Raw genomic sequence first — 227,823 nt, 5'->3', positions numbered from 1 at the left:
ACGGATAGACCGACTTGTCGTCCGCCACGCCGGTGCCGATGGCATTCGCCAGCACTACATTGCCGCAGCGATAGGACGACAGCAGGCCAGGCACGCCGAGCATCGAGTCAGGATTGAACGCCAGCGGGTCGAGGAAGGCGTCATCGAGACGACGGTAGATCACATCAACCGCCTTCGGCCCGTCGGTGGTGCGCATGAACACCCGATCATCGCGCACAAAAAGATCGGCCCCCTCGACCAATTCAACGCCCATTTCCCGAGCCAGAAACGCGTGTTCGAAGAACGCACTGTTGAAGCGCCCGGGCGTCAGTACCACGACACTGGGGTTATCCAGCGGGCTGGAGCTTTTCAGGGTGTCGAGCAACAGGTTGGGGTAATGATCAATCGGTGCGATGCGCTGCGCCGCGAACAATTCCGGGAATAGCCGCATCATCATCTTGCGGTCTTCGAGCATGTAGCTGACGCCGCTGGGCGTGCGCAGATTGTCTTCGAGCACGTAATAGGTGCCGTCGCCATCACGCACCAGATCGACGCCGGAAATATGCGAGTAGATATCGCGGTGCAGATCCAGCCCTTGCATGGCCAACTGGTACTGCTCGTTGGCCAGCACTTGTTCGGCCGGAATGATGCCGGCCTTGATGATGCGCTGCTCGTGATAGAGGTCGGCGAGGAACATGTTCAACGCCTTGACCCGCTGGATGCAGCCACGTTCGACAATCCGCCATTCACTGGCGGGAATACTGCGGGGAATGGTGTCGAAGGGAATCAGACGCTCTGTCCCTTGCTCATCACCATAGAGCGTGAAAGTAATACCGGCGCGATGAAATAGCAGATCGGCCTCGCGTCGCCGTTGTGCCAAAAGCTCGTCAGGCGTTTCGGCCAGCCAACGGGCGAACTCCCGATAATGCGGGCGGACCTGGCCACCGGCATCGTACATTTCATCAAAATAGGTGCGGATCATGCCGTACTCCTTGTCACCCGGACACCTAGGCTTCGCAAGGCCCGTGCCAGCGGCATAAATGCTTTAATATCAATCGGTTGGATAATCGCCTGAGAAAGACCGCACCATTGCCGTGCAGTAAACGCCCCAACTTGATCGCCCCCGCGTCATTGCGAAGCAATGCAATGGCTATCAACAGCATAGCCAGAGTTGATTCCACTGCTACGGGTGAACCTCTGGAAATCGTAGGAGCACGGCTTGCCGGCGATGGCGCCCTTGAGATCGCCATCGTCGGAACGCCGCCCGGACCAAGCTCAGCTCCTACAATAGATCGGCGTACACCCGACCAACCAAACAGGCCGGCCGGTAGGCCGCCGTGCTTTTGATTTGCCCGCCCCTTCGGCAGGCCGAGTGGAGGTGTTCATCAGGGGACTGGCGCGTAGCGCCCCTCGGCGAAGCCGAGGACTGTGTACATCTGCAAGAGACAGGTCGGCTGTCAGGCCGCCTTCGCAGGCAAGCCAGCTCCCACATTTAATCTGTGTACATCTGCAAGAGACAGGCCGGCTGTCAGGCCGCCTATATCGCGACCAAGCTCGCCTCCTACATCCAACAGCCACAAACGAAATCGGCCGACCCTGAGGTCAGCCGATGCTGAGTGTTGATGCTGTTCATAGCTGTTATGCGAGTAACCCTCGTACCTCCTGTTTGACGCCCCACCCTTCGATAATCCCGCCCAGAGGCTCGACCACCGCCTCGAAGTCCTGCTCGAAGTCACCGATGCCACCGTAAGTGGCGTACATCACCTTGCTCAACTCCAGGTGCCAGGCGCCGTCATCACGCACGCTGACCTGGGCATTCAATGACTCACCGCGAAAATGCCCTGCTGCCCTGCGGGCCCGCTCCTCGTCCGGGAAAATGGCGTAGAACTCGATGGGATGGAACCGGGAAAAGTCAAAACCGCCTTCTTTCATGCGGCGCAGCACGCTGCTGCTGATGTCTTCTTGATAGGCTGTGCTCATGAAACGTCCTCCTCAAACTGATGGATAGACTTTCCGTACTCCCCTGCGCTCGCAACCGAATGGTGAAAGCGATACGGCAATAAGATTGCCGCCGGGAAACAAGCATGTAGCTGACAAGACCAGACCTTAGCGATTCATTCGCTGATCTCGATTGCAGAGTAGCGTGAAGCCAGCGCCTGTGCCAGAGGGTCTGGATAAGGAAAGTGCGAGACTCAAGAAGCCGGGGCGATGGTGAGGATTTGAATGCTGCACTGATCTTTCAGACTTTTCACCGTAGGGTCGTCAGTGCGGCCTTCCAGATCATTGAGATCCAGCTCAGCCGGGACGGGCAACAACTTTGAACGAATCAAGTGCGCCGCCTGCTCCATGGTGGGTTCTTGCTCGCAGTCAAATTGCTCCACGGCTTGAACACCATGATCATCAACGAAGGTGACGTCCCACTTTTTCATCAGTGCCTCCCGATAAAGCCCATGGGTGGGCTTACAACATCTCGACCTTGAGCACCGAACATCGTTCCCGGTAGACCTCGCATAAAAAAGGCGCCCGCAGGCGAGCTTCTTTCAACAAACAACCGATTCAAACCATCAGGGTTTTTCAGCGCGCTCTTTCAATGCTTTCAAGGTGTTGAACGGGGCATCGACGACAAACTTGTTGGCCAGCCACGACGGCACGCTGCCACCCGGGTCGGTGTGAACCTGGTAGGTCACTTCGATCTGATCCGCACCTTTGGGAACGAGCTTCCAGAAGCCTTCGAGTTGAGCGACCCGCACGAAACCCTTTTCTTCAGGAAGGTAGGTCGGCGCGCCTTCCAGTTTGCGGGTCAGGCTGCCATCGGCGCCTTCGACGGTGGTGACGTGCAACACCGAATCGCGGGCAGTCACAGGCCAAGGCGTATTGAACTGGGTGTAGGTCCAGACCTGATTGCCTTCGTGTTTGAGCAGCTTCTGCGACTTGCACTCATGGATCCAGACACAGGCGCCCACCACGTCTTCCTGCAGGCTGCGCAACTTGGCCATGGAGGTTTTCATGACTGTCACGCCGCGGTAGGCCTTGTATTCGGAGCCGGCGACTTCGCTCAAGGAAATCTTGATCCCATCCGCGTCCTTGGCGGTTTTCCATTCCTCGGCCTGGGCCGTTGCAGCCAGCAAAACAGTCAAACCACCGAGCACAGCCATTCGATGCAGCGAACCCATGTCTTATTCCTTATTGTTGAAGTTCCGTTGAAAACTCATTAAGCCGCGGTCATTTGCTCCCACCATCCGAGTAATTTGATGGCTTCTTCACGGCTGCTGCCGCACACCTCGACATCCGCCTGAAAAGCCCCACAGACCGCCGGTCGTTCGGACATTCCGAAGATGGCGCACAGGTGTTCGGCGGAAAGATGCAGGCAACGTTCCCCCGCGGCTTTGCCATTGGGCATACCGGGAATCGGCGTACTGATGGAAGGGGCAATGCAACAGGCGCCACAGCCTTCACGGCATTTCATGACGACAAACTCCTCGCGACGGGCAAAGTGTTCAATGACGCGGGATAGAGTACCCGCTAAAACATTCGTTTGAAATTGGCCAGACAGGGGTTTTCTCGCTCAAACAGCCGTGACTGACCAGTCTGCGACAAAGCGTCAAGGTCGGGGGTCACAGTCGGTGTTGGTATTTACTGCTTGAATTCGAACTCAAGCGCCGCACCCTCGACATCCCGGCGCGGTTCATTACTCAGCGGCAACCCCAGTTCATTGCTGAGCAAGCGGCCGTTAAGCTGGAACGGGCTGCTTGCCTTGGGTTTCTCGCCAAACAGCGGCGGCAGTAAAGGCACACTGTTGGCCGGCACAAGCGTACCTGGCGGCTGCAGCTGGCTGACCATTTCCGGCGGCAGGCTCAGGTCCAGCCTGACCGTGGGCAATGGGGTCTTTACCACTTCACTGGCCGACTTTGACTTGGACGCGATGGGCGCGCGCTTTTTCGCAGGCTTGGGCTGTTTCGCCGTAACCGCCTTTTTGACGGGCGTGGCTTTTTTTACCGCCGCAGGCTTCTGCGGTTTCTCCGTGGAGGCAGTCGCAGCCGGTTTATCCGGGCTGGAAGCCGCCATCACTGCCCCGCCATTGAAGCCCAACAGGCAGATCAATAACCAGCCAACAGCAAAAGTCGCTTTCATAGACACCACTAACGGCAGGGGGCCGTATGCTCGCTTGTTGGACGGTTCATGACAAGTGCGCCGACTAGCCAACCATCCGGTGGGGCTTGCGCCCCGGTCAAAAACCGCCCGCCGCCTCCTGACAAAGCTGACTTGCCAGCATGCCCAAGGTCATCAGCGTACGCTCGGCCTCGCGGTTCCACGGGATGCCGCAGTTCAATCGAATACAGTGATTGAACTGCTCGGTGTTACTGAAAATCAACCCCGGCGCAATACTGATGCCCTGCTGCAAGGCACGCACATGCAACTCCTGGGTGTTGACCCGTCCCGGCAGGCTGACCCAAAGTATGAAGCCGCCCGTGGGTCGGGTCATCTGCGTGCCTTCCGGGAAGTACTGCTGCACCGCCAGTTGAAAAGCACTGAGGTTCTTGCGGTACTCCTGACGGATATAGCGCAGGTGGCGATCATAACCGCCGTTTTCCAGATAAGCCGCGATCCCCATCTGCGTGACGCTGCACGCGGAATGAGTGCTGAAGGTTTGCAAACGCTGGATTTCCTGCTGGTACTTGCCGGCGATCATCCAGCCGATCCGCACACCGGGTGACAAGGTCTTGGAAAAACTCGAGCAGTAGATCACCCGATCCAGCCGGTCGTAGGCCTTCAATGCCTTGGTACGGCCCTGCTCGAACATCAGTTCGCCGTAAATATCATCCTCGACGATCTGGATATCGAAATCCGAAGCCAGACGCAGCAACTGCTTCTGCCGCTCTTCAGGCATGGTGCCGCCCAACGGATTGCTCAGGCGCGTGGTCAGAACCAGCGCCTTGATCGACCACTGGTTGGCCGCCAATTGCAGGGCTTCGAGGCTCATGCCGGTGGCCGGGTCGCTAGGGATCTCGATGACTTTCAGGCCCAGCAGATCGGCCAGTTGCAACAGACCGTAATAGGTCGGCGACTCAGCGGCGATCAGGTCGCCTGGCCGGGTCAGCACCCGCAACGACATCTGCAAGGCGTCGACACAACCGTGGGTGATCACCACCTCGGACGGATCGACCACCACACCGGCATCACGCATGCGGATCGCCACTTGGCGGCGCAACGGCTCGAAACCGGGGCTGAACATATAACTGAAAGCCCGCGGACTATGAAAGCGCGTGACCTTGGCCAATTGCTGATGCAGAGCGCGCACCGGCAGATAATCGACACTCGGGACTGCGGCTCCCAGCGGAAACACGCCTTCACGCCGCGACTCGACCAATACCTGTTGAATGATGCTGCTGCGAGTGACCAGACCTGGCCGCTCGACCCGGGCGATATCCGGGGTTGGCGCTGTCAGGGCCGGCGTCTGGTGCACGTAATAGCCCGACTGCGGCCGGGCACGAATCAGCCCTTGGTCTTCGAGATTGGCATACGCCTGAAGCACCGTCGCATGGCTGACATTGAGCTGCGAACTCATCTTGCGCACCGAGGGCACGCGTTCTCCCGGTTGATAGACACCACGACGGATATCCTCAGCCAATTGCTGAGCGATACGTTGATAGAGCAAGAGATTGGTCATGGCGCAGCACTCGATTTCACGGGTATTTTATTCTTGTGTGAAACAATACCGGAACAGTTTAGAAGTGTACGGGGACAGTTGCCACAATAGTCGACAGTACAGTGCAGTGTCAGCAACATCTGTACTGCTTTACGAGCCGTTCGGCAGGCAGGTTTTTCACCCTGATGCAGCTGCCAGGCACAAGTCCTGTGGCGAGGGAGCTTGCTCCCGCCGACCGGTCCGCGCTCGGGCGCAGCAGTCGTAAAACCGGCTGATGCGTTCGATCTGAAAAATTGCGATGGCTGGTTTTGGGGCCGCTGCGCGCCCCAGCGGGAGCAAGCTCCCTCGCCACCAGGCATAAAAAAGCCCGGCACCTACAGGAGGGCCGGGCTTTCCAGTAACGCTGCCCTTAGCGGGCGGCGCCGAGCTGGCCTTTTTCGTCGGAGAACACAATTTCCACCCGGCGGTTCTGCGCGCGTCCGCGTTCGGACGCGTTGACCTCGACCGGATATTCATCGCCGTAGCCTTCGACCTGGATACGCTTGTCCTCGATACCCAGGTCCATCAGCACATTGGCAACCGCTTGAGCCCGATCGCGAGACAATTTGAGATTGTCCTGCTTGCCGCCGGTGCTGTCGGTGTAGCCTTCAATCCGCACCACACGCTTGGGATTCAACTGAAGGAACTGGACGATTTTCAGCACGGTGCGATTGGCCGAGCTTTTCAAGTCCGCTTCACCGGTATCGAACAACACATCCCCCAAGGTCATGACCAGACCGCGATCGGTCTGGGTCGTCGCCAGGCTGATGATCTGCTCTTCCAGCCATTTGCCCTGCTGCTGCACGCTGAGCAACTTGGCCTCACGCAAGGCCAATTGCAGCCGCTGACGCTCCAGCTCAAGCTTGGCCGCGCGCTCCTGATTCAGTACCAGTTCGCTGCGTTCGCGGGCGATTTCACTGTAGCGCTGGCTCAGGTAGGCGTAATGCTTTACATCCGAGCCGCTACCCCAGTAACTGGTCAGACGATCGGCACGGGCCAGGGACTCACCTGCACGGATCACGTCCTTGGGTGCTATACGCAGCACGTTGGAGTCTTCCTTGACCTTCTGGAAGTCGGCGCTGGCTTGTGCCAGAGCGGCCTCGCTTTGCTGACCGGCGCAACCGTACAGGCTCACGCAACCGGCCACCAGCAATCCACCGAGTACTCGAGTCTTCAGGCTCATTGGGCATCCCCCAGTTGCTTGCGTAGACGGGTGATGCGGGTATTGAGCATGTTCAGTTGCTCCTGGCTTTTCAGGGTCAGGACCCGTGCCTCGGCCAGACGGGCGTCCAGCTCGGCCTGTTCAGCCCGCATGCGTGCATGCTTGAACGACTGGTCAGCCATGTCACCCTGAGCCCGGGTGTATTTAGCTTCTGCGAGCTTCAGCTCCGGCACGTCTTCAGCCGTTGCACCCACGGCCCTGGCTTGCTCCAGGGCTTGTTCGGTCAAACGCATTTGTTCATTCGGCGCCGGATCGGCTGCACAACCCACCAGAGCCAGAACGGCCAGGGCAGCGAAAAGAGGTCGAATAGTCACTAAAAATCCCTACTGTTTTGGGGTGCTGACGGGTTGCTGTAACTGTGCCTTCCAACGCTCGAGATTGCGTTGCAGCACGGCTTCCGTCAGACCGGACGCGGGCAATTCTGTCATCTTTTTGGCCAACTGTCCGCGTAACCATGGGTCGTTGCAGGTGGAGTTATGGGAAATCGCGACGAACAAGCCAGGTTTATCGATCGGTTGCGGAAGAGCCACCAGGTCATTGGCCATGCCCAGCGTCTGGGCCATGGCCATCCCCGCGTAGCGCCCGGCCAGTACATATTCCACTTCGCCCAAGAGCAATTTCTGAAAGGCCTGGGTCAGGTTTGGCTGACGTACAAGGCTCAATTGCTTCTCGGCGAACGCTTCGAACGGTTGGGTCAAACGGGCCTTTTGCGACACGGCACCGGAGTGACCATGCAGATCCTTCGCCTCGTTGTAGACCAGTACCGAATCCTTGCGAGTCCAGACCAGGTAGTCGTTTTCCACCAGTGGAGGATGAATGTAGTCCAGCGATTCCAGCTCACTCACCATCAAGGGGGCATCGGCGAGGATATCCATGCGCCCGCTACGCACTTCATCCAGGGCTTGCGAGCGCTTGCCCGCATACAGCAACTCGACCTTGATCCCCAGTTCACCGGCGATCTGTTGCAACAGATCGGCATTGGCGCCGATCAAGTGTTTGGGGTCTTGCGGGTCGCGCCACAGATACGGCGGTGCATCCGGACTACCGGTCACCACAAGGCGCTCGCACTTGCCCGCGGCCATCGACAGCATCGGCAACAGCGATAATCCCAGCAGCCACCTACTGCTCAAACGACGCAAATCCATGTCGAATCTCTCCCAGCCAAATCGAAACATCGAATAGGAGGCGGAATTTAATGCACTCCACCCTCTTACACCACTGCACATTCGTTTAACCCTTCGTTTCAGACCGACAACCCTCCTGGATAATGATGCCGATGGAGCTGGCGAGAGCAGGTCATCGCTGGGTCAATAGCTGGCGATGATGAGGTTCCTCTACTAGGATTTCCGCCGTATGGAACCGTGCAGTTTTATCAACCGCCACCTGGTCAGGGAGAGCTCAATGACCCCGATTCGTATTGCCGAGCGGATCTATCGCACTTGGTCCAGCCCAATCCTGCTTGAGCTCAAAGAGCGAGCGGATCAGCTAGACCCTACATCCCGCCAGGCACTTGAAAATGTATTGATAGAGAGAAGGCTTCTAGACACCGGCAACCCTTCTGGCAAAGACCGACGTAAATCCGGACCGGCTGATAACGACAGACCTTGATGTCACCCATTTCCGTTCATTCCCGATCCGCTGCTGACACTCTGCCGGCAGCGCCCCTCGCCTGCTCATTATTCAACCCTGCATGCTCCCAGTGCTGCGCAACGGCGCAACGGTCGGCGTTAACCTTGGCAAGAACTCATTCGGCGATATCGTCGACGGCGATCTCTACGCAATCAACCACAATGGCCAACTGCGCGTGAAGCAGGTGTACCGCCTGCCAACCGGCATCCGGCTTCGTAGCTTCAACCGTGACGAGCACCCGGACGAGGACTATAGTTTCCAGCAGATCCAGGAGCAGCAGATTGCCATCCTTGGGCATGTGTTCTGGTGGGGAATGTTCGCGCGCTGAGTCAGCTGGCGTGGCGGCCTCTTTGTATCCAGTCGCAGACAGGACGAAGCCTGATCGTTACGCGCTTATCGCTGACCACCCCCGCCTTGACCGCCACCCCAACCAGGTCCTCCTGGCACTCATCAGCACCTGACTGCACCCTTTTTCAGGCGACAGAAACCACGAAGCCCCTGACTTTCTCCAGGCAAGTCAGGGGCTTCGTGGTTTCTAATATGGCGGTGAAGGAAGGATTCGAATGCACCCGCCCCCTCGTTCTCCCAGCGTTTTCCCCTATGCCCAACGGCAGTCGTACCACTACTCACTCTTCCATCCTGTAGCTATGGCCCATGTGTCTTGCCGCTCATCAGCCGACCAAGGCAAGCATAAAATACAGCTTGCGTACGGCTTTTTGCCGTACAATACTATCTCTCATTGGGCTAAAGAGGACCTCTTACCCGATGCAGAAAATTGAAATCAATCATCAAAAAGCCGCAAAAAGGAGAACTGAAACGCAGCAAGCAAAACCAAAGAAATTTCAAAAACTTAAATCAAACATAAGGTAAAAGCGATTAAAGCTTCAGAAAGCTTAAATAATTTGCTAATTGAAAAGCACACTACCCAAATTGGAAACACCGGAGTTCACATGACTTCTAAAACAAAGTTAACAGTCCAGCTTCCCGAGGAGGCAATAAATCAAATCAATGCGCTAGCGAAAAGATTAGGTATCTCTAAAACAGACGCTATTAGGAGAGCACTTAAAACAGAATTATTTTTCGTTACCGAAATGGATAACGGAAAAAAAATACTTCTTAGAGATGAGAAGTCCAACCAGACCCAAGAAGTGGTCATTTTATGAGAAAACGGTATGCTGACACCTAATAATGATGCACAAACAACCCCAACTTCTCAGCCTGAGGAGTTGGATCTCTCAAACTAAGTCGAGACCGGCGTAGCGATTGAAGCGCCATCTCTTGCACCCTATGACCCGCGCCCAAAGGAAGATGGTGCAAGACGCTGGATTGCGTTTAGCCTGATCGGTCTCTTGGCTGTGGTAATTATTGGGGCGATGATCATTTTTACTATTCCCTGGACTGACAGAACGGAGCTGAAGGATCTTTTGAATTTGATCCTTTCACCTCTTTTTGCTCTGGTCTCGGCTGCAACTGGTTTTTATTACGCTACAAAGAAATAGCATCTCGCCCTCGCAATAAAAAATCCCGTGTAACGTCATACCAGACGCCGCACGGGCTTTCTCCGCCTCCCACAAGAGAGGGGGATAAGTGCGCTTTCAGTATGTTTTTTTCCAAGAGATTTTCATCGCATAAGTTGTCAGCACGGATACGTACGCTCTGGAGGCCCCCATGGCCACCACAAAAAAACTCGACAAGCCGCGCAAAAAGGTCGTTAAGGAAGGTCTGAAGTACCCAGCGATTTTTGATGCCCTCTCTGCTTGAGGTTCAAAAAACGCTTATTCGGTCGAAAACCAGACCTTTCCTGTCTTTAATTCATGTTTTTTCCTCTAATCGCGCTGTTTCAGGGCGATTAGCCCGCATTACAGACGCACCTCTCCTGCATTCAACAATCGTTTTCGCACCATCCACAGGTTCGACAAGGCGAACAACGTCGTCTGTTGAGCGATGTTTTTCGTCAGACCACGAAAGCGCACTTTCGTATAGCCAAACTGGCGCTTGATCACTCGAAACGGATGCTCAACCTTGGCTCTGACTTGCGCTTTCGCATACTCAATCCCGCGTAGCACACTACCGATCACCGTGTCTTTGCCATGCTCTTTGTACGAACTGGGCCGCGCAGAAATCGACCAGATCATCTTGCGATCCTGATGTTCTGGGCGCTTCTGCACGCCGGTGTAACCAGCATCGCCACAGACGTGAACTTCTTCCCCGTGAAGCAGTTGATCCACTTGCGTCACGTCCGCCACGTTGGCAGGCGTACCGACAACGCTATGAACCAACCCCGAATCAGCGTCCACGCCAATGTGAGACTTCATTCCAAAAAAGTACTGATTTCCTTTCTTGGTCTGATGCATCTCGGGGTCACGTTTTTTGTCTTTGTTCTTGGTTGAACTGGGCGCATGAATGATCGTCGCATCCACAATCGTTCCGTGGCGCAACATCAATCCACGGTCGCCCAGATAACCGTTGATAACCTGCAAAATCCCACCCGCCAGCTCATGTTTTTCCAGCAAGCGGCGGAAGTTGAGGATCGTGGTTTCGTCAGGAATTCGATCCAGATGCAGCCCCGCGAACTGGCGCAGGATCGTCGTTTCATACAGCGATTCTTCCATCGCCGGGTCGCTGTAGCCGAACCAGTTTTGCATCAGATGAACCCGTAACATCGCCAGCAACGGATACGCCGGACGACCGCCTTCACCCTTCGGATAATACGGCTCGATCAAGGCAATCAAACCCTTCCAGGGCACGACCTGATCCATCTCGATCAGGAAGCGCTCACGTCGGGTTTGCTTACGTTTGCCGGCGTATTCGGCATCGGCGAAGGACATCTGTTTCATCGGGGCTCAACCGTTCTGTTCGTGTGAGGTGCGTATTTCACCAAATCTGGAAGTCTTTTTCAGAGGGCGGCCGCAAAAACTGAGTGCAACACCTGACCTTTCCGGTACGGTGTTGCCCCTATGTCCTATAACGAACTCAGCGTCGAAGAACGCGTCACCATCCAGCTCGGCCAAGCCCAAGGCTTTAGTCAGCGAAGGATCGCCCGTTTGATCAACCGAGCGCCCTCGACGGTAAGCCGGGAGCTGCGCCGCAACCGAGAAGCCTGTGGCCGCTATTCGGTACGTGCTGCCCAGCACTACATGCAGGTTCGCCGCCGCAGCTGTCGACCCAAACGTAAGCTGCTGCCGGGCAGCGAACGTTTCGAGTTAGTGACTCATATGCTGCGTGAGCGTTTGTCTCCCGAGCAAATTGCCGGCAAGCTACGCAGCATGAACATACCCAGCCTCAAAGAAGCCTACGTCTGCCGCGAGACGATCTACACCGCGATCTACGCCCTGCCGGTCGGTGAGCTTCGCAAGGAGCTGATCATCTGCCTGCGCCAAGGCAAAACGGCCCGTAGGCCTCGCTCTGGTGGAGTGGATCGGCGAGGCCAGATCCCCGAAATGGTCAGCATTCACGTGCGCCCACCCGAGATTGAAGACCGGTTGATGCCGGGACATTGGGAAGGCGATCTGATCAAGGGCAAAGCCAACGCCTCGTCTGTAGGCACCCTGGTGGAACGTACCAGTGGTTACTTGATGCTGGTGAAAATGAATGATGCGACGGCGACCTCTGCGATGGAGGGCTTCAGTGCGGCGCTCAATCGCATGCCGCTGGCGATGCGTAAAAGCATGACCTACGACCAGGGCCGGGAGATGGCGCGGCACGTCGAAATTACCCAGAAGACCGGTGTGGCCATCTATTTCTGTGACCCGCACAGCCCTTGGCAGCGCGGCAGCAACGAAAATATCAACGGGCTGATCCGCCAGTACTTGCCCAAGGGGACTGACTTGTCAGTCCACAGCCAGGAAGAGCTCGATGCCATAGCGCTGCAACTGAACATGCGCCCACGTAAGCGTTTCGATTTCAAATGTCCAATCGAAGTGATGGGCCAAGTGATGCAAGAGGCCATGGCTATGCGGCATGATGCCCCGGCTTCAATTCAATAACCGTGTTGCACTCAGCTCCTGCATCCGCCGAGTTTCCTTAAAGCGAACGGGGCTGCGGACTTGGCCATGCACACTACCGCTCAGCGAGGTCGAAGTCTGATCAGTATATCGACATGTTTTTAGGCAAACAAATTACACGCTCAGGACACTAGGTCCAGGGCAGTAAAAACATCTAACGTCCGGTATCCGGCGGATCGCAATACAACTCCGCTTAAGTAAACAGCATTGTGCTATTAAGCTGACTTTGAGAAAACTCAGAAGAACATATCTGTTTGCTCATGCTTCAATGAAGCAATTTTTTTACGAAGACCTATCTTGGCATCAGTCTTTTCAAGAACGTGCGGGGACATATAGGCCAGCAATTCCTCAAGTTGACCCACATCTCCAACGACTTGAAAAGCTTTGACCTTATTAACAAAAACTACTGACTTTTTTTTATGCTGTAACAACTCAATGACATTGCTTAATGTACCTGAGCTTTTCGCATCCCAGATCATCAAACCGAAATCAGCATCTTTGGCCATTTCGATATCTTTAGCTGTGAAAAAAGCCCTGGAGCCAGGTTTAAACTGGCGAACTTGCACGGAATGGACAGGCCAGTTACCCAGATTGTTCCGTGGGCTGTCGCCACTGCAATACACCACTGCATGGCTCGCATTTTTTTGGTGAAGGTAAGATTGAATGGAGCTGTCTGCACCATCGGCATCTCCGACCACCACGGAATGATCAGCTCCGACAATATTATCGATGCGCTCTTTCACCATAGGATCAAGGTTTTTGATACTGATGGAGCCCGCAATAAAAATCGTACTCATTTATTGATACCTACCATGTAGCAGTGGCCACATAAATTTTCCCTATCTTACCGTAGGTCTGAAGTACTGCGCATGCAGCCTCGACGGACGCGCCAGTCTCATATCGATCATCGACGAGCAACACGTTCCATTTGCCCTCACCATCGATCTCATCATGAAGCTTGATTTTACCCGCCAGTGCCTTAGACCTCTCATCCTTTGAACCAAGATCCTTAAGCGATTGCCCTGTCGGCTCTTTAGTGAGGAGATTATGAAAAACGTGCAGCCCCACCAGCTTTCCGATTTCATCCGCTACTTCAACCACTGGCTGCCATTCACGATTTTTTGAAGCTGGCATGGGTACAATCAGACCTACATCTTGAAATCTGGGGTAGATGCTTTTAACGATTTCAGCAGCCAGAAGCCCTGCCTGTGCACGCTGAAATTTGTACTTTAGCTGATACAGCGCCTCCCCGGGCTCAGATCGAGTGTTATCGAACATGGGCCGGCCCTGTTCATTTTCACCTGTGCAAACGCTGTGAAGCACATGTTTGTCTAGCGCAAACCCTGACGTCCAATTTCCGTGTATTGCTTTAACCTGCACCTTCATGGCCCTGCTCCAACCGCCGGACATGAGCGATCATCGCTCATCATTCCTTGGCAGAAAATGAGCATAGCAACGAGCCATGAGCAGGCAGCAAACCTAAAGTCGTACATTTTGTGTGCAACTCGGAGAACGAAAGGACGCAGTTTTGCCCTAAACAAAACTCCAGAAACGCAAAACCCCCGACTTCCGCGAGGAAAATCAGGGGTTTGGCTTGTAGCGAATATGGCGGTGAAGGAGAGATTCGAACTCTCGATACAGTTTCCTGTATACACACTTTCCAGGCGTGCTCCTTAAGCCACTCGGACACTTCACCGTATCTCGTCAAACGCATTCAGTCTGTCGAGGCGCGCTAATGTAGTCGAAAGCTTTTCCGATGGCAAAGGTTTTTTTCAGAATTTTCATGCGGTTAAGGCATTTATGTCGGTTGGTGCGGTTGGGTGCTGTGTCAGGCCATGGCAAACCGGCCAATCTCTGGTCTTGCCTTCACCTCTCTATATAGAGAGCAATACGCTACCGGCATGGTCGATTGCGCTTTCCGGGCGAGCAAAGGCTGACTCACCAGTCAGTCATGGCGCTTTACCTGACCTACGACGGTGGGTAACGTCTGCCCCACTTTATTAGAAGGAATAGCGTCATGAGTGAGTTGATTTCCTACCACCTCGAAGACGGTATCGCGACCCTGACGTTGAGCAATGGCAAGGTCAATGCCATTTCGCCGGACGTGATTGCTGCTTTCAATGCTGCGCTGGATCAGGCCGTGAAGGATCGCGCCGTGGTGATCATCACCGGTCAGCCGGGGATTCTGTCGGGCGGTTATGATTTGAAGGTGATGACAGCCGGCCCTACGGAAGCGATCAGCCTGGTGACCTCGGGGTCGACCCTGGCTCGTCGCCTGCTGTCTCACCCCTTCCCGGTCGTTGTCGCGTGCCCTGGACATGCGGTGGCCAAAGGTGCGTTTCTGCTGTTGTCGGCGGATTACCGGATCGGCGTCGAGGGTCCGTTCAGCATTGGCCTGAACGAAGTTCAGATCGGCATGACCATGCACCATGCCGGTATCGAGCTGGCCCGTGATCGTCTGCGCAAGTCGGCGTTCCATCGCTCGGTGATCAATGCCGAGATGTTTGACCCGCAAAGCGCGGTGGATGCCGGTTTCCTCGACAAGGTAGTGGCGCCGGAAGAGTTGCAGGGCGCTGCACTGGCTGCGGCACGCCAGTTGAAGAAGATCAACATGACCGCCCACAAGAACACCAAGTTAAAAGTACGTAAGGCACTGCTGGAGACGCTGGACAACGCGATCATCCTGGACCAGGAGAGCCTGGGTTAAAAGCCGGAAGCCACATAGAGACAAGCCCGACCCTCGAGTCGGGCTTTTTCTTGGTTTTTCGTTGAAAAAACCTACAGCCGCTCTAAACCGCATCTGGCGCCACAAGTCAGAAACATGCACTTAAACATCGCCCATCTCCCCCCTCTATACAGCCAATTGCCGAAAACAGTGCACGTCCGTACACTGCGCCACCTTTTATTCCGGCGGGCCTGTTGATGCTGTATCTGTTTCGTATGTTGTTGATGAGCCTGAATTTTGTCGCCGCAGGTGTGCTCGGGGTGGTGCTTGGGCTATGCCGGCCGTTCAATCCGGATAACAGTCGTTTGTGCGCGCGCTTCTACGCCTGGCCGGCCATGTGTATTTTGCGTCTGCGGGTGAAGACCGAGGTCGGGCCGTTGCTGGACAAGCCCCACAGCTGCGTGATCATCGCCAATCACCAGTCCAACTATGATTTGTTCGTGTTCGGCAATGTAGTGCCGCGGCGCACGGTATGCATCGGCAAGAAGAGCCTGAAGTGGGTGCCGCTGTTCGGGCAGTTGTTCTGGCTCGCCGGCAATGTATTGATTGACCGTGGCAATGCGCACAAGGCCCGCCAGTCGATGCTGACCACCACACACACCTTGCGACACAAGGACACGTCGATCTGGGTATTTCCGGAAGGCACGCGCAATCTCGGCGAAGAGTTGTTGCCCTTCAAGAAAGGCGCGTTTCAAATGGCCATTGCCGCAGGGGTACCGATCGTACCGGTGTGCGTCAGCAGCTATATCAAGCATATGCGTCTGAACCGCTGGCGCAGCGGCAACATCCTGATCCGCTCGCTGCCGGCGATCCCTACCGCCGGGTTGAGCCTGGACGATATGCCGAGGCTGATGGCTCAGTGCCGTGAGCAGATGCGTGAGTGCATCGAGTCGATGGATCGACAGTTGCAATCGGCCTGAAAGACTGGCTGACACGGCGGGAGGCAGATCCTGCCTCCCCCGATCTCATGATTCAGCTCAAGGCGCGCGGTGCCCTGACTAAACGCAACGCCGCAAACACTACCGCAAACACCGCAAGACTGACGTTATACAACGCCAATGCCGGAAAGCCGAACAACAGTGCCAGTACCGCCAGACGCCATCCGGCCCGTCCCGGCACCAGGAACGCGACGATCGCCGCCGCCAGCGCTGCCCAGCCCATGAGCTTGAAGTGAATCATCAGTCCCAGAGTCGAACGCGCCTGGCATTCCCAACGGCTCGCCTCATCGACACAGGCGCCAACCCACTGGGCATCCTCCATAAACCCGTAGCGCAAGCCATAACTGGCGGCCAGCCACAATGGCAGAACAATGAGCAGCAGAATCACGGGCAGACGGCGGGACATGAAGCACTCCGATAAACGAAAACGGCGCCCAGCTTAATCGCCCGACGCGGGTATGCAAGCTGTTACACAGATAACTGTCCACGAATTAGCCGCAAAGTGTATCGTCCAGTTGCTATTACCCCTGCTCATGCTGGCCGAACCCGACTATTTATGCCGTTGAATGGCACTTTGATGCCTGCGTGGTGGTCATAGCCTGCGAACCTTACTCGGCACCTTTCCTCCAAGGGATTTAGTCATGCTCCGATCCTTGCGCTTCGCTGCCTTGTTGGGTGGCCTTATCTCGAGTGCGTCCGCACTGGCGGTCGATGTCGACGCCGTCAGTTATGGCTACCCGCTGACCAATCCGTTCGAGGCGACGATTGCCACCACACCACCGGATCTGCGCCCAGAACTGCCGGCCGATGAAGATATCGATCAGGCTGATTACAGCCTGAGGTTGCGCCCGGAGCGCGAGTTCACCCTGCCGGACAATTTCTGGGCAGTGAAACAGCTCACCTACCGCATGGCCAAACAGGATCATGCCGCACCGCTGATTTTCCTGATCTCCGGTACTGGCGCGCCCTACAACAGCAGCATCAACGAATACCTGAAAAAGCTCTACTACAAAACCGGCTATCACGTGGTGCAACTGTCGTCGCCGACCAGTTTCGACTTCATGAGCGCCGCTTCGCGCTTTGCCACGCCGGGCATAACCAAGGAAGACGCCGAGGACCTGTACCGCGTCATGCAGGCCGTGCGCGCGCAACACCCTGACCTGCCGATCAGCGAGTTCTACCTCACCGGCTACAGCCTGGGCGCTCTGGAGGCAGCGTTTGTCAGCAAACTGGATGAAACCCGGCGCAGCTTCAACTTCAAGAAAGTCTTGCTGCTCAACCCACCGGTCAACCTTTACACCTCGATCACCAACCTGGACAAGCTTGTACAAACAGAGGTCAAGGGCATCAACAACACCACCACGTTTTATGAGCTGGTGTTGAACAAATTGACCCGCTACTTCCAGCAGAAAGGCTATATCGATCTCAACGACGCGCTGGTCTACGACTTTCAACAGTCCAAACACCATCTGAGCAATGAACAGATGGCCATGCTGATCGGCACCTCGTTCCGCTTTTCGGCGGCCGATATTGCCTTCACCTCGGACCTGATCAACCGTCGTGGCCTGATTACCCCGCCCAAGTACCCGATCACGGAAGGCACCAGTCTTACACCATTCCTCAAGCGCGCTCTGCAATGCGACTTCGATTGTTACCTCACCGAGCAGGTGATTCCGATGTGGCGTGCCCGCACCGACGGCGGCAGCGTGCTGCAACTGATCGACCAGGTCAGTCTGTACGCGCTCAAGGACTATCTGCACGACAGCCCGAAGATCGCCGTGATGCACAACGCTGACGATGTGATTCTCGGCCCGGGCGACCTCGGTTTTCTGCGTAAAACCTTTGGCGACCGTCTGACCGTCTACCCTCATGGCGGCCATTGCGGCAACCTCAACTACCGCGTCAACAGCGACGCCATGCTGGAGTTCTTCCGTGGGTAAACATCTCCTGCTGATCGCTGCGTTGCTCTGCGCAGGCTATGTCAATGCCGACAACAGCAAGGCCAACACCACCACCGTGGTCGATCAGGACGGCTTCACCGAGCCGATGACCAAACTCAAGTTCAACCCCGGGCTGGACCAGCGCGAATTCGAACGCTCGACCTTGAACGCGCTGAATGTCTATGACCCGCTGGAGTCGTGGAACCGCCGGGTCTATCACTTCAACTATCGCTTCGATGAGTGGGTGTTCCTGCCGGTGGTCGATGGCTATCGCTACATCACCCCAGGCTTTCTGCGCGCTGGCGTCAGCAACTTCTTCAACAACCTGGGCGATGTGCCCAACCTGCTGAACAGCCTGCTGCAGTTCAAGGGGCAGCGCTCCATGGAGACCACGGGGCGACTGTTGCTCAACACCACCATTGGCATCGCCGGCTTGTGGGACCCGGCAACGATGATGGGTTTGCCGCGTCAGAGCGAAGACTTCGGCCAGACCCTGGGCTTCTATGGCCTGCCGGGCGGTCCCTACATCGTCCTGCCGATTCTTGGCCCGTCGAACCTGCGTGATACCGGCGGTCTGGTGTTCGACTTCGCAGCCGAATCGCAGATCAACTTCCTCAACGTCTCGCAGGTCAGCGGGAACCATCCGCAAATCCTGATCCTGCGCGGCATCGACAAGCGCTACCAGAACGGCTTTCGTTATGGGCAGCTGAATTCGCCGTTCGAATACGACAAAGTGCGTTACGTCTACACCGAGGCGCGCAAGTTGCAGATTGCCGAGTAACGCGATCCGCGGGTAGAAAAAGGCCATTCGATTCGATCGAATGGCCTTTTTATTTGAACGATCAGTTAACGCCGTTTCAGGCCCTCGCCATCCGCCAGACTTTACTGGCCGCCATCACTCCCACCAAGACCACCGCCCCGGCGATAATCCCGGCCACGGCATTCAGCAGGGTCGGCACGATCAGTGAAAAACCGCCCGTGCTCTGGCTCACGCTTTCGATCCAGTGATGAGCCGCCGGCACACCATGGGTAAGAATCCCGCCGCCGACCATGAACATCGCCGCAGTGCCGATCACCGAGAGGCTTTTCATCATGTACGGCGCGGCACTCAGGAGGGCGCCGCCAATGCGTTTCGCCATCTGCCCCGGCTTCTGGGTCAGCCATAACCCTAGGTCGTCGAGTTTGACGATGCCGGCTACCAGGCCATAGACGCCGACGGTCATGACGATGGCGATGCCCGACAGCACGATGACTTGCTGCATCAGCGGCGCGTCGGCCACAGTGCCCAGGGTGATGGCGATGATTTCTGCCGAGAGAATGAAGTCCGTGCGCACCGCGCCTTTGATCTTGTCCTTCTCGAAGGCCACCAGATCGACCGCAGGATCGGCCACCGCTTCAATCAGCTGCGCGTGTTCGGCCTGATCTTCGGCTTTGCTGTGAAGGAATTTGTGCGCGAGTTTTTCAAACCCCTCGAAGCACAGATAAGCCCCGCCGATCATCAACAGCGGAGTCACCAGCCATGGCGCGAAGGCGCTGATGGCCAATGCGGCAGGAACGAGGATCAACTTGTTGAGAAACGAGCCCCTGGCAACCGCCCAGACCACCGGTATCTCGCGTTCGGCACGTACGCCCGAGACCTGCTGGGCATTGAGCGCCAGATCGTCGCCGAGCACCCCGGCGGTCTTCTTTGCGGCCATCTTGGTCATCAAGGAGACGTCGTCGAGCACCGTGGCAATATCATCGATCAACAGCAGCAAACTGCTTCCGGCCATGGATCAGGCTTCCTTTGCTAATAAATTTTGCCGAGCATAGCGCGACACTAGGCACCGTGGGGCATTCTTGAGCCCCGCGCAAAGCCGGTGCTACCATGCGCAACCGCCAGAACAGGCAAGGAATCACCTGGTTTATGAGCACCATCCGCGAGCGCAACAAAGAACTGATCCTGCGCGCAGCCAGCGAAGAGTTTGCCGACAAGGGCTTCGCTGCGACCAAAACCAGCGACATCGCGGCCAAGGCGGGGTTGCCCAAGCCCAACGTCTACTACTACTTCAAGTCCAAGGAAAACCTCTACCGCGAGGTGCTCGAAAGCATCATCGAGCCGATTCTGCAGGCCTCGACACCCTTCAATGCCGACGGCGTGCCCAGCGAAGTGCTGAGCGGCTATATCCGCTCGAAAATCCGCATCTCCCGCGATCTGCCGTTCGCTTCCAAGGTGTTCGCCAGTGAGATCATGCATGGCGCACCGCACTTGAGCCCCGATCAGGTCGAGCAGCTCAATGCCCAGGCCAAACACAACATCGACTGCATTCAGACCTGGATCGACCGCGGCCAGATCGCCCCGCTCGACCCCCATCACCTGATGTTCAGCATCTGGGCCGCGACCCAGACCTACGCCGACTTCGACTGGCAGATCTCCGCCGTCACCGGCAAAGCCAAACTGGATGAAGCCGATTATGAAGCGGCGGCACAGACGATTATCCGGTTGGTGCTCAAGGGGTGTGAGCCGGATCGGTAGGCCGGGTCGCCCTAATCGCGAGCAAGCGAACGTCGCCCGGCCCTTCCCACAGGCAACTCGATCACCACCCTCAACCCGCCCAGCTCACGACCCTGCAACTGCATCCCCCCGCCCCACACCTCAACGATTGCAGTGGTCTAATTTCCCCAGACACCCCGATAGGTGGAAAATACATCTATCGAGGAGTTTTTCATGACCGACAAACGCAGAGTTTTTGACGAGAGCTTCAAGCTACAAGTCGTTAGGATGATCAAGGACCAAGGCCTGACCGTTCCACAGGTCTGCCTGGATTTGAATCTAGGTGAGACGGCTGTTCGACGTTGGGTGCGTCAGTACGATGCTGAGCTACTGGGAGAGACCGGTATCGGCAAACCACTGACGACTGAGCAACAACGTATCCGGCAATTGGAGCAGGAAAACCGCCAGCTTAAGATGGACAATGACATCTTAAAAAAGGCTACCGCCTTCTTTGCCCGCGAACTGAAATGACCTATCGGCTGGTCAGGCAGTTGCAACAGAAGGCTTACTCGGTTGCGCATGTCTGTCGGTTACTCAACGTCAGTCGATCCGGTTTCTATGAGGCCAACAAACGCGCTGCTGAGCCGGCATCTGTGTGCCCGATCACGGTTCAGCTCAAAGCCTCGTTTGTCGAAAGTGGTGGTTGCTACGGCAGCCGCCCGTTGCGGGATGCTTTGCGTGGCAAGGGCATGGTGGTCGGCCTTTATAAAATCCGCCGTTTGATGAGTGCCAACGGTCTGCGTTCGGCCTGGAAGCGCAAGTTCGTCCATACGACTGACAGCAATCATGACCTGCCCATTGCCGAAAATGTGTTGAATCGTCAGTTTGACCCCGCTGCGCCGAACAAGGCTTGGGTGGCTGACATTACCTACATCCGGACCCGCAGCGGCTGGTTATACCTGGCGGTGGTGCTGGACTTGTACTCCCGTAAAATTGTCGGCTGGTCCATGGCCCCGAACATGCCGGCGGAGCTGGTGTGTAGCGCGATGCAGTTGGCCATTGCTCAGCGTCAACCACCACCGGGACTGATCGCTCACTCAGACCGTGGCAGCCAATACGCCAGCGCGAGCTACAGAGCGCTGCTGGCGCGAAATGACATGCAGCAAAGCATGAGCCGTAAAGGTAACTGTTGGGATAACTCGGTGATGGAGCGCTTCTTCCTGAGCTTGAAAATGGAGCGGGTCTGGCGACGTGATTACGCCAACCATGGCGAAGCGATCCGCGACATCACGGAGTACATCGTTGGGTTTTACAACAACAAACGGCTGCACTCGAAACTGGGATATCTACCACCGACCGTTTACGAACGGACAATGGCGTCGAAACCACCTATCGAGGTGTCTGGAATTAGTTGACCACCGCAGATATCGCGCACGATGCCCAGCCCCAGGCCATGGCCGTCGGTCTGTTCATCCAGCCGCGCGCCGCGGCTGAAGACCTGATCGCGTTGCTCCTCGGGAATCCCGGGGCCGTCATCCTCCACCACCAGGCGAAAGCCCTCGGCCGTCTCGGCGATGCTCAACTTCACCTCGGCGTCCGCCCATTTGCAGGCGTTGTCCAGCAGGTTGCCAAGCAGTTCAAGCAAGTCTTCCCGATCCCATGGCAAGTGCAGGCCGGGACGCACAACATGGCTGAGCTCAAGGTGTTCGCCGTGGATCATGTTCAAGGTGGCGAGCAAACCAGGCAGCTCTGCATCGCAATCGAACTGCGCGCCGGGCAAGGCATCCCCGGCCAGACGGGCACGATTGAGTTCACGACTGAGACGTTGCTGCACCTGTTCGAGTTGCGTCTGCAAAATCTTGCGCAACTGCGGGTGAGCCTCCAGTTTCTCGCTCGACGCCAGGCTCATCAGCACCGCCAACGGGGTTTTCAGGGCATGTCCCAAATTGCCCAAGGCGTAGCGCGAACGTTTGAGGCTGTCTTCGGTATGCGCCAGCAAATGGTTGATCTGCGCCACCAGCGGTTCCAGTTCGACCGGCACCCGGGCGTCCAGTTGTGAGCGCTGGCCCTGCTGGAGCTGAGCAATCTGTTCCCGAGCCGTTTCCAATGGCCGCAACGCTCGGCGCACGGTGATACGCTGCAAAATCAGAATCAGCAACAAACCCGCCAGTCCGAGGCCGACGCCAATCTGCTGCACGCGCCGAAAACTTTCCCGTACCGGCGTGTAATCCTGCGCCACGCTGATGGAAACCGATTGCCCCAGCCGTCGGTAGTCGGATCGCAAAACCAGCAACTGCTGCCCTTCCGGTCCCAGTTGCAGATTGCTGTGCAGACCGGCCTGTTCCAGCTTGGGCAGTTCCTGATCCCATAAGGAGCGCGAACGCCAGTGGGTGTCGGCAAAATCGATATGAAAATAATGCCCGGAAAACGGCCGCTGGTAGGCCGGTGACAAACGTCGTTCATCCAGTTGCAAGCCTTGCGGCCCTCGCACCAACGCCACCAGCAAGCTTTCGCTGTCGTTGCGCAATCCGGCTTCCAGATAACGCTGCAAACCCATTTCGAACAACCAGAGACTGGTCTGGGTCAGTACCAGCCCGACAATCACCATCACACTGATCAGACCGAGGCTCAAACGGCGCTGAATCGACCTCACTGAGCAGTCCCGCCAAACCTGTAGCCTTGGCCACGACGGGTTTCGATCACGCTGCGGCCGAGCTTGCGCCGCAGATGATTGACGTGGACTTCCAGCACATTGGAGTCGCGCTCGGTTTCACCGTCGTAGAGATGTTCAGCGAGATGGCTTTTGGAAAGGATCTGCTCGGGGTGCAGCATGAAATAACGCAACAACCGAAACTCAGCCGCCGTCAGCTGGATATCGGCGCCGTCGCGGGTGACGCACTGGCGGCCTTCATCAAGGTGCCAACCTGCGGCCTTGAGCGTCGGCTGATTGGCCTGGCCGTGGGAACGCCGCAACAGCGCCTGAACCCGCAAGTGCAGTTCCTCAGGGTGGAACGGCTTGGTCAGGTAGTCGTCGGCACCCGCCTTGAGCCCTTCGATGCGCTCGGCCCAGGAACCACGGGCTGTCAGGATCAACACTGGCGTGGCCAGACCTGCTGCGCGCCACCGGGTCAACACCTCAAGCCCCGGCAACCCCGGTAGACCGAGGTCAAGAATGATCAAATCATAGGGTTCGCTGCTGCCCTGATACACCGCATCGTGGCCATCGGCCAGCCAATCGACGGCGTAACCCTGGCGATTGAGCCCGGCCATCAACTCGTCGGCCAGCGGGACATGGTCTTCCACCAGAAGCAGGCGCATCAGTCGTCTTCCTTGTCTTTGAGCAGCTCACCGGTGTTGGCGTCGAGCTCTATTTCACGCACCACACCCTCGACGGTCAACAGTTCTATTTCATAGATATAGCGCACCGGTTGGTCCTCGTGCTCCTCGAGTTCGGCCTCCAGTAACTTGCCTTCCGGGTAGCGTTGCATGACCGCCCCCAGCAGCTGCTCGAGCGGCGCGATCACCCCTTGCTGGCGCAGGTGCAGGGCTTCGTCCTGATTCAGGTCACGAGCCACGACCACCGGGCAAAATGCCAGAAGCGCCAGAGCTGTCCGGCTGCAGGCGCGCAGATTTACCTTCATTACGTATCCTGATGATCCTTGAGAACCTGCCCGCTGACAGCGTCCAGACTTGAGTATGTAAATCTACAGGCCCCACCATAACCACACCAACTTAACTGAAACTGAATTGCCATCATCACCGTCCCGAACTTTTTTACTGACCCTTTAGTCAGTGTTTTCCCGCAACCACAAACCCAAGCTGTTAAACTCGCTATCTGCCTTCATCGCCGCTGGCGATAGCCACCTGACAGAGCTCAAACCACTGTGGAAATCTTCAAAGAATTTACCTTCGAGTCCGCCCACCGCCTGCCCCACGTTCCAGAAGGCCACAAGTGCGGACGCCTGCACGGCCACTCGTTCAAGGTGGCGATTCATCTGAGCGGCGACCTCGATCCGCACACCGGCTGGATTCGCGACTTCTCGGAAATCAAGGCGATCTTCAAGCCGCTCTACGAGCGCCTCGATCATAATTATTTGAACGACATCCCTGGTCTGGAAAATCCGACCAGCGAAGTCCTCGCCAAATGGATCTGGAACGAGTTGAAGCCCCTGCTGCCGGAGCTCAGTGCGATCCGCATCCACGAAACCTGCACCAGCGGCTGCATCTATCACGGCGAATAAGCCGGCGATTGAAAAAAACCACCGAAGCCGGTGGTTTTTTTATGCCTGTTCCTTCGGCTTTTTGACCGTTACAGTCCAGCTAGCGCACGTCTCCAGTCTGACGCGTAATTGTGGCGAGGGGGCTTGCCCCGCAGGGCCGCGCAGCGGTCCTCAGTTCGGCCCGGTTGGCGGTGCTGGCCAGCCTGATCGGCTTTTTCAACCTATATTGTGCTGACAAGCCTGCTTGGCGCCCGCGAGCCGATGGCCGCCGACGCCCAAACACAAGATTGAATAGAAAGGATGGTCCCGATGCATATCATCAACGCCCGCCTGCGCAACCATGAAGGTCTGCATGAGCTGCACCTGGAAAACGGCTTGATCTCAAGTATTGCCCGGCAAACCGAAGCACCGACACTTGGCCCTGACGACCTGGATGCCGGCGGCAATCTGGTGGTGCCGCCCTTTGTCGAACCGCACATTCACCTCGACGCCACCCTCACTGCTGGCGAACCGCGCTGGAACATGAGCGGTACCCTGTTCGAAGGCATCGAATGCTGGGGCGAACGCAAGGCCACCATTACCCAGGAAGACACCAAGGCCCGCGCCAAAAAAACCATCCGCACCCTCGCCGCCCATGGCATCCAGCATGTGCGGACCCATGTCGACGTCACCGATCCCACGCTGACCGCGCTCAAAGCGATGCTCGAAGTGCGCGAGGAAAGTCGCCATCTGATCGACCTGCAAATCGTCGCGTTCCCGCAAGAAGGCATCGAGTCTTACCGCAACGGCAGGGACCTGATGGAGGAAGCCATTCTGCTGGGCGCCGATGTGGTTGGCGGCATTCCGCATTTTGAATACACCCGCGATCAAGGGGTGAGTTCGATCAAATTCCTGATGGACCTGGCCGAACGCACCGGCTGCCTGGTGGACGTGCATTGCGACGAAACCGACGACCCGCATTCGCGCTTCCTCGAAGTGCTCGCCGAAGAAGCCCGCAGCCGCGACATGGGCGCCCGGGTCACGGCCAGCCACACCACCGCCATGGGCTCCTACGACAATGCCTACTGCGCCAAACTGTTTCGTCTGCTCGGGCATTCGGGGATCAGCTTCGTCTCCTGCCCGACCGAAAGCATTCACCTGCAAGGGCGTTTCGACAACTTCCCGAAACGCCGCGGCGTAACGCGGGTCAACGAGTTGCTCGAAGCCGGAATGAATGTCTGTTTTGGTCAGGACTCCATCGTCGATCCCTGGTATCCGCTGGGTAATGGCAACATCCTGCGAGTGCTCGAAGCCGGTCTGCACATCTGCCACATGCTCGGCTATCGCAACCTGCAAAGCGCGCTGGACCTGGTCACCGACAACAGCGCCAAGGCCATGGCCCTGGGCGATCGCTATGGACTGGAACCGGGTCGCCCGGCCAACCTGCTGATTCTGTCGGCCGACAGCGACTACGAAATGATCCGCAGCCAGGGGCTGGCGTTGTATTCGATTCGCGGTGGCGAAGTGTTGATGAAGCGGCAGATGCCGCAGGTGGAATGGGTTGGGGATTCGGGCGACAGCTGATTGCCTTTAGAGACTCGCTGGCCGGACTGGCCTCTTCGCGGGCAAGCCCGCTCCCACAGGAGATACGCGATCAACTGTGGGAACGGGCTTGCCCGCGAAAGCATTCTGACAATCACCGCAAATCTAAGGGATCAACCGCGCCGTCCCGAACAACCTGACGCTACTCAACTCACCATCCTGTTCTTCCAGAAAAATCGGCGCCGTCCCCCCGGGCATGACAACTTCCACCCTACCCGCCACAACCCAACCAACACTCCAGGCCGCACAGGCCACCGCACTGGCACTGGTACCGGAAGACGCAGTCGGACCTTCACCGCGTTCGAACACCCGGGCGACTATCCGCCCCTCAGACTCCAGCATCGCCCATTGCAGATTGACCCCGGCCGGGCAAGGCTCGCCCGCGCCGGCCGGCATGGCGAACGCAATCCGGGTCAGACCTGAAGACAATTCGCGCTCGCGCATCTGCTCATTGCCCGGCAGCGCATCCACTCGCGCCACCAGCGTCACGCAATGGGGATTGCCAATGCGCACGAACCGACTGTGAGCCCACGCCGGGTTCAGCCTGGAAAGCTGCGGCACCTCATTCAGGCTGTGACCGTTCAACTCGGCGACCTCAACACCCAACGCACCCACGGCCTGTGGCCCAAATGCAGGTTTTCCCAAGTCCAGCCAAAACCCGTGGACACCTCCCACCTCGGCCGGCTCTACCGAGGTTTGCACCGGCGATACCGCATCGCGCTTATCGTGATGAACCTTGAGCACACAAGGCCCCTGCCCCGGCATCAAACCCTGATCAGTCAACGCCTGAGCAAAGATGCTCAAACCGTTGCCACTGCGTTCGGCCAGCGTACCGTCCGTGTTGACGATCAGCAGGTCATAAGGCGGCGCTGACTGAAACGGGCCGATGAGCAACCCATCCGAACGATGGGCCTTGGCACCTGACGGTCGGTCTTGCGGTGCCCAGCCGCAAAAGGCTGCCACCGCCTGCAGCGCCCAGGTATCGCGGGTTTGAGCGGCCCGACTGGCCTGCGCAGGCAACTCGATTGCGCTTTGTCGCAGCGCATCGGGTGAGACAACGGCGTAGATATTGCCGCGGGCATCGTAGAATTGCGTCATACCGTGACAGCCGCCAATTGATGAGTGAACGGGGTTGCAACTTTCCACTTATTCAGTCGGCAAATCCACTGTCCGGGTTCCCAGCGCGACACGTCAGTGAAGCACCGCATTGCCTCAGAAAGGAAACCCTGGCCTCGCCCGATGCGGGCTGATGTGCAAGGATGTTGCGCTGCACATTGTTATCGACCGCATTACCAAGGATTTTTCATGACCTCCATCAGTACCCCAGCGCCCGTGGTCCCCGGGCACCTGGAGCAAATGTCCACGCGCATCGGCTTCTTCATCGCCGGTTTCGGCATCGCCGCCTGGGCGCCGCTGGTGCCTTATGCCAAGGCTCGGGCCGGACTCGATGAAGGCACACTCGGTTTATTGCTGCTGTGTCTGGGGGTTGGTTCGATCATTGCCATGCCGCTGGCCGGGATCCTGGCCTCGCGCTTCGGTTGCCGTCGGGTGATGGCCGGCGGGACGCTGCTGATCTGCCTGGCGCTGCCGCTGCTGGCAACGGTGTCCTCGACGCCGTTGTTGGTCGCGGCGTTGTTCATGTTCGGCGCCGGGCTCGGCGGTGTGGACTCCACGGTGAACCTGCAAGCAGTGATCGTCGAGCGAGCCAGTGGCAAGACCATGATGTCGGGCTTTCACGGCTTGTTCAGCCTCGGCGGGATCGTCGGCGCGGCCGGGGTCAGCGCGCTGCTGGGTCTGGGAATGTCACCGTTGGGCGCGATGCTGGTGGTGGTCGTGTTTCTGCTGCTCGCGTTGCTCAAGGCCGCGCCGCATATGTTGCCCTATGGCAGCGAAAGCGCAGGCCCGGCCTTCGCCGTGCCCCATGGCGTGGTGCTGTTTATCGGCAGCCTGTGTTTTATTGTGTTTCTTGCAGAAGGCGCGGTGCTCGACTGGAGCGCGGTGTTCCTGACGTCCGAGCGCAGTCTCGATGCCGCCTACGCGGGTTTGGGTTACGCCGCGTTCGCCCTGACCATGACCGCCGGCCGCCTGACCGGCGACGCCATCGTGCACCGGCTCGGTGCCAAACGGGTGATCGTTGTCGGCGGGCTCACCGCAGCTGCCGGCCTGCTGCTCGCGACCCTGGCTCCAGCCTGGGAAGCGGCGTTGGTGGGTTATGCGTTGGTGGGCGCGGGCTGTTCGAACATCGTGCCGGTGCTGTACACCGCCGTCGGCAAACAGAAAGTCATGCCCGAAAGCATCGCCGTGCCGGCCATTACCACCCTGGGCTATGCCGGCATCCTCGCCGGGCCTGCATTGATCGGTTTTATTGCCCATGGCAGCAGTTTGAGCATTGCCTTTGGCTTGATTGCGCTGCTGTTGCTGGCCGTTGCAGCCAGTGGGAAGGTGTTGAAGGTTTAAAAGCTTCGCGGGCAAGCCCGCTCCCACAGGATATGCGTGGACCTTGTGGGAGCGGGCTTGCCCGCGAATGGGGCGACTCGGTCTATCAGAACCCCACGCTGGCCTGCACAAAGAACGTACGCGGTGCGCCGACGTAGATCCCCGAGTTGTTGTCGCTCGAGCGGGTGAAGTACTGGCGATCGAAGAGGTTCTTCACCCCCGCGCCGACTTTCAGGTTCGATAGCTGCGAGCCGAAGTCATAGCCGCCGCGAACATTCCAGGTCACGTAACCCGGCATGTCACCGAACTGACCATCAGCGGTGCCCTCAGTGATGTAGTTGCCGCTGAAGCTGCCATCGACATTGATGCCGGTACCCGGTGCATGCTGTCTGGATTGGGCGAACGCATCGAGGTTGTAAGTCCAGCGGTTGATGTCGTAACGCAGCCCCAGTGTCGCGACTTGCCGGGAATAGAACGGCAGATCACGGCCCTTGAAGCCGGGAATGTCACCTTCGTTGGTGGCGCGGGTGTAGGTGAAACCGGCGTTGGCGGTCAAGCCGTCGAGCCGTGGGTCGAGGGCCGCCAGGTCATAGTGCACCGACGCCTCAAGGCCCTGGTGTTTGGTGGCGCCCAGGTTGGTCCAGCCAACATCGTTGCTGACGTATTGCAACTCTTCATCGAAGTCGATGTAGAACAAAGTCACTTCACCGCCCCACACGTCATCGTTGTAGCGCGTACCGATCTCGTAGGTCTTGGCTTTTTCCGGGTTAAGGCCGTTGGCGGTCTGATTCCCCACGCCGCCCTGACCGAGCTGGAAGTACTGCAGACTGCCGAACGAGGTCTCGTAGTTGGCGAACAGCTTCCAGGCATCGGACAGGTGATACATCACGCTCAGGGCCGGCAGCGGCTCGTTGCTTTCGATGTCGCGGCGCTTTTCCTGGACCGGTTTGCCATTGAGGCCCACCACCGGCCGATCATGCCATTGGGTCTTGATGCTTTCGAAACGGATGCCCGGGGTGATGGTCCATTTACCGATATCGATCTTGTCGTCGATGTAGAACGCATTGGCCTCAGTGCTACCGGTACGGTCCTGATAGACATGCCCGTCCGAAGCCGGTGTGACCACTGGCTGATTGTTCACCAGTGCCAGGCGGCTGGCTTCTTCGTGCATGCCTTCTTTCAAGTAGCGATAACCGACGCTGGCTTCCTGAGTCGTTGACCCCAGATCGAACACATGGGACACCCGCGGCTCGATGCCATAGGTGTAATAGGTGCGCGGATAGGCACTGATGGTCTTCTGGTCGCGGGCTGCAATGTTGCTGCCACGGAAGCTGTCGGAGTAATAGGTCAGCACTTCGACCTGAGTACGGTCGTCGACCTGGCGCAGGTACTTGAAGGACACGTCCTTGCGCCGGCCGCTGAAGTTGTCCCAGTCGCGGTCAGACTGAAACGGGTCGGCATCGTACTGCTTCTGGGTCAGGCCGCCGGGCATCTCGGCACTGGCGTCGTAGTAGTGGAAGTTCAGCGAAAAATCGTCCTGATCGGTCGGCGCCCAATGGGTCTTGAGGATCACGTCGTCGATGTCGTTGTCGTTATTGCTTTTGCGATAGCCGTCGCCATTGACGCCCGAATACAGCAAGGCGACGCCCATGCCGTTGTCCGCGGTGCCGCCGAGGAAGGCCGTGTCGATGTGCTTCCAGCCACCGCGCTGAGAGGTTTCCAGAGTGCTGCCGACTTCACCGGAGAACTTCTCGGGGATCGCCCGGGTCACGAAATTGATCACCCCACCGACGTTCTGCGGCCCGTAACGCACGGAACCGGCGCCGCGCACCACGTCGATGCTGTCGAGGTTGCCGGAAGAAATCGGTGCCATGGACAGCTGCGGTTGACCGTAAGGGGCAACCGCAGCCGGCACACCGTCGATCAGCACCGTGGAGCGTGGTGACAGGCGTGAAGTCAGGCCGCGCACACCGACGTTCAGCGAAATATCACTGCCGCCGGTGCCGTTGGCTTCCTGTACTTGCACACCGGGTACCCGACGCAGCACATCGCCGACGTTCATTGCACCCTGCTCGACCATCGCCTCACGACGAATCACCGTCCGCGCGCCGGGGTGGTTTTGCACCACGGCTTGATCGGCGTCTGCGAGCCAGTCACCGACCACCTTGATATCGGTCACACCCAATTCGAGCGGGCCGTTTGGCGCTGTGGAAGCGTCGGATGGCGCCGGGCTCAAGGTCACCGAACCGGCATCGATCCGATAGTCCAGGCCACTGCCCTGAAGCAATTGGCGCAGCGCCTGTTCCGGTGACAGGTTGCCGTCCACCGCTGGCGCCTGCTTGCCGGCCACCAGTTGCGGGTTGAAGAACACTTGCAGCGACGTTTGCTGAGCCAACTGGCTCAAGGCTTCGCCCAACGGCTGGGCCTGGATGTGAATGCTGGCGGGCGCCTGCTCGGCATACGCCAGTGGCATGGCGGCGTTGACTGCCAAGGCGAGCGCCAAGGGCAGCCAGCGAGAAGAGGGATTGTTGTTTTTAACGTCGAGGTTCTTCACGTCGAGCTTTGTCCTGTTAAAGATGTGTGCGTCTGTTAATGCAAACCAGTTGCAGTTGGACAAGAAGACGAAGAACTCGAAAAAAACCTGAATCTATCGCGCAATTATTTCCTGACTGCCGTCGTCCAGGGTCCGCAAAGCTACCGGCAGGATGCTCGGCAAGGCCTTGAGCAGCGCCTCGGTGTCGGTGGATTTGAACACGCTGCTCAGGCGCAAATTACCCACTGCGGGATTCGCCACACGCAGGGGTTTGTCCCGGTAGCGCGACACTTCGTGGGCCACTTCAGCCAGGCTGGCGTTGTTGAACACCAGCTTGCCGCTGCGCCAGGCCATGAGTTCCTGAGGATTGACCGCGTAAGCCGCGGCCACTTTGCCTTGAGCATCGATACGCGTGCCCAGGCCGGCGGTCAGACTGACGAACTCGCCGTCAGCCGCCTCACGGCCCTGCACCTTGACCGCTCCCGCCTCCACCACCACCCGCGTTTCGGCTTCATCGCGACGCACGTCGAAGCGGGTTCCGGTTACCGTGACCTTGCCGGCCCCGGCGGCGACGACGAACGGCCGACTGCTGTCGTGCTCGACGCTGAACATCGCCTCGCCCTGCTTGAGTTCGATGCCACGCCGGTCCTTTTCATAATGCACTTCAACCCGGCTGCGGCTGTTCAGGTCGATCCGCGAACCGTCGGGCAACGCCACCTGGCGGCGCTCGCCGGGGGCCGTGGAGAACTCGGCGGTGTAGGCCGCAGGGTGCAAACCGCTGAACAAGCCCAGACCAAGGGACACCGCGAGCACACTCGCCGCCACCGCATAGCCCATGAACGGCCGGCGTCTGGAGCGCTCCCAGGTCTTTTCGCCAACAGGCGTTTCACACAGCGCTTGTAGACGCGCCCTGGGCACCAGATCAGCGGCTGTCCAGAGACCTTGCAGCAGTTGAAATTCATCCCGATGCAGGCTGTGCTCCTCCAGCCAGGCCTCGAAACGCCGCTGATCTTCGGCACTGACGGCCTGGTCCTGGAGGCGCACGAACCACAGCGCAGCCTCATCGCGAACCGTCGCCTGCCCGCACGCGCAATCACGAGTATCCATCATGGAATGTCCTGTCCTGGCGGTGGGAGAAAAGTCACGGCAGATCATTGGTTCAGCCCGTCCAGGCGGTCGCGTAGATGCCGCAGGGTGCGGATCATATACTTTTCCACCATGTTTTTAGACAGCCCCAGGCGTTCGGCGATTTCCGCCTGGGTCAGGCCTTCGATCTTCTGCCAGACAAACACCTTGCGGCAGTTGACGGGCAATTCGCCAAGCGCCTGCTCGATGGAGTCAGCAAGCTGGATCGCCTGCATGAAATGCTCGGGGTCGCCGGTGGCTGGCAAGCCGTGATGAACTGCTTCCTGCTCCATGGCTGCGCGGCGATCTTCGCGCCGATAGGCGTCCACCGCGATATTGCGCGCAGTCTGATGCAAATATGCCCGCGGCTGCTCGACCGCCGCCGAATCGGATTCGAGCACCCGCACGAAGGTGTCGTGGGCCAGATCCTCGGCCTGCTGCCGATTTTTCAGCCGACGCGTCCAGGTGCCGATCAACTCTTCGTAGTGCTCGAAAAAGCCTGGTCTGCGGGGCAGCTTGGGGGTCATTGCGGTGCGCTATGGAGGCGGGGCGCGAATAGTAATGCTTCCTATTAAGCCCGGCAATTGATTCCAGTCACGGAAGATCTTCCATACGCTGAAAAACTGTAGGAGCGCGACTTGTGTGGGAGCCGGGCTCGCCCGCGAAGAACGATGACGCGTAATGCCTGAAAAACCGCGGTGTTCGCTTCGCGGGCAAGCCCGCTCCCACACAAGCCCCCTCCCACATCACATCAGATGACCACAATTAGCGGGTCAACAGCACTTGGGACCAGACTTGCTACCGTAACGCGCCTCCTGGCGTTCCCGAAAGAACGCCTCGTAGGCCATCACCGGCTTGTCCGGGTGTTTGCTTTGCATATGCTCGACGTAGTTGTCGTAGTCGGGCATGCCGACCATCAGGCGGGCGGCCTGACCGAGGTATTTACCGAGGCGACTGAGGTCATTGAACATGTCGGCAATCCTCGATTACGCGTCCGGCAGCGCCTGGAAGGGCGCTTCTTTATCCGTGCGCTCTTTGCTGCCCCAGGCGGCAATACCGACCTTGAGTGCAAAGAACAGGATGCTGAATACCACCAGCAGGAACAGCACGGTCAGCGTCGCGTTGGTGTAGGCGTTGTAGATCACGTGCTGCATCTGCTCGATGCTCTTGGCCGGCGCCAGGACCTGACCGTTGGCCAATGCATCACCGTACTTTTTGGCCAGCGCCAGGAAACCGATCGCCGGGTTGGCGTCGAACAGCTTGATGAAGCCGGCGGTGGTGGTGCAGATCAGCAACCAGACGGCGGGCAGCATGGTGACCCAGACGTAGCGCTGACGCTTCATTTTGATCAGCACGACGGTCGCCAGCATCAGCGCGATGCCAGCCAGCATCTGGTTGGAGATACCGAACAGCGGCCACAAGGTGTTGATGCCACCCAGCGGGTCGATCACGCCTTGATACAGCAGGTAACCCCACATTGCCACGCAACCTGCCGTCGCGATCAGGTTGGCGGTCCAGGATTCGGTACGTTTCAGTGCCGGAACGAAGGAACCGAGCAAGTCCTGCAGCATGAAACGTCCGGCACGGGTACCGGCGTCGACAGCGGTCAGGATGAACAGCGCCTCGAACAGAATCGCGAAGTGGTACCAGAACGCCATGGTGTTTTCACCCGGCAGCAGCGTGTGCAGGATCTGCGCGATCCCCACCGCCAGGGTCGGCGCACCGCCGGCACGGGCCAGGATGGTAGTTTCACCGATGTCCTTGGCCACCGCTTGCAGGGCCTCCGGGGTAATGGCGAAACCCCAGCTGCTGACCGTCTGCGCAACCGACACAACATCGCCGCCGACAAGGGCCGCCGGGCTGTTCATCGCAAAGTAGACACCCGGCTCGATCACCGAAGCAGCGACCATGGCCATGATGGCCACGAAGGATTCCATCAGCATGCCGCCGTAACCGATGTAACGGGCATGGCCTTCGTTGGCCAGCAACTTCGGCGTGGTGCCGGAAGCGATCAGCGCGTGGAAACCGGACACCGCACCACAGGCGATGGTGATGAACAGGAACGGGAACAAACCGCCCTTCCATACCGGACCGGTACCGTCGGTGAACTGGGTCAGCGCCGGCATTTTCAGCTCGGGCATGGTGATCAGGATGCCGATCGCCAGGGCGAGGATGGTGCCGATTTTGAGGAAGGTCGACAGGTAGTCGCGCGGCGCCAGAATCAGCCAGACTGGCAACACTGCGGCAACGAAGCCGTAGCCGATCAGCATCCAGGTAATCTGGATGCCGGTGAAGGTAAAGGCTTTGGCCCAAACCGGGTCAGCGGCAATCTGCCCGCCCAGCCAGATCGAACCCAGCAGCAACGCCACGCCGATCACCGAGATTTCACCGATGCGACCCGGGCGGATGTAGCGCATGTAAATGCCCATGAACATCGCGATCGGGATGGTCGCCATCACCGTGAAAATGCCCCATGGGCTCTCGGCCAGGGCCTTGACTACGATCAGCGCCAGCACCGCGAGGATGATGATCATGATCAGGAAGCAGCCAAACAACGCGATGGTGCCGGGGATACGGCCCATTTCTTCACGGACCATATCGCCCAGCGAACGGCCGTTGCGGCGGGTCGACAGGAACAGGACCATGAAGTCCTGCACGGCACCGGCCAGCACCACACCGGCAATCAGCCAGAGCGTGCCGGGCAGGTAGCCCATCTGCGCTGCCAGCACCGGACCGACCAACGGCCCCGCGCCAGCGATGGCCGCGAAGTGGTGACCGAAAAGCACATGTTTGTTGGTCGGCACATAGTCCAGACCATCGTTGTTGAGCACTGCGGGAGTAGCCCGAAGTGGATCGATCTGCATCACATGTTTAGCGATAAACAGGCTGTAGTAGCGGTATGCAACGAGGTAGATAGCGACTGCGGCGACTACGATCCAAAGGGCGTTGATGGCTTCGCCGCGGCGCAAGGCCACGACACTCAGCGCGACCGCACCAATGACAGCCACGACAAACCAGGCGAGGTGTTTAACCAGACGGGTCATTGCGTGTCTCCTGCCGACAGCCGATGGACTGCGGCGGTAATTATTATAATGGCGCCCCGTTATGCGGAGCTCGCCTAATATCCGCGCATGTCGCCATTGGCGAAATCCGCAGTACTACGTAAGCCCCTTCTACGTAGTACTACTGAGACCCCGCCATACTGCGGTTCTTCCCGTTAGTCCGACCGCTCTCTGCGCTTGTAAGGTTGAAGTCTTTTTGGCATATCATGCCCACTCCACGACACCCGCCAACAGCCCTGCTGCACCGCCGCCCGGTCTGGACAGGAGTAGAGATGCAGCTCAAACACAAGATTGTTGCCCTAGGCGTTTTACCGCTGATCCTGGCGGTTGCGGTCATCTGTGCGCTGGTGATTTTCCAGAATCGGCAATTAGGTGAGCAGCAGGCGCAGTTGATCGAAGACAGCATTCTGGCGAGCAAACGCGCGGAACTGAAAAACTATGTAGCAATGGCTAAAAGCTTGATCGAGCCCCTGTATGCCGATGGCCAGAACGACCAACAGGCGCAACAGCGAGTACTCGAAGAGTTGAGGAAACTCAGCTTTGGTATCGATGGCTACTTCTTCGTTTACGATCGTCAGGGCCGTAACCTGATGCATGCCCGACAATCCGAGCTGGTTGGAAAATACCTCTGGGAGATGACCGACCCCCACGGTTTGCCAGTCATTCAGGCGTTACTCAAAAGCGCGGAATCCGGAGCAGGTTTCCAGCGTTATGCCTGGAAAAAACCCTCGACCGCAGAGGTCACGGATAAACTGGCTTATGTCGTGATGCTTGACCATTGGGGCTGGATGCTCGGTACCGGCATCTACCTCGAAGACGTCGAACAGGCCACTGCGCAAGCCCGCGATGAAGTCGCGCAAGGCATCCGTGCCACCATGTTGGCGATCGCAGTAGTAGCGCTGGTCGCCGTACTGCTGGTCTTCGCCAGCGGCATGACCTTGAACGTCAGTGAGCACCGTTTGGCCGACAAAAAACTTCAGCGACTCAATCAGCGAATCGTCAGCTTGCAGGAAGAAGAACGGTCGCGCGTATCCCGCGAACTGCATGACGGTATAAGTCAGTTGCTGGTGTCGATAAAGTTTCAGTTCGAACTGGCCACCCATATGCTCGAAACGGGTCGGGACAATGCCTTGAGTATTTTACGAGAAGCTACGGAGCGTTTGGGCGGAGCTATCGGAGAAGTCCGCAGCATTTCCCACGACCTGCGTTCATCGTTGCTCGACACTTTGGGCCTGCCCGCGGCCATCGGACAGTTAGCAGCTGAATTTGAAAAACGCAGCGGCTTGCCGGTGCACTATGAAAGCAACCTGTTCGACTTTCCGCTGATCGACGGTGCGGCAGTTGCCTTGTTCCGTATAGCTCAAGAAGGGCTGACCAACATTGAGCGGCATGCTCAGGCCCACAACGTATCGATCACCCTGCAAGGTTCTGCCGAGGCCTTGCGCCTGATCGTCGTCGATGACGGCATCGGCTTTAACGTCACTCGAATCGAGCGCCTGCACAGCGGTATAGGATTGCGCAACATCCGTGAAAGAGTCGAGCATTTTGGCGGCCGACTCGATCTCCACTCAGTGCCTGGCAGGAGCGAACTGAACGTGCTCCTACCCATGAGCGTAACCGACAACTGATGCGGATCATTGTCAGAAAACAATAAGAGAAATGCCCTGATGAGCCTGTCTTCCCCGATACGTATTGCCTTGGTCGACGACCATTCACTTGTTCGCGAAGGTATCCGGGCTTTACTGGCGGTGATGGCGCCTTTGGAAGTCGTGGGTGAGGCCGAAAGTGGCGCCGATGCGATCGACATGGTCAGTCGGACGAAACCCGATTTGCTGCTGGTCGACATCAGCCTTAAAGACATGAACGGCCTTGAATTGACCCGCGCACTGCGGCGCGAATACCCGTCGATCAAAATCCTGATACTCAGTATGTACGACAACTACGAGTACGTGAGTGAGTCGGTACGCTCAGGTGCCAGCGGCTACGTGCTGAAGAATGCCCCTTCGCGTGAAATCATCGCGGCTATCGAAGCGATTGCCAGCGGCGGAACCTTCTACAGCGCGGAAATCGCTTCGATACTGGCCGCAGACAGGCACACCGATAGCGAACTGACCCCACGTGAAAGCCAGGTGCTTTGCAAGATGGTCCAGGGACTGAACAACAAGGAAATGGCCCGCGAACTCGACATCAGCGTGCGCACCGTAGAAACCCACCGTCTGAGCATCCGCCGCAAATTGAACATCGACAAGCCCGCCGCCCTGCTCAACTACGCGATTGAGCACGGGTTGATTTCCCGCTGATTCGAGCCAGCCATCCCCTATTCCGCTGGTCGACGCGCCGCTGATCCAGGCCAAATAGGGTCTATTCTTATTAGGCAGACATCGAGTTCACGGACGCTGCAAAACGCCTGTGACTCCCTGATAGATCCACCTCGAGGTGACAGACCACACGAATATAGGCAGCCACCTCGAATCCAGAGGAGGAAATGACATGTCTAGCGTAAAAAAAATGCCGGTCAGCACGGAACAGAAGCCCCGTCAGACCGCAGTGAGTACTGGCCTCTTGCGCCCCTTTGAATCGTTGCGCCAACAGATCGACCGTCTGTTCGAAGACTTTGGTCGAGGGTCGGCACTTTCGCCATTCAGCCGCAGCCTCTTCGATGTCGAGCCACTGAGCCGTAACCTCTTCGATGTCGAACCACTCTGGGGTCGGGAGCTGAGCGGTCGCGGCATGCCCGCCGTGGATATTTCCGAACAGGCTAGAAGCTACGAAATCACCGCCGAACTTCCCGGTATGGATGACAAAGACATTGAGATCAAACTGTCCAACGACAGCCTGATCATCCGAGGGGAAAAGAAATCAGACAGAGAAGAACAGAGAAAGGGCTACCACCTCACTGAACGCAGCTACGGCTCATTCGAGCGGGTCTTCAACCTGCCCAAAGAGGTCGATGCCGACAAGATCGACGCGCATTTCAGTAAAGGTGTGCTGACGGTCTCTCTGCCGAAAAAAGCCGAGGCCATAAAACCGGAAAAGGTCGTGAAAATCAAAGCCGACTAGACCCTGTGCCTATTGGCCCCTTGCCGGGAAAACCTGGCAAGGGGCTTTTTGTGGATCCCCTTTGTTCCATATCCCTCCGTGTCAGGCTACCTGTCGCCCTTGTTGATTGACTCATTCATTCAAGGGGGCGAAGGTGCATAGCAATGTCTAAACGTTACACCGACGACTTCAAAGACTGGGCCGTACAGCAAATGATGCCGCCCCTCAATCGTTCAGTGGCGGACCTCGCTGTTGCACTCAATGTCACGCCACAGGCACTGCGTAATTGGAGGCAAATGGCTAGAGATAACGGTTTGATCGTGCCCGGAAACGGGAAGACCAGTGATCAATGGTCCAGCGCCGATAAATTCAATGCCGTCATGGAAACCGCACCGCTGAGCGAGGTGGAGATTTCTCAATATTGCCGAATCAAGGGCATTTATCCTGAGCAAATCCAGCAGTGGCGCGAGGCCTGCCAAAACGCCAATACCCTCGCTGATCTGAAGCCCAGCGCAGAGAAAACTGCCGAGCAGCGACGGATCAAAGAGCTGGAGCGTCAGTTGATCCAATCCGATGCTGGACGTGCCGAAGCGGAGGCTTTGCTGGAACTCAGAAAAAAAGCCAATGCGATTTGGGGCAAGGACAAGGAAGATTGATCAGCGCCCCCGATCGTATGCAAGCCATGAAGTTGATTGCTGAAGCGGTGCTGAGTGGGGCTCGTCGATATCGGGCGTGCAATGAACTGGGGCTGAGCCTGCGCACGGTTCAACGTTGGCAACACACCGACTGCGACAGGCGTCTGCTGGCTCAGCGGGCAGCTCCGTCGAACAAGCTCAGTGAGGCGGAGCGCCAGGCGGTGCTCGATGCCGCCAATCAGGCTGGCTATGCCAGCCTCACGCCACACCAAATTGTTCCCAAGCTGGCAGATGAGGGCATCTATCTGGCGTCGGAGTCGACGTTCTATCGCGTGTTAAAAGCTGCGAATCAAAACGTTCGCCGTGGTAGGGCCAAAGCGCCCAAACGCAGGGTACTGACGACACATCGTGCTGACGGTCCCAATCAGGTGTGGTGCTGGGATATCACCTGGTTGCCTAGCACCGTCAAAGGCCGTTTTTTCTACTGGTACATGGTCAAGGACATCTACAGCCGCAAGCTAGTAGCCAATGAAGTGCATGAGGTGGAGTGCGCTGAGCATGCGTGCGAACTACTCGAAAAGGGATGTTTGCGCGAACACACGGCCGGTCGTCCATTGGTGCTGCACTCGGACAATGGCCACGTCATGAGAGGCTCTCTTCTGCGTGAAAGCATGGTTTCGCTAGGCGTAGAGCCGTCATTTAGCCGACCGCGCGTGAGCAATGACAATGCGTACGCCGAAGCACTTTTTCGTACCGCAAAGTACTGCCCACTCTGGCCGGACCAGCCGTTTGATACGGTCACGCAAGCAAGGCTTTGGGTGCAAAAATTTATCGAGTGGTACAACGAAGATCATCGTCATAGTGCCTTGAAATACGTGACGCCGAACGAGCGCCACGAAGGCAAAGCAACAGCTCTATTACAGGCCAGAGCAGCGCTTTATGAAGATGCCAGGGAGGTCAATCCGAGCCGCTGGAGTACCAGGACACGCAACTGGAAATTGGCAGATGCGGTGTATTTGAACCCCGAACGCCCTGAAGTTAAGGGCGCAATGGGTTAGCCGCAGCAGTACCAAGGCGACAGGTACCTTGACACGTACCGATATATATAAAACTGATCGACTGACAGCAGGTCTAAAATTTTAACCAATACTCAGGTATAGGGCGCAGAACGACACTGCGTAGTACTGCGACGGGGCGTTGTTCAGATTCATCGTTCACTCGTGAGCCCAGACCATGAAGAAGACCGATCAGTGGAACACTTCATACTTTCTCGCCGCCTTCGTCGCGTTGACACTGGCGCAGTTCTTCTTTGTCGAACGCGGCACCGTCGAGTCGATCCCTTACAGTCAGTTCCTGCAGTTGTTGAACGAGCAAAAAGTCAGCGACTTGAGCGTCACCAAAGACCAGATCAAGGGCAAACTGCAAGAGCCGATCAACGGTCATACCCTGTTCACCACGGTGCGGGTCGACCCCACCCTGGCGACAGAACTGGCTCAATCAGAGGTCAGCTTTTCCGGAGTCAACGAAAACACCTTTCTGGGCAATCTGCTCGGTTGGTTCCTGCCCTTTGTCATAATCATGGCGGTCTGGATGTTTGTGTTCCGCGGCCTTGCCGAGAAACAGGGCATTGGCGGCCTGATGAATGTCGGCAAATCACGGGCCAAAGTATTCGTCGAGCGCGATACGGGGGTGACCTTCGCCGATGTAGCCGGCATTGACGAAGCCAAGGCCGAACTGGTGGAAATCGTCTCGTTTCTGAAAGACAAGGCCAGGTACACCCGCCTGGGTGCCCATATTCCCAAGGGGACTTTGCTGGTGGGCCCTCCCGGAACCGGTAAAACCCTGGTCGCCAAGGCCATCGCCGGTGAAGCCGGGGTGCCGTTTTTCTCCATTTCCGGTTCCGAGTTCGTCGAAATGTTCGTCGGCGTCGGTGCCGCCAGGGTTCGCGACCTGTTCTTGCAGGCTCGCCAGGCGTCACCCTGCATCATTTTCATTGACGAACTGGATGCCCTGGGAAAGATGCGCGGTATCGGTGGGCTCGGTGGCAACGACGAAAAAGAACAGACACTCAACCAACTGCTGGCGGAGCTGGACGGCTTCGACCCTCGCGAAGGCGTGGTGCTGCTGGCCTCCACCAATCGCCCGGAAGTCCTCGACCCGGCGCTGCTGCGGGCCGGCCGTTTCGATCGTCAGATCGTCATCGATCGCCCGGACCGCAAGGGTCGATGGGAGATTCTCAAGGTGCATATCAAGCACATCGCCGCTGAGCCCAGCATCGACTGCGAGCGTATTGCCCAGATCACCACCGGCTTCACTGGCGCGGACCTGGCGAATCTGGTCAACGAAGCCGCGATCGTCGCGACCCGTCGCGGTGCCCCGGCGGTCAGCCTCGACGACTTCACGGCGGCGGTAGAGCGCATCATCGCCGGCGTTGAACGCAAGAGCAGCCTGCTGCAGCCCGAAGAACGCCTGGTGGTCGCCTATCACGAAATGGGCCATGCCCTGGCGGCCGGCACCTTGCCGGGAATGGACCCGGTGCACAAGGTCTCGATCATTCCCCGTTCCATCGGGTCGCTGGGCTATACGCTGCAACGCCCGACCGAGGATCACTTTCTGATCAGTTACCAGACGCTCAAGGATCGGATCGTGGTGTTGATGGCCGGGCGGGCCGCCGAGCACATCGTCTATGGCCAGATTTCCACGGGAGCAGCGGACGACTTGGTCCGGGCCACCGATATCGCCCGGCAACTGATTACCCGCTTCGGCATGAGCACAGAGCTCGGACAGTCGGTACTGGAGCGCCAGACCCCCACATACCTGGGCGACCAGATGTTGAACCGGGGGGAGAAGGATTACTCGGAACAAACCGCACGAGAAATCGACCTCGGCATCAGAGACCTGCTCGATGAAGCCTACAGTCGCGCCAAGGCATTGCTTGCCAGCCGCCGGGCCGACCTGGATGCCGGCGCCAGACTGCTGCTGGAAAAGGAAACCCTGACGCCTGAGGAGTTCCCCGCGTTAATGCCCCTCACGCCAGAGCACTCGACGTCAGGCAATCCACCCTCACCGGAATGACGCTCATGAACTTCTTGAAGAAACTTTCCGGGTCCAATGTCAACGGTGCAGCGGCCTCTATTGTGCCGTTGTTACGCCAATACGCTGAGCCACTGCCGGAATTGAACTCAGAGGCCTTTGGCGAAATGTTCGACCGTTACGCCGATGCTCGCGTGGTGATGATCGGTGAGGCCAGCCATGGCACCAGCGACTTCTACCGAGCCCGGGCGGCCATCACCCAACGGCTGATCGAGCAGCATGGATTCACTGTCGTTGCCGTCGAAGCGGACTGGCCGGATGCGGGCCACGTTGACCGTTATGTCCGCGGGCTGGCGCCTTCGGCCTGGAAACGGCACATCTTCAGCCGATTCCCGACCTGGATGTGGCGCAATACCGATGTGAGAGCTTTCGCCCACTGGCTTCATCACTATAACCAGCAGAAAGCGCCCGAACTGCGTGTCGAGTTTCGCGGTCTGGACGTTTACAGTTTGCGTAATTCCATTCACGAGGTCTTGAACTACCTCGACCAGATCGACCCTCGGCTTGCGCACGAAGCACGGCAGCGTTATGGCTGTCTGACACCCTGGCAGGATGATCCTGCGTTATACGGCCACTTTGTCGAACGCGGTGGCGTGATGCCATGTGAGCAGGCAGTGGTCGACCAGCTCAATGCCATACTGGCCGAACAACTGGCCGGGCTTGCCCAGGACGAAGAAGCGTTCTTCAACGCCACGCAAAACGCCCAGGTCGTTCGGGCCGCCGAGCAATACTACCGAGCCATTTATCAAGGCTCGACCACCTCCTGGAACCTGCGTGACCAGCATATGTTCGACACCTTGCGGGCGCTGCTCGAGCATCGAGGCCCTCAAGCCAGGGCGGTGGTGTGGGCGCACAACTCCCATATCGGCAATGCCGACGCCACGGAAATGGGCTGGAAGGGCCAGTTCAATATCGGCCAGCTGTGCCGTAGCGCCTACGGGCGCGACGTCGTGCTGATCGGCATGAGCACCGACCGCGGCCAGGTGGCGGCGGCCGATGACTGGGATGGCGACATGCACATCAAGGACATCCGGCCATCTCGGGCGGACAGTTGGGAGCATCAGTTCCTTGAGGCGGGTATCGCCGCGTCCTTGACCGACTGGCGCGATCCGGAGCGAGAAACCTTGCGCCGGGCCCTGTCAGAGACGCTGCTGGAGCGGGCCATCGGGGTGATCTATCGACCTGAAAGCGAGCTGCGCAGCCACTATTTCCAGGCGGTGCTGGCCGACCAATTCGACGCCTTGGTGTGGATAGAACAGACGCAACCGGTGACGGCACTGCACCTGCCGAAAAGCCAGGAACTGGAACCGGAAGACGAAACCTTTCCGTTTGGTGTGTGATGTCCAACATCGCAGAGCACCAAAAAGATTGGTGGCCCGAACCTGCGGCAGCTCCGCCAACCCTGCGCACCCGCAAATTATCAGGTGTACCCAATCCCCGTAGGAGCACGGCTTGCCGGCGATGGCGGCCTTGAGATCGCCATCGCGAGCAGGCTCGCTTCCACATTAGATCGGCGTACACCCGACCAACCAAACAGGCCGGCCGGTAGGCCGCCTCGCTTTGGCTTTTGATCTGGCTTTTGATCTACCCGCCCCTTCGGCAGGCCGAACGGAGGTGTTCATCAGGGGACTGGCGCGCAGCGCCCCTCGGCGAAGCCGAGGACATCGCATGGAGGTCGTCGCGAAGCAGACCGGAGGGCGATGCCCCCTGATGAATGCCGGAGCGAGGGAACACCGAGCCTTAGCGAGGTGCCGGACGCTCGGGGCGAAGACCTTTGCTTCCTTTGGGGCGTTTGCCAAAGGGAGGCGCCGTAAGGGCGAAACCCTAAGTGGCCGTTACCGCAGGAATGGATATGTACACCATCAAGAGCCAGGCCGGCCGGAAGGCCGCCTTCGCAGGCAAGCCAGCTCCCACATTGGATCGGTGTACATCCGCAAGAGCCAGGCCGGCTGTCAGGCCGCCTTCGCGAGCAAGCTCGGCTCCCACATTGGATCGGTGTACATCCGCAAGAGCCAGGCCGGCTGTCAGGCCGCCATCGCGAGCAAGCTCGGCTCCTACGGGTTCGGGTCGCGTTCGGACGATCTTTTGTGCAGATGCACCGCAAACCAGTCGCCAGCCAGTCTGGCGACTTCCTCCAGGGTTCCAGGCTCTTCGAAAAGATGGGTGGCACCGGCTATGACCTCCAGCCGTTGTTCACACTGCAGGGCCTGGGCGCTTTGGCGGTTCAGGTTGAGCACCGTCGGGTCCTGACCTCCGACGATTTGCAAGGTTGGAGCCTTCACCAGCGCCAGCGCTGACCCGGCCAGGTCGGTCCGCCCTCCTCGGCTGACCACGGCGTGCACCACCTCCGGGCGCAGCGCCGCTGCCAACAACGCCGCGGCGGCCCCGGTGCTCGCGCCGAACAGTCCGATGCGCAACGATTGCAACTGCGCACTGCGCCCTATCCAGTCGATCACCCCCACCAGCCGTCTGGAGAGCAGCGCGATATCAAAGCGCAACTCCCCGGTCAGGTTGTCCACGCGTTGTTCCGGTTCGGTGAGCAGATCGAACAGCAGCGTGCCCAGCCCTCGCTCGGCCAGAGACTGTGCAACCTGCAGGTTACGCGGGCTCGAACGAGTGCTGCCGCTGCCATGGACGAATACCACCACGCCGTCTGCGAGTGCGGGCAAACGCAAATCAGCGGCTAACTCGACGTCCGCCAGATCCAGCTTTCGATGTTCTAGTTTCAGCATTGGAATTACCTTAGGACGCGCCCCGTCCCGGCTCCGATTCGCGTTGCCAGGCGCGTTGCAACAGATCAATGACCTCTTCGTCCGAGGTCTGGGAAAAGTTCATGTACCAATTGCCAATCGACATCATCCATTCGAGGGTGAGCGGGCAAACCAGCTCATCCACTTCGCTGCGCAGCGCCTCTGCGGTCTCGACCGGCGCCACCGGTACGGCGACGACGATGCGTGCCGGTTTTTGCAGGCGCACGGCGTGAACCGCCGCCATCATCGAAGCCCCTGTGGCCAGCCCGTCATCGACCAGAATCACCACCTGGTCTTGCAACTTGATGGGCGCACGCGTGGCCCGATAGGCGCGCTCGCGACGCTGCAACTCCTGGCCTTCTCGTGCGACCACGGCCTCAAGCGTCTGTTGATCAATGTAGTTAGCCCGTAATGCATCCTCATTGACTATTTGTATGCCGCCGCTGGCAATGGCACCCATGGCGAACTCCTGGTGGGACGGAACGCCGAGCTTGCGGACCAGCATCAGGTCCAGGCGCACCTCCAGGGCCGTGGCGACTTCATAGGCGACCGGAACGCCGCCCCGAGGCAAGGCAAGGACAATCACATCGGCTTTTCCAGCGTATTTGAGCAGCGGCTCCACCAGACTTTTGCCGGCGGCAGTCCTGTCACGCAAGACAGTTTGCTGAGAGGGATAATGATTCATTTAACAACCTCCTCCAGATGGTAAGCCCCGCCGACTCGTACCGACCCTAGACCGCAAGAATGCTGCAGGGCACCTGATACAGGATATGTTCAGTCGTGCTACCGATCAGCCTTCCCACGCCGCGGCGGTGCACTCTGCCCATCACAATGACATCCACCTGATGCTCGCTGACGAATTCGGCCAGTACCGAGACCGGTTGGCCCAGAATGAAATGCCGGCGCTCGGACGGCACGCCATAGTGTTCGGCCAGCGTGAGAAAGGATTTTTCCAGCGAGTGGCGCAGCTCCCGGGTCAGGTCCGACAGCACCAGGCCGCCGCCTCCCGCATCGCCCAGGTAAACCGATGACACGTCATAAGCGTGCACCAGATGTAGCTCGGCATCACATTGCAGCGCCAGGCTGGTCGCTTGCTCGATGATCCGGTCATTGAGCTCGCTGTTTTGCGACGACGGCCGCGAAGGATCAACTGCCGCAACGACCTTGTGCGGTAGCGTATGGCCGCTCGCACCGACCAGGTAAACCGGAACCGGACACTCTCGCAGCAGGTGCCAGTCCATCGGCGTGATGAAGGCACGTTTGATCACCGGCTCATGCTGCACTTCCTTGATCAACACGTCAGGCTGCATTTCCATGACGTGCTGGAGGATTTCCTGCTGCAGGTCGTCGGCCCAGGTCACCTCGAAGGTGACGTCGATGTCCCTGCTGCGCATTCTTGCCACTTCACCCTTGAGCCAGACGCTATGGTCCTGCAGGTAAGTCTCGCGGGTTTTGTTCTGAATGCTTTTTTCGAGCAGTGAAAGGATATCCATAGGTCTTATCAACGCCGCGATATGCAAACTTGCCCCGCTGGCTTTGGCCAGGGCAGCAGCACGGTGTATCGCCGGGGAGCGGCGCAACGCCGGGTTGATAATCAGTAACAGCCGTTGATACTGGCTCATGGTCTGCCTCCAGGATCGAGTTGTTCGTCGTATCCATGGCGTCGGCTTCATACATACCTACATAACATTTGACTGACGCATCGAAGCCTATGTTCCCCGGCTGCGCGAGCATTCGCCCATCAATAAAGCCGCTACGAACTACAGTATTAATACTATGGGTGATTGGGGGGTCACTTTCTCTGGAGGATGGTCATGCGCGCCATGGTCTTGCATTCCCCTGGCCAGCCTTTGCAGCTGGAAGAGCGTCCGGTCCCGACACCCGATGCCCATCAATTGCTGATCAAGGTGCTGGCTTGCGGTGTCTGCCGTACCGATCTGCACCTGTTCGACGGCGAGCTCGCGCAAGCCGTGTTGCCCAGGGTGCCCGGCCATGAAATTGTCGGCCGGGTCGTGGCCGTCGGCTCGCAAGTGGCACCTTACTGGATAGGCCGACGGGTGGGCGTTCCCTGGCTGGGTTGGGCGTGCGGAACCTGCGCTTTCTGCCTGTCAGGACGGGAGAACCTGTGTAACCAGGCACTGTTCACTGGATGTCAGCTCGATGGAGGTTATGCCGACTACGCCTGCGCCGATGCGCGCTTTTGCCTGACCATTCCAGCCGTACTATCGCCTGTCGAGGCCGCGCCGTTGCTGTGTGCCGGGCTGATTGGTTTTCGAGCCTTGCGCCTGGCGGGAACAGCGCGGCGCCTGGGTCTCTATGGTTTTGGCGCTGCCGCCCATCTGGTCATCCAGATCGCGCTGGGGCGTGGCCAGCAGGTCTATGCGTTCACTCGCCCTGGCGACACCCAAGGCCAGGATTACGCCAGAGAACTGGGCGCCGTCTGGGCCGGGTCGTCAGAAGAGTCGCCGCCGCAGCTCCTGGACGCCGCGCTGATCTTCGCCCCCGTCGGAGCCTTGATACCTCTGGCCCTTGCGGCAACGATCAAGGGTGGCTGTGTGATTTGCGCCGGCATCCATATGAGCGATATTCCGGGCTTTCCCTATCAACTGTTATGGGGTGAACGAATGCTGCGATCGGTGGCCAATCTGACCCGTGAGGACGGCAAGGCGTTCTTCGCCGAAATTCGTCACACCCCCGTTCGTTCCCAGGTCACCCGCTTTGCTCTGGAAGACGCCAATGCCGCACTCGCCTGCCTGCGACAAGGACAGGTCAAGGGGGCGATCGTACTGATGCCCTGAACGCCTGGGCATTTGATCGACCACGAATGAGGGAAAACCGGTGGCCCTGGATGCGCAAGGTCAAAACCACCGGTGGCGCCGTCTGCCGATGCTCATTGAGGCCAAGTGACGGATCCGGTTTATTCCTGCGGGAACTTGCGAAAGCCTACCGCCAAACGGTTCCAGCTATTGATAGTGGAAATCGCCATGGTCAGGTCGACCATTTCGCTGGCACTGAATTCGGCGCTCAGCAGTGCGTAGTCCTCATCCGGGGCGTGGGTTTCGCTCAGACGGGTCAAGGCCTCGGTCCAGGCCAGTGCCGCACGTTCGCGCGGAGTGAAGAAGGGAGTTTCACGCCAGACCGAAACGGCATAGAGACGACGTTCGGTTTCACCCTGCTTGCGGGCATCAGCGGTGTGCATGTCGACGCAGAATGCGCAGCCGTTGATCTGCGAAGCGCGCAGCTTGACCAGTTCAATCAGCTTGTTTTCCAGCGGCAGTTTCGATACCGCATTTTCCAGCGCCAGCATGGCTTTGAAGGCGTCCGGCGAAGCCGTGTAGAAATCGATACGAGGTTGCATGGTGTGCTCCATAACAAGTGGGGTGCGGTTACGTTAGCTCCGTCTGTGGTCTGCACAAATAGCCAATTGTTGGGAAGTTGAGGATGCCAATCGGGTTGGAGCCTGGATTTTCGGTGGCTGTTTGGACGCCATCGCGAGCAGGCTCGCTCCCACAGGGTTATGTGCTGACTTATGGACCTGTACAAATCCAATGTGGGAGCGAGCCTGCTCGCGATGGACTCAAGGGCGACGCGTTTACTCAGAAACACGCGTTATCGTTAACGTCCATCGCGAGCAATCGAGCGTCGACCGGCTGCTCCTACAACGAGGTTTATTTGCCGTTAGAGAGGCTGTTGTAGCTGGTCATCAGGTTGCGGTAGTCGGGGATGTGGTTGGAGAACAAGGTGGCCAACCCTTCCACATCGTTGCGCCAGTCGCGGTGCAACTCGCACGCCAGGCCGAACCAGGTCATCAGTTGCGCACCGGATGCCGACATACGATCCCAGGCCGATTGTCGGGTCAGCTCGTTGAAGGTGCCGGAAGCATCGGTCACCACGAACACGTCGAAACCTTCAGCCAGGGCCGAGAGCGCCGGAAATGCCACGCAAACCTCGGTCACCACACCGGCGATGATCAGTTGCTTCTTGCCGGTGGCCTTGATCGCCTTGACGAAGTCTTCGTTGTCCCAGGCATTGATCTGCCCCGGACGAGCAATGTACGGCGCGTCCGGGAACAGCGCTTTCAACTCAGGCACCAGCGGTCCGTTGGGGCCGCTTTCGAAACTGGTGGTGAGAATCGTCGGCAGCTTGAAGTACTTGGCCAGGTCGGCCAGTGCCAGCACATTGTTCTTGAACCGGTCCGGTTCGATATCGCGAACCAGCGACAGCAGGCCAGCCTGATGATCGACCAACAGAACGGCGGCATTATCCTTGTCCAGACGCTTATAAGAGGTAGTCATTGGGTTATTCCTCGCTTTTTATCGATGCCGAACAGGCCGGCGTAGGTGAAACCGGAGTTCGTGCCACAGCTGCGGCACTGGGATTTCGTTAAATCGCGGCCAAGCAAGCGTAGTCACATCCGCTCGACACGCCACAGCGAAACAGCAATCTGCTCAGCCATTCATCTGGCCGAACTGTCCGGACTGGAAGTCGGCAAACGCCTGATGGATTTCCTGCTCGGTGTTCATCACGAACGGGCCGTGGCCGACGATGGGTTCGTCGATCGGTTCGCCGCTGAGCAGCAGCACTACGGCATCGTTATTGGCTTGGAGCATCAACTGATCACCGTTGCGTTCGAACAAGGCCAGCTGCCCTTCCCGAACCAGCTCCTGAGCGTTGACCTGAACCGTGCCGCGCAACACCACCAATGCCGTGTTGCGGCCTTCGTGCAGGTCCAGCGTCAGCGCCTTGCCGGCGTTCAAGCGAATGTCCCAGACATCGATCGGGGTGAAGGTCCGCGCCGGTCCTTTGTGACCGTCGAATTCACCGGCGATCAGTCTCAGGTTGCCGGCCTCGTCCCTGAGCGGCAGGTTCGGAATATCGCCATCGAGGATGGTCTGGTAGCCGGCGTCAGCCATTTTGTCTTTGGCCGGCAGGTTGACCCACAACTGGACCATTTCCAGGGTGCCGCCGCTGCGGGCGAAATCCTCGGAGTGGAATTCCTCGTGCAGGATCCCTGAAGCGGCGGTCATCCATTGCACGTCACCCGGGCCGATCTTGCCGCCGCTGCCGGTAGAGTCGCGGTGTTCCAGTTCGCCCTTGTAGACGATGGTCACAGTTTCAAAACCGCGATGAGGATGCTGCCCCACGCCACGTCGTTGCGTGGTCGGGGTGAATTCGGCAGGGCCGGCGTGATCGAGCAGCAGGAACGGGCTGATGTGTTTGCCCAGATTGTCGTAGGAAAACAGCGTGCGAACCGGGAAACCGTCGCCCACCCAATGCGCTCTTGGGCTGGTGTAGATACCGATGATGTTTTTCATGGTGTGCCTCCAAAAGTGGCTGAGTGAAACCATGGACACACCTTAAATCCGACACCTTTGCTGCGCTAGACTGCAAAAATCACCCATAGCGTTCTATTTGGAGAACGATAGTGGAAGACCTGAACACCCTTTACTACTTCACTCAGGTGGTGGAGCACCGTGGTTTCGCCGCTGCCGGGCGTGCCCTGGACATGCCCAAGTCGAAACTCAGCCGACGTATTTCGCAGCTGGAAGAACGCCTCGGCGTACGGCTGATTCACCGCACCAGTCGGCATTGTTCGCTGACCGAGATCGGCCAGGCGTATTACCAGCGTTGTCTGGCCATGCGGGTGGAAGCGGAAAGCGCGGCAGAAGTCATCGAGCGCAACCGTTCCGAGCCTCAAGGACTGGTGCGTATCAGTTGCCCGACGGCACTGCTCAATTCATGGGTCGGGCCAATGCTGACCCGCTACATGCTCAAATACCCGCTGGTGGAACTGTTTATCGAAAGCACCAACCGCCGGGTCGACCTGATCCACGAAGGATTCGATATCGCCCTGCGGGTGCGATTTCCGCCGCTGGGAAGCAGCGATATGGTGATGAAAGTGCTGGGTAACAGCACCCAATGCCTGGTGGGCAGTCCGGACTTTCTGCCGCGTCTGTCGTCACCGGCCACGCCCGCTGATCTCAGCGGCCTGCCGAGCCTGCACTGGGGCGCGGCGCAGCGTGAATATCACTGGGAACTGTTCGGCCCGAATGCCGCCAGCGCGGTGATCCGCCATCATCCGCGGATGGTCACTGACGATCTGATCGCCCTGCGCCATGCGGTGCTGGCCGGAATCGGCATCGCCCACCTGCCCAGCGTGGTGGTGCGCGAGGATCTGGCCGCCGGTCGACTGGTTCAACTGGTACCGGGATGGGCGCCAAAATCCGGCATTGTTCACGCGATCTTCCCGTCCCGTCGCGGGCTGTTGCCGTCGGTGCGAACCTTGATCGATTTCCTGGGTGAAGAGTTCAGCCAGAGCGATATGTCCTGAGTCCTGAGGCTTGCCCGCGAAATCGGTGAATCGCTCACTCAGTGCTGACCCAGATACCGGGTCAGGCGCTCCATGGCCTGTTGTAGGGCCGCGACCGCGTGCGTCAGTGCGGCGGCATCGCTCGCACCAAGGGCCGCCTCCAGACGTTCGCAACACAGGATCAAGCGGTGCGCCTTGACGATCCGGGCGCCGCCCTTGATCCGGTGCGCCAGTTCCATGAGGCCATCATGGTCGCGGTCAATGTCAAAATCCTGCAACCGGGCCAGGTCTTTTTCATTGCTGGAGGCCAGTTCACGCAACAAATCGTTGATCAGCGTCCGGTCTGCGCCGACCCATTGCTCCAGACCGCTCAGGTCAATCTCAGCGCAGGTTGGCTCCGTGTTCTCTTCAAGCACTATCGACGTCGCGCCTGGAGTCCTGGATGCCAGTCGGGCGCTCAGGTCACGCAGACTGATAGGTTTGAACAGACAGTCATCCATCCCCGCCGCCCTGCAACGAACCTGCTCCTCGCGCTGGGCATTAGCGGTAAAACCGAGGATCAAGCAGGCCTCAAGGCCCTTGGCCTGCTCTTCATCGCGAATGGCGCCGGCCAATTCGTAACCGTTCATGATCGGCATATTGCAATCGGTGATGACCACGTCGAACGGACGATTGCGCCACAACTCAAGGCCCTGTTCACCGTCCTTGGCCTCCAGTGTGCAGTGGCCCAAATAGCTCAATTGCCGGGACAGCAACAGACGATTGGCCGGGTAGTCGTCAACCACCAAAATATTCAGCGATTCAGTGGGCAACTGCTCGGCGGTGGCAGCTGGTGTCGGTTCAGCCACCGCCTGCAAAACCAGCACCTGCAACGTGACCTCGATCTGCGTCCCCTGGCCCGGAACACTGCTCAGCCGCAATTGGCCACCCATCATTTCACACAGCGAACGGCTGATGACCAACCCCAGACCCGATCCGCTATGCGCTGACTGAGCGCAGTTACCCGCCTGAGTGAACGGGCTGAACAAGCGCTGCTGATCCTGGACGCTGATACCGATGCCGGTGTCCTCGACCCGCAGGCGAATAGCCAAATGCCCTTGGTGAGTGCCAGGTTCGGCCTGCATCGTCAAGCGCACTTCACCTTCGCGGGTGAACTTGATGGCATTGCTCAGCAGGTTGGAAATGATCTGCTTGAAGCGCAGCGGATCGATCAGTACCTCAGGGTCACTCTTGAGGTCCAGATCCAGCACCAATCGCAAGTGCTTGTCTCGCGCCAGGCCTTCGAAGACCCTCGCGACAGACTCAACCAGCGCTCGTATAGGGGTCCGCTCGGGGGTCAAGGAAAGATGCCCCGACTCAATCCGGGCGATGTCCAGAATGTCGCCGATCAAGCCCAGCAAATCACCCGCCGCGGTAGACGCGACCTCAATCGCAAAACGGTCGGCGACACCCTGCTCGGCTTTTTTCATCGCCAGTTCGAGCATGCCGATCAGCGCGCTCATCGGCGTACGGATTTCATGGCTCATGGTCGCCAGAAAGGTGGTCTTGGCCCGATTGGCGTCGTCAGCGGCATCCTTGGCTTGCTGCAGTTGCAGTAGCAGTTGCTGACGCTTGCGGATCAGACTTCGCTGATAAGCGATCCAGCCCAACGCCAGCAATAGCAATCCCGCAGCGGACGCAAAACCCTTGATGATCACTGCACGATAGCGTAGCCAGTAGCTGTCCTCCACCGCCGGCTCATTGCGCCAGCGGTTGGTCAACTCATCCAGTTCTTCCGGCGGGATGCTCAACAAGGCTTTGTTCAAAATCGAATACAACTCGAGGGAACCGCGGTTGGTGGCGAAGGTAATACGCGCCGGTTCCGGGCCCACGGTACTGGTGATATGTAAACGGTCGCGGTATCGCCGGGAAATCATGTAACGCGCACTGATCAATGAGACCAGTGCAGCATCGGCCTGTCCATCGGCGAGCATTTCCATCGCCTGAGCCTGGTTATCCACATCAATGAAGCGGATGTCGGGAGCCGCTGCAAAAACAAATTCACGCAAGCCTTTGCCGCGAACAAGCGCCAGGCGCTTGCCAGCCATATCATCCAGTGTATTGGGACTTGCGGCGCGCGTGCTCGTGACCAACACAAACGGGCTAAGCAGATAGGGACGAGTGAAACGCAACTCGGCCTCGCGCTCGGTGCTAGGCGTAATAACCGCCAGCAGGTCAGCCGTGCCGTCTTTCACTTTCTCGATTTGCCGGTTCAACGAGCTGCCTCGCAGCACGTCGAACTTCAACCCGGTACGCAGGCTGATCCGGGCCAGAACTTGCGCGCTGAGCCCGCGAAACTCACCCTTTTCATCGAAAAATGAAAGCGGTACAAAGTCATCGATCATCGCTACTTTCAGCCGCGGATTTTGCTCCAGCCAGCGTTGTTCGCTGACGCTGAAGTGCAACCCTTGCTGACTGGCGAAGCTCGCGCTACCGGAGCTCCAGCGACGCAGGATGGTCATGCGTTCGCCGACCGGGATCGCCTCCAGGGCCGCGTCGACAACCCGCCGCAAGCGCAGGTTGTCGCGATCCATGGCGAAGGCAAACGGGTTCATCTCCATTCGGGAGAAGTCCGCCAGCTGGACATTGTTCAGGTAGTTGTTGTTGATCAGATAATTGGCGCTGATGGAGTCACCGAGGTACACATCCGCCTGACCAAACGCCACCGCACCGATGGCGCTCAATGTCGACGGATAAAGTTGCAGACTCGCGTGAGGATAGAAGTCGCGAACCGCCTGAGGCGGTAGGTAGTGATTGAGCATGGCCACGCGCTTGTCTGCAAGGTCGGTCGGCAAGTCGCTGCTGGCGCCAGTACGGGTGACCAGGGTCGGCAAGTCGTCGGCGTAAGCCCCGGACATGGCTAACTCAGGGTCGGCGGCTTCAAAACCGTTGGCCGTACCTAACAGATCCAGCTCCCCGCGTTTCAGTGCGCCAATCACCGCCTCACGAGACTCATAGCGCCGCACCTCGATCCTGATGTTCAGCAACTGAGCGAGCAAATCCGCGTAGTCCGCGGTAATCCCTTCGAAATCGTGGTCATTGAGGGTCAGATCGAACGGCGCATAGTCCGGCGCCGAGGTGCCCAGCCGTAAAGTGCCCCTCTCCCGCAGCCAGCGCCAGTGCGCCTCATCCAGCTTGACGCGATAATCCTGAACCGTAGAGCGGCCCAGCAGATGCAAGGCTTGTGGCTCGGCGCCAGCACCCGTCGAAAGAAACAGCGAGCCGAAAAGCATCAAGGCTGTCAGGCCTTTGCGCAGCGATGTGTTCATTCAGATCACACGATTACGAATGGCCAAATCCCTCAAATGGACCGCCGACGTCACCTTGAGCTTTTCGATCAAGCGGGTTTTATAGGTGCTGACGGTTTTGTGGCTCAAGATCATCGATTTGGCAATTTCCTTGTTAGTCCAACCTTGGGCGAGTGCTTGAAAAATCGTCAGTTCCCGGTCGGACAATTTCTCGATCAGCTGCATTTCCGTGTACTGGAGATGGTCCGGATTCACCGAACTGGAAGGCAAACGGGGGAAATAGGTATAACCGGACCTCAGCGCACTGATCGCTTTGCTCAACTCCTCCAGATCATTGGCTTTTGAAACGTAACCCGAGGCGCCGCTTCTCATGCAACGGGTGCAATAGAAAACCGCTTCGTACGACGTGTACACCAGTATCCGGCATGGCGACTCCAGGTCCTTGAGCCGGTTCAAGACTTCCAGTCCATCCAGTCCGGGCATGTCGATATCCAGCACGATGAGCTCGGGTTGATGTGCGCGGGCCATCTGCACAGCCTCAACGCCATTGCAGGCCTCCAGAATCGTGTGGAATTTTTCCTTCTGCAGCACCATCCTGACCGCGGCTCGAATGACCGGATGATCATCCACAACCAGAACTCTATTCATGAGAATTCCTACAAAAACAGCCCACCGCCCGGTATCTGCGGCGCAACTGCGAGGGAGCGCATCGCCGCTGCGCTTGCGCGAATACTCTCGCACGCTAACGCGGGCTCAGCTACCTGTCAGAAATGACAGTTCAGACGAACGGTAACCTTGAAACCTGCAAATCCAGGTGCGGGGGAACTACTCGAGGTCGACTCCGACAGTCAGTGACGTACTGATCATCACCAGATCGAACGGCTCGCTGTCGTACTCCACCAGGGTTAAAAGCTCTTCAATGGAATGCACCGGGGCGATGCGGAAATACCCCAACTGATTCAACATCCGCTCGATTTTCATTCGATGGAAATGCTGCTCGTCGGCAATCAAAATGCGTAACGCTTTATTCGACATCTTTGGCAACCCTGACAATGACGTTCCAACAGGCTTGCGCCTGCCGGCTTTCGTAAGGGCAGCAGGCTATGCGAGACACCGCCGTTTTCATGTAGGACTTTTCTGTAAAAAACCCACCATTTCCTTACACTCGACCAGAGAGTCCGGATCATCAGGCGCACCTTTTTTATTGCCAGCCAAAACCACGAACCCGCCGGACTGGAACAAGGTTTGATGATCCGGCGTAGTTGCATCGAAGACGTACCACATCAAGGCGAAGGTCAGGATGTCGAAGATCGAGCTGATCGATCCGAAGAACAGCATGAAGCGCCCGACATCACCCGGCTGCCAGCGTTGTGGTTTTTTCAGCATGTCCTCATCGACGTTATCGAACGGGATGGCGCGCAACAGAAACACCGCGCCCTTGGCCAGGGGTACAAGTGTCAATAGTCAATCCAGGCGTTGAAAGCTCTGTATTGCCGCCCCCAACACCACGACACCCGCCGCCAGCGCAACCCAGAACCCGCTGCGGGCGTCGAAGGCATCCACCAGCCAGCCCGAACTGGCCGCGCCGATCGCCACGCCGATGCTCAACCCGGTGACCAGCCAGGTCAGGCCTTCGGTGAGCCTGGCCGGCGGCACAAGGTTCTCTACCAACGCCATGGCCACGATCAAGGTCGGGGAAAAGAACAATCCCGCCACAAACACCGCCATCGACAGGCCGAAGATGTCACCGGCCAGCAGCAGCGGCAGCGTGGTCACCGCTGTCGCCACCCCGCCATACAGAAACAGTCGCGGCAGCGGGATATCCAGTTTCAACGCACCAAAGGCCAGCCCCGCCAGACACGAACCGATGGCATACATCGACAGCACAATGCTCGCCGCCGCGGGGTGACCCTCTTGCTGAGCAAAGGCCACGCTGACCACATCGACCACACCGACAATCGTGCCCAGGGCAACCATCAGCACCATCAGCAGACGAATCGCCCCCGAGCGAATGATCGAGCCACGCTCATGATGCTCATGGGGATGCACCGGCGGCTCGGTCCCACGCTGCAAGACAAACGCCGTCACGCCGACCGCCAGCATCAGCAACGCCGCCAGCGGGCCGGCCTCGGGAAACGCGACGACGCACAAGCCCACCGACAACGGCGGGCCAATGATGAAACACACTTCATCGAGCACCGACTCCAGCGCATACGCCGTTTGCAGCTGCGGCTCGCCGCGATACAACTCGGTCCAGCGTGCCCGGGTCATCGCCGACATGCTCGGCATGCAACCGGCCAGCGCGGCGAATACAAACAACGTCCAATGCGGCGCTTGCAGCCGAGTGCAGAGCAACACCATCAACAACGCCCCGCCACCAATCAACGCAGAAATCGGCAGCACCCGCCCCTGGCCATAGCGATCGACCATCCGCGAAACCTGCGGCGCGCAGATTGCCGTGGCCAAGGCAAACGTCGCCGCCACCGCACCCGCCAGGCTGTAGCCGCCTTGCAACTGCGCGAGCATGGTGATCAGGCCGATACCGGTCATCGAGATCGGCATCCGCGCAATCATCCCCGCCAGCACAAAGGCTCTGGCGCCGGGGGCGTTGAATAATTCGCGATAGGGGTTTGCCATCGGGTTCCAGCCTCATCAGGGCCTGCAACTTGCCACAAAGCCGGGTTGAGGTGAAAGCATTGATCAGGTGTCCCGAGCAACCCTTGTAGGAGCGGGCTTGCCCGCGAAGACGTCTGCATGAACAACCCGAAATCCTGATCGAGGCATCGACGCTTGCTTTACTTTCGACACGAAAAAGCCCGGCACTGAGCCGGGCTTTTTCACGCCAACCGATAAAAAATCAGTCGTGTTTGTATTTGTTCTTGTGCTTGTGCCCGTGCCGCTTGCCACCTGAATGACTATCGCGGCCATCGTTGGCCAGGTTGCTACCCACGGCACCACCCGCTGCGCCGCCAAGACCGGCGCCGATGGTAGAACCGGTCGAACCACCCAGTTTGTTACCCACGACCGAACCTGCCGCCGAGCCGATACCACCACCAATGGCAGCTTCAGTCCTGCTGCCCTTGCGAGCTCCGACAGCACTGCCCGCAGCACCACCAACACCCGCGCCAACTGCCGCACCGGTGCTGCCGCCCATTTGTCCGCCGATCACATTCCCTAGCGCACCACCAAGACCGCCACCCACCGCAGCGGTGCCATCACCGGCGGCCATCGCGCCTTGTGCGACCAAAAGCCCAACAAACAAAGCGGGCAATGTTAAACGCATGATGTAGTCCTCAAAATGCTGAATATCGGGAGGTAACGTATTTGGATGAGAGCACGTCAAGCCTTGGGATCTGCTAAGCCTGCTGGCTGTAAGGGTTGGACATCCATTAACGAAAGAGTTTCACCCAGGATCGAGAGAAGACGAGATTTATATCCCGCCCAATTCCCGGTACTTGGTGAGTTCCCATAAAAAAGCCCCCCGTCAGGGAGGCTCGATATCGGACTACCCGACTTACATGTTTGGATAGGTCGGACCGCCAGCGCCTTCCGGCGCAACCCAGGTGATGTTCTGCGCAGGGTCCTTGATGTCACAGGTCTTGCAGTGCACGCAGTTCTGGGCGTTGATCTGGAAGCGCTTCTCGCCGTCTTCCTTGGTGATCACTTCATACACGCCAGCCGGGCAGTAGCGCTGAGCAGGCTCATCGTACAGCGGCAGGTTTTTGCCGATCGGGATGCCCGCGTCGGTCAGCTTCAGGTGGCACGGCTGTTCTTCTTCATGGTTGGTACCCGAGATGAACACCGAGCTGAGTTTGTCGAAGCTGATTTTGCCGTCGGGTTTCGGGTAGTCGATCTTCTTGCAGTCGGCCGCCAGCTTCAGGCAGGCGTAATCCGGCTTGGTGTCGTGCAGGGTAAACGGCAGCTTGCCGCCGAAGATATTCTGATCGAGCCAGTTGAAACCGCCGCCAACGATAGCGCCGAACTTGTGGATCGCCGGGCCGAAGTTACGGCTGGCGAACAGTTCTTCGTAGAGCCAGCTGGCTTTGAACGAATCAACATAGGTGTTCAGTTCATCAGCGCCTTCGGAGCCGGCGAACAGCGCGTCAGCCACGGCATCGGCGGCGAGCATGCCGGACTTCATGGCGGTGTGGCTGCCTTTGATCTTGGCGAAGTTCAGGGTGCCGAGATCGCAACCGATCAGCGCGCCGCCCTTGAAGACCATTTTCGGCAGTGAGTTCAAACCGCCTTTGCTGATGGCGCGGGCGCCGTAGCTGATGCGCTTGCCGCCTTCCAGGTATTGCTTGAGCACCGGGTGGTGCTTGAGGCGCTGGAATTCGTCGAACGGCGACAGGTAAGTGTTGCTGTAGGACAGGTCGACGATCAAACCGACGACCACCTGGTTGTTTTCCAGGTGATAGAGGAAAGAACCACCGGTGTTCTCGGTACCCATGATATCCAGCGGCCAGCCGGCGGTGTGGACCACCAGACCTGGTTGATGTTTGGCCGGGTCGATTTCCCAGATTTCTTTCAGGCCGATGCCGTAGTGCTGAGCGTCGGCGTCGCTGTCGAGGTTGAAGCGCTTGATCAGTTGCTTGCCGATGTGGCCACGGCAACCTTCGGCGAACAACGTGTATTTGCCACGCAGTTCCATGCCGGGGGTGTACAGGCCTTCTTTCGGTTTGCCTTCGCGGTCGACGCCCAGATCACCGGTGATGATCCCGCGGACCACGCCGTTCTCGTCGAACAGCGCCTCTTGAGCCGCGAAGCCCGGGTAGATTTCCACGCCCAGGTTCTCGGCCTGCTGGGCCAGCCAGCGGCACAGGTTGCCCAGGGAGATGATGTAGTTGCCTTCGTTGTGCATGGTCTTGGGCACAAAGAGGTCAGGAATCTTCTGCGCGCTGTCGGCGTTCTTGAGAACGAAAATGTCATCGCGAGTGACCGGCGTGTTCAGCGGCGCGCCGAGTTCTTTCCAGTCCGGGAACAATTCGTTCAGGGCGCGTGGTTCGAACACGGCACCGGAGAGGATGTGAGCACCGACTTCGGAGCCTTTTTCGACCACGCAGACGCTGATTTCCTTACCGGCTTCGGCGGCCTTTTGCTTCAGTCGGCAGGCGGCAGACAGGCCAGCGGGGCCGGCACCGACGATGACCACGTCGAATTCCATGTATTCGCGTTCCACAGGCTATCTCCTACTCAGGGCTCAACAGTTTTTTCTAATTGGAGGTTTTATGTCGCATCCGTTATTTCCTTCGCGCATGCGCGGAGGAGACAATGGGTGATCCACCTTTCTCTCTAGGCGGCGCATTATATCTACACCACTCTCAGCGTCCAATACAAACGTTTGTTTGAATTTGCTGGAAGCCAGATAAATCAAAGCAGCGCGGCTTATAACTGACCATTTTGCCGTATTGACCGGAATAGGCGTTCCGGTCAATATACGGGCGGTTTTGCGCTCGCCGTAGGCTGACTGTTGGTTTCAAGAGCACCTCTAAAGACAGGGCGAAGGCAGTACAAGGTGACGCGTTGCGCAGGTTTGGCGCAAAGTTTACACGCCGCGATAAAGAATGACTTGTCGGTCATCACTGACGAACGGTCATCTGTTATTCCTTTGTAGTAAGCGCCGGCGTTTTTAGAGGTGCCCTTGCGCCCATGAGCATCAATCGCCAGGTTCGCCTGGGCGACTTTCTTTTCACCGGAGAGTAACGAGGAATCCATGAAGGTTCTTGTAGCTGTCAAACGAGTGGTCGACTATAACGTCAAGGTTCGCGTCAAAGCGGACAACTCCGGCGTCGACCTCGCTAACGTCAAGATGTCGATGAACCCTTTCTGCGAAATCGCAGTGGAAGAAGCCGTACGCCTGAAAGAGAAAGGTGTTGCGACTGAAATCGTCGTCGTCTCCATCGGTCCGACCACTGCTCAAGAGCAGCTGCGTACCGCCCTGGCGCTGGGTGCCGATCGGGCCATCCTCGTCGAATCTGCTGATGAATTGAACTCCCTGGCCGTGGCCAAGCTGCTCAAGGCGGTGGTCGACAAGGAACAGCCACAGCTGGTGATCCTTGGCAAACAGGCCATCGACAGCGACAACAACCAGACTGGCCAGATGCTGGCTGCACTGACCGGCTACGGTCAGGGCACCTTCGCTTCGAAAGTCGAAGTCAGTGGCGACAAGGTTGCCGTGACCCGCGAAATCGACGGCGGCGCGCAGACTGTTTCCCTGAAACTGCCGGCCATCGTCACCACCGACCTGCGTTTGAACGAGCCGCGTTATGCGTCCCTGCCAAACATCATGAAAGCCAAGAAGAAGCCTCTCGAAGTGCTGACTCCGGACGCTTTGGGCGTTTCCACCGCCTCCACCACCAAGACCCTGAAAGTCGAAGCGCCGGCTGCACGCAGCGCGGGTATCAAGGTCAAGTCGGTGGCTGAACTGGTCGAGAAACTGAAAAACGAAGCGAAGGTAATCTAATCATGACTATCTTGGTAATCGCTGAACACGACAACAAAGTGCTGGCCCCGGCCACGCTGAACACTGTGGCTGCTGCCGCCAAAATCGGTGGTGACATCCACGTTCTGGTTGCCGGTCAAGGCGTTGGCGCTGTGGCTGAAGCCGCTGCGAAAATCGCTGGCGTGAGTAAAGTACTGTCTGCTGACAATGCTGCTTACGCGCATCAACTGCCGGAAAACGTTGCTCCTCTGGTTGCCGAGTTGGGTAAGGGCTACAGCCACATCCTGGCTGCCGCGACCTCCAACGGCAAAAACATCCTGCCGCGCGTTGCTGCTGCGCTGGACGTTGACCAGATCTCCGAGATCATCTCGGTTCAAAGCGCTGACACCTTCAAGCGTCCGATCTATGCCGGTAACGCTATCGCTACCGTGCAATCTTCGGCGGCCGTGAAAGTGATCACCGTGCGTGCTACCGGTTTCGACCCGGTTGCAGCTGTTGGCGGTTCGGCGGCTGTTGAAGCCGTCGCTGCTGCTCACGACGCGGGCACTTCCAGCTTCGTCGGCGAAGAACTGGCCAAGTCCGATCGTCCGGAACTGACCGCTGCCAAGATCGTCATTTCCGGCGGCCGTGGCATGCAGAACGGCGACAACTTCAAACACCTGTACGCCCTGGCCGACAAGCTGGGCGCTGCTGTCGGCGCTTCCCGCGCCGCGGTCGACGCAGGCTTCGTACCGAACGACATGCAGGTCGGTCAGACCGGCAAGATCGTCGCGCCACAGCTGTACATCGCCGTCGGTATCTCCGGCGCGATCCAGCATCTGGCCGGTATGAAAGACTCCAAGGTGATCGTTGCGATCAACAAGGACGAAGAAGCGCCGATCTTCCAGGTGGCTGATTACGGCCTGGTGGCGGACTTGTTCGAAGCTATCCCCGAGTTTGAAAAGCTGGTCTGACTCGGCTGCGGGTCGCGTAAAGAGGCCAGCTTCCTGGCCTCAATACCTCGCTGCTCAGGAAGCTGAAAAATCCGGAATCCGCTAAGGACTCCGGATTTTTTTTGCCCGTCACTCGCATAAAAAATGCCCATATCTTGCGATATGGGCATTTTTTTAACCGCCCGGCAATCTGCCGTGGTCGGTTTACACACGCAGTTTAAGCCTGGCTTAAACCTTTGCGCGGCCCTTGTAGGAGCCACCTTCACGGGTGTCGATCTCGATCCAGTCGCCGATTTCAACGAAATCTGCAACGCTCAGCTCGGTACCGTTTTTCAGTTTGGCAGGCTTCATCACCTTGCCCGAAGTGTCGCCGCGAGCGGAACCTTCGGTGTAGTCGACCTGACGCACGATAGTGGTCGGCAGTTCAACGGAAACCAGACGCTCTTCGAAGAAGATCGCTTCGCAAACATCGGTCATGCCTTCTTCGACGAATGGCAGAACAGCTTCGATGTCTTCGGCGTTCAGCTCGTACATGGTGTAGTCAGTGGTGTCCATGAACGTGTAGGTGTCGCCGCTGATGAAGGACAGGGTCGCTTCTTTGCGGTCGAGGATTACGTCGTCCAGTTTGTCATCGGCGCTGTAAACGATTTCGGTCTTGTAACCGGTCAGCAGGTTTTTCAGCTTGGTCTTCATGATTGCGCTGTTACGACCGGACTTGGTGAATTCAGCTTTCTGAACCAACCAAGGGTCGTTTTCGAGCTTGATGACAGTACCGGGTTTCAGCTCTTTACCAGTTTTCATTACGAATATCCGAATTTGGATGGGATTTACAAAAATCTAGGCCGCGTATCATATCCAATTTAGGTAAAACTGCACCAGCGTCACAGCAAGATCCGGCTGCAAGGCTTGTTCCAGACACCACGCCTCGGCGTGTTCGGTGAGTTCAGGCCAGTGTTTCTGTACCGCGAGCCAATGATCGGGCATTTTATCCCCGGCATTCCAGGCCTGCCACAGACCGTTGACCGCCTCTTTGGCAGGCGGTGACAAGCCCTCGGTGTACAGCGCCAGAAACGCGTCGAGCTTGTCCAGGTGAATATCTTCTTCCTGCTGATAAATATGCCAAAGCAGTGGCCGCCCCGCCCATTGCGCGCGTACGAAAGAGTCTTCGCCACGGACCGCATTGAAATCGCAGCACCACAGCAGACGATCGTAATCGTCCTGTCGGACGAACGGCAGCACCTGCACCGTCAAGGCATCGCGTACCTGAACCGCACCCGCCGACAATCCCTCGACACCCAGCCAGCGCCCCACGTCGCCGAGGATCCGCCCCTCGGGCACCAGTAAATGGCTGGGTGTCGAGTCAGCGGCCATGACATCGAGCCAACTGGCCAGCCCCGCATTTTCATAGGCGAACAACGAAATCAACCGCGCACCCGTTGCCGGAGCGACGCCGAGGTTCTGCAAGAAGTCCCGCCGGGCCTGCGGGTCTTGCTGAAACCGGCGGCGCCGTTCCAGCAACCCGGCCTCACGCAGCAAGCCGCCCGTACCAGGCCGAAACCCCGGAAAGAAGAAGTACTTCTGCACATGCTTGTACTTCACCGACGGCAGGCCATGACAACCGATAATCCAGTCCTCGGCGCTCAAGTAGTCGAGGTTGATCCACAACGGGGTTTGCTCGCGCGCAACCATTGCGTCCATGTAGGCGGTCGGTAACTGGCAGGCAAACGCTGCGATCACTACATCGGCGGCGGCCGTCGCTGGCCATTGCGCGGACCAGTGGCACACCTCGACCCCCTGCTGCCACTGCTGAGCGGCATTGACGTCGATTTCCGGACACAGGCGTTCAAAGGCCCGCAGGTCATCGACCCATAACCGCACCACGCACTGATGCTCGGCCACCAATTGCCGGGCCAGGCGCCACGTCACGCCGATGTCGCCGTAGTTATCGACGACCGTGCAAAAAATATCCCAGCTGACTTTCATTCCGGGCTCCGTTTGGCAAAAGCGCCGATTGTCCGCATAAATGCTCCCGCACAGAAGAGGGCGAAGCCGATTAATCTGTATGCGACAATCGCCTCCTGCCCGATCGACACCGCCTGCCAGGAAGCCGCCATGCCCTATCGTCCACGCCCGCGCCGTTCAATGCTCATCAGTATTAATCCGTTGCAGCTGACTGGCAGTATCGCTCTGGGTCTGTGGCTGGGCTTCATGGCGATCGCATTGACCTGGTGGCTGGCTTCACGCTTTCTGTTGGGCCCGCAGCTGCCGGTGACCGAGGCGGTTCAGTACCTCGCGAAACCACACGCTGCCGAACCGGGCGCACCCAACCGTATGTTCGAGCAATACCAGGAAAACCTGCGCAAGAATGAGCAGCAGCAAAGCCTGGACAATGCCCGCAGCAATCTGCGTAATCAGTCCAACCCCAAATGCCAGTTCTGGCTGCAACAAGACCAGACAGCCCCCAGTGACAAGAGCCGGGCCAATGTCCTGCAATTTTGCGATTGACCATGAATAAACACGCCGTCCACCAGCTGATCCTCGAAAAGCTCAAGGTCGATCTCGATATCGCCCAACGTGCCGCGCAAACCGCCTACGAAACCGCGACCCACGAAGAAAACATCGCCGAGAACAAATACGACACCCTGGGCCTTGAGGCCTCCTATCTGGCGGCTGGACAGGCCAGGCGCGTGGAAGAAATCCGCCAGGCACTGGTACTTTGCCAAAACCTGATTCTGCGCCCATATGACGAGCAGCAAGGCATCCAGATCGGCACGCTGCTGGGTCTTGAAGACGACAACGGCCATCAGCAATGGCTGTTTTTGGGGCCGGATGCGGCCGGACTGAAGGTTTATCTGGTGGGACAACTGATCACCGTCATCACCCCTCGCTCACCGCTGGGCAAAAGCCTGTTGGGCAAGTTCGAGGGTGATGAGGTCGAAATCAATGTGGCGGGAACCCGGCAACAGTTTGCTGTCACCGAGGTGAAGTGAGTCGGTTCGGGTCTTAGTGAACCGGTAACTCGACGCCGTCGAACAGCTCTTCCAGTTCCTGCTTGTTGTGGCACTGGATGGCTTTGGCCATGATTTCGCGGGTCAGATGCGGGGCGAACTTTTCGATGAAGTCGCACATGAAACCACGCAGGAACGTGCCACGGCGGAAACCGATCTTGGTCACGCTGGACTCGAACAGTTCGCTGGCATCGAGCACCACCAGGTCGCTGTCGAGCTTGGTGTCGACTGCCATTTTGGCGACGATGCCCACGCCCAGACCGAGACGTACATAGGTCTTGATCACGTCGGCGTCGGCGGCGGTAAACACCACTTTCGGGGTCAGGCCGCGATGGCTGAAGGCTTCGTCGAGCTTCGAGCGACCGGTGAAACCGAACACGTAGGTGACGATCGGGTACTCAGCCAGAGCTTCCAGGGTCAGCCTCGGCAGCTTGGTCAGCGGGTGCCCCTGAGGAACGACCACGCAACGGTTCCAGCGATAGCACGGCATCATCACCAGGTCACCGAACAGCTCCAGCGCTTCGGTGGCGATGGCAAAATCCACGGTGCCGTCGGCGGCCATTTCGGCGATCTGCATCGGCGAGCCCTGATGCATGTGCAAGGCGACGTCCGGGTATTGCTTGATGAAGCTGCTGATGACCGGCGGCAACGCATAACGTGCCTGGGTGTGCGTGGTGGCAATCGACAGTGTGCCTTTTTTCTCGTTGGAGAATTCCTGGGCGATCTGCTTGATGCTCTCGACCTTGCGCAGGATCTCGCCAGCCGTGGTGATGATGCGCTCACCGGCCGGAGTGACTCGCGTCAGGTGCTTGCCGCTGCGCGCGAAAACCTCGACACCCAACTCGTCCTCGAGCAGGCGGATCTGTTTACTGATACCCGGTTGCGAGGTGTAAAGGCTTTGAGCCGTAGCGGAAACGTTGAGGTCGTGGTGCGCCACTTCCCAGATGTAGCGCAATTGTTGAAGCTTCATATGTATCCCTCAAAGCAGATAGACGCCACGGGCATCAGCGACGGTATATAACTATATTAATGGTTTGAAGAATAAATCTAGAACTTTTTATAAAAACTGCGATCCCAGCCTCAAACGTCCCCACGCCGCCGACGCTGCAACAAGGGCACCATATACACCGGTACCTGAGACAGCTGCAGAACCCGTGCCGCAGTCCTGCCCAAAGGCGTTTCCGCACCAGCGCCATGGCTGTGACTACCTACGATCAACAGATCCACCGAGAGTTTCGAAGCCTGGTCGAGAATGACCTGTGACGGATCGCCCTGGAACACTCTGACCGACTGAATCAGCGCCAGGTCTTGCTGCCCCTCCCCCAACTCTTCTCGAAAGCTGTCGAGCACGCGTTGCTCGATGTTAGCCATCACCGTGTTCAAGCCCTGGCTGTGCCACTCGCTCAGGGCTTGCTCATCGAGATAACTCTGTAGCACCGATTCGGCGAACAGCCCCATGGGTTCAACCGCGTGAACGACATACAGGTCGGCATTGAAGGTTCTAGCCAGTGCCAGAGCATGTTGCATCACATAGGGGGCGTACACACCGAGGTCAGTGGCATACAGCATCGAATGGATCATATGACCTCCTCGAATGCCAAATATGGCGCAGATTGATTCAGCTTAGCAGTGCCTTGGCGAGTACGACATTCTGGGCAAAGCCCTGTTAAACCTTCTGCTCATTGCTGATGCCGTGAGGAACGTGACCGGTGGCGACAACCTCCCGGGCCAACTCGCAATGACCGGCCTGATCGTCGAAAAACACATCGGCGGCGAAGGCCTCGAGAAACGCGGATTTCGCCAGCCCGCCGAGAAACAGCGATTCATCCAGGCGGATGTCCCACTCGCGCAACGTGCGGATCACTCGCTCATGGGCCGGTGCCGATCGCGCCGTCACCAACGCCGTGCGAATCGGGCAGGCGTCGTCGGAAAACTCTCGCTGTAACAGATTGAGAGCGGCCAGGAAGCCTTTGAAGGGACCGCCCCGCAATGGCTCACGGGCCGACTCGCGCTCGCTGGCCTGAAACGCTTCCAGGCCGCCAGACTGATACACGCGTTCGGACTCGTCGGAGAACAGCACCGCGTCGCCATCGAACGCAATACGCAATTCGGCACTGGCCGCTCGCCGGGCACCACCGGAGAGAATGGTCGCCGCGGCGAAACCGGCGTCCAGTGCACTGCGGACATCCTCGGCATGGGTCGACAGAAACAGATCACAGCCGAACGCTGCCAGATAGGGATACGGACTACGCCCACCGACAAAGGCCGCGCGGGAAATATCCAGGCCGTAATGCTGAATCGAGTTGAACACCCGTAAACCGGTGTCTGCGCTGTTGCGCGAAACCAGCACCACCTCGACCCGGGCCCGACCGAGGCTGGCATTGAGGCTCAGGAGTTTTTTAACCAGTGGAAACGCATCGCCGGGCTCGAGGAACTCTTCCTCGTGCTCGATCTGATACTGCCGATAGGCTTCGACGCCATGCGCCAGGTAGACCTTGTGGCTCTCACTTAAATCGAACAGCGCCCGTGAGGAAATTGCCACCACCAGTTTGTCGCTCATTCCCTTCACCATAGTGCTTCCCCTGACTCAGCCATTACGCCGATCGACAAAACTCAATGCCTGGTACATGGCCTCGATTTTCGGCAGTTCACAACCCGCGGCTCTGGCAGCGGCCAACGGTCTGGCATAGATCGCCGCCAATTCCAGCGGGCGTTTATGCAGATAGTCGTGGTACATGCTCGGCCAGTAATCCGGCATTTTTTCGGTCATTTTGAACAGTTGTTCGGCATAACCGGGTGGCATGTCATGACCGCAAGCCAGAGCGCCCTGCACCACTTCAGCCATCAGCGCCTGAATCAATTCGCGACTGCTGGCATCGGCCATCAGCGGCGTTGTGCTTGCGCCCAGCAGCACCGACAAACCGTTGTACGGTATATTCCAGACCAGTTTTTGCCAGCGCGCCTGTTGCAGATTGGCCATGGCCTGAGAGTCGATGCCGGCCTTGCGGAACAGCCCGGCGCCCTCCTCGACGATCGCCTGGCGCGCCTGTTCGTCAGTCTGCTCTTCCGTCAGTGCAGGCCCGCTGTGATAACCGATGTTCACCCTGCCCAGAGCCTGATGCTCGATCACCCCCGGGGCTGTGCGATGAACGCAGATAAAGCACAGGCCGCCCAGCAGGTGCAGCGAATCAGGCAGCAGTTCGCGCAAGCTGTCTTCGACGTCCAGACCGTTCTGCAGCAACAGGACTTTGGCGCCAGCGGCCGCAGACTTGATGATCGCCGGCGCGAGTTCGGCGTTGCTGGTGGTCTTTGCGCCCACCAGCAACCAGTCGCAGGGCGGCATGTCGGCTGCCGAGGAATAGCCCTGGACCGGATTCAACGTCAGCGCACCCTGCTCGGCGCTGTTGAGTTGCAGACCACGCTCGACGACTGCAGTGAATTCGCTGCGCAACAGAAAATGCACATCAAACCCGGCGCGCGCCAGCATCACCCCGTAAAAACCGCCGATCGCCCCGGTACCGATAATGCCGATTCGCGGCGTCTGGACAACTGCCCCCATCATGGCAACTCCTCTGGCATTCGACTCAGCGCCTGACGCAAACCGGCATTGAGCTCATTGCGCGTCAACCGCGACTGTAAGGCCCCATGGAATTCACCGTCGCGCACCACGAACAGCGCCGGCAAATGAAAAACCTGATATCGCTCGACCACCCCGCCATTGTTTCCTGCATCGATCCAGCACAGCCGATCAACCGCCAGATCCAAACCAGGCAATTGCTGGCGAGCCCAGCGGCAACTGGCGCAGCCAACACTGGTGAACACCACCAGCGACACACCGCTCATCGCCAACAATCGCTGATCGGCGTCGAAATCGGTCAGCTCCGATTGGACCACTATACTGGTTGAAACAATGTCAAATAACCGAGACTCGGAGTCCGCGTTCATGAGACGTTTTTTACCTCATCCTGATGATGTTCCGGTCGAGTTAACCTTGCGCAAGCACGAATGTATTTCTTGCCAACGGCTGCACACTATCAGCCTCGGCGGCGTGGCTTGCAATTACCACCGCGCCTGGCGCCGCGGAACGGAGCTGGAAATACGCATGCCCACCCTTGGCGAAAATGCCCGCTATCTTGGCTATGTCGCCTGGTGCCTGAGACGCAAGCACGGGTATTTGGTCGGGATTGCGTTTGTCGACGAACAAACGTTGTTCTGCGCGCGTATGGGCGAGCAGGTCTGCCAGATGGAGCGTTACTGCCGCTTGCACGAACCACAGCCTGAGCAGCAGAGCATTGAAGTGCTGGCCCTTGAATGGGTCGAGCAGCATGCCGACGAATTCTCCCATGACACCGTTCGTCAGGCATTTATACAGCAGACACTGGATTAAACCCGCGTCTGCCCATTGTCGAGCAACCGCCTAACGCGCTAAGGTTCGGCTCCCCGACGCGCTAAAATCTGCTGTGCTCCGCCGCGCGGGGATCGCTGGCGGCCGGCACCCGTGACCTGACGAGTAACACGATGGCTGATTTACCGATCAATGACCTTAACGTCGCCTCCAACGAGACCCTGATCACTCCCGATCAGCTCAAGCGTGATATTCCTTTGAGTGACGCTGCCCTGCGCACCGTGACCAAAGGCCGCGAGGTGATTCGCAACATTCTCGATGGCACAGATCACCGCCTGTTCGTGGTTATCGGGCCTTGCTCGATTCACGACATCAAGGCTGCGCACGAATATGCCGAGCGCCTCAAGGTGCTCGCCGCCGAAGTGTCCGACACGCTCTATCTGGTAATGCGGGTCTATTTCGAGAAGCCGCGTACCACTGTCGGCTGGAAAGGCTTGATCAACGATCCGTACCTGGATGACTCGTTCAAGATTCAGGACGGTCTGCACATCGGTCGTCAGTTGCTGCTGGATCTGGCTGAAATGGGCCTGCCAACGGCTACCGAAGCGCTCGATCCGATTTCGCCGCAGTATCTGCAGGATCTGATCAGCTGGTCGGCCATCGGCGCGCGGACCACCGAATCCCAGACTCACCGTGAAATGGCTTCCGGCCTGTCTTCGGCGGTCGGCTTCAAGAACGGCACCGACGGTGGCCTGACTGTGGCGATCAACGCCTTGCAGTCGGTTTCCAGCCCTCACCGCTTCCTTGGCATCAACCAGGAAGGCGGCGTGTCGATCGTCACCACCAAGGGCAACGCCTACGGTCACGTGGTGCTGCGTGGTGGCAACGGCAAGCCGAATTACGATTCGGTCAGCGTAGCGCTCTGCGAGCAAGCGTTGAACAAGGCGAAAATCAAGCCGAACATCATGGTCGATTGCAGCCACGCCAACTCCAACAAGGATCCGGCACTGCAACCGTTGGTGATGGAGAACGTTGCCAACCAGATCCTCGAAGGCAACCAGTCGATCATCGGTTTGATGGTCGAAAGCCACCTGAACTGGGGCTGCCAGGCGATTCCGAAAGACCTGGCCGAGCTGCAATACGGTGTCTCCGTTACCGACGCCTGCATCGACTGGGCCAGCACCGAAAAAACCTTGCGCAGCATGCATGCCAAGCTCAAGGATGTACTGCCGAAACGCGATCGCGGCTAAGTAATCTGACGGGCAATGTTGGCAAAGCAGGCTCCAATGCCTGTCAGCTCAGACGCAAAACCTTGTGGGAGCGGCGGTGCGGCGATCCGACTTGCCCGCGAAGAACGATAACGCACAATGCCTGAAAAACCGTGGTGTTCTCTTCGCGGGCAAGCCACGCTCCCACAAGGTTTGATGTTCGCTGCACAATTTGCGTGATCAAAAAAAATCCGGAACCTGTTAAAGGATTCCGGATTTTTTTATGCCTGATGAACCAGACCGTCAGATAGCCGTTGCCCCACCATCCACCGCCAGGGCGTGACCGGTGGTGAAAGCCGCACCGTCGCTGCACAGATAGAGCACCGCGCTGGCGATTTCTTCGACGGTGCCGATACGACCGACCGGGTGCATGGCGGCGGCGAATTCGGCTTTCTTTGGATCCGCCTCATAGGCACGACGAAACATGTCGGTGTCGATCACTGCCGGGCAAACGGCATTCACGCGGATTTTCTTCTTCGCATACTCGACGGCCGCCGATTTGGTCAGGCCGATCACTGCGTGCTTCGACGCGGCGTAGATGCTCATTTTCGGCGCCGCTCCCAGGCCCGCTACCGAAGCGGTATTGACGATGGCGCCAGCGCCCTGAGCGAGCATCAGCGGCAATTGGTATTTCATGCACAGCCAGACACCCTTGACGTTGACTCCCATGATGGCGTCGAACTCATCGAGGGTTCCGTCGGCAAGCTTGCCCTTTTCGATCTCGATCCCGGCATTGTTGAAGGCGTAGTCGACACGACCGTAGGTGCTGACCGCTTGCTCCATCAGCTGGCGCACATCAGCCTCCAGCGTGACATTGCAACGGACGAAAACTGCGTCGCCGCCGGCCGCACAAATCAGCTCCACCGTGCCCTCGCCTCCCGCCACATCCAGGTCCGCGACCACCACTTTCAAGCCCTCAGCGGCAAACGCCAGGGCCGTTGCGCGACCAATACCGGCCGCCGCGCCAGTGACCAAAGCTACCTGGCCGGAAAACGTCATGCTCATTGTTATGTCCTCGATGAATTCGGGTGATCGCAGTCTAGCCACAGCGCCCCGGGACGCGGCAGCACTATCAGAAGCCCGGTTGAGCACTTATGAGTTGCAGTGATATCCATACCCGCCCGACTATCACCCGATTGGATTGAAGCCTATTCGCTGCATCAGCAAACCTTGCGACATCAGCCGCGAGGGTCTATCAATCAGGCTTCAATTCATCATTGAGTGCCTGTCATGACTGCCCAGACCAATCGCCAATTCCTGCTCGCCAAACGTCCGGTGGGCCCGGCGACCCGCGAAACCTTCACCTATCAGCAAGTTCCGGTCGGCGAACCGGCGGCAGGTCAGATCCTGGTCAAGAACGAATACCTGTCTCTGGACCCGGCGATGCGTGGCTGGATGAACGAAGGCAAGTCCTATATTCCGCCAGTGGGCATTGGCGAAGTGATGCGCGCGCTGGGCGTTGGCAAGGTCGTGGCCTCGAACAACCCTGGTTTTGCCGTCGGCGACTACGTCAACGGTGCCTTGGGGGTGCAGGATTATTTCCTTGGCGAGCCGCGCGGTTTCTACAAAGTCGATCCAAAACTGGCTCCGCTGCCACGCTATTTGTCAGCGCTGGGCATGACCGGGATGACCGCGTACTTCGCCCTGCTGGACGTTGGCGCACCCAAGGCCGGCGACACCGTGGTGCTTTCGGGCGCGGCGGGTGCAGTGGGCAGCATCGCCGGGCAGATTGCCAAGATCAAAGGCTGTCGCGTAGTCGGCATCGCCGGTGGCCAGGACAAGTGCAAATTCCTGATCGACGAACTGGGCTTCGATGGCGCCATCGATTACAAAAGCGAGGATGTCGTTGCCGGTCTCAAGCGCGAATGTCCGAAGGGCGTCGATGTGTATTTCGATAACGTTGGCGGCGATATTCTCGATGCGGTGCTCAGCCGCCTGAACATGAAAGCGCGCGTAGTGATCTGCGGTGCCATCAGTCAGTACAACAACAAGGAAGCGGTGAAAGGTCCGGCCAACTACCTGTCGTTGCTGGTGAATCGCGCGCGAATGGAAGGCTTTGTGGTGATGGACTATGCCGCTCGGTTCGCCGAAGCCGGGCAGGAAATGGCCGGCTGGATGGCCAAGGGGCAGCTCAAGAGCAAGGAAGATATCGTCGAAGGACTGGAGACATTCCCGGAAACGCTGATGAAACTGTTCAGCGGCGAGAACTTTGGGAAGCTGGTGTTGAAGGTGTCTTGAGCCTGAGTGCGACCTGAAACACCGTCTTCGCGGGCAAGCCCGCTCCCACAAGGTCATCGCAGAACCTGTGGGAGCGGGCTTGCCCGCGAATGATCGTACAGGCGCCGCTTAAGCCAGCTCAGCCACTACTGCTGCCAAGGCTTTTGCCGGATCGGCCGCCTGGCTGATCGGACGGCCGATCACCAGATAGTCGGAACCGGCATCCAGCGCCTGACGCGGCGTGAGGATACGCCGCTGATCATCCTGGGCACTGCCCGCCGGACGAATCCCCGGGGTCACCAACTGCAGGGACGGATGAGCGGCTTTCAAGGCCCTGGCTTCCAGTGCCGAGCAGACCAGACCGTCCATCCCGGCTTTTTCCGCCAGGGCCGCCAGACGCAGCACTTGCTCCTGAGGCTCGATATCCAGGCCGATCCCCGCCAGATCCTCACGCTCCATGCTGGTCAGCACGGTCACGCCGATCAACAGCGGTTTGGGCCCGGTACGCTGATCGAGCACTTCACGACAAGCCGCCATCATGCGCAAACCACCGGAGCAATGGACGTTGACCATCCATACGCCCATATCCGCGGCAGCCTTGACGGCCATGGCGGTGGTGTTCGGGATGTCATGGAATTTCAAGTCCAGGAACACTTCGAAACCCTTGTCACGCAGGGTTCCAACGATCTCCGAAGCACAGCTGGTGAACAGTTCCTTGCCGACTTTGACCCGGCACAGTTTCGGGTCCAGTTGATCGGCCAGCTTCAGTGCGGCGTCACGAGTGGGGAAATCCAGGGCGACGATGATAGGAGTCTGGCAGGCGGACATGAGTGTGCTCTCAGGCAAGTCGAAATCGGCGCGCATTGTAGCGGAACCAGCGCCGCTGCGGGACCCGATGATCGGTAATTCCTCTTCCACGATGACGCTGTCTTCATGAGAATTCCATACCCTGCGGCAATTGTGTCGAGAAAAATACATTCCCGACATCCCTGCAACAATCGCCGACGCTACCCTCAGCCGCAACTTCCCTTGATGATCGACTACCTGGCACGTTTCAATATTCACGCCAGCGGTGTCACCGATGGCGCCGCGATGCGCCTGGCGCTCCAGGCAGAGCATTTCGACGTGGTGGTGCTCGATCTGATGCTGCCTGGCGAGGACGGCCTGTCGCTGTGCCGCTGGCTGCGGGCCGAGTCGGACATTCCGATTCTGATGCTGACCGCCCGCGGCGGAGCAACTGAGCGAAGACCTCGACAGCCCTCCGCTGGATGAATCCGGACCCAAGGAAGCTCGTCAGGCGGCCTACACCTTCAATCTGATGCAAAAGCGCATTCGTGAGCAGGTGCAGCAACGAGGCCGGATGCTCGGCGCGGTATCCCACGATCTGCGCACGCCTCTGTCGCGCCTCAAGCTGCGTCTGGAACAGATCGACGACAGCAAGTTGCAAGGGCAGATGCGTCAGGATCTCGATGACATGATCAGCATGCTCGACGCCACTCTCGGCTACCTGCACGAGCAACGCACCAGCGAAGCCGCGCAATGGATGGATGTGCAGGCACTGGTCGAATCCCTCAGCGAAAACGCTCAGGACCAGGGTGCCGACGTCCAGGCTCATGGCCATTGCGCGCCGCTGCAAGTACAGCCGATGGCCCTGCGCTAATGCTTGAACAACCTTTTGGACAACGCCCTGCGCTACGCCGGGCACGCGGCAATCACCCTGCAGGACAGCCGCGAAGCAATCGTAAAGTTAGTGAACGCGGTGTGCCTGATACAACGCGTTTTCAGGTTTTAGGGCCGCTGCGCGCCCCAGCGGGGGCAAGCCCCCTCGCCACAAGTAACCACCAGGCTGAAAATTTGCGCTAACTGGTCTCTCCAATCAGCGCTTCTCGTCCACCCGTCCCTGACTCGCACTCCAATCGGTCAACAGGCTATAGGCCACAGCCAGCAAGGTCGGGCCGATGAACAGGCCGATAAAACCAAACGCAAGCAACCCACCAAACACCCCGAGCAACACGATGATCAGCGGCAAGGTGCCGCCGCGGCTGATCAGGTAGGGCTTGAGTACGTTGTCTACGCCACTGATGATCAGCGTGCCCCAGATGCCGAGGAATACCGCCATGCCGTACTCGCCTTTCCAGGCCAGCCACGCGGTCGCGGGAATCCATACCAGCGGCGGTCCCATGGGGATCAGGCTGAGCATGAAGGTGACGATGCCCAGCACCAGCGCGCCCGGGACACCGGCAATCAGGAAGCCGATCAACGCCAGGATGGCCTGTGCCGCGGCCGTGCCAATCACTCCGTTGACCACCCGTTGTACCGTGCCAGCCACCAGTTCGATGTAGTAACCGGCACGATCACCGATCAGCCGTTCCAGCAAGCCATGGACAAATACCGCGAGTCGCGGCCCGTCGCGGTAGAAGAAAAACACGAAGACGATGCTCAAGGTCAGCTCGAGAATCCCGCCGCCGATCTGCGCACTGCGCGCCAGCAACCAGTTACCGACCTGTCCCAGATAGGGTTTGATCGCAAGCATCATGGCCGCGCCCTGTTGGTCGATGCTGTTCCAGATCACGACCAGCCGCGCGCCGACAAAGGGCACCGCCGCCAGCCAGGTCGGCGCTTCAGGAAGACCATCGACCTGCACATCCTTGATAAACGCCACGGCGTCGCGCACATGATCGGCCAGATTGAAGCCGAGCCAGACCAGCGGAACCGCCACCAGCAACATCCAGCCCAGGGTCAACAGAGCAGCGGCCTGGGACTCGCGACCATTGAGCCAACGGGTTAGCAGGCGCATCAGCGGCCAACTGGCGAACGCCAGTACCGCGCCCCAGAACAGTGCCGACCAGAACGGCGCCATCACCCAGAAGCTGGCACCGAACAGCACCAGGAGCAGTATCTGCACCAACAGCCGATCGTTATTGACCATGAAAGATCTCGTGAACGTGAACGAACAAAGAGTAGGCGAACGGCTTGGGGCTCGTTCGCCTTGAGGGAACTTATCGCAACAACTCGATGTGCAGGCCCGGCGCTTGCGCGCTGCCTGTCTCCATCCGCGCCGCCAGCACGCCCTGCCCGATCAGCGCCTGGCGCCAGGTCTCGGCATGGGGACCGGAAACACTGACCCGCATCGTCGTATCGAGGTTCAGTGCGCGTGACAACAAGGTCAGCCAGGTCGGTATCGGTTCACCATTGAGCTTCGGAAAGTCCAGCTCGCCGGTGTCCTTGAGTTGACGCAACAAGGTCGCGGAAGTCGGTATCAACTCGCCAAGGGGTGTGCTGGCGTCAAACTGCTCGACATGCAGGTAAGCCCGGCGATTGCCGCGAGTGATGCTGTACAGCGCCACCAGCGAGTTGTCCTGCGGTGCCGCCAGGCGCAACAGCAGATAAGCCTGCTGCTCGTCGGAACCGTAGAGCTTGGCATTGCCGAAGACCTCGTTGGCCCACAGGCTGCTTTCCCCGCAATTGCGGGCCTGGCACCAGAACAACAATTCGGCGCCCTGCTTCTGCAAGGCTTCGCGCGCGATGGTGAAGGCTTCGGTGGACGAATGCTCGGGCGGCAACTCGTAGGTCACCGAGGTCGCTTGCCCGCGGGCGCTGACCTGACCGTCGAAACGCAGCTGGCCACTGATTTTGCGGATCGACCCCAGGGGATAAATGCGCTCCAGTTCTGCCACCGGCCGGTAGTCGACGATCTTTGCATCAGGCAGACGCGGCACCAGCGGCAAATCGTGACTGCCGGGCACATCGGCGGCAAACAACAACGGACTTAAACAGCACAGGCCGAGAATACTGATTGAACGCATGGGTACTCTCATCGGATCAACATGGCCTGGGCGCCTTTGACGACATCGGCATCGTCGATGCGCGGCGGGACCAGTAAGCCGCGCTGCACCGCAGGACGGGCCTCCATGGTTGCCATCCAGCGCTGCAGGGCCGGCAAGCCGTCTATGGAAACGCCAGACCATTCGTACCCACGGACCCACGGATAAGTCGCGATATCGGCAATGCTGTAATCGCCTGCCAGAAACTCGACAGCTTCCAGGCGGGTGTTCAGCACTTCATACAAACGGCGGGTTTCATGCTGATAGCGGTCGATGGCGCCCTGGAGTTTTTCCGGGAAATAGCGGAAAAACACATTGGCCTGACCTTGCATCGGGCCGATGCCCCCCATCTGGAACATCAGCCACTGCATGACCACCGAACGCCCCTTGGGGTCTTTGGGCATGAGTTGCCCGGTCTGTTCGGCCAGATAGATGAGAATTGCGCCGGATTCAAATACGGCAAAATCGCCATTGGCGCGGTCGACAATCGCCGGAATCCGCCCATTGGGATTGATCTTGAGAAAATCCGCAGCCTTCTGCTCCTTTTTGTCGAAACTCAAGGCATGCACCCTGTAGGGCAGGCCGAGTTCCTCGAGCACGATAGAGACCTTGTGGCCATTCGGGGTCGCAGCGGTGTAGAGATCTATCATGGTTGTCTCCCATTTCAACCCGCCCAGCCTCGACAGTTGCCCGCTGCAAGTCAAGGAACGGCGAAGAACCGATTGAAACAGTCTGCAACAAGGGCCGCACCGGGTTCGTCATTCAGGTGCAGATGATGGCCGCCAGGCAACTGTTCACGGCTAAAGGGTAGACGCTCCAGCAATTCTGGATGTTGCGCGAGCATGCCGTCCTCGGCGACCACCAGTTGGGTCGGGCAATCGATGCGCTGGACGAAGGCCATCGCCTGCTCTTCTGTCAGACGCAGGGGCGATGCCAGGGTCAGACGACTGTCGCTGCGCCAGGTATAGCCGCCCGGCACCGGCATCAACCCGCGCTGGGCCAGCAGCTCGGCGGCTTCACGGCTGACCGCCACCAGGCCTTTCATTCGCGCTTCGATGGCGCGATCCAGCGTGCTGTACACCGGTTTGCGCTTGTCTTGCAGATTCAGCTGCGCTTGCAGGGCCATGCCCATGCGTTCGGCAGCGTTGTCGCCTTTTGCGGTAGGAGGAATGACCCCGTCGATCAACGCCAAATGCGTCACACGTTCCGGCAGCGCGCCCGCCAGTACCAGTGAAACGATCGCCCCCAACGAGTGCCCGAGCAAGGCAAAGCGCTTCCAGCCAAGCTGCTCGGCGACTTGCAGCACGTCGTAGGCGTAGTCCCACAACGCATAACCGGCACCCGGCGGTCGATGCCCGGAATGACCGTGCCCGGCCATGTCCAGCGCCACGATGCGCAAGCCCCTGAGCTTGGGCGCCAGGAGCGCGAAGCTGTTGGCGTTGTCCAGCCAGCCATGCAGGGCAATCACCGGCAAGCCGTCCTCGGGACCGAACAAATGCGCGGCCAGTTCGATATGCGGCAAGCTCAGACGGACTTCTTCAACCGGAGTTTTCATGCGCAATTGCGCTCGCTGCGACTTTCCCAGCGGCTGAACAGGTTCTTCAGCAGCGTGGCGGTGTCCTGTGGACGTTCAAGGGGAAACATATGCCCGCCGGGCATGGTCAGCGACTCGCCGTGGGGCAAACGCCCGACCGAGTTTGCGTGATGACGCATCACTACCCGGCTCTGACGTCCACGAACCACTGCCAGCGGCACTTTCAACTGCCGTGCGCGACCGGGGCTGGTGTGCGGGACGCCGCGGTAAATGCTGATTTCCGTCGCGGGATCGAAACTCAAGCGCAGCCGATCACCGACCTGATGCAGGCCATGTTGCAAATAAGCGTCGAAGCATTCCGGGTCGAAGCCACGAAACAGGGTCTTGCCGGAGAAATAGTGACGCGCGGCTTCCAGATCGGCGAACTCTTCGCGCCGCCCCAGAGTACGCCCGGCCGGGGTCAGACGGTCGATAAAACCCAAGCGTTTGGCTGCGCGTATCACCCACTGATCAGCCCGGGTCAGCACCGGCGAATCGAGCATCACCACGCCACGATAGAGTTGCGGGCAACGCAATGCCGCGTGCAAATGCAGCACCCCACCGAAAGAATGTCCGACGCCCCACACGGGTGCAGGCTGTTGCTCAAGGTGATGAATCAGCTCATCCACCAGGTTCAGCCAGTTGTCGTCCACCGGGAAACGCGGGTCATGGGCATGTTGCTGCAGATGGGCAACCTCATACTCCGGCGCCAACGCGGCGAACAACTTGCCGTAGGTAGCCGAGGGGAAGCCATTGGCGTGGGCGAAAAATATCTGCTGCGGCATACCGGCGAATCCATAAACGAAAAATCAGTGGTTGATTGTCCGTAAGACGCCTGTCAACAGCAATGACCGTAACTGCCAGGAATGATGACAGTCTGGTCAAAGCTATGGGCTTGTGGCGAGGGGGCTTGCTCGTCAGTCAAGCGAACGCTGCCCCCTGTGGGAGCGAGCTTGCTCGCGATAGACTCAAGGGCGGCGCGTTTATTCAGAAAACACGCGTTATCGTTAACGTCCATCGCGAGCAAGCTCGCTCCCACAGAGACCTCCTCGCCACAGGTATTCTGTCGATCAGCTTAGCGAGTCGGCGGCGTTTCTCCCAGCGGCACCACCGCCATGGTCAATCGCGACACGCAGCTGGCCTTACCTTCATCGCTACTCAGGCGGATGTCCCAGACATGGGTGGTGCGGCCGATATGAATCGCTCGTGCTACCGCAGTCACCCGCCCGCTACGCAACCCGCGCAAGTGGTTGGCGTTGATCTCAAGCCCCACGCAATAGAACTTGCTGGCATCGATACACAGGAAACTGGCCATGGAGCCGACCGTTTCGGCCAGCACCACCGAGGCCCCGCCATGCAGCAGGCCATAGGGCTGATGGGTGCGATGGTCGATGACCATGCTTGCGGTCAGCGACTCGTCATCAAAGGATTCAAAGCGGATATCCAGCACTTCGCCGATGGTGTTTTTCTGGGTCGCGTTCAGTTGCTCAACGTTGGGAGTGGTACGCCATAGACTCATCGCTACATCCTTTAGAGGTTTTATATCGAGTCAATCCTGCCACAGCACCGCTTCGCCCTGTGGCGAGGGAGCTTGCTCCCGCTGGGCTGCGAAGCGGCCCCAAAACCTGCAACTTCATTTCGCCAGGCACACCGCACTTACTGGTTTTACGACTGCTTCGCAGCCGAGCGGGAGCAAGCTCCCTCGCCACATGTATGCGCTCGGCGATTCACCGCGAGCGTGTTTACGGGTGTTTGACGCTATTGAGGGTCATCAACCCCGCCAGCGGCCAGTCACCTTCGAGTTCGGCCAGGCCGGCGGTGCCCACCCGCTGCGGTTCGCGCCAGTGACCCTGTTGCAGATAGGCAATCAGGTTGCTGACCAGCGGGTTATGGCTGACCAGCAGCACGTTGTCCAACGAGTCGAGTTCATCCACCACCGCCGGCGGATCGTTGTCGGGAGCCAGCCACTTCACGGTGCGGACCTCAGGTTCGAAGCCCAGGGCTTCGCGCACCAGTTGCGCGGTCTGCTGTGCCCGAGTGTAAGGGCTGGCGTAGATGGCGCTGAGCGGTTGGCCGATCAGCTGCGCAGCGCTGCTCAGCACTTCCTTGCGGCCATTCTCGGTCAGCTCCCGCTCGGCATCGCTGCGGGCGTGGGGCTCGGCTTCACCGTGACGCAGCACCCAGAGCTTCATAGTTTTGGCTCCTCGTCCCGTACCGGGTGCGGTGCCGGTGGTACGGCATGCGGCGCTTCGCCTTCGGGCGTACGCGGAGTCGGCCAGTCGGCGAATGGCCAGGGTTTCTGGTCACTGTGGAAACTGCCGAAGCGACCGATCTGCGCCAGGAACTGGCTCAGGCTGTCGCCGAAATTCATCAGGCTGGCACTCGGCGCACCATAGATCAGCCGGTAGATGAGTTGCACCAGCACCACTGCGCCGAGGATAAATTGCGCCACTTGCCAGACCAGCACGTACACCAGCATCCACAAAACGCGCAGCAAAATGGACTCGTATCTGGCTTCGTTCTTCGGATCGTTCATGTCCCGCTCCTTGTCGTATCAGTTGAAACCACTGGTGGAGATAAAGTCGACATCGGTTTTCGGCTCAGCACGCATCAACAACTCGATCACCTGGTCGAGCGTGCGACCCTCGAACAGAATCGCATGTAACCCGGCGACCAGCGGCATGTAGACACCCATCTCCTGAGCTTTGACCTTCAGCACCTTCAGAGTGTTCACTCCCTCGGCGACTTCGCCAAGACGAGTCACCGCATCCTCCAGACTCAATCCCTGGCCTAGGGCAAACCCGACTTGATAGTTGCGGCTCTTGGGCGACGAACAGGTGACGATCAAATCACCGACTCCGGCCAACCCCAGAAAGGTCATGGGATTGGCCCCCTGACTGACCGCAAAGCGGGTCATCTCCGCCAATGCCCGAGTGATCAGCATGCTCTTGGTGTTTTCCCCCATGCCCATTGCCACGGCCATGCCGGCGATGATCGCGTAGACGTTTTTCAGCGCCCCGCCCAATTCCACACCAAAGCGGTCGGCGCTGGCGTAAACGCGGAAGGTACGGCCATGCAGCGCCTCCTGGACGCGTTGGCAGAGTTCTTCGTCTTCACTGGCGACCACAGTAGCAGTCAATGCGTGTTCGGCCACTTCCAGCGCAAGATTGGGCCCGGACAACACGCCGATACGTGCTTGCGGAGCGATCTCTTGGAGAATTTCGCTCATCAGCTTGAAGGTCTGCGCCTCGATGCCTTTGGTCAGGCTGACCAGCAGTTTGCCGCTCAGGCGCTCGGCATGGGGAGCCAGTACCGAACGCAAGGCGCTGGACGGCAACGCGACGAAACACAGGTCGCAGTCGGTCAAGGTTGCCAGCAGGTCAGTCACCGGTTCCACCGCCGGATGAATCTTGATGCCTTTGAGGTAGCGCGGATTCTCGCGATTCACCCGAATGGCCTCGGCCTGTTCGGGATCTCGCATCCAATGCCGCACCCGGTGGCCGTTCTCGGCCAGTAAGTTGGCCACGGCGGTACCAAAACTTCCGCCTCCCAGGACCGCAATAGGGCGCTGTTCAGTCATATGCAATCCGTTTAATCCATACCAGTGGCGATGACGGCATTATACGGGGCAGTCCACTGGCGGCCAGCCCCACCGATGAATACGGGTAAATGTAGACAACAGACCATTTTTGCCATGGAAAATCCCAGCATCGTCACTGGAAAACCCGATCAGCTCGGTTAACATGCGCGGCAATTATCCGGTATCAAGGCTGTGCCTGTGTATTTTGGCCCTCCCAACCCACGCTCATCACTGGTCCTGGTGCTGATTGTCAGCAGCCCGGTACTGGCCGACGACCTGTTTCTCGACAGTCAGCCGCTGCCCCAGGTGCTGACCGCTACCCGCCTGAAACAGTCGCCGGCGGCAGTTCCCGGGAGCATGACGGTGCTCGACAGCGAACTGATCAAGGCCAGCGGCGCACGGGATCTCAGTGAACTGCTGCGCCTGGTGCCAGGGATGATGGTCGGCAATATCAGCGGCAATCAAGCGGCGGTGAACTATCACGGCACCAGCGCCAGCGAAGCACGGCGCATGCAAGTGCTGATCGACGGCCGCTCGGTGTATCGCGCCGGCCTCGCGACCGTGGACTGGAGCGATATTCCGGTGGCCATGGAGGATATCCAGCGCATCGAAATCTTCCGCGGCCCCAATACCGTGAGCTATGGCGCCAACGCGCTGATGGCGGTGGTCAATATCATCACCCGCTCGCCGGCCGACAGCCACGGCACGCGGCTGAAGATCAGCCGTGGCCAGCGCGGCATCAATGACTGGTACGCCAGTCAGGGTAGCGGCTGGGACACCGGCGATCTGCGCTTGTCGCTTTCCGGTCAGGAAGATGACGGCTTCGATTCCAATCGCAATGGCGCGGACTATCGCGACAGTCGCCGCTTGAACCGCGCAAGCCTGGCCGTCAGCCAGATACTCGACGAACAGCAAAGTATCGATTGGCAATTGAATGCCAAGGACGGCAGCAACCAGCGGCCTTATACCTACCGTCCAGTGTTCTCCGGGATCACTGCTGCCGGTGATAATTCCGACGTCATCGCCAAGGACTATGCCGGCTCGTTGCGCTGGAACCTGGACATCAACCCGGACCACAGCCTCTATATCCAGGGCTCGGCGCAACACTGGGATCGCCAGCAGAACTGGCGGGCCTGCGATGCGCAGATCTCATTCAGTCCGGAACTGACCCGCCTCTGGCAACTCGACCCGAACTACACCGAACGACTCGCCCGAAACATGGAGAGTTTCACCGCCACCGGAGCACCACCCGGAACGCCCGAGAAACAGGCTCTGGCCAATCAGGTTCTTGAGCAGTGGAAAGGCGGGGCCAGTCAAACCCTGTGCGGCGATATCGACCAAAGCGCCCGCGAATCACGCTACGACCTCGAACTGCAGGACACCCTGAGCCTGTCCGATAGCCTGCGACTGGTCAGCGGGATGAACTATCGTTACGACCGGGCAGACTCCGAGACGTATTTCAATGGCACCCTAGACGACACCACCTGGCGCTTGTTCGGCCATCTTGAGTGGAGAGCGAGCGAACACTGGCTGCTCCAGGGTGGCGCCATGTTCGAAGACAGCCGATTGACCGGCAACTCGTTGACCCCGCGGGTGGCGGTCAACTACCTGATCACCCCGCGCCACGGCTTGCGCGCGGTGTATTCCGAGGCTATCCGTTCGCCCGACATGTTCGAGAATAACGTCAACTGGAGCTATCAGGTCACCAACCTGACACCCAGAGCCTATGGACAGTCCAGCGCCCGGTACTTCGTCAGGACTCGCGGCCCGGGCAATCTCGAGCAAGAACAGATGCGCTCGCGGGAACTGGGCTACAACGGCTTTTTTGCCGATATCGGGCTGACCGTCGATGTGAAACTGTTTTACGATGAAATCAGCGCAATGATCAGCGAACCGCTGCGTAACAATCAGTACATCGCCAGCAACTCGAACGCCTCACGTTTCAGCGGCGCCGAAACCCAGCTCGACTGGCGCATGAGCGCCGCAGACCGCCTGCGCCTGACCTATGCCTACGTCGATGCCAAGGCGAGCAATCCCCTCGACCAGCAACTGACCGCACGCCACAGCGGCTCGGCAGGCTGGCTGCGCGATTGGGGTCAGGGTTGGTCCAGCGCCCTCTTCTACTATGGCGACGATGCTCTCAACGGCTACCGCTTTGAACGGGTCGACACGCGGATCGCCAGGCGCATCGCCTTGGGCAAGGCCAGTCTGGAGCTGGCCGGGATACTCCAGCAACGGCTCGACGACCAGCCGACCACCTTTGTCGATAACACTTATGATCAGCGCGACGTTGTCTATTTCAGTGCGGAGTTAGAGTTCTAACATGGATGAACCTCTGTCACGGATGACGCCAACCCTTGGCCAGCGGCTCAGGTCAGTGTGCCTGGCCGTTATGTGCCTGTTCGCCAGCCTTGCGGTCCAGGCTGCCGAGATTTTGCTGACCGGCGCCGACGACAGCCCCGGCGTGCAGTCCTTCACCCAGGCCTTGCGCCAATTGCGACCCGAAGACACAGTGCGTTTCAGCTCGCTGGCCAACCTGCCTGTGCCAAGCAAACTACCCTCAGGCACGCAACTGATCCTGCTCGACCTGCCGAGCCTGGACTGGCGCCTGCAAGACGCCCAAGGACCGGCAACCCTGGTGCTGCGCATCAGTCGGCTGCAAGCCCGGCAACATCTGGGCAACACCCTGCCCGCCAGACTCAGCCTGTTGTGGAGCGACCCGCCACTGGACCGACAATTGCGCCTGATCCAGAGCATCCTGCCGCAAGCCCGGCGGGTTGGCGTGCTCTATGACAGCCACAGCAAGTTTCTCCTGCAAGAACTGCGTCAAGCCGCGCAACCGCTGGGGCTGGAAATCGTCGCCGAGCGCTGGGACAACACCAGCGACAACCGCCCGCTGCAGACACTGCTGAAAAACAGCGACGTGCTTCTGGGGCTCGACGATAACGCTCTGTACAACCCGAAAACCGCGAAAAACCTGCTGCTCAGCAGCTATGCCCGGCAACTGGCGCTGATCGGTCCCAATGCCGGTTTCGTCAAGGCCGGCGGCCTGGCCAGCACCTACAGTGACCAGAACGACTGGCTGGCCATTCTCGACGCCTTGCTCGATCGCCCGCCGGCCAGCTGGCCGCGTGCGCTGTACCCGCAACAATTCAAAGTGCTGAGCAACCCGCAAGTGGCGCGCTCGCTGGGTATCGAACAGATTGACGAACAATCTGTCGCGAAACGGCTGGCCGAAGGAGAAAACCGCCCATGACCTTCCGTCGCCGTTGGGATATCAATACCCGCACCCAAATCATCAGCCTCGGCCCGGCCTTGTTGCTGACAGTGTTGCTGATCAGCTTCTTTACCTTCGTGCGGATTCAGGATCTGCGCCAGGAGCTCAACCACACCGGTCAACTGATCGCCAACCAACTGGCGCCGGCGACCGAATACGGGGTGATCTCCGGCAACAACGAAGTGCTCGAAAGTTTGTTGACAGCCACCCTGGCGACGCCACACGTGCGTTTTCTGGAGGTTCAGGACAGCGCCAACAACATTCTGGTGTACGTCGAGCAGCCCTCGCAAACCCATAACCTGTCGCGACAGGTTGAAGTGTTTCAGGCACCGGTGCGTTTGCAACGGATCCAGCTCAACAATGACTTCTTTCAGGACGGGAGTTCGCGGGTTATCGCGCCGAAAGAAGATTACCTGGGCCGGGTGATTGTCGGCATGTCCAATGACGCCTTCAGTCAGCGCCAGCAGGAAATCCTGCTCAAGGCCGGGGTTCTTGCGCTGTTTGCCCTGCTGTTCACCTTCCTGCTGGCCCGCCGCCTGGCCGCCAGCCTGTCGCAGCCGATCAGTGCCATGGGGAATGCGGTCAAGGCCATTCAACAGGGCGACTACGGCACTGCGCTGCCGATCGTCGACGATGCCGAGCTTGGCAACCTGTCGCGGCACATCAACAACCTCGCCGACGGTCTCGAGCAAGCCAGCCGCGAACAGCATCAGGCGATGGCCCAACTGATCCAGACCCGCGAAGAGGCGGAAAAAGCCAACAACGCCAAATCCGACTTCCTGGCGATGATGAGCCACGAGTTGCGCACGCCGATGAATGGCGTGCTGGGTATGCTGCAACTACTCGAAACCACCGAGATGACCGAAGAACAGCTCGAATACGCGGCGCTTGCCTCGGAGTCCACGGAACACCTGCTCAAGGTAATCAACGACATCCTCGACTTCTCGCGGATAGAGCGCGCGGCGCTGGAACTGGAACATATCCCGTTCAACCTCGCCGACCTGATCACCAGCTGCGCCCAGGCGTTCCAGCACAGCGCGGTGCAGCGCGGCCTTAGCCTGGACCTGCAAATCCCGACCGACATGGAGTCGCTGCAGGTTCAGGGCGATCCGACGCGGATCCGGCAGATCCTGGTCAACCTGATTGGCAATGCGCTGAAATTCACCGATCAAGGCAGCGTGGCGATTGAGCCGCAATGGCAAGCCCTGGATCACGACCTGCTGTGGTTCACCTGCAGTGTGCGCGACAGCGGGATCGGTATCCCGGCGCAAAGCCTGGAGCTGATGTTCAATGCGTTCCAGCAAGCCGACAGCTCGATTTCCCGACGTTATGGCGGCACCGGGCTTGGCCTGCCGATCGCCCGCACCCTCGCCGAACGGATGGGCGGCACCCTGCGCGCCCGCAGTGAAGAGGGCCACGGTTCGGTCTTTACCCTGGAGATACCGCTGGCGCTGTATCAGCAAAACCTGCCGGTGCCTGCACCACGGGTGCCTTCAGGAAACGCTCATGGCGAAGGGCGCAACGTGTTGCTGGTGGAAGACAATCCGGTCAACCGCACAGTGGTAGAGGCGATGCTGCGCAGTCTGGGCTTTACTGTCAGCGTCGCCACCGATGGCGCGCAAGCCATTCGCAGCGCCGAGAGCCTGATATTCGATGCGATTCTGATGGACTGCCGGCTGCCGCTTGTCGACGGCTACGAAGCCACCCGACAGATTCGCCAACTGCCCGGCTGCGCCGAACTGCCAATCATCGCCCTGACAGCCAACGCCTTGCAGGGAGACCGTGAAGCCTGCCTTGCGGCCGGAATGAACGATTATCTGGCCAAGCCTTTCAAACGCGTTGATCTGCAGCAAATTCTGCAGCGCTGGGTGCAGTAGTAGAGAGCTTTCGACGATCTGCGACTGGCGTGAAATGCGAAAGTGCGGCAGTCTTAGGCACCCGAACAGGCTCTTGAACGAGCCTGAATAATAATTTCAGTGCACAAGTGTACATTCATGTCCTTGGTGCTGTGACTTTCACTACAACGCAATAGTCTATGAGTAGGCTGTCGATTCGAGGCATGAACGCTTCGATCGGTCGGGAAGATTTGCCCCACCCTGCCGCATGGGACTATTGAGGAGCTCGCATGACCAAACAAAACGCCTTTACTCGGGAAGACCTGCTGCGCTGCAGTCGCGGTGAGCTGTTCGGCCCGGGTAACGCGCAACTGCCCGCCCCGAACATGCTGATGGTCGATCGCATCACCCTGATCAGCGAAGAGGGTGGCAAGTACGGCAAAGGTGAATTGGTCGCCGAGCTGGATATTACTCCGGACCTGTGGTTCTTCGCCTGCCACTTCGAAGGTGATCCGGTGATGCCAGGCTGCCTGGGCCTCGATGCCATGTGGCAACTGGTCGGCTTCTTCCTCGGCTGGCAAGGTCTGCCGGGCCGTGGTCGCGCATTAGGTTCGGGAGAGGTAAAATTCTTTGGCCAGGTACTGCCGACCGCCAAGAAAGTCACCTATAACATCCATATCAAACGCGTTCTGAAAGGCAAGCTGAACCTGGCCATCGCCGATGGTTCCGTGACCGTCGACGGCCGCGAAATCTACACCGCCGAAGGCCTTCGGGTCGGCGTTTTCACCTCCACTGACAACTTCTAAGGGTTATCCGCATGCGCCGCGTCGTTATCACTGGTCTGGGCATCGTTTCGTGCCTGGGCAATGACAAAGAGACCGTCTCCGCTAACCTGCGTGCAAGCCGCCCTGGCATCCGGTTCAACCCGGAATATGCCGAAATGGGTCTGCGTAGCCAGGTTTCCGGCTCCATTGACCTTCCCCTCGAAGAGCTGATCGATCGCAAGATTTATCGCTTCGTCGGCCACGCGGCGGCTTACGCCTACCTGGCCATGAAAGACGCCATTGCTGACTCCGGCCTGACCGATGAGCAAGTGTCCAACCCGCGCACCGGCCTGATCGCCGGTTCCGGTGGCGCGTCGACCTTGAACCAGATGGAAGCGCTGGACATCCTGCGCGAGAAAGGCGTCAAGCGCGTAGGCCCGTACCGCGTCACGCGGACCATGGGCAGCACCGTTTCGGCCTGCCTGGCCACGCCGTTCAAGATCAAGGGTGTGAACTACTCGATCTCCTCCGCTTGCGCCACCAGTGCTCACTGCATCGGTACCGCGGTCGAGCAGATCCAGTTGGGCAAGCAGGACATCGTGTTCGCCGGCGGCGGTGAAGAAGAGCATTGGAGCCAATCGTTCCTGTTCGACGCCATGGGCGCCCTGTCCAGCCAGTACAACGACACGCCGGAAAAAGCCTCGCGTGCCTATGACAAAAACCGTGATGGTTTCGTCATCGCCGGCGGCGGCGGCATGGTCGTGGTCGAAGAGCTGGAACACGCTCTGGCCCGTGGCGCGAAGATCTACGCGGAAATCGTTGGCTACGGCGCGACCTCCGACGGCTACGACATGGTCGCTCCAAGCGGCGAAGGCGCCATCCGCTGCATGCAGATGGCCATGTCCACCGTCGACACTCCGATCGACTACCTGAACACCCACGGCACCTCGACTCCGGTCGGCGACTCCAAGGAAATGGAAGGCGTGCGTGCAGTGTTCGGCGACAAGGCACCGGCCATCAGCTCCACCAAGAGCCTGTCGGGTCACTCCCTGGGCGCCGCCGGCGTTCACGAAGCGATCTACTGCCTGCTGATGATGGAAGGCAACTTCATGGCCGGTTCCGCCAACATCGAGGAACTGGACCCGGAAGTGGCAGACATGCCGATCCTGACCAAGACTCGCGAAAACGCCACTATCAACACCGTGATGAGCAACAGCTTCGGCTTCGGTGGCACCAACGCCACGCTGGTACTGAAGCGCTGGCAGGGCAAGTAATCTGCCCATGAAAAAACGGCACCTGCGGGTGCCGTTTTTTTTTGCCGCGTTTTTTATGCGTCCACCCGGGCATTAATGACTCAGCGCACGGTAAAACGCTGCTGCGTCAGAAGCCGATCGCCCTGGAACACCATGAAACGCCATTCGCCCGGCACCACTTCATGGCTTTCAGTGAACTCGTAGGCCATCACATCCTGCGGGGCGCCAGGCACCAGTTTCTGGATGACTTCGAATTTGTCGTGGCGCTGGCCGTCCGGCGTGCGGATTCCCGGAGTGAAGTAAAGCAAGGTCAGCGGTTGGTCTTCGGCGACTTTGCCGGCCAACTGATAACGCAAGCCGAACTTGGTGCCGAGTCTGGCTGGCACCACCTCGGTTTGTTCGATCTTTTCCTTGCTGAGCCGCAAAATCCGCTCACCCGATTGCAACTCGGCTTTCGGACCTTCGAAAACGCCATATTCGACCGGGCCTTCGACGCGGACTTCGGCACTGGCCAGGCCACTGATCATCATCAGTGCCGCCAGCGCGGTTAAACGGGTGAGGTGCATATCGCGCTCCTTGATTGAGATGAACGCGAGCCTATGACGCGGGCGTGACAGGCTGATGACAGTCTTTCGTGCCGACGCTCTTGTGGGCGATGCCAGGACCTCTGAAGTCACCATTGAAACCCTGCTGTCGCAAGGCGCTTTCAGCCAGTAGCGGCAGCTGCCGTCTCAGCGGGTTATGCTCTGTGGTATCACCCGCTGAGCCTGGAATACCCCATGACCACACCGACCGTGATCCGCCCGCGTGCCGAGGATGTCGAAGGACAGCCAATCCTGCGTCCGCTGCCATCGGCCAAGTGCCGCAGCGTTGGACCTTTCGTGTTTTTCGACCACATGCTGGAAACCCGTTATCCGGCAGGCAAAGGCATGAACATCCGTCAGCACCCGCATATCGGTCTGTCTACGCTGACCTACCTGTTCGAAGGAGAAATCCAGCACAAGGACAGCCTCGGCTCGGATCAATTGGTGAAACCGGGTGACGTCAGCTGGATGACGGCCGGCAGCGCCATCGCCCATGTCGAACGTACCCCCGAATCACTCAAGGCCAGCGGCTTTCGCATGCACGGCTTGCAAATCTGGCTGGCCTCGCCGAAAGAACACGAACAAGGCCCCGGCCATTACAGCCACTACCCGGCCGAGACCCTGCCCGTCAGCGATAACCTCGGGGTGAAGATCCGGATGATTGCCGGTTCAGGCTTTTGCCTGGAATCACCGGTGCCGGTGCTCTCCCCTACGCTGTACGCCGAACTGCACCTGCAAACGGCAACGACCTTGCTGATTCCCGATGAACATGAAGAACGTGCGCTGTATGTGCTCGACGGTGACGCACAACTGGACGACGAGCCTGTTGAAGCACACTCGCTGGTGGTTTTGCCTGCCGGGAAAGTCATGACCCTGTTCGCTGAGAGCGATTGTCATGCGGTGCTGTTTGGCGGCACCCCAATGGACGGGCCGCGCCGGATCAACTGGAACTTCGTCGCCAGCGACCCGGCATTGATCGACCAGGCCCGCAAGCGCTGGGCGGCCGGGGATTGGCCGAAGGTGCCGGGTGAGAGTGAGCGGATTGAGCTGCCCGCAGGTCGAAGCGAGCCGACGCTGCTCTAGCGCTGAAGATCGTTCCCGTTATTCTCTGGTGCCAGCTACATCGCCATCGCGAGCAAGCTCGCTCCCACATTTGATCTGTGTTGTACCCTAAATTGGCGGCACACCATCAATCCACTGATTGGGTGGAGGCAACGGGCTTGTGCCCGTTACCCCTCCCACACCACCGGACGTGCGGTTTTCCGCATCCGGCGGTTGAACAGCTCAGCAAGGTGCTGAGGCGAAGTCCTGCGGCGTCCACAGTCCCCAGCGACGCATCATGTTCAGACTCATCGCCTGCTGCATCACCGGGTGGCGCGCCGCTCGCCAGGCACCGTCGTGGAAGCTTACTCGCGCGAGTTGCCGGCTTGCGATACCAAGCCCGCGCAGTTTGCGCATTCGTCCCTCACGACTGTGCCAGCGCTGCCAGAAACATTTGCGCATATGTCGGCGAGTCCATTGCGATAACCGCTTGAAGTCGTCCTTCACCCAGCGGAAGTATTCGTACCACCCCCGGATGTAACGTCCCCATTGAGCCACGAGTTCGGTGCTCGTCAGACTTTGCCTGGCCGACCACAGCTCGCGAACTTTCTTGCGGTATTTCTTCACGGTCTTGCCGGACAGTTGGCCATTCCCTTGTTCGTCGATGTTGTAACCAAGGAAGTCGCGATCCCAAGGCCGTCCCGTTCCACTCTTGCTGGCACTCACTTTGAGCTTGAGGTGTTTCTCTATCCAAGCCGTCACACTGCCCAGCACGCGATCCGCACTGCGTTCGCTGGTGACATAAATCACCAGGTCGTCGGCGTAGCGACAAAAGCTCAGCCCTCGGGCTTCCAGCTCTTTGTCCAGTGCATCCAGATAGAGGTTGGCAAGCAGCGGGCTTAGCGGGCCTCCTTGCGGAGTTCCGGCCGTCCTTTTGACCCGCTGACCGTCCAACAGCATATCCGCTCGAAGCGTCTGACCGATGTAACTCATCAGCCGCTTGTCACGGATATCCCTGGATATGAGGCTCATCAACCTGTCGTGATTGACCTGATCGAAGAAGGCTTCGATGTCGATATCCACGACCCAGGTCTTGCCTTCCAGGACAAAGGCCTTGGCGGCTCGTATGGCATCGAGATTGCTCCTGCCTGGCCGGAAACCGTAGCTGTGTTCGCTAAATTTGGCATCCCACAGCTGCGTCAGGTGCTGCTGGACCGATTGCTGGATCAAGCGATCCTGCGTATTCGGAATGCCCAACAGCCGCTCCCCGCCTTGCGGCTTGGGGATCCTGAGACCTTTGACAGGACCCGGTTTATAGGTCCCGTCCAGAAGCTTGCTCTTGATGGCCGGCCAATGCGTTTGAAGGTGTGCGGTGAGTTCGTCGGTAGTGATTCCGTCGACCCCTGGCGCCCCTTTGTTCGACCGGACCTTCTTGAGCGCTCGGTGCATATTCTCCTTTTCGACAATCGTTTCCATGCAGGTTTCGCTCAACACGTCTCTATTCCCGTTCCGTCTGCCTGCTGACTCGCCCCTTCCTTGCGCGCATTGGTCGAGGTCCACCCGACTTTCCCACGCACGGCCTTCCCGCTACGTGCCACATGGCATTTCCGGGTGCGGTTTCAAAGGGCTCTCGCTTTGTAGGCAGTAGTCTATGGTGAGTGTTTCTGTTCTTCAGCCCTTCGCTCCAGATCCATTACGACCCTTCTTCACTACTACGGCATCTGCTGACTTCTCGCGGGCTACGCCCGCGAGATCTCCCCGGGTAAGGTGCCAAAACCTTCGGCTCGGGCCGCCAAGCTCTACCTGATGCGTCTTTCGGTGACGGTTGGATTTCGTGGCTCCCAGCACACTTATCGCCCGCATCCGGCCTCGCTGCTTGTTCGTGTTCCTGCGGTCGCGCCTTTGCTACACGCTTCTTTCAGGCTGGCCTCGCGGCTTCCCCCTTGCGTTTCGCTACAGTTCTCGTCACTCATTCTGGTCACCACTTTTCAGGTGACTGGCTTTGGCCCATGCCGGGCACACTGGGAGCGAGCTTGCTCGCGATGACTGACTAACATTCAACATCAATGTCGACTGTGACATCGGCGCCAATGAAATTGCGCGCACAAAAAAACCCGCCGAAGCGGGTTTTTTTACAACCATTTTAAGCCGACAGTTCAACCAGCAGCTTGTTCAACCGGCGCACATAGGCGGCCGGGTCTTTCAAGCTGTCACCGGCTGCCAGGGCAGCCTGATCGAAGAGGATGTGCGACAGGTCGCCGAAGCGCTCTTCGCTCTGCTCGTTGTCGAGTTTATCGATCAGCGGGTGGGCCGGGTTGAATTCGAAGATTGGCTTCGAATCCGGGACTTTCTGCCCGCTGGCTTCGAGGATCTGCCGCATCTGCATGCCCAGGTCCTGCTCACCGATGGCCAGGATCGCCGGAGAATCGGTCAGACGGTGGGAAACCCGCACTTCGCTGACCGCCTCGCCCAACGCGGTTTTGATGCGCCCGACCAGACCTTCTTTGGTCTTGGCGACCTCTTCGGCAGCCTTCTTGTCCTCTTCCGAGTCCAGGTTGCCCAGGTCCAGATCACCGCGCGCCACGTCGACAAAGCTCTTGCCGTCGAAGTCGCTGAGGTAGCTCATCAGCCACTCGTCGATACGGTCGGTCAGCAGCAGCACTTCGATGCCTTTCTTGCGGAAGACTTCCAGGTGCGGGCTGCTCTTGACGGCTTCGTACTTCTCGCCCGTCAGGTAGTAAATCTTGTCCTGGCCTTCCTTGGCGCGAGCCAGGTATTCGGCCAGGGACACCACTTGCTCGCCGCTCTCGTCACTCGTCGAGGCGAAACGCAGCAGACCGGCAATTTTCTCTTTGTTGGCGAAATCTTCAGCCGGACCTTCTTTCAAGACCTGACCGAAATTCTTCCAGAAGCCCTTGTATTGCTCAGGCTCGTTCTTTGCCAACTTATCCAGCATGTCCAGAACACGCTTGGTCAGCGCCGACTTCATCGAGTCGATGATCGGGTCTTTCTGCAGGATTTCCCGCGACACGTTCAGCGACAGGTCGTTGGAGTCGACCACGCCTTTGATGAAACGCAGGTACAGCGGCAGGAACGACTCAGTGTGGTCCATGACAAACACGCGCTGCACATACAGCTTCAAGCCGCGCGGTGCTTCACGTTGATGCAGGTCGAACGGAGCGCGCGCCGGTACGTAAAGCAGCGAGTTGTATTCCAGCTTGCCTTCAACCTTGTTGTGGCTCCAGCTCAGCGGATTCTCGAAGTCGTGGGCAACGTGCTTGTAAAACTCCTGGTATTCCGCCTCCGAAACTTCAGTGCGCGGACGAGTCCACAGCGCGCTGGCGCGGTTGACGGTTTCCCATTCAAGCTTTGGCGCCTCTTCGCCTTCGGCAGCAGCCTGTTCTTTCGGCAGCTCGATCGGCAAGGCGATATGGTCGGAGTACTTCTTGACGATGTTGCGCAGACGCCAGCCATCGGCGAATTCACCTTCAGCGGACTTCAGGTGCAGCACGATACGGGTACCGCGATCGGCTTTCTCCAGGGTAGCGACTTCGAACTCGCCTTCGCCCCTGGACGACCAATGCACACCTTCGCTGGCAGCGAGGCCGGCACGACGGCTGAACACATCGACTTTATCGGCAACGATGAACGCGGAGTAGAAACCAACACCGAACTGACCAATCAGGTGCGAATCTTTTTTCTGATCGCCCGAGAGGTGTTTCATGAAATCGGCGGTGCCGGACTTGGCGATGGTCCCCAGGTGGGTGATCACATCTTCGCGGCTCATGCCGATGCCGTTGTCTTCGAGGGTGACGGTTTTCGCGTCTTTGTCGAAGCTCACACGGATTTTCAGCTCGGCGCCACCTTCCAGCAAGTCAGGCTTGGACAGCGCTTCGAAACGTAATTTGTCGACAGCGTCAGAGGCGTTCGAAATCAATTCGCGAAGGAAAATTTCCTTGTTGGAATACAGCGAATGGATCATGAGGTGCAGCAGTTGCTTTACCTCGGTCTGGAAGCCCAGGGTTTCCTTTTGAGTTTCCACGCTCATGGTCATCGTCATCAAACTCCAATTGGATGGCATTGGCCGCGCCCTGAAGGGTTGGCGGCGGGATGTCATCAAAGTTGGGGGCTAAGAAGCGGATTTCAAGGGCGTGGGCGCGACATCGGTTTCTTCAATCTTGAAATGCGCGCGCGCCGTGGCAATTGGTTCGGCCTGAGTGCTCTGCCACGCGGTGATCGCAACGTTCGCCACCCGCCGTCCCTGACGGCAGACCTGGCATTTGGCATAGGTATCGCGAAACTGCCCGGCGCGCAGGTAGTCGAGGGAGAAGTCGATGATCTTCGGCACACCGGGAGACCCGGTGAACACCAGCAAATGCAACGCCGCAGCCAACTCCATGAACCCGGCGATGACCCCGCCGTGAATGGCTGGCAATAACGGGTTACCGATGTTGTCTTTGTTGGCCGGCAGGCGAAACAGCAACTCATCACCCAAGCGTGAGCACTCGACGCCGATCAGTTTCGCGTAGGGGATCAGCTCCAGCAGCGCGGCGTAATCACCCTGCGCATGAGCCTGCTGCAGTTGTTCCTTGAAGTTGTCAGTCATACCGCACCGCCACTGATTGATCCGCCAAAGCCTTTTGTTCCTTTGATGCCCTTGCCCATGCGCATAAAGGTCCCCACCACATGGGCGATCGGATGTTCAGGGTCATCCTGCCAGGCAAAACCGCGAGCGAATATCACGTCGGTAGTCACTCGATAGCACTGGGCAAAACCATAGACAGCCTTGTGCGGTTCGGCGGGATGCATGTAGTCGATGCGCAGGTCCAGGGTCGGACAGACTTCGAATTCCGGCAACACACATAAGGTCGCCATGCCGCAGGCGGTGTCCATCAACGACGTCAACGCTCCGCCGTGAATCACTCCGGTTTGCGGGTTTCCGACTATTTGCGGGCTGTAGGGCAAGATCAGCGTAATGCCGTCCGTCGAGGCGCTGTGAACGCTTAGTCCCAGCACCTGGCAATGGCGCAGGGCTGACAGAAAACGCGTCGCACGCTCAAAAATGGGGTTTTGCACCATTCGATTTACTCTCTTGTTAGTCTCGCCGCGGTGCAGTTAATAAACCGCATAAAAGTTCCACATCCAAAGAACTTAATATATCTGTCGAATTCAAGGAACTTAACCCACTGGGCTGTGCTCGAAAGGGCAGAAGATATCTTCACTAGGAGAAACACCCCATGCGTAAGACTTTTGCTATTGCCTTGATGTTGACCGCTACCCTCGGTCTCGCTGCCTGCGATAAAAAAGCCGAGGACAAAGCTCAAGCTACTAACCAACCTGCTGAGCAAGCCCAACAGAAAATGACCGAAGCTCAGGATAAAGTGAACGAGGCCGCGAAAGAAAACGTCGAAGCTGCCAAAGTTCAGACCGAAGCAACCGCTCCAGTAGAAGCACCGAAAAACTGATCCGGTTTTAACGCGCTTCAAAAAGAAAGCCCGCCAAGTGCGGGCTTTACTTTGTCCGAAAAATGCTCAGACCCATACAGTGCGAAACACACACCAGAACGCAATACTCATTGACTCTTCTCCTTGGTCAACTCGGGCAATGGCGCCTCTGTGGGGGTATATACCATGACGTCCAATACATCGGAATGAAATTCCCGGCGATACAACACCAGCACTACGCCGGTACTCATCAACATGAACAGCCAGGGACTGACGAACCAGGCCAGCATGGTCATCCCGAAATAATACGAGCGCAGGCCGAAGTTGAACTGGTTGGCCGCCAGCGAGATCACCCGCGCCGCACGCATGGCAAAAGCGTTGCGCTCTTGCTCCGAGACGTGTCGCTCGCCAATCATCGGCGCCGAACCCACCAGAATCGCCGCGAAGTTGTACTGGCGCATGCACCAGCTGAAGGTAAAGAAGGCGTAGACAAAGACTAACGCCAGGCACAGCAGCTTGATCTCCGACATACCCTGAGAGGCTTGTTGCACCATTGGAATATCCGCCAACAACGACACCGCACGCTCGGAAGCGCCCAGCACGGTGAGAATACCGGCCAGGATAATCAGTGTGCTTGAGGCAAAGAACGACGCGTTGCGCTCCAGATTACCGATCACGCTGGCGTCGGCGATGCGGTTGTCGCGCAATAACATGCGGCGCATCCAGTCTTCGCGGTATAGGTGCAACACGCTGGCCAGACACGCAGTATCACGGCCCTTCCAGGTCGCGTAACGGGTGTAACCGCCCCAGCAAATGGCGAACCAGAGCGCGGCGAGGATGTGGATCAGGTTGGCTTGGATGAACGACATGCAGGTCCTTGTGAAGTATGAGCGGAACACCGAAAACCTTGTGGGAGCGAGCTTGCTCGCGAAAGCGGTATATCAGTCAACATCACTATTGAATGTTATGCCCTCTTCGCGAGCAAGCTCGCTCCCACATTTGATTTTCGCACGCCCATAAAAAATGCCCCATATCGATTGATACGGGGCATTTCTGTTGTTGCTCATGGCCCGCTTGTGGCGGGCCGTGAAACTTAAGCCAAGGCTTCGCTGCGCTTGCCCAGCAGACGGTCGCAGACCACCGCAACCCCCAGCGTGAACACTGAAGGCACCAGCCACGCCAGACCTTGCTCACTCAACGGCAAGTGCGACAGCTGAGACGGCATCCACTCGGCCAGACCGGCGCCTTTCAAGGCGTCGATCAGACCGAACAGGAACGACACCAGCATCACCGGGCCAACGATGCGCCCCTGCTCCTGCCAGAAGTCCTTGCAGAAGCTCAGAGCCACCAGGGCGATGCATGGCGGGTAGATCGCCGTCAGTACCGGGATCGAGAACGCAATCAGCTTGGTCAGGCCCAGGTTGGACACCAGCAACGAGAACACCGCCAGGATAATCACCAGAGTCTTGTAGGACAGTGGCAGTACCCGGCTGAAGTACTCGGCACAGGCGCAGGTCAGACCGACCGCCGTTACCAGGCACGCCAGGGAGATCAGCACCGCGAGAAAGCCGCTGCCCAGGGAGCCGAAGGTGTGTTGCACATAAGCATGCAATACCGCCGCGCCATTGGTTGCGCCAGCGGCAACTTCGTGACTGCCCGCCCCCAGACGGAACAGGCTGATATACACCAGCGCCAGGCCCACACCGGCAATCAGACCGGCAATGATCGCGTAACGGGTGATCAGCGCCGGCGACTCGACGCCGCGGGAGCGAATGGCGTTGACGATAACGATACCGAACACCAGCGCGCCCAGGGTATCCATGGTCAGGTAACCATTGATGAAGCCCTGGGAGAACGGTGCAGCGATGTATTCCGGGGTTGCGGTACCGATATCACCCGCTGGCAAGGCAAAGGCTGCAATGCCCAGCGCGGCCAGTGCGATGATTTTCAACGGCGCCAGGAAGCGTCCCACGGTATCCAGCAAACGGCCCGGGTACAGCGAAATGAAGAACACCACCAGGAAATACACCGAGCTGTAGAGGAACAACGCCAGCGGGCTCTCGCCGGTCAGCGGCGCCAGGCCCACTTCGAAGGACACGGTTGCAGTGCGCGGTGTAGCGAACAATGGGCCGACTGCCAGATAGCACACGGCAGCCAACAGCCCACCGGCGACTTTACCGATCGGGCTGCTCAAGGCGTCCATCGCACCGCCCACCTTGGCCAGGGCAACCACGGTGATCACCGGCAAACCGACCGCGGTGATCAGAAAGCCCAGCGCCGCCATCCAGACATGAGGCCCGGACTGCAAACCGACGATAGGCGGGAAGATGATGTTGCCGGCCCCGACGAACAGGGCAAACGTCATAAAACCAAGTGCCAGGATGTCCTGGCCTTTCAACACTTTCATTAAGGAAATACCACACTACTGAATCGGAATTTAGAGAGGGATTTCCCTGTGGATGAGGGAAATGCTGTCGGTCTGTATGAGACTGACCCGTTAAGCGCGCAGCCCCCTTATGGGACGCAGACGCAAAAATGGCTGCTAGCCTAACGAATTTGTGCGACAAACGCACTGTTAGAGGGCGAACCGTCCGATAAGCGACATTTGTGCGTCGCGTTTTTGCATGTAAATGGTGGTCGCCTGTAAGTCCGTCTTCGCGAGCAAGCTCGCTCCCACAGGGATCTTCTGTGGACACATTATCTGTGAACAGCCGAGATTAAATGTGGGAGCGGCGGTGCGGCGATCCGACTTGCCCGCGAAGAGGCCCTGACCGACAACACACAAATCACAGAAAGCACAAAGGCCACCCTAAGGTGGCCTTTGTTTGGTGGAGCGTCAGGTAAGCGCGAGGCTTACTTCATCGCCCAGCCAGTCAGCTCGGACAGAGCCTTGCCGATATCTGCCAGCGAACGCACGGTTTTCACGCCTGCGTCTTCCAGGGCAGCGAACTTCTCGTCCGCAGTGCCTTTGCCGCCAGAGATGATTGCGCCAGCATGGCCCATGCGCTTGCCCGCAGGAGCAGTCACACCAGCGATGTAGGAAACAACCGGCTTGGTCACGTGTGCCTTGATGTAGGCAGCCGCTTCTTCTTCAGCCGAACCGCCGATCTCACCGATCATGACGATCGCTTCGGTCTTCGGGTCTTCCTGGAACAGCTTCAGGATGTCGATGAAGTTCGAGCCCGGGATCGGGTCACCACCGATGCCGACGCAAGTCGACTGACCGAAACCGGCGTCAGTAGTCTGCTTCACAGCTTCGTAGGTCAGGGTGCCGGAACGGGAAACGATACCGACCTTGCCTGGCAAGTGAATGTGACCTGGCATGATGCCGATCTTGCATTCGCCTGGAGTGATCACGCCTGGGCAGTTAGGGCCGATCAGGGTAACACCCAGCTCGTCGCACTTGACCTTGGCATCCAGCATATCCAGGGTAGGAATGCCTTCGGTGATGCAAACGATCAGCTTGATGCCGCCGAACGCTGCTTCAAGGATGGAGTCCTTGCAGAAAGGTGCTGGAACGTAGATCACGCTGGCGGTGGCGCCAGTGGCTGCTACAGCTTCTTTCACAGTGTTGAAAACAGGCAGGTCCAGGTGAGTGGTGCCGCCTTTGCCTGGAGTTACGCCGCCAACCATCTGGGTGCCGTACTCGAGAGCTTGCTGGGTGTGGAAACTACCTTGGGAACCGGTAATACCCTGGCAGATAACTTTGGTGTCTTTATTGATCAGGACGCTCATTACTTGCCCTCCGCAGCTTTGACAACTTGTTGAGCAGCGTCGGTCAGGCTGGTAGCAGCGATGATGTTCAAACCGCTTTCTGCCAGTACTTTAGCGCCCAGCTCAGCGTTGTTGCCTTCAAGGCGAACAACAACCGGGATTTTCACGCCGACTTCTTTCACTGCGCCGATGATGCCTTCGGCAATCATGTCGCAACGAACGATGCCGCCGAAGATGTTGACCAGTACTGCAGCGACGTTAGTGTCGGACAGGATGATCTTGAACGCTTCGGTAACGCGTTCTTTGGTAGCACCGCCGCCCACGTCGAGGAAGTTGGCTGGTTTGCCGCCATGCAGGTTGACGATGTCCATGGTACCCATGGCCAGGCCAGCACCGTTGACCATGCAACCGATGTTGCCTTCCAGTGCTACGTAGTTCAGTTCGAACTTGGCAGCGTGCGCTTCGCGCGGATCGTCTTGCGACGGATCGTGGAAAGTCTTCAGCTTAGGCTGACGGTACATGGCGTTGGCGTCGATGTTGATCTTGGCATCGAGGCAGTGCAGATCGCCGTCAGCCTTGATCACCAGCGGGTTCACTTCCAGCAGGGCCAGGTCGTGATCCTTGAACAGCTTGGCCAGACCCACGAAGATCTTGGCGAACTGAGCAACTTGCTTGCCTTCCAGACCCAGCTGGAAAGCCAGCTCGCGACCCTGGAATGGCTGAGCGCCAACCAGTGGATCGATAGTGGCCTTGAGAATTTTCTCAGGGGTGTCGTGAGCGATTTTCTCGATGTCCACGCCACCTTCGGTGGAAGCCATGAACACGATGCGACGGCTCGAACGGTCAACGACAGCGCCCAGGTACAGCTCTTTAGCGATATCAGTGCACGATTCAACCAGGATCTTGGTGACTGGCTGACCATTGGCATCAGTCTGGTAAGTCACCAGACGCTTGCCCAACCACTGTTGAGCGAATGCTTTGGCGTCTTCTTTGCTGCGAACCAGCTTTACGCCGCCCGCTTTACCGCGACCACCAGCGTGAACCTGGGCTTTGACAACCCACTCGGTGCCGCCGATTTTGTCGCAAGCTTCTGCTGCCGCTTCCGGAGTGTCTACTGCGAAACCCTGGGATACTGGCAGGCCGTATTCAGCGAACAGCTGCTTACCCTGATACTCATGAAGATTCATGCTTATTACCGTCTTCGTTAGGTACTGCGCATTCGGTGCTGCACTCGTTCAAGTGCCGCACCACCTGTGACTGCTGCTTGCGCAGTCGTCCGGTTACCCGGTGAAACTACGCAAGACTGCGTCCAGCGGATATTCCGCGGTGAGTCTTGCTCGCAAGGCTCACGACGGGCCAACCGCCGTGGTTTCTTATTGTCTTAACGCTTTTTGCGGTTGGCGATGTGAATGGCGCCGCCATTCACTGCCAGCGCTGCTTCGTGCAACGCTTCGGACAGGGTCGGATGGGAGAAGACCATCATGCCCAGGTCTTCGGCACTGGTGCCGAATTCCATACCGATCGCACCTTGCTGAACCAGTTCTGCAGCGCTCGGGCCAATCACGTGGACGCCCAATACGCGGTCAGTCTTGGCATCAGCGATGACTTTTACAAAACCGCCGGTATCGTTGGCTGCCATGGCACGGCCACTGGCTGCGAACGGGAAGGTGCCGACGTTAACTTCAACGCCTTCAGCTTTCAAGGCCTGCTCGGTTTTACCGACCCACGCGATTTCCGGGTGAGTATAAATAACCGAAGGGATCAGGTCATAGTTCATCTGGGCTTTGTGGCCCTTGATGCGCTCGACAACCATGATGCCCTCTTCCGAGGCCTTGTGCGCCAGCATCATGCCGCGAACCACGTCACCGATGGCGAAAACGCCCGGTACGCTGGTCTCGCACTGATCGTTGACGAAGATGAAACCACGCTCGTCGATGGTCACGCCGCTGTCGGCAGCCAGCAGATCAGTGGTCACCGGACGGCGACCAACGGCTACGATCAGCTTGTCGAAGGTGATGGTTTGTTCGCCATTGGAGTCGGTGTAGTTCACCACGACTTCTTCGCCAGTGACTTTCGAACCGGTCACGCGAGCGCCCAGTTTGATGTCCAGACCTTGTTTGGTCAGGGTTTTGTAGGCTTCTTTGGACACGGCGGTGTCGGCAGCCATCAGGAACGTGTCCAGGGCTTCCAGGACAGTCACTTCAGCGCCCAGACGGGACCATACCGAACCCAGTTCCAGACCGATCACGCCAGCGCCGATCACGCCCAGACGTTTTGGAACCGACTGGAACTCCAGAGCACCGGTCGAATCGACGATGACGTTCTGGTCAACCGGAGCCGGTGGGATGTCAATCGGACGCGAGCCCGAGGCGAGAATCACGTTTTCGGCTTCGATCACTTCAATAGTGCCGTCAGGCTTGGTCAGCTCGACTTTCTTGCCGGCCAGCAGTTTGCCGTGGCCCTGCAGGGAGGTCACGCCGTTGGCTTTGAACAGGGTAGCAACACCGGAGGTCAGGCCTTTGACGATGTTGGCCTTGCGGCCGACCATTGCTGGCACGTCCATGGTCACGCCAGCGTGGTTGATACCGTGGATCGCGAAGCCATCTTGTGCTTCGTGGAATTTCCAGGAGCTGTCGAGCAGCGCCTTGGAAGGGATGCAGCCGACGTTCAGGCAAGTACCGCCAAGGGCCAGTTTGCCCTCCTTGTCGGTATATTTCTCGATGCAGGCAGTCTTGAGGCCAAGTTGCGCAGCTTTAATGGCAGCTACGTAGCCACCAGGGCCCGCGCCAATCACTACCACGTCGAATTTCTGAGTCATGTGTCATTCCTTCTCGAATCAAACCGGACGACCCCTTGTGGAGACCGTCGTGGGACGAAGCTATTCATTACAGAAGGGCCGCTCATCACTGAACGGCCCGTGCAACGAAATCAGATATCCAGCAGCAGACGAGCCGGATCTTCCAGCAGGTTTTTGATGGTAACCAGGAAAGTCACAGCTTCTTTACCGTCGATCAAACGGTGATCGTAGGACAGCGCCAGGTACATCATCGGACGGATAACCACCTGACCGTTGATCGCCATAGGACGCTGCAGAATGTTGTGCATGCCCAGAATAGCCGCTTGCGGCGGGTTGACGATCGGGGTCGACATCATCGAACCGAAGGTACCGCCGTTGGTGATGGTGAACGTACCACCGGTCATCTCGTCCATGGACAGCTTGCCGTCGCGAGCCTTCTTGCCGAAGGTGGCGATGCCGCCTTCGATTTCAGCCAGGCTCATCAGTTCGGCGTTACGCAGAACCGGTACTACCAGACCACGGTCGCTGGACACGGCAACACCGACGTCGGCGTAGCCGTGGTAAACGATGTCGGAACCGTCGATCGAGGCGTTGACAGCCGGGAAGCGTTTCAGTGCTTCGGTGGCCGCTTTCACGAAGAACGACATGAAGCCCAGGCGTACGCCGTTGTGGGACTTCTCGAACAGGTCCTTGTACTTCGAACGCAGCGCCATGACTTCGGTCATGTCGACTTCGTTGAACGTAGTCAGCATCGCCATGTTCGACTGGGCTTCAACCAGACGCTTGGCCACGGTAGCGCGAACACGGGTCATCGGTACGCGCTTCTCGACGCGATCACCAGCCGCGAACACCGGAGCGGCAGCAGCAGGAGCAGCAGCCTTGGCTGGCGCGGCAGCCGGAGCGGCTTTCTTGGCGGCAACAGCTGCAACCACGTCTTCCTTGGTGACACGACCGCCTTTGCCAGTACCGGCAACGGAAGCGATGTTGATGCTGTTTTCTTCAGCCAGCTTGCGAGCAGCCGGTGCAGCAACAGAATCCTCTTCGCCTTCGGCGGCTGGAGCAGCAGCCTGTGCAGCGGCCGGAGCGGCAGCTGGAGCAGCGGCAGCAGCGCCGCCCTCACCGATGGAGCCCAGAACTTCGTCGGACAGAACGGTGTCACCTTCGTTCTTGACGATAGCGCCCAGCACGCCATCAGCGGTAGCCAACACTTCCAGTACGACTTTATCGGTCTCGATGTCGACGATCAGGTCATCACGCTTGACGGCGTCGCCCGGTTTTTTGTGCCAGGTGGCAACGGTGCCATCGGCAACCGATTCCGGGAAGGTGGGGGCTTTGATTTCGATAGCCATTATCTGTGGGTCCTTAAATTCGGTTTCAGGTGCGCGAAGGCATTAAACGGTAAAGGCATCTTGCAGCAGTTGTTCCTGCTGCTCGGCGTGCATCGATGCATAACCACAAGCAGGTGCAGCAGAAGCTTCACGGCCCGCGTACTCGAGTACGAGAGACTTGTCGTGATTGCCAACGATGCGACGCATGTGATGCTGGCTGCAGTACCAGGCACCCTGGTTCATCGGCTCTTCCTGACACCAAACGATATGTTTGAGGTTGGTGTACGGAGCCAGGACTTCGTTCAAGTCGTCCTCAGGGAATGGGTACAGCTGCTCAATACGCACGATAGCGATGTCGTCACGACCTTCGGCACGGCGTTTTTCCAGCAGGTCGTAATAGACCTTGCCGCTACACAGAACAATGCGCTCGACCTTTTTCGGGTCCTGGGCATCGATTTCCGGGATAACGGTCTGGAACGAACCTTCGGCCAGATCTTCCAGGGTCGAGATGGCCAGTTTATGACGCAGCAACGACTTCGGAGTCAGAACCACCAGCGGTTTGCGCAGTGGACGAATCACCTGACGACGCAGCAAGTGGTAGATCTGAGCCGGCGTAGTCGGTACGCACACCTGAATGTTGTGCTCGGCGCACAATTGCAGGTAACGCTCCAGACGAGCCGAGGAGTGCTCCGGCCCCTGCCCTTCATAACCGTGTGGCAGCAGCATGGTCAGACCGCAGAGACGGCCCCACTTGTGCTCGCCGCTGGTGATGAACTGGTCGATAACCACCTGGGCACCGTTGGCAAAGTCGCCGAACTGGGCTTCCCAGAGAACCAAAGCGTTTGGCTCGGTGGTCGAATAGCCGTATTCGAACGCCAGAACCGCTTCTTCGGACAGCAGCGAGTCGTACAGGTCGAAGCGCGGCTGACCTTCGTACAGATGCTGCAACGGGATGTAGGTGCCCGCGTCTTTCTGGTTGTGCAAGACAGCATGACGGTGCGAGAACGTACCGCGGCCGATGTCCTGACCGGTCATGCGAATCGGGTGACCTTCGAACGCCAGGGTCGCGTACGCCATGGTTTCGGCGTAACCCCAGTTGATCGGCAGGCCGCCGGCTTGCATCTTCTGACGGTCTTCGTAGATTTTCGAAACCTGACGCTGAACCACGAAGCCTTCCGGAATTTCCAGCAGCTTGGCGGACAGATCCTGCAAGGTTTTCAGATCGAAGCGAGTGTCGTGACGCGCGGTCCAGGCGTGGCCCAGATACGGACGCCAGTCCACGAACAATTCCTTGTTCGGCTCTTTGACCAGGCTTTTTACCACGTGCAGACCGTTGTCCAGCGCGTTGCGGTATTCATCCATCTTGGCCTGAACACGCTCGACATCAACCACACCGGACTGGGTCAGACGCTCTGCGTACAACTCACGGGTAGTGCGCTGCTTGGCGATCTGCTGATACATCAGCGGCTGAGTGCCGCTAGGTTCATCAGCTTCGTTGTGGCCGCGACGGCGGTAGCAGACCAGATCGATCACGATGTCGCGCTTGTACTGCATGCGGTAATCGATGGCGAGCTGGGTCACGAACAAGACGGCTTCCGGATCATCACCATTCACATGGAGGATCGGCGCCTGGATCATTTTCGCAACGTCGGTGCAGTACTCGGTGGAACGCGAGTCTTCCGGATTGCTGATGGTGAAACCGACCTGGTTGTTGATCACCAGATGGATCGTGCCGCCCGTCTTGAAGCCGCGAGTCTGCGACATCTGGAAGGTTTCCATGACCACGCCCTGACCTGCGAAAGCAGCGTCACCGTGGATGGAAATCGGCAGAACCTTTTCACCGGTAGCATCGTTACGACGATCCTGACGGGCACGCACCGAACCCTCGACCACTGGCGAAACGATTTCCAGGTGGGAAGGGTTGAAGGCCATGGCCAGGTGAACTTCACCGCCGGAGGTCATGACGTTGGAAGAGAAGCCCTGGTGGTATTTAACGTCACCGGAACCCAGCTCAACCTTTTTCTTGCCTTCGAACTCGTCGAACAGCTCGCGCGGATTCTTGCCGAAGGTGTTGACCAGCACGTTCAGACGACCACGGTGGGCCATGCCGATAACGATTTCCTTGGTGCCGTAGGAACCGGAACGCTGGATCAGCTCGTCGAGCAACGGAATCAGGCTCTCGCCACCTTCGAGACCGAAACGCTTGGTGCCCGGGTATTTGGTACCCAGGTATTTTTCCAGACCTTCGGCTGCGGTGACACGCTCGAGCAAGTGGCTCTTGATGTCCGCGGAATACGTTGGACGGCCACGCACGCTTTCCAGACGCTGCTGGAACCAGTGACGCTGCTCGGTATCGACGATGTGCGTAAACTCGGCGCCGATGGTGCGGCAATATGTCTGCTGCAACGCTTCGTGAATTTCGCGTAGGCTCGCTTCCTCTTTGCCGATGAACAGGTCGCCGGCACGGAAGGTCGTATCAAGATCGGCATTGGTCAAGCCGTAATGATTGATCGACAGGTCTGCAGGTGCAGGACGCTGCCACAGCCCCAGCGGGTCAAGCTGGGCTGCCTGGTGGCCACGCATACGGTAGGCCTGGATCAATCGCAGCACTTCAACTTGCTTCTTCTCGTGCTCACTGCTCACGCTGCCGGCGGAAACCGGTTGAGCGCGGCGCTGGTTCTTTGCCAGCAAGACGAAATGATCGCGAATTGTCGAGTGCGAAACATCAGTGGCAGAGTTGCCGTCGGCAGGCAACTTCTGAAAGTAGGTGCGCCACTCTTCTGGCACAGCGTTAGGGTCGTGCAGGTAGAGCTCATAAAGCTCTTCCACATAGGCAGCGTTTCCACCTGAAAGGTGGGCACTGTTCCACATGCGCTGCATCACGCTTTCTTGCATGCTTGGTCACCCTCGGTTAGGGGACACCACCGGCGAAGACACCGAGCAAACTTGCAGAAGTCCGAATGCAGCGACCAAAACAAGCCACTTAGGATCACGCTGATAGTCCGGGTACCAGCCCGGATGCCCCTGCTTGTCTCATTTCTTCAAAATAAGAACCGCAGCTTTGTGAGCTGCTGTTCTGGTTAAAACTACGGCGCCGGTTGAAGCCTGCGCCGCAGCATCTACGGGTACAACGGTTCTACGGTACAGCTACTGAATCAAACGCCGCTTTGCAGCAGCATGTGACGCACGTGACCGATGGCCTTGGTCGGGTTCAGGCCTTTCGGACATACGCTGACGCAGTTCATGATCCCGCGGCAGCGGAATACGCTGAACGGGTCATCCAGCGCAGCCAGACGCTCGGCAGTCTTGGTGTCACGGCTGTCTGCCAGGAAGCGATAAGCTTGCAGCAGCGCAGCCGGGCCCAGGAACTTGTCCGGGTTCCACCAGAAGGACGGGCAAGAGGTCGAGCAGCAAGCGCACAGGATGCACTCGTACAGACCGTCGAGCTTTTCACGCTCTTCCGGGGACTGCAGACGCTCGATGGCCGGAGCCGGCGTGTCGTTCTGCAGGTATGGCTTCACTTTTTCATATTGCTTGTAGAAGATGCTCATATCGACGACCAGGTCACGGATAACCGGCAAACCTGGCAGCGGACGGACGATCAACTTGTTGCCTTTTACTACGGCAGACAGCGGCGTGACGCACGCCAGAGCGTTTTTGCCGTTGATGTTCATGCCGTCGGAACCGCAAACACCTTCACGGCAAGAGCGACGATAGGAGAAACCTTCGTCCTGCTCTTTGATCAGGGCCAGCACATCCAGCACCATCAGGTCTTTACCGTTGGTATCGACCGAAAATTCCTGCATGAACGGCGCAGCGTCCTGATCAGGGTTGTAGCGATAAACACTGACTTGCAACATGGCGGCCACCCTTAATAAGTCCGAATCATTGGTTCAAAGGTCGGGACTGTTTTTGGCGAGAAGTTAACGGCACGCTTGGCAACGCGCTTCTCACCAGGGAAGTACAGGGTGTGGCACAGCCAGTTGACGTCGTCACGATCTTCGAAGTCTTCACGGGCGTGAGCGCCGCGGGACTCTTTACGGATCTCTGCGGCGATGGCGGTAGCTTCGGCCACTTCCAGCAGGTTTTGCAGTTCCAGGGCTTCGATACGAGCGGTGTTGAACGCCTGGCTCTTGTCGTTGATCTTGACGTTGGCGATACGGCCACGCAGATCCGCCAGCTGAGCAATACCCTTCTGCATGTATTCGCCGGTACGGAATACACCGAAGTAGTTCTGCATGCAGCTTTGCAGCTCTTTACGCAGGGTCGCTACGTCTTCGCCTTCGGTACGCGAGTTCAGGCCATCGAGACGCGCCAGGGCAGCGTCGATGTCGGACTGGCGAGCGCGAGTGTAATCAACGCCTTCTTTCAGGGTCTGCTCAAGGAACAGGCCGGCAGCACGGCCGAATACCACGAGGTCGAGCAGCGAGTTGCCGCCCAGACGGTTGGCACCGTGAACCGATACGCACGCCACTTCACCGACCGCGAACAGGCCAGGGATGATGGTATCGACGCCGTCGGCATCCTGAGTGATCGCCTGACCATGAATGTTGGTGGCAACGCCGCCCATCATGTAGTGGCAGGTTGGAACCACTGGAACCGGAGCAACGACCGGGTCGACGTGGGCGAATGTCTTGGACAGTTCGCAGATACCTGGCAGACGGCTGTGCAGGACTTCTTCACCGAGGTGATCGAGTTTCAGCAGAACGTGGTCGCCATCCGGACCACAACCGTTACCGGCGATGATCTCTTTAACCATGGAGCGAGCTACCACGTCACGACCGGCAAGGTCTTTGGCGTTCGGAGCATAACGCTCCATGAAACGCTCGCCGTGCTTGTTGATCAGGTAACCGCCTTCACCGCGGCAGCCTTCGGTAACCAGTACACCGGCGCCGGCGATGCCGGTTGGGTGGAACTGCCACATTTCGATGTCTTGTACCGGAACGCCTGCACGCAGGGCCATGCCGATACCGTCACCGGTGTTGATCAGGGCGTTGGTAGTAGACGAGTAGATACGACCTGCACCGCCGGTCGCCAATACGGTGGCGTTAGCCCGCACGTAGGACGTTTCGCCGGTTTCGATGCAGATGACGATCATGCCGACAAAGGCACCGTCTTCGTTCTTCACCAGGTCGACGCCGTAGTATTCGTTGAGGAATACGGTGCCGGCTTTCAGGTTCGCCTGATAAAGGGTGTGCAGCAGCGCGTGACCGGTACGGTCGGCAGCGGCGCAGGTACGAGCGGCCTGGCCGCCTTTACCGAAGTCTTTCGACTGACCGCCGAACGGACGCTGGTAGATGCGGCCCTGTTCGGTACGGGAGAACGGCAAGCCCATGTGCTCGAGCTCGAAGACCGCTTCCGGACCTACGGAACACATGTATTCGATAGCGTCCTGGTCACCGATGTAGTCGGAACCCTTGACGGTATCGTACATGTGCCAGCGCCAGTCATCATTCGGATCGGCCGAAGCGATGGCACAGGTGATGCCACCCTGAGCGGATACGGTGTGCGAACGAGTCGGGAAAACCTTGGTGACAACGGCAGTCTTGTGACCACCTTGTGCCAGCTGCAGCGCAGCGCGCATGCCAGCACCGCCGCCGCCAATGATAATGGCGTCGAACGAAAGCGTATTAACTGTGTTAGCCATGAATCAGATACCCCAAAGAATCTGCACACCCCAGACGAAGTAAGCGAACATCGCAACGCCGCATACTGCCTGGAAGAGGAAACGTATTGTGGTCGCGGACTTGCCGAACGCCATTGGCGTCAGGTAGTCGGTCGCGATGGTCCACATGCCGACCCAGGCGTGAGCGCCCAGAGCAACCATGGACAGCAGGCTGAAAATACGCATCCAGTTGTTTGCGAACAGCGCATGCCATTGGTCATAGCCAAGGCCCGGGTTCGCAATGAGGTATCCGATCAGGAAAATGAAGTAAGCCGCGAGAACGACCGCAGACACGCGTTGTGCCATCCAGTCATAGAGGCCCGAACGCGAAAGGTTCGTAACGTTAGTTACCATATCCAAACTCCTGCCAGAACGATTACCACCACGGAAACGGCGATAACGATTTTCGAGCCTCGTTGGCCGCCTTCCAGCGTCTCACCGATGCCCATGTCCATGATCAAGTGGCGCACACCGGCAACCAGGTGATACAGCAAGGCGGACAGGATGCCCCACGTCACTAGCTTGGCTAGCGGACTGGTCAGACACGCCTTCACCTGACCGAAGCCTTCTTCTGAGCTCAGCGATTTGTCCAATGCATAAAGCATGATGGCCAGGCTGACAAAGAGGATGACACCGGAGATTCGGTGAAGAATGGACGTGTAAGCAGTGACTGGGAGTTTGATGGTCCTTAGGTCTAGGTTTACAGGTCGTTGGCTTTTCACGGCTTTTTTTTCACACTGAAGAGCCCCTAACAATCAGGGCAAAGTTGTTGGGGAGTGCACTGGTCAGGTACCCACCACCCAGGGAGTGCGACCCCCAATAAAAGCAGGCCCAAAAGCCCTTGGCGGTCGGAGGCCGAGTATAGACAGTTAGGTTACTAATGACAACGCAATCACCTACCCCGAATAGCTGATTGCACAAGTGGAATAAAAGGCGTAAATGGCGGGGAATTTCGAGGAAAAAGTCCGGTTAAAGCCTTCTGGGGCAAGACTTTAGGCAAATTGACATTCAAATTTATCTCACTATAGTGGTGCGGGCCCTGCGTGGGGGGTCTGTCTGATGATTTCAAGCATAAATAGGAGGCCACATGGCTGACAAAAAAGCGCAGTTGATCATCGAGGGCGCAGCCCCCGTCGAGCTGCCCATTTTAACCGGCACCGTTGGTCCCGATGTAATCGACGTTCGGGGCCTGACGGCCACGGGCCGTTTCACCTTTGACCCGGGTTTCATGTCGACCGCCTCGTGCGAGTCGAAGATCACCTATATTGACGGCGACAACGGCATTTTGTTGCACCGCGGCTACCCGATCGAACAGCTGGCCGAGAAGTCGGACTACCTGGAGACCTGCTACCTGCTGCTCAACGGCGAACTGCCGACCTTCGAGCAGAAGGCCCAGTTCGTCAGCACCGTGAAGAACCACACCATGGTTCACGAACAGCTGAAGACCTTCTTCAACGGTTTCCGCCGTGACGCCCACCCGATGGCGGTCATGTGCGGCGTAGTCGGTGCTCTCTCGGCCTTCTACCACGACTCCCTGGACATCAAGAACCCGCAGCATCGCGAAATCTCCGCGATCCGCCTGGTTGCCAAGATGCCAACCCTGGCAGCGATGGTTTACAAGTACTCCATGGGCCAACCCATGATGTACCCGCGCAACGACCTGTCGTACGCGGAAAACTTCCTGCACATGATGTTCAACACCCCGTGCGAGATCAAACCGATCAGCCCGGTACTCGCCAAGGCCATGGACCGGATCTTCATCCTCCATGCCGACCACGAGCAGAACGCATCGACTTCGACCGTGCGCCTTGCAGGTTCGTCGGGTGCCAACCCGTTCGCCTGTATCGCTGCCGGTATCGCTGCACTCTGGGGCCCGGCTCACGGCGGCGCCAACGAAGCGGTGTTGAGCATGCTCGACGAAATTGGCGATGTCTCGAACATCGACAAGTACATCGCCAAGGCCAAAGACAAGGACGATCCGTTCAAGTTGATGGGCTTCGGTCACCGGGTTTACAAAAACCGCGACCCACGCGCAACCGTGATGAAGCAGACCTGCGACGAAGTACTCAAAGAGCTGGGCATCACCAACGATCCGCAACTCGAACTGGCCATGCGCCTGGAAGAGATCGCGCTGACCGATCCGTACTTCATCTCGCGCTCGCTGTACCCGAACGTCGACTTCTACTCGGGGATCATCCTCAAGGCGATCGGCATTCCAACCAGCATGTTCACCGTGATCTTCGCCCTGGCGCGGACCGTCGGCTGGATCTCCCACTGGAAAGAAATGCTCTCCAGCCCGTACAAGATTGGCCGTCCGCGCCAGTTGTACACCGGCTACGAGTCGCGTGACATCACCAAGCTGGAAGACCGCTAATAAGATTAGTCTTGCGATAAAGTCTTATGCTGCAGCGAGTACGGCCTCTTTAATAGAGGCCGTGTTTGTTTGTGGGGTATGGAATTGGGTACATATCCGTTTCTGCGGTAACGGCTGGCTGTCTGGGATTGGGTACATATCCATTCCTGCGGTAACGGCCACTTAGGGTTACGCCCTGACGGCGTGTCACTTTGGAAAAGCCCCAAAGTAACCAAAGGGCTTCTGCCCCACCATTCGGTGCCTCGCCTAGGCTCGGCATGCCCTCACTCCGGCATTGCTCCGGGGGCCCGCCGCCATCGGCCATCCATGGCCGGGGGCGGCTACCTCGGCATCCATGCCGAGGTGCCCCCTGCGCAACGCCTGCGTTCGGCCTCTGGGAAAGGGGCAGGCAGATCAAAATCAAGATCAAAAGCCGAAGCAACGACAACTACCCTGACACCGGGGGACGGCAACGGCAACGGCAAGATCAACAGCTTCGCGAGCAGGCTCGCTCCCACAATGTGATCGGCGTACAACTTCGCTTTTCACCACTCAACAGGCCGAGCGTTAGCTCGCCTGCAGCTTTTGATCTTGATGCACCGCCCCCTCGAGAGGCCGAGCGCAGGTTCTGCGCAGTGGGCAACCCGGCATGGATGCCGGGTTAGCCGCGCACGGCCATGGATGGCCGATCGCGGCGGGCCCACGGAGCAGGACCGGAGCGAGGGCATGCCGAGCCTAGGCGAGGCACCGAACGAAAGGGGCAAGAGCCCTTTGGTTACTTTGGGGCTTTTCCAAAGTGACCCGGCGTAAGGACGGAACCCTAAGTGGCCGTTACCGCAGGAACGGATATGTACACCAGTAAGAGACAGGCCGGCTGTCAGGCCGCCATCGCGAGCAAGCTCGCTCCCACAGGGGAGTTTGCGTACACACAAACAAAAATGCCCCGATCTCTCGACCGGGGCATTTGTGTTTAACGCAGTTTATATATGGAAGCTCGAAGCCTTAGTGCGCGACCGCCCCACTCGCCCCCAGACCCGTCTGCGAACGAACGAATTGCGGGAAGAACAGCGCCCGCTCATTGTCAGCCGCGGTCGACTTGTCGGTAATGGAGAAGAACCAGATCCCGATAAACGCAATAGCCATCGAGAACAGCGCCGGGTACTCATACGGGAAGATCGCCTTCTCGTGATGCAGGATCTGCACCCAAATGGTCGGCCCAAGCACCATCAAACCAACGGCACTGACCAGCCCCAGCCAGCCACCAATCATCGCACCACGAGTAGTCAACTTCTTCCAGTACATGGAAAGCAGCAGCACCGGGAAATTACAGCTCGCCGCGATAGAGAACGCCAGACCGACCATAAACGCGATGTTCTGGCTTTCGAACAGGATACCCAGACAGATCGCCAGTACGGCCAGAGCGATAGTGGTGATCTTCGAAACCCGGATCTCGTCCTTGTCGTTGGTCTTGCCCTTCTTGATCACACTGGCATACAGGTCATGAGACACCGCCGAAGCACCGGCCAGGGTCAGACCGGCGACTACTGCCAGGATGGTAGCGAAGGCCACTGCCGAGATGAAACCAAGGAAAATACTGCCACCCACCGCGTTGGCCAGGTGCACCGCCGCCATGTTGTTACCGCCCAGCAGAGCGCCGGCCGCATCCTTGAAAGCAGGGTTGGTGTTGACCAGCAGAATCGCACCGAAGCCGATGATGAAGGTCAGGATATAGAAGTAGCCGATGAAGCCAGTGGCATACAGCACGCTCTTGCGAGCTTCTTTAGCGTCACTCACCGTGAAGAAGCGCATCAGGATGTGCGGCAGGCCGGCGGTACCGAACATCAGCGCCAGGCCGAGGGAGAATGCCGAGACCGGATCTTTCACCAGGCCGCCCGGGCTCATGATCGCTTCACCCTTGGCGTGAACCTTGACCGCTTCGGAGAACAGCGCATTGAAGTCAAAGTTGACGTGCTTCATCACCATCAGCGCCATGAACGACGCACCGGAGAGCAACAGCACCGCCTTGATGATTTGCACCCAGGTGGTCGCCAGCATGCCGCCGAACAGCACGTACATGCACATCAGGACACCGACCAGAATAACCGCGACGTGATAGTCCAGACCGAACAGCAGCTGGATCAGCTTGCCGGCGCCGACCATCTGCGCGATCAGGTAGAACGCTACCACCACCAGCGAACCGCAGGCCGACAGCGAGCGGATCTGGGTTTGCCCGAGGCGATACGACGCCACATCGGCAAAGGTGTATTTACCCAGGTTACGCAGACGCTCGGCGATCAGGAACAGAATGATCGGCCAGCCCACCAGGAAGCCGATCGAGTAGATCAGACCGTCGTAACCCGAGGTATACACCAGCGCGGAAATACCCAGGAAGGACGCCGCCGACATGTAGTCACCGGCAATCGCCAGACCGTTCTGGAAACCGGTGATCTTGCCGCCCGCCGCGTAGTAATCGGCCGCCGACTTGTTGCGCTTGGAAGCCCAATAAGTAATGCACAGGGTGGCGCCGACGAAGGCCACGAACATCAGGATCGCCGACACATTGAGGGGTTGTTTTTGTACTGCGCCGGTCAGGGCTTCAGCTGCCCAGACCGCTGGGGCGAAGGCAGCAATGCCTAACGCTGCAAATAGACGCCGGATCATTGCTGAGCCTCCTTGAGAATCGCATTGTTCAAGTCGTCGAATTCGCCATTGGCGCGTCGAACGTAGATGCCAGTGAGAATAAAGGCCGAAACAATCAGCCCGACACCTATCGGTATCCCCCAGGTAATCGATGACTCAGGGCTGATCTTCGCCCCCAGTACATGTGGCCCATAAGCAATCAAAAGGATGAAGCCCGAGTAAAGCCCAAGCATGATCGCCGAGAGAATCCAGGCGAACCGCTCTCTTTTGCTGACCAGCTCCTTGAATCTCGGGCTGTTTTGAATCGAGAGGTAAATGCTGTCGTTCATTGTTTTTGTCCTCGCAGCACAGATTGAATTGCAACGTATTCCACTCTATGCGGCTGTAGAACTGATTCCAGACGACCTTAGTATTAGAACGACACTAACCCGGAAAAACAAAAGACCGCCTGGCGCGAACGCCAGACGGTCTTGAGAGTTGCGATCTAGAGGCTTGGAGGTATTACTTGGTCCAGTCGGCAACACGTTCCGGGTGTTTGGCTACCCAATCCTTGGCAGCGGCTTCAGGCTTGGCACCATCCTGAATCGCCAACATGACTTCGCCGATTTCGTCTTTCGACGCCCACTGGAAGTTCTTCAGGAACTTCGCCACATCCGGCGCTTTGGCTTCCAGGCCTTTGCTACCGATGCTGTTCACGGTTTCAGCCGCGCCGTAAACGCCTTTCGGATCTTCCAGGAAGCGCAGTTTCCACTTGGCGAACATCCAGTGCGGCACCCAACCGGTGACGGCAATGGATTCGTTCTTCTTCTCGGCGCGGGTCAGCTCGGCAATCATGCCGGCGCCGGAACTGGCCTTGAGGGTGTAGTTGTCCAGGCCATAATCCTTGATCGCCTGCTCGGTTTTGAGCATCACGCCTGAACCTGCGTCGATGCCGACGATACGACCCTTGAAGCTGTCGTCGGTTTTAAGATCGGCAAGAGTCTGGGCTTTGACGTACTCCGGCACGATCAAACCGATTTTCGCGTCCTTGAAGTTCGGACCGTAATCGACGACCTGATCCTTGTTTTTGCTCCAGTATTCGCCGTGAGTCACGGGCAACCAAGCAGACATCATGGCATCGAGTTTGCCAGTGGCTACACCCTGCCACATGATCCCGGTGGCGACCGCTTGCAGCTTCACGTCATGACCCAGCTTCTGCTTGATCACTTCGGCCGCCACGTGGGTGGTCGCGACGCTGTCGGACCAACCGTCAACGTAACCGATGGTCAGGGCTTTGCTCTCGGCATTGGCGAATGTCGAGCCAATCGCAAGCGCCAGAGCGGCACTTGCGCCTAAAAGTCGTCGCATCTTCATCGTTACTTCCCCGAAAGTGCTGCGCTCGACGGATGCCGAGTCGCGCTAACGTATTTTTATGATGCACAGCGCCCCCATCACGCCTCACCGCAAACTCGTCCGAACATCAGCGGAGTACTGACGCCTCGATAATCAACCTGACGCCAACAGCGACCTGCTCTGCCAGCGACCTCAAGGCATCGAGAAACGACATCAGAACGCCATTAACCGTGACAACGGGAAATACCTCGCCGGATCCCATTGCATGTCAAAATTATGCAGACCCCCAAGCGCACGGCAAATGCAGGTAAGATGCGCGGCTTTGCTCCCATACGGCCTGACCATGCCCGCGACTGCCCGCTTCCCTTTTTTACCGTACCTGTTCGCCTGTCTTCTTGGCCTGTTTGCCCTCTGCGGCTTCTGGTACGGCCTCGGCCAACCGGTGCCGCTGCCGGATGTCGCCAGCGCCACGCACAAGCTGCAATGCGCCTCCTACACCCCGTTCGATAAAGACCAATCGCCCTTCGATCAGCCGTTCAAGTTGCGTCCCGAGCGCATGGACGCCGACCTCGCACTGCTGGCGACCCGCTTCCAATGCATTCGCACCTACTCCATGACCGGCCTCGAAGCGCTCCCCGACCTTGCGCGCAAGCACGATTTGAAGCTGATGATCGGCGCTTGGGTCAACAGCAACCCGGTTGATACTGCCAAGGAAGTCGACTTGTTGATTGCCTCGGCCAACGCCAACGCGGATGTCGTGACCTCGGTGATCGTAGGTAACGAAACCCTGCTGCGCAAGGAAGTCACTGGCGCCCAGTTGGCCAAGCTGATTGTTCAGGTGAAAAGCCAGGTCAAACAACCGGTGACCTACGCCGACGTCTGGGAATTCTGGCTCAAGCACCCGGAAATCGCCCCGGCAGTGGACTTCCTGACCATCCATTTGCTGCCCTATTGGGAAGATGATCCGTCCAACATCGACGCGGCTCTTGATCACGTCGCGCAAGTCCGTCAGGTGTTCGGCAACCGCTTCGCCCCCAAAGACGTGATGATTGGTGAAACCGGCTGGCCCAGCGAAGGCCGCCAGCGCGAAACCGCGCTGCCGAGCCGGGTCAACGAAGCCAGGTTCATTCGTGGTTTTGTCGCCCTGGCTGAACACAACGGCTGGCATTACAACCTGATCGAAGCCTTCGACCAGCCCTGGAAACGCGCCAGCGAAGGCGCCGTTGGCGGTTACTGGGGGCTGTTCGATGCAGATCGTCAGGACAAGGGGGTGTTGGCCGGGCCGGTGTCGAACCTGCCTTTCTGGCCACAGTGGCTGGGCATCGGTGGCTTGATCTTCCTCGGCACACTGATCCTCGGTGGTCGCGTGCGTGGCACTCGCGCTGCGCTGATCCTGCCGCTGCTCGGCGCATTGGGTGCCTGCTCGATCGGCGTCTGGGGTGAACTGGCGCGGGTCACCAGCCGCTTTACCGGCGAATGGCTCTGGGCCGGGTTGCTACTCGGTTTGAATCTGTTGGTGCTGGCCCACGCGGCGCTGGCACTGAGCAGCAAAACCGCCTGGCGCGAGCGTGCCTTCAACTGGCTGGAACAACGCGCTGGCTGGCTGCTGGCAGCCGCAGGCTTCGCTGGCGCGGTGATGATGCTCGAGTTGGTGTTCGACCCGCGCTATCGCAGCTTCCCGAGCGCAGCCTTGCTGCTGCCAGCGCTGGTCTACCTGTGCCGCCCGGTCTGTGTGCCGCGTCGGGAAATCGCCTTGCTGACCTTTATCATCGGCGTCGGCATCGCCCCGCAGCTGTATCGCGAGGGCCTGGAAAACCAGCAGGCCTGGGGTTGGGCGCTGGTCAGCGCGTTGATGGTCGCTGCGTTGTGGCGCAGCTTGCGGGTTCGCAAAGGCTGATCGACACGCACAAAAAAGGATGACCTCGGTCACAATGCCAGTCAGTTAAGCGAACACAAGTCTCAACACAGCGAAGGTCAATGTGGGAGCGAGCTTGCTCGCGAAGAAAACACCGCGGTTTTTCAGGCATTACGCGTCATCGTTCTTCGCGGGCAAGCCACGCTCCCACAGGGCTCACCCCTGGGCAAACTCCCGCAACACCTGCCCTTCCATGCGATAGCGCACCCACTCATCCTGCGGCTGTGCGCCGATCGACTTGTAAAACTGAATCGCCGGCTCGTTCCAGTCCAGTACGCTCCATTCGAAGCGTCCGCAGTCGTTGGCGCAGGCGATTTGCGCGAGGTGGCGCAGGAGTTTTTTCCCGGCGCCGCCGCCGCGTTGTTCGGGGTTGATGTAGAGGTCTTCAAGGTAGAGGCAATTGCTTCCCAGCCAGGTCGAGTAGCTAAAGAAGAACACCGCGAAGCCGATCGGCTGCCCGTCCCGCAGGCAGATCAGGCCATGGGCGGTGGCACCTTCGCTGAACAGGCTGCGTTCGATGTCGGCGACGCTGGCGATGACTTCGTGCCTGGCGCGCTCGTAATCCGCCAGTTCGGTGATGAACGCGAGGATCTGCGGGGCATCGCTTGGCACGGCTGGGCGGATTTCAATGGACATGGACGGGCCTTGTAAGGAAGTGAAAAAGCCATACTAAGTCGACCCTGAGCACTCGTCACATTTCTAAGCAAAACCTGGTTTATGGTTATCAGATTACCTGTGGCGAGGGAGCTTGCTCCCGCTCGGCGGCGAAGCCGTCGTAAATCCTGCAAACGTGTTTTACCTGACACTACGGGTTGGCTGGTTTTGGGACCGCTTCGCGGTCCAGCGGGAGCAAGCTCCCTCGCCACAGGTCTTGTGCTCGACGCATGATTGTCTTACCCCTTTCACAATGAGGATTCCAATGACCATCGCCGCTTTCGCGCCACTTCAAACCCTCGCCGCAACACTCCTGCCCCACGCGCTTGAGCCGTCCGAGGATGGCGCCCACGATCTGTCGCACCTGCATCGGGTCTGGAATAACGCTCGTGTCATCCATAAAGAGGAAAGCGGCGATCTCGAGGTGCTGCTGGCGGCGGTGCTATTGCATGATTGCGTGGCGGTAGAAAAAAATTCGCCGTTGAGGTCCCAGGCCTCACGCCTGGCTGCGGAGAAAGCCTCACAGGTGTTGACTGGCTTGAATTGGCCTGTGGATAAAGTCGCCGCAGTCGCCCATGCCATCGAGACCCACAGCTTCTCGGCGGGTATTACGCCTGCGACCCTGGAAGCAAAAATCCTGCAGGACGCCGATCGCCTCGACTCCCTCGGCATGCTCGGTGTGGCGCGCACGTTCTATGTCTCCGGGCGGATGGGCAGCGCGCTTTACCACCCACTGGATCCCGAGGCGAAGGCCCGCGATTACGACGACAAGCGTTTCACGCTCGATCACTTCCAGACCAAGTTGCTGCATCTGGCCGCAGGCTTCCAGACCCGGACTGGCAGCCGGCTGGCGCAGATTCGCCATGCACGGTTGAAGCGCTTCATGGAGGAGTTCATGGAGGAGATCGGCCTTTAAAGCATCTGCGAACAGAACTGCAGAACGCCTGGACCATTCGTCGATCTTCAGGCACCAATCGAAAACGGCACAGGACAAATATCAGGATCCCTTCGCGGGCAAACGAACGTCGCCCGGCACGGCTCGGCTTTGATCACGGTGCCGGATACAGCAGAATCGTGTTGACGGAGAGGCTCAGGGCCTGAAAACGGTCTTACAGTCGACTTAAGGCTCAAGCCCGATAGGGAAAAACTCACCGCCACTCCACACGCCCAACCAGCCCTGGCCGTCGATTTCCCGTGTCACCGCCAGCTCCACCAGTTGGTAGAACACATTGCGATGGATCAAGGCTTCGAGATTGGTTCGCACATGCACGTAGGGCGCAGGTTCCTGGGTATCGGGATCGATCACCACCCGCAAAGCGTGCTCAGGACCGGCTTGGGTCTGTTCTTCAACGTTGGTGGTGAAACGCAGCAGCTGAGCTTCACCCTCACCTTCGACCTCGAGGCTGACGGCGACAAAAGGCGCGTCGTCGACTTTGATGCCAACCTTTTCCACCGGGGTGATCAGGAAATAATCATCGCCATCGCGGCGCATGATGGTGGAGAACAGTTTCACCATCGGTTTACGCCCGATGGGTGTGCCGAGGTAGTACCAGGTCCCGTCACGGGCGATCCGCATGTCGATATCGCCGCAGAAGTCGGGATTCCACAAGTGGACCGGCGGCAAGCCTTTGGATTTGGGGATTTGTCCCAGCAGATCAATAGCTTTTTGCGGACCGCTCATGGTGTTTTCCTCGTGTATTGCTTAGTCGCTCAAGCCCAACAGGCTGCGAGCGTATTGCTCCAGCGGCGGACCCAGCAAATCTTCTGGCTTGTTGTCGTGGAACGTCAGTAAACCGCCACGACTGCGAATACGTGCAGTATCAATCAAATACTGGGTGCTGGTCTCGATCAGCATGAGCTGAATCACGCCGCTGTCGATCCCCAGGCGATCCACGGCTTCCTGATCGGCCCATTCATCCGAGTTACCGATCCGGTCGTCAGCCTTGGCGAAACGGGTATAGAGCAAGTAATGCGCACCGGCGGCGCGAGCCTCGCTCATCGCGTCGTCCAGCCCTTCTGGGGCACGGGCACGACGGACCATGGGGAAGTATTCGACAAAACCATTGAACGCTTCTTCGGCGACTACGTTAGGTCGCGGATAGGCGCTGCCTGGCGGCGCAAAAGCCCCTTGGGCGATGTAGATAAAGGAGTCGGGTTGTACGCGGAACGAGTTCGAGCGGCGGGTATCGCTGTGATCGAGCAAGCCCGCATCGCTCATGTGATAGCGAGCGCCTTCGCCCAGATCGCTGACATTCATGCAGCCACCAAGCGCCAAAAAGGCCAGCAGCAAAACCAGGCTACGCATCCTACCCTCCAGAGGCCGGTGACGGAAAACCGGCGAATGTCCGCAGGATGCAGCTTCCGCGCCAGCTCAAAGGGGTTTGGGAGTGGTGGATAGATTTGCAGGTGTCAGACATTTCTTCATCGACTATTACTCCGTCATCGCGAGCAAGCTCGCTCCCACATTAGTTCTGCGCTGATCACACAATCGTGAGCTGACGCAGATCAAGTGATTGGGTGGAGGCAACGGGCTTGTGCCCGTTACCCCTCCCACACCACCGGACGTGCGGTTTTCCGCATCCGGCGGTTGAACAGCTCAGCAAGGTGCTGAGGCGAAGTCCTGCGGCGTCCACAGTCCCCAGCGACGCATCATGTTCAGACTCATCGCCTGCTGCATCACCGGGTGGCGCGCCGCTCGCCAGGCACCGTCGTGGAAGCTTACTCGCGCGAGTTGCCGGCTTGCGATACCAAGCCCGCGCAGTTTGCGCATTCGTCCCTCACGACTGTGCCAGCGCTGCCAGAAACATTTGCGCATATGTCGGCGAGTCCATTGCGATAACCGCTTGAAGTCGTCCTTCACCCAGCGGAAGTATTCGTACCACCCCCGGATGTAACGTCCCCATTGAGCCACGAGTTCGGTGCTCGTCAGACTTTGCCTGGCCGACCACAGCTCGCGAACTTTCTTGCGGTATTTCTTCACGGTCTTGCCGGACAGTTGGCCATTCCCTTGTTCGTCGATGTTGTAACCAAGGAAGTCGCGATCCCAAGGCCGTCCCGTTCCACTCTTGCTGGCACTCACTTTGAGCTTGAGGTGTTTCTCTATCCAAGCCGTCACACTGCCCAGCACGCGATCCGCACTGCGTTCGCTGGTGACATAAATCACCAGGTCGTCGGCGTAGCGACAAAAGCTCAGCCCTCGGGCTTCCAGCTCTTTGTCCAGTGCATCCAGATAGAGGTTGGCAAGCAGCGGGCTTAGCGGGCCTCCTTGCGGAGTTCCGGCCGTCCTTTTGACCCGCTGACCGTCCAACAGCATATCCGCTCGAAGCGTCTGACCGATGTAACTCATCAGCCGCTTGTCACGGATATCCCTGGATATGAGGCTCATCAACCTGTCGTGATTGACCTGATCGAAGAAGGCTTCGATGTCGATATCCACGACCCAGGTCTTGCCTTCCAGGACAAAGGCCTTGGCGGCTCGTATGGCATCGAGATTGCTCCTGCCTGGCCGGAAACCGTAGCTGTGTTCGCTAAATTTGGCATCCCACAGCTGCGTCAGGTGCTGCTGGACCGATTGCTGGATCAAGCGATCCTGCGTATTCGGAATGCCCAACAGCCGCTCCCCGCCTTGCGGCTTGGGGATCCTGAGACCTTTGACAGGACCCGGTTTATAGGTCCCGTCCAGAAGCTTGCTCTTGATGGCCGGCCAATGCGTTTGAAGGTGTGCGGTGAGTTCGTCGGTAGTGATTCCGTCGACCCCTGGCGCCCCTTTGTTCGACCGGACCTTCTTGAGCGCTCGGTGCATATTCTCCTTTTCGACAATCGTTTCCATGCAGGTTTCGCTCAACACGTCTCTATTCCCGTTCCGTCTGCCTGCTGACTCGCCCCTTCCTTGCGCGCATTGGTCGAGGTCCACCCGACTTTCCCACGCACGGCCTTCCCGCTACGTGCCACATGGCATTTCCGGGTGCGGTTTCAAAGGGCTCTCGCTTTGTAGGCAGTAGTCTATGGTGAGTGTTTCTGTTCTTCAGCCCTTCGCTCCAGATCCATTACGACCCTTCTTCACTACTACGGCATCTGCTGACTTCTCGCGGGCTACGCCCGCGAGATCTCCCCGGGTAAGGTGCCAAAACCTTCGGCTCGGGCCGCCAAGCTCTACCTGATGCGTCTTTCGGTGACGGTTGGATTTCGTGGCTCCCAGCACACTTATCGCCCGCATCCGGCCTCGCTGCTTGTTCGTGTTCCTGCGGTCGCGCCTTTGCTACACGCTTCTTTCAGGCTGGCCTCGCGGCTTCCCCCTTGCGTTTCGCTACAGTTCTCGTCACTCATTCTGGTCACCACTTTTCAGGTGACTGGCTTTGGCCCATGCCGGGCACACTGGGAGCGAGCCTGCTCGCGATGAGGGTTATTCAGCCGCCGATGATTTTCATGATGGTCGCGCCACCGGAAAACGCCACTTCCTGCTTGTCACCCAAGGCTTTCACCAGCAGGCGCTGCAAAGCCGGCAAGGCCTCGTGGCGCGGCTTGTCCAGCAGGTCGCCGACGTAGTGCCGATTGCTCGATGACAGGCAGCCATGCAGCCAACCCGTGGACGACAGTCGCAGCCGTGAACAGGTCCGGCAGAACGGCACACTTTCATTGGCGATCACCCCAAAGAATCCCTGACCCGGAATTTCATAACGCACCGCCGTAGCATCCACCGGCGCATCGGCCTGGAGGTATTCGTAGCGATCGCCGATCAGGCTCAGCAGCTGCTGGAGGCTGACGAACTGCTGCAGGAAAGCATTCGAATCGCTGGCCAGGTGGCCCATGCGCATCAGCTCGATAAAGCGCAGTTCATAACCGCGTTCAAGACAGTAATCGAGCAGCGGCATCACCTGATCCAGGTTCTGCCCGCGCAACGGCACCATATTGACCTTGATCTTCATGCCCGCGGCCTTGGCCTGATCCATGCCATCGAGCACGGTCGCCAGATCGCCGCCGCGAGCGATGCTGCGAAAGGCACCGGGGTCCAGAGTATCGAGGGAAACGTTGATCCGGCGGATGCCGGCATTCACCAGCAACGGCAGTTTGCGCGCCAGGAGCTGGCCATTGGTGGTCAGGCTGATATCCGCCAGGCCCATCTGCCCCACCGCACTCATGAAGGCTTCAAGTTTAGGGCTGACCAAGGGTTCGCCGCCGGTAATGCGCAAGCGTTCTATACCGGCTGCTTCAATCAGATAAGCCACGCCGCGAGCCATGGCCTCGGCCGACAATTCATCCTGCGCAGCGACCAGTCGCTTGCCGTTCGGCACGCAGTAGGTACACGCGTAGTTGCAGGCTGAAGTCAGGCTGATCCGCAAATTGCGAAAACGCCTGCCTTGACGGTCAACGATCATGGATCACTCCGGCGGAAGAAGATTCGGACCGCTAAAACTTGACTCAGAAATCAAGTTTTAGCAAGCCCTATGCCTGAGTATATTCCTGTATTCCTGGAGACACCGCGCCACATTGGGAAACATGGCGCAATAAAGCATGTGAATGACTCAACTGCCGGGGGTATCGGTATCGCGCTTGCGCTTGTTGCCCATGCGTACGCCGATGTCCATCAGGAACTGGAAGAAACCTTCCTGATCTTCCAGCACATTGCTCCAGAACGGCGAGTGATACAGCGCCACAGCGCCGTGCACCAGCGCCCAGGCTGCGCAATAGTGGAAGTAAGGCGGCACGTCTTCAAGCTTGCCTTCGCTGATGCGGCCCTTGATCAACAGGGTCAGGCGTTCGAAGTTGGAGGCGCGGATCTTGTGCAGCTCCTCGACCATCTCCGGCACCTGATTGCCCTTGACCACCTTCTCTTCCAGGCGGTCGAACAACCGGTAACGCTGCGGATCGCGCATGCGAAATTCGAAGTAGGCCCGGGACAGGGCTTCCTTATCCTTGTCGACATCGGCAGAGTGCAACAGCTCGTTCAGGTCACGCTCATAATCGAGCATCAAGCGCAGATAGATCTCCGCCTTGGACTTGAAGTGCTTATAGATGGTCCCTTTGCCGATACCTACGGCATCAGCGATCATCTCGACGGTGACGCTGTCTTCACCTTGTTCGAGGAACAGCTTTAGCGCGGTATCGAGAATTTCTTGCTCGCGGCGACGAAACTCACGGACCTTACGAGGTTCTTTCTGCATAAGAAAAGGTCTGTAGGGGTCAAATCGAAGCCGCGTATTATGCCTAACTTGCGCCAAATTGCACGGATCATCCAACCATGTCTGCGTTTCTTGATGAATTTGTACAGGCTCCAGGCCTGCGTTATTTGAATCATGCGGCCGTCGCACCCTGGCCAAATCGCGCCGCCGTGGCGGTCGCCCGCTTCGCTCAGGAGAACGTTTTACTGGGCGCGCGGGACTATCCGGACTGGATGGCCCTCGAGCAACGCCTGCGCGAACGCCTGATGCGCCTGCTTAACGCACCGTCGACGGATGACGTGGCGCTGGTCAAAAATACTTCGCAAGCATTGTCTTATGTCGCCTTTGGCCTGCAATGGGAAAGCGGCGATCAGATTGTCATCAGTGACGAAGAATTCCCTTCCAACCGTATCGTCTGGGAGGCCCTGGCACCCCAAGGCGTCGAAGTGATTCAGGTCAGCCTCAAGGGCGATGACCCCGAAGGCGCCCTGCTGAGCGCTTGCGGTCCGCGCACCCGGCTGATGTCAGTGAGTGCCGTGCAGTTCGCCAGCGGCCTGCGCCTGGACCTGCAGCGCCTCGGCGCCGGCTGTAAACAACAGAACGTGCTGTTCTGCATCGACGCCATCCAGCAACTGGGCGCCCTGCCCTTCGATGTCCTGGCTTATCAATGCGACTTCGCCATGGCTGATGGTCACAAATGGCTCCTGGGGCCAGAAGGTCTGGGCGTGTTCTATTGCCGCAGTGAGTTGCGCGAGCAGCTAAAGCTCCATGAGTTCGGCTGGCACATGCTCGAACACATGGGTGATTACACTCGTACCGGTTGGGAGCCTGCGAAAAGCGCACGGCGCTTCGAATGTGGCAGCCCGAACATGCTCGGCGCCATGGCGCTGGAGGCCAGTTTGTCGCTGCTGGAGGAAGTCGGCATGGATCAAGTAGCAGAATTGATCGCCGAGCGCGTGCAATGGCTACAGGACGGCTTGAACGCCATTCCCGGCGTGCAACTGCATAGCCCGTTGAATCCCGCCCGGCGCGGAGGGATTTTCTCTTTCAGTATCGATGGCATCGATAATCAGTGGCTTTACGAGCAACTCAAACTGCAACAGGTTGTGTGTATTCCTCGCGGCCCTGGCATTCGCTTGTCCCCGCATTTCTATACAGAAAAGCGCGTGATCGACGAAACTCTGGCAATTGTGGCGACCATTGCCAAGCAATGAGAACTCAACCGAAGCGCGCGTATTCCAAATCTGTTTAAGAAATAGAGGGGGCAGACTGGACTGAACGCAATAGTGATCAATACTTGAACTGTCGACGCGACATCTCCCCCAAGTGGCGCGTCGATGAAGGTACCAAGGGAATGTGTGCCTTTGTTTTACTCCTAATGGTCTTAACCCGGATTCACCCCCCAGAACCCGGGTTTTTTTTGCCTGCGATTTGTGTAGGAGCAGCCGGTCGACGCTCGATTGCTCGCGATGGACGTTAACGATAACGCGTATTTTCTGAATAAACGCATCGCCCTTGAGTCCATCGCGAGCAAGCTCGCTCCTACAGGGAGCCGACATGCGCCAACGGAAACAGCCGCTTGAAATTCTCGGTGGTCTGCTCGGCAAAACGCTCGTACGACTCACCGCGCAACATCGCCAGAAACTCCGCGACATCCCGTACGTACTGCGGCAGATTCGGTTTGCCCCGATGGGGGATCGGCGCCAGATACGGCGAGTCGGTTTCCACCAGCAACCGGTCGGCCGGCACTTGCCTGGCGACATCACGCAAGGCATCGGCATTGCGGAACGTGACGATACCGGACAGGGAAATATAGAAACCCAGATCCAGTGCGGCCCTGGCCATTTCCCAGTCTTCGGTGAAGCAGTGCAGCACACCCGCCTGGGGCAGCGCCGCCTCGCGCAACAGCGTCAAGGTATCCGCTCGCGCGCCACGGGTGTGGACGATAACCGGCTTGCCGGTCTGCTGCGCAGCGTGCAGATGCAGGCGAAAGGATTCCTGCTGCAGTTCAGCCGCTTGCGGCTCGTAGTGATAATCCAGACCGGTTTCACCAATGGCCACCACCCGCGGATGGTTGAGCTCCTGCAACAGCCAATCCAATGCAGGCGCCGCGCCCGGCTGCACGTCCAGCGGATGCACGCCGACCGAGCAGTCGACATCGGCATAGCGCTCGGCAAGCGCTTTGACATCCGCCGCGTTCTCGACGCTGACACCGATACACAGAAAATGCCCTACCCCGCGCTGACGGGCCGCATCGAGGGCGGCATCAAGGGAGCCGTTGTGTTCGGCGAGATCGAGGCGATCAAGGTGACAATGGGAATCTACGAGCATAAAAGACTGCAACTACATCGTATGAGTGGGACGGTCGGACTTCAGGGCTCCGGCCAGATGGGTTTCAATTCTGTTGCGAGCGGCATTGTCGTCGTCATTGAACTGTACGCCGACGCCCGCCTCACGGTTGCCTTGGGCACCCTTGGGGGTGATCCAGGTGACTTTGCCGGCAACCGGAATCTTTTCCAGCTCATCCATCAGGCTCAGCAGCATGAAAACCTCATCGCCCAACTTGTAGCTTTTGTGGGTCGGAATAAACAGGCCGCCATTCTTGATGAAGGGCATGTAAGCGGCATACAACACCGACTTGTCCTTGATGGTCAGGGACAGGATGCCGTTGCGCGGCCCCGGATTGACGAGTTCGTTCATGCTGACCTCCGCTGCTGAATGCATGATTCTAGGCCCGGGCAGGCAAACCTGCCCACTGCACCAGTAACGCCTCGAGCAACAACACGCGATTGAGGTTGGCTTTGCTCAGCACTTTCTGGCGCTGGGCGAGAATCCAGTCCTGGATGTCCAGGACTTTTTCCTGCGTGGATTTTTGCGCCAGATACTGCACGACTTTGCGCATATCGGCCAAACCCAGGCCCGCCTCGTCCTGAGTGAGCTGGTAACGCAGAATCAGGCTCGACCAGTCACAGAACCAGTCGAACAGCAATAACAGCGGAATGGCATTCCAGCCCTCAGCCAACTGGGTTGGCGATTGCTGCTGTTTGAGCAGCTTCTTCACCCCATCGACTACCAGTGCCCGCTGCTCACGCACACCCTGCGCCTGCAAGGTGACCGCGGCCAACGGCGAACCGGCGGCCAGCGTCAGCAGCTCGACACGCTCTTCTTCAGCACAATCGGGCAAAGCCTTGGCCAACCACGCAAGGCTCATCGCTTCGCTCGGCAGCGGACAAGCCTGCTGCACACAACGACTTTTGACCGTCGGCAACAACCGGCTTGGCTGATGACTGACCAAGAGCAGGACGGTATCGCCGGAAGGCTCTTCGAGGCTTTTCAGCAAGGCGTTGGCGGCGTTGTTGTTCATCGCCTCGGCCGGCTCGATCAGCACCACTTTGCGCCCGCCCATTTGGGCGGTCTGCACTACGAAGCCGACCAGCTCGCGGACCTGGTCGACCTTGATCGCCTTGTCCGCCTCTTCCGGCTCCAGCACGTAGTTATCCGGATGGCTGCCAGCCTTGAGCAGCATGCAGGATTTGCATTGCCCGCACGCGTCCAGCCCTTGCGGTTTCTGACAGAGCAAACGGGCCATCAGGCGTTCAGCCAGCGCTCGCTTGCCGATGCCCACCGGGCCGTGCAGCAAGTAGGCGTGGGCGTGCTGTGCGCGACCGGCCAGTTGCTGCCAGAGGCTGTCCTGCCAAGGAAAGGCCTCAGCCACGGTAAAGCCCCAGCAATTGCGGCAACAAGGCATCCAGCGACTGCTGAACCTGAGCCAACGGCTGCGCCGCATCTATCAGGCGATAACGCTTGGGATCAGCCTCGGCGCGTTTCAGGTAGGCACTGCGGACCGCATCGAAGAACACGCGACCTTCAAGCTCGAAACGGTCGAGACGACCACGAGCACTCGCGCGCGCCAGACCGACTTCGACCGGCAGATCGAACACCAGGGTCAGGTCCGGACGCAGATCACCCTGAACGAAGGTCTCCAGCGTGGCGATGCGCTCTAGCGACAAACCGCGGCCGCCCCCCTGGTAGGCGTAGGTGGAGTCGGTAAAGCGATCACACAACACCACCACACCCTTGGCCAGCGCCGGGCGTATCACCTCGGCCAGATGCTGGGCACGCGCGGCGAAAACCAGCAACAGCTCGGTGTCGGCGTTCATCACTTCATCGCCAGGCGTCAACAACACCTCACGAATCCGCTCGGCCAATGGCGTGCCACCCGGTTCGCGGGTCAGCAACACCTCGATACCTTCGGCGCGCAGACGCTCGGCCAGGTACTCGCGATTGGTGCTTTTGCCGGCACCTTCCGGGCCTTCCAGGGTAATAAACAGACCAGTCACAGGCAGTCCTTAATCAGAGTCATTGCGGGCTTTGCGGCTCGGTCGCGTCGGGTGCGGGGATCGGCTGCTCCGGCGTCGTTTCGGGAGCCGTCTCTGGAGCGCTATCGAGAGGCGCTTCGGGTACCGGACTCGAAGCCTGCGGCGTCATCGGCGCCGTTATCGGTGCCGGGCTGGATCGATAATCCGCGCGCCGCTTGAGCTGGAACTCGCGCACCGCAGTATTGTGCGCATCCAGGTCATTGGAGAACACATGGCTGCCGTCACCACGGGCGACGAAATACAAACTGTTGCCCGGCACCGGATTCAGCGCCGCATGAATCGCTTCGCGCCCTACCATTGCAATCGGCGTCGGTGGCAACCCGGCGTTCGTGTAGGTGTTGTAAGGCGTCGCTTCGCGTAAATCTGCGCGGGTCAACTTACCGTTGTAGCGCTCGCCCAGACCATAGATCACGGTAGGATCGGTTTGCAGCAACATGCCGATCTGCATGCGTCGCACAAAGACCCCGGCAATCTGCCCACGCTCCTGTGGCACACCGGTTTCCTTCTCCACCAGCGAAGCCATGATCAGCGCCTGATAGGGCTCGGTGTAGGGTGCGTCAGCCGAGCGCTTGCTCCATTCTTTGGCGAGAACTTCATCCAGACGCTGGTAGGCTTTTTCCAGCAGATCCGCATCGGTCATGCCTCGCACAAAACGGTAGGTATCCGGAAAGAACCGCCCTTCCGGAAACACGCCGGTATGACCGAGCTTGTCCATCACTTCGCTATCGCTCAAGCCAGTGAGGGTCTGTTCAAGTTTTTCAGTTTTGGCCAGGGCTGCGCGCACCTGACGGAAATTCCAGCCTTCGACCAGGGTCAGGCTGTACTGCACCACTTCGCCACGCTGCCATAGACCGATCAGACCCTGGGCAGTCATGCCCGGCGTCATGCGGTACTCACCACCGTGCAACGGTTGTCCGTCGAGGTTGAAGCGCCAGTACAGACGCAGCCAAAAGGCGTCCCGCAGGACACCGTCGGCCTGCAGGCGAGCGAAGGTACCGCCCGGTGTCGAACCGAGTGGTACTTCAAGCAGTTGTTCCTGGGTCAGGTTGAGCGGCTGCTCCAGTGCCGAGTTCAGCTTCCAGGCCGAAGCGCCCAGCAGCAGACCTGCCAGAACCAGTCCGGTTTCCAGCAGCAGCAAGAATTTACGTCTCACAAATCAAACATCCAGTAGCGCGCGGGCAATGCCCTGCAGTTTACGGGTGAGTGGCCCAACCGGCCAGCTCAGCTCAGCATAAGTGCGTACCGGCCAGACGCCGTACACACTGTTGCAGACGAACACCTCGTCGGCCTGTTGCAGCTGATCGAGACTGATCTCGGCAACTTCCGTGGGGATGCCCAGCGACCTGGCTTGAAACAATAATTCGGCGCGCATCACCCCGGCGACGCCGCAGCGACTCAAGTCGGCCGTGCGCAAGACACCGTCACGTACCAGAAACAGATTACTGAATACCCCTTCGATCACGCGCCCAGAGATGTCCAGCATCAAGCCTTCGGCATGCCCGGCATCCTGCCACTCGGAGCGGGCGATAACCTGCTCCAGTCGATTCAGGTGCTTGAGTCCCGCGAGCAAGGGTTGCTCGCTCAGTCGCGTAGCGCAGGGGAAAAGGCGAATACCTTGTTGCCCGTAGGCAGACGGGTAAGCAGCTGGCGGATTGCCTTGCAGAATCCGCCGCGCTTGAGCGGCCGGGTCGGCAGCGTAGCCGCGCAGGCTGTCACCACGGGTGAGGATCAGCTTGAGCACGCCATCGCCCATGGCGGCGGCATAAGCCAACAGCTCGCTGCGAACCAATGATTGATCCGCAGCGATGGCCAGGCGCGAACAACCGTCGGCCAGACGCTGCAGATGCCGATCCAGCAGCAGCGGCTGCCCGGCCTTGACGGCAATCGTCTCGAACAGACCGTCACCGTAGGCCAGGCCGCGATCTTTTAGCGACAGAGCGTCAGCCGGCAGACCGTCGACCCAGCTTTGCATCAACCGGCGAACCGGCGGAACACCAGAGAACCGTTGGTACCACCAAACCCGAACGAGTTGGACAGCACCACATCGATATTCATGTCACGTGCGGTGTGCGGCACGAAATCAAGGTCGCAACCTTCATCCGGCTCATCCAGGTTGATGGTCGGCGGAGCCACCTGGCCGTTGATCGCCAGCACGCTGAAGATCGCCTCGACGGCGCCGGCCGCGCCCAGCAGATGCCCGGTCATGGACTTGGTCGAACTGACCGCCAGTTTGTAGGCGTGATCACCGAAAACGGTCTTGATCGCCTGGACCTCCGCCAGGTCACCGGCCGAGGTCGACGTGCCGTGAGCGTTGACGTACTGCACTTGCTCGACATTCAGCTGGGCATCACGCAAGGCATTGGTGATGCAACGGGCGGCACCCGCGCCATCGGCTGGTGGCGACGTCATGTGATAAGCGTCGCCGCTCATGCCAAAGCCGATCAACTCGGCATAAATGGTCGCACCGCGAGCCTTGGCGTGCTCCAGCTCTTCGAGCACCAGGGCACCGGCACCGTCGGAGAGTACAAAGCCGTCGCGACCCTTGTCCCATGGACGGCTGGCGCGAGTCGGCTCGTCGTTACGGGTCGACAGCGCGCGGGCGGCACCGAAGCCGCCCATGCCGAGGCCGCAAGCAGCCATCTCGGCACCGCCGGCAATCATCACATCGGCTTCGCCGTAGGCAATGTTGCGCGCCGCCATGCCGATGCAGTGCGTACCCGTGGTACAGGCTGTCGCAATGGCGTAGTTAGGCCCCTGGGTACCCAGATGGATAGACAGGAAGCCGGAAATCATATTGATGATCGAGCCAGGCACGAAGAACGGCGAAATCCGCCGCGGGCCTTGCTCATGCAGCGTGCGGCTGGTTTCTTCGATATTGGTCAGACCGCCAATACCCGAACCCATGGCCACGCCGATGCGTTCACGGTTGGCATCGGTCACTTCCAGGCCGGCGTTACGCACCGCCTGAAATCCGGCCGCCAGACCGTATTGAATGAACAGGTCAAGTTTGCGAGCTTCTTTGACCGACAGATATTCCTCGACATTGAAGCCCTTTACCGAGCCGCCAAAACGGGTGGAATAGGCAGAAAGGTCGGTGTGCTCGATCAGACCAATGCCACTGCGGCCAGCCAGAATGCCCTGCCAGCTGCTCGGTACATCCGTGCCCAATGGCGACAACATACCCATACCGGTGACTACGACGCGTCTACGCGACACAGCACTCTCCTTTTTCTAATGACGACACTTTGTATCAGGCCTAAAGAAAAAACCGCACGCCATGAAGGCAGTGCGGTTTTTCCATGACAGCAAGCGACGACTAAAAACTATTACGCCTGGTGGCTGGTAACGTAGTCGATAGCAGCTTGAACAGTAGTGATTTTTTCAGCTTCTTCGTCAGGGATTTCGGTCTCGAATTCCTCTTCCAGAGCCATCACCAGCTCAACGGTGTCAAGGGAGTCGGCACCCAGGTCTTCAACGAAGGAAGCGCTGTTGGTCACTTCTTCTTCTTTAACGCCCAGTTGCTCAGCAACGATTTTCTTGACGCGCTCTTCGATGGTGCTCATACCTTGTTTTCACTCCTAATGGACAAATTCAGGCAGCTGGCCAGTGGGTAAGTGTATAGAAAGGCTTTTCAGTTTTTCAACTGAAAGCTTCACTCCTCGAACCCTATCGACCCTCTGCCTATAAATAGATTGCTGCTTTATAACGGATTTTAGACAGCTCGTATGACATTTTTTTGAAGCGATCCGTCACAATTTAACTCATGTACATCCCGCCGTTCACCGGGATTGTAGCCCCAGTCACGTAAGCCGCACCGTCCGACGCAAGAAAAGCGACCACAGACGCGATCTCTTGAGCTTGCCCCAGACGGCCCAGCGGAATTTGTGCCTGCAAGGCTTCACGCTGTGCCTCGGGCAGTTCACGGGTCATATCGGTGTCGATGAACCCTGGGGCCACCGAGTTTACCGTAATCGAACGCGAACCGACTTCACGCGCCAGTGCACGACTGAAACCTTCCAGACCGGCCTTGGCGGCTGCGTAGTTTACTTGGCCTGCGTTGCCCATGGCACCCACAACCGAACCAATACTGATAATTCGACCCCAGCGAGCCTTGGTCATGCCACGCAGAACCCCCTTGGACAGGCGAAACAGACTGTTCAGGTTGGTATCGACGACATCATGCCACTCGTCATCCTTCATGCGCATCATCAGGTTATCGCGGGTGATACCCGCGTTATTGACCAGAATCGCCGGCGCACCGAACTGTGCCTGAATGCTCGCCAACACAGCCGCTACAGACTCGTCGCTGGTGACATTGAGTTCCAGGCCAGTGCCTTGAATACCATTTTCTTTCAGGGTCGCAGCGATACGCTCGGCACCCGAAGCGGAAGTCGCCGTGCCGATGACGATAGCACCCAAACGACCCAATTCAAGAGCGATGGCTTGGCCGATACCACGGCTGGCGCCAGTAACCAGTGCAACTTTACCTTGCAGACTCATGCAGGCTTCTCCTTAGATTCAGGCCAGTGCCGCGCGAGCGGCAACGAAGGCATCCGGGGTATTCAGGTTGGAGGTCGACACGCCTTCGGCGCAGCGCTTGTTCAGGCCAGCCAGCACTTTGCCAGGGCCGCACTCGACCAGCTGGACAGCGCCATTGGCTGCCAGGCACTGGACAGACTCGACCCAGCGTACCGGCTTGTAGAGCTGCTCGAGCAGATCACGAGTGAGGGTCTCAAGATCCGTCGCAACACTGGCGCTGACGTTCTGCACCAACGGGATTTGCGGAGCCTGCCAGTCGATCGCAGCGATCGATTCGGCGAAACGCTCGGCAGCCGGACGCATCAATTCGCAGTGGGACGGCACGCTGACCGGCAACGGCATCGCACGCTTGGCGCCGCGCGCCTTGCAACCTTCGATGGCGCGCTCGACAGCGGCCTTGGCTCCGGCAATCACCACCTGACCCGGCGAGTTGAAGTTGACCGCGCTGACCACTTCGCCTTGCGCAGCCTCTGCACAGGCTGCCAGCACATCGGCATCTTCCAGGCCGAGAATCGCGGCCATGCCGCCCTGCCCGGCCGGTACGGCCTCTTGCATCAACTGACCACGACGCTCCACCAGCTTCACGGCATCGCCCAGGCTCAGGCTGCCAGCCGCGACCAGCGCGCTGTATTCGCCCAGGCTATGGCCTGCAACGTAAGCCGGGCGTGCGCCGCCCTCAGCCAGCCACAAGCGCCACAATGCGACGGACGCAGTGAGAATGGCCGGTTGGGTTTTATCGGTTTGATTGAGTTGCTCTTCCGGACCTTGCTGGGTCAGTGCCCACAGGTCATAACCCAGAGCATCGGAAGCTTCTTTGAATGTTTCAAGGATCAACGGGTACTGCGCGCCCAACTCGGCCAACATGCCGAGGGACTGCGAGCCCTGCCCTGGAAAGACGAATGCGAGGGATGCAGACATTTAACAAGCCCCTAATGATCTTGTCGTCGGAGAATTGACGTCCCTTATCAGGGACACAAGAAACTGACATTTGGATGACTGATTGAACTGAGCGGTCACATTTAAGCATTCCCGAACGAAAACGCCTAAAGCAATAGATCCTCAAGACGACCGTGCAAGCGTTCCGGCAGGTTTTCCTGGATCTCGATCAAGGCTCGCTGGATCGCACTCTGGAACCCCTGAACCCCGGCCGAGCCATGGCTTTTCACGACGATACCCTGCAATCCGAGAAAGCTCGCGCCGTTGTACCGCGCGGGCGTCAGCTCGCCCTGCAAGCGACGCATCAACGGCAGCGCCAGGGCTCCGACCATTCGCGACGCCAGGTTTTGCTTGAACAACGCCTCGAGTCGTGCCGCAATCATGGTCGCCAGACCTTCGCTGGACTTGAGCAGGATATTGCCGACAAAACCATCGCACACCACGACGTCCGCCTCACCACGGTACAACCCATCGCCTTCGATAAAGCCGATGTAGTTAAGACCTCGCGCATTTTGCAGCAGAGTGGCCGCCAGTTTGACCTGCTGATTACCCTTGATGTCTTCGGTGCCGATGTTCAGCAACGCCACCCGCGGGCGGACAACACCCAGGGTCTCGGCCGCGACCGAGCCCATGACGGCAAATTGCAGAAGATGCTCGGCACTGCAATCGACGTTCGCACCCAGATCGAGCAACTGACAAAAGCCGCGCTGAGTCGGAATGGCCGCAATCATCGCCGGCCGGTCAATACCCGGCAGGGTTTTCAGCACATAACGTGACAACGCCATCAGCGCACCGGTATTGCCGGAACTGACGCACGCCTGAACCTTGCCATCTCGCAGCAATTCAAGCGCCACACGCATCGAGGAGTCCGGCTTGCCGCGCAGGGCTTGCGCTGGTTTTTCGTCCATGGCAATCACTTGCGCAGCCGCCACGATACTCAGACGTGCGCGATCCACAGCCGGCTGGCTGGCAATCAGCTCTTCTAAAAGGGAGGATTGACCGACAAGGGTCAGGTGCAACGAGGGCGTAGCAGACAGACAAGCGAGGCTGGCCTGAACAATGCTGCGGGGACCGAAGTCCCCGCCCATTGCGTCAATCGCGATGACTTGAGCGGACAAGTGATTACTCGTCAGCGCCCTTGTCGATCACTTTACGGCCACGGTATACGCCTTCTGGCGATACGTGGTGACGCAGGTGAACTTCACCGGTGGTTTTTTCTACAGACAGGGTGCTAGCCTCGAGAGCGTCGTGCGAACGACGCATGTCACGGGCAGAGCGGGATTTTTTGTTCTGCTGAACAGCCATAATTGATTAACTCCTAAACGTTTGGGTCACGCTTTAACTGCGCCAATACACTGAACGGGTTGGACCGCGTTACCTCGTCCTCGCTCGGTTCGGGCTCATCGAGACCCGCCGGCTGCTGGCATTCTTCCGGATGATGAGCAGGCACAATGGGCAAGGCGAGCAAAAGCTCCTCCTCGATCAGTGACTGCAGATCCAAAGGATCTTCGCCCAGTTCCAGCACGTCATAACCTTTCGGCAACGACTGGGTATTCGCACCCTCTTTCACCACAGCATAACTGCATTCGCTGTGGATCGGCAGGGTGACCAGCTCAAGACAACGCTGGCAAACCATTTTGACCTCGGTGTCGATAAAGCTGTGGATAACCACAGATTTACGTTCATCTCGCTCAAAAACGAATTTAGCCTGCACCGTACCGACAGTATCGGAAAGCGGGTCGCAGAGTCTCTCCAAATCGGCCAGCAGCATTTCACCTTGAAGGGTGGTGCCACGATCAGCCAATTTGCGCGGGTCAACGTGAGGTGGAATCGGGTCATTCAACATAGGCGCAGCATTATAGGGATGCCCCCAGCCATGTCAAAGGAAATTCAGCCCTGTCCGTCACTTGCAAGCCTCGCTAGAATTCGCGGCCATCCTCAGGAGAACCGCATGCTGCCTTTATTACTTGCTTCAAGCTCGGTCTATCGCCGTGAATTGCTGGCTCGCTTGCAGCTTGCATTTACCTGCAGCTCGCCGGATATCGACGAGAGTCACCGCCCTGGAGAGCTCGCGATCGACCTGGTCAAACGCCTGGCCACAGAGAAAGCCCGGGCCCTGACCAGCAGTCACCCGGCACACCTGATCATCGGCTCCGACCAGGTTGCGGTGCTCGACGACCGGATTATCGGCAAACCCCACACCTTTGAAAAGGCCCGCGAGCAACTGCTGGCCGCCAGCGGCGCCAGCGTGACCTTTCTGACTGGCCTGGCATTGCTCAACAGCCAGACCGGCCACTGCCAGGTCGACTGCATTCCCTTCACCGTGCACATGCGAACCCTCGATCAAGCCCGGATCGAACGTTACCTGCGCGCAGAACAGCCCTACGACTGCGCTGGCAGCTTCAAGGCCGAAGGTTTGGGGGTAAGCCTGTTTCAAAGCACCGAAGGCCCGGATGCCACCAGCCTGGTCGGCCTGCCGCTGATTCGCCTGGTGGACATGCTGCTGGCCAAGGGCGTGCAGATCCCCTGATCTAAAAAACACCCAAAAACCAATGTGGGAGCGAGCTTGCTCGCGATGACGGAGTGTCAGACGACTACAATGCCGACTGCCCTACCGCTATCGCGAGCAAGCTCGCTCCCACATTAGATTTGCTTCGCTCTGCAGATCTCAGCGCAACGCCGGCCCTTGAAAGCCCATCCACATGGCCATTTGCTGGGCAATACTGGCCCCGATTTTTTTCGAGAAGCGATCGAATGGCGACTCTTGAACCGTGAAGTCGACCAGTTCTTTCTCGCCGATCACATCCCGCGCCACCGAACTCGCACTGCCCAGACCATCGATCAAGCCCAGTTGCAGCGCCTGCTCACCCGACCACACCAGACCAGAGAACAGCTCGGGATGTTCTTTATCCTTGAGCCGCTCGCCACGTCCCTGCTTGACGCTGGCGATGAACTGACGATGAGTGGTATCCAGCACACTCTGCCAGAAACGGGTTTCTTCAGTCTTTTGCGGCTGGAACGGATCGAGGAACGATTTGTGTTCGCCCGAGTTATAGGTCCGCCGCTCGACACCGAGCTTCTCCATGGTGCCGACAAAGCCATAACCCGCCGCCGTCACACCAATGGAGCCAACCAGACTGGCCTTGTCGGCGTAGATCTGATCCGCAGCGCTGGCAATGTAATAGGCACCAGAAGCACCGATATCCGTAATCACCGCATACACCTTGATATTCGGATGCAGGCCGCGCAAACGACGAATCTCGTCATAGACATAACCCGACTGCACCGGACTGCCGCCAGGGCTATTGATCCGCAGCACCACGCCCTTGACCTTCGAGTCTTCGAAAGCGGCCCGCAAGCCGCCGACAATATTGTCGGCACTGGCAGACTCCTTGTCGGCGATCACGCCGTTCACCTCAACCACAGCCGTGTAGCCAGGACCGCGCGCCGCGCTTTTTTCCATGTCCATCAGCGGCGTAAACAGCAGCAACATCCCGAATAGATAAACGAACGTCAGCAGCTTGAAGAAAATCCCCCAGCGCCGCGAACGCCGCTGCTCTTGCACGCCAGCCAGCAGAGTCTTTTCCAGAAGCTTCCAGCTTTTATCGTCACCGCCGTCAGCGCCAGCCTTGCTCGGCGCTTTCCATTCATCGGTCATGCCATATACCCCAGCAAAAACTTAATGGGCTCGCCGGCTCAGCCAGGCGTGCAATTCAGAAAAATGATCAATGGCCAGGCGCGGCTCGAATGCACGCAAAGCCTCCATTGATTGAGCACCATAGCTGACAGCAACCGACTCCATCCCTGCATTGCGTGCCATCAACAGATCGAACGAAGAATCGCCCACCATCAACGCCTGCTCGGGCCGGACCTCGCAATGGGCGAGAATCTGCTCGAGCATCAACGGATGCGGCTTGCTGGCGGTTTCGTCGGCGGCGCGGGTGATATCAAAGTAATCCTCCCAGCCATGGGATTTCAATACTCGGTCCAGCCCACGACGGGCCTTGCCGGTGGCCACCGCCAGATGATAGCCCTCGGCACGAAAGGCCTCGAGCGACTCGACCACGCCGGCAAATAGCGGCGAAGGCTCAGCCTCGAGCGCAATGTAGTGATCAGCATAGCGCTGACGGAACGCCACCAGCTCAGCGTCGCCGATTTCCGGATACAGGGTGCGAATCGCCTCGGGCAAACCCAGACCGATAATGCCCTTGACGGCAAAATCGTCTCGCGCCAGCAAATCCGAGCGCTCAGCCGCGACCTGCATCGCCTCGACAATCCGACCAATGGAGTCGGCCAGGGTGCCATCCCAATCGAAAATCAGCAGTTTGTAATCAGAGGGGTGCACTCAGGCGCTCCACGGTCTTGGCCCACATATCGTCCACCGGTGCCTGCAGCTTCAGCTCACCACCATCAGGCAGCGGCACGGTCAGCATGTAGGCGTGGAGGAACAGGCGCTTGCCGCCCAGGTCGCGAATTTCCTTGCTGAAATCTTCATCGCCATACTTGGTGTCGCCAGCGATGCAATGCCCGGCGTGCAAGGTATGGACACGGATCTGGTGAGTCCGGCCGGTGATCGGCTTGGCTTCGATCAGGGTGGCAAAGTCGCCGAAGCGGCGCAGGACCTTGAACACGGTCACGGACTCCTTCCCCTCCTCCTCGTCGACCTCGACCATGCGCTCGCCGGAGCGCAGATTGCTCTTGCCCAGCGACGCACGGACTTGCTTGATCGAGGCCGCCCAGTTACCGCGGACCAGCGCCATATAGCGCTTATCGACGCCATCGCCGCGCAATGCCGTGTGCAAGTGGCGCAACATGCTGCGCTTCTTGGCGATCATCAACAGGCCGGACGTATCACGGTCGAGACGATGAACCAGTTCGAGCTCCTTGCAATCGGGCCGCAACTGACGAAAGGCTTCGATCACCCCGTAAGTCAGGCCGCTGCCGCCATGAACCGCGATGCCGCAAGGCTTGTTGATCACGATCAGCGCCTTGTCTTCGAAGACAATCGACGCCTCGAGGCGCTGCAACAAACCCTGAGCCAAAGGCACCGGTTCATCGCGCTCAGGCACGCGCACAGGCGGCACACGGACAATATCGCCCGCCTGCAGCTTGTACTCGGGCTTGATCCGACCCTTGTTCACGCGCACTTCGCCTTTACGCAAAATGCGGTAAATCAATGTCTTGGGCACGCCTTTTAACCGGGCAAGCAGGAAGTTATCGATTCGTTGGCCGGCATATTCCGGCGAGACCTCAAGCAGCTGGACGCTGGGGGTCGGGGGGGCAGTAGTCGTCATGCCGCGAATGATAACAATTTTTTATGGAATTGAAGCACTTAATGATTGCTGCTATAGTCGCGAACGCCGCCAAAAGCGGCTGGACAGCGGACCAACGGTCGTCGACCGACCCTGACCAACGCAATTCATCAGGACGCGAGGCCGTCCTACGGGGCTTTCGCTACAATTATGGAAGGTTCGCGATTGTAACAAGCGCAGGTGACATGAGGCCTGAAGCGAGCGCAAAAAGCAGAGTGATTACTCGCCTTTTACGCCGATATTCACGGCCAGTTCACAAAGTGCAGTCGATCTCGAATGAGCCTGAGCGAAGGTTTCGGAAACAACGCCTAATTAGCCATGATGCGTGACCTCCCCTTTCGGAGCTCACGGTAAATGCCAACCCGCTGCGGATTCTGCGCGCGGCAGCACCCGAATTATCAGGGATACGTGTAGGGTGGAGATGCACAACCGTCGGACTGTGTAGCACTAGGCTTATATTTAGACGCTTCATCTCGTCCACAGTCGCCGGCTGATTCCTCCTCCTGACTGAGTGCTTAGTAGCCACAGCAAGCAGGACGCGTACGTCGCGACTTCGCCCCCATTGGTCGAACTCGCTAGACACTGGAGTGGCCAACCACTCCTGACGCACCTGACACCGACCATGAGAAGTCGTGTGTGCCGAACGCCGTTTCCGGCAGCCCGGAAACCGACGGTACTACATGAAAAGAATGCTGATTAACGCAACCCAACCCGAAGAGTTGCGTGTTGCACTGGTAGATGGCCAGCGCCTCTACGACCTGGACATCGAATCCGGTGCACGCGAGCAGAAGAAGGCCAACATCTATAAAGGCCGGATTACTCGCATCGAACCAAGCCTTGAGGCTGCCTTTGTCGATTTCGGCTCCGAGCGCCACGGCTTCCTGCCCCTCAAAGAAATCTCCCGCGAATACTTCAAGAAAGCCCCTGAAGGCCGCGTCAACATCAAGGACGTCCTGAGCGAAGGCCAGGAAGTCATCGTTCAGGTCGAAAAAGAAGAACGTGGCAACAAGGGCGCAGCCCTGACCACCTTCATCAGCCTGGCCGGTCGTTATCTGGTTCTGATGCCGAACAACCCGCGTGCCGGCGGTATCTCCCGTCGCATCGAAGGTGAAGAGCGCAACGAACTGCGTGAAGCCCTGAACGGTCTGGTTGCTCCAGCCGACATGGGTCTGATCGTGCGCACTGCCGGCCTTGGCCGCAGCAGCGAAGAAATGCAGTGGGACCTCGATTACCTGCTGCAACTCTGGACCGCCATCAAAGAAGCTTCGCTGGACCGTTCCGCGCCGTTCCTGATCTACCAGGAAAGCAACGTGATCATCCGCGCCATCCGCGATTACCTGCGCCAGGACATCGGCGAAGTGCTGATCGACAGCGTTGAAGCCCAGGACGAAGCCCTGACCTTCATTCGCCAGGTGATGCCGCAGTACGCCAGCAAGATCAAGCTGTACGAAGACAGCGTTCCGCTGTTCAACCGTTTCCAGATCGAAAGCCAGATCGAGACCGCTTTCCAGCGTGTCGTCGAACTGCCTTCCGGCGGCTCCATCGTCATCGATCCGACCGAAGCCCTGGTGTCCATCGACATCAACTCGGCGCGCGCCACCAAAGGCAGCGACATCGAAGAAACCGCCCTGCAGACCAACCTCGAAGCAGCCGAAGAAATCGCCCGTCAGTTGCGCCTGCGTGACATCGGCGGCCTGATCGTCATCGACTTCATCGACATGACTCCCGCCAAGAACCAGCGCGCCGTGGAAGAGAAAGTCCGCGAATGCCTGGAAGCCGACCGCGCTCGCGTACAAGTCGGCCGTATCTCGCGCTTCGGTCTGCTGGAAATGTCCCGTCAGCGCCTGCGTCCATCGCTGGGCGAAAGCAGCGGCATCGTCTGCCCGCGCTGCACCGGCACTGGCATCATCCGTGATGTTGAATCGCTGTCGCTGGCGATCCTGCGCCTGATCGAAGAAGAAGCCCTGAAAGACCGCACCGCCGAAGTTCGCGCACAAGTGCCGATCCCGGTGGCGGCGTTCCTGCTCAACGAAAAACGCAACTCGATCACCAAGATCGAACTGCGCACCCGTGCGCGCATCGTCATCCTGCCGAACGATCACCTCGAAACGCCGCACTTCGAAGTTCAGCGTCTGCGCGATGACAGCCCGGAAGCCAGCATCAGCCAATCCAGCTACGAAATTACCGCTGCTGCTGCCGAAGTAGAAGAAGTCCAGCCAGCCGCCGCGACCCGCACTCTGGTTCGCCAGGAAGCCGCAGTTAAAACCGCTCCGGCACGCGCCAATGCTCCGGTTCCGGTTGAAGTCGCAGCACCTGTTGCGGCTCCCGTCCACGTGCCCGAGCCAAGCCTGTTCAAAGGCCTGGTGAAGTCGCTGGTCAGCCTGTTCGCTACTAAAGAAGAGCCTGCCGCACCGGTCGTGGTTGAAAAACCAGCCACCGAGCGCCCACCGCGCAACGAAGAGCGCCGCACCGGTCGTCAACAGAGCCGCAGCCGTAACGGTCGCCGCGATGAAGAGCGCAAGCCGCGCGAAGAACGTGCACCTCGTGAAGAGCGTGCGCCTCGTGAAGAACGTGCACCGCGCGAAGTCCGCGAAGAAGTAGCAGCCGTAGCCCCTCGCGAAGAACGCGCACCGCGTGCTCCGCGTGAAGAACGTGCCCCACGTGCTCCGCGTGAAGACCGCAAACCGCGCGAAGCTCGTGAAGAGCGTCCGGTTCGTGAACTGCGCGAGCCTCTGGATGCCGCTCCAGCCGCTGCTGGCGAAGAGCGCCCTGCCCGTGCGCCACGTGAAGAGCGTCAACCGCGTCCACCGCGTGAAGAGCGTCAACCACGCGTCGAACAGGCTGTTGCTGCCGTTAGCGAAGAAGAACTGCTGCCGAACGAAGAGCAACTGCAGGAAGAGGGTCAGGACAACGCCGAAGGCGATCGTCCACGCCGCCGCTCCCGTGGCCAGCGTCGTCGCAGCAACCGTCGCGAGCGTCAACGTGATGCCAACGGCAATGTGATCGAAGGTTCGGAAGAATCCGAATCGGCTGAAGAAGCGAGCAGCGCCGACCTGGCTGCCGGTCTGGCCGTTACCGCAGCTGTTGCCAGCTCGGTGATCAGCGCTCCTGCCGAAGCTCAGGCTAATCAGCAAGCAGAACGCGCGACTGCCGCCACGCTGGAAACGGCTTCGGTTGAAGCACCAGTGGTTGAAGCGACAACTGCGGTTGAAGTGCCTGTCGCCCCTGCCATTGAAGTTGCTCCGGTTCGTGAAGTGCAGCCTGAAGTTGAAGCTGCTGCCGTGCTTTCTGAACAACAGGCTGAACAACCAGCTGAACAACCAGTAGTCGAAGCAGTACCTGCGTTTGAAGCTCCGGTCACTGAAAAAGCCTTTGAGCCAACTTATGACGCTCCAACCGCGTTCGATCGCATCGCTGAATCGGTAGTCGTCGAAGCTCCAGCCCCAGTGGCTGAAGTGGTCGTCGCCGAGCCAGTGGTTGCTGCTCCGGTTGAAGCTCCAGTGGTTGCCGAAGTGGCCGAGCCGGTTGTCGAAGCCCCACCGGCAAGCGCCCTGACCGCAAGCGGTCGTGCGCCGAACGATCCACGTGAAGTGCGTCGTCGCAAGCGTGAAGAAGAGCGTCTGCAGAAAGAAGCTGAACTGGCCGCTGCTGCAGCTCCAGTTGAAGCGGCTGAGCCGGCTCCGGTTGTGGCTGAAGTAGCTGAGCAAGCTGAACCTGCTCCAGTCGCTGAAAGCGCGCCAGAGCAAGTTGCTGCTGAAACTGCCCCGACCATCGACGAAAACCTGCGTTCCGTCGAAGAAGTGGTACAGCAGAACCCTAAAGCCCTGGAAGAAGAGCACGAGCCTAAACCCCTCGCCTGATTCCAACGGCTGTTAAAAAGCCCCGCCTGCTGATGCAGGCGGGGCTTTTTTTGTTCACTGACGCGGTGTTTCAGGCATTCCGTGTCATCGTTCTTCGCGGGCAAGCCCGGCTCCCACAGGTATTGCGCTGACCTTGTGGGAGCGGGCTTGCCCGCGAAGGCGTCCTCCAGGACAACTAAAATTTCAGCCCTGGAAAGCCAACCTCTCTGGCACATCGACATCCCACAACACCCCCGGATCATCCACCGGTACTTCCACCACCCTGGCCGAGGCAAACAGCGGCTTCGCTCCACGATCGCCAGACAACGCCAGCAACGCCGGGCCAAACGAACGCCCGAACCCTACCGGATGCCCGTACTCCCCCTCGTACACCGGCACGCTGATGCAATCGCCCTCGATCCGCGCCAGTACCTGCTCGATGGTCGATGGCAGGATAAACGGCATATCCCCCAGCACCACCAGCCAGCCACTGAGCTGCGGACAAGCGGCCACCGCGGCGGCAATGCTGTCACCCAGGCCGGTCGACTCCAGCAGCACGATCTCGCAGCCATACGCCTTGGCCATGCGAATAACCTGCGGGCGATCCACGGTGGTGACCAACAGGCGCTTCTCGAGGCTGGCCGGCAGATTGACCAACACCTGCTCGATCATCGACCGTACGGTGCCATCGCGACCGATACAGTCGGTCAATAGTTTGTCCCTCTGCGCGCCAGCGACCTGCCGAAAGCGACTGCCCTGCCCGGCGGCGAGCACGATCACGCCAATCGGTTCGTTCATACGCCCTCCTTCGCCCGCGCCACTAAACGCCATTCTTGATCGCAACGATCTCTGCCAGCAGCGACATGGCAATTTCTGCCGGTGTGTGGCTGCCGATATGCAGACCGATCGGGCCGTGCAAACGCTCGACGGCCTGTTCCGACAAGCCTAGCTGAACCAGATTGTCGCGGCGCTTCTGACTGTTGATCCGCGACCCCAGCGCGCCGACATAAAACGCCTTGGAGTCCAGCGCCGTGAGCAGCGCCATGTCATCCAGACGGGGATCGTGGGTCAAGGCGACGATGGCCGTGCGTTCGTCGGTTTCGATGCTCAGCACCGCTTCATCCGGCATACCCGGCACGAAGCGGCCATGCTGCTCTTCCCAGCCATAGACGAACTCCTTGCGCGGATCGCAGATCAGCACCTCGAAATCCAGCAATCGCGCCATCTGCGCGACATAACGGGATAGCTGACCGGCACCGATCAACAGCAGCCGCCAACGCGGACCGTAAATCGCATGCAAGGTCGCGCCGTCAAAACTCAGCACATCGGCCTTGCTCGCCGCCTGCAAGATCACTTCGCCGGTACTCAGATTCAGCTCCCGCGCGACAATCTCATGGGCCTCGCAACGCGCCAGCAACTCCGCCACCCAGGCCGGATCGCCGACCCGCTCTTCGGTCAGGCGCAAAGTGCCACCGCAGGGCAAACCAAAACGCGCGGCCTCCTCGCGGGTGACGCCGTAGGTCACCAGCTGCACTGGCGGTCCGTCCGCCGACAAGCGGCCGTCATGCAAACGGGCAATCAGATCGTCCTCGATACAACCACCCGAGACCGAGCCGATCACCATGCCGTCTTCACGCAAGGCCAGCATGGCGCCAGGTGGCCGGGGTGCACTGCCCCAGGTCTGGACCACGCTGTACAACACCACTCGCTGACCGGCCCGGCGCCATTCCAGAACGCTGCGCAAGACATTCAGATCGACGCTATCCATCAGGCTCCGCCTATATTCCTGGTTATGGGGTCGAGCAATCTGCCGCTTCATGCAGCACTTAACAAAAAAGCCCTGCACACACGAAATGTTTGCAGGGCTCTGGATTCAGTCTTCAAGCGTAGCTCAATACTGATTGGGCTCCATTTCCAGCTGGACCTTAAAACGTTCGGCAATGTCTTTCTGGATTCGTTGCGCCAGGTTCAACAGTTCCAGACCGGTCGCCGCACCATAGTTGACCAGCACCAGAGCCTGCAACCGATGCACACCGGCATCCCCGTCTCGAAAACCTTTCCAGCCAGCTCGTTCGATCAGCCAACCGGCCGCCAGCTTCATTTGCCCGTCAGCCTGTGGATAAGCCACCAGATCGGGGTACTCGCGTTTAAGCTCGGCGACCAGATCCGCCGCCACCAACGGGTTCTTGAAAAAGCTGCCGGCATTGCCGAGCACTGCCGGATCTGGCAGTTTTTCATTGCGAATACTGCAAATGGCCTGGCTGACATCGCTGGCAGTCGGATGGTCGATGCCTTGTTCGGTCAAACGTTGGCGAACCGGGCCGTATTCCAGATGCAGATGCCCGGCGCGACTCAAGGCGAAGCGCACCCGTAGAATCAACCAGCGCCCGACCTCATGCTTGAACAGGCTGTCGCGGTAGGCGAAGTTGCACTCAGCCAGCGTGAAATCCCGCAGCTCGCCCGTCTGGCGGTCCAGCGCGGTCAAACCGGCGAACACGTCCTTGATCTCGACACCGTAGGCACCAATGTTCTGCATGGGTGCGGCACCGACCGTGCCGGGGATCAAACTGAGATTCTCCAGACCGCAGAGCCCCTGCTCCAGCGTCCATTGCACGAACGGGTGCCAGGTTTCGCCGGCCTCGGCCTCGATGACAACCTTGCTGCCGTCATCACTCAACAGGCGAATACCACGCGTGACCATACGCAACACCAACGCCGGAATATCAGCCGTGAGCAACAAATTGCTGCCACCGCCGATCACCAGTAGAGGCAATGCCCGTTCAGCCGCATAAGCCAGCGCTTCACGCACATCGGCATCGCTATGAGCCTGGGCAAACACCTGCGCCCGGACATCAACGCCAAAGGTGTTGAATGGCTTGAGCGATACCTGTGCTTGCAGTTGCAAGGTCATACCCGCCCCTTCAATTCGATCACCAACAAATCGCTGGCGCGTTCGATCAAGTCCAGCACCTGCTCGAAACCTTGATCGCCGTCGTAGTAGGGATCCGGGACTTCATCCACGGGAGCGTCATAGCGACGCAGAAACAGGTCCAGCTCAGCCTTGCCCTTGGCCGGTTGCATGGCTTTGAGGTTGCGCAGATTGCTCTGGTCCATCGCCAGAATCAGGTCATAGGTAGCGAAGTCGGCACGGGTCACTTGCCGGGCACGCTGAGCGGACAAGTCATAGCCGCGCAATTTCGCCGCGGCCTGGCTGCGCTTGTCCGGCGCCTTGCCGATATGCCATTCGCCGGTACCGGCGGAGGCGACTTCCACCTGATCCGTCAGCCCGGCCTCACGCAATTTGTGGCGCAGCACGCCTTCGGCCGTGGGCGAACGACAAATGTTGCCCAGGCAGACAAACAGAACTCGCATCAAGCCTCCAGCAGGCGCCGAACGCGCTCGAGGTCTTCTGTGGTATCGACACCCGTCGGTGGTGCCTCCAGAGCATCGGCGACGTGAATCCGCACGCCGTGCCAGAGCGCACGCAACTGCTCCAGAGACTCGGTATTTTCCAGCCAGCACGGGCCCCAACTGACGAAGTCATGGAGGAAACCGGCGCGATAGGCGTAGATCCCGATATGCCGGCGGTAGGGCACGCCGGCCGGCAGTTGCTCGCGGCTCCTGGCGAAATCATCCCGCGCCCAGGGCAAAGTGGCGCGACTGAACGTCAGCGCCAGGCCATTGAGGTCGCTGACGACTTTGACCACGTTGGGGTTGAACAGGGTTTCAACGTCTTCGATCGGTTCGGCCAGCGTCGACATGCGCGCTTCGGGATGGGCTGCCAGGTTGGCTGCAACCTGATCGATCACCACCGGCGGAATCATCGGCTCGTCACCCTGCACGTTGACCACTATGGCATCTGCGGCCAGGCCCAATTGCGTGGCGACTTCAGCCAGGCGATCGGTGCCGGAGTTGTGATCCTCGCGGGTCAACAGCACTTCGGCACCGAACGCCTTGCAGGCTTCGACGATGCGCGCATCATCCGTGGCCACTACCACCCGTTGGGCGCTGCTCTTGCAGGCCTGTTCCCAGACATGCTGGATCATCGGCTTGCCGGCAATCATTTGCAGCGGCTTGCCGGGCAGACGGGTGGAGGCGTAACGGGACGGGATGACGACAGTGAACGCTGTGGTCATTTATCCAGTCGCTCGTCGACAGTCAGGGTACGGGCTTCGCTTTCGAGCATGACTGGAATGCCATCACGAATCGGGTAAGCCAGGCCGGCGCCTTTGCTGATCAGCTCGGTTTTATCGGCACTGAGCTTTAGCGGACCTTTGCAGATCGGGCAGGCAAGGATGTCGAGCAATTTGGTGTCCATGAGAATTCCCCGGATAAAAGCGTTAAGGCAAAAGACGATCAGGCAACAAGCGCATCAACTGCGTATCGAACCAGGCCACGAAGGCCGGTGACGGCACTGCATCGACCGCCAGATACCACCAGTCGGCTGCCGCGAATGCACGGCATTTGACCGCATCTTTCTCGGTCATGACCAGCGGCAATGACGGCATGAAATTCAAGGCCGCAGCGCTGTACTCTGCATGGTCGGCAAAAGCATGCGGGACTGGCTGCCAGTGTAGCGTTTCAAGAGTGTTGAAGAAACGTTGCGGATTGCCGATGCCGGCCACTGCGTGCACGGCCTGCCCTTTCGGGAAGTGGTCCGGCGAGCGTCGCTCGCCGGTCAGCAGATTGACCAGTGCGGTGGGTTCAAGTCGAAAAGCGAAACCATCGTCGCGATCGGCCGTCGCACCGTTGTAGAGCAGCGCATCGACGCTGTGCAGACGCTCGACCGGCTCGCGCAACGGACCGGCGGGCAGACAGCGACCATTGCCCAGACCGCGTGCAGCATCGATCAGCACCAGTTCGAGATCCCGGGCCAGGCGGTAGTGCTGCAAACCATCATCGGAAAGGATCAGATCGAGCGTCTCGCTAGCCAGTAATGCCTGCACGGCGCGACTGCGATCCGGGTCGATCATCAACGGCACGCCGCTGCGCTGAACGATCAGCAGTGGTTCGTCGCCGGCCACTTCAGCACTGTGCCCGGCCTCGACCCGCCATGGCAGTTGCGGTGGCCTGGCGCCATAACCACGGCTGACCACGCCCACCCGCAGGCCGCTGCGCTGGCAATGCTGGATCAACCAGAGGATCAGCGGCGTCTTTCCAGTGCCGCCTACCGTGATATTGCCGACCACCACCAACGGCACCGGCGGTTGATAGATATCACCCTCACCGGCCAGAAAGCGTTCACGCTTGCGCAGCACCACTCGCCGATAGAGCCATTCCAGCGGCTGCAACACCTTCAACGCGGGGTGACCGGTATACCAGGCGGCGAGCAAACGATCGGAAAGTGCCATCAGGGAACCGGCGCCGCCTCAACGGTGGTCATGCGCAAATGGCTGAAACCGAGCTTGCCGGCAGCGTCCATCGCCGTGATCACGGCCTGGTGCTGGGTTTTGCCGTCAGCGCTGATCGACAATGGCAGGTTGGTGTCACCCGCGGACTCTTTCTGCAAGGCATCCATCAGACTGACCAGATCGTTTTTTGCCAGCACCTGGTTGTTCAGGCTGAACACACCGTTGGCGCTGATAGCGATGTCCAGTTGCTTGACCTGCTGGTCCTCGGCCGGCGAGCCGCTGACGGCTTCCGGCAGTTCGACGCGCAACTGGGTTTCACGGGTGAAGGTGGTGGTGGTGACGAAAAACAGCAACAGGATAAACACCACGTCGATCAACGACGCGAGATTGATATCGACGTTTTCCCGCTGTTTGCGGCGAAATTTCACGCTTTGCCCTCGACCAGATCGACATCACGGTCGCCCTGTACCACCTCGACCAGTTTGATCGCTTCCTGCTCCATGCCCACCACCAGCTCATCGACCTGACGCAGCAGGAAACGGTGGAAGAACACCGCCGGAATACCCACCATCAAGCCTGCGGCCGTCGTGATCAATGCCTTGGAGATACCACCGGCGAGCACCGCGGCATTAGAAGTCATGCCCGAGCCCATGAATGCGCTGAAAATATCGATCATGCCCAATACCGTACCCAACAGCCCCAACAATGGCGCCATGGCGGCGATGGTGCCTAGTGTGTTGAGGTAGCGTTCGAGCTCATGAATCACCCGCGCGGCGGCTTCTTCGATGCACTCTTTCATGACCTCGCGACCATGTTTCGAGTTGGCCAGGCCCGCAGCCAGAATCTCGCCCAATGGGGAGTTGGCGCGCAGTTCCCTGAGTTTTTCTTTATTGAGTTGCTTGTCCTTGATCCAGCGCCAGACCTGCCCGAGCAGATGCTCGGGAGTGACGCGGCTGGCTCGCAGGGTCCACAGACGCTCGGCGACAATGGCCAGCGCAGCGATGGAACTCAGTATGATCGGCAACATCATCCAACCGCCGGATTTGACCAATTCCCACACAGTGACAGCCCCCTCGAAAAAGTGCGTCACTCTAACATAGGGGGTCGACGCACCGAAGTGCGGTATGTCGCTTGCCCCCTTTACCTGCTCTGCGGCGGTATCTCGTGCCAAAAGCGCCGCTGGTCGCGTAATCCCCGAGGTCCCTCGAAAGTCCCGAGCTGCAAACGCAGCGCACCTTGTTCAACGCTGTCATAAGCCTGAATGCCCAACTCCCGGTAACGCTGCAGCACCTCGGGATGAGGATGACCGAAACTGTTGCCGTGCCCACGGGAAATCAACGAAGCCCTGGGCCGTAACGCCTCAAGAAATTCCCGCGACGACGAACTGCGGCTGCCATGATGAGGCGCCTGCAACCAGTCCACAGGCTGTGCCATGGGACTCTTGAGCAGGGCGCGCTCGGCGCGGGCGTCGATGTCTCCTGCCAACAACAGGCGTTCACCCTTGGCTTGAACCCATAACACGCAGGAATGCTGATTGCTGTCACCGGCGGCCGACCACTGCCACAGGGAAAACTTCACTCCATCCCATTCCCAGTTCTCGCCGGTAATACAAGGCTGAGCCTTCAGCGCCCCGGGCAGATCACCCGGCTCGCCACTGAGCAGCCGCTTGACCGGCAGTCCACGCTGCACCGCAATGGCGCCACCGGCATGGTCGGCATGGGCATGGCTGATCAGCATCAAATCCAGCTCGCGAATACCCAGCTTGCGCAAGGTCGGCAACACCACGCGTGCGCCCTGGTCCAGCCCGGCGAAACGCGGACCAGCGTCGTAGAGCATCGCGTGCTGGTGAGTTCGCAGGATGTAGGCCAGGCCCTGGCCAACATCCAGTTGCCAGACTTCCACCTCGCCCACAGGCACCTTTTTTCCTGGAGCGAACACTGCCATCAACAGCATCGGCCAACCCAGCAGTCGCAGGGGTATGCCCGTGGGCAACAACAGCATCACGGCTCCCAGACCACTCAACCCCCAGGCCCAGACCGGCAGCGCCTGCGGCATCCAGGCCGGGAGACCGGCGGCCACCAGCCGCAAAAACCGGAACAAGCCATCGAGCAGACCACCGGCTAGCCACAGTAACCCCTCCCCGAGATACGGCACTGCCAGCAGGGCTGTGCCAAGCAAGGCCAGCGGCAATATCGCGAGACTGATCCAGGGCACCGCTACCAGATTGACCAGCGGTCCGCTGATGCTGATGGGCAGACCGAGAACCAGCAGCATCGGCAACAAGCCTATAGCGATCAGCCACTGGGCACGGGTCCAGGCCTGCCACCACTGCCAGGCTCCCAGTCGAGCACTGAAGGTAAAAATCAGCACCGCCACCGCGACGAAGGACAGCCAGAACCCCGGCTGCAAGCTGGCCAGGGGTTCCAGGATCAACACCGCGTTCAGCGCCAGCATCAGTGGCCACCAGGCCCCCAGATGACGAAAGCGCAACCGCCAGAGCAATACCAGGCCAAGCATCACACAAGCCCGTTGCACCGGAACCTGAAAACCGGCCAGTACGCCATAGCCGAGCGCCGTGGCAAATGCCAGGCCGCACGCCCAGGGTAGCCAGGGCCAATCACGCGACCAACAGCCATAACGTGCCAGCCCGGCGATCAAGGCGTAGATCAACCCGGCCAGCAAACCGATGTGCTGACCGGAAATCACCAGCAAGTGCACCGTACCGGTGTCCTGGAGCACCTGCCAGTCCTGCGCCGTCAGACCGGAACCATCGCCCAGCACCAGCGCGGCCAGGGCATTGGCGCGGCCGTTGGCATCGACACTCAGCAAGCGCTGGCGGATTCGATCACGCCATGCCCACTGCGCCGGGGCCAGCAACTGACCGTCCTTGATCGTTCCAGTGGCACCGATTCGCCTGGCCAGCAAACCGGCCTCGTAATCAGGGGCATGGGGATTGACCAGGCCATGCGGACGCTTGAGCTTGACCGCCAGTCGCCAGCGCTCGCCACTGTTGACCGGCGGCCCGCCATACCAGGCCAGCCGCATCCGCCGGGGCAATTGGCTGCGCCGCGATCGCCCCTCCTCAAGCTCGAAACGCACCATGCCATCAGCGTTCTGCGGCAAGCCCGTCACGCGCCCTTCGACCCAAAGGGTTTGCCCGTCGAGACTGGGCGCCAGGCGATCGTTCAACGCCCATTGCGCACTCGCACACGCCCAACTGAAGCCGAACAGAAAAAACGCCAGTGGATAAGTCCGAAAGGGTAGAAGCATCAATCCCGATATTGGCAACAGCAGCAATAGCCAGATCGGCGGCAGCGCCGGCAAGAAGCGCAGAGTCAACAGACCCAACGCGAGCGCAAACATCCCTGTGCGCATAAGCCCGTCCTTGAGAGTCGTTTCTCACGGAATAGCCGAGTCGCGCGGGCACAACTTTATTAATTGTCACAAAGTCTGAATTTGTCATCCGTAGAATCCGGGCATACTTGCCGCTTGAACCGACCGAGAAGCCCTATGCCCCGGCGCTTATTCAAACGTTACATGCCCGATCCGACCAGCATCCGGGAACACAAATCCTTACGCTTTCTCGGCACGCTGCTGCATGACCCGAACCTTTGGCACCTCAATCGCCACTCGGTAGCACGCGCCATGGCGGTGGGTTTGTTCGCGGCGTTTCTGCCCATTCCATTGCAGATGCTGCTGGCAGCGGTTCTGGCGATAACGGTGCGCGGCAACCTGCCGATTGCCGTCAGCCTGGTCTGGTTGACCAACCCGATTACCATGCCTGCGGTGTTTTTCTGCACGTACCAGACGGGCGCCTGGCTGATGGACGTGCCGGCCCGAAGCTTGCCGGACGAGCTGACCTGGGAATGGATCAGCGGCGAGTTGTCGACACTGTGGCAACCTTTCCTGCTGGGCTCGGTGGTCACCGGACTGGCCCTCGGCGCCCTCGCCTATTGCCTGACCATGACCTACTGGCGCTGGTGGGTCGGACGACAATGGAAGCGGCGCAAGAAAAGTCGCCTGTAACAACGCCCTTGAGGTTAATGCCTATCACTTAAGCGAACGCTGCCCCCCTGTGGGAGCGAGCTTGCTCGCGATGGACTCAAGGGCGACGCGTTTATTCAGAAAACACGCGTTATCGTTAACGTCCATCGCGAGCAAGCTCGCTCCTACAGGTGCAGTTTTGATCCTACGTGCGCATACCCCGCCCGCTGACCAGCAGACGGGCGCAACCGATATACAGCACCACCGTCGCGACCAGCATGAAGGTGATGGCCACACTGATCCTGATATCCGACACCCCGAGGATGCCGTAGCGGAAGGCGTTGACCATATGCAGCACCGGGTTGGCCAGCGACACGACCTGCCAGAACGGCGGCAACAAGGTAATCGAGTAGAACACTCCACCCAGATAGGTCAGTGGCGTCAGCACGAAGGTCGGGATAATCGAGATATCGTCGAAGTTACGGGCAAACACAGCGTTGATGAACCCCAGCAGCGAGAAGATCGTCGCCGTCAGCACCACCACCAGAATGGTCACGCCCAAGTGATGGACCTGCAGATCGGTGAAGAACAGCGACAGCAGCGTCACAATCAGCCCGACCATCAACCCGCGCAACACGCCGCCCAGGGTGTAGCCAATCAGAATGGTGTGCGGCGAAACCGGCGAAACCATCAGTTCTTCGATGGAACGCTGGAACTTGCTACCGAAGAAACTCGAGACCACGTTACCGTAGGAGTTGGTGATCACGGACATCATGATCAACCCGGGCACGATGTATTCCATATAGGTGAAACCACCCATATCGCCGATCTGCCGGCCGATCAGGTTGCCGAAGATCACGAAGTACAAAACCATGGTGATCGCCGGCGGCAGCAGGGTTTGCGGCCAGATCCGGGTAAAGCGCCGGACTTCACGGTAGACGATGGTATTGAGTGCAACGAGGTTGGGTTGCAGCTCGGAACTCATACCGCCACCTTCGACAGATTTTTCTCCACCAGGGACACGAACAACTCCTCGAGGCGATTGGTTTTATTACGCAAGCTCAACACTTCGATGTTTTGCGCGGCCAATTGACCAAACAGCGCGGTGATGCCAACCGCTTTATCGACCTGGACTTCCAGAGTGTGGCCGTCGACCAGACGGTTCGGATAGCCGATCAACTGCGGCGCAACCTTCATGTCGCTTTTCAAATCGAGCAGAAAGGTCTCGACATGCAGCTGGCCAAGCAACTGCCGCATGCTGGTGTTCTCGACAATGGTCCCATGGTCGATGATGCCGATGTTGCGGCACAACTGCTCAGCCTCTTCCAGGTAATGGGTGGTGAGGATGATGGTGATGCCTTTCTGATTCAGCTCGGTGAGGAAGGTCCACATCGAACGACGCAACTCGATATCCACCCCGGCAGTCGGTTCGTCGAGGATCAGCAGGCGCGGTTCATGCACCAGCGCGCGAGCGATCATCAGTCGGCGTTTCATGCCGCCGGACAGCGAACGCGACGGGACATCACGCTTGTCCCACAGGCCGAGCTGGGTCAGGTATTGCTCGGCCCGCTCCTTGGCGATTTTCGGCGGGATGCCGTAATAGCCAGCTTGAGTCACGACAATGTCGAAGGTTTTTTCGAACTGGTTGAAGTTGAATTCTTGCGGCACCACACCGATACAGCGCTTGAGCGCCGCCGGTTCACGATCCAGGTCGTGACCGAAGATGTTCACCGTGCCGCTGGTCTTGTTCACCAGGGTCGAGAGAATGCCGATGGTGGTGGATTTGCCGGCGCCGTTGGGGCCGAGCAAGGCGAAAAAGTCACCTTCGGCGACTTCCAGATCGATACCACTCAGGGCCTGGAAACCGTTGCCGTAGGTTTTGGTTAGCTGCCGGATGGACAGAGCGGAACTCATATCGGATTTATGCACCAGGAAGGGAAGAAAGTTACAAATAAGGGCGGATCGCGCGGAATACAACGGCGACGAACAAGACCAATGGTGCTTGTCGACGCCCCACAAGTACAGTCAAGCGTGTCGATAGTGAGTATTAAGTCAACGCGGTCATGACCGCCTTCTGATAGGCCGGACGCTGTTTCAACCGCGCGTACCAGGCTTCGAGATGAGGCTGCGGCGCGCGCTCGATCGGCATCTCGAACCAGGCATAAATGAAACTGCCCAAGGGAATGTCGCCCATGCCGATCTCGTCGCCGGACAGGTACGGTTTAGCCGCCAGCGCTTGATCAGCCATCGACAGCAAGCCGTCGCACTCCTGGATCGCGGCTCTGATGGCCGACCAGTCCTGCTGGTCCTGGGGGGTACGCAACACGCCCCAGAATACTGTGCGGAACGGGGCGGCAAAACTTGAGGTGGTCCAGTCCATCCACTTTTCGGCAGAGGCACGGGCCTGCAGGTCCATCGGATACCAGGCAGTACCACTGGCATGGCGGGCCATCAGGTAACGGACGATGGTGTTGGATTCCCACAGCACAAAACCGTCGTCTTCGATCACCGGCACGCGGCCGTTGGGATTCATCGCGCGGTACTCAGGCGTGTCGACCACGCCAAAGGCACCGCCGGCGTCGATGGCTTCGCAGGCCAGGCCCAGCTCTTCGGCGGCCCACAACGGCTTTCTGACATTCGACGAATTTTTCCGACCCCAGATCTTCAGCATGACCGCTCCTTGATGGATGAATGCCGGGGCAGTCTACGCCGGATCAGGCACGACTCAAATCGGTCTGCATATCACCCAGCAGGGCTGGCAGCTGATCGCTGAACAAATGCGGATAGCACTTTTCCAGGTGCTCGAAGAAGAAGTCTTCAGGTACATCCGCGAACGTCCCGTGATCCACCAGGTACTCCATCAACTGCTCGCCCTGTCGATTGAACGGATGAAACACGCTGTCGTTGACTCCGTCGAACGCAAGCGGCGCCACGTTGAACAGCTCGCACAATTGCTGGTTGAACGCCGGCGTGGCCTTGACCCAACGCCCCTGCAAATACAGCTCGGTGTAGCCGTGCATGGCGAACACATCGCTTCGGAGCAGCTCAAGCAAGCGCGGCGTCGACAGGTGATTACGCACATCCGCCAGACCGATCCGCGCGGCGATCCCGCAATGCCGGGCGCATCCGGCGAGCAAGGTGGCCTTGGGCACGCAGTAGCTTTCACCGGTCGCCAGCGCGTAACTGCCGCGCAAGGTCTCAGGGTCACGACTGAAGGTGTACGGGTTGTAGCGCACGGCCTCGCGCACCGCGGAATAGAGATTGATCGCCTGTTCGAGCGGATCACGACTGCTGCCGCGATGGGTTTCGGCGAACGCCACCACCGATGGGTGGTCACTGTCGATGAAGCGGCCGGGACTCAGATACTCGTGCATGAGAACAATCTCCTGGGGAAGCCACGAGTCTAGCGACAGCCCAGGCCCAGAGATAACGATGTTTCGGCCAAGTTTGCGGTCTGCATCGAGATAACTCACGAATTTCACCGATGCTTCCTACACATTCAAACCCATCGTTGCGCCCCCACTTTTATGGATGCCGTCTAAGCTCTGAGAGTGGTTTTTGCCCCTGGTTTCACGGAGGATTGAATATGCTGCTGTTGTGGATACTGGTTCTGGTGGTCGGGATTGCCTACCTGGCACATCGCCGCACTGCGCCTCTGCCCGCTTTGGGCGTAATCGCTGCCTACCTGCTGGCGATGGGCCTCTTCAGCCATGCACCCGTCTGGCTGCTACTGATTTTCTGGGTGATGCTCGCGGCCGTGGCCGCACCCCTGTTGCTGCCGGACCTGCGACGCAAACTCTTCACCGCGCCGCTGTTCAGCTGGTTTCAAAAAAACCTGCCGCCGATGTCGCAAACCGAGCGCGAGGCCATTGAAGCCGGCACGGTCTGGTGGGACGGCGAACTGTTCAGCGGGCGCCCGAACTGGAACAAGCTGCTGGCCTATCCGAAAGCGCAACTGAGCGAAGAGGAACAAGCGTTCATCGATGGCCCGACCGAAGAGCTCTGCGCCATGGTCAGCGACTGGCAGATCAGCCAATTGATGGATCTGCCGCCCCAAGCCTGGGATCACATCAAACAGCACGGCTTTTTTGCCCTGATCATTCCCAGAGAATACGGTGGCAAAGGCTTCTCGGCTTATGCCCACTCCCAGATAGCGATGAAACTGGCGACCCGCAGCGGCGACCTGGCATCCACCGTCATGGTGCCCAACTCCCTCGGCCCGGCAGAACTGCTGCTGCATTACGGCACCGAAGAACAACGCAATCATTACCTGCCACGGCTGGCCCGCGGCGACGATATCCCCTGCTTTGCCCTGACTGGCCCGATAGCCGGCTCCAACGTCGGCGGGATGACGGACACCGGGGTGATTTGCAAAGGTGAATGGGAAGGCAAGGAAACCCTTGGCCTGCGCCTGAACTGGGAAAAGCGTTACATCACCCTCGGCCCGGTTGCCACCTTGATCGGCCTGGCCTTCAAGGCCTATGACCCGGACCATTTACTGGGCGACAAAGTCGACCTGGGAATCAGCCTCGCATTGATACCAACCCGGACCCCCGGTGTAGAAATCGGCCGCCGTCACCTGCCACTGGGCGCCTCATTCATGAACGGCCCGACCTGCGGCAAGGATGTGTTCGTGCCGCTGGAATTCATCATCGGCGGTCAGGAGATGCTCGGCCAGGGCTGGATGATGCTGATGAACTGCCTGTCGGTCGGGCGCTCCATTTCGCTGCCTGCCATCGGTACCGCTGCGGGCAAGTTCAGCAGCCTGGTGGCGGGCCAATATGCGCAAGTTCGCGAACAGTTCAACGCTCCGCTGTCCGCCTTCGAAGGGATTCAGGAAGTACTGGCACGGATCGGCGGTAATACCTGGCTGATGGACAGCGCGCGGATGCTCACCGCCAACGCAGTAGACCTCGGCGAAAAACCGTCGGTACCCTCGGCCATTCTCAAATACCACCTCACCGAACGCGGCCGCGAGTGCGTCAGCCACGCCATGGATGTCCACGGCGGCAAGGCCATCATCATGGGGCCGAACAACTACCTGGCGCGTGCCTGGCAAGGAGCGCCCATTTCCGTCACGGTCGAAGGTGCGAACATCCTTACACGTAACTTGATGATCTTCGGCCAGGGCGCTATTCGCTGCCATCCGTTCGTACTCGAGGAAATGACCCTCGCCGGCCGCGAAGACAAACAACAGGCCCTGATCGAATTCGACGGACTGCTGCTCAAACACATCGGCTTTGCCGTGAGCAACGCCGCCAGCACCCTGGTGCTGAACCTTGGTCTTGGACATTTCGAACACGCGCCGGGGGACAAGCTCAGCCAGGGCTACTTCCGCGCCCTCAACCGTCAGGCCGCGGCCTTTGCCTTGCTTGCCGACCTCAGCATGATGCTGCTGGGCGGCGAACTGAAACGCCGCGAACGGCTGTCCGCACGTCTCGGCGATGTGCTCAGTCACCTGTACCTGGCCTCTGCCGCTCTCAAGCGTTATCACGATCTCGACTCGCCGGAGCATATGCATCCGCTGTTCGTCTGGGCCATGGAGGAGAGCCTCGGCCAGTCCGAACGTGCGCTGGACGAACTGCTGCGCAACTTCCCGAACAAGATACTTGGCTGTCTGCTGCGGGTGATGGTGTTCCCGTTCGGGCGTCGGCACAAAGGACCGTCAGACAAACTGGGCGCCAAAGTCGCAGCAGTCATCGGCCGCGCCAAAGGCGATCCAACCCTGGAGGAGTTGCTGGCGGGCTGCTATCGCCCACAATCGACAGAGGATCCGGTTGGCGCCCTGCAGCACGCCTGCAACTTGCTGAACGCCGCCAAGGCGCTACAGAAAAAACTCAATACCGCACTGAGAAGTGGCCAGGTCAAGCCCACCGTTGGGGAATCTGCCATCGATGCCGCGCTGGAGGCTGGCGTCTTGCAACCGGTTGAGGCGCAGACCTTGCGCGAGGCAGAAGCGGCACGACGCAAGGTCATCGACGTCGATGATTTCTCCCAGGCTGAACTGACGCTCAGCGAGGGCAAAACCCGCTAAGACAATCCGTATAGCTGTTCAATTATGAAAAGCGGGCGCCGGAGTTATATACTTCCGCGCCCGTTTTGCTTTAGTTCTAGAGGACTCCCGTTATGCTCGACCACACTCTCGCCCTGCTCGCACACCTGCGCAGCATCCTGGTCGCCTTGGGTGAAGCCGAACAGGTGCCGGAAGAAAGCCACGAGCTTTTCCTCGAGCGCTTCGATGAGCTGATGCTGCAGCTGCCGGTGGACCCGATCGAAAGCCAATACCTGGGTCAGGACATTCTCTGCCAGGTCATCGCGCGTTATCCACAGATTGCCCACCTGGTACCGCGCGACCTGCTGTGGTACTTCGCCGGCGACTGCCTGCACTTCATGCCCGACGACGAGATCGACCTGTATCAGGCTCTCGAAGATCGTCGTTACGAAGCTGAGCAGAACGACGAACCCTTCGACTGGAACCAGGAAAAACAGCTGCTGTCGATGTCGAATCAGGACAGCAAGCACTGATCCACGATCGGTAACGCAAAAGGCCCGTTCGGTTAAACCGACGGGCCTTTTTTATTTGCTCAAGAGCTGCTGCGTGTCTTTTGCAATGGCTGGCTGTTTGAGCCGCACCATAATCAATCCAGCTACCACCACCGCAATCCCCACATACGTGGTGCCGTAAATAACATCGCCAAATACCAGGGCCGCCCAGACCAGAGTCACCGGTGGCTCCAGATAGACCAGCACCGCAACATGGGTAGCAGTCATCTCACGCAGCAACATCCACAGACTCAGGTAAGCCACAAAGGTGGAAAACACTGTCAACCACACTACCGAGATCAGGACGTCAGGCTCACTGGGTATGCGCAAGGAGTCGGTATAGAGCACCGCCACACCGAAGCCCAACAACGTGAAAAGCGACTGGATAAACAGCGATACGCTCAGATCGCTGCGCCCGGATTGGGATAATGTGGACCGGCGCTCATACAAGGTGGCCATCGTCAGGCCCAATGCCGACACCAAAGGCAGTAGATACATGATCAGGCCTACATCGGCGCCGGTATTCACGTACTGCCCGGAGATGACGATCGACACCCCGACAAAACCGATCATCAATCCCAACCACTGCCACCCACCACTTCTCTCTGTGACACTGGCCGAAGTCAGAGCTGCCGTCATCAACGGCTGCAAGGCGGCAATGATCGCGGCGATTCCCGGCGGCAAACCGTTCTGAATGGCCACATAGACACAGCTCAGATACAGAAATTGCGAAAGAAAGCCGATCACAGCGTGATGCCTGATTTCAGACCAGGTGATCTTCATCAGCCTGACGTTCAGGAACAACGCCAAACAGACAGACACCAGCAAAAAGCGCCAGAACAGCAAATTGAACGCTCCGGCAGCCTGTGCCCCCAGCTTGGCGCCGATAAATCCCGAACTCCACGACAGAACAAACACGGCCTGCAACAGCAGCAGCTTCACGGGGCTGGCGCTCGAACTTTTACTGTTCATTCATATCCCTTGGCGCCATGGTGCTCCCGGCCTGCTGCAACCTCGGCAAAAGTAATCGGCTCGGCTCCCAACTGACGATACTGCTCAGAGGCCGGCACAAACAGATCCCGCTTAAGTCTCATCCACGGCCTGAGTGTGGCCAGAACTCCATCATCGGATGCCAGATGCCAGAACTTGTTCACGTCTTCGGCGGTGTAAGGGCAGTGGAACGACAGCACCAAAGACATGCGCCGACCCGATGTCACCGGCCGCACGCCGTGGAACACCCGGCTTCCATAAATGTACACAGCATCACCGCACACTTTGACCTTGCTCTTGCGCAACCGCCCGCTGAAGTCGTGGACATCGAATTGTTCTGCAGGCCCTTCGAAGTAGACAAACTCCCCACCTTCGTACTCACCGGGGTCAGACAACAAAATGTTCAACACAAAGCTCGTGCCGTCGGTGTGCCACATGCCGATCTGGGCTTTGTCGTCTGGAGTCTCTGGCGGATAGAAGTAGTTAACCTGCGAGCGAGCATTCAGCAACGGATGCGGCACCAATGGCACACCTGCAATTCTGGAGACCGCCAGCAAGAACGCGCGACTGTTCATCATTCCCCGGATCAATGTTGAGGATTGCGTCGCTGCCCGCGCTCGGTTGGAGATGATCCAGTTGCTGGTGGTGGAAGCGGCCTCCAGTTGGTAGCAGGCACGCCGTAACTCCACTATTCCTTGCTCGGAAAACAACCCACCGACCTCCGCGACCGCCGTCAATTGGTCAGGGGTAGCAACCTGAATGGGCGAAGTCGTATAGCCGAATTCGGCAAGGCTCCTGGCATAGCCTGCCACCGGTGAAGCGCTGCTCAGGTAGCTGTCATTCCACTCGATAAGGGTGTCGAGGAACGCCTCTGGCCGCTTGCGCCTGGACGCAGGCAAACAGGATGCTCGCAATGCCAGTTTGATACGCTCCAAGCCTTGCGCGAATACAGGAAGATCGCCCTCTCTAGCCATGTCTTAGTCCCTTTTTTATACGGATTGCATCAACCCAGGCAGCATTTCGATAGCTGGTAAATCACGCTCCCATCCCCACTGCAATACTCGCCGATCACCTTGTAGCCGCCGTACTCCTGCCTGATTCGCATGAATTGTTCGCGGGTGTATTTGAGGCAAACATTGGTCAGCAGGTAACCTTCTTCACAACCATCGCTGACCGGCAGAAGAGTTGCTGCTACCCGGTACCGATCATCCTCATGTTCAATTTCAGAAACGACAATCTGATGGGTGCCGCGTTTTTCGAGGCCCATTTTCAAACCGATCAAATCGGAAAACCGGCTCATGCAGGCATGCCCATAGAAGCGGTGGATATGATCGTCGCCCTCAGGCGTTGATAGCTGCATCTCGGACAACACATAGGTCTGCTTGCCACCCACGCTTCGAATAATGTCGCCGATGGTGCCCGGCAACTCATTACCTTCCTGAAACCCCAGCATCGTGATCAGGGTTACGTCCTGCCCGCGCTCAATATGGTGGCGCTCCAGATCACGGAAGTTCTTCGCCAGGTAGTTGAATCCTTGCGCTGCAGGAAGTAACGGCTCGACCGCATCACGCATTGCCATTTGCGAAGCACGGTTGATATCAATGGCCGTGTAATCCTGAGGCTCCACCCCATGCTCGAGCAGATACCCGATGAGCGCCGATGTCTTTACCGGCTCCGGCCCCAACTCCACATAATGCAATCTGTCCTGCCCCAGCAGAACGACCAGGTCATCGGCAACAGCCCGCAGTGTCTGGTCCAACGATCCGTAGCCATTGGGGGCGGCACACAAATCGGCACGAGTCATGCCTTCGGTGTTGAGCGAGGTCATCAGAGAAAAAATTTCTTCGCTGATCCACTGATGGGGATCTGATGCCTGCGAAGACAAGGTCGAATATTTTTCAGCGTTTTCAATCGTCCATATGCGGCCAGACAGACCGTGTGCACTTTTCAAAGACTCAACAACCAGATCGTTGATTTTCATACCGCCCCCTTTCTTATTGGATGAGCAAGTTCCCTCTTGCTTGACCGAAGATTAGTTTGAGGGCATTGTTTTGTAAATTTGAATAATCAGCATAAGTAATTCAAAAAATGAGAACTACCAACCAACGATTGAATATCGATTCACTGCGCACCTTTCACGCGGTGGCGCGTTTCAGGAGTTTCAAAGAGGCTGCGAACCATGTTCATCGCAGCGCTTCAACCGTCACGACGCAGATTCACAAGCTCGAGGAGTTGGTTGGGCAAAAGCTGTTCAATCGCAATAACCAGGGCGTCGAACTGACGATGTACGGGAAAAAGCTACTGTCGGAAACGACTGAATTCCTGAAGAGTCACGACCGGCTGCTGGCTTCGCTAACGCCCCAACCCATGCAGGGCAGGATTCGTCTTGGCTTGCCCGACTCCTATGCGCCAGCATTCATGCGCGATTTCCTGCCCATGCTGATCGCTGACAATCCAATGCTGGAGCTTGAGGTCGACGCCAGATCCAGCGGCGAACTCTTTGCCATGTTCAGCCGCAAGCAAGTGGATCTCGCTTTGGTGGTAAGTGCACACCCCTTGGAGCAAGGCGAACGATTGTGTGATATCCAACCGGTCTGGGTAGTCGCCGAACACTTCAAGGCACCCGAGCAATCACCTCTGCCGATTGCCGTACAACTGACCGGCTGCCCCTATCGCGAGTCCGCTATACACGCATTGAAGGAGCACGGCGTCTATTATCGGATCATGCTGGAAAGCGCCAGCTCGCCCGCTGTCGAGGCCTGTGTCCTGGGCGGGCTGGCGGTGGGGATGATTGAAGAGAGCAGGATGACCGCGGAATTGACGCGGGTAATTCCCGGGGCGGCGTTACCCGACCTTCCGGTTCACCATCTCTATCTGCTTTCGGACAGTAGCAACCATCCGGCTCTGCACCTGCACGAGCAGGTCAAGGCTGGCTTCAGCATCTGACATCGAGACCAAATAACGCACACACAAAAACGCCGCTCAGAGAGCGGCGTTTTTGTAAAAATGGAGCGGGAAACGAGACTCGAACTCGCGACCCCGACCTTGGCAAGGTCGTGCTCTACCAACTGAGCTATTCCCGCAAATGGCGTCCCCTAGGGGACTCGAACCCCTGTTACCGCCGTGAAAGGGCGGTGTCCTAGGCCACTAGACGAAGGGGACACGCTACTGAAACACATGGTGTGCATTCCAGTGCCCAGACCCTAATCCGAAGACTTGGTCCTGGTTTCACTCAGTGCTGCCCGAAAGCAACACTGCTTAAAAATTGGAGCGGGAAACGAGACTCGAACTCGCGACCCCGACCTTGGCAAGGTCGTGCTCTACCAACTGAGCTATTCCCGCAATGGCGTCCCCTAGGGGACTCGAACCCCTGTTACCGCCGTGAAAGGGCGGTGTCCTAGGCCACTAGACGAAGGGGACACACGTACAACATTCACTACTCAACTGCGCTTTGCTGTGTGCTTTACGCTGTAAGTGGCGCGCATTCTATGGATGGATTGGGAGGTCGTCAACCCCCAGATATAAATTTATTTAAATCAATGACTTCGCCACGGTTTCCGGGGCTGTTTCGGCATTTCGCCCGCCCAGGGTTTGGCGCCTATATTCTGGCACCCGACAAGGCGTTATAGTCCAGCGCAATGAATGATGGCAATCTGCACCCCTACCGCGCGACGCCACCTTTCAACTCGTCGTTCAGTCCTATGCGCCTATATGCCAAGCCACTACACTCACACGCGAACCCCATAAAGAGGTCTTAACGGTGACACCACTCATGATCACCCTGCTAGTAATAGCCGGGATCGCAATACTGATCGCCATTGGCTACATGAACCATGTGGTGGAGAACAATAAGCTGGAAAAGGCGCGCACCAAGGTCGAGCTCAACGATCGCCTGCGCCGCTGCGGCGAAATCACCGAGACCTTCCCCGGCCAATTGATGACACCGGCACTCAAGCTGCTGTTGACCCGGCTGGAGCTCAATGTCACTCAACGCCTGCTGAGCCTGAACAAATCCGACGCCTGCGCAAAGGCGCGGATAGCTGAACTCGACGCACTGGTCGCCCAAGGTGAGTCGATTCCGGTCAACAACCCGCCAGCACCGATTCAGACCGAAACCAAAGCCAAGGATGTACGCTTTCTATTGGAAGCCTTGCACGGCCAGATAACACGGGCGGCACAGGATGGTTTTCTACCGGCCAATGAGGCCAAACACTGGATCAGGGAGGTTCGTCATATCCTGGTACTGCTGCATATCGAGTTCTTCAACAACCTCGGGCAGCATGCCCTGCAACAGAACCAGCCTGGTCAGGCGCGCCTGGCGTTCGAACGTGGCGTGCAGTACCTGCGCAAGCAACCGGAGCCGGTGGTTTATACCGAGCAGCTCAAGTACCTGGAAAAACTCCTGGCGCGCGCCAACTCGATGGTATTGACCAACATTGCGCCGGTAGAAGGTGAAGTCAATGAGTTGACCGAAGGCCTGAAGACGGTGGAAGCCGAGGCTGACTGGAAGAAGAAAGCGATTTACGACTGATATTCGCTACAAGGATTATGTGGCGTCGAGCGCAAGCCCTGTGGGAGCGGGCTTGCCCGCGAAGAAAACACCGCGGCTTTTCAGGTATTACGCGTCATCGTTCTTCGCGGGCAAGCCACGCTCCCACAGGTTTTGCGGCTTGACTTACTGGCATTAGGGTAAGCCCACCCTCACCAGCCCTGCATCTCATCTCAAGACCTACGTAACCCGAAGCCTGCGCCTTACAACCGGAAATGCCCGACCATCCCCTTCAGCTCCGCCCCCAACTGCGCCAGCTCGATGCTGGACGCGGCATTGCCCTGCATCGCCAAAGACGATTGATCGGCACTGGCGCGGATGCTGGTGACACTGCGGTTGATCTCTTCGGCCACCGAGCTTTGCTGTTCGGCAGCAGCGGCGATTTGCTGGTTCATCTGCTGAATCAATGACACCGCTGCAGCAATGCTGCCCAGAGCGCTTTCGGTCTGCAACGCATCGCTGACGGCCATTTTGACCAGCTCGCCACTGCTCTGTATTTGCTGCACCGAAGCCTGCGCGGCCGAACGCAAGGCACTCACCAGCCGCTCGATCTCCTCAGTGGATTGCTGGGTTCGTTTGGCCAACGCCCGCACTTCATCAGCAACCACCGCAAAGCCCCTGCCCTGCTCTCCGGCACGCGCGGCTTCGATGGCCGCATTGAGTGCCAGCAGGTTGGTTTGCTCGGCCACACTCTTGATCACGCCGAGCACCGTACCGATGTTTTGTATTTCCGCACTGAGGCTTTCGATACTGGAACTGGCGGAGGTCGCCGAGTCGGCGAGCTGCTCGATGCGCTGCATGCTCTGGCGAACCACCTGCTGACCGCTCTCAACCTTGTCGTCGGCCGTCTGTGCAGCTTGCGCGGCTTCTTCGGCGTTGCGCGCCACGTCGTGCACAGTGGCAGTCATCTGGTTCATCGCCGTAGCGACCTGCTCGGTTTCTTCCTTTTGGCTGCTGACTTCGAGATTGGTCTGCTCGGTCACCGCCGACAGCGACTGAGCCGAGCTCGCCAACTGCTCGATACCCGCCTGCAAACCACTGACGATACTGCTGAGTCCAGCGCCCATCTGCTGCATCGCGAGCATCAACTGGCCAATTTCGTCACGACGCGTGACTTCCACTGTCGCACTGAGATCCCCCGCCGCTATTTGTTGAGCGACACGAATCACGCTACGCAGTGGCGCAACGATCAGACGGGTAATCACCCACGCAGCGATCAACCCGACCAACAGCGCCAATGCCGAGGAGCCGATGATCAGCACCGAGTTTTTTTTAAGCTCCACCTGCATCGACTGATCCTCGGCCGCATAAGCCTGATCAACCCGCTCGACGACTTGCGCGGCACGCTCATGCAGTTGCTGGTAGACCTTTTTTTCCTGCGCCAGCAAACCGGTGTATTCGGTAAGTTTTTCGCTGAAACTGGCGATATGCCCGGCCACTTCGTTGAGGACTGTCTGGTACCCCGGGTCCTTGACCGTTGTCTTGAGTTGCTCGGCCTGGCTCAGCGCCTCATCGGCTTGCTTGATCTTGCCCTGCTCTGCGCTCTCATCGCCCTTGCGGCTCTGATCCAGACGTACACGAGCTTCGTTCATCGCCTGCAGCATCAGCCTGGATACCTGACTGACCTGATTGGCTTGCTCGATAAACTCTGCGCCCTCCTTGCCCTGGGACTCCTTCAGTGTGTAGGCGCCATCATCGGCAAGACCCGACTGGAGTACATCGAGGTTATTGGCAACGCTGGAAACCGACCAACTGGCCATTTCCAATGCCAGATCCTTGGACTGGGTCAGGTCGACGAACTCATCGAAGGCTTTGCGATAATCCCCAAGCGCCTGTTCAACGTCATTCATTACCGGGACATTGGTCGCCGACTGCGCCTTGAGTTGCGTCGCCAGCACGATCAGGCCGTCAACACCTTCACGCAAGGCATCGGCGGTTTTCGAGTCGCCACTCAGGGCATAGTTCTGCTCCAGCAAGCGCACTTTAAGCAGACTGCTATTGAGCGATGACATCTGCTTCAGGCCATCGAAACGCTGACTGATCGCCTGTAGGGACCACACGCCAATGGCCGCCACCAATGCCGTCAGGAGTAATACCAGAACAAATCCGACACCCAGTTTATTCGCCATACCGAGGTTGGCAAAACGTCCTTGAACGGCCGTAATCATTGCGCTTTATCCCCTTCCCGTACCGAATGGCATAAAGGCCATTGTCTATGCATGCAGATTCGCAATGGGTTGCCCTTCAGCACAAGTCTCTGGCGTCTGAATAATGGCAAAAAGCTACGTCAAGGTCGCTTTCAGGATGCTCAAGGTCGATCCGGTAGATGATGCTGGACTGGCTGAGCAGTTGTCGCGAGCTCCATAACAAAACGCCCCGGGCCAGTGAGGCCCGAGGCGCTTGAAAGGTCATCCTGTGGATTACATGCTTGAGTACGGCATGGCAGGACTTTTACCGGCGTACCTGATCAGAGTTTCGCAGCGTGCCGCTGGTGACGCTCCATGTAACGCTCCACATAGGAACACGATGGAATCACCGTGTAGCCCATTTGCTCTGCGTACTCGAGCGCCTGTTCGGTCAGCGCGGCCGCTATACCGCGACCACGCAGTGCGTTGGGCACGAATGTCCGATAGATATCCAGGGTCTGTTTACCCAGGTCCATATAGGTCAGGTAGGCACGATGACCGTCCACACTGGTCTCGAACTGATGACCAGCCTGGTCATGGTGGATGGACAACGCCTCGCTCATCACTACTCCTCGCGGGTCTGGAATTCCGACCCCTACCTTACCGATGTTTTTCCGGCGAAGGAACATCTACGCCACCCCGTGCCTGTCTGGACACCGAGAAGAGCTTACCGATCTCGCACAGCCGAGCACGTTTCAAATAGTAGGCACCATTGCCGTAAATGCTCAAGGCGCGCTCGTCATTGCGTAGTTCACGCAGGCATTGCTCGGTGTCACGTAGAGGTGGCCCGACCCGATATCGGGTCGATAGCCTGTGCATTGCCGGATGTTGAGACTTAAGACGAACGCCCTTTCTTAAAGTCACCTCAACATGGACAAAGATGCGTGAGCCGATCCGCAAATTCCGAACAAAAAGTGTAGACCGATCAATCTAGACCGACTTTCACCTACACTCCAAAACAGCCCCGGGCAGCAGCGTGCGCTCATGACTCGCTATGAAGCGGCTCGCCCGGGCCGGGCCTCACAGCTGCATACTTTTTATACAATCTCATGAAAAGTTGCTTGAAAAAGAATCAACGCCTAGAATTTTTTTTGCTTCTTGCGCTACGTCAGTTTACTTACTACAAGTAATGGGTAGTATGTACGCCGGCTATTCCCCTCACTCTGAGGAGATAGCTATTAATAGAAAGTCCTTGAAGGGGAACACGATGAATAACGTTCTGAAATTCTCTGCTCTGGCCTTGGCCGCAGTTCTGGCTACCGGTTGCAGCAGCGTCTCCAAAGAAACCGAAGCACGTCTGACCGCTACTGAAGATGCTTCGGCTCGCGCCCAAGCTCGTGCAGACGAAGCGTATCGTAAAGCTGATGAAGCTCTGGCTGCTGCTCAAAAAGCACAACAGACTGCTGACGAAGCTAACGAGCGTGCTCTGCGCATGCTGGACAAAGCTAGCCGCAAGTAATAATCCTTCGGGGTTGTTATCAAGCCGATCCATTCTTGGATCGGCTTTTTTATTGCCCGGTTTTCCTGACGGCAATAAAAAACCCGCCGAAGCCGTGAAGCCTCGACGGGTCATTTCATGAGCAACTATTGCAGATCGATCGGCGTGCTGGACACCATCGGCGCATCATTGTTACCCGGTATGGCGATTTCGACCGGAAGCCCATCTTCAGCGGCTATCACGTCGCGTACTACATCCCAGTTCGTGCGCATGTTATTGGCCAGGTCCTGACGCTTGAGCAAGGCATTGATCACCGCCGTGTGCTTGTCCACGACCGACGGTTTGCCAGTGTCATCCAGCGGCGTATGCGCCTCCAGATAGATCTTGCCGCCACTGATCCCGAACTTGTACGGATCGTTGATAATTCGCACCGACGTGCCCACCGGCACCATGCCGGCCATCTCCAGAACGTTGTTGTTGAACATCCGGAAGCAGCCGTGGCTGGTGCGCATGCCGATGCCGAACTTCTTGTTCGAGCCGTGGATCAGGTAACCCGGAGTCCCCAGAGTGAACTTGAACGGCCCCAGCGGGTTATCCGGGCCTGCTGGCACCACGTTCGGCAACGGGTCGCCATCAGCGGCGTGCTCGGCCTTGATCGAGGCTGGAGGCGTCCAGCTCGGGTTCGGGGTTTTCGCGATAATGCTGGTATGGGCAATCGGCGAGCCCCAGCCTTCACGACCGATACCCAGCGGGAAGGTGTAAACCACATCCCGGCCTTTGGGGAAGTAGTACAGGCGATATTCAGCCAGGTTGATCACGATGCCTTCACGCGGGCCTGGTGGCAGAATGAAGCGAGTCGGCAGCACGACTTCGGTCCCCGCGCCCGGCAACCATGGGTCGACACCCGGGTTGGCCGCAATCATCTCCAGATAACCCAGATCATAGGCCGTGCCCAGGTCGGCGAAGGTATCTTCATACTTGGCCTGGATCACCTGAACCTGGCCGACGATATCTTCGCCCGGCGGCGGTAAAGGCAACTCCAACGCTGCAACGGGACCAGCAACGCACAAGGCGGCAAGAGACAGGCAGCGGGTGACGGCGGGAAAACGCGGCAACATCCGGAAAATCCTTCGCATGATCAACGGGTAAAAGAAAATATTGTACACCGCCGGCCACGGCTGCGGGAGGCTGGGCGACGAGCTCCGCCGGTTGCAATCATTTCGCTTTTTTACAGTTCGAAGCGCAATTCCGGCCAGATCGGCGACGTACCGCGTTTCTGTGATTCGAGAATTGCCCGACACAACGAACACAGACGCTGGTCCTGGAAAATCGTCCGGTCGACGCTCGACCAGCGCGGTTGAGCCGGCAACAAGGTGCCGCACAGCGTGCGGTCGACCGAGCCGCCCAGCTCCAATTGCCGCGTCACCAGATGCACCCGGACTTCCTGACAGGCGAACAGATCCAGCTGTTCATCGGGCTCGATCAGTTGATAGGCAAACAGGGACCAGGCGGGACGCGGCATCGGGGGCTCCAAATCGGGGCGCCACCTTAGCCGAAAGACTGCCGGTAGAAAAGTGTCAAAGCAGCGGTTTTAGCGTCGGCCAGACATTTTCCAGCAACTTGCCCTGAGCTACCGCCGCCGGGTGAATGCCATCGGCCTGCATCAGCTCGGGATTCCCGCCCACTCCCTCGAGAAAAAACGGTACCAGCGGGATGTTTTTCTCCTCGGCGAGGTTGCTGTATACCTCGGCGAAGGCTTGGGTGTAACGCACGCCATAGTTGGGTGGCAACTGCATGCCCAGCAAGAGCACTTTGGCACCGCTGGCCCGGGAGCTGTCGATCATCGATGCAAGATTTTGTTGCAATTGAGCTGGCAGCTGACCGCGCAGGCCGTCATTGCCACCCAGCTCGAGGATTACCAACTCAGGCTTATGCTCTGCAAGCAGCGCCGGCAGGCGCGCCTGGCCGCCGGCACTGGTGTCACCGCTGATGGAAGCGTTGACCACTTTATCGGTGAAACCTTCACTCCTGAGCCTCTGCTCCAGCAGGGACACCCAGCCCAGGCGGGTATCCAGGCCGAAAGCCGCGCTGATACTATCGCCAACGACAAGGACTGTACCCGCCGCTGCGTTCTGGGCCATGCACATCAAGGCCAGGCCAGCACTCAAAAACCACACACGCATCGGACTCTCCATGGGCGCAAGCATTCTCACAGCGCGCAACCTTAGCAAAGTGGTTCCCAGCGCGGAAGGTGAACTGACCATCCTGCACGAACTCAGCCTGGAACTGAACCAGGGCGACAGCCTGGCCATCGTCGGCGCCTCCGGTTCAGGTAAATCCACCCTGCTCGGGCTGCTGGCCGGTCTCGATCTGCCCAGCAGCGGTGAAGTCGTGCTCGCCGGTCGAGCCCTGAGCACCCTCGACGAAGATCAACGTGCGCGGATCAGGGCCGAGCATGTCGGCTTTGTCTTCCAGTCCTTTCAACTGCTCGACAGCCTCAACGCTCTGGAAAACGTCATGCTGCCGCTGGAACTGGACGGCCGCAAGGACGCCCGCGAGCGCGCCAGGGAATTGCTCGAGCGGGTTGGTCTGGGCCAGCGCCTGAGCCACTCGCCACGCCAGCTCTCCGGTGGCGAACAGCAACGGGTAGCGATTGCCCGCGCGTTTGCTGCGCAGCCCACTGTGCTGTTCGCCGATGAACCTACCGGCAACCTCGACAGCCATACCGGCGAGCGCATCAGCGACCTGCTCTTCGAACTCAATAAAGAGAGCGGCACGACCCTGGTGCTGGTGACGCACGACGAACGCCTGGCACATCGCTGCCGGCGCCTGATCCGCCTTGAAGCCGGCCTGCTGGTCGCCCCACTGGAGCCTTGATGGCACGCTTGTCGCTGTTGCGCCTGTTCAGCCTCGCCATCCGCCAATTGTTGCGCGATGCCCGCGCAGGCGAACTGCGGGTGCTGTTTTTCGCCTTGCTGGTCGCCGTGGCGGCGAGTACCGCCATCGGTTACTTCGGCGCTCGCCTGAACAGCGCCATGCTGTTGCGCGCGACCGAGTTTCTCGGTGCCGACCTGCTGCTCGAGGGCAGCTCGCCAGCGCGGCCGGAACAGATTCAAAGCGGCATCGAGCTGGGCCTGGAACATGCCCGGGTGGTCGAATTTTCCAGCGTCATCGCCACGGATAACGGCATTCAGCTTTCCAGCGTCAAAGCTGCCGACGATGCTTATCCGTTGCGCGGCGAACTGAAAAGCGCCCTCGCCCCTTACGCCCCGGAAGAAGTCGGCGGCGGCCCGAAACCCGGCGAAGCCTGGGCCGAGGCCCGGCTGTTGCCGGCACTGAATCTGAAGATCGGCGACAGTATCGATGTCGGCATGAAAACCCTGCGTCTGACCCGGGTGCTGACCTACGAACCAGATCGCGCCGGCAACTTCTACAGCCTGACGCCCAGGGTAATGATCAACCTCGCAGACCTGGAAGCCACTGGCGTGGTCCAGCCCGGTAGCCGGGTCAGCTATCGCGAGCTCTGGCGCGGCGCGGCGCCTGCCCTGGAAACCTATCGACAGTTGATCAAACCCGGCCTGGCCGCCAACCAGCGTTTGCAGGACGCGCGCGACGGCAACCGGCAAATCGGCGGCGCGCTGGGCAAGGCCGAACGTTACTTGAACATGGCCAGCCTGGTGGCGGTGTTGCTTTCCGGTGTAGCGGTCGCGCTTTCGGCCAACCGCTTCGCCACCCGGCGCTTCGACGCCAGCGCCTTGCTGCGCTGCCTTGGCTTGTCACGTCGGGAAACCCTGCTGTTGTTCAGTGTGCAGCTGACCGTGCTCGGTCTGCTGGCCAGCCTCAGCGGGGCCCTGCTCGGCTGGTTTGCCCAGCTCGGTTTGTTCTATCTGTTGCATGACCTGTTGCCGACCGATGTACCGCCGGGCGGTCTGCTGCCGGCGATCGCCGGGATCGGCACCGGATTGGTGGCCTTGGCCGGCTTCGCCCTGCCGCCATTGGCCGCCCTGGGACGTGTTCCACCGCTGCGGGTGCTGCGCCGGGACATGTTGCCAATTCCCTCAAGCAGCTGGATGGTCTATGGCGCGGCATTGGCAGCCCTTGCTCTGATCATGTGGCGCCTGAGCCTGGACCTGCTCCTGACCTTCGCCCTGCTCGGCGGCGGAGTGGTTGCCGCGCTGGTGCTCGGCGGCCTGTTGTTGCTGTTACTGCAAAGCCTGCGCCGATTGCTCGCGGGCGCACCGCTGCCATGGCGCCTGGGACTGGGCCAGTTGCTGCGCCATCCGCTGGCCGCCGCGGGTCAATCCCTGGCCTTCGGCTTGATTCTGCTGTCGATGGCGCTGATCGCACTGCTGCGCGGCGAGTTGCTGGACACCTGGCAGAATCAGCTGCCCAAAGACGCGCCCAACTATTTCGCGCTGAATATCCTGCCCGCCGATAAAGAAGCCTTTAACAACCGGTTGATCGAGCTCTCCGCGCAATCGGCACCGCTGTATCCGGTGGTGCCGGGGCGGCTGATCAGTGTCAATGGTGAACCGGTGCAGCAAATCGTCAGCAAGGAATCCAGTGGCGACCGCGCCATCCAGCGCGATCTGAGCCTGACCTGGGCCGCCGAGCTGCCAGCGGGCAATGCCATCACCGAAGGCGCCTGGTGGTCGCAACAGCCTTCGGGCGAGATGCCGGGAGTTTCGGTCGAAACCCAAGTGGCCGAAAGCCTCAAACTCAAACTGGGCGATCACATGATCTTCACCGTCGGCGGGGTCAATCGCGAAGCCGTGGTCACCAGCCTGCGCACGGTCAACTGGGATAACTTCCAGCCGAACTTCTTCATGATCTTCCAGCCGGGAACCTTGAAGGATCTGCCTGCCACTTACCTGACCAGCTTCTATCTGGCCGCCGGCCACGACCAGCAGCTCATCGACCTCTCACGGGCCTTCCCGGCAGTGACCATTCTTCAGGTCGAAGCGTTGCTCGCGCAGCTGCGCAGCATCCTCGCCCAGGTCACGCTGGCGGTGGAGTACGTGCTGCTATTCGTTCTCGCTGCGGGGATGGCGGTGCTGTTTTCCGGTTTACAAGCGACGCTGGATGAACGCATTCGCCAGGGCGCACTGCTGCGAGCCTTGGGCGCGGAGCGGCAACTGCTGGTCAAGGCGCGGCGTATCGAGTTCGGCTTGCTGGGTGCAGTCAGCGGTTTGTTGGCGGCATTGGGTGCGGAGCTGGTGAGCCTGGTGCTTTACCGTTATGCGTTCGACCTGGCCTGGCACCCACATCCGTGGCTGCTGCTGGTGCCGGTGATCGGCGCGCTGCTGGTGGGTGGCGCCGGAGTGTTCGGCACACGTCGTGCCTTGAACGCCAGCCCGCTGACCGTCCTGCGCGAGGGTTGACTGGTTCGGGCCGGGCGCCATGAGCACCGGCCCGAGCGGCAATCTATTTGATGTATTCGATTTTGTTCACCCACCACTCCATGTCGCCATGGGGTGTGGGAACGACGAAGTCGTCTCCGACCTCTTTCTTCAACAACGCACGGGCCATGGGCGAATCGATGGAGATGTAATCCATGCGTTCGTAAATCTCGTCGTAGCCGACGATTCGAAAACGCTTGGTTTCACCGGCTTCATTTTCAATCTCGACCCAGGCACCGAAGAAAACCCGCCCTTCCTGCTCGGGGGAGTACTCCACAACCCGCATATCTTCCAGGCGCTTGCGGATGTAACGGACTCGGCGGTCTATCTCCCTCAGCAGCTTCTTGTTGTATTGATAGTCCGCGTTCTCGCTTCTATCGCCCAAGGAAGCCGCCCAGGTGACTTTTCGGGTGGTGTCAGGGCGCTTCTCTCGCCAAAGGAAATCCAGCTCATTTTTCAGGGCCTCATGACCATCCTTCGTGATTATCTTCGTGCTCAATGGATTGCTCGCTGTTCCTGGTGCGCAGGCCAGCTTACCACTCAGCAGTTCGCTGCAAACCCGGGGTTCGCAGCAATTTCTTCGTCCTGATTACCCGCTCAAGCTTTCTCGACCCGTGGATAAAGCGCCTCATCGAACTGCGACAGGCGCGGGAACTCGATGGGTTGGTCGTCGGCGATGTTTTCCAGGCGCTGCTGATAGCTTTGCAGGAAGTCCTTGCGCGCCTCATCGCTGATGTACGGCACATGCCAGGCCACGAACGGCTCCAGCACATCGAAGCCGACGTAGGCGAGCGTGCCGCGCAGGATCGGTCGCAGCATGTCTTGCAGCGGGCCATGAATCGCGCCTTCGCCAAACATGTGCTCACGGCCGCCCAGCGTCACTGTCACCAGTGCTTTCTTGCCGCTGAGTCCGCCCTGATCGTAGAAGCGTTTCCCGCCGTAGCAGACTCCCGATACCAATACCCGGTCGATCCAGCCCTTGAGTATCGCCGGCGTGGAGAACCAGAAGATCGGGAAGTTCAGGATCAGCAGATCGGCCCACAGCAGCTTGTCCAGTTCTTGCTGGATATCCGCCGCCAGCGATTGGCTCTTTACCCCCAGACGCTGCTCCAGCGCATAGACCAGATAGTCCGGATTCTCCCGCGAGGAGAAATCATCGGCGCTGGCCACCGGGTTCCAGTTCATCGCATACAGGTCACTGACCTGCACCTGATGCCCTTGGGCTTTCAAGGTTTCTACCGCTTGATCGCGCAAGGCGGCGGTAAAAGAGTTTGGCTCGGGATGGGCGTGGACGATCAATACTTTCATGGGAATTTCCTGGACGTTTTCAAGCTTGGAAGGCGAAGGTTGGGCAACGGTCATGGCGAGATCACAGCTGCATCGCCTTCACTTCGACAAACTCGGCCAGCCCTTCTTCACCCCATTCGCGGCCATTGCCCGACTGTTTGTAGCCACCAAACGGTGCCTGATAGTTGAACGCCGCGCCGTTGATAAAGCACTGCCCGGCGCGCATCTGTCGCGCCAGTCCGAGTCCGCGCTCAGTGCTACCGGCCCATACGCCGCTGGACAGGCCGAACGGCGAGTCATTGGCGATTTGTATGGCCTGTGCTTCATCCGTGTAGGGAATCAGGCACAGCACCGGACCGAAAATTTCTTCCTGGGCGATACGCATCCGATTGTCGACGTCGGCAAACAGCGTTGGCTTGACATAGAAACCGCGCTCGAGCTCGTCAGCCGTTTCACCGCCACATAGCAGCCGCGCGCCCTCTTGCTGACCGACTTGAATGTAGTCGCGCACGGTCCGCCGTTGCGCTGCCGAGCACATCGGACCGAGAAAGCTTTGCGGGTCGAGCGGATCGCCCATGCGCAGGCTTTGGGTCTCGGCCAGGGCCAGTTCCAACGCCTCGGCGTAGCGACTGGCGGGCAGCAGCATGCGGGTCAAGGCGGTGCAGGTCTGTCCCGAGTTGATCATCACGTCCTGCACGCCATAACGCACAGCCGCTGCCAGATCAGCATCTTCTGCGATCAGCAATGGCGACTTGCCGCCCAGCTCAAGACAGACTCGCTTGACCGAAGGCGCTGCCGCCTGCGCCACGCGAATACCCGCGCCAGTAGAGCCGGTGAACGACACCATGTCCACGTCCGGGTGTTTGGCCAAGGCTTCACCGACCTTGGAGCCCGGTCCGCTGACCAGGTTGAACACCCCGGCCGGCAGGCCAATGGCCTCGATCATTTCGGCCAGCAAGAAAGCATGCAACGGGGTTTCCTGACTCGGTTTGACCACCACCGTGCAACCGGCCGCCAGCGCCGGCGCGAGTTTGCCGATCAACTGATGCAGCGGGTAATTCCACGGATTGATGAACGCGCAGACACCGACCGGCTCGCGGATCACCAACGAGTTACCGACTTCGCGCACCTCATCCATCAGCCCGGCGATCTCGATGTACTGCTCCAAACCGGCAATCGGCCCTTCGACCTGCACCGAGCGGCACCATTGCACCGGCATGCCGAGTTCAGCGGTAATCACCTGCGCCATCTCGTCTGCCCGCGCTCGCAGCTGCTCGACCAATGCACGGATGTAAGCCGCGCGCACACTGGAAGAAGTCCGCGACCATGGACCAAAGGCCCGTCGCGCCGCGGCCACGGCGCGTTCAACGTCACGCTCGTCACCCAACGGCACTGAGCCCGCGACGTGTTCAGTGGCCGGATTGATCACCTCGGCCAGGCCCTGACCAGAAGGTGTCTGCCAGGCGCCGTCGATAAATAGTGTCCTGTAATTACGCATCAACCAGTGTCTCCATCAATTCATGGGCACAGCGGGCGATCCGCTGGCAGGCATCACGCAGTGGTGCGGCACCGAGTACCAGACCCAGGCGGATATGCCCGGCGGCACTGGGGCCGAACGCTTCACCGGCCAGTACCGAGACACCGTGCCGATCCAGCAGGCGGTCGGCGAACGCCTGGGCGCTGAGCCCGGTTTCGCGGATGTCGACCATCACGAACATGCCGCCATCGGGTTTCAGCGCACGCAAGCCCGGGCAATTTGCCAGGCATTCGCAGACCAGATCGCGGCGCTGGCGATAGGCCAGGCGCATGGCTTCCAGCTCCGGCAGCTGGGTTTCCAGGGCGACCACCGCGGCGTCCTGAATAAAATCCGGGGAGCCGTAGAGCATGCACAGCGCGAGGTTTTCCAGATGTCCGGCGAGTGACGGCGGCGCGACCACCCAGCCGACGCGCCAGCCGGTCATGGCGTGGGATTTCGACAGGCTGTTAAGCGTTGCGGTGCGCTCGGCCATGCCCGGCAAACTGGCCGGGCTGATGTGTTCACCCTCGAACAACAGCTCGCTGTAGACCTCATCGGAAATCAGCCACAGATCATGAGCGATGCACAGCTCGGCCAGCGCCTGCCAGGTGTTGCGCGGCAAGCTGGCGCCGGACGGGTTGTGCGGACTGTTGAGCGCTAGCGCCCGAGTGCGCGGCGTAATGCGCGCAGCGACGTCTTCAGGCAACACCCGAAAGCCGTTCTCGGAACGCACCGGCACCGGAATCACCACCGCACCGCAGGCACCGAACACCGCTTCATACGTGACGTACATCGGCTCGGCGACTAACACTTCATCGCCGGGATTGAGCACGCACTGGGCGACGCTGAACAACGCACATTGCGCACCGGCCAGCACCACGACCTGATCGGCATCGACCGGTTGGCCGCTGCGTTGGCGATGACGTTTGGCGATGCTTTCACGCAAGGCCCGCTTGCCGCGCACCTCGGCGTAATGGGTATTGCCCGTCAGCAGGCTATCGATGGCCGCCTGCACGATCGGCACCGGGGTATCGAAATCCGGATCGCCCACCGACAGCAGCAGAATGTCTTTGCCCTGTTCCTGAAGCGCCAGGGCGCGGTAGTGAATCTCCCAGGCGGCAGCACCGTCACCGGCGATACGTTGGGTCAGATTGGAAAAACGCATGATGGCTCGTTCCTTGTTGATGGTTTAACCGATCAGCGCGCAGGCGTGCTTGAGTTCGATCAGGGTCACGCCGTTTCGGCTGAATCCGGCACGCAGCTCGGTTTGCAATTGATCCAGGCTCTGCGGTTGCGTCACGGTGCAACCGAAGGCGCGGCCCAATGCGGCGAAATCCGGGTTGCGCGGCAGCACGCCAATCGGCTCGATATCCAGCCCGAGCATGTCGTCGCGAATCTGCCCCAGGGCGTCGTTGTTCCACAGCAGCACCACCAGCGGGCTGTCCAGCTCTTCCACGGCGGTCGCCAGTTCTTGCGCGGTGTAGAGAAAACCGCCGTCGCCGACCAGCACCAACCCCGGCCGGTTCGGCGCACCGAACTTGGCTCCGATACCAGCCGGCAAGCCATAACCCAAGGTGCCGTAGCCGGTCGGGTGCAGCCAGCTGCGTGGCGCATGGCTGCTGAAGGCGTAGTTGCCGGTGTAGGCCAGTTGGGTCATGTCGCTGCTGATAAAGGCGTTGTCCGGCAATTCGGCCGAGACGCGGTCGAGGATCGCCTGATGGATCGACTGCAAGGCTCCGTGACCGGCCTTGACCGCTGTACGCAACGTGTCGACGGCTTGAATGGCAGCACTCGCATCGCGTGCGGGTTCGGGCAGACGCGCCAGCAAGGCGGCAACGGTTTGCTGCGCATCACCCTGCAAGGCCACCGCACACGGATAGAAATCATTGAACTTGCGCGAGTCGATATCCACCCGCAGCAGTTCGGCATTCAGCGGCAGACGTTCACGCCAGTAATCGGTGTCGGCCATCTCGGTGCCGACCGCGAGCACTACATCGGCTTCGGCGATCAGCTTCCAGCCAGGTTCCACGCACAAGGTCGAACCGGCATTCAGTGGTGCATCCGGTGGCAACAAACCCTTGCCGGCGACGCTGCTGAAAAACGGCGCTGCCAGCCGTGTGCTCAACGCCTCAAGCGCCTGTGCGGCGTTCAGCGCACCGCCGCCGGCGATGATCATCGGCCGGCGTGCCGCTTGCAGTTTTGCCGCCGCCTGATCCAGCGCCTCGGCAGCCGGTACGCCGCGTCCCGGACGGCGCACCACTTCATGGCTCCAGTCGCGCGCCACCGGCGCGGACAGCACATCCAGCGGCACCGAAATATGCACCGGACGCGGGCGCTCGCTGTCGAATACTGCGTAAGCGCGGGCGATCAGTTCGGGCAAATCCTCGGCACTCAAGGCCACCGCCGAGAACGCGGTGATTGGCGCAGTCATGGCGCGCTGGTCCTGGGTTTCATGCAGGCAGCCCCAGCCTTTGCCGAGACTGGCCGTGTGGTTGACGCTGGAAATCACCAGCATCGGGATCGAGTCGGCATAAGCCTGACCGATAGCAGTCGCGGCGTTGGTCACGCCGGGGCCGGTAATGATGAAGCACACACCCGGTTTGCCGCTGACCCGCGCATAGCCGTCGGCCATGAAACCGGCCCCCTGTTCGTGCCGGGTCAACACATGACGAATGCCGCTGCCGGGCAAGCCGCGATACAGCTCCAGCGTATGCACACCGGGAATGCCGAACACGGTGTCGACGCCATAATTGGCCAACAGGCGCACCAGGGTCTGGCCGCCGGTCAAGGTTTTGCTTTGCATGCTCATATCCTCAAGCTTGGCCGAGGCGAATCAACGCATCGACCGCAGTCGTGCCATCGGCTCCGACCAACAATGGGTTCACATCGAGTTCGAGCAATTGCCCGGCGTTTTCACAGGCGTAGTCCGCCACGGCACGGATCGCTGCGACCAACGCGTCCAGATCCGCTGCTTCGCGACCTCGAAAACCTTGCAGCAAGGGTGCGCTGCGCAGGCTCAGTAACGCGGCACGAATGGCGCCGTCATTGGTCGGCAACAGCAGGCTGCGACTGTCCTTGAGCAGCTCCACCAGAATCCCGCCAGCACCAATGACCAGCGCCAGCCCGAACCCGGTTTCACGCTTGATACCCACGATCAATTCGGCCAACGGCGGCGTCGCCATGCGCTCCAGCAGTATTTGATCGAACGGTACCTCCGGTGCGTACTCGGCGATTCGTCCGCGCATCTGTTCCAGCGCGTCGCTCAGTGCCTTCTCATCGCGCAGGTTCAGCGCCACGGCTCCGGCTTCGGTCTTGTGCGGCAGCTCGGCGCTGACCGCCTTGAGCACCAGTGGATAACCCAGCGAATTCGCTGCGTTCAACGCCTCGCCCGGAGTGCTCAACACGCCTTGCGGTATCGGCAGACCGAAGGCGCGCAACGCCTGTTTGGACTGCCATTCATCCAGCAACTGCCCCTCGCCTTCCAGCGCCTGTGGACAAATCGGCACCAGCGCCGCCTCACCGAGTGCGAGCAAGGCCTGACGTCTCTGTTGATAACCGGCGATCCGGCCCCACGCCGCCAAACCATCTTCCACCCCTTGCAGCGCCGCCACACCACAGCCGTGCAGACGCTCGCGGGCGCTGGCCGGCAGCAGTTCGGGAAAGGCCGAGGTGACGAAACCGGTCTTGCCGTGACGGCTCAACGCCGCGCAATACAGCTCCAACAGCAGATCACATTCCTTGCGTTCGCCGGTCGCTTCAGAGGGGTAATCGAGCACCAACACGGCGGCGGCGGCTTCAGTGCGCAGGGCGCTGTCGAGCATCTGGTCCAGCGCTTCGCGGTCGCCCCAGATCGCCGTGGTGAAGTCCAGAGGATTGACCAGATTGGCGTAGCTCGGCAGCACTTGATCCAGCTCGCCCTGCTGGCTTTCATCGAGTTTGGGCAAGCTCAAATCGTTGCGTTCGGCGTAGTCGGCAATCAGCCCGGCATCACCACCGGAACAGGCCAGCGCAATCAGGCTCTTGCCTGCCGGTAAATTGCCGCAAGCAGCGGCTTTCAGGGTTTCGACAAAACTCACCGGACCGCTGACGCGAATCACCCCGAGGCGCTCGAACAGGCTGTCGTACAGCGCATCGGAACCGGCCAACGAACTGGTGTGGCTGAGTGCCAACTCTGCGCCAATCTGCGACACACCGGTTTTCAGCGCGATGATTGGAATGCCCTTCTCCAGCGCCTTGTGCGCCGCCTTGGCAAAACAGGGGACGTTCTTCAGCCCTTCCAGATGCAAGCCGATTGCCGTGACGCGCGGCTCGTCGAGCAGCACATCCATCAGTTCGGCGATGCCTAATTGCGCCTGGTTGCCGACTGAAGCCATGTAGGCCACGGGCAATGAGCGGTCACTCATGGACAGGTTGTAGGCAAAGTTGCCGCTCTGCGTCAGCACCGCAACGCCCTTCTCGACGGTCTTGCCGCCGTGGGCGACTGGCCACAGCGCCGAGCTGTGCAGGTAGTCGAGCAAGCCGTAGCAGTTGGGGCCGAGCAAGGCCATGTCGCCAGCCGCCTCGAGTAGCTGATCTTGCATGGCCTGGCCTTCAGCGCCGGTCTCGGCAAAACCCGAGGCGTAGCAGATCGCGCCGCCTGCGCCCTTGGCCGCCAGCTCGGCGACGCAGGTCAAGGTCAGTTCGCGGTTGGTGGCGATGAATACCGCGTCCGGGCCACATGGCAGTTCTGCCACGCTGCGCACACAGGGCACGCCTTCGAGGCTGTCGTGCTGTGGGTTGACCAGCCACATCTGGCCCTGATATCCACCTTCAGCACAGCGCTTGAGCGCACGGGCCATGCTCCGGCCGCCGATAAACGCCAGGTGGCGCGGCGCGAGCAGGCGTTTGAGGTTGTCGCGAATCTGTTGGGACATATCCGTTCTCCGACCCGATCAGCGCAGCAGCGGCCGCAGCAGCTCGCGGGAAATGATGTGGCGCTGGATCTCCGAGGTGCCTTCCCAGATCCGTTCGATCCGGGCGTTGCGCCAGATGCGCTCCACCGGACCTTCGTCCATCAAGCCCATGCCGCCGAAAATCTGCACTGCTTCATCAGCCACGCGACCGAGCACTTCACTGGCGAACAACTTGGCCATCCCGGCTTCGCCATCGGTCATGCTGCCCTGGTCCATTTTCCAGGCGGTGTGCAGGGTCAAGAGTTCGGCTGCGCGGATTTGCGTGGCCATGTCGGCCAGCTTGAACGAGACACCCTGATAGGTACCGATGGGTTGGCCGAACTGCTTGCGATCCGCCGCCCATTGCAGCGAAACATCCAGCGCACGCTGAGCCTGGCCGACGCAGTTGGCGGCGACCATCACCCGTCCGGCGGTCAGCCAGGCGTTGGCCACTTCCCAACCCTTGCCAACTTCGCCGAGCACTTTGGAGGCGGGTACGCGGCAGTCGTCGAAGAACATTTCATAGGTGTGGTAACCACGGTTGCTGACGCATTTGGGCCCCCGGCGAATCGTCATGCCCGGCGTGTCGCGATCGACCAGGAATGAGGTCACGGCGTTGCGTTGGCGACCGTTGTGTTCGTAGGTATCGGTCACGGCGAAGACAATGGCGAAATCGGCGTGCCCGGCATGGCTGATGAAGTGTTTGCTACCGTTCAACACAAAATCGTCACCCTCGCGGATGGCGCGGGTCCTGATCGCATTGGCGTCGGAGCCGGCGCCCGGTTCGGTGAGTGCGAAGCAGTCGATTTTTTCACCCTGGATGCACGGCAGCAGGTAGTCCTGAATCTGCTGGCCGGTACAGGCCATGAGGATTTTCGACGGGCGCGCGACGAACACATGCAGCGCCCACGACACCCTGGACAGCTCGCGCTCGATCAGTGCCTGGGACAAGTAATCAAGACCGCCGCCGCCGACTTCTTCCGGCATGTTGAAGGCATAGAAACCTGCCGCCAGCGCCTTGCCGCGAATCTGTGCGGCGAGCTCCGGGGAAACTTCATCGGCACGATCGACAGCTTCTTCATGGGGCAACAGTTCCTTGGCGACGAAACTGCGAACCGCGTCCACCAACATTTCTTGTTCTTGGGTCAGCTGGAAATTCATGGTGCTACCTGCTCTTCGATAATCGTTTTATTCGTGGGCTGCGATGTCGCATTTATTGGCCAATAAAAACCGGCGGGCGTTTTTCCATCGCCGCGCGCAAGGCTTCGGCGCCGTCTTCACTGCGACCACAGAGCAAACCGGCGGCGAGTTCCGCGCTCAGTTGTTCCGGCAGGCTGCGCTGGGCGCCTTCGCGCATCAGTTTCTTGGTCTGGGCGAAGGCGAAGGTCGGGCCGCTGGCCAGTCGTGCGGCCAGTTCGGCCGCCACGCTCAGCAGTTGCTCATCGGCACAGATTTCGCTGACCAGGCCTGCCGCCAAGGCGCGATCGGCACTCCACAGTTCATCGAGGAACAACAGGCGCTTGGCCTGCTCGGTGCCGATCAGACGCGGCAAGTGCCAGCTGGCACCGGCATCCGGCGAGTAGGCCATGCTGGTGTAACCGGCCTTGAACCGGGCGGACTGCGCGGCGAGGCGCAGGTCGCAGCACAACGTCAAATCCATCCCGGCGCCGACGGCGGTGCCATTGATCGCAGCGATAGTCGGTTTATCGAGGCTGTACAGCCGGCTCATCATCGCGTGGGCGGTTTCTGTCCAGCCGTAGCTTTCCAGCGCACCGCGAGACTCGGCTTCAGCCCATTCGGCCAGGTCGGCGCCGGCGCAGAAACTGCGGCCAGTGCCGGTCAATACGATGACCCGCACCGCCGGATCGACGTTGAATTGGTCGAGCAAGGCGTGAAGGCTTTTCAGCGTCGGGATGTCCAGCGCATTGCGTTGCGGTGCACGGTTGAGGGTGATCCAGGCAACGCCGGCTTCAACCTGACTGAGCAGAGAAGATTGAGTAGTCATACGAGTCCTCGAATTGTTGTGTTTGACGACATGGCACCAATACTAAACGACTGTTCAGTAAGGCGGCAATCCTGCGGCCGGAGGGCCTGTAACAGCCCTAAAAATTAAATAACTACTTGTTTTAAAAGAGAAAAATTAGAGAGCTCGGATAACCGCCGAAAAAGTTGTTACATCTTTGAACAACTGACTACGGCGGCGGCTTGCGAGATCTTGAGGTCGAGGAGATCTAATGTGGGAGCGAGCTTGCTCGCGATAGCGGACTGACAGTCAACATCACTGTTGAATGTTATGCCCTCATCGCGAGCAAGCTCGCTCCCACATTTAGTCCTTTGTTTGTGGGCTTAAACCGTCGCCTGCGCCAATGCCTCCTGACGCTTGCGGTTGGTCATGAAGTAAGCGCCGTAGCAAATGGCGATAAAGCCAAAGCCCCAATACAGCGACGGACGTTGTGTCTCGTCCAGCGCCAGGAACACGAACAGCGAGCAGCACAAGGCGATGCACAGCAGCGGCAGGAACGGGAACCAGGGTGCACGGTATTTCAGATCGCTGAGCTTGCCGCCTTCCCTGATGTAGGCACGACGGAATTTGTATTGCGCCAGGGCGATCACGATCCAGGTCACGGTACCGGCCATGCCGCTGACGGCCATCAGCACCATGAACAGGGTGTCGGCGGCAATGAAGCTGGTCAGCAGCGACACCAGGGCAAAGCACAAGGTGATGCTCAGGGCACGCAACGGCACGCCGCGCGAACTCAAGGGCGAGAGGCTTTTCGGTGCCATGCCGGTTTTCGACATGGCCCAAAGGATCCGCGTCGAGGCGTACAGGCCAGAGTTACCCACCGACAGAATCGCGGTGAGGATCACGAAGTTCATCAGGTCCGCGGCGTAAGGAATGCCGACCATGTCGAACACCTGCACGAACGGGCTTTCCATCAAGCCGGCCTGCTGCCACGGCACGATGGCCGACAGCACCACGATGGCTAGCACATAGAAGATCAGCACCCGGAACACCACGTTGCGCACCGCCTTGGGAATGCTCTTCTCCGGCTGGTCGGTTTCGCCAGCAGCAACCCCCATGATTTCGCAACCCTGGAAGGCGTAGACCACGGTCATCATCACCGCGAACACTGCCGACAGACCGTTGGGGAACAGCGAGTCGCCGATCAGGTTGCTCATCATCGGTGCCGGGGCGCCACTGGTCAGTGGTATCGCGCCGAAAATCACCAGCACGCCAACGATGATAAAGCCGAGGATCGCCGCCACCTTGATTCCGGAGAACCAGTATTCCGCTTCACCGAAGGCACGAGTCGCCAGGGCGTTCAACCCAAACAACACCACCACGAACAGCGCCGACCAATACCAGATCGGAATGTCCGGGAACCAGCGCTCCATCAACATGCCCGCTGCGGTGAATTCCAGACCAACCGTGGTCGCCCAGCTCATCCAGTAAACCCAGCCGATCATGAAACCGGTGGCAGGTCCGATGTATTTGGTGGCGTGGGTCTGGAAGGAGCCGGAAACCGGCATTTCCACTGACAATTCGCCGAGGCAGACCATCACCAGATACATCAGGAAACCGGCCACCAGGTACGCCAGAATCGCGCCCACCGGCCCACCCTGGTTGATGATGACACCCGAGCCCATGAACAGCCCGGTGCCGATGACCCCGCCCAGCGACAGCATGAAAATGTGCCGGCTTTTCAAGGCGCGGGTCAGGTGTATACCTTTACGTTCGATAGATTCGCTCATGACAGCACCTCTTAACACTGGGTGAGGTGCGCGGCGGATGACAGGAGGTCATCGCGCGGGGAAAGATCAGCTTTACGGCAGTTCATTATTATTATCTCCAATAAGCTTCGAAGACCGCGTACGGCGCGGTTGTGCCGATTATTGGAAAGCCATGTAAGTTCGCGTTGAACGTAAAGATCAAAGATGTAAAAAGTCGTAACGAATTTGTGCGTCAGGCGTTCAACACGTCCGCCAACACCCCTTGCGAACGCTGCAACACTCCATGGAATTGCGGCACCAACGCTTGCACAGACACGGTGTCGTTGATCAGTGCCGCCTCTTCCAGCGCTCGCAAGACCTCGGCCAAGGCGCGGAACCCCAGTGAATCGCTGCTCCCGGCCAAGCGGTGGGCCAGATGCGCGACTTCCGTGCAGTCACCCGCCTCGATCGCTTCCGTCAGTGCCACACGGTGCTGGTCAATCGAGTCGCGCAATACACCCAACAGACCATGAAGTTTCTGCTCGCCGAGCAAGGTGCGATGGGTGTGCAGCAACTGCCAATCCATCAACTGGTTTTCCGGCTCCGGTTCAGAAAGGGGCGATTCACCGGCCAAGGCCTGGCGCAGATTTTCGAGCTTCAGCGGTTTGGCGAGAATGCCCTGCATACCGGCATCCAGATAACTGCGGACCAAGGCCGGCTGCACGCTGGCGGTCAGGGCAAAGATGCGGCTATGTTGGTTGAGCCCCGGTGTGCTGCGGATCAACGTGCACAGCTCGACGCCGCTCATTCCCGGCAAATGCACATCGAGCAGAATCAACTCGAAGGCCTGCCGGCGACATAACACCAGCGCTTGCTCGGCGTCTTCAGCGAGGCTGACCTGATGCCCGTCGCGCTCCAGCAAGCCGCTGACCACCTCGCGGTTCAGCGCCACATCTTCGACCACCAGAATGCTCAGCGCCTGACCCGGCGCACGGGTGACCGCGATATTGGCCATGCCAGTGGCCGATTGCAGGCTCAGCTCGAACCAGAAGCAACTGCCCTGCCCCTCCTGGCTGTCGACGCCGATGCGCCCGCCGAGCAATTCCACCAGATGTTTACTGATGGCCAGTCCCAGCCCGGTGCCGCCATAACGCTGAGCCACGTCTTCGCTGGCTTGAGTGAAGCGCTCGAAGATCTTTTCCTGCACCGCTGCCGCGATACCGATGCCGTTGTCGGTCACGCTGAAACGCAGGCGCTGACCTGGCAGATCATCGGCAGCCAGCAGCGCGACTTCAACGGTGATCTGCCCGGCCTCGGTGAACTTGATGGCATTGGCCAACAGATTGCTCAACACCTGACGCAAAAACTGCTCGGCGCCATGGCAACGATCGACGACCTGTGGATCGACCCGGCAATGCAGTTGCGTGCCATTGCTCTGCCCTCGCGGTTCAAGCAGCGTCAGCACCTCATCGAGCAGTTGCCTGATGGAGAAGTCGACCCGCTCCGGATGGCTTTCACCTTCTTCCAGTCGGGCGAAATACAGCACCTCGTTGAGAATCGTCAGCAAGCCTTCGCCGGCTTTGTACAAAGCCTCCAGGCGTTTACTGTCGCGCTCGTCGAGGCTGGCGCCGCGCAACAGTTCGGCCATGCCCAGAATGCCGTTGAGCGGTGTGCGCAGTTCATGGCTCATGGTCGCAAGGAAGCGCGACTTGGCGAGGTTGGCTGCTTCGGCATCGTCCTTGGCCCGCAGCAGACTGGCGGTGCGACGCTCGACCATTTTCTGCAGTTCGTCGCGTTTGTCTTGCAGTGCCAGACGGTCGACTTCGCGCCGGTCGATGTCACTGAGGATCGCCCGGCGCATGTCATCCAGTGCGTGGGCCACGGTGTCGATTTCGTCCTCGATGCCGGTGCGGCTTTTGTCCAGCCGCAAAGGTTCGTGCCAGTCACCGGCGGCAATGCGCCGGGCAAAATCGGCCATGACCAGCAAATGTCGAGTCACCAGACGATAGAACAACCCCGAAAGTGCCACCGCCAAACCACAGAGGAACACGCTCATCCACAACAGGCTGGTCAAGCCGGTGGCGTACAAGCGGCGATACACCGCACCCAGATCGATACTGATTTCCAGCTCGCCCAGATGTCGCTGCGAGCCGTCCGGTGGTTGATACATCAGCTCGAAACGCTCAATGCGCAACGGTCCGACCAGCGATGCATTACCTTGCAGCAGATCGAAGTCAGGACTGTTCAAGCGCACGCGAGCCACATCGGAAAAATCCACCAACCCGCGCAGTTGCACATTCAACTGCTCCTGGTTCAGATCCCAGAGGCTGCGCTCCAGGCTGGCCAGGTAGCCGGCACGGATCAACTCCATGCGCGAATCGATATCACGCATTTCACGGCGGTACTCGAAATACAGCTGCACGCTGCTGGCCAGTACCGTGAAGCACAGGCTGAACAGCAGGATGAACAGCAGCAAACGCCGCAACAGACCCTTGGGGCTGGCGCGTGTCATTGCGCGTCCGCCGGCAGGCTGATCATGTCCCGGTAGGTGGTTTCGCTTTCGTTCAGCCAGCGTTCGATCTCGCCCGCTTCGACCATCCGTTGCAGTTCGGCGTCGATATCGGGCATGCGTTCGGCCAGCGCAGAACGGCGTGACACGGCGATCCGCAAATAGTCCACGCTCAATGAATTGGGCAATGGCTCGATGTCGGCGGCGCCCGGCAAGTGCTCAACGAACAGCTGCCCGGTGCGTCGCTCATGGGTAATGAAGTCGATCCTGCCGCGAATCAGTTTGCCGAAGTTCTGTCGACTGTCGGACACCCATTCGATATTGCCGTGCCGGGCGACGAAGCGATCGAAGTCCAGCCCATAGCTCTCACCGAACAACAGGCCGCCGCGATAGTTGCCAAGGTCTTCAAGCTGTTCGAACTTCACCGGATGCTTGCGATTGACGAACACCGCGACTTCTTCGCGCAACACCGGCACCGTCGAGAAGCGCATGCTCTGCTCGCGCTGCGCCGTGCTGTAGGCCAGGACCACGTCGACGCGGCCTTCGGCGGCGTCCAGCAAGCAGCGTTTCCAGTTGCCCAGCACGACGATCTCGACCTCGTAACCCAGCTGACCAAACAGGCTTTTGACCACGCTGGGCGCAAGGCCGCGCACCTGTTTGCCGTCGCTCCAGGAAATCGGCGGGTAGACCGGATAATCGCAATAACGAATTCGCTCGGCCGCCGTCGCCGTTGTGCCCGCCAGCGCCAACAACAGCCAGAACAATCGCAACATACCGTTCAAGCAGCCACGCTGGCGGTGAACAAATAGCCGGCGCCATGGATGGTAATGATCAATTGCGGTTCGGCGGGATCGTCATGCAGCTTTCGCCGCAAGCGCCCGACCAGGACATCGATGGAGCGATCATTGGGTACCCATTCACGGTTGCGGATCTGATCCATCAACTGGTCGCGACTCAAGGTATGCCCGCTGTTGCGCAAAAACACACTGAGCAACTGGTATTCACCATGGGTCAGCAGGGTTTCACCACCGGCATGATCGATCAAGCGCCGACGATCGGTGTCCAGCGCCCAGGCCGCGAACTGTTTGACCTGCTGGCGAGGCAGCGCCGTCGCCGGCTTGTGCAGTTGCGCATGACGAACCCGGCGCACCAGATTTTTCGCCCGGGACACCAGTTCACGCGGATTGAGGGGTTTGATCACGTAGTCATCGGCGCCACATTCAAGGCCGACGATGCGGTCGATTTCATCGTTGCGTCCGGTAATCAGAATGATCCCGACTTCAGAGCGCACGCGCAGCTCGCGGGTAAGGGTCAGGCCATCCTTGCCTGGAAGGCGGATGTCGAGCATTACCAGGTCGACAGCATGGGTCGCCAGAAAGGTTTCGGCCAGCTCCGCCGTTGCAGCGCAATGCACCTCGTAACCTTCCTGCGAGAGGTAAGCGTGGAGGAGTTCGCGAATCAGCGGATCGTCATCGACGATCAGTACCCGAGGAGTCATCGCTTGGTGTCCTGTGCCCAAAGGGCGCGTTTCTTATTAGAGTTTTTCCGGCATCAGCGACAGAGAGTATCCATTGCTGAACGATCGATCAACGGCCCTCCGTCTGCCGTCGGAAACGCTGGCTACCGCCCGTCTGCAAACCGTCGACCCAGGCTTCGCAAATCTGGATGCCCTGATTCGGGGTGAAGGTGCCGGGGTTGAGTCCCGACTCCAGCCACAAGCCGTCGAGCAGTGCGCTCAAGCCGATGGCGGCAAGGTCGCCATCGAAGTCGTCCCAGCCCTCTTCCTGCGCCAGATCGTTCAGTATCTTGCGCAATTCGGCGCGGTATTCGCCATAGGAATGCTCATGGGCGAGGTTGATCGCTTCGGCGGTCTTTACCGCGCCCCAGAACGCCAGCCAGGCATCCAGTAATTGCGGATCCAGCATCTCGGCCGAGAATGATGCGCGGAAAAACGCCGACAACCGCTCACGGGCATTGGGTGCAGCGTGCTCCATGGCTTCGCGTAACAGGCTCATGACCCGGCCAGTGATCGCCATATAGGCTTCGGCCACCAGTTCATCCTTGCCGGAGTAGTGATGGCTGATCAACCCGACCGAAACCCCCGCCTGTGCCGATATCTTGCGAATCGAAGCGCCCTGGAAGCCGTGACGCTTGAGGCATACCAGCGTCGCCTCGATCAGGTTAGCCTTGCGCAACTCCGGCTCCATTCGGGAAAAGCGGGCTTCCTGAGACATCGTGGTCAATCTCCTTGGATCGGTCGTTGGGCTGGTCTTTTGCAGCCGCTGAGCTGAACGACTGTACAACAGGAGCGCAGATTGTGGCGAGGGGGATTTCTGTGGCGAGTGGCGTTCCGACAAGTCCCCTCGCCACAGGAAACATCCAGCCGCTTATGTCCACTCAACCAACATTAAAAAAATAAGTTTATTTTTTACTACAGGTAAATTTTTATAGAAAAATAATAACAACGCCGAAACCCTGTTTTTCGGCTCCGGCTAGCCTGGAGTACCCGCACCATGTCGACTTCAAACCAAGCGTTCGCGCACCTCTTCGAACCGCTGCAGATCCGTGGCAAGCGCCTCAAGAATCGCATCATGTCCAGCGGTCACGACACCTCGATGCCAACCGACAATCTGGTCAATGAGCAATTGATCGCCTATCACCGGGCGCGTGCCGAGGGCGGCGTCGGGCTGATCGTGCTGCAGGTTGCCGGAGTGCATGACAGTGCGCGCTACACCTCCCATGTGCTGATGGCCACTGACGACGCCTGCATCGACGGCTACCGAAAACTCGCCGAAACCTGCCACGCCCATGGCACCGTGGTGCTCTCGCAGATCTTCCATCCGGGGCGGGAAATAATGGAATCCAGCGATGGCCTGCTGGCGGTCGCCTACTCGCCTTCGGCGGTGCCCAACGAACGCTTTCGGGTCATGCCGCGCGCGCTGGATCAAGCCATGATCGACGACATCGTCGCCGGTTATGGCGCCGCGGCCCGGCGCTTGCATCAAGCCGGGCTGGACGGCGTGGAAGTGGTCGCCAGCCATGGTTACCTGCCGGCGCAATTCATCAATCCGCGTGTCAATCGACGCACCGACGGTTACAACGGCGACCTGCAACAGCGGCTGCGGTTTCTGCGCGAGGTCATTGCGGTGGTGCGCGCCAACACTGACGAGCAGTTCATCATCGGCTTGCGCATCAGCGCCGATGAGCGCGACCCTGAGGGCCTGACCGAAGACGAATCGCTGGCGGCGGTCCGCTCATTGCAAGCGCAGCTGGATTACGTGCACATCGTCGCCGGCACTTCGGCGTCACTGGGCGGTGCGGTGCATATCGTGCCGCCGATGGCCATCGAAGCGGCCTATCTGGCCAAGGAAGCCGGGACGTTCAAGGCCAGCCTGTCGATTCCACTGTTCGTCACTGGCCGCATCAATCAGCCGCAGGAAGCCGAACTGATCATTGCCCGTGGTCAGGCCGATGTGTGCGGCATGACCCGCGCACTGATCTGCGACCCGCAAATGCCGAACAAGACCGATGCCGGGCGCAGCGAGGATGTACGGGCTTGTATTGCCTGCAATCAGGCGTGCATCGGGCACTTCCACAAAGGCTTGCCGATATCCTGTATTCAACACCCGGAAACTGGCCGTGAACTGATTTTCGGCAAGCAGCAACCGGCGCTCAAACGCAAGCGCATCATGATCGCCGGTGGCGGCCCGGCCGGGATGAAGGCGGCTGCCGTGGCCGCCGAGCGAGGGCATGAGGTCACGCTCTACGAAGCCGGTTCGCAGCTCGGCGGCCAGGTTCTGCTGGCACAACTGCTGCCTCGGCGCAGCGAATTCGGCGGCGCCAGCACCAACCTCCAGCGGGAAATGCAACTGGCCGGTGTGCGCGTGGTACGCAACACCCGCGTCGACCGGGCACTGGTCGAGCGCGAACGGCCGGATCTGGTGATCGTGGCAACCGGTGCCGAACCTTACTGGCCGGCCTTCGAACGTGGCGGCGAACTGCAAGTGCTGGATGCCTGGCAAGTACTGCGCGACGAGGCCAAACCCGGGCGTTCGGTGCTGGTGGTCGACTGGCGTTGCGACTGGATTGGACCCGGTATCGCCGAACGGCTGGTGCGTGCCGGCCATCAGATGCAACTGGCAGTCAACGGCACCCATTGCGGAGAAAACCTGCCGCTGTACGTGCGCGATCAACTGGCCGGCGAACTGCATAAGCTAGGCATTCCGATCACGCCCTACGCCCGTCTTTACGGCTGCGATGACAGCACCGTCTACATGCAACACACCGCCAGCGGTGAACCGATCATGTTCGAAGACATCGATACACTGGTGTTGTGCCAGGGCCATCAGCCAGTGGATACGCTGGGTGCGGACCTGGAAGGACTGGTGGAGTTCCGGCGGATCGGCGACTGTCTGGCACCGCGCACGGCAGAAGAAGCGATTTATGAAGGGTTGAAGGTTGCCTGGGAGCTTTGAGGCTGCTTTATACTCCGAGCCCTTGTCGGCGCCCATCGCTGACTGGCCATCGCAGGCAATGCGCTCGGCCTAAACCCGGTTCGGAGCACGCAATGAGCAACAGCACCCTGCCGCCTGCCAGCGCCGCGCCTGCCAAACAGAGCGGCGCAACAGAGCCGCACTTCCTCGGTACGCGGATTCGCGGTCTGCGCAAACGCCGGGGCATGACCCTGGCGGCCCTGGCAGAAATGAGCGAACTGACGGCGGGCTATATCAGCCAGCTTGAGCGCAATTTGGCTTATCCGTCGATTCCGGCGCTGTTCAACATCGCCCGCAGTCTGGGCGTCACCATTCAATGGTTCTTCGCCAGCGAAGCCAGCACGGCCCCTGAAGACAACGGTTATGTTGTCCGCAAGCACAGCCGAATGAGCGTGCATTACGAAGACGGCATCGTTGACCAGTTACTGACCCCACAGCCCAATCGTCAGTTGGAGATCCTCCACTCGCGCTTTCCGCCAGGCACCTACAGTCAGCAGAGTTACAGTCATGAAGGCGAGGAAGCCGGATATCTGCTCTCCGGCAGTTTTGAACTGTGGGTCGGCGACCGTCATTTCCAGCTCAATGAAGGCGACAGTTTCAGTTTTTCCAGCCAGGAGCCCCATCGATATGGCAACCCCGGCGAGGTCGATGCGGTGGTGATCTGGGTGATCACCCCACCGACCTTTTGAAGCGCCATAAACAACAAGAAAGCTGCCGAAACCCGTGGCGTTCCGGACAGTGAAATCCAGCAAAGGCGACCCCATGAACGATTTGATCAAGTGCCACCAAAGCGGCGGACTGTTGACCCTGACCATCAACCGTCCGGACAAGCTCAATGCCCTGAGCAACAGCATGTATACCCGCCTGGCCGACCTGCTGTTTGCAGCTGCCGAAGACCCCGAGACCACCGTGGTCATCATCACCGGGGGCGAGCAGTGCTTCACCAGTGGCAACGACCTGCAGGACTTTCTCCAGGATCCACCGACCCATCTGAACAGCCCGGCGTTCCGCCTCATGGACGCGGTCATCCATCTGGACAAGCCGTTGATTGCGGCGGTCTGTGGCGCTGCCATCGGTATTGGCACCACCCTTTTGCTGCATTGCGATCAGGTGCTGGTCACTCGCAACGCCAAGCTGCGCATGCCCTTCGTGAACCTTGGCTTGTGTCCCGAGTTCGGTGCAAGCCTGCTATTGCCGCGTATGCTCGGCCATGCCAGAGCGGCCCGACTGTTGCTGTGGGGTGACGGCCTGGACGGCACTCAGGCGGTGGCCTGGGGGCTGGCTAATGAGGTGCTGGAAGACGGCGAGCAATGTCTGGCCGCAGCACAACGGATGGCCACTCGACTGCTGGCCCTGCCTCGCGATTCCCTGTTGCACACCAAACGGCTGCTTAAACAGCCAGTGCTAAAGGAATTGGAGGAAAGCATCCGCAGGGAAAACCTGCTGTTTATCGAGCGCCTGAACAGCACCGAAGCCAAGACTGCGCTGAACGCCATGCTGCAACGCAGTAGCGCAAAGGGCTGACCCTAATGCCGGTCAGTTAAGGGTATGTGTAGGAGCGAGCTTGCTCGCGATGAATCTGAGGGCGACGCGTTTATCCAGCAAACACGCGTCATCGTTAACGTCCATCGCGAGCAAGCTCGCTCCTACAAAGGCTGCGTTCGCTTAACTGACCGGCATTTAGGGCCAGCCCCCTATCTCAGCGACGGGTAATCAGCCCTTGGCGAGTGATTCGCGTCAATTGCTTGATGACTTCTGCTGCGTTCTCGGCGCTGGGCGACTGAATCACCGCCAGATCGAAACTGTCGCTGGCAAAGCGCGCCAGCGACTCACCGTCTTCGACAAACTGAATCAGAAAGGCCGAAGGACCACCTGTGCGTCGCGGCCAGCCATCGAGATAGCGCAGCAAGGTTGGCTGGTGTTTACCGCCGAGAAGGATTTTTGGATTGCGCTGGATGAGGTCCGCCGTGATCGGCGCCAGACGTATAAGGGGGCGTAGTGCATTCATCGTGTCGTGTCTCTGCCTCAAAAGTCTGCATGGCAGGTGAGAGGCAACACCGAACCAGCGCTTTAGCGGTATTTCGAAGCCTGTTTCAAGCTTCTATCGGTGACTGTTGAGTCACCTGGCGCCCCGCAAGTAGCTGTTTAAATCGGCGCATGGACAGCATCCTAGAGAAGCCGATGGTGCAGTGTCAAGAATCTCGAAGAAAGCTGAATCAGCCTTCCACACCAAGATCCTCCGCTGAAAACCGCTCCCGATAAGCCTGCGGTGTCACGCCCATGGCCCTGACGAAACTGCGCCGCAGTGTTTCCTCACTGCCAAACCCGCATTGCACCGCCACCCGCTTGATCGGCACGCCGGTATCGCACAGCAAGCGCCGCGCGGTCTCCACTCGAATCAACTCAATCGCGCGGGCCGGGGTCTGGCCCGTTTCGGCCCGGTAATGCCGGACAAAGCTGCGGTCGCTCATCCCGGCTTGCAGCGCCAGGGTCGGGATGTTGAGTTCCCTGGCCAGGTTTTCGGCGATCCAGGCATGGAGTTCGTCGAAACGGTTGCCATGTTTTTGCAGGGACAAGGTCACGCTGAACTGCGATTGCCCACCCGGACGCTTGAGGAACACCACCAGTTGCCGCGCGACCTCCAGGGCCATGGCACGGCCGAGGTCTTCCTCGACCAGGGCAAGTGCCAGGTCGATGCCGGCGGTCACCCCGGCCGAAGTCCAGACCGGGCCGTCGTTGATGAAGATCGGATTGGGCTCGACCCGCAGTTGCGGATGCTGCTGTGCCAGCTGTTCACAACGGCTCCAGTGGGTGACCACCCGGCGACCATCGAGCCAACCGCTGGCGGCCAACAGAAAAGCGCCGGTGCAGACCGACGCAACGCGCCGCGATACCGCCGCCTGTTGGCGTACCCACTCAATCAGGCCGGGGTCTTCGGCCGCCGCGTAAACGCCCCAGCCTCCAGCGATGATCAGCGTGTCGGACGGCGCGCCCTTCGCCGGCAGCGGGTCGGCTACCAACGCCAGCCCCGCAGAAGACATCACCGGCCCGATCGAAGCGGCAATCACCGTCGGCGCATAGGGCGACGGCAAACCTTGCTGACGCGCCAGATCATTGGCCGACGCGAAGACCTGCAACGGCCCGGTCACATCGAGCAGTTGCACGTTGGTAAAGGCCAGCACATAAACGGTTTTCGGTGAGGTCGACATGGTTGGCGTAAATCGTGGGCTTATTGGCGTATGCGCCAAATCCTACGTGGATAGAGTGAAGCCGTCCACCCATGCCGGGTGAGTGCACTGGATCGACCAAGAGGATTGCGCAATGACGCTGCAGATCGGTTTTCTGTTGTTTCCACAGGTTCAGCAACTCGACCTGACCGGGCCTTATGACGTGCTGGCCTCGCTGCCGGACGTCACCGTGCATTTGATCTGGAAGGACCGCGAACCGGTGATGTCGAGCACCGGCCTGACGTTGATCCCGACCACCAGCTTCGACGACTGCCCAGCGCTGGATGTGATCTGCATTCCCGGTGGTGGCGGCGTCGGAGCGTTGATGGAAGACACCGAAACCCTCGACTTCATCAAACGTCAGGCCGCCACGGCGCGCTATATCACTTCGGTTTGCACCGGTTCCCTGGTGCTGGGCGCCGCCGGACTGCTACGCGGCAAACGCGCAACCACCCATTGGGCTTATCACGAACTGCTTGGCCCGTTGGGCGCCATCGCGGTGCATGATCGTGTAGTGCGCGATGGCAATTTGCTCACCGGCGGCGGCATTACCGCAGGGATTGATTTCGCCCTGACCCTGGCCAGCGAATTGTTCGGCGAAGACGCAGCGCAACTGGTGCAGTTGCAGCTTGAATATGCCCCGGCCCCACCGTTCGACTCCGGCAGCCCGCAAACTGCACCGCGCGCGGTGCTGGAGGAAGCCAATCGGCGCTCGGCGCAATCGCGCAAGCTGCGGGGAGAGATTGTCGATCGGGTTGCGCACCAACTGAGTCAAAACCGGTAAAGCTTGCGGACTTTTCAATAGCCGAAAAAAAACCCGCCGAAGCGGGTTTCTCAAGACCATTACGACTCCCTGTCGGCTGCATTCCATGCAAATGGTCGGTCATCCATGACCCTGAGGCGCGTCCTGCGCTTCAGTTGATGGATGTAGATTAGGCTCAATGCCCAAGCGTCAACAGACGACATTCCATCGACTGCGTGTAAGCCTTTCGCTATAACCACACCCTCGTGCAGTGAATGACGATCGGCGCAGCGTTTCAGATAACTTCAATGCGTCGCAAGATAAGTCTCGATGTTGCTCATCTGCTCATCCCAGCCCCTGCTGTTCATGCGGAAGGCTTTCAGACGACGCTCCGCCGGGATGTCGTCGAAACCGGACTCCACGACCCGCAGCAAGGTGCCGGCGTTCGGGTCCTCCGGGTCCTCCGAGTCCCCCAGGTCTTCCAACTCGAACCGCACCAGCGTGGTGGGCTCCTTCGAATAGTCGACATCGGGATCCACGGCATAGGGATGCCAACGGAAGGAAAAAAGCAGCTCCGGCTCGATACGCTCGACCAGAACATCCCAGACGAGGTGTTCGTACCCGGGATAGGTGATTTTCCCTTGGGTACGCTGGCCCGCGACGAAGCGCTGCCCTTTGAGCGCCACGCCGAACCAGTCACCAAAGGCTTCAGCATCCACAAGTGCAGCCCAGACCCGTGAGCGTGGCACGTCGAGCAGGACCTTTCTTTCAATGTGATCTGATGATGTGTTCATAAGGAATCCTCCTGGATGAACAGTAGGCTTGTGCGCGCAGAAGACCAACCCTTAAGTTGAATTAGTCTACTCAGACAGTGTGATCGTTCCCACGTTCTATTCCCATTACAGCAGATACCAGGATGAATCCATGCTCCTTCTCACCGGCAGCTGAGAAATGAGATCGTTCCCACGCTCCCGCGTGGGAACGATCTACCGCCTGTCAGCGCACAAAAATCTGCGCCGTGGTAATCGCCATATCCCCGCCCGGCAATTTGATGGTGCCCACCTGCTTCAAGCTGTCGGCATCAAAAATCGCCACATCATTGAAGGTCCCTGCCAGGTAGATTTTGCTGCCGTCCTTGTTGAAGGAAATACAGTAGTAGGAGTGATCCAGGGTTGCCGACTGCAGCAATTTCTTCTGTTTGATGTCGTATTTGGCCAGGCGGTTGAGGACGCCGAACATCAGGTTCGGGTCTTTCGGTGAGCGCATGCCGCTGAAGTAGATTTCGGTCAACGGGCCGAAGTCGGTGGTTTCGGTTTTGCCGGTTTTCAGGTCGATGCTGAACAGGCCGTACAGGTATTCGGCAGTCGCCAGGTCTTGCTTTTTGTCCTTGAATTTCGCCGTGGTGTAGAGCAGCGAGAAATCATGCCGCCAGGTCTGCTGGTTCCACACGTAGAGCACATCCGGCGGACTGTACAATGGGCGTTTCCAGTGGCGGCTGGGGATCAGCACGTCGAACTTGCCGGTTTTCACGTTGACCTTGTAGACGTCCGCGCCCGCCACGTAGAGCGTGCCGTCATCGCCGCTTTGCATGATGGTGAGCTGACGCGGCGCCGGGAAGCTGCGGACCGGTTTGGCGCTCATGCCGGCGTCGGTGGCGTAGACGTCCAGCCGTGGCGCCTGCACTTCGTAGCGGTCATTGAGCATCCGCGTGGGGTTGGCGACGGTGTAAAGCTCCTTGCCGTCATGACTGACGGTGAAAGCGAACATCGAACGCGCCTTCTCGCCAGGCTGCTGGGTGATGCTGGCGTGGAATACCTGCTTGCAGCTGTCCAGTTCGACGCCGTAGACATCCGCATAGTGGTTATTCAGCACATAAGCAATCTTGCGGTCCGGCGACAACTGGATGGTGCCCGGACCGAAGGCGTCCGGCAGTTTGCAGGTCTTGTACAGGCTGTCGGTCGCCAGGTTGATGACATGCAGGTTGTTCGGGTAGTTGGTGGTCACCATGTACTCGTGACCGGTTTCGAGCGTCGGGTTTTCATCGGCCAGGGCTGTGAATGAACACACAGACAGAATGGCGGAAGCGGCAAGGCCGCAGGCATTGGTGCGAAGCATGCTGGAATCCTTCTGTCCGATTATTTGTCTTTAGGGAACACGGTTCCCAAGTTGCGCCAGTTCTCGTTGGAGGCCTGTGCATCCTTGTTCCAGTCCGGGTAGGTGCTCATCATGTCTGGCACCTGGGCCGGCCACCAGCAAGGGTCTGAGCAGCCGTAGAGGTCGGCTTCCATCGGCTGGCACAGCGACGACACACCGCCAAAGGCGTCGATCTCCCAACCGGGGTCGGTGGTCGAGGCGCAGCCGGCGACGGAGGTCATCGCCACCACTTCTTCGATACGGTTTTCGGCCGCGGCCTGATCGAGCTTCCGGGCTTTGTTGTTGATTGCCTTGAGATGTTTCATATCAGTGAGCCTTGCGCGGGGTGATGTAGCTGCTGATAAACGCAGGGTTGTGGGCCATGATCCGGCTGTAGACCTCGATGCCAAAGTCGACCCAATCACGCATCAGTTCGCAGTAGTGATAGGTCGGGTGCGTCGGGTCGCCATAACGGGCGTAGCTCTCGTGGTAGCAGCCGCCGGAGCACAGGTTGCGGATGTGGCAGTCTTCGCAACCGGTGTTGGTGCGGTCCAGGCGCTGGGACAGGAAGTCGTTCAACTCCACCTGTTTCACCCCGCTGTGGACGTTGCCGAAGGTCGGTAGCGACGAACCCGTGAATCGATGGCAAAGGTTCAGCTCACCCTTGTGATCCACCGCCAGCATCTTCAGGCCGGCGCCGCACGGCAGGGCCTTTTTGTGGCCTTCGTGGATGTCGGTGATCAACTGATGCAGGTTGGAAAAACCGATATTGCGGTGCTCCAGCGCAGCCTCCAGGTAGCGCCGACCGAGGGCTTTCATGTTGGCGAAGACTTCGATCAGTTCCTCGCTGGACAGGTTGAAGGTGCTGATGTCGCCGGAGGTCACCGGGGCAAAGCCTACTTCGGCAAAACCCAGTTCATTGAACAGGTGATCCCAGATGGTTTCGACGTCGGTGATGCCCTTGGTCAGCGTCACCCGCGCGCCCACCGGACGGCTGTTGTAGCGTGACAACAGCATCTCGGCCTTGCGCCGGACCACGTCGTAAGTGCCCTGCCCGCCCACCGTGATGCGGTTGCGGTCGTGCACGGTTTTCGGGCCGTCGATGCTCACTGACAGACCGAAGCGGTGGGCATTCAGGTAGTCGACGGTCTCTTCGGTGAGCAGCGTGGCGTTGGTGGTCATCACGAACTCAACGAACTTCCCGGCCTCGGAAAAACGCTTCTCGCAGTAGTCGACCATGTATTCGATCAGCTTGCGATTGCTCAACGGCTCGCCGCCGAAGAACACCACGGTGAAACGCTCTTCATCCGGGGATTCCCTGAGCAGCATTTCCACCGAGGCGATCGCCGTTTCGACGTCCATCTTCTTGCCCGCCGATGGCTTGTCGAGGTCTTCCTTGTAGCAGTAGGTACAACTCAGATTGCAGCCGGTGTTGACGTTCAGCACCACAGTATTGATTGCCGTGCGTTCGACCCGTTTGACGCCGATGTCCGGGGTCAGTGGCGAGCCATCGCTGACCAGTTCCAGAGCGATCAGCTCGCGCACAGTCTCGGTGATTTCCTCGCCGTTGTAGCGGGCGGCCAGGCGCTCGATCAGGTCGTCCGAGGAGCAACCCGGACCGCGCAAGGTATCGATAATAGTGCCGGTCAGTTCATCGCTGGCAAACAGCGAACTGCTCGGAATGTGGAACAACATGCGGTCGGCATCGACATGCACTTCGTGCAAATTCCGCTCGACCAGATTCAAAATAGCGCCCATCGCAACCTCCTGTGCAAACCCCGCCTGGCGGGGCCTGCGGTCATTCCAAAAAGATGTCTGAAACCGTTAAAGATCAGCCAACTCATGGAATGGGTGGATTGTTCCAGCGTTGCACGGTGACGATCATGTGGCCTTCGCCGGTCAGGGATTTCCCTGCGTCGTCGACGGCCGCGATCACCTTGAGGTTGCCGGCATTGTTGGTGGACTTTTTGCGTTGCGGGTTCGGCCCGGCATCGCCAGGGGTGAACACGCCGCTGTCAGCCTGCATAGTGCCGGCGAACTTGACGTCTTCGTCTTCCTTGGCACGGTCGTCGAAGGCTTCGACCGACCATTGCGCCGGGAACACGCCGATCCGATACAGCTTGCCGTCGGTGCCCTTGCCCCAGGCTTCCGCATCGAAACGGCCCTGGACTTTCGGCGTCGAACCACCGCCCTCGCCGATCCGCGCCACCGAGAACTCGGGCACGACTTTGACTTTGGCGATCTTGCTGTAGAGCGACAGGGTCGGGCCTTTCAGCGTACCGACGGTAACAGCGCGCAGACCCGGTTGGGCATTGGCAGCGGCCTTGAGTTTGACCCGCATGCGCTCTGGGCTTTGCTCCAGTACTTCGACCACTTCCACGCCTTTGCCGAAGTTCGGCTTGCCGGTGAGACCGCTGCCGACAAGGGTGACTTCAGTTTCGGCGCCAGCCTTCAGGTAACCCGGCTGCACCGCCAGCAAACGACTGCTGCCCTGCTTGGCGGCGACGAAATCCAGACCGTGCTCGTCATGCTCGGCCTCGAACATCCGGCCTTGCAGTTCGCTGCCCTTGGCGGCGAAAACCTGACGCATGACCACGCCATCAATTGTCACGTTGCCGCGCCATTCGTAGCCGGTGTAGAGAATCGCACTGCCGTCACCGTTGAACGGGCTGCCGTCGGCGTATTGGCCTTTGACGCTGACCTTGAACGTGTCGCGGCCATCAGCACTGACGCTCATCACGCCGGCCAGTTCGCCTTTACCCGGCAAGTGACCGCTGAAGCTCCAGTCGCCCACCAGCGTTTCGGCTTTCGGCGCGGTGCTCAGCCATTTTTTCCAGGCCGGGTTGTCCAGCGGATAACGTTTGGCCAGCAGCGGCACCATGTCCTTGCGAGCGATATCGAACCAGTCGCGGTCGCGGGCCAAAGCCTGGTACTCCAGCGACGGCCATTGCCCCAGGTGGAAGTTCACCAGGCGTTCCCATTCCTGGGCCGGCCGCCGTTGCAAGGCGACCCGCGCACCGGAGTGGCAGCGACCGCACATCTGGCTGGTCTGGTCATCGAAGTGCTCGATGGTATTGAGTCGACGCTCCAGCGCATAACGCACGCCATCGGTCTCGCTCGGCGCCAGACCTTGAGTGTCAGCCAGGTATTTGACCAGTGTACGGCGGTCTTCATCGCTGATCTGCAGGCCATGCATGATCTGCATGCGGGCGATGCTCATCAGCCAGCCTTCCGGGGTTTTACGCTGGTGGCTGATGCGGCTCAGGCCGTTGTCAGCCTCGGGGGTATGACAGCCCTGGCAGGTTTCCTTTAGGATGGTTTGGGCGTCACGCGCCGCCATGCTTGGGGGAGAATGCAGGGCTACGCAAACGGCTATCGCCAGCAGACCGCCGCTCATGCCTGATCGGAGTTTTCTCTTCATCAACGTCGAACCTCCCACGGTGCTTTCTTATTTTTTTGAACATTGTTTTTATGGTTTCTACCGTCAGCGGGCAGGCCGCAGACGGAGGCAAGAGAAACGTCTGAGATGAGCAATACACGGAGCGTGCCAGCTTATAAATAGTGTTTTTAATCAATGTGTTGACTGAAATATAGGACTCCAGAGCGATTGGGTCGTCGGTTGCAGGCGTCTAATTTCGCGACAAGTGCTCCACTCTGAGACGAGCATAGGCGATAGATCTCGTAGGATCGCGTCGTCGCCTTAACTGACTGGCAATCTCGCTCCCACAAACTGCGCCGCATCCCGATTACGGCTGTCTCAGCACGTCGCAATATGCGACACCCACCGCCATTACGGCTGACAAACTCGCTGATAAACCACAGCTAAATCAAACAATTACCGCTCCATACCAAACTGGCACAGCCATTGCGAAAGACCTCGTCTCACGAATAATAAGAGGTCTCGCCATGCCACTCCCTTCCCTGCTCCCCGCAACCACTGCTTTTATCCAACGCGCGCCGCGCATGCTGATCGGTGCGCAATGGGTCGAGGCCGCCGACGGTCAGACCATGCCATTGCACAATCCGGCCAGCGGTGAAGTGCTGTGCGTGGTGCCGCGAGCAACCCCGGACGACGTTGATCGCGCGGTGCTCGCAGCCCGTCAGGCATTCGATGATTCAGCCTGGACCCGTACCCGGCCTCGGGAGCGGCAGAATCTGTTGTGGAAACTCGCCGACCTGATGCAGCGCGACGCCGAAGTGCTGGCGCAGCTGGAATGCCTGAACAACGGTAAAAGCGCGGCGGTGGCGCAAGTCATGGATGTGCAACTGTCCATCGACTTCCTGCGCTACATGGCAGGTTGGGCAACCAAGATTGAAGGTTCGAGCGTCGAGGTTTCATTGCCGCTGATGCCGGATGATCAGTTCCACAGCTTTATCCGCCGTGAAGCGGTGGGTGTGGTCGGCGCCATCGTCGCCTGGAATTTCCCGCTGCTGCTGGCTTGCTGGAAACTCGGCCCGGCGCTGGCCACCGGCTGCACAGTGGTACTCAAACCGGCGGACGAGACGCCGCTGACCGCGCTGAAACTGGCCGAATTGGTGCTGGAAGCTGGCTACCCGACTGGCGTGTTCAACGTGGTAACCGGCACCGGCATCACCGCAGGCTCGGCCCTGACCCACAACCCGTTGGTGGACAAACTGACCTTCACCGGTTCCACCGCCGTGGGCAAGGAAATAGGCAAGATCGCCATGGATTCCATGACCCGGGTCACCCTGGAACTGGGCGGAAAATCACCGACCATCGTCATGGCCGACGCCGATTTGAACAGTGCCGCAGCAGGCGCCGCCAGCGCAATATTCTTCAATCAGGGTCAGGTCTGCTGCGCCGGTTCCAGGCTGTATGTGCAGCGCAAGCACTTCGACAATGTCGTGGCCGATATCGCCGGTATTGCCAGCGCTATGAAGCTCGGCAATGGCCTGGACCCGAGTGTGCAGATGGGGCCATTGATCTCGGCCCGCCAGCAGGAACGGGTTTCGCGATATATCGACATGGGCCGTGAAAGCGGCGCAACCATTGCCTGTGGTGGCAAGCAGTTCGGGCCGGGGTTCTTTGTCGAACCGACGGTGATCGTCGACGTCGATCAGAAGCACTCGCTGGTGCAAGAGGAAATCTTCGGCCCGGTGCTGGTGGCGATTCCGTTCGACGACGAAGCCGATGCCCTGCGCATGGCCAATGACAGCCCCTATGGTTTGGGCGCGAGTATCTGGTCCAACGACCTGGCGGCGGTGCACCGGATGATCCCGCGGATCAAGTCTGGCTCGGTATGGGTCAACTGCCACAGCGCCCTGGATCCGGCGCTACCGTTTGGCGGCTACAAGATGTCGGGTGTGGGCAGGGAAATGGGCTATGCGGCGATTGAGCATTACACCGAGTTGAAGTCGGTTTTGATCAAGCTGTGAGTGCCTGTGTCGCACATTTCACCTATGTGTATCCGTCAGGGTTTGGTTGAGTGGGCAATTGCATTCGCGGGCAAGCCCGCTCCCACAGGATATTGCAGTACCCTTGTGGGAGCGGGCTTGCCCGCGAAGACGTCGGAACAGTCGATACACATTCCGGCAACTGTACGACTAAGGCCTATACCCCTGCCCCAACAACCACCCTCGAACCATCTTCCCCTGCTCCACCGTCAAATCCGCCAGCGCCTGTTCCGCTGGCTGGGTTTGCAAACGTCGCAGCAACGGCGCCAGTTCAACGCCCTGCAAATGCCAGATTCCCAGTGGCTGATCCGCCGTGATCACCACCTCGACCTCATCCACCAAACCGTCGCGCAACACTGGCGCGCGCTGTATCCGCAGGGAGGCGAAGTCCGGCGCTGTGTGCGCCAACTCTGCGTCCGGCCACTGCCGCCGAGCGCGCCAGAACGGCTGTTCCTGCCAGCGCTGTTCATCGGCATAAAAATCGCGACCGATTCGGGCGAAACGCAGAAACAGCTGCTCGACCCGCTGCTGATGAAACTGCTGGGCCAGCGCTGCACGCTCAGGTGCCCGGATTAAGGTATTGATCACCGCCGGCGCCTGCAACGCCGAAGACAAGGACTGGAAGATCCCGTTACCCGACAGCGGATCAACTGCCATCGCCGCATCGCCCACCCGGATCCAGTTATCGCCACAGGCCTGTGGGCAAAGAATCGCCGTGCTGCTGCGAGCATGCAATTGCAGATCAATTTCAGGCACATCGCCAAAAAGCGCCATCGCCAACGCCGATGCATAGCGCCGCCCCCGACAGTAATCAAGCAACTGCGCTTTACCCGGCAACTCGGCGCTGGCCACATCCACCGTCAGTTGCCAATAACACTGGCCATCGGCCTGCCGCGCCATCCAGGCCCAGCCGTCTTCGAGACTTTCGACCGCGCTCGCCGTGGTGCCCGACGCACCCTGCCAGCGGTTGAGCAGGCTGAGGGTTTGCGGCCCACGCAGGCCTTTGCCGAACGCCGGGGCCTGACGCCCCCGCGACTCCACCAGAAAATCTGCCGTTATCTGCTCGCGCCCTTCGACTTCCACTCGATGGCCCGCAGCCTCTGAATGCACTGCCAGCACCCGCCCTTCGATCAGCTCGACACCGGCCAGCCGCAGATCCTCGCGCAGGCCTCGATCAAAGCGCGGACGGTCCAGCAGGAACTCGATGTTTTGCGCATGCTGCTGAGCATTCCAGGACACCTGACGCTGGGAAGGCAGCGTCGCATCTTCCAATGCATGGGTAAGGCCCACGCCACGCAGGGCGTCGAGAACCCGCACCGATACGCCTTCCAGCGCCGCGAATCGTCGCCAGTCACTGACCAGCGTCACGTCGTAGCCAAGCCGTCGCAACCCCAGAGCCACCGCCGCTCCCGCAGGCCCAGCTCCCAGAATCAGGATCGCGCTCATGTCCAGACGCGCCGCTCAGGGCCGCGATAACGGGCATTTTCGCGCAGCCATTGGATGATCTGCGGATTGCTCGCGTCCTCGTGTTCGGCCAGGTATTGGGCGATATGCCCGCTCAATGCGCCACAGCCCAGACTCGCGCCGGATTGCCCCGGATGAGTACCGCGAACACAGGCCGCAAAATCCGCCTGCTGGCTGTTGAGCCATGACCATTGCTCCTCGCCACAGCGTGCATCACCGGTGACCCGCAGCACTCCCGGGTAATTCGCCGGAAACACCGCCGCGCCCTGGGCCGGACTGGACGCACAAAGCAGCACCCCACGTTCCAGCGCCACCGCACAGGCTTCGCGCAGCAGGCTGCGGTCCTGACGCAACCCCAGACTCAGGTTGATCAGCCGTACCTCCTGCTCAACCAACCAATCAATGGCCGTGGCGATCTGCAGGGCGCTGGTCACCCCGCGCTGGTCGAACACCTGCGCGACGCAAAACAACGCCGAGGGGGCTCGCAGGCTGATGGCATCAATTACCGCACTGCCATGGCCCAGAGGGTCATCGCGCAATGGCTCCTCAGCCAGCCCCTCGTCCAACAAATAGAAGCGTCTCCCGGCGACCACCCGCGATCGCTGCGCCAACGAATGCCCGCTGTCGACAACACCGATCCGTAGCTCAGGCCTCATGCAACACCTTCGATGATGTGAGCACTCCGTCCACCAACTCAAAGCGCAGGTCGGCGTCCGCCAGGGTCGACGGTCGATGGCTGATCAGGATCCGCGTACGCCCGGCAAACAGTCGGTCGATGGCCTCGATCACCTCACGCTCCGTGGCCTCGTCGACCGCCGAAGTGGCTTCATCGAGCACCAGAATCAGCGGATCCTGCAACAGGGCGCGAGCGATGGCGATCCGCTGTTTCTGCCCACCCGACAACTGTTGGCCGCGCTCACCCAACGGGCTGTCGAGACCTTCGGGCAAGGATTCGATCAGACTGTCGAGTTGCGCCAGACGCGCCACTTCGGCAATCGCTTCACGGCAGGCCGAGGGCACGCTGTAAGACAGGTTGTCCGCCAGGCTGCCGCGAAACAGCACGATGTCCTGACTGACCACCGCGATCCGCCGCCGCAGCTCGAACAGGTCCAGATCGCGCAAGTCGATGCCATCGAGCAATACCTGGCCGGACTGTGGATCATGGTGGCGCTGCAGCAGATCGATCAGCGTCGTCTTGCCGACGCCGGAGCCGCCGCTCAGGGCGACTTTCAGACCGTAAGGGATACGCGCATCGATGCCGCGCAAGGTCATCGGGCGCCCTGGATGGCTGAAGTGAACTGACTGGAAGCACAGCTCGCCAGACGTCGGCATTGGCTGCGGATCGACCGGCGTGATGACGCTCGGTTCTTCACCGCGCAACTCCATGACCCGACCAAGGCTGACAGTCATGCGCTGGATGGCCACGTACAAGCCGAGCAAACTCTGCACCGGCCCCACCGCCATTCCCAGATACGTGGAAAACGCGATCAACGCACCGAGCTGCCAGGTACCCTGCACCACCCAATAGCCACCAATCAAAAAAGCGCAGGCACGGGACAACGAGGTCAAGGTCCCGGGGACCGACTGGGTGAAAAACTCGGTCACTTGCAGGCGCAGCAACTGACTCATGTAACCCTGCCCCAGCGTCTCCAGCCGACGCGCCTCGCGTTGCTGCTGGCCGGCAGACTGGATGAATTTCATCACCGGCAACGTCTCGACCATGAACGACGACATGTCCGCCGAGCGCTCGCGCAACTGCCGCACATCGCGCTCGACCTTGCGCCGCATCCAGCGCAACCAGAGCACGTCCAGCGGGATCAGCACCAACGCCAGCAGCGAGAGCTTCCAGGACAAGGTCAGCAACATCGCCACCGCACAGACCAGCCCGATGACGCTGGAGACCGCCGAGAACAGCGAGTCGACGGCAAAGCGCTGGATCTCCGCGACGTCGCCGTCGAGGCGCGACATCAGGTCGCCGATTCGCCGTTGCCCGTAAAAGCCTGGCGACAGCGTCTGCAGGTGCCGATACAGGTCATCACGCAAGGCAAACAGAATTCGCCCGGACAGCCGCGTGTGCAGGTATCGATTGATCCCCGACAGCGCCGTGCCCAACAGCCCGGCGGCGACCATCAATCCAGCGATCAGCACCAGCATGGGAAAGTTGCGCGCCAGCAGGCCGTCGTCGATCAGCAACTTGGTCAACCAGGGTTGCACCAGCACCAGCAAGGAGGCGCAGACTGACAACCCGAGCAGTCCGCCGATAGCCAGACGATGGGGCCGGACGAAACCGTACAGCCACTTCAACGCCGCTTGCAGCGCTTCTGGGTCCTGGCTATCGATCAGCCTGACGATCAAGCGTTGCATCAGCTGCGCAACTGTTTGAGCTTGCGATACAGCGTCGCGCGACTGATACCGAGCGCGTCGGCGGCGGCCGACACGTTGCCTTGATGGCTGTCCAGCGATTGGCGGATCAGCTCCAGTTCGTTCTCGCGAATGCGGCCGGTCTGCGGCCGGTCGCTGGTGTTGAGCTCATCGAGCATGCTGTCGGGCAGATGCTCCAGGCTCAACTCAATCTCGCCTTCTTCGCGCATGGCCAGTGCGGTGCGCAGGACCATCTCCAGTTGACGGATATTGCCCGGCCAATGGTAGCCGGCCAACAAGCTGTTCAAGTCCTCGCGGAGCTTGACCGCCGGTGCGCCCAATTTGCCCAGCAGGCTGTTCACCAAGGTGCTGAAATCCTCGCGCTCGCGCAGGGCCGGCAACATCACGCTGATGCCATTGACGCGGTAGAACAGGTCCTCGCGAAAATGCTTGTCCTCCACCAGACGCTTGAGGTCGCGGTGGGTGGCGCAGATCAGCGCCACGTCGATGTCCTGCTCTTCGCCAGCACCCAGCGGCGCGACTTTACGGTCCTGCAAGACGCGCAACAAACGGGCTTGCAATGCCGACGGCATGTCGCCGATTTCATCGAGAAACAGCGTGCCGCCATGGGCCTGTTGCAGGCGTCCGATCATCCCGCCGCGACGGGAACCGGTGAAGGCACCTTCGCGATAGCCGAACAGTTCCGACTCGATCAGGCCTTCCGGAATCGCCGCGCAGTTCACTGCGATAAAGGGTTTGTCGCAGCGGCTGCCGGCCAGGTGCAGCGCCCGTGCAATGACTTCTTTACCGGTGCCGGTCTCGCCCAACAGCAACACCGGCAGCTCATTGGCCAAGCCTTGACGGGCCATGCGCAGAGCCCGTGAATAACGGACGTTATTGCCGGCCAGCGTCTCCAGATCCGCTTGGTTTCTTGCGGGTTTGCTGACGCTGCGTGCCGTGCTGGAGACGTTGATCGAGCGCTGTGGCGCGCGCAGGGTTTTGTAGAAGAATTCGCCCTTGGCGGTTTGCAGACTACCGACGCCGCCCTGTTGCAGACGAGCCAGCAGTTGCAGACCATCCACCCCAAGAAACTCTTCGCAGCGACGGCCCACCAAGGCCGAGCGCTCGGCGTTGAGCAACTGACAGGTCTGGGCGCTGACCGCCAGAATCTGCCCGCCCAGACTGACCGCCAGCAGGCCCTGCCATGGAGATTCGAGGTACTGCCGACGGCTGTGAAAGGCCAGAACGATTTCTTCGGGATAGCTGGCGTTGAACACCCGGCTTTCAATCTGGCTGACCGCCATGGCCAGCAACGCGGTGCTGTCATGGGCTCGCCCAAGCGGACCTTCGCGGGTCAGATCGAGTACACCGAGGATGTCGCCTTGGGGGCAATGAATCGGCACCGAGGTGCAGGAGAAATCGCTCAAGCGATCGAGGTAATGCTCGCCGCAGTCGATCAGGGTCGGCCGGGCTTCCACCAGCGCGGTACCGAGGGCATTGGTGCCACGAACAGCTTCGCTCCAGCAGGCACCTAGGGTGATGTCTTGCAGCCCACTGCCCTTGAGGCTGTCGGCACGGCCTTCGACGGCCAGAATCGTCGCATCGGAATTGGCCAGAATGATCAGCCCTTCCTTGCCCTGACGAGCGGCCAGATAATCGATCGCCGGCATCGCGGCATCGATCAACAGCCGATTGCTGGCCAACAACACCTCAAGGCTGGCGCTCGACTCCAGGGCCAGTTCATGCTTGCCATTGAAGTGCACACCATGGCTGAGGCTGCGCCGCCATGACGCATCGATTTCGGCCCGCAACACCCCATCGGGGACTTCGCCTTCAAGGTGAAATTTCTCCCGGGCCAGCCGGGCTTCGTGTTGCAGTTCGCTGTTTATTGTTTTTATAAGCGTCATCAAGCGCTCCGGATCGGTCCGCCCAGTAAAACCTGCGCCTGGATACGTCAGCGCCTGATGCAATCTTTACGTTAACGTCAAGGCAATGGCAAGTGCCGTATGGCGATTCACCACAACCTTAAGCCTGGTGATGTCCTGTGGCGAGCGGGCTTGCCCGCGCTGGGGCGCGCAGCGGCCCTAAAATCGGCAATCGCATTGTGTCAGGGAGAACGCATTTGCCGGTTTTACGACTGCTTCGCCCGAGCGCGGACCGGCCGACGGGGGCAAGCCCCCTGCCACAATAGAGCGCTCAATTCAAAGTCGGCGCTCAGTCTTTAGAGCTCCCAGACACCCGGCCCCTGAAAAAACGCCTGCGCATTGTCCTCAAGACTCTCCAGATGATAGCCGCCCTCCTGCACGATCAGACACGGCAAGCCAAGGCTGCGAATCCGCTCGCCCAGTTTAGCGAAACCCTCGCGGGTCACCGCCACTTTGCTCTGCGGGTCCAGCTCATAAATGTCGAAGCCCAGCGACAGCACCAGCACATCCGCCCGGAAGTTCTTCACCGCCGCCAGCGCCAACTCGAGCTGAGCCAGAAAGTCCGCCTCGCTGGCACCGTGAGCCATTGGCAGGTTCAGGTTGAAGCCCTCCCCTGCACCCACGCCGCGCTCGTCGGCAAAACCGGCAACCCCAGGATAGAAGTTGGTCGGATCGCCATGAACCGAGACATACAGCACATCATCGCGGTCATAGAAAATCTCCTGAATGCCCTGACCGTGGTGCATGTCGGTATCCAGCACCGCGACCCGTTCGAAACCGCTGCGCAGCACCTGGGCGGCAATCGCCGCATTGTTCAGGTAGCAAAAACCACCCGCCGCTTCGGCCCGTGCATGGTGCCCCGGTGGCCGGCACAACGCGTAAGCCGCCGGTTCGCCATCGAGCAACGCCTGGGCCCCGGCGATAGCGCTTTGCGCCGACCAATAGGCCGAACGCCAGGTCAGCTCACCCACCGGGCAACTGCCATCGGCCAGATACCGCGCAGCCTGAGCGAGAATTCCGCGCAACGCATTAGGCTCGCGGACGAAGATGTTCGACATCACCTCCTCGCCCCAGTCTTCGGGAATTTCCTTCCAGCGCTCATGGGCCTCCCGCAGGAATTCCAGATAGGCCGCACCATGCACCGCCAGCAAAGGTTGCATGCCTGCATCCGCAGGTTGCAGTACCTCGAAACCCAGAGCGTGCGCCGCATGTACCAGCCGCTGAGCTCGCTCGGGGACTTCCTGTGGCGTGCGCATCTGGCCCCGTGAGTAGTAGCTGCGCGGGTGATGAAGCAATTGTTCGGGGTGGAAAAAACCGCGCATCCGCTTCTCCTTATTCAGCCTGACCTGCACGAGCCAGCACGGCGTTGAGCAGCACATCAGTGCCTTGGCGCACGTCTTCGGGCAACACGTCTTCAGCTTCGTTATGACTCAAGCCGCCGACGCAGGGAATGAACACCATGGCCGTCGGGCAGAACCGCGCCAGGTGAATCGCATCATGCCCGGCGCCGCTGACAATCGATTGCTGAGCATAGCCCAGACCATCCACCGCGTGCTGCACCGCCGCCACACACTCGGCATCGAACGGTGTCGCCGGGCTGATCCAGTGCGGGCTGATGGTCACCTTCAACCCACGGCCCTCGGCGATCGCTTGCAAGCGCTCGCGGACCTGTTGCTCCATGGCCTCGATGGCTTCGTCGCGGTGATGACGCAAGTCTACGGTGAAGTTCACCAGTCCGGGAATGGTGTTGCGCGAGGACTTGGCGATGCTCAGTTCGCCAACGGTGGTCAGGCCTTCGGGAACAAAATCGGTGGCCAGCGCTTCCACTGCCAGAATCATCTGCGCGGCGCCATACAGCGCATCCTTGCGCAACGGCATCGGCGTGGTGCCGGCGTGGGCGGCCATGCCATCGACCCGCACGTCGAGCCAGCGAATCGCCTGACCGCCGCTGACCACACCAATGCTCTTGGCGTTGTCTTCAAGGATCGGCCCTTGTTCGATATGGGCTTCGAAATACGCATCGACCGCACCGCCCAACGGCCGTTCGCCGGCATAACCGGTGCGTTGCAGCGCCTCGGCCACACTGATGCCATCGACGTCACGCACGGCCAGCGCGGCGTTCAGATCCATGATGCCGGTGAACACCGCCGAACCGAACATTGCCGGGGTGAAGCGCGCGCCTTCTTCGTTGGTCCACACCGCCACTTCCAGCGGCTTGCGGGTTTTGATGTCGAGGTCATTCAGCCGTCGCACCACTTCCAGGCCAGCGAGCACGCCATACACACCGTCGAAACGCCCGCCTTCGGGCTGGGTGTCGAGGTGGCTGCCCATCATCACCGGAGCGGCATCCGGATCGGTCCCGGCGCGGCGGGCAAACAGGTTGCCGATCGGGTCCACGCTCAAGGTCATCCCGGCCTCGCGACACCACTGGGCAAACAATTCGCGCCCGGCCTTGTCTTCTTCGCTCAGAGCCAGACGGCAGCTACCACCGCGCGCCGTTACGCCGATTTCAGCCATGGCCATCAAGCTGGCCCACAGACGTTCGCCATTGATTTTCAACATCAGTCATTCTCCAAAAACAGGCGGCGCTCCAGCGCCAAAGGGCATTTCCAGGCGATGATCAGAACAACGGCAAGCTGTAACTCACCACCAGGCGATTCTGGTCCTGATCACGAGAGGCTTCGCTGCGCGACGCAGCATTGCGCCACCCCATGGCCACGCCTTTGAGCGGACCGCTCTGGATCACGTAATCGAGGCTGAAGTCGCGCTCCCATTCCTTTTGATCCTGACCCGATGCGGTCTGAATCCCCGTGCCAGACAAGTACATCGCCGAGGCTTTGAGCCCCGGTACGCCGAGGGCTGCAAAGTCGTAGGTGTATTGAGCGAAACCGGTACGCTCGCCGGCGCGGGTGAAGTTCTGGATATAGCGATCGGTCAGCAAATACACACTGGAGCCCGCAGCGCCTTTGTCCGGCAAACCGCCCTGATTGAGCTGGACGAAATTGCTGTCTTTGGACACCTGTTGATAACCCGCCATCAGCGCATGGGCGCCAATGCTCCAGGTGAAAGCCAGGCTCCAGGTATCGTTGTCGATCTTGCCATTGCCATCCTGGGTGAAGCCGCTGACCCGGTAGCCTTCGCCACGCCCGGCAGCGGATGCGTTGGCCCCCTCGCTGGTGGTCTTGAAGTAGCGCAGGTCGGATTTCAGCGAGCCAAAGTCACCCAGTTTCAGGTTATGCACCAGACCACCAAAGTGCTGCTGGTAATAGTCCTCGAGGTTGGCGTAGTAATACTGCGCGAGCAGCGCATCGGTGACCTTGTAATCGGCCCCGGCGAAATTGAACGAGTTGCTTTCCTGGGTCCCGCCCGCCACCGCCAATCCGGTGCGGTCACTGGAGCCCCGGCCGGTCGCGTGTTCGATATGGCCGCCGGTCAGCGTCAAATGTTCGAAGTCGTTGGAGACGATCTGCCCGCCTTCGAAGGTCTGCGGCAACAGGCGACCATCGTTGGCCACCAGAATCGGCAGCTTGGGCGTCAAGGTGCCGTAACGCATCTCTGTCTTGGCAAAACGCATCTTCGCCGTGGCGCCCAGGCGTGCCCATTGCTCAGCGGCACCGTTGCCGTCGTTCGGGATCATCGAGCTACCCACATGGCGACCGTCGCCGCTGTCGAGACGAATGCCCAGCAGTCCCAACGCATCAACCCCGAAACCCACAGTACCGTCGGTAAAGCCCGACTGATAATTGAGCATGAAGCCCTGTGCCCACTCTTCGGTTTTCGACGGAGCAGCGCTCCCGTCGCGATTATCGTTATTGTAATAGAAGTTTCGAACAGCCAGTGTCGCGTGGCTGTCTTTAACAAAATCCGCCATGCTCAACGGACTGAAAAGTGCACTACCGATCATGGCCAGAGCCAAGGGTTGTTTGTTCATTAAATGGAATTCCATAAAGTAGCAGTTGCCCTTGGCGGGCAACTTTCTACTATTGATTAGTTACGACACTCAGCACTTGCGCCAGCGGTTCACCGGCGCACAACCGCTCCAGCAACTGCGGCTCGACGCGATCAGAAGCCAGCGCTTGCTCGATAACTCCCGCCGCTGTTTCCAAGTCGAGAAACAGCACGCCGTTATCGTCGGCCAACACCAGATCGCCGGGGTGCACCACGACCCCGGCGCAGTGAATCGGCTGATTGATCGGGCTGTCGCCACGGCCATGGAGCTTGGTGGTCAACAGGCTGGTGCCGCGGGCAAACACCGGCAACCCGGCCTCGCGCAGTTCCAGCAGGTCAGTCACCACACCGTCCACCACAATGCCTACGGCGCCGGCGCAGCGAGCCGCGCAACTGGTGACCGCGCCGACCGGCGCATGCCGCAGGTCGCCGCCGGTATCGATGACCAGCACATCCCCGGGCTGTAACAGCGCCAGTGCCTGGTTCACCGCGATGGCATCGGCACCGCGCAGACTCAAGGTCACGGCGCGACCGACCAGCTTGACGCCCGGCACCATGGCGCGCAGCTGGGAGTCGGCAAAGCCGTCTTCGAGAAAGTGCCCGAGCGTGGGGAAACTCACCGCGTTGAGTTGCTCGATCAAATGCGCCTGTTGCGACTTATCCATGCTCCGCAGCTCCTTTGATCAGCTCGGCCACGCAGTCGATTTCCAGTGATACGCCCCACAGCGCGACACACACCGTGGTGCGTGCCGGTGGCGCATGACCGAGCAACTCGCGGTAGACCTCGTTGAAGGGCTCCAGCTGTGCAGGGTCGGTCAGGTAGGCGTTGACCTTGACCAGATGACTGAAGTCGGAGCCCGCCTCGATCAGGATCGCCTCAAGGTTGCGCAAGGTCTGGCGCACCTGTTCGGCAAAGCTCGCAGGCTGGTCGTCGAGCCCGCTCTGAGCCGGAATCTGCCCGGCGGTAAACACCAGATGACCGCTGACCACCGCTTGTGAATAAGGCCCCACCGGCCCGATGAAACCGGGTGCTGACTGGATTCTGCGCATGCTGTGTAAACTCCGTAGGGATCAGGCCGCAGCCGATTTCAGGGGGGTGGCAGCGGGCTGGTCACCGGCCAAAGCCGTGACTTCGCTGATGTCTTTCTTGAAGGTTTCGGTCAGCAACAACAGCGCCACCAACGAGATCAGCGCCGCGCCGATCATGTACCAGGCCACGGACGAACCTTTACCGGTGGCCGCAAGCAAGGCGGTGGTGACAATCGGGGTCGCCGCGCTGCCCAGCAGGCCGGACAGCATGTAGCTGATGGACAACCCCGAATAACGAACCCGGGTACCGAACAGCTCGGCGAGGAAGGTCGCAATCGGCCCGTAGTTGGCGGCGAACGCGGTCATCAACAGCAGGTAGCCGAAGATCACCATCGGCAGTTCCTTGGTGTCCATCAACCAGAACATCGGGAACGCCACCAGCGCTTCAGCGACGATCCCGGCAACGATGATCGGCTTGCGTCCGTAACGATCCGACAGCGCCCCGAACACCGGCAGCATGACGATGCACCAGGCACAGGACAGCAGCACCACGCCGAGCATCACACTGCGGCTGAAACCGAGGTTCTGCGTGCCGTAAGTCAGACCGAAAGCGACGATGATGTTGAAGGAAGCGCCAGTCGACATGGTGGCAATACCGCCCAGCAGCACTTGCTTCCAGTATTTGCGGAAGACTTCGGCCACCGGCATTTTGACCTGAACCTCAGCTTCCTTGACCTTGTTGAAGGCCGGGGTTTCGGAGATGTTCAGGCGGATATACAGGCCTACAGCGATCAACACCACGCTACCCAGGAACGGAATCCTCCAACCCCAGGCCAGCAGGTCTTCAGGCGACAACCAGGCGGCAATCACCAGGAATGCCAGGTTGGCGATCATGGTCCCGGCCGGAACCCCGATCTGTACCCACGAACCATAGAGTCCGCGTTTGTTGGCCGGTGCATGTTCCACCGCCATCAATACTGCGCCACCCCACTCACCGCCCAGCGCCAGGCCCTGAATCACCCGTAATAGCAGCAAGAGAATGGGCGCCCAGATGCCGATGGCTGCGTAGTTGGGTAACAGGCCAATGGCAAAGGTCGCCGCGCCCATGGTCAGCAGCGAAATCAACAGCATCGACTTGCGCCCGAGACGGTCGCCGTAATGCCCGAACAGTGCCGCCCCGACGATCCGTGCCAGATACGCCGAAGCGAAGGTGCCAAACGCCAGCAAGGTGCCGATCAGCGGGTCAAAATCCGGGAAGAACACTTTGTTGAATACCAGGGCCGACGCCGTGGCGAATACAAACAGGTCATACCACTCCACCGTGGTGCCGATCACACTGGCGACCGCCACTTTCTTCATGTTTACTTCAACTTCGGGTGGCGCGGATGACTTTTCTACAGACGATACTTCGCTCATAACTATCTCCAGAGAGTTCCTTCAGAACTCGTTATTTAATTGTTCTAACTGGCAGTAAAACGTCTAAAGCGAGGATTGTTTTTATAACCGGCCCATCAACGTGAACCGGTTCGCAAGGCATTACTTCTCTATCACCAACTTTTCCCTGTTAACGAAGTCAATTAATAACCCAACGTCATGTCCACGCAGTTCAATAACGGTTCACCTGCATTCAAACGTCGAACGTTTTCCGCCACTTGCTCGGCGATACAGTCATGGGACGCCGCCGAAGCCATGTGCGGAGTAATGGTCACACCCGGCATGTTCCAAAGCTTATGCTCCAGCGGCAACGGTTCGCGCTCGAACACATCAAGCATTGCCCCACGCAACTGACCACTGGCCAGCGCCTGTTCAAGATCATCGATCCGCAGATGAGCACCCCGACCAACGTTGACCAGCGCCGCGCCGTGGGCGAGTCGATCGAACGTGCTGCTGCCGAGAATGCCGCGGGTTTCAGGGGTCAATGGCAGCAAGTTGATCAACAACTCCACGCCATCGAGAAAGGGTTCAAAGCCTGCAGTCCCGGCGAATGTCTGCACTCCCGGCAAGTCCTTGGTACCACGGGCCCAACCGCGCACCGCATAACCGGCGGCGGCCAGATCACTGGCGATGGCACTGCCCAGCGAGCCAAGGCCCATGACCCCGACCTGGAACTGCCTGGCCGAACGCTGCTGTGGACGTTGCCAGATCTGCTCGCGCTGCTGTTGCAGCACTTGATCGAAGCCACGGTGATAGTGAATCACCGCCCAACGCACGTACTCGGTCATCCCTTGGCGATGGCCAGGGTCGACCACCCGGCACACCGGCAAATCGGGGCACGAGGGGTCGTGCTCAAGATGATCGACCCCCGCAGCCACGGAGTGGATCACCTGCAGATTGCTCAACGCCCCCAGACTCCCGGGCAACGGAAACCAGCACGCGGCCACCTGAGCCTCTGCTGCCAACGGATCATCCATGAGCACCGCGTTCAACTGCGGTGCAGAACGGGCAAATGCGGCTTGCAGTTGCTCGAGCAAAAGACTGTCGCGTGACAGCAGGACGACGGTGTTCATGAGCAGTAAGACTCGCGCTGGGACTCAATCAGGGTCAGGGCGGCCTCCCAGGCCAGATCGGTGATGTTGTCGGACTCATCCCGATCGAACTGCGCGGCCGTGTGCACGCAAACTTCCGGGGAAGGGAAATGCAACGCCGTACCACCGGCCAATGCCTGGACCTGTGCCTGGCAGGCACGCTCCAGAAAATGAATTTCCTGGAAGGCTTGAGCCACGCTGATACCGCCGACCAATAGCCCGTGATTGCGCAGGATCATCGCCCGGTGCGGCCCCAGGTCGGCAATCAAGCGTTCGCGCTCATCCAGCGACAAGGCGATGCCTTCATAGGTGTGATAGGCCAGCTTGCCGTAGAACTTCAGCGCGTGCTGGCTGATCGGCAACAAACCGTGCTGTTGGGCCGCGACCGCCATGCCGGCGGCGGTATGGGTATGGATCACGCAGTTGAGGTCCGGGCGAGCCATGTGAATCGCCGAGTGGATGACGAAACCTGCCGCGTTGACCCGATGGTCAGCGTAGGTCGGGTCGACGATCCGTCCCTGCTGGTCGATACGCACCAGATCGGACGCGCGCATCCGGTCGAAAATCACTCCGTAGCGGTTGATCAGAAAGTGATGTTCAGGCCCCGGAATGCGCAGGGTGATATGGGTATCGATCAGGTCGGTCATGCGAAAGTGCGCGACCATCCGATACAGCGCCGCCAACTCGCAACGGGCCCGCCATTCAACCGGGCCAATGTGTTCAGGTTTGCTCACGAATACACCTCTTTAGGAGCGTGGGAGACGACCGGGTTGGCCCGCAACCGGGCCAGGCCGCAAACGCCGATCAAGGACAGGGCCGCCAGCAGCGAGAAGAACACCGCCAGCGGTAACCATTGTCCGGAAAACTTGCTTGCCAGCAGCGTGCCGATCAGCGGCGTGCTGCCGCCGGCCAGGGCGCAGCTCAATTGGTAGGCGATAGAAATGCCCGAATAGCGCAGGTGCACCGGGAAGGCCTGGGTCATGTAACCGGCGATCACCGCGTACAAGGCCGAGAGGATCACTACCGCCAACGCGATGCCGATGATCATCAGGAAGATGTTTTGCGTACCGACCAACAGGAACATCGGGTACGGCGTGACCATGCACAGCAAGGCGACGAGCTTGAGAAAGCGGCCTTCGCCGATGCGCTCGGCCAACAGCGCGGAAAGCGGTTGGGACAGCAGCTGGATGATGGTCACCAGAAACAGGCAGTCGAGAATCGTCGAGCGAGCGATGCCTTGATACTGAGTGACGTAAGTGATCATGAAGGTGTTGGTGAAGAAGAACCCGGCCGAACCGATGGTCACTGCCGCGGCGGCAAACAGGATCTGCCGCCAGCAGGTGCGGATCACTTCCATTACCGGGTATTTGGCGGTCTCGTTGTTGTCCCGCGCTGCAGCAAATTCCGGCGACTCGTGGACCCCGGAGCGGATCATCAGACCGACCATCATCAGCACGCCGCTGGCGAGAAATGGCAGGCGCCAGCCCCAGTCGAGGAAGTCCTGCTGATCGAGGGAGGTCACCAGACGAAAAGCGATCAATGCCAGCAGCAAACCAGCCGGGCTGCCGAGTTGAGCGAAGGACGCGTAGAACGTCTTGCGGTTGGCCGGTGCGTGCTCGCTGGCCATCAGCACCGCCCCGCCCCATTCGCCGCCGACCGAAATGCCCTGGATCAACCGCAGCACGATCAGGCTGATCGGCGCCCAGATTCCGGCACTGGCGTAGCTGGGCAACAGGCCAATGCCGGTGGTGGCCAGGCCCATCAGCGCCATGGTCACCAGCAGCATTTTCTTGCGCCCGAGACGGTCACCCAAATGGCCAAACACCATGCCGGCCATAGGGCGGGCAATGAAGCCAACGGCGAAACTGCCGAACGCTGCGAGGGTGCTCATCACCGGGTCGCTGCTAGGGAAAAATACCTGCCCAAGCACCAACGCCGCGGCCGTCGCGTAGATATAGAAATCGTAAAACTCGATGGTGGTGCCAATAAAGGCGGCCGCCGCCGCTCGTCGCGGCTGAGGGGTGGTATGCATGCAAGGACCCTGTGTATTTATTTTTGGGCAGGTACTGAAGGCTGAATCCGGTTGCACTCTATGGCGCTTGTGAGCTTTATCGCCTTCGGGCTAGGATTAGTCAATTTTCAAATTCTTATCTTTACTATTAGCACTGCTACTACATGGGAAAATCATGCCCTCACCCGCCTCCACCTCCAATCCATGGGTCGGCCGACGCTTTCTCAATGACCGACTCGACTGGAACCTCTTGCGCACCTATCTGGTAATCGGTCAGGAAGGCAGCATGAGCCGCGCCGCAGCGCGCTTGCACATCACCCAGTCAGCCGTGAGTCAGGCGCTTAAACGTCTCGAAGAACAGCTCGATTGTGTGTTGATTGCACGTAGCGGAAGGCGCTTCGACCTGACCGAAACCGGGGAAGAAGTGCTGCGCATTGCTGCGGATATTTACGGAGATATTTCGCGGTTGGGGACGGTGGTGGAGAGTCGGCATGACGACCTGGTGGGCAAGATTCGCCTGCTCACTGTCAGCGGTGTGCAGGCGTCGCACTACGATGAGTTTCTGGCGGACTTCCATGTAAGCCACCCGAACGTCGAGCTGGAAGTCGAAGTGATGGGCAGCTCGAACATCATCAGTTCACTGCTGCAAAAGACCGCGACCGTGGGCGTAGGCTTGTGCCGGCTGGCACAGCCACGGCTGGAACAGCGCGTACTGTTTCGCGAGCGTTATGCGTATTTTTGCGGGCAACGCCATCGGCTGTTCGGACAGCAGAATCTGACACTGCAACAACTTGCCGCGGAGAACTTCGTCAGCTTCACCAGCGATCAACTGGGCGGCAATCTTTCACCCCTGACGCTGTTTCGCGACCAGCAAGGTTTTACCGGCAAGATCGTCGCGTCTTCCACCAGTTTCGAAGAGATTCACCGCCTGATCTGCGCAGGATTCGGCATCGGCTGTTTGCCTGTTCATCTGGTGCGGCAAGATGTCGAACAGGGCCTGCTCTGGCGTCTACCGCCTGAGGACGGGGTGGTGGATTTCGATATTCAGCTTCTGTGGAATCGCGAGCAGCGAATGAGCCAGGCCGAGAGCGTGTTTCTGGAGAGCTTCCAGCACATGCTGAGCATTCGTGAGCATGTGCTGTAGCCTCAGACGTGGGATCCCGGGCTTTTTGCTCGGAGCGGCGTATTGCGGCTTCAGGTGACCATACTGATCCAGCAGCCAGGCGTCCATGATCTGCCGCACCACGGGACCTGCGACGCGACCACCCGCCTCGCCGTTTTCAATCATCACCGAGATGACGATCTTCGGATGTTCCGCCGGCAAAGCCGACGAACAAGGCGTTAAGGCTCGTAATGCGCTCAAACTGTTTGCGTAAGGCACAAGCTCATCGGTGATAGACACACCGCAATCGCGAGCAAGCTCGCTCCCACATTTGATCTTCAGCGAACACAGAGTTTGTGTACGACTTCGATCCAGTGTGGGAGCGAGCTTGCTCGCGATGAACGATAACGCGGTCCGGCAGACAGACCTCAATCAAATCTTGAAGCTATCGACCAATTTTGCGCACCTCATCCGCCACCACCGCAAAACCACGACCGGCTTCACCGGCATGCGCCGCTTCGATGGCAGCGTTGAGCGCCAGAAGGTTGGTTTGCTGGGAGATGCCTTTGATGGTCCGTGTTGCAACCATTGCGGTCCAACCCCAAGACATCATGTATCTCTGGTTTTCGGCAGCACAAAAACAAAACCCCTACCTGCATACGCAGATAGGGGTTTTGGAATTTAATCTTGACGATGACCTACTCTCACATGGGGAAACCCCACACTACCATCGGCGATGCATCGTTTCACTGCTGAGTTCGGGATGGGATCAGGTGGTTCCAATGCTCTATGGTCGTCAAGAAATTCGGTAGCCGGCTCGTTTACTCAGTTGAGTTCACGCTCCAGCGAATGGGTATGCGATAGATTTGTGTGTTGCGAACTTTCGACTGTTGCGTCTTCACACACCGCAATCTGGTGTCCTTTCGGATCAACAAATTGCTTGGGTGTTATATGGTCAAGCCTCACGGGCAATTAGTATTGGTTAGCTCAACGCCTCACAGCGCTTACACACCCAACCTATCAACGTCGTAGTCTTCGACGGCCCTTCAGGGGACTCAAGGTCCCAGTGAGATCTCATCTTGAGGCTAGTTTCCCGCTTAGATGCTTTCAGCGGTTATCTATTCCGAACATAGCTACCCGGCAATGCCACTGGCGTGACAACCGGAACACCAGAGGTTCGTCCACTCCGGTCCTCTCGTACTAGGAGCAGCCCCTCTCAAATCTCAAACGTCCACGGCAGATAGGGACCGAACTGTCTCACGACGTTCTAAACCCAGCTCGCGTACCACTTTAAATGGCGAACAGCCATACCCTTGGGACCGGCTTCAGCCCCAGGATGTGATGAGCCGACATCGAGGTGCCAAACACCGCCGTCGATATGAACTCTTGGGCGGTATCAGCCTGTTATCCCCGGAGTACCTTTTATCCGTTGAGCGATGGCCCTTCCATACAGAACCACCGGATCACTAAGACCTACTTTCGTACCTGCTCGACGTGTCTGTCTCGCAGTCAAGCGCGCTTTTGCCTTTATACTCTACGACCGATTTCCGACCGGTCTGAGCGCACCTTCGTACTCCTCCGTTACTCTTTAGGAGGAGACCGCCCCAGTCAAACTACCCACCATACACTGTCCTCGATCCGGATAACGGACCTGAGTTAGAACCTCAAAGTTGCCAGGGTGGTATTTCAAGGTTGGCTCCACGCGAACTGGCGTCCACGCTTCAAAGCCTCCCACCTATCCTACACAAGCAAATTCAAAGTCCAGTGCAAAGCTATAGTAAAGGTTCACGGGGTCTTTCCGTCTAGCCGCGGATACACTGCATCTTCACAGCGATTTCAATTTCACTGAGTCTCGGGTGGAGACAGCGCCGCCATCGTTACGCCATTCGTGCAGGTCGGAACTTACCCGACAAGGAATTTCGCTACCTTAGGACCGTTATAGTTACGGCCGCCGTTTACCGGGGCTTCGATCAAGAGCTTCGCGTTAGCTAACCCCATCAATTAACCTTCCGGCACCGGGCAGGCGTCACACCCTATACGTCCACTTTCGTGTTTGCAGAGTGCTGTGTTTTTAATAAACAGTCGCAGCGGCCTGGTATCTTCGACCGGCATGAGCTTACGGAGCAAGTCCTTCACCCTCACCGGCGCACCTTCTCCCGAAGTTACGGTGCCATTTTGCCTAGTTCCTTCACCCGAGTTCTCTCAAGCGCCTTGGTATTCTCTACCCAACCACCTGTGTCGGTTTGGGGTACGGTTCCTGGTTACCTGAAGCTTAGAAGCTTTTCTTGGAAGCATGGCATCAACCACTTCGTGTACCAAAGTACACTCGTCATCAGCTCTCGGCCTTAAGATCCCGGATTTACCTAAGATCTCAGCCTACCACCTTAAACTTGGACAACCAACGCCAAGCTGGCCTAGCCTTCTCCGTCCCTCCATCGCAATAACCAGAAGTACAGGAATATTAACCTGTTTTCCATCGACTACGCTTTTCAGCCTCGCCTTAGGGACCGACTAACCCTGCGTCGATTAACGTTGCGCAGGAAACCTTGGTCTTTCGGCGTGGGTGTTTTTCACACCCATTATCGTTACTCATGTCAGCATTCGCACTTCTGATACCTCCAGCAAGCTTCTCAACTCACCTTCACAGGCTTACAGAACGCTCCTCTACCGCATCACCTAAGTGATACCCGTAGCTTCGGTGTATGGTTTGAGCCCCGTTACATCTTCCGCGCAGGCCGACTCGACTAGTGAGCTATTACGCTTTCTTTAAAGGGTGGCTGCTTCTAAGCCAACCTCCTAGCTGTCTAAGCCTTCCCACATCGTTTCCCACTTAACCATAACTTTGGGACCTTAGCTGACGGTCTGGGTTGTTTCCCTTTTCACGACGGACGTTAGCACCCGCCGTGTGTCTCCCATGCTCGGCACTTGTAGGTATTCGGAGTTTGCATCGGTTTGGTAAGTCGGGATGACCCCCTAGCCGAAACAGTGCTCTACCCCCTACAGTGATACATGAGGCGCTACCTAAATAGCTTTCGAGGAGAACCAGCTATCTCCGAGCTTGATTAGCCTTTCACTCCGATCCACAGGTCATCCGCTAACTTTTCAACGGTAGTCGGTTCGGTCCTCCAGTTAGTGTTACCCAACCTTCAACCTGCCCATGGATAGATCGCCCGGTTTCGGGTCTATTCCCAGCGACTAGACGCCCTATTAAGACTCGCTTTCGCTACGCCTCCCCTATTCGGTTAAGCTCGCCACTGAAAATAAGTCGCTGACCCATTATACAAAAGGTACGCAGTCACCCAACAAAGTGGGCTCCCACTGCTTGTACGCATACGGTTTCAGGATCTATTTCACTCCCCTCTCCGGGGTTCTTTTCGCCTTTCCCTCACGGTACTAGTTCACTATCGGTCAGTCAGTAGTATTTAGCCTTGGAGGATGGTCCCCCCATATTCAGACAAGGTTTCTCGTGCCCCGTCCTACTCGATTTCATGACCAAGAGATTTTCGCGTACAGGGCTATCACCCACTATGGCCGCACTTTCCAGAGCGTTCCGCTAATCTCAAAGCCACTTAAGGGCTAGTCCCCGTTCGCTCGCCACTACTAAGGGAATCTCGGTTGATTTCTTTTCCTCAGGGTACTTAGATGTTTCAGTTCCCCTGGTTCGCCTCTTACGCCTATGTATTCAGCGTAAGATAACCATCTTATGATGGCTGGGTTCCCCCATTCAGACATCTCCGGATCAAAGTCTGTTTGCCGACTCCCCGAAGCTTTTCGCAGGCTACCACGTCTTTCATCGCCTCTGACTGCCAAGGCATCCACCGTATGCGCTTCTTCACTTGACCATATAACCCCAAGCAATCTGGTTATACTGTGAAGACGACATTCGCCGAAAATTCGCAATTTAACTCACAAATTTTACCTTAGCCTGATCCGTTACCAGTGAAAGTAACGTTCAGTCTATCTTTCTATCACATACCCAAATTTTTAAAGAACGATCTAATCAACAAAGATCAGAAATCAACATTCACCATCGTTTGATGGAATGCTCATTTCTAAGCTTTACGACACAGAAGCAAGTTTATGGTGGAGCCAAACGGGATCGAACCGTTGACCTCCTGCGTGCAAGGCAGGCGCTCTCCCAGCTGAGCTATGGCCCCATACAAAATTGGTGGGTCTGGGCAGATTCGAACTGCCGACCTCACCCTTATCAGGGGTGCGCTCTAACCAACTGAGCTACAGACCCAATTTCGAGCTTGTAACTGTTAGCGTGAGCTATCAGCCTGGAGCTTAAAGCTGCTTCTATCGTCTTCTTCAATGAATCAAGCAATTCGTGTGGGAACTTATGGAGCAGCTGATGTCGTCGATTAAGGAGGTGATCCAGCCGCAGGTTCCCCTACGGCTACCTTGTTACGACTTCACCCCAGTCATGAATCACACCGTGGTAACCGTCCTCCCGAAGGTTAGACTAGCTACTTCTGGTGCAACCCACTCCCATGGTGTGACGGGCGGTGTGTACAAGGCCCGGGAACGTATTCACCGCGACATTCTGATTCGCGATTACTAGCGATTCCGACTTCACGCAGTCGAGTTGCAGACTGCGATCCGGACTACGATCGGTTTTCTGGGATTAGCTCCACCTCGCGGCTTGGCAACCCTCTGTACCGACCATTGTAGCACGTGTGTAGCCCAGGCCGTAAGGGCCATGATGACTTGACGTCATCCCCACCTTCCTCCGGTTTGTCACCGGCAGTCTCCTTAGAGTGCCCACCATGACGTGCTGGTAACTAAGGACAAGGGTTGCGCTCGTTACGGGACTTAACCCAACATCTCACGACACGAGCTGACGACAGCCATGCAGCACCTGTCTCAATGTTCCCGAAGGCACTCCGCTATCTCTAGCAGATTCATTGGATGTCAAGGCCTGGTAAGGTTCTTCGCGTTGCTTCGAATTAAACCACATGCTCCACCGCTTGTGCGGGCCCCCGTCAATTCATTTGAGTTTTAACCTTGCGGCCGTACTCCCCAGGCGGTCAACTTAATGCGTTAGCTGCGCCACTAAGAGCTCAAGGCTCCCAACGGCTAGTTGACATCGTTTACGGCGTGGACTACCAGGGTATCTAATCCTGTTTGCTCCCCACGCTTTCGCACCTCAGTGTCAGTATCAGTCCAGGTGGTCGCCTTCGCCACTGGTGTTCCTTCCTATATCTACGCATTTCACCGCTACACAGGAAATTCCACCACCCTCTACCATACTCTAGCTCGACAGTTTTGAATGCAGTTCCCAGGTTGAGCCCGGGGATTTCACATCCAACTTAACGAACCACCTACGCGCGCTTTACGCCCAGTAATTCCGATTAACGCTTGCACCCTCTGTATTACCGCGGCTGCTGGCACAGAGTTAGCCGGTGCTTATTCTGTCGGTAACGTCAAAACCATCACGTATTAGGTAATGGCCCTTCCTCCCAACTTAAAGTGCTTTACAATCCGAAGACCTTCTTCACACACGCGGCATGGCTGGATCAGGCTTTCGCCCATTGTCCAATATTCCCCACTGCTGCCTCCCGTAGGAGTCTGGACCGTGTCTCAGTTCCAGTGTGACTGATCATCCTCTCAGACCAGTTACGGATCGTAGCCTTGGTGAGCCATTACCTCACCAACTAGCTAATCCGACCTAGGCTCATCTGATAGCGCAAGGCCCGAAGGTCCCCTGCTTTCTCCCGTAGGACGTATGCGGTATTAGCGTCCGTTTCCGAACGTTATCCCCCACTACCAGGCAGATTCCTAGGTATTACTCACCCGTCCGCCGCTCGCCACCAGGTACAAGTACCCGTGCTGCCGCTCGACTTGCATGTGTTAGGCCTGCCGCCAGCGTTCAATCTGAGCCATGATCAAACTCTTCAGTTCAAACATCTTTGGGTTTTTAAGAAACCCTAAACTTGGCTCAGCAATCGTTGGTTACATCTTTGATTTCTCGCGGAGTAACTTGTGATGCTGATAATCTTGTTGACTATCAGTCTGACTCCACAAGCACCCACACGAATTGCTTGATTCAGTTGTTAAAGAGCGGTTGGTTAAGATCTTTCGTCTCAACCGAGGCGCGAATTCTACGCTTTCCCCTGCTGCTGTCAAGCGGTTATTTTCAGAAGCTTTCAAAGTTTCCTTTGTAACTTCAACCACTTGGCGCTTCCGATCACTCGTTAGCGGGAGGCGAATTCTACAGCGTTACACGCTGCTGTCAACACCTCTTTTACACCGCTTTCGACCGAGTGGATCGAACCGTTAATAGAGTCAAACAAACCGACTTTACCAACTCCTTCTGAACCTCGATGAACTGAAGCAACTCGCTGTCGAAAACTGCGTAACTCTTTGTTTACCAAGGAGTTTTCCGTTTCGACTGCGCCGGAAGTGGGGCGAATTATAGGCTTTCAGAATCTGCCGTCAACCCTTAATTCAGGTTAGCTATCAAGAATCATCGAAAACCGCTAAAACCCTGCTTATATAGAGAGATACACAAACAATCTGCGCAGTATATTGCTCAATTCGTAGAGGTTGAGCATCATGTACCGCGCGTATACCTTTACGCCTCCACTACTCCGGATGATGCCTCTTAATGAATGACCACCCCCGCAGCCTTGCTTCGATCCTGTTCCCGGTCGGGCTGCTGCTTATCGCCATGGCTTCAATCCAGTCCGGAGCCTCTCTCGCCAAAAGTATGTTCCCCATTGTGGGCGCCCAAGGCACCACGACGTTACGGCTGATGTTTGCCAGCATCATCATGTTGCTGCTGCTACGCCCCTGGCGCGCGAAACTCACCGCCAGCTCCCTGCGCACGGTCATCGTCTACGGTATGGCACTTGGCGGGATGAACTTCCTCTTCTATATGTCACTCAAGACCGTCCCGTTGGGGATTGCGGTTGCCCTTGAGTTCACCGGCCCGCTGGCGGTTGCTATATATGCTTCACGCCGGGCAATCGACTTTCTGTGGATCGGTCTGGCGGTCATAGGTCTGCTACTGCTGATCCCCACGGGTGACACCAGTGCCAAAATCGATCTTATAGGTGCTGGCTATGCGCTGGGTGCCGGCGTCTGCTGGGCGCTGTATATCCTGTTCGGGCAAAAGGCCGGGGCAGACAACGGCGTTCAAACCGCCGCGCTGGGTGTAATGATTGCCGCTTTGTTCGTAGCGCCTATCGGCATCGTCCATGCGGGAGCGGCGTTATTGACTCCATCCTTGATTCCAATAGCCATTGGTGTCGCCATTCTCTCTACCGCCCTGCCCTACACCCTTGAGATGGTCGCCCTCACCAGAATGCCAGCCCGGACCTTCGGCACGCTCATGAGCATCGAACCCGCTTTCGGTGCCTTGTCAGGGTTGTTGTTCCTTCACGAGTATCTGTCCCTGGCCCAGTGGCTGGCCATTGCTTGCATCATCCTCGCCT

The 227,823-nt window shown here is 58.9% G+C and carries 205 protein-coding genes, 7 tRNA genes, 3 rRNA genes and 8 pseudogenes (2 of these 223 only partly in view); 58 read left to right on the top strand and 165 right to left on the bottom strand.

What is annotated here, in order from left to right:
• The 10 genes from AC3I0A_RS08550 to AC3I0A_RS08505 all read right to left on the bottom strand — a co-directional run.
• Positions 1-961 carry the 5' portion of a circularly permuted type 2 ATP-grasp protein gene (locus AC3I0A_RS08550; RefSeq protein ID WP_489377248.1) on the bottom strand. It extends 449 nt beyond the left edge of the window, so 961 of the gene's 1,410 nt are visible here — the first part of the coding sequence; its start codon is at positions 959-961; the stop codon falls past the left edge of the window.
• 656 nt (positions 962-1,617) lie between these two features.
• Positions 1,618-1,959 carry a ribonuclease E inhibitor RraB gene (locus tag AC3I0A_RS08545; RefSeq protein ID WP_019689386.1) on the bottom strand — a complete coding sequence of 114 codons (342 nt, stop codon included), beginning with the start codon at positions 1,957-1,959 and terminating at the stop codon, positions 1,618-1,620.
• A gap of 212 nt (positions 1,960-2,171) precedes the next feature.
• Complete coding sequence (locus tag AC3I0A_RS08540; protein WP_489377247.1) at positions 2,172-2,408, bottom strand: hypothetical protein; 237 nt, start codon at positions 2,406-2,408, stop codon at positions 2,172-2,174.
• 135 nt (positions 2,409-2,543) lie between these two features.
• The gene (locus AC3I0A_RS08535) at positions 2,544-3,152 is read right to left on the bottom strand and encodes an START domain-containing protein (RefSeq protein ID WP_489377246.1); all 609 of its coding nucleotides are present in this window, start codon (positions 3,150-3,152) and stop codon (positions 2,544-2,546) included.
• A 38-nt stretch (positions 3,153-3,190) separates the two neighbouring features.
• Complete coding sequence (locus tag AC3I0A_RS08530; RefSeq protein ID WP_489377245.1) at positions 3,191-3,445, bottom strand: YkgJ family cysteine cluster protein; 255 nt, start codon at positions 3,443-3,445, stop codon at positions 3,191-3,193.
• 167 nt (positions 3,446-3,612) lie between these two features.
• Positions 3,613-4,110 (bottom strand): translation initiation factor 2, encoded by a 498-nt coding sequence (locus AC3I0A_RS08525; RefSeq protein ID WP_489377244.1) that lies wholly within the window; start codon positions 4,108-4,110, stop codon positions 3,613-3,615.
• Between the two features lie 97 nt (positions 4,111-4,207).
• Entirely contained in the window at positions 4,208-5,647 is a 1,440-nt protein-coding gene (locus AC3I0A_RS08520; RefSeq protein WP_489377243.1) for an aminotransferase-like domain-containing protein, read from the bottom strand.
• A 388-nt stretch (positions 5,648-6,035) separates the two neighbouring features.
• On the bottom strand, positions 6,036-6,848 hold the full coding sequence (locus AC3I0A_RS08515; RefSeq protein ID WP_489377241.1) for an OmpA family protein: 813 nt from the start codon (positions 6,846-6,848) through the stop codon (positions 6,036-6,038).
• Complete coding sequence (locus AC3I0A_RS08510; protein ID WP_489377240.1) at positions 6,845-7,201, bottom strand: DUF4398 domain-containing protein; 357 nt, start codon at positions 7,199-7,201, stop codon at positions 6,845-6,847. The genes AC3I0A_RS08515 and AC3I0A_RS08510 overlap by 4 nt, the downstream gene beginning before the upstream one ends.
• A gap of 9 nt (positions 7,202-7,210) precedes the next feature.
• Complete coding sequence (locus AC3I0A_RS08505) at positions 7,211-8,032, bottom strand: substrate-binding periplasmic protein (protein WP_489377239.1); 822 nt, start codon at positions 8,030-8,032, stop codon at positions 7,211-7,213.
• Between the two features lie 256 nt (positions 8,033-8,288).
• Here AC3I0A_RS08505 and AC3I0A_RS08500 point away from each other — a divergent pair, with 256 nt between their 5' ends.
• The 3 genes and pseudogenes from AC3I0A_RS08500 (at position 8,289) to AC3I0A_RS08490 (ending at position 9,679) form a co-directional block, all read left to right on the top strand.
• Positions 8,289-8,495, top strand: a complete 207-nt coding sequence (locus AC3I0A_RS08500; RefSeq protein WP_489377237.1) for a hypothetical protein — start codon at positions 8,289-8,291, stop codon at positions 8,493-8,495.
• 82 nt (positions 8,496-8,577) lie between these two features.
• A pseudogene (locus AC3I0A_RS08495) lies at positions 8,578-8,844 on the top strand (S24 family peptidase); the annotation flags it as partial.
• Positions 8,845-9,466: 622 nt separating this feature from the next.
• On the top strand, positions 9,467-9,679 hold the full coding sequence (locus AC3I0A_RS08490) for a ribbon-helix-helix domain-containing protein (protein WP_489377236.1): 213 nt from the start codon (positions 9,467-9,469) through the stop codon (positions 9,677-9,679).
• A 696-nt stretch (positions 9,680-10,375) separates the two neighbouring features.
• Here AC3I0A_RS08490 and AC3I0A_RS08485 read toward each other — a convergent pair.
• Positions 10,376-11,353 carry an IS5 family transposase gene (locus AC3I0A_RS08485; protein ID WP_489377235.1) on the bottom strand — a complete coding sequence of 326 codons (978 nt, stop codon included), beginning with the start codon at positions 11,351-11,353 and terminating at the stop codon, positions 10,376-10,378.
• A 120-nt stretch (positions 11,354-11,473) separates the two neighbouring features.
• Between AC3I0A_RS08485 and AC3I0A_RS08480 the strand changes: the two genes are divergently transcribed.
• On the top strand, positions 11,474-12,502 hold the full coding sequence (locus AC3I0A_RS08480) for an IS30 family transposase (protein ID WP_489372379.1): 1,029 nt from the start codon (positions 11,474-11,476) through the stop codon (positions 12,500-12,502).
• A 254-nt stretch (positions 12,503-12,756) separates the two neighbouring features.
• Here AC3I0A_RS08480 and AC3I0A_RS08475 read toward each other — a convergent pair whose 3' ends face one another.
• From AC3I0A_RS08475 to AC3I0A_RS08465, 3 genes are all read right to left on the bottom strand, one after another.
• Positions 12,757-13,317, bottom strand: a complete 561-nt coding sequence (locus AC3I0A_RS08475) for a hypothetical protein (protein ID WP_489377234.1) — start codon at positions 13,315-13,317, stop codon at positions 12,757-12,759.
• A gap of 10 nt (positions 13,318-13,327) precedes the next feature.
• Positions 13,328-13,906: a ComF family protein gene (locus AC3I0A_RS08470; RefSeq protein ID WP_489377233.1), complete on the bottom strand. Its 579-nt coding sequence runs from the start codon at positions 13,904-13,906 to the stop codon at positions 13,328-13,330.
• A 220-nt stretch (positions 13,907-14,126) separates the two neighbouring features.
• Positions 14,127-14,216: transfer RNA gene (locus tag AC3I0A_RS08465), tRNA-Ser, on the bottom strand.
• 321 nt (positions 14,217-14,537) lie between these two features.
• Between AC3I0A_RS08465 and AC3I0A_RS08460 the strand changes: the two genes are divergently transcribed.
• On the top strand, positions 14,538-15,227 hold the full coding sequence (locus AC3I0A_RS08460; RefSeq protein WP_489377232.1) for a crotonase/enoyl-CoA hydratase family protein: 690 nt from the start codon (positions 14,538-14,540) through the stop codon (positions 15,225-15,227).
• A gap of 215 nt (positions 15,228-15,442) precedes the next feature.
• Positions 15,443-16,165, top strand: coding sequence for a lysophospholipid acyltransferase family protein (locus AC3I0A_RS08455; RefSeq protein ID WP_489377231.1), 723 nt, complete (start codon positions 15,443-15,445; stop codon positions 16,163-16,165).
• 52 nt (positions 16,166-16,217) lie between these two features.
• Here the strand turns inward: AC3I0A_RS08455 and AC3I0A_RS08450 are convergent, their stop codons facing one another.
• A complete protein-coding gene (locus AC3I0A_RS08450) occupies positions 16,218-16,589 on the bottom strand; it encodes a hypothetical protein (protein ID WP_489377229.1) in 372 nt (123 codons plus the stop codon).
• 235 nt (positions 16,590-16,824) lie between these two features.
• Here AC3I0A_RS08450 and AC3I0A_RS08445 point away from each other — a divergent pair, with 235 nt between their 5' ends.
• Together AC3I0A_RS08445 and AC3I0A_RS08440 are read left to right on the top strand one after the other, a co-directional pair.
• The gene (locus AC3I0A_RS08445; RefSeq protein WP_489377228.1) at positions 16,825-18,123 is read left to right on the top strand and encodes an alpha/beta fold hydrolase family protein; all 1,299 of its coding nucleotides are present in this window, start codon (positions 16,825-16,827) and stop codon (positions 18,121-18,123) included.
• A gap of 22 nt (positions 18,124-18,145) precedes the next feature.
• Positions 18,146-18,904, top strand: a complete 759-nt coding sequence (locus tag AC3I0A_RS08440; protein ID WP_489378454.1) for an MlaA family lipoprotein — start codon at positions 18,146-18,148, stop codon at positions 18,902-18,904.
• A 76-nt stretch (positions 18,905-18,980) separates the two neighbouring features.
• On the opposite strand, the gene AC3I0A_RS08435 is transcribed toward AC3I0A_RS08440, so the two are convergent.
• Entirely contained in the window at positions 18,981-19,895 is a 915-nt protein-coding gene (locus AC3I0A_RS08435; protein WP_489377227.1) for a DUF808 domain-containing protein, read from the bottom strand.
• Positions 19,896-20,029: 134 nt separating this feature from the next.
• On the opposite strand from AC3I0A_RS08435, the gene AC3I0A_RS08430 reads away from it, so the two are divergent.
• Entirely contained in the window at positions 20,030-20,638 is a 609-nt protein-coding gene (locus tag AC3I0A_RS08430) for a TetR/AcrR family transcriptional regulator (RefSeq protein WP_489377226.1), read from the top strand.
• Positions 20,639-20,830: 192 nt separating this feature from the next.
• Positions 20,831-22,011 (top strand): IS3 family transposase gene (locus tag AC3I0A_RS08425; RefSeq protein ID WP_489372800.1). Its coding sequence is split into 2 segments (ribosomal slippage): positions 20,831-21,095 and positions 21,095-22,011, totalling 1,182 coding nucleotides; the frame shifts between segments, so codons are not numbered across the junction.
• Here AC3I0A_RS08425 and AC3I0A_RS08420 read toward each other — a convergent pair.
• From AC3I0A_RS08420 to AC3I0A_RS08410, 3 genes are read right to left on the bottom strand one after another with little or no spacing between them, the layout of a single operon-like run.
• A complete protein-coding gene (locus AC3I0A_RS08420) occupies positions 21,957-23,249 on the bottom strand; it encodes an ATP-binding protein (RefSeq protein ID WP_489377225.1) in 1,293 nt (430 codons plus the stop codon). The two genes, AC3I0A_RS08425 and AC3I0A_RS08420, sit on opposite strands and share 55 nt — an antisense overlap.
• The gene (locus AC3I0A_RS08415) at positions 23,246-23,914 is read right to left on the bottom strand and encodes a response regulator transcription factor (protein WP_489377223.1); all 669 of its coding nucleotides are present in this window, start codon (positions 23,912-23,914) and stop codon (positions 23,246-23,248) included. The genes AC3I0A_RS08420 and AC3I0A_RS08415 overlap by 4 nt, the downstream gene beginning before the upstream one ends.
• Positions 23,914-24,237, bottom strand: a complete 324-nt coding sequence (locus tag AC3I0A_RS08410) for a PepSY domain-containing protein (protein ID WP_489377221.1) — start codon at positions 24,235-24,237, stop codon at positions 23,914-23,916. Before AC3I0A_RS08410 ends, AC3I0A_RS08415 begins: the two co-directional genes overlap by 1 nt.
• 243 nt (positions 24,238-24,480) lie before the next feature.
• Between AC3I0A_RS08410 and queD the strand changes: the two genes are divergently transcribed.
• On the top strand, positions 24,481-24,837 hold the full coding sequence (queD, locus tag AC3I0A_RS08405) for a 6-carboxytetrahydropterin synthase QueD (protein WP_019692825.1): 357 nt from the start codon (positions 24,481-24,483) through the stop codon (positions 24,835-24,837).
• A 288-nt stretch (positions 24,838-25,125) separates the two neighbouring features.
• Positions 25,126-26,379, top strand: coding sequence for a cytosine deaminase (gene codA, locus AC3I0A_RS08400; protein WP_489377220.1), 1,254 nt, complete (start codon positions 25,126-25,128; stop codon positions 26,377-26,379).
• A 123-nt stretch (positions 26,380-26,502) separates the two neighbouring features.
• Here codA and AC3I0A_RS08395 read toward each other — a convergent pair whose 3' ends face one another.
• Positions 26,503-27,495, bottom strand: a complete 993-nt coding sequence (locus AC3I0A_RS08395) for a diaminopimelate epimerase (protein ID WP_489377219.1) — start codon at positions 27,493-27,495, stop codon at positions 26,503-26,505.
• A gap of 207 nt (positions 27,496-27,702) precedes the next feature.
• Between AC3I0A_RS08395 and AC3I0A_RS08390 the strand changes: the two genes are divergently transcribed.
• A complete protein-coding gene (locus AC3I0A_RS08390) occupies positions 27,703-28,854 on the top strand; it encodes an MFS transporter (protein WP_489377217.1) in 1,152 nt (383 codons plus the stop codon).
• Positions 28,855-28,939: 85 nt separating this feature from the next.
• Here the strand turns inward: AC3I0A_RS08390 and AC3I0A_RS08385 are convergent, their stop codons facing one another.
• From AC3I0A_RS08385 to AC3I0A_RS08365, 5 genes are all read right to left on the bottom strand, one after another.
• Positions 28,940-31,387, bottom strand: coding sequence for a TonB-dependent siderophore receptor (locus AC3I0A_RS08385; protein WP_489377216.1), 2,448 nt, complete (start codon positions 31,385-31,387; stop codon positions 28,940-28,942).
• Between the two features lie 93 nt (positions 31,388-31,480).
• Positions 31,481-32,476 (bottom strand): FecR family protein, encoded by a 996-nt coding sequence (locus AC3I0A_RS08380; RefSeq protein WP_489377214.1) that lies wholly within the window; start codon positions 32,474-32,476, stop codon positions 31,481-31,483.
• A gap of 41 nt (positions 32,477-32,517) precedes the next feature.
• Positions 32,518-33,018: a sigma-70 family RNA polymerase sigma factor gene (locus tag AC3I0A_RS08375; RefSeq protein ID WP_489377213.1), complete on the bottom strand. Its 501-nt coding sequence runs from the start codon at positions 33,016-33,018 to the stop codon at positions 32,518-32,520.
• A 246-nt stretch (positions 33,019-33,264) separates the two neighbouring features.
• A complete protein-coding gene (locus AC3I0A_RS08370) occupies positions 33,265-33,462 on the bottom strand; it encodes a YbdD/YjiX family protein (protein ID WP_489377212.1) in 198 nt (65 codons plus the stop codon).
• A gap of 15 nt (positions 33,463-33,477) precedes the next feature.
• Positions 33,478-35,535, bottom strand: a complete 2,058-nt coding sequence (locus tag AC3I0A_RS08365; RefSeq protein WP_489377211.1) for a carbon starvation CstA family protein — start codon at positions 35,533-35,535, stop codon at positions 33,478-33,480.
• Positions 35,536-35,825: 290 nt separating this feature from the next.
• On the opposite strand from AC3I0A_RS08365, the gene AC3I0A_RS08360 reads away from it, so the two are divergent.
• From AC3I0A_RS08360 to AC3I0A_RS08335, 6 genes are all read left to right on the top strand, one after another.
• Positions 35,826-37,181: a cache domain-containing protein gene (locus tag AC3I0A_RS08360; RefSeq protein WP_489377210.1), complete on the top strand. Its 1,356-nt coding sequence runs from the start codon at positions 35,826-35,828 to the stop codon at positions 37,179-37,181.
• 39 nt (positions 37,182-37,220) lie between these two features.
• Positions 37,221-37,853, top strand: a complete 633-nt coding sequence (locus AC3I0A_RS08355) for a response regulator (RefSeq protein WP_489377209.1) — start codon at positions 37,221-37,223, stop codon at positions 37,851-37,853.
• Between the two features lie 190 nt (positions 37,854-38,043).
• The gene (locus AC3I0A_RS08350; RefSeq protein ID WP_489377208.1) at positions 38,044-38,613 is read left to right on the top strand and encodes an Hsp20/alpha crystallin family protein; all 570 of its coding nucleotides are present in this window, start codon (positions 38,044-38,046) and stop codon (positions 38,611-38,613) included.
• Positions 38,614-38,756: 143 nt separating this feature from the next.
• A protein-coding gene (locus AC3I0A_RS08345) for an IS3 family transposase (RefSeq protein WP_489373385.1) occupies positions 38,757-40,285 on the top strand; the annotation gives its coding sequence in 2 pieces (ribosomal slippage) (positions 38,757-39,198 and positions 39,198-40,285; 1,530 coding nt in all).
• Between the two features lie 175 nt (positions 40,286-40,460).
• Positions 40,461-42,302 (top strand): ATP-dependent zinc metalloprotease FtsH, encoded by a 1,842-nt coding sequence (ftsH, locus tag AC3I0A_RS08340; protein ID WP_489377207.1) that lies wholly within the window; start codon positions 40,461-40,463, stop codon positions 42,300-42,302.
• On the top strand, positions 42,299-43,660 hold the full coding sequence (locus AC3I0A_RS08335; RefSeq protein WP_489377206.1) for an erythromycin esterase family protein: 1,362 nt from the start codon (positions 42,299-42,301) through the stop codon (positions 43,658-43,660). The genes ftsH and AC3I0A_RS08335 overlap by 4 nt, the downstream gene beginning before the upstream one ends.
• Positions 43,661-44,374: 714 nt before the next feature.
• Here the strand turns inward: AC3I0A_RS08335 and AC3I0A_RS08330 are convergent.
• Genes AC3I0A_RS08330 through AC3I0A_RS08320 form a run of 3 tightly spaced genes read right to left on the bottom strand, consistent with a single transcriptional unit; the run spans position 44,375 to position 46,692 of the window.
• Positions 44,375-45,052, bottom strand: coding sequence for a dienelactone hydrolase family protein (locus AC3I0A_RS08330; RefSeq protein ID WP_489377205.1), 678 nt, complete (start codon positions 45,050-45,052; stop codon positions 44,375-44,377).
• A gap of 10 nt (positions 45,053-45,062) precedes the next feature.
• A complete protein-coding gene (locus AC3I0A_RS08325) occupies positions 45,063-45,755 on the bottom strand; it encodes a phosphoribosyltransferase (RefSeq protein WP_489377204.1) in 693 nt (230 codons plus the stop codon).
• Positions 45,756-45,801: 46 nt separating this feature from the next.
• Positions 45,802-46,692: a universal stress protein gene (locus tag AC3I0A_RS08320; RefSeq protein WP_489377202.1), complete on the bottom strand. Its 891-nt coding sequence runs from the start codon at positions 46,690-46,692 to the stop codon at positions 45,802-45,804.
• 192 nt (positions 46,693-46,884) lie between these two features.
• Between AC3I0A_RS08320 and AC3I0A_RS08315 the strand changes: the two genes are divergently transcribed.
• On the top strand, positions 46,885-47,868 hold the full coding sequence (locus tag AC3I0A_RS08315) for a zinc-dependent alcohol dehydrogenase family protein (protein ID WP_489377201.1): 984 nt from the start codon (positions 46,885-46,887) through the stop codon (positions 47,866-47,868).
• A 119-nt stretch (positions 47,869-47,987) separates the two neighbouring features.
• Here the strand turns inward: AC3I0A_RS08315 and AC3I0A_RS08310 are convergent, their stop codons facing one another.
• From AC3I0A_RS08310 to AC3I0A_RS08300, 3 genes are all read right to left on the bottom strand, one after another.
• Positions 47,988-48,428 carry a carboxymuconolactone decarboxylase family protein gene (locus AC3I0A_RS08310; RefSeq protein WP_489377200.1) on the bottom strand — a complete coding sequence of 147 codons (441 nt, stop codon included), beginning with the start codon at positions 48,426-48,428 and terminating at the stop codon, positions 47,988-47,990.
• A 310-nt stretch (positions 48,429-48,738) separates the two neighbouring features.
• A complete protein-coding gene (ycaC, locus tag AC3I0A_RS08305; protein ID WP_489377199.1) occupies positions 48,739-49,365 on the bottom strand; it encodes an isochorismate family cysteine hydrolase YcaC in 627 nt (208 codons plus the stop codon).
• Between the two features lie 153 nt (positions 49,366-49,518).
• Positions 49,519-50,385, bottom strand: a complete 867-nt coding sequence (locus tag AC3I0A_RS08300) for a pirin family protein (RefSeq protein WP_489377198.1) — start codon at positions 50,383-50,385, stop codon at positions 49,519-49,521.
• Positions 50,386-50,492: 107 nt separating this feature from the next.
• Between AC3I0A_RS08300 and AC3I0A_RS08295 the strand changes: the two genes are divergently transcribed.
• Positions 50,493-51,401, top strand: a complete 909-nt coding sequence (locus tag AC3I0A_RS08295) for a LysR substrate-binding domain-containing protein (RefSeq protein ID WP_489378453.1) — start codon at positions 50,493-50,495, stop codon at positions 51,399-51,401.
• A 38-nt stretch (positions 51,402-51,439) separates the two neighbouring features.
• Here the strand turns inward: AC3I0A_RS08295 and AC3I0A_RS08290 are convergent, their stop codons facing one another.
• From AC3I0A_RS08290 to AC3I0A_RS08255, 8 genes and pseudogenes are all read right to left on the bottom strand, one after another.
• Entirely contained in the window at positions 51,440-54,688 is a 3,249-nt protein-coding gene (locus tag AC3I0A_RS08290) for an ATP-binding protein (RefSeq protein WP_489377197.1), read from the bottom strand.
• A complete protein-coding gene (locus tag AC3I0A_RS08285) occupies positions 54,689-55,315 on the bottom strand; it encodes a response regulator (RefSeq protein ID WP_489378451.1) in 627 nt (208 codons plus the stop codon).
• Positions 55,316-55,507: 192 nt separating this feature from the next.
• Positions 55,508-55,702, bottom strand: a pseudogene (locus tag AC3I0A_RS08280) (response regulator); the annotation flags it as partial.
• Between the two features lie 180 nt (positions 55,703-55,882).
• A pseudogene (locus AC3I0A_RS08275) lies at positions 55,883-56,083 on the bottom strand (hypothetical protein); the annotation flags it as partial.
• Between the two features lie 48 nt (positions 56,084-56,131).
• Positions 56,132-57,304, bottom strand: a complete 1,173-nt coding sequence (locus AC3I0A_RS08270) for an MFS transporter (protein ID WP_489377196.1) — start codon at positions 57,302-57,304, stop codon at positions 56,132-56,134.
• Between the two features lie 220 nt (positions 57,305-57,524).
• Positions 57,525-57,950 (bottom strand): glycine zipper domain-containing protein, encoded by a 426-nt coding sequence (locus AC3I0A_RS08265; RefSeq protein ID WP_489377195.1) that lies wholly within the window; start codon positions 57,948-57,950, stop codon positions 57,525-57,527.
• Between the two features lie 231 nt (positions 57,951-58,181).
• Positions 58,182-59,846 (bottom strand): electron transfer flavoprotein-ubiquinone oxidoreductase, encoded by a 1,665-nt coding sequence (locus AC3I0A_RS08260; protein WP_489377194.1) that lies wholly within the window; start codon positions 59,844-59,846, stop codon positions 58,182-58,184.
• Between the two features lie 251 nt (positions 59,847-60,097).
• Positions 60,098-60,382 (bottom strand): hypothetical protein, encoded by a 285-nt coding sequence (locus AC3I0A_RS08255; protein WP_489377193.1) that lies wholly within the window; start codon positions 60,380-60,382, stop codon positions 60,098-60,100.
• Here AC3I0A_RS08255 and AC3I0A_RS08250 point away from each other — a divergent pair.
• Both AC3I0A_RS08250 and AC3I0A_RS08245 read left to right on the top strand, forming a co-directional pair.
• Positions 60,381-61,130 (top strand): electron transfer flavoprotein subunit beta/FixA family protein, encoded by a 750-nt coding sequence (locus AC3I0A_RS08250; protein WP_489377192.1) that lies wholly within the window; start codon positions 60,381-60,383, stop codon positions 61,128-61,130. The two genes, AC3I0A_RS08255 and AC3I0A_RS08250, sit on opposite strands and share 2 nt — an antisense overlap.
• Before the next feature lie 2 nt (positions 61,131-61,132).
• On the top strand, positions 61,133-62,062 hold the full coding sequence (locus tag AC3I0A_RS08245) for an electron transfer flavoprotein subunit alpha/FixB family protein (RefSeq protein ID WP_489377191.1): 930 nt from the start codon (positions 61,133-61,135) through the stop codon (positions 62,060-62,062).
• Between the two features lie 207 nt (positions 62,063-62,269).
• Here AC3I0A_RS08245 and AC3I0A_RS08240 read toward each other — a convergent pair whose 3' ends face one another.
• Positions 62,270-62,842, bottom strand: coding sequence for an elongation factor P (locus AC3I0A_RS08240; RefSeq protein WP_419117214.1), 573 nt, complete (start codon positions 62,840-62,842; stop codon positions 62,270-62,272).
• 48 nt (positions 62,843-62,890) lie between these two features.
• Positions 62,891-64,024: an elongation factor P maturation arginine rhamnosyltransferase EarP gene (gene earP, locus AC3I0A_RS08235; RefSeq protein WP_489377190.1), complete on the bottom strand. Its 1,134-nt coding sequence runs from the start codon at positions 64,022-64,024 to the stop codon at positions 62,891-62,893.
• Between the two features lie 129 nt (positions 64,025-64,153).
• Here earP and AC3I0A_RS08230 point away from each other — a divergent pair, with 129 nt between their 5' ends.
• On the top strand, positions 64,154-64,546 hold the full coding sequence (locus tag AC3I0A_RS08230; RefSeq protein WP_489377189.1) for a hypothetical protein: 393 nt from the start codon (positions 64,154-64,156) through the stop codon (positions 64,544-64,546).
• A gap of 2 nt (positions 64,547-64,548) precedes the next feature.
• Positions 64,549-65,031, top strand: a complete 483-nt coding sequence (locus AC3I0A_RS08225) for a GreA/GreB family elongation factor (RefSeq protein ID WP_489377188.1) — start codon at positions 64,549-64,551, stop codon at positions 65,029-65,031.
• Positions 65,032-65,044: 13 nt separating this feature from the next.
• Here AC3I0A_RS08225 and cysB read toward each other — a convergent pair whose 3' ends face one another.
• The 5 genes from cysB to AC3I0A_RS08200 all read right to left on the bottom strand — a co-directional run bounded on the left by cysB (position 65,045) and on the right by AC3I0A_RS08200 (position 68,994).
• Positions 65,045-66,019, bottom strand: coding sequence for an HTH-type transcriptional regulator CysB (cysB, locus tag AC3I0A_RS08220; RefSeq protein ID WP_489377187.1), 975 nt, complete (start codon positions 66,017-66,019; stop codon positions 65,045-65,047).
• 110 nt (positions 66,020-66,129) lie between these two features.
• Positions 66,130-66,630, bottom strand: coding sequence for a universal stress protein (locus tag AC3I0A_RS08215; protein ID WP_489377186.1), 501 nt, complete (start codon positions 66,628-66,630; stop codon positions 66,130-66,132).
• 85 nt (positions 66,631-66,715) lie between these two features.
• Complete coding sequence (locus tag AC3I0A_RS08210) at positions 66,716-67,621, bottom strand: 5'-nucleotidase (RefSeq protein ID WP_489377185.1); 906 nt, start codon at positions 67,619-67,621, stop codon at positions 66,716-66,718.
• 15 nt (positions 67,622-67,636) lie between these two features.
• A complete protein-coding gene (locus tag AC3I0A_RS08205; protein ID WP_489377183.1) occupies positions 67,637-68,611 on the bottom strand; it encodes a putative 2-dehydropantoate 2-reductase in 975 nt (324 codons plus the stop codon).
• The gene (locus AC3I0A_RS08200; RefSeq protein WP_489377182.1) at positions 68,608-68,994 is read right to left on the bottom strand and encodes a thioredoxin family protein; all 387 of its coding nucleotides are present in this window, start codon (positions 68,992-68,994) and stop codon (positions 68,608-68,610) included. The genes AC3I0A_RS08205 and AC3I0A_RS08200 overlap by 4 nt, the downstream gene beginning before the upstream one ends.
• On the opposite strand from AC3I0A_RS08200, the gene AC3I0A_RS08195 reads away from it, so the two are divergent.
• Together AC3I0A_RS08195 and AC3I0A_RS08190 are read left to right on the top strand one after the other, a co-directional pair.
• Positions 68,993-69,436, top strand: coding sequence for a PilZ domain-containing protein (locus AC3I0A_RS08195; protein ID WP_489377180.1), 444 nt, complete (start codon positions 68,993-68,995; stop codon positions 69,434-69,436). The two genes, AC3I0A_RS08200 and AC3I0A_RS08195, sit on opposite strands and share 2 nt — an antisense overlap.
• Positions 69,437-69,567: 131 nt before the next feature.
• Positions 69,568-70,644: a 3-deoxy-7-phosphoheptulonate synthase gene (locus AC3I0A_RS08190; protein WP_489377179.1), complete on the top strand. Its 1,077-nt coding sequence runs from the start codon at positions 69,568-69,570 to the stop codon at positions 70,642-70,644.
• 261 nt (positions 70,645-70,905) lie between these two features.
• Here AC3I0A_RS08190 and AC3I0A_RS08185 read toward each other — a convergent pair whose 3' ends face one another.
• Positions 70,906-71,667 (bottom strand): SDR family oxidoreductase, encoded by a 762-nt coding sequence (locus tag AC3I0A_RS08185; RefSeq protein ID WP_489377178.1) that lies wholly within the window; start codon positions 71,665-71,667, stop codon positions 70,906-70,908.
• A gap of 225 nt (positions 71,668-71,892) precedes the next feature.
• Between AC3I0A_RS08185 and AC3I0A_RS08180 the strand changes: the two genes are divergently transcribed.
• Positions 71,893-72,900, top strand: coding sequence for an NADP-dependent oxidoreductase (locus tag AC3I0A_RS08180; protein WP_489377177.1), 1,008 nt, complete (start codon positions 71,893-71,895; stop codon positions 72,898-72,900).
• Between the two features lie 108 nt (positions 72,901-73,008).
• On the opposite strand, the gene pyrF is transcribed toward AC3I0A_RS08180, so the two are convergent.
• Complete coding sequence (gene pyrF, locus AC3I0A_RS08175; RefSeq protein ID WP_489377175.1) at positions 73,009-73,707, bottom strand: orotidine-5'-phosphate decarboxylase; 699 nt, start codon at positions 73,705-73,707, stop codon at positions 73,009-73,011.
• A gap of 189 nt (positions 73,708-73,896) precedes the next feature.
• Between pyrF and AC3I0A_RS08170 the strand changes: the two are divergent.
• Together AC3I0A_RS08170 and AC3I0A_RS08165 are read left to right on the top strand one after the other, a co-directional pair.
• Positions 73,897-74,124, top strand: a pseudogene (locus tag AC3I0A_RS08170) (response regulator); the annotation flags it as partial.
• Positions 74,105-74,623, top strand: a pseudogene (locus tag AC3I0A_RS08165) (histidine kinase dimerization/phospho-acceptor domain-containing protein); the annotation flags it as partial. The pseudogenes AC3I0A_RS08170 and AC3I0A_RS08165, both read left to right, overlap by 20 nt.
• 132 nt (positions 74,624-74,755) lie before the next feature.
• On the opposite strand, the gene AC3I0A_RS08160 reads toward AC3I0A_RS08165, so the two are convergent.
• The 9 genes from AC3I0A_RS08160 to AC3I0A_RS08120 form a co-directional block, all read right to left on the bottom strand.
• Positions 74,756-75,808, bottom strand: coding sequence for an AI-2E family transporter (locus tag AC3I0A_RS08160; protein ID WP_489377173.1), 1,053 nt, complete (start codon positions 75,806-75,808; stop codon positions 74,756-74,758).
• A gap of 70 nt (positions 75,809-75,878) precedes the next feature.
• Positions 75,879-76,685, bottom strand: a complete 807-nt coding sequence (locus AC3I0A_RS08155) for a DUF4892 domain-containing protein (RefSeq protein ID WP_489377171.1) — start codon at positions 76,683-76,685, stop codon at positions 75,879-75,881.
• A gap of 8 nt (positions 76,686-76,693) precedes the next feature.
• Positions 76,694-77,353 (bottom strand): glutathione S-transferase family protein, encoded by a 660-nt coding sequence (locus AC3I0A_RS08150; protein ID WP_489377169.1) that lies wholly within the window; start codon positions 77,351-77,353, stop codon positions 76,694-76,696.
• A gap of 50 nt (positions 77,354-77,403) precedes the next feature.
• Positions 77,404-78,258: an alpha/beta hydrolase gene (locus AC3I0A_RS08145; RefSeq protein WP_489377168.1), complete on the bottom strand. Its 855-nt coding sequence runs from the start codon at positions 78,256-78,258 to the stop codon at positions 77,404-77,406.
• A complete protein-coding gene (locus AC3I0A_RS08140) occupies positions 78,255-79,061 on the bottom strand; it encodes an alpha/beta fold hydrolase (protein WP_489377167.1) in 807 nt (268 codons plus the stop codon). Before AC3I0A_RS08140 ends, AC3I0A_RS08145 begins: the two co-directional genes overlap by 4 nt.
• Positions 79,062-79,351: 290 nt before the next feature.
• Entirely contained in the window at positions 79,352-79,795 is a 444-nt protein-coding gene (locus AC3I0A_RS08135) for a hotdog fold thioesterase (RefSeq protein WP_489377165.1), read from the bottom strand.
• A 223-nt stretch (positions 79,796-80,018) separates the two neighbouring features.
• Complete coding sequence (gene sixA / locus AC3I0A_RS08130) at positions 80,019-80,468, bottom strand: phosphohistidine phosphatase SixA (RefSeq protein ID WP_489377164.1); 450 nt, start codon at positions 80,466-80,468, stop codon at positions 80,019-80,021.
• Positions 80,465-80,812, bottom strand: a complete 348-nt coding sequence (locus AC3I0A_RS08125) for a DUF4389 domain-containing protein (RefSeq protein ID WP_489377162.1) — start codon at positions 80,810-80,812, stop codon at positions 80,465-80,467. Before AC3I0A_RS08125 ends, sixA begins: the two co-directional genes overlap by 4 nt.
• A gap of 18 nt (positions 80,813-80,830) precedes the next feature.
• Entirely contained in the window at positions 80,831-81,856 is a 1,026-nt protein-coding gene (locus AC3I0A_RS08120; RefSeq protein ID WP_489377161.1) for an NAD(P)H-dependent glycerol-3-phosphate dehydrogenase, read from the bottom strand.
• A 198-nt stretch (positions 81,857-82,054) separates the two neighbouring features.
• On the opposite strand from AC3I0A_RS08120, the gene AC3I0A_RS08115 reads away from it, so the two are divergent.
• The 5 genes from AC3I0A_RS08115 to fabB all read left to right on the top strand — a co-directional run bounded on the left by AC3I0A_RS08115 (position 82,055) and on the right by fabB (position 89,006).
• Positions 82,055-84,178 carry a TonB-dependent receptor plug domain-containing protein gene (locus AC3I0A_RS08115; protein ID WP_489377160.1) on the top strand — a complete coding sequence of 708 codons (2,124 nt, stop codon included), beginning with the start codon at positions 82,055-82,057 and terminating at the stop codon, positions 84,176-84,178.
• Between the two features lies 1 nt (position 84,179).
• The gene (locus tag AC3I0A_RS08110) at positions 84,180-85,112 is read left to right on the top strand and encodes an ABC transporter substrate-binding protein (RefSeq protein ID WP_489377159.1); all 933 of its coding nucleotides are present in this window, start codon (positions 84,180-84,182) and stop codon (positions 85,110-85,112) included.
• Positions 85,109-87,010, top strand: coding sequence for an ATP-binding protein (locus AC3I0A_RS08105; RefSeq protein WP_489377158.1), 1,902 nt, complete (start codon positions 85,109-85,111; stop codon positions 87,008-87,010). The genes AC3I0A_RS08110 and AC3I0A_RS08105 overlap by 4 nt, the downstream gene beginning before the upstream one ends.
• Before the next feature lie 248 nt (positions 87,011-87,258).
• Positions 87,259-87,774, top strand: coding sequence for a 3-hydroxyacyl-[acyl-carrier-protein] dehydratase FabA (fabA, locus tag AC3I0A_RS08100; protein ID WP_003179264.1), 516 nt, complete (start codon positions 87,259-87,261; stop codon positions 87,772-87,774).
• A gap of 11 nt (positions 87,775-87,785) precedes the next feature.
• Positions 87,786-89,006, top strand: a complete 1,221-nt coding sequence (fabB, locus tag AC3I0A_RS08095; protein WP_489377156.1) for a beta-ketoacyl-ACP synthase I — start codon at positions 87,786-87,788, stop codon at positions 89,004-89,006.
• Between the two features lie 80 nt (positions 89,007-89,086).
• Here the strand turns inward: fabB and AC3I0A_RS08090 are convergent, their stop codons facing one another.
• On the bottom strand, positions 89,087-89,551 hold the full coding sequence (locus AC3I0A_RS08090) for a DUF3859 domain-containing protein (protein ID WP_489377154.1): 465 nt from the start codon (positions 89,549-89,551) through the stop codon (positions 89,087-89,089).
• A gap of 213 nt (positions 89,552-89,764) precedes the next feature.
• Between AC3I0A_RS08090 and AC3I0A_RS08085 the strand changes: the two genes are divergently transcribed.
• Positions 89,765-90,652: a pirin family protein gene (locus tag AC3I0A_RS08085; protein WP_489377153.1), complete on the top strand. Its 888-nt coding sequence runs from the start codon at positions 89,765-89,767 to the stop codon at positions 90,650-90,652.
• A gap of 201 nt (positions 90,653-90,853) precedes the next feature.
• Here the strand turns inward: AC3I0A_RS08085 and ltrA (AC3I0A_RS08080) are convergent, their stop codons facing one another.
• From ltrA (AC3I0A_RS08080) to AC3I0A_RS08065, 4 genes are all read right to left on the bottom strand, one after another.
• Complete coding sequence (gene ltrA, locus AC3I0A_RS08080) at positions 90,854-92,086, bottom strand: group II intron reverse transcriptase/maturase (RefSeq protein ID WP_489372898.1); 1,233 nt, start codon at positions 92,084-92,086, stop codon at positions 90,854-90,856.
• A gap of 667 nt (positions 92,087-92,753) precedes the next feature.
• Complete coding sequence (gene htpG / locus AC3I0A_RS08075) at positions 92,754-94,658, bottom strand: molecular chaperone HtpG (RefSeq protein ID WP_489377152.1); 1,905 nt, start codon at positions 94,656-94,658, stop codon at positions 92,754-92,756.
• 81 nt (positions 94,659-94,739) lie between these two features.
• Positions 94,740-95,216, bottom strand: a complete 477-nt coding sequence (locus AC3I0A_RS08070; RefSeq protein WP_489377151.1) for a PaaI family thioesterase — start codon at positions 95,214-95,216, stop codon at positions 94,740-94,742.
• Positions 95,213-95,689 carry a PaaI family thioesterase gene (locus AC3I0A_RS08065; protein ID WP_489377150.1) on the bottom strand — a complete coding sequence of 159 codons (477 nt, stop codon included), beginning with the start codon at positions 95,687-95,689 and terminating at the stop codon, positions 95,213-95,215. Before AC3I0A_RS08065 ends, AC3I0A_RS08070 begins: the two co-directional genes overlap by 4 nt.
• 158 nt (positions 95,690-95,847) lie before the next feature.
• Between AC3I0A_RS08065 and AC3I0A_RS08060 the strand changes: the two genes are divergently transcribed.
• Positions 95,848-96,075 carry a hypothetical protein gene (locus AC3I0A_RS08060; RefSeq protein ID WP_489377149.1) on the top strand — a complete coding sequence of 76 codons (228 nt, stop codon included), beginning with the start codon at positions 95,848-95,850 and terminating at the stop codon, positions 96,073-96,075.
• A gap of 107 nt (positions 96,076-96,182) precedes the next feature.
• On the opposite strand, the gene AC3I0A_RS08055 is transcribed toward AC3I0A_RS08060, so the two are convergent.
• The 11 genes from AC3I0A_RS08055 to sdhC all read right to left on the bottom strand — a co-directional run bounded on the left by AC3I0A_RS08055 (position 96,183) and on the right by sdhC (position 110,280).
• Positions 96,183-96,923 carry a DUF599 domain-containing protein gene (locus tag AC3I0A_RS08055; RefSeq protein WP_489377148.1) on the bottom strand — a complete coding sequence of 247 codons (741 nt, stop codon included), beginning with the start codon at positions 96,921-96,923 and terminating at the stop codon, positions 96,183-96,185.
• A gap of 224 nt (positions 96,924-97,147) precedes the next feature.
• Entirely contained in the window at positions 97,148-98,461 is a 1,314-nt protein-coding gene (gene brnQ, locus AC3I0A_RS08050) for a branched-chain amino acid transport system II carrier protein (protein WP_489377146.1), read from the bottom strand.
• Positions 98,462-98,907: 446 nt separating this feature from the next.
• Positions 98,908-99,789 (bottom strand): succinate--CoA ligase subunit alpha, encoded by an 882-nt coding sequence (gene sucD / locus AC3I0A_RS08045; RefSeq protein WP_489377144.1) that lies wholly within the window; start codon positions 99,787-99,789, stop codon positions 98,908-98,910.
• Positions 99,789-100,955: an ADP-forming succinate--CoA ligase subunit beta gene (gene sucC, locus AC3I0A_RS08040; protein ID WP_008148602.1), complete on the bottom strand. Its 1,167-nt coding sequence runs from the start codon at positions 100,953-100,955 to the stop codon at positions 99,789-99,791. The genes sucD and sucC overlap by 1 nt, the downstream gene beginning before the upstream one ends.
• Positions 100,956-101,149: 194 nt before the next feature.
• Positions 101,150-102,586: a dihydrolipoyl dehydrogenase gene (lpdA, locus tag AC3I0A_RS08035; RefSeq protein ID WP_489377143.1), complete on the bottom strand. Its 1,437-nt coding sequence runs from the start codon at positions 102,584-102,586 to the stop codon at positions 101,150-101,152.
• A 110-nt stretch (positions 102,587-102,696) separates the two neighbouring features.
• Positions 102,697-103,914: a 2-oxoglutarate dehydrogenase complex dihydrolipoyllysine-residue succinyltransferase gene (odhB, locus tag AC3I0A_RS08030; protein WP_489377142.1), complete on the bottom strand. Its 1,218-nt coding sequence runs from the start codon at positions 103,912-103,914 to the stop codon at positions 102,697-102,699.
• Between the two features lie 42 nt (positions 103,915-103,956).
• Complete coding sequence (locus AC3I0A_RS08025; RefSeq protein WP_489377141.1) at positions 103,957-106,788, bottom strand: 2-oxoglutarate dehydrogenase E1 component; 2,832 nt, start codon at positions 106,786-106,788, stop codon at positions 103,957-103,959.
• A 260-nt stretch (positions 106,789-107,048) separates the two neighbouring features.
• Positions 107,049-107,753 (bottom strand): succinate dehydrogenase iron-sulfur subunit, encoded by a 705-nt coding sequence (locus tag AC3I0A_RS08020; RefSeq protein WP_489377140.1) that lies wholly within the window; start codon positions 107,751-107,753, stop codon positions 107,049-107,051.
• An 11-nt stretch (positions 107,754-107,764) separates the two neighbouring features.
• Entirely contained in the window at positions 107,765-109,540 is a 1,776-nt protein-coding gene (sdhA, locus tag AC3I0A_RS08015; RefSeq protein WP_489377139.1) for a succinate dehydrogenase flavoprotein subunit, read from the bottom strand.
• 3 nt (positions 109,541-109,543) lie between these two features.
• On the bottom strand, positions 109,544-109,912 hold the full coding sequence (gene sdhD, locus AC3I0A_RS08010) for a succinate dehydrogenase, hydrophobic membrane anchor protein (RefSeq protein ID WP_489377138.1): 369 nt from the start codon (positions 109,910-109,912) through the stop codon (positions 109,544-109,546).
• Entirely contained in the window at positions 109,906-110,280 is a 375-nt protein-coding gene (gene sdhC, locus AC3I0A_RS08005) for a succinate dehydrogenase, cytochrome b556 subunit (RefSeq protein WP_489377137.1), read from the bottom strand. Before sdhC ends, sdhD begins: the two co-directional genes overlap by 7 nt.
• A 365-nt stretch (positions 110,281-110,645) precedes the next feature.
• Between sdhC and gltA the strand changes: the two genes are divergently transcribed.
• Positions 110,646-111,932: a citrate synthase gene (gltA, locus tag AC3I0A_RS08000; RefSeq protein WP_489377136.1), complete on the top strand. Its 1,287-nt coding sequence runs from the start codon at positions 110,646-110,648 to the stop codon at positions 111,930-111,932.
• 981 nt (positions 111,933-112,913) lie between these two features.
• Here the strand turns inward: gltA and AC3I0A_RS07995 are convergent.
• The 3 genes from AC3I0A_RS07995 to AC3I0A_RS07985 all read right to left on the bottom strand — a co-directional run bounded on the left by AC3I0A_RS07995 (position 112,914) and on the right by AC3I0A_RS07985 (position 115,904).
• A complete protein-coding gene (locus AC3I0A_RS07995; RefSeq protein ID WP_489377135.1) occupies positions 112,914-114,572 on the bottom strand; it encodes a cation acetate symporter in 1,659 nt (552 codons plus the stop codon).
• Positions 114,569-114,880: a DUF485 domain-containing protein gene (locus AC3I0A_RS07990; protein ID WP_008061165.1), complete on the bottom strand. Its 312-nt coding sequence runs from the start codon at positions 114,878-114,880 to the stop codon at positions 114,569-114,571. Before AC3I0A_RS07990 ends, AC3I0A_RS07995 begins: the two co-directional genes overlap by 4 nt.
• 172 nt (positions 114,881-115,052) lie before the next feature.
• The gene (locus AC3I0A_RS07985; protein ID WP_489377134.1) at positions 115,053-115,904 is read right to left on the bottom strand and encodes a glycine betaine ABC transporter substrate-binding protein; all 852 of its coding nucleotides are present in this window, start codon (positions 115,902-115,904) and stop codon (positions 115,053-115,055) included.
• 280 nt (positions 115,905-116,184) lie between these two features.
• On the opposite strand from AC3I0A_RS07985, the gene AC3I0A_RS07980 reads away from it, so the two are divergent.
• Positions 116,185-117,780, top strand: coding sequence for a glycoside hydrolase family 17 protein (locus tag AC3I0A_RS07980; RefSeq protein WP_489377133.1), 1,596 nt, complete (start codon positions 116,185-116,187; stop codon positions 117,778-117,780).
• Between the two features lie 174 nt (positions 117,781-117,954).
• Here the strand turns inward: AC3I0A_RS07980 and AC3I0A_RS07975 are convergent, their stop codons facing one another.
• Complete coding sequence (locus AC3I0A_RS07975; RefSeq protein WP_489377132.1) at positions 117,955-118,434, bottom strand: GNAT family N-acetyltransferase; 480 nt, start codon at positions 118,432-118,434, stop codon at positions 117,955-117,957.
• 283 nt (positions 118,435-118,717) lie between these two features.
• Here AC3I0A_RS07975 and AC3I0A_RS07970 point away from each other — a divergent pair, with 283 nt between their 5' ends.
• Positions 118,718-119,368: an HD domain-containing protein gene (locus AC3I0A_RS07970; protein WP_489377130.1), complete on the top strand. Its 651-nt coding sequence runs from the start codon at positions 118,718-118,720 to the stop codon at positions 119,366-119,368.
• 204 nt (positions 119,369-119,572) lie between these two features.
• Here AC3I0A_RS07970 and AC3I0A_RS07965 read toward each other — a convergent pair whose 3' ends face one another.
• The 5 genes from AC3I0A_RS07965 to AC3I0A_RS07945 form a co-directional block, all read right to left on the bottom strand.
• On the bottom strand, positions 119,573-120,133 hold the full coding sequence (locus AC3I0A_RS07965; protein ID WP_489377128.1) for a DUF1285 domain-containing protein: 561 nt from the start codon (positions 120,131-120,133) through the stop codon (positions 119,573-119,575).
• Positions 120,134-120,154: 21 nt separating this feature from the next.
• Positions 120,155-120,757, bottom strand: coding sequence for a DUF4823 domain-containing protein (locus tag AC3I0A_RS07960; protein ID WP_489377127.1), 603 nt, complete (start codon positions 120,755-120,757; stop codon positions 120,155-120,157).
• Between the two features lie 291 nt (positions 120,758-121,048).
• Entirely contained in the window at positions 121,049-122,281 is a 1,233-nt protein-coding gene (gene ltrA / locus AC3I0A_RS07955) for a group II intron reverse transcriptase/maturase (protein WP_489372898.1), read from the bottom strand.
• A gap of 577 nt (positions 122,282-122,858) precedes the next feature.
• Positions 122,859-123,827: a GTP 3',8-cyclase MoaA gene (locus tag AC3I0A_RS07950; RefSeq protein WP_489377126.1), complete on the bottom strand. Its 969-nt coding sequence runs from the start codon at positions 123,825-123,827 to the stop codon at positions 122,859-122,861.
• 147 nt (positions 123,828-123,974) lie between these two features.
• Positions 123,975-124,613, bottom strand: coding sequence for a TetR/AcrR family transcriptional regulator (locus AC3I0A_RS07945; RefSeq protein ID WP_150806436.1), 639 nt, complete (start codon positions 124,611-124,613; stop codon positions 123,975-123,977).
• 77 nt (positions 124,614-124,690) lie between these two features.
• Between AC3I0A_RS07945 and AC3I0A_RS07940 the strand changes: the two genes are divergently transcribed.
• A complete protein-coding gene (locus AC3I0A_RS07940; protein ID WP_489377125.1) occupies positions 124,691-125,824 on the top strand; it encodes an aminotransferase class V-fold PLP-dependent enzyme in 1,134 nt (377 codons plus the stop codon).
• Positions 125,825-126,152: 328 nt separating this feature from the next.
• Here AC3I0A_RS07940 and AC3I0A_RS07935 read toward each other — a convergent pair whose 3' ends face one another.
• From AC3I0A_RS07935 to AC3I0A_RS07875, 13 genes are all read right to left on the bottom strand, one after another.
• Positions 126,153-126,941, bottom strand: a complete 789-nt coding sequence (locus tag AC3I0A_RS07935) for a TatD family hydrolase (RefSeq protein ID WP_489377124.1) — start codon at positions 126,939-126,941, stop codon at positions 126,153-126,155.
• Positions 126,942-126,953: 12 nt separating this feature from the next.
• Complete coding sequence (locus tag AC3I0A_RS07930; protein WP_489377123.1) at positions 126,954-127,310, bottom strand: PilZ domain-containing protein; 357 nt, start codon at positions 127,308-127,310, stop codon at positions 126,954-126,956.
• 28 nt (positions 127,311-127,338) lie between these two features.
• Complete coding sequence (locus AC3I0A_RS07925; RefSeq protein WP_489377122.1) at positions 127,339-128,325, bottom strand: DNA polymerase III subunit delta'; 987 nt, start codon at positions 128,323-128,325, stop codon at positions 127,339-127,341.
• Positions 128,318-128,950, bottom strand: coding sequence for a dTMP kinase (gene tmk / locus AC3I0A_RS07920; protein WP_489377121.1), 633 nt, complete (start codon positions 128,948-128,950; stop codon positions 128,318-128,320). Before tmk ends, AC3I0A_RS07925 begins: the two co-directional genes overlap by 8 nt.
• Before the next feature lie 19 nt (positions 128,951-128,969).
• On the bottom strand, positions 128,970-130,142 hold the full coding sequence (gene mltG / locus AC3I0A_RS07915) for an endolytic transglycosylase MltG (protein ID WP_489377120.1): 1,173 nt from the start codon (positions 130,140-130,142) through the stop codon (positions 128,970-128,972).
• Positions 130,143-130,145: 3 nt separating this feature from the next.
• Complete coding sequence (gene pabC / locus AC3I0A_RS07910; RefSeq protein ID WP_489377119.1) at positions 130,146-130,961, bottom strand: aminodeoxychorismate lyase; 816 nt, start codon at positions 130,959-130,961, stop codon at positions 130,146-130,148.
• The gene (gene fabF, locus AC3I0A_RS07905; protein WP_489377117.1) at positions 130,961-132,205 is read right to left on the bottom strand and encodes a beta-ketoacyl-ACP synthase II; all 1,245 of its coding nucleotides are present in this window, start codon (positions 132,203-132,205) and stop codon (positions 130,961-130,963) included. Before fabF ends, pabC begins: the two co-directional genes overlap by 1 nt.
• Before the next feature lie 110 nt (positions 132,206-132,315).
• Entirely contained in the window at positions 132,316-132,552 is a 237-nt protein-coding gene (gene acpP / locus AC3I0A_RS07900; RefSeq protein WP_004371293.1) for an acyl carrier protein, read from the bottom strand.
• A 193-nt stretch (positions 132,553-132,745) separates the two neighbouring features.
• Positions 132,746-133,489: a 3-oxoacyl-ACP reductase FabG gene (gene fabG / locus AC3I0A_RS07895; protein WP_489377116.1), complete on the bottom strand. Its 744-nt coding sequence runs from the start codon at positions 133,487-133,489 to the stop codon at positions 132,746-132,748.
• 18 nt (positions 133,490-133,507) lie between these two features.
• Entirely contained in the window at positions 133,508-134,446 is a 939-nt protein-coding gene (gene fabD / locus AC3I0A_RS07890; protein WP_489377115.1) for an ACP S-malonyltransferase, read from the bottom strand.
• 125 nt (positions 134,447-134,571) lie between these two features.
• Positions 134,572-135,582, bottom strand: a complete 1,011-nt coding sequence (gene plsX / locus AC3I0A_RS07885) for a phosphate acyltransferase PlsX (RefSeq protein WP_489377114.1) — start codon at positions 135,580-135,582, stop codon at positions 134,572-134,574.
• A 4-nt stretch (positions 135,583-135,586) separates the two neighbouring features.
• Positions 135,587-135,769 carry a 50S ribosomal protein L32 gene (gene rpmF, locus AC3I0A_RS07880; RefSeq protein WP_003179396.1) on the bottom strand — a complete coding sequence of 61 codons (183 nt, stop codon included), beginning with the start codon at positions 135,767-135,769 and terminating at the stop codon, positions 135,587-135,589.
• Between the two features lie 13 nt (positions 135,770-135,782).
• Positions 135,783-136,310 carry a YceD family protein gene (locus AC3I0A_RS07875; RefSeq protein WP_008152342.1) on the bottom strand — a complete coding sequence of 176 codons (528 nt, stop codon included), beginning with the start codon at positions 136,308-136,310 and terminating at the stop codon, positions 135,783-135,785.
• A 105-nt stretch (positions 136,311-136,415) separates the two neighbouring features.
• On the opposite strand from AC3I0A_RS07875, the gene AC3I0A_RS07870 reads away from it, so the two are divergent.
• On the top strand, positions 136,416-136,994 hold the full coding sequence (locus AC3I0A_RS07870) for a Maf family protein (protein WP_489377113.1): 579 nt from the start codon (positions 136,416-136,418) through the stop codon (positions 136,992-136,994).
• 138 nt (positions 136,995-137,132) lie between these two features.
• On the opposite strand, the gene sppA is transcribed toward AC3I0A_RS07870, so the two are convergent.
• From sppA to rluC, 3 genes are read right to left on the bottom strand one after another with little or no spacing between them, the layout of a single operon-like run.
• On the bottom strand, positions 137,133-138,122 hold the full coding sequence (sppA, locus tag AC3I0A_RS07865) for a signal peptide peptidase SppA (protein ID WP_489377112.1): 990 nt from the start codon (positions 138,120-138,122) through the stop codon (positions 137,133-137,135).
• 21 nt (positions 138,123-138,143) lie between these two features.
• Positions 138,144-138,809 (bottom strand): HAD-IA family hydrolase, encoded by a 666-nt coding sequence (locus AC3I0A_RS07860; RefSeq protein WP_489377111.1) that lies wholly within the window; start codon positions 138,807-138,809, stop codon positions 138,144-138,146.
• Complete coding sequence (gene rluC / locus AC3I0A_RS07855) at positions 138,796-139,758, bottom strand: 23S rRNA pseudouridine(955/2504/2580) synthase RluC (RefSeq protein ID WP_489377110.1); 963 nt, start codon at positions 139,756-139,758, stop codon at positions 138,796-138,798. The genes AC3I0A_RS07860 and rluC overlap by 14 nt, the downstream gene beginning before the upstream one ends.
• Positions 139,759-140,456: 698 nt before the next feature.
• On the opposite strand from rluC, the gene rne reads away from it, so the two are divergent.
• The gene (gene rne, locus AC3I0A_RS07850; protein ID WP_489377109.1) at positions 140,457-143,636 is read left to right on the top strand and encodes a ribonuclease E; all 3,180 of its coding nucleotides are present in this window, start codon (positions 140,457-140,459) and stop codon (positions 143,634-143,636) included.
• 183 nt (positions 143,637-143,819) lie between these two features.
• On the opposite strand, the gene AC3I0A_RS07845 is transcribed toward rne, so the two are convergent.
• The 10 genes from AC3I0A_RS07845 to AC3I0A_RS07800 form a co-directional block, all read right to left on the bottom strand.
• Entirely contained in the window at positions 143,820-144,413 is a 594-nt protein-coding gene (locus AC3I0A_RS07845) for a nucleotidyltransferase family protein (RefSeq protein WP_489377108.1), read from the bottom strand.
• A gap of 22 nt (positions 144,414-144,435) precedes the next feature.
• Positions 144,436-145,383, bottom strand: coding sequence for an XdhC family protein (locus AC3I0A_RS07840; protein ID WP_489377107.1), 948 nt, complete (start codon positions 145,381-145,383; stop codon positions 144,436-144,438).
• A gap of 123 nt (positions 145,384-145,506) precedes the next feature.
• A complete protein-coding gene (gene murB / locus AC3I0A_RS07835; RefSeq protein ID WP_489377105.1) occupies positions 145,507-146,526 on the bottom strand; it encodes a UDP-N-acetylmuramate dehydrogenase in 1,020 nt (339 codons plus the stop codon).
• On the bottom strand, positions 146,523-146,987 hold the full coding sequence (locus AC3I0A_RS07830) for a low molecular weight protein-tyrosine-phosphatase (protein ID WP_489377104.1): 465 nt from the start codon (positions 146,985-146,987) through the stop codon (positions 146,523-146,525). Before AC3I0A_RS07830 ends, murB begins: the two co-directional genes overlap by 4 nt.
• Positions 146,987-147,751 (bottom strand): 3-deoxy-manno-octulosonate cytidylyltransferase, encoded by a 765-nt coding sequence (kdsB, locus tag AC3I0A_RS07825; RefSeq protein WP_489377102.1) that lies wholly within the window; start codon positions 147,749-147,751, stop codon positions 146,987-146,989. The genes AC3I0A_RS07830 and kdsB overlap by 1 nt, the downstream gene beginning before the upstream one ends.
• Positions 147,748-147,933, bottom strand: coding sequence for a Trm112 family protein (locus tag AC3I0A_RS07820; protein ID WP_419117995.1), 186 nt, complete (start codon positions 147,931-147,933; stop codon positions 147,748-147,750). Before AC3I0A_RS07820 ends, kdsB begins: the two co-directional genes overlap by 4 nt.
• Before the next feature lie 22 nt (positions 147,934-147,955).
• On the bottom strand, positions 147,956-148,966 hold the full coding sequence (lpxK, locus tag AC3I0A_RS07815; protein WP_489377101.1) for a tetraacyldisaccharide 4'-kinase: 1,011 nt from the start codon (positions 148,964-148,966) through the stop codon (positions 147,956-147,958).
• On the bottom strand, positions 148,966-149,394 hold the full coding sequence (locus AC3I0A_RS07810; RefSeq protein WP_489377099.1) for an ExbD/TolR family protein: 429 nt from the start codon (positions 149,392-149,394) through the stop codon (positions 148,966-148,968). Before AC3I0A_RS07810 ends, lpxK begins: the two co-directional genes overlap by 1 nt.
• Positions 149,391-150,026, bottom strand: a complete 636-nt coding sequence (locus AC3I0A_RS07805; protein WP_489377097.1) for a MotA/TolQ/ExbB proton channel family protein — start codon at positions 150,024-150,026, stop codon at positions 149,391-149,393. The genes AC3I0A_RS07810 and AC3I0A_RS07805 overlap by 4 nt, the downstream gene beginning before the upstream one ends.
• 80 nt (positions 150,027-150,106) lie before the next feature.
• Positions 150,107-152,341, bottom strand: coding sequence for a DNA internalization-related competence protein ComEC/Rec2 (locus AC3I0A_RS07800; RefSeq protein ID WP_489377096.1), 2,235 nt, complete (start codon positions 152,339-152,341; stop codon positions 150,107-150,109).
• A gap of 135 nt (positions 152,342-152,476) precedes the next feature.
• Here AC3I0A_RS07800 and AC3I0A_RS07795 point away from each other — a divergent pair, with 135 nt between their 5' ends.
• Positions 152,477-152,992, top strand: coding sequence for a DUF2062 domain-containing protein (locus tag AC3I0A_RS07795; protein WP_489377094.1), 516 nt, complete (start codon positions 152,477-152,479; stop codon positions 152,990-152,992).
• A gap of 163 nt (positions 152,993-153,155) precedes the next feature.
• On the opposite strand, the gene AC3I0A_RS07790 is transcribed toward AC3I0A_RS07795, so the two are convergent.
• From AC3I0A_RS07790 to AC3I0A_RS07775, 4 genes are all read right to left on the bottom strand, one after another.
• A complete protein-coding gene (locus AC3I0A_RS07790) occupies positions 153,156-153,935 on the bottom strand; it encodes an ABC transporter permease (RefSeq protein ID WP_489377093.1) in 780 nt (259 codons plus the stop codon).
• Positions 153,932-154,864, bottom strand: a complete 933-nt coding sequence (locus AC3I0A_RS07785; protein ID WP_489377092.1) for an ABC transporter ATP-binding protein — start codon at positions 154,862-154,864, stop codon at positions 153,932-153,934. Before AC3I0A_RS07785 ends, AC3I0A_RS07790 begins: the two co-directional genes overlap by 4 nt.
• Before the next feature lie 133 nt (positions 154,865-154,997).
• Positions 154,998-155,621 carry a glutathione S-transferase family protein gene (locus AC3I0A_RS07780; protein WP_489377091.1) on the bottom strand — a complete coding sequence of 208 codons (624 nt, stop codon included), beginning with the start codon at positions 155,619-155,621 and terminating at the stop codon, positions 154,998-155,000.
• Between the two features lie 43 nt (positions 155,622-155,664).
• Positions 155,665-156,324: a transglutaminase-like domain-containing protein gene (locus AC3I0A_RS07775; protein WP_489377090.1), complete on the bottom strand. Its 660-nt coding sequence runs from the start codon at positions 156,322-156,324 to the stop codon at positions 155,665-155,667.
• A gap of 212 nt (positions 156,325-156,536) precedes the next feature.
• Here AC3I0A_RS07775 and AC3I0A_RS07770 point away from each other — a divergent pair, with 212 nt between their 5' ends.
• Together AC3I0A_RS07770 and AC3I0A_RS07765 are read left to right on the top strand one after the other, a co-directional pair.
• Entirely contained in the window at positions 156,537-158,984 is a 2,448-nt protein-coding gene (locus AC3I0A_RS07770) for an acyl-CoA dehydrogenase (protein ID WP_489377089.1), read from the top strand.
• 92 nt (positions 158,985-159,076) lie between these two features.
• On the top strand, positions 159,077-159,475 hold the full coding sequence (locus AC3I0A_RS07765; protein WP_489377088.1) for a PA2817 family protein: 399 nt from the start codon (positions 159,077-159,079) through the stop codon (positions 159,473-159,475).
• Between the two features lie 51 nt (positions 159,476-159,526).
• Here AC3I0A_RS07765 and AC3I0A_RS07760 read toward each other — a convergent pair whose 3' ends face one another.
• The 3 genes from AC3I0A_RS07760 to AC3I0A_RS07750 are packed head-to-tail and all read right to left on the bottom strand — an operon-like array spanning position 159,527 to position 162,464.
• Entirely contained in the window at positions 159,527-160,465 is a 939-nt protein-coding gene (locus tag AC3I0A_RS07760) for a DMT family transporter (protein ID WP_489377086.1), read from the bottom strand.
• Entirely contained in the window at positions 160,462-161,457 is a 996-nt protein-coding gene (locus tag AC3I0A_RS07755) for a 2OG-Fe(II) oxygenase family protein (protein ID WP_489377084.1), read from the bottom strand. Before AC3I0A_RS07755 ends, AC3I0A_RS07760 begins: the two co-directional genes overlap by 4 nt.
• Positions 161,458-161,486: 29 nt before the next feature.
• Complete coding sequence (locus AC3I0A_RS07750; protein ID WP_489377082.1) at positions 161,487-162,464, bottom strand: hypothetical protein; 978 nt, start codon at positions 162,462-162,464, stop codon at positions 161,487-161,489.
• A gap of 107 nt (positions 162,465-162,571) precedes the next feature.
• Between AC3I0A_RS07750 and AC3I0A_RS07745 the strand changes: the two genes are divergently transcribed.
• Positions 162,572-163,429: a LysR family transcriptional regulator gene (locus AC3I0A_RS07745; protein ID WP_489377081.1), complete on the top strand. Its 858-nt coding sequence runs from the start codon at positions 162,572-162,574 to the stop codon at positions 163,427-163,429.
• 61 nt (positions 163,430-163,490) lie between these two features.
• On the opposite strand, the gene AC3I0A_RS07740 is transcribed toward AC3I0A_RS07745, so the two are convergent.
• From AC3I0A_RS07740 to AC3I0A_RS07725, 4 genes are all read right to left on the bottom strand, one after another.
• Positions 163,491-163,566 (bottom strand) — tRNA-Gly (locus AC3I0A_RS07740).
• 3 nt (positions 163,567-163,569) lie between these two features.
• Positions 163,570-163,645, bottom strand: a tRNA-Glu gene (locus AC3I0A_RS07735).
• A 104-nt stretch (positions 163,646-163,749) separates the two neighbouring features.
• Positions 163,750-163,825, bottom strand: a tRNA-Gly gene (locus AC3I0A_RS07730).
• A 2-nt stretch (positions 163,826-163,827) separates the two neighbouring features.
• A tRNA-Glu gene (locus AC3I0A_RS07725) sits at positions 163,828-163,903 on the bottom strand.
• Positions 163,904-164,243: 340 nt separating this feature from the next.
• On the opposite strand from AC3I0A_RS07725, the gene AC3I0A_RS07720 reads away from it, so the two are divergent.
• On the top strand, positions 164,244-165,014 hold the full coding sequence (locus tag AC3I0A_RS07720) for a hypothetical protein (protein WP_489377079.1): 771 nt from the start codon (positions 164,244-164,246) through the stop codon (positions 165,012-165,014).
• Positions 165,015-165,235: 221 nt separating this feature from the next.
• On the opposite strand, the gene AC3I0A_RS07715 is transcribed toward AC3I0A_RS07720, so the two are convergent.
• From AC3I0A_RS07715 to AC3I0A_RS07705, 3 genes and pseudogenes are all read right to left on the bottom strand, one after another.
• A complete protein-coding gene (locus AC3I0A_RS07715) occupies positions 165,236-165,940 on the bottom strand; it encodes a methyl-accepting chemotaxis protein (protein ID WP_489378450.1) in 705 nt (234 codons plus the stop codon).
• A 204-nt stretch (positions 165,941-166,144) separates the two neighbouring features.
• A pseudogene (locus AC3I0A_RS07710) lies at positions 166,145-166,321 on the bottom strand (HAMP domain-containing protein); the annotation flags it as partial.
• Between the two features lie 1,178 nt (positions 166,322-167,499).
• The gene (locus AC3I0A_RS07705; RefSeq protein ID WP_150806396.1) at positions 167,500-167,781 is read right to left on the bottom strand and encodes a GNAT family N-acetyltransferase; all 282 of its coding nucleotides are present in this window, start codon (positions 167,779-167,781) and stop codon (positions 167,500-167,502) included.
• A 644-nt stretch (positions 167,782-168,425) separates the two neighbouring features.
• Here AC3I0A_RS07705 and oprI point away from each other — a divergent pair.
• Complete coding sequence (oprI, locus tag AC3I0A_RS07700; RefSeq protein WP_489377078.1) at positions 168,426-168,677, top strand: outer membrane lipoprotei OprI; 252 nt, start codon at positions 168,426-168,428, stop codon at positions 168,675-168,677.
• 125 nt (positions 168,678-168,802) lie between these two features.
• Here the strand turns inward: oprI and AC3I0A_RS07695 are convergent, their stop codons facing one another.
• The 3 genes from AC3I0A_RS07695 to AC3I0A_RS07685 form a co-directional block, all read right to left on the bottom strand.
• Entirely contained in the window at positions 168,803-169,774 is a 972-nt protein-coding gene (locus AC3I0A_RS07695) for a L,D-transpeptidase family protein (protein ID WP_489377076.1), read from the bottom strand.
• A gap of 110 nt (positions 169,775-169,884) precedes the next feature.
• Positions 169,885-170,178, bottom strand: a complete 294-nt coding sequence (locus AC3I0A_RS07690) for a hypothetical protein (protein WP_419117973.1) — start codon at positions 170,176-170,178, stop codon at positions 169,885-169,887.
• 55 nt (positions 170,179-170,233) lie between these two features.
• A complete protein-coding gene (locus tag AC3I0A_RS07685; RefSeq protein WP_489377075.1) occupies positions 170,234-170,839 on the bottom strand; it encodes an arylesterase in 606 nt (201 codons plus the stop codon).
• Between the two features lie 10 nt (positions 170,840-170,849).
• On the opposite strand from AC3I0A_RS07685, the gene AC3I0A_RS07680 reads away from it, so the two are divergent.
• The gene (locus tag AC3I0A_RS07680; protein WP_489377073.1) at positions 170,850-171,533 is read left to right on the top strand and encodes an ABC transporter ATP-binding protein; all 684 of its coding nucleotides are present in this window, start codon (positions 170,850-170,852) and stop codon (positions 171,531-171,533) included.
• Complete coding sequence (locus AC3I0A_RS07675) at positions 171,533-174,037, top strand: ABC transporter permease (protein WP_489377072.1); 2,505 nt, start codon at positions 171,533-171,535, stop codon at positions 174,035-174,037. Before AC3I0A_RS07680 ends, AC3I0A_RS07675 begins: the two co-directional genes overlap by 1 nt.
• Positions 174,038-174,080: 43 nt before the next feature.
• Here AC3I0A_RS07675 and greB read toward each other — a convergent pair whose 3' ends face one another.
• The 13 genes from greB to AC3I0A_RS07610 all read right to left on the bottom strand — a co-directional run bounded on the left by greB (position 174,081) and on the right by AC3I0A_RS07610 (position 190,243).
• Complete coding sequence (greB, locus tag AC3I0A_RS07670) at positions 174,081-174,554, bottom strand: transcription elongation factor GreB (RefSeq protein ID WP_489377071.1); 474 nt, start codon at positions 174,552-174,554, stop codon at positions 174,081-174,083.
• 98 nt (positions 174,555-174,652) lie between these two features.
• Positions 174,653-175,363, bottom strand: coding sequence for an NAD(P)H-dependent oxidoreductase (locus tag AC3I0A_RS07665; RefSeq protein ID WP_489377070.1), 711 nt, complete (start codon positions 175,361-175,363; stop codon positions 174,653-174,655).
• Between the two features lie 61 nt (positions 175,364-175,424).
• Positions 175,425-176,840, bottom strand: a complete 1,416-nt coding sequence (locus tag AC3I0A_RS07660; protein ID WP_489377069.1) for an aldehyde dehydrogenase family protein — start codon at positions 176,838-176,840, stop codon at positions 175,425-175,427.
• On the bottom strand, positions 176,833-178,023 hold the full coding sequence (locus AC3I0A_RS07655) for a pyridoxal phosphate-dependent aminotransferase (RefSeq protein ID WP_489377067.1): 1,191 nt from the start codon (positions 178,021-178,023) through the stop codon (positions 176,833-176,835). The genes AC3I0A_RS07660 and AC3I0A_RS07655 overlap by 8 nt, the downstream gene beginning before the upstream one ends.
• A gap of 24 nt (positions 178,024-178,047) precedes the next feature.
• Positions 178,048-179,661 (bottom strand): 5-guanidino-2-oxopentanoate decarboxylase, encoded by a 1,614-nt coding sequence (locus AC3I0A_RS07650; protein WP_489377066.1) that lies wholly within the window; start codon positions 179,659-179,661, stop codon positions 178,048-178,050.
• A 10-nt stretch (positions 179,662-179,671) separates the two neighbouring features.
• Positions 179,672-181,771, bottom strand: a complete 2,100-nt coding sequence (locus AC3I0A_RS07645) for an acetate--CoA ligase family protein (RefSeq protein ID WP_489377064.1) — start codon at positions 181,769-181,771, stop codon at positions 179,672-179,674.
• Positions 181,772-181,789: 18 nt separating this feature from the next.
• The gene (locus tag AC3I0A_RS07640; RefSeq protein ID WP_489377063.1) at positions 181,790-182,950 is read right to left on the bottom strand and encodes an acyl-CoA dehydrogenase family protein; all 1,161 of its coding nucleotides are present in this window, start codon (positions 182,948-182,950) and stop codon (positions 181,790-181,792) included.
• 52 nt (positions 182,951-183,002) lie between these two features.
• A complete protein-coding gene (locus AC3I0A_RS07635; RefSeq protein WP_489377061.1) occupies positions 183,003-183,794 on the bottom strand; it encodes an enoyl-CoA hydratase/isomerase family protein in 792 nt (263 codons plus the stop codon).
• Between the two features lie 341 nt (positions 183,795-184,135).
• Positions 184,136-185,542 carry an amino acid permease gene (locus AC3I0A_RS07630; protein ID WP_489377060.1) on the bottom strand — a complete coding sequence of 469 codons (1,407 nt, stop codon included), beginning with the start codon at positions 185,540-185,542 and terminating at the stop codon, positions 184,136-184,138.
• Positions 185,543-185,753: 211 nt separating this feature from the next.
• Positions 185,754-188,012 (bottom strand): ATP-binding protein, encoded by a 2,259-nt coding sequence (locus AC3I0A_RS07625; protein ID WP_489377059.1) that lies wholly within the window; start codon positions 188,010-188,012, stop codon positions 185,754-185,756.
• Complete coding sequence (locus tag AC3I0A_RS07620; RefSeq protein ID WP_489377058.1) at positions 188,009-188,782, bottom strand: substrate-binding periplasmic protein; 774 nt, start codon at positions 188,780-188,782, stop codon at positions 188,009-188,011. The genes AC3I0A_RS07625 and AC3I0A_RS07620 overlap by 4 nt, the downstream gene beginning before the upstream one ends.
• Positions 188,783-188,787: 5 nt before the next feature.
• Complete coding sequence (locus tag AC3I0A_RS07615; protein ID WP_489377057.1) at positions 188,788-189,507, bottom strand: response regulator; 720 nt, start codon at positions 189,505-189,507, stop codon at positions 188,788-188,790.
• Positions 189,508-189,595: 88 nt separating this feature from the next.
• A complete protein-coding gene (locus tag AC3I0A_RS07610; RefSeq protein WP_489377056.1) occupies positions 189,596-190,243 on the bottom strand; it encodes a TetR family transcriptional regulator C-terminal domain-containing protein in 648 nt (215 codons plus the stop codon).
• A gap of 279 nt (positions 190,244-190,522) precedes the next feature.
• On the opposite strand from AC3I0A_RS07610, the gene AC3I0A_RS07605 reads away from it, so the two are divergent.
• From AC3I0A_RS07605 to AC3I0A_RS07595, 3 genes are all read left to right on the top strand, one after another.
• Positions 190,523-192,484 carry an oxidoreductase gene (locus tag AC3I0A_RS07605; RefSeq protein WP_489377054.1) on the top strand — a complete coding sequence of 654 codons (1,962 nt, stop codon included), beginning with the start codon at positions 190,523-190,525 and terminating at the stop codon, positions 192,482-192,484.
• A 92-nt stretch (positions 192,485-192,576) separates the two neighbouring features.
• Positions 192,577-193,191 (top strand): cupin domain-containing protein, encoded by a 615-nt coding sequence (locus AC3I0A_RS07600; protein WP_489377053.1) that lies wholly within the window; start codon positions 192,577-192,579, stop codon positions 193,189-193,191.
• Positions 193,192-193,264: 73 nt separating this feature from the next.
• Entirely contained in the window at positions 193,265-194,026 is a 762-nt protein-coding gene (locus AC3I0A_RS07595) for an enoyl-CoA hydratase (protein ID WP_489377051.1), read from the top strand.
• A gap of 175 nt (positions 194,027-194,201) precedes the next feature.
• On the opposite strand, the gene AC3I0A_RS07590 is transcribed toward AC3I0A_RS07595, so the two are convergent.
• Positions 194,202-194,510 carry a class I SAM-dependent methyltransferase gene (locus tag AC3I0A_RS07590; RefSeq protein ID WP_489377050.1) on the bottom strand — a complete coding sequence of 103 codons (309 nt, stop codon included), beginning with the start codon at positions 194,508-194,510 and terminating at the stop codon, positions 194,202-194,204.
• Between the two features lie 208 nt (positions 194,511-194,718).
• Entirely contained in the window at positions 194,719-195,711 is a 993-nt protein-coding gene (locus AC3I0A_RS07585) for a GlxA family transcriptional regulator (protein ID WP_489377049.1), read from the bottom strand.
• A gap of 112 nt (positions 195,712-195,823) precedes the next feature.
• Here AC3I0A_RS07585 and inhA point away from each other — a divergent pair, with 112 nt between their 5' ends.
• Entirely contained in the window at positions 195,824-196,513 is a 690-nt protein-coding gene (inhA, locus tag AC3I0A_RS07580; RefSeq protein WP_489377047.1) for an isonitrile hydratase, read from the top strand.
• 263 nt (positions 196,514-196,776) lie between these two features.
• On the opposite strand, the gene AC3I0A_RS07575 is transcribed toward inhA, so the two are convergent.
• The 5 genes from AC3I0A_RS07575 to peaA all read right to left on the bottom strand — a co-directional run bounded on the left by AC3I0A_RS07575 (position 196,777) and on the right by peaA (position 202,025).
• On the bottom strand, positions 196,777-197,265 hold the full coding sequence (locus AC3I0A_RS07575; protein ID WP_489377046.1) for an SRPBCC family protein: 489 nt from the start codon (positions 197,263-197,265) through the stop codon (positions 196,777-196,779).
• A gap of 202 nt (positions 197,266-197,467) precedes the next feature.
• A complete protein-coding gene (gene peaD / locus AC3I0A_RS07570) occupies positions 197,468-198,586 on the bottom strand; it encodes a quinohemoprotein amine dehydrogenase subunit beta (protein WP_489377045.1) in 1,119 nt (372 codons plus the stop codon).
• Between the two features lie 20 nt (positions 198,587-198,606).
• On the bottom strand, positions 198,607-198,930 hold the full coding sequence (gene qhpC / locus AC3I0A_RS07565; RefSeq protein WP_489377044.1) for a quinohemoprotein amine dehydrogenase subunit gamma: 324 nt from the start codon (positions 198,928-198,930) through the stop codon (positions 198,607-198,609).
• A gap of 1 nt (position 198,931) precedes the next feature.
• Complete coding sequence (gene peaB / locus AC3I0A_RS07560; RefSeq protein WP_489377043.1) at positions 198,932-200,362, bottom strand: quinohemoprotein amine dehydrogenase maturation protein; 1,431 nt, start codon at positions 200,360-200,362, stop codon at positions 198,932-198,934.
• 82 nt (positions 200,363-200,444) lie between these two features.
• A complete protein-coding gene (gene peaA / locus AC3I0A_RS07555; RefSeq protein WP_489377042.1) occupies positions 200,445-202,025 on the bottom strand; it encodes a quinohemoprotein amine dehydrogenase subunit alpha in 1,581 nt (526 codons plus the stop codon).
• A 485-nt stretch (positions 202,026-202,510) separates the two neighbouring features.
• Here peaA and AC3I0A_RS07550 point away from each other — a divergent pair, with 485 nt between their 5' ends.
• Complete coding sequence (locus AC3I0A_RS07550; RefSeq protein ID WP_489377041.1) at positions 202,511-204,001, top strand: aldehyde dehydrogenase family protein; 1,491 nt, start codon at positions 202,511-202,513, stop codon at positions 203,999-204,001.
• Between the two features lie 168 nt (positions 204,002-204,169).
• Here AC3I0A_RS07550 and qhpG read toward each other — a convergent pair whose 3' ends face one another.
• From qhpG to AC3I0A_RS07485, 13 genes are all read right to left on the bottom strand, one after another.
• Complete coding sequence (gene qhpG, locus AC3I0A_RS07545) at positions 204,170-205,465, bottom strand: flavin-dependent monooxygenase QhpG (RefSeq protein WP_489377040.1); 1,296 nt, start codon at positions 205,463-205,465, stop codon at positions 204,170-204,172.
• A complete protein-coding gene (gene qhpE, locus AC3I0A_RS07540; RefSeq protein WP_489377039.1) occupies positions 205,462-206,139 on the bottom strand; it encodes a subtilisin-like serine protease QhpE in 678 nt (225 codons plus the stop codon). Before qhpE ends, qhpG begins: the two co-directional genes overlap by 4 nt.
• Entirely contained in the window at positions 206,129-207,847 is a 1,719-nt protein-coding gene (locus tag AC3I0A_RS07535; protein ID WP_489377037.1) for an ABC transporter ATP-binding protein, read from the bottom strand. The genes qhpE and AC3I0A_RS07535 overlap by 11 nt, the downstream gene beginning before the upstream one ends.
• The gene (locus AC3I0A_RS07530) at positions 207,847-209,751 is read right to left on the bottom strand and encodes a sigma-54-dependent Fis family transcriptional regulator (protein ID WP_489377035.1); all 1,905 of its coding nucleotides are present in this window, start codon (positions 209,749-209,751) and stop codon (positions 207,847-207,849) included. Before AC3I0A_RS07530 ends, AC3I0A_RS07535 begins: the two co-directional genes overlap by 1 nt.
• A 314-nt stretch (positions 209,752-210,065) precedes the next feature.
• Positions 210,066-211,091 carry a histone deacetylase family protein gene (locus AC3I0A_RS07525; protein ID WP_489377033.1) on the bottom strand — a complete coding sequence of 342 codons (1,026 nt, stop codon included), beginning with the start codon at positions 211,089-211,091 and terminating at the stop codon, positions 210,066-210,068.
• A 10-nt stretch (positions 211,092-211,101) separates the two neighbouring features.
• Positions 211,102-212,331, bottom strand: coding sequence for a Zn-dependent hydrolase (locus tag AC3I0A_RS07520; RefSeq protein ID WP_489377031.1), 1,230 nt, complete (start codon positions 212,329-212,331; stop codon positions 211,102-211,104).
• 58 nt (positions 212,332-212,389) lie between these two features.
• On the bottom strand, positions 212,390-213,700 hold the full coding sequence (locus AC3I0A_RS07515; protein WP_489377029.1) for an OprD family porin: 1,311 nt from the start codon (positions 213,698-213,700) through the stop codon (positions 212,390-212,392).
• A gap of 49 nt (positions 213,701-213,749) precedes the next feature.
• Positions 213,750-214,382 carry an RraA family protein gene (locus tag AC3I0A_RS07510; RefSeq protein ID WP_489377027.1) on the bottom strand — a complete coding sequence of 211 codons (633 nt, stop codon included), beginning with the start codon at positions 214,380-214,382 and terminating at the stop codon, positions 213,750-213,752.
• A complete protein-coding gene (locus AC3I0A_RS07505) occupies positions 214,375-214,767 on the bottom strand; it encodes a RidA family protein (RefSeq protein WP_489377025.1) in 393 nt (130 codons plus the stop codon). The genes AC3I0A_RS07510 and AC3I0A_RS07505 overlap by 8 nt, the downstream gene beginning before the upstream one ends.
• Before the next feature lie 21 nt (positions 214,768-214,788).
• Complete coding sequence (locus AC3I0A_RS07500; RefSeq protein ID WP_489377024.1) at positions 214,789-216,162, bottom strand: MFS transporter; 1,374 nt, start codon at positions 216,160-216,162, stop codon at positions 214,789-214,791.
• A gap of 161 nt (positions 216,163-216,323) precedes the next feature.
• Positions 216,324-217,253: a 2-hydroxyacid dehydrogenase gene (locus tag AC3I0A_RS07495; RefSeq protein ID WP_489377023.1), complete on the bottom strand. Its 930-nt coding sequence runs from the start codon at positions 217,251-217,253 to the stop codon at positions 216,324-216,326.
• Positions 217,250-218,005 carry a class II aldolase/adducin family protein gene (locus tag AC3I0A_RS07490; RefSeq protein WP_489377022.1) on the bottom strand — a complete coding sequence of 252 codons (756 nt, stop codon included), beginning with the start codon at positions 218,003-218,005 and terminating at the stop codon, positions 217,250-217,252. Before AC3I0A_RS07490 ends, AC3I0A_RS07495 begins: the two co-directional genes overlap by 4 nt.
• The gene (locus AC3I0A_RS07485; protein WP_489377020.1) at positions 218,002-219,303 is read right to left on the bottom strand and encodes an MFS transporter; all 1,302 of its coding nucleotides are present in this window, start codon (positions 219,301-219,303) and stop codon (positions 218,002-218,004) included. The genes AC3I0A_RS07490 and AC3I0A_RS07485 overlap by 4 nt, the downstream gene beginning before the upstream one ends.
• A gap of 154 nt (positions 219,304-219,457) precedes the next feature.
• On the opposite strand from AC3I0A_RS07485, the gene AC3I0A_RS07480 reads away from it, so the two are divergent.
• Complete coding sequence (locus tag AC3I0A_RS07480; protein WP_489377018.1) at positions 219,458-220,426, top strand: LysR family transcriptional regulator; 969 nt, start codon at positions 219,458-219,460, stop codon at positions 220,424-220,426.
• 3 nt (positions 220,427-220,429) lie between these two features.
• Here AC3I0A_RS07480 and AC3I0A_RS07475 read toward each other — a convergent pair.
• The 7 genes and pseudogenes from AC3I0A_RS07475 to AC3I0A_RS07445 all read right to left on the bottom strand — a co-directional run.
• Positions 220,430-220,625: pseudogene (locus AC3I0A_RS07475) on the bottom strand (penicillin-binding transpeptidase domain-containing protein); the annotation flags it as partial.
• Positions 220,626-220,838: 213 nt separating this feature from the next.
• Positions 220,839-220,955 (bottom strand): annotated as a pseudogene (locus AC3I0A_RS07470) (methyl-accepting chemotaxis protein); the annotation flags it as partial.
• A 114-nt stretch (positions 220,956-221,069) separates the two neighbouring features.
• Positions 221,070-221,185, bottom strand: a 5S ribosomal RNA gene (gene rrf / locus AC3I0A_RS07465).
• Positions 221,186-221,335: 150 nt separating this feature from the next.
• Positions 221,336-224,226, bottom strand: a 23S ribosomal RNA gene (locus AC3I0A_RS07460).
• Positions 224,227-224,465: 239 nt separating this feature from the next.
• A tRNA-Ala gene (locus tag AC3I0A_RS07455) sits at positions 224,466-224,541 on the bottom strand.
• Between the two features lie 9 nt (positions 224,542-224,550).
• A tRNA-Ile gene (locus AC3I0A_RS07450) sits at positions 224,551-224,627 on the bottom strand.
• A gap of 122 nt (positions 224,628-224,749) precedes the next feature.
• A 16S ribosomal RNA gene (locus AC3I0A_RS07445) occupies positions 224,750-226,288 on the bottom strand.
• The 16S, 23S and 5S rRNA genes sit together here with 2 tRNA genes alongside, the layout of an rRNA operon.
• Positions 226,289-226,994: 706 nt before the next feature.
• On the opposite strand from AC3I0A_RS07445, the gene rhtA reads away from it, so the two are divergent.
• Positions 226,995-227,823, top strand: partial view of a threonine/homoserine exporter RhtA gene (gene rhtA, locus AC3I0A_RS07440; protein WP_489377016.1) — the 5' portion only. It continues 59 nt past the right edge of the window; 829 of the gene's 888 nt are visible here — the first part of the coding sequence; the start codon lies at positions 226,995-226,997; the stop codon falls past the right edge of the window.

The sequence above is a fragment of the Pseudomonas sp. KH_024_B2 genome, from assembly GCF_057839965.1.
The sequence above is the reverse complement of the archived record's forward strand: the minus strand, read 5'-3'. Positions and strand labels throughout refer to the sequence as shown.

What these genes read in the sequence shown, in the direction of transcription:
- AC3I0A_RS08545 (WP_019689386.1), bottom strand. Translation starts at nt 1,959, where the DNA reads ATGAGCACAGCCTATCAAGAAGACATCAGCAGCAGCGTGCTGCGCCGC.
- AC3I0A_RS08540 (WP_489377247.1), bottom strand. Translation starts at nt 2,408, where the DNA reads ATGAAAAAGTGGGACGTCACCTTCGTTGATGATCATGGTGTTCAAGCC.
- AC3I0A_RS08535 (WP_489377246.1), bottom strand. Translation starts at nt 3,152, where the DNA reads ATGGGTTCGCTGCATCGAATGGCTGTGCTCGGTGGTTTGACTGTTTTG.
- AC3I0A_RS08530 (WP_489377245.1), bottom strand. Translation starts at nt 3,445, where the DNA reads ATGAAATGCCGTGAAGGCTGTGGCGCCTGTTGCATTGCCCCTTCCATC.
- AC3I0A_RS08525 (WP_489377244.1), bottom strand. Translation starts at nt 4,110, where the DNA reads ATGAAAGCGACTTTTGCTGTTGGCTGGTTATTGATCTGCCTGTTGGGC.
- AC3I0A_RS08520 (WP_489377243.1), bottom strand. Translation starts at nt 5,647, where the DNA reads ATGACCAATCTCTTGCTCTATCAACGTATCGCTCAGCAATTGGCTGAG.
- AC3I0A_RS08515 (WP_489377241.1), bottom strand. Translation starts at nt 6,848, where the DNA reads ATGAGCCTGAAGACTCGAGTACTCGGTGGATTGCTGGTGGCCGGTTGC.
- AC3I0A_RS08505 (WP_489377239.1), bottom strand. Translation starts at nt 8,032, where the DNA reads ATGGATTTGCGTCGTTTGAGCAGTAGGTGGCTGCTGGGATTATCGCTG.
- AC3I0A_RS08500 (WP_489377237.1), top strand. Translation starts at nt 8,289, where the DNA reads ATGACCCCGATTCGTATTGCCGAGCGGATCTATCGCACTTGGTCCAGC.
- AC3I0A_RS08490 (WP_489377236.1), top strand. Translation starts at nt 9,467, where the DNA reads ATGACTTCTAAAACAAAGTTAACAGTCCAGCTTCCCGAGGAGGCAATA.
- AC3I0A_RS08485 (WP_489377235.1), bottom strand. Translation starts at nt 11,353, where the DNA reads ATGAAACAGATGTCCTTCGCCGATGCCGAATACGCCGGCAAACGTAAG.
- AC3I0A_RS08480 (WP_489372379.1), top strand. Translation starts at nt 11,474, where the DNA reads ATGTCCTATAACGAACTCAGCGTCGAAGAACGCGTCACCATCCAGCTC.
- AC3I0A_RS08475 (WP_489377234.1), bottom strand. Translation starts at nt 13,317, where the DNA reads ATGAGTACGATTTTTATTGCGGGCTCCATCAGTATCAAAAACCTTGAT.
- AC3I0A_RS08470 (WP_489377233.1), bottom strand. Translation starts at nt 13,906, where the DNA reads ATGAAGGTGCAGGTTAAAGCAATACACGGAAATTGGACGTCAGGGTTT.
- AC3I0A_RS08460 (WP_489377232.1), top strand. Translation starts at nt 14,538, where the DNA reads ATGAGTGAGTTGATTTCCTACCACCTCGAAGACGGTATCGCGACCCTG.
- AC3I0A_RS08455 (WP_489377231.1), top strand. Translation starts at nt 15,443, where the DNA reads ATGCTGTATCTGTTTCGTATGTTGTTGATGAGCCTGAATTTTGTCGCC.
- AC3I0A_RS08450 (WP_489377229.1), bottom strand. Translation starts at nt 16,589, where the DNA reads ATGTCCCGCCGTCTGCCCGTGATTCTGCTGCTCATTGTTCTGCCATTG.
- AC3I0A_RS08445 (WP_489377228.1), top strand. Translation starts at nt 16,825, where the DNA reads ATGCTCCGATCCTTGCGCTTCGCTGCCTTGTTGGGTGGCCTTATCTCG.
- AC3I0A_RS08435 (WP_489377227.1), bottom strand. Translation starts at nt 19,895, where the DNA reads ATGGCCGGAAGCAGTTTGCTGCTGTTGATCGATGATATTGCCACGGTG.
- AC3I0A_RS08430 (WP_489377226.1), top strand. Translation starts at nt 20,030, where the DNA reads ATGAGCACCATCCGCGAGCGCAACAAAGAACTGATCCTGCGCGCAGCC.
- AC3I0A_RS08415 (WP_489377223.1), bottom strand. Translation starts at nt 23,914, where the DNA reads ATGCGCCTGCTTCTGGTGGAAGACCATGTCCCGCTGGCCGACGAGTTG.
- AC3I0A_RS08410 (WP_489377221.1), bottom strand. Translation starts at nt 24,237, where the DNA reads ATGAAGGTAAATCTGCGCGCCTGCAGCCGGACAGCTCTGGCGCTTCTG.
- codA (WP_489377220.1), top strand. Translation starts at nt 25,126, where the DNA reads ATGCATATCATCAACGCCCGCCTGCGCAACCATGAAGGTCTGCATGAG.
- AC3I0A_RS08395 (WP_489377219.1), bottom strand. Translation starts at nt 27,495, where the DNA reads ATGACGCAATTCTACGATGCCCGCGGCAATATCTACGCCGTTGTCTCA.
- AC3I0A_RS08390 (WP_489377217.1), top strand. Translation starts at nt 27,703, where the DNA reads ATGACCTCCATCAGTACCCCAGCGCCCGTGGTCCCCGGGCACCTGGAG.
- AC3I0A_RS08380 (WP_489377214.1), bottom strand. Translation starts at nt 32,476, where the DNA reads ATGATGGATACTCGTGATTGCGCGTGCGGGCAGGCGACGGTTCGCGAT.
- AC3I0A_RS08375 (WP_489377213.1), bottom strand. Translation starts at nt 33,018, where the DNA reads ATGACCCCCAAGCTGCCCCGCAGACCAGGCTTTTTCGAGCACTACGAA.
- AC3I0A_RS08370 (WP_489377212.1), bottom strand. Translation starts at nt 33,462, where the DNA reads ATGTTCAATGACCTCAGTCGCCTCGGTAAATACCTCGGTCAGGCCGCC.
- AC3I0A_RS08365 (WP_489377211.1), bottom strand. Translation starts at nt 35,535, where the DNA reads ATGACCCGTCTGGTTAAACACCTCGCCTGGTTTGTCGTGGCTGTCATT.
- AC3I0A_RS08360 (WP_489377210.1), top strand. Translation starts at nt 35,826, where the DNA reads ATGCAGCTCAAACACAAGATTGTTGCCCTAGGCGTTTTACCGCTGATC.
- AC3I0A_RS08355 (WP_489377209.1), top strand. Translation starts at nt 37,221, where the DNA reads ATGAGCCTGTCTTCCCCGATACGTATTGCCTTGGTCGACGACCATTCA.
- AC3I0A_RS08350 (WP_489377208.1), top strand. Translation starts at nt 38,044, where the DNA reads ATGTCTAGCGTAAAAAAAATGCCGGTCAGCACGGAACAGAAGCCCCGT.
- ftsH (WP_489377207.1), top strand. Translation starts at nt 40,461, where the DNA reads ATGAAGAAGACCGATCAGTGGAACACTTCATACTTTCTCGCCGCCTTC.
- AC3I0A_RS08335 (WP_489377206.1), top strand. Translation starts at nt 42,299, where the DNA reads ATGACGCTCATGAACTTCTTGAAGAAACTTTCCGGGTCCAATGTCAAC.
- AC3I0A_RS08330 (WP_489377205.1), bottom strand. Translation starts at nt 45,052, where the DNA reads ATGCTGAAACTAGAACATCGAAAGCTGGATCTGGCGGACGTCGAGTTA.
- AC3I0A_RS08325 (WP_489377204.1), bottom strand. Translation starts at nt 45,755, where the DNA reads ATGAATCATTATCCCTCTCAGCAAACTGTCTTGCGTGACAGGACTGCC.
- AC3I0A_RS08320 (WP_489377202.1), bottom strand. Translation starts at nt 46,692, where the DNA reads ATGAGCCAGTATCAACGGCTGTTACTGATTATCAACCCGGCGTTGCGC.
- AC3I0A_RS08315 (WP_489377201.1), top strand. Translation starts at nt 46,885, where the DNA reads ATGCGCGCCATGGTCTTGCATTCCCCTGGCCAGCCTTTGCAGCTGGAA.
- AC3I0A_RS08310 (WP_489377200.1), bottom strand. Translation starts at nt 48,428, where the DNA reads ATGCAACCTCGTATCGATTTCTACACGGCTTCGCCGGACGCCTTCAAA.
- ycaC (WP_489377199.1), bottom strand. Translation starts at nt 49,365, where the DNA reads ATGACTACCTCTTATAAGCGTCTGGACAAGGATAATGCCGCCGTTCTG.
- AC3I0A_RS08300 (WP_489377198.1), bottom strand. Translation starts at nt 50,385, where the DNA reads ATGAAAAACATCATCGGTATCTACACCAGCCCAAGAGCGCATTGGGTG.
- AC3I0A_RS08290 (WP_489377197.1), bottom strand. Translation starts at nt 54,688, where the DNA reads ATGAACACATCGCTGCGCAAAGGCCTGACAGCCTTGATGCTTTTCGGC.
- AC3I0A_RS08285 (WP_489378451.1), bottom strand. Translation starts at nt 55,315, where the DNA reads ATGAATAGAGTTCTGGTTGTGGATGATCATCCGGTCATTCGAGCCGCG.
- AC3I0A_RS08270 (WP_489377196.1), bottom strand. Translation starts at nt 57,304, where the DNA reads ATGGCAAACCCCTATCGCGAATTATTCAACGCCCCCGGCGCCAGAGCC.
- AC3I0A_RS08265 (WP_489377195.1), bottom strand. Translation starts at nt 57,950, where the DNA reads ATGCGTTTAACATTGCCCGCTTTGTTTGTTGGGCTTTTGGTCGCACAA.
- AC3I0A_RS08250 (WP_489377192.1), top strand. Translation starts at nt 60,381, where the DNA reads ATGAAGGTTCTTGTAGCTGTCAAACGAGTGGTCGACTATAACGTCAAG.
- AC3I0A_RS08255 (WP_489377193.1), bottom strand. Translation starts at nt 60,382, where the DNA reads ATGGATTCCTCGTTACTCTCCGGTGAAAAGAAAGTCGCCCAGGCGAAC.
- AC3I0A_RS08245 (WP_489377191.1), top strand. Translation starts at nt 61,133, where the DNA reads ATGACTATCTTGGTAATCGCTGAACACGACAACAAAGTGCTGGCCCCG.
- AC3I0A_RS08240 (WP_419117214.1), bottom strand. Translation starts at nt 62,842, where the DNA reads ATGAAAACTGGTAAAGAGCTGAAACCCGGTACTGTCATCAAGCTCGAA.
- earP (WP_489377190.1), bottom strand. Translation starts at nt 64,024, where the DNA reads ATGAAAGTCAGCTGGGATATTTTTTGCACGGTCGTCGATAACTACGGC.
- AC3I0A_RS08230 (WP_489377189.1), top strand. Translation starts at nt 64,154, where the DNA reads ATGCCCTATCGTCCACGCCCGCGCCGTTCAATGCTCATCAGTATTAAT.
- AC3I0A_RS08225 (WP_489377188.1), top strand. Translation starts at nt 64,549, where the DNA reads ATGAATAAACACGCCGTCCACCAGCTGATCCTCGAAAAGCTCAAGGTC.
- cysB (WP_489377187.1), bottom strand. Translation starts at nt 66,019, where the DNA reads ATGAAGCTTCAACAATTGCGCTACATCTGGGAAGTGGCGCACCACGAC.
- AC3I0A_RS08215 (WP_489377186.1), bottom strand. Translation starts at nt 66,630, where the DNA reads ATGATCCATTCGATGCTGTATGCCACTGACCTCGGTGTGTACGCCCCC.
- AC3I0A_RS08210 (WP_489377185.1), bottom strand. Translation starts at nt 67,621, where the DNA reads ATGGTGAAGGGAATGAGCGACAAACTGGTGGTGGCAATTTCCTCACGG.
- AC3I0A_RS08205 (WP_489377183.1), bottom strand. Translation starts at nt 68,611, where the DNA reads ATGATGGGGGCAGTTGTCCAGACGCCGCGAATCGGCATTATCGGTACC.
- AC3I0A_RS08195 (WP_489377180.1), top strand. Translation starts at nt 68,993, where the DNA reads ATGAGACGTTTTTTACCTCATCCTGATGATGTTCCGGTCGAGTTAACC.
- AC3I0A_RS08200 (WP_489377182.1), bottom strand. Translation starts at nt 68,994, where the DNA reads ATGAACGCGGACTCCGAGTCTCGGTTATTTGACATTGTTTCAACCAGT.
- AC3I0A_RS08190 (WP_489377179.1), top strand. Translation starts at nt 69,568, where the DNA reads ATGGCTGATTTACCGATCAATGACCTTAACGTCGCCTCCAACGAGACC.
- AC3I0A_RS08185 (WP_489377178.1), bottom strand. Translation starts at nt 71,667, where the DNA reads ATGAGCATGACGTTTTCCGGCCAGGTAGCTTTGGTCACTGGCGCGGCG.
- AC3I0A_RS08180 (WP_489377177.1), top strand. Translation starts at nt 71,893, where the DNA reads ATGACTGCCCAGACCAATCGCCAATTCCTGCTCGCCAAACGTCCGGTG.
- pyrF (WP_489377175.1), bottom strand. Translation starts at nt 73,707, where the DNA reads ATGTCCGCCTGCCAGACTCCTATCATCGTCGCCCTGGATTTCCCCACT.
- AC3I0A_RS08160 (WP_489377173.1), bottom strand. Translation starts at nt 75,808, where the DNA reads ATGGTCAATAACGATCGGCTGTTGGTGCAGATACTGCTCCTGGTGCTG.
- AC3I0A_RS08155 (WP_489377171.1), bottom strand. Translation starts at nt 76,685, where the DNA reads ATGCGTTCAATCAGTATTCTCGGCCTGTGCTGTTTAAGTCCGTTGTTG.
- AC3I0A_RS08150 (WP_489377169.1), bottom strand. Translation starts at nt 77,353, where the DNA reads ATGATAGATCTCTACACCGCTGCGACCCCGAATGGCCACAAGGTCTCT.
- AC3I0A_RS08145 (WP_489377168.1), bottom strand. Translation starts at nt 78,258, where the DNA reads ATGAAAACTCCGGTTGAAGAAGTCCGTCTGAGCTTGCCGCATATCGAA.
- AC3I0A_RS08140 (WP_489377167.1), bottom strand. Translation starts at nt 79,061, where the DNA reads ATGCCGCAGCAGATATTTTTCGCCCACGCCAATGGCTTCCCCTCGGCT.
- AC3I0A_RS08135 (WP_489377165.1), bottom strand. Translation starts at nt 79,795, where the DNA reads ATGAGTCTATGGCGTACCACTCCCAACGTTGAGCAACTGAACGCGACC.
- sixA (WP_489377164.1), bottom strand. Translation starts at nt 80,468, where the DNA reads ATGAAGCTCTGGGTGCTGCGTCACGGTGAAGCCGAGCCCCACGCCCGC.
- AC3I0A_RS08125 (WP_489377162.1), bottom strand. Translation starts at nt 80,812, where the DNA reads ATGAACGATCCGAAGAACGAAGCCAGATACGAGTCCATTTTGCTGCGC.
- AC3I0A_RS08120 (WP_489377161.1), bottom strand. Translation starts at nt 81,856, where the DNA reads ATGACTGAACAGCGCCCTATTGCGGTCCTGGGAGGCGGAAGTTTTGGT.
- AC3I0A_RS08110 (WP_489377159.1), top strand. Translation starts at nt 84,180, where the DNA reads ATGGATGAACCTCTGTCACGGATGACGCCAACCCTTGGCCAGCGGCTC.
- AC3I0A_RS08105 (WP_489377158.1), top strand. Translation starts at nt 85,109, where the DNA reads ATGACCTTCCGTCGCCGTTGGGATATCAATACCCGCACCCAAATCATC.
- fabA (WP_003179264.1), top strand. Translation starts at nt 87,259, where the DNA reads ATGACCAAACAAAACGCCTTTACTCGGGAAGACCTGCTGCGCTGCAGT.
- fabB (WP_489377156.1), top strand. Translation starts at nt 87,786, where the DNA reads ATGCGCCGCGTCGTTATCACTGGTCTGGGCATCGTTTCGTGCCTGGGC.
- AC3I0A_RS08090 (WP_489377154.1), bottom strand. Translation starts at nt 89,551, where the DNA reads ATGCACCTCACCCGTTTAACCGCGCTGGCGGCACTGATGATGATCAGT.
- AC3I0A_RS08085 (WP_489377153.1), top strand. Translation starts at nt 89,765, where the DNA reads ATGACCACACCGACCGTGATCCGCCCGCGTGCCGAGGATGTCGAAGGA.
- ltrA (WP_489372898.1), bottom strand. Translation starts at nt 92,086, where the DNA reads ATGGAAACGATTGTCGAAAAGGAGAATATGCACCGAGCGCTCAAGAAG.
- htpG (WP_489377152.1), bottom strand. Translation starts at nt 94,658, where the DNA reads ATGAGCGTGGAAACTCAAAAGGAAACCCTGGGCTTCCAGACCGAGGTA.
- AC3I0A_RS08070 (WP_489377151.1), bottom strand. Translation starts at nt 95,216, where the DNA reads ATGACTGACAACTTCAAGGAACAACTGCAGCAGGCTCATGCGCAGGGT.
- AC3I0A_RS08065 (WP_489377150.1), bottom strand. Translation starts at nt 95,689, where the DNA reads ATGGTGCAAAACCCCATTTTTGAGCGTGCGACGCGTTTTCTGTCAGCC.
- AC3I0A_RS08060 (WP_489377149.1), top strand. Translation starts at nt 95,848, where the DNA reads ATGCGTAAGACTTTTGCTATTGCCTTGATGTTGACCGCTACCCTCGGT.
- AC3I0A_RS08055 (WP_489377148.1), bottom strand. Translation starts at nt 96,923, where the DNA reads ATGTCGTTCATCCAAGCCAACCTGATCCACATCCTCGCCGCGCTCTGG.
- brnQ (WP_489377146.1), bottom strand. Translation starts at nt 98,461, where the DNA reads ATGAAAGTGTTGAAAGGCCAGGACATCCTGGCACTTGGTTTTATGACG.
- sucD (WP_489377144.1), bottom strand. Translation starts at nt 99,789, where the DNA reads ATGAGCGTCCTGATCAATAAAGACACCAAAGTTATCTGCCAGGGTATT.
- sucC (WP_008148602.1), bottom strand. Translation starts at nt 100,955, where the DNA reads ATGAATCTTCATGAGTATCAGGGTAAGCAGCTGTTCGCTGAATACGGC.
- lpdA (WP_489377143.1), bottom strand. Translation starts at nt 102,586, where the DNA reads ATGACTCAGAAATTCGACGTGGTAGTGATTGGCGCGGGCCCTGGTGGC.
- odhB (WP_489377142.1), bottom strand. Translation starts at nt 103,914, where the DNA reads ATGGCTATCGAAATCAAAGCCCCCACCTTCCCGGAATCGGTTGCCGAT.
- AC3I0A_RS08025 (WP_489377141.1), bottom strand. Translation starts at nt 106,788, where the DNA reads ATGCAAGAAAGCGTGATGCAGCGCATGTGGAACAGTGCCCACCTTTCA.
- AC3I0A_RS08020 (WP_489377140.1), bottom strand. Translation starts at nt 107,753, where the DNA reads ATGTTGCAAGTCAGTGTTTATCGCTACAACCCTGATCAGGACGCTGCG.
- sdhA (WP_489377139.1), bottom strand. Translation starts at nt 109,540, where the DNA reads ATGGCTAACACAGTTAATACGCTTTCGTTCGACGCCATTATCATTGGC.
- sdhD (WP_489377138.1), bottom strand. Translation starts at nt 109,912, where the DNA reads ATGGTAACTAACGTTACGAACCTTTCGCGTTCGGGCCTCTATGACTGG.
- gltA (WP_489377136.1), top strand. Translation starts at nt 110,646, where the DNA reads ATGGCTGACAAAAAAGCGCAGTTGATCATCGAGGGCGCAGCCCCCGTC.
- AC3I0A_RS07995 (WP_489377135.1), bottom strand. Translation starts at nt 114,572, where the DNA reads ATGATCCGGCGTCTATTTGCAGCGTTAGGCATTGCTGCCTTCGCCCCA.
- AC3I0A_RS07990 (WP_008061165.1), bottom strand. Translation starts at nt 114,880, where the DNA reads ATGAACGACAGCATTTACCTCTCGATTCAAAACAGCCCGAGATTCAAG.
- AC3I0A_RS07985 (WP_489377134.1), bottom strand. Translation starts at nt 115,904, where the DNA reads ATGAAGATGCGACGACTTTTAGGCGCAAGTGCCGCTCTGGCGCTTGCG.
- AC3I0A_RS07980 (WP_489377133.1), top strand. Translation starts at nt 116,185, where the DNA reads ATGCAGGTAAGATGCGCGGCTTTGCTCCCATACGGCCTGACCATGCCC.
- AC3I0A_RS07975 (WP_489377132.1), bottom strand. Translation starts at nt 118,434, where the DNA reads ATGTCCATTGAAATCCGCCCAGCCGTGCCAAGCGATGCCCCGCAGATC.
- AC3I0A_RS07970 (WP_489377130.1), top strand. Translation starts at nt 118,718, where the DNA reads ATGACCATCGCCGCTTTCGCGCCACTTCAAACCCTCGCCGCAACACTC.
- AC3I0A_RS07965 (WP_489377128.1), bottom strand. Translation starts at nt 120,133, where the DNA reads ATGAGCGGTCCGCAAAAAGCTATTGATCTGCTGGGACAAATCCCCAAA.
- AC3I0A_RS07960 (WP_489377127.1), bottom strand. Translation starts at nt 120,757, where the DNA reads ATGCGTAGCCTGGTTTTGCTGCTGGCCTTTTTGGCGCTTGGTGGCTGC.
- ltrA (WP_489372898.1), bottom strand. Translation starts at nt 122,281, where the DNA reads ATGGAAACGATTGTCGAAAAGGAGAATATGCACCGAGCGCTCAAGAAG.
- AC3I0A_RS07950 (WP_489377126.1), bottom strand. Translation starts at nt 123,827, where the DNA reads ATGATCGTTGACCGTCAAGGCAGGCGTTTTCGCAATTTGCGGATCAGC.
- AC3I0A_RS07945 (WP_150806436.1), bottom strand. Translation starts at nt 124,613, where the DNA reads ATGCAGAAAGAACCTCGTAAGGTCCGTGAGTTTCGTCGCCGCGAGCAA.
- AC3I0A_RS07940 (WP_489377125.1), top strand. Translation starts at nt 124,691, where the DNA reads ATGTCTGCGTTTCTTGATGAATTTGTACAGGCTCCAGGCCTGCGTTAT.
- AC3I0A_RS07935 (WP_489377124.1), bottom strand. Translation starts at nt 126,941, where the DNA reads ATGCTCGTAGATTCCCATTGTCACCTTGATCGCCTCGATCTCGCCGAA.
- AC3I0A_RS07930 (WP_489377123.1), bottom strand. Translation starts at nt 127,310, where the DNA reads ATGAACGAACTCGTCAATCCGGGGCCGCGCAACGGCATCCTGTCCCTG.
- pabC (WP_489377119.1), bottom strand. Translation starts at nt 130,961, where the DNA reads ATGCAAAGCTGGGTCGACGGTCTGCCGGCTGACGCTCTGTCGCTAAAA.
- acpP (WP_004371293.1), bottom strand. Translation starts at nt 132,552, where the DNA reads ATGAGCACCATCGAAGAGCGCGTCAAGAAAATCGTTGCTGAGCAACTG.
- fabG (WP_489377116.1), bottom strand. Translation starts at nt 133,489, where the DNA reads ATGAGTCTGCAAGGTAAAGTTGCACTGGTTACTGGCGCCAGCCGTGGT.
- fabD (WP_489377115.1), bottom strand. Translation starts at nt 134,446, where the DNA reads ATGTCTGCATCCCTCGCATTCGTCTTTCCAGGGCAGGGCTCGCAGTCC.
- rpmF (WP_003179396.1), bottom strand. Translation starts at nt 135,769, where the DNA reads ATGGCTGTTCAGCAGAACAAAAAATCCCGCTCTGCCCGTGACATGCGT.
- AC3I0A_RS07875 (WP_008152342.1), bottom strand. Translation starts at nt 136,310, where the DNA reads ATGTTGAATGACCCGATTCCACCTCACGTTGACCCGCGCAAATTGGCT.
- AC3I0A_RS07870 (WP_489377113.1), top strand. Translation starts at nt 136,416, where the DNA reads ATGCTGCCTTTATTACTTGCTTCAAGCTCGGTCTATCGCCGTGAATTG.
- sppA (WP_489377112.1), bottom strand. Translation starts at nt 138,122, where the DNA reads ATGACCGATGAATGGAAAGCGCCGAGCAAGGCTGGCGCTGACGGCGGT.
- rluC (WP_489377110.1), bottom strand. Translation starts at nt 139,758, where the DNA reads ATGACGACTACTGCCCCCCCGACCCCCAGCGTCCAGCTGCTTGAGGTC.
- rne (WP_489377109.1), top strand. Translation starts at nt 140,457, where the DNA reads ATGAAAAGAATGCTGATTAACGCAACCCAACCCGAAGAGTTGCGTGTT.
- AC3I0A_RS07845 (WP_489377108.1), bottom strand. Translation starts at nt 144,413, where the DNA reads ATGAACGAACCGATTGGCGTGATCGTGCTCGCCGCCGGGCAGGGCAGT.
- AC3I0A_RS07840 (WP_489377107.1), bottom strand. Translation starts at nt 145,383, where the DNA reads ATGGATAGCGTCGATCTGAATGTCTTGCGCAGCGTTCTGGAATGGCGC.
- murB (WP_489377105.1), bottom strand. Translation starts at nt 146,526, where the DNA reads ATGACCTTGCAACTGCAAGCACAGGTATCGCTCAAGCCATTCAACACC.
- AC3I0A_RS07830 (WP_489377104.1), bottom strand. Translation starts at nt 146,987, where the DNA reads ATGCGAGTTCTGTTTGTCTGCCTGGGCAACATTTGTCGTTCGCCCACG.
- kdsB (WP_489377102.1), bottom strand. Translation starts at nt 147,751, where the DNA reads ATGACCACAGCGTTCACTGTCGTCATCCCGTCCCGTTACGCCTCCACC.
- AC3I0A_RS07820 (WP_419117995.1), bottom strand. Translation starts at nt 147,933, where the DNA reads ATGGACACCAAATTGCTCGACATCCTTGCCTGCCCGATCTGCAAAGGT.
- lpxK (WP_489377101.1), bottom strand. Translation starts at nt 148,966, where the DNA reads ATGGCACTTTCCGATCGTTTGCTCGCCGCCTGGTATACCGGTCACCCC.
- AC3I0A_RS07800 (WP_489377096.1), bottom strand. Translation starts at nt 152,341, where the DNA reads ATGCGCACAGGGATGTTTGCGCTCGCGTTGGGTCTGTTGACTCTGCGC.
- AC3I0A_RS07795 (WP_489377094.1), top strand. Translation starts at nt 152,477, where the DNA reads ATGCCCCGGCGCTTATTCAAACGTTACATGCCCGATCCGACCAGCATC.
- AC3I0A_RS07790 (WP_489377093.1), bottom strand. Translation starts at nt 153,935, where the DNA reads ATGAGTTCCGAGCTGCAACCCAACCTCGTTGCACTCAATACCATCGTC.
- AC3I0A_RS07785 (WP_489377092.1), bottom strand. Translation starts at nt 154,864, where the DNA reads ATGAGTTCCGCTCTGTCCATCCGGCAGCTAACCAAAACCTACGGCAAC.
- AC3I0A_RS07780 (WP_489377091.1), bottom strand. Translation starts at nt 155,621, where the DNA reads ATGCTGAAGATCTGGGGTCGGAAAAATTCGTCGAATGTCAGAAAGCCG.
- AC3I0A_RS07775 (WP_489377090.1), bottom strand. Translation starts at nt 156,324, where the DNA reads ATGCACGAGTATCTGAGTCCCGGCCGCTTCATCGACAGTGACCACCCA.
- AC3I0A_RS07770 (WP_489377089.1), top strand. Translation starts at nt 156,537, where the DNA reads ATGCTGCTGTTGTGGATACTGGTTCTGGTGGTCGGGATTGCCTACCTG.
- AC3I0A_RS07765 (WP_489377088.1), top strand. Translation starts at nt 159,077, where the DNA reads ATGCTCGACCACACTCTCGCCCTGCTCGCACACCTGCGCAGCATCCTG.
- AC3I0A_RS07760 (WP_489377086.1), bottom strand. Translation starts at nt 160,465, where the DNA reads ATGAACAGTAAAAGTTCGAGCGCCAGCCCCGTGAAGCTGCTGCTGTTG.
- AC3I0A_RS07755 (WP_489377084.1), bottom strand. Translation starts at nt 161,457, where the DNA reads ATGGCTAGAGAGGGCGATCTTCCTGTATTCGCGCAAGGCTTGGAGCGT.
- AC3I0A_RS07750 (WP_489377082.1), bottom strand. Translation starts at nt 162,464, where the DNA reads ATGAAAATCAACGATCTGGTTGTTGAGTCTTTGAAAAGTGCACACGGT.
- AC3I0A_RS07745 (WP_489377081.1), top strand. Translation starts at nt 162,572, where the DNA reads ATGAGAACTACCAACCAACGATTGAATATCGATTCACTGCGCACCTTT.
- AC3I0A_RS07715 (WP_489378450.1), bottom strand. Translation starts at nt 165,940, where the DNA reads ATGACTGCCACTGTGCACGACGTGGCGCGCAACGCCGAAGAAGCCGCG.
- AC3I0A_RS07705 (WP_150806396.1), bottom strand. Translation starts at nt 167,781, where the DNA reads ATGAGCGAGGCGTTGTCCATCCACCATGACCAGGCTGGTCATCAGTTC.
- oprI (WP_489377078.1), top strand. Translation starts at nt 168,426, where the DNA reads ATGAATAACGTTCTGAAATTCTCTGCTCTGGCCTTGGCCGCAGTTCTG.
- AC3I0A_RS07695 (WP_489377076.1), bottom strand. Translation starts at nt 169,774, where the DNA reads ATGTTGCCGCGTTTTCCCGCCGTCACCCGCTGCCTGTCTCTTGCCGCC.
- AC3I0A_RS07690 (WP_419117973.1), bottom strand. Translation starts at nt 170,178, where the DNA reads ATGCCGCGTCCCGCCTGGTCCCTGTTTGCCTATCAACTGATCGAGCCC.
- AC3I0A_RS07685 (WP_489377075.1), bottom strand. Translation starts at nt 170,839, where the DNA reads ATGCGTGTGTGGTTTTTGAGTGCTGGCCTGGCCTTGATGTGCATGGCC.
- AC3I0A_RS07680 (WP_489377073.1), top strand. Translation starts at nt 170,850, where the DNA reads ATGGGCGCAAGCATTCTCACAGCGCGCAACCTTAGCAAAGTGGTTCCC.
- AC3I0A_RS07675 (WP_489377072.1), top strand. Translation starts at nt 171,533, where the DNA reads ATGGCACGCTTGTCGCTGTTGCGCCTGTTCAGCCTCGCCATCCGCCAA.
- AC3I0A_RS07665 (WP_489377070.1), bottom strand. Translation starts at nt 175,363, where the DNA reads ATGAAAGTATTGATCGTCCACGCCCATCCCGAGCCAAACTCTTTTACC.
- AC3I0A_RS07660 (WP_489377069.1), bottom strand. Translation starts at nt 176,840, where the DNA reads ATGCGTAATTACAGGACACTATTTATCGACGGCGCCTGGCAGACACCT.
- AC3I0A_RS07655 (WP_489377067.1), bottom strand. Translation starts at nt 178,023, where the DNA reads ATGCGTTTTTCCAATCTGACCCAACGTATCGCCGGTGACGGTGCTGCC.
- AC3I0A_RS07650 (WP_489377066.1), bottom strand. Translation starts at nt 179,661, where the DNA reads ATGCAAAGCAAAACCTTGACCGGCGGCCAGACCCTGGTGCGCCTGTTG.
- AC3I0A_RS07645 (WP_489377064.1), bottom strand. Translation starts at nt 181,771, where the DNA reads ATGTCCCAACAGATTCGCGACAACCTCAAACGCCTGCTCGCGCCGCGC.
- AC3I0A_RS07640 (WP_489377063.1), bottom strand. Translation starts at nt 182,950, where the DNA reads ATGAATTTCCAGCTGACCCAAGAACAAGAAATGTTGGTGGACGCGGTT.
- AC3I0A_RS07635 (WP_489377061.1), bottom strand. Translation starts at nt 183,794, where the DNA reads ATGACTACTCAATCTTCTCTGCTCAGTCAGGTTGAAGCCGGCGTTGCC.
- AC3I0A_RS07630 (WP_489377060.1), bottom strand. Translation starts at nt 185,542, where the DNA reads ATGAGCGAATCTATCGAACGTAAAGGTATACACCTGACCCGCGCCTTG.
- AC3I0A_RS07625 (WP_489377059.1), bottom strand. Translation starts at nt 188,012, where the DNA reads ATGACACGCGCCAGCCCCAAGGGTCTGTTGCGGCGTTTGCTGCTGTTC.
- AC3I0A_RS07620 (WP_489377058.1), bottom strand. Translation starts at nt 188,782, where the DNA reads ATGTTGCGATTGTTCTGGCTGTTGTTGGCGCTGGCGGGCACAACGGCG.
- AC3I0A_RS07615 (WP_489377057.1), bottom strand. Translation starts at nt 189,507, where the DNA reads ATGACTCCTCGGGTACTGATCGTCGATGACGATCCGCTGATTCGCGAA.
- AC3I0A_RS07610 (WP_489377056.1), bottom strand. Translation starts at nt 190,243, where the DNA reads ATGTCTCAGGAAGCCCGCTTTTCCCGAATGGAGCCGGAGTTGCGCAAG.
- AC3I0A_RS07605 (WP_489377054.1), top strand. Translation starts at nt 190,523, where the DNA reads ATGTCGACTTCAAACCAAGCGTTCGCGCACCTCTTCGAACCGCTGCAG.
- AC3I0A_RS07600 (WP_489377053.1), top strand. Translation starts at nt 192,577, where the DNA reads ATGAGCAACAGCACCCTGCCGCCTGCCAGCGCCGCGCCTGCCAAACAG.
- AC3I0A_RS07595 (WP_489377051.1), top strand. Translation starts at nt 193,265, where the DNA reads ATGAACGATTTGATCAAGTGCCACCAAAGCGGCGGACTGTTGACCCTG.
- AC3I0A_RS07590 (WP_489377050.1), bottom strand. Translation starts at nt 194,510, where the DNA reads ATGAATGCACTACGCCCCCTTATACGTCTGGCGCCGATCACGGCGGAC.
- AC3I0A_RS07585 (WP_489377049.1), bottom strand. Translation starts at nt 195,711, where the DNA reads ATGTCGACCTCACCGAAAACCGTTTATGTGCTGGCCTTTACCAACGTG.
- inhA (WP_489377047.1), top strand. Translation starts at nt 195,824, where the DNA reads ATGACGCTGCAGATCGGTTTTCTGTTGTTTCCACAGGTTCAGCAACTC.
- AC3I0A_RS07575 (WP_489377046.1), bottom strand. Translation starts at nt 197,265, where the DNA reads ATGAACACATCATCAGATCACATTGAAAGAAAGGTCCTGCTCGACGTG.
- peaD (WP_489377045.1), bottom strand. Translation starts at nt 198,586, where the DNA reads ATGCTTCGCACCAATGCCTGCGGCCTTGCCGCTTCCGCCATTCTGTCT.
- qhpC (WP_489377044.1), bottom strand. Translation starts at nt 198,930, where the DNA reads ATGAAACATCTCAAGGCAATCAACAACAAAGCCCGGAAGCTCGATCAG.
- peaB (WP_489377043.1), bottom strand. Translation starts at nt 200,362, where the DNA reads ATGGGCGCTATTTTGAATCTGGTCGAGCGGAATTTGCACGAAGTGCAT.
- peaA (WP_489377042.1), bottom strand. Translation starts at nt 202,025, where the DNA reads ATGAAGAGAAAACTCCGATCAGGCATGAGCGGCGGTCTGCTGGCGATA.
- AC3I0A_RS07550 (WP_489377041.1), top strand. Translation starts at nt 202,511, where the DNA reads ATGCCACTCCCTTCCCTGCTCCCCGCAACCACTGCTTTTATCCAACGC.
- qhpG (WP_489377040.1), bottom strand. Translation starts at nt 205,465, where the DNA reads ATGAGCGCGATCCTGATTCTGGGAGCTGGGCCTGCGGGAGCGGCGGTG.
- qhpE (WP_489377039.1), bottom strand. Translation starts at nt 206,139, where the DNA reads ATGAGGCCTGAGCTACGGATCGGTGTTGTCGACAGCGGGCATTCGTTG.
- AC3I0A_RS07535 (WP_489377037.1), bottom strand. Translation starts at nt 207,847, where the DNA reads ATGCAACGCTTGATCGTCAGGCTGATCGATAGCCAGGACCCAGAAGCG.
- AC3I0A_RS07530 (WP_489377035.1), bottom strand. Translation starts at nt 209,751, where the DNA reads ATGACGCTTATAAAAACAATAAACAGCGAACTGCAACACGAAGCCCGG.
- AC3I0A_RS07525 (WP_489377033.1), bottom strand. Translation starts at nt 211,091, where the DNA reads ATGCGCGGTTTTTTCCACCCCGAACAATTGCTTCATCACCCGCGCAGC.
- AC3I0A_RS07520 (WP_489377031.1), bottom strand. Translation starts at nt 212,331, where the DNA reads ATGTTGAAAATCAATGGCGAACGTCTGTGGGCCAGCTTGATGGCCATG.
- AC3I0A_RS07515 (WP_489377029.1), bottom strand. Translation starts at nt 213,700, where the DNA reads ATGAACAAACAACCCTTGGCTCTGGCCATGATCGGTAGTGCACTTTTC.
- AC3I0A_RS07510 (WP_489377027.1), bottom strand. Translation starts at nt 214,382, where the DNA reads ATGGATAAGTCGCAACAGGCGCATTTGATCGAGCAACTCAACGCGGTG.
- AC3I0A_RS07505 (WP_489377025.1), bottom strand. Translation starts at nt 214,767, where the DNA reads ATGCGCAGAATCCAGTCAGCACCCGGTTTCATCGGGCCGGTGGGGCCT.
- AC3I0A_RS07500 (WP_489377024.1), bottom strand. Translation starts at nt 216,162, where the DNA reads ATGAGCGAAGTATCGTCTGTAGAAAAGTCATCCGCGCCACCCGAAGTT.
- AC3I0A_RS07495 (WP_489377023.1), bottom strand. Translation starts at nt 217,253, where the DNA reads ATGAACACCGTCGTCCTGCTGTCACGCGACAGTCTTTTGCTCGAGCAA.
- AC3I0A_RS07485 (WP_489377020.1), bottom strand. Translation starts at nt 219,303, where the DNA reads ATGCATACCACCCCTCAGCCGCGACGAGCGGCGGCGGCCGCCTTTATT.
- AC3I0A_RS07480 (WP_489377018.1), top strand. Translation starts at nt 219,458, where the DNA reads ATGCCCTCACCCGCCTCCACCTCCAATCCATGGGTCGGCCGACGCTTT.